241 protein-coding genes, 1 tRNA gene, 1 rRNA gene, 3 pseudogenes and 8 riboswitches are annotated in these 226,501 nt (G+C 45.9%); of the genes and pseudogenes, 69 read left to right on the top strand and 177 right to left on the bottom strand.

The features are described 5' to 3' along the window. Together EIZ58_RS27135 and EIZ58_RS27130 are read right to left on the bottom strand one after the other, a co-directional pair. Positions 1-170: ribosomal RNA gene (locus EIZ58_RS27135) — 23S ribosomal RNA — on the bottom strand; the annotation flags it as partial. 220 nt (positions 171-390) lie between these two features. Then, positions 391-475, bottom strand: a tRNA-Leu gene (locus EIZ58_RS27130). A 469-nt stretch (positions 476-944) separates the two neighbouring features. Here EIZ58_RS27130 and EIZ58_RS27125 point away from each other — a divergent pair. Both EIZ58_RS27125 and ilvD read left to right on the top strand, forming a co-directional pair. Continuing rightward, positions 945-1,331 carry a hypothetical protein gene (locus tag EIZ58_RS27125; protein ID WP_134704116.1) on the top strand — a complete coding sequence of 129 codons (387 nt, stop codon included), beginning with the start codon at positions 945-947 and terminating at the stop codon, positions 1,329-1,331. 88 nt (positions 1,332-1,419) lie between these two features. Beyond that, a complete protein-coding gene (gene ilvD / locus EIZ58_RS27120; protein ID WP_134704115.1) occupies positions 1,420-3,105 on the top strand; it encodes a dihydroxy-acid dehydratase in 1,686 nt (561 codons plus the stop codon). A gap of 58 nt (positions 3,106-3,163) precedes the next feature. Here ilvD and EIZ58_RS27115 read toward each other — a convergent pair whose 3' ends face one another. Continuing rightward, a complete protein-coding gene (locus EIZ58_RS27115) occupies positions 3,164-3,355 on the bottom strand; it encodes a hypothetical protein (RefSeq protein ID WP_134704114.1) in 192 nt (63 codons plus the stop codon). A gap of 311 nt (positions 3,356-3,666) precedes the next feature. On the opposite strand from EIZ58_RS27115, the gene EIZ58_RS27110 reads away from it, so the two are divergent. Then, positions 3,667-3,870: an alpha/beta-type small acid-soluble spore protein gene (locus tag EIZ58_RS27110; protein ID WP_134704113.1), complete on the top strand. Its 204-nt coding sequence runs from the start codon at positions 3,667-3,669 to the stop codon at positions 3,868-3,870. Positions 3,871-3,952: 82 nt separating this feature from the next. Beyond that, on the top strand, positions 3,953-4,618 hold the full coding sequence (locus EIZ58_RS27105; protein WP_134704112.1) for an endonuclease/exonuclease/phosphatase family protein: 666 nt from the start codon (positions 3,953-3,955) through the stop codon (positions 4,616-4,618). On the opposite strand, the gene EIZ58_RS27100 is transcribed toward EIZ58_RS27105, so the two are convergent. From EIZ58_RS27100 to EIZ58_RS27070, 7 genes are all read right to left on the bottom strand, one after another. Then, positions 4,610-6,082, bottom strand: a complete 1,473-nt coding sequence (locus EIZ58_RS27100) for an alkaline phosphatase family protein (RefSeq protein WP_134704111.1) — start codon at positions 6,080-6,082, stop codon at positions 4,610-4,612. The genes EIZ58_RS27105 and EIZ58_RS27100 overlap by 9 nt on opposite strands. 61 nt (positions 6,083-6,143) lie before the next feature. After that, positions 6,144-6,857, bottom strand: a complete 714-nt coding sequence (locus tag EIZ58_RS27095) for a pseudouridine synthase (protein ID WP_205672365.1) — start codon at positions 6,855-6,857, stop codon at positions 6,144-6,146. 112 nt (positions 6,858-6,969) lie between these two features. Further along, complete coding sequence (locus EIZ58_RS27090; RefSeq protein ID WP_134704109.1) at positions 6,970-7,284, bottom strand: hypothetical protein; 315 nt, start codon at positions 7,282-7,284, stop codon at positions 6,970-6,972. Between the two features lie 102 nt (positions 7,285-7,386). Continuing rightward, positions 7,387-9,768 carry a transglycosylase domain-containing protein gene (locus tag EIZ58_RS27085; RefSeq protein WP_167577997.1) on the bottom strand — a complete coding sequence of 794 codons (2,382 nt, stop codon included), beginning with the start codon at positions 9,766-9,768 and terminating at the stop codon, positions 7,387-7,389. Positions 9,769-9,933: 165 nt separating this feature from the next. Next, complete coding sequence (locus EIZ58_RS27080; RefSeq protein ID WP_134704107.1) at positions 9,934-10,146, bottom strand: YqgQ family protein; 213 nt, start codon at positions 10,144-10,146, stop codon at positions 9,934-9,936. A 5-nt stretch (positions 10,147-10,151) separates the two neighbouring features. Further along, the gene (gene queF / locus EIZ58_RS27075) at positions 10,152-10,571 is read right to left on the bottom strand and encodes a preQ(1) synthase (RefSeq protein ID WP_134704106.1); all 420 of its coding nucleotides are present in this window, start codon (positions 10,569-10,571) and stop codon (positions 10,152-10,154) included. A 110-nt stretch (positions 10,572-10,681) separates the two neighbouring features. After that, entirely contained in the window at positions 10,682-11,482 is an 801-nt protein-coding gene (locus EIZ58_RS27070) for an inositol monophosphatase family protein (protein WP_134704105.1), read from the bottom strand. Positions 11,483-11,630: 148 nt separating this feature from the next. Here EIZ58_RS27070 and EIZ58_RS27065 point away from each other — a divergent pair, with 148 nt between their 5' ends. Beyond that, complete coding sequence (locus tag EIZ58_RS27065; RefSeq protein WP_134704104.1) at positions 11,631-12,314, top strand: class I SAM-dependent methyltransferase; 684 nt, start codon at positions 11,631-11,633, stop codon at positions 12,312-12,314. Positions 12,315-12,333: 19 nt separating this feature from the next. On the opposite strand, the gene ltaE is transcribed toward EIZ58_RS27065, so the two are convergent. Then, positions 12,334-13,356: a low-specificity L-threonine aldolase gene (gene ltaE / locus EIZ58_RS27060; RefSeq protein ID WP_134704103.1), complete on the bottom strand. Its 1,023-nt coding sequence runs from the start codon at positions 13,354-13,356 to the stop codon at positions 12,334-12,336. A gap of 11 nt (positions 13,357-13,367) precedes the next feature. After that, positions 13,368-14,129: a hypothetical protein gene (locus tag EIZ58_RS27055; RefSeq protein ID WP_134704102.1), complete on the bottom strand. Its 762-nt coding sequence runs from the start codon at positions 14,127-14,129 to the stop codon at positions 13,368-13,370. Between the two features lie 204 nt (positions 14,130-14,333). Between EIZ58_RS27055 and EIZ58_RS27050 the strand changes: the two genes are divergently transcribed. After that, positions 14,334-15,710 carry an RsmF rRNA methyltransferase first C-terminal domain-containing protein gene (locus tag EIZ58_RS27050; RefSeq protein ID WP_134704101.1) on the top strand — a complete coding sequence of 459 codons (1,377 nt, stop codon included), beginning with the start codon at positions 14,334-14,336 and terminating at the stop codon, positions 15,708-15,710. Positions 15,711-15,773: 63 nt separating this feature from the next. Here EIZ58_RS27050 and EIZ58_RS27045 read toward each other — a convergent pair whose 3' ends face one another. Further along, on the bottom strand, positions 15,774-17,186 hold the full coding sequence (locus EIZ58_RS27045) for a DEAD/DEAH box helicase (RefSeq protein WP_134704100.1): 1,413 nt from the start codon (positions 17,184-17,186) through the stop codon (positions 15,774-15,776). Between the two features lie 192 nt (positions 17,187-17,378). On the opposite strand from EIZ58_RS27045, the gene EIZ58_RS27040 reads away from it, so the two are divergent. Beyond that, positions 17,379-18,092, top strand: coding sequence for an MgtC/SapB family protein (locus tag EIZ58_RS27040; RefSeq protein ID WP_134704099.1), 714 nt, complete (start codon positions 17,379-17,381; stop codon positions 18,090-18,092). Positions 18,093-18,140: 48 nt separating this feature from the next. On the opposite strand, the gene EIZ58_RS27035 is transcribed toward EIZ58_RS27040, so the two are convergent. Beyond that, positions 18,141-19,106 carry a hypothetical protein gene (locus EIZ58_RS27035; protein WP_134704098.1) on the bottom strand — a complete coding sequence of 322 codons (966 nt, stop codon included), beginning with the start codon at positions 19,104-19,106 and terminating at the stop codon, positions 18,141-18,143. A gap of 77 nt (positions 19,107-19,183) precedes the next feature. Between EIZ58_RS27035 and EIZ58_RS27030 the strand changes: the two genes are divergently transcribed. Further along, positions 19,184-19,495 (top strand): hypothetical protein, encoded by a 312-nt coding sequence (locus EIZ58_RS27030; protein WP_134704097.1) that lies wholly within the window; start codon positions 19,184-19,186, stop codon positions 19,493-19,495. A gap of 20 nt (positions 19,496-19,515) precedes the next feature. Here EIZ58_RS27030 and EIZ58_RS27025 read toward each other — a convergent pair whose 3' ends face one another. The 6 genes from EIZ58_RS27025 to tatC all read right to left on the bottom strand — a co-directional run bounded on the left by EIZ58_RS27025 (position 19,516) and on the right by tatC (position 23,079). After that, the gene (locus tag EIZ58_RS27025; RefSeq protein ID WP_134704096.1) at positions 19,516-20,739 is read right to left on the bottom strand and encodes an MFS transporter; all 1,224 of its coding nucleotides are present in this window, start codon (positions 20,737-20,739) and stop codon (positions 19,516-19,518) included. 81 nt (positions 20,740-20,820) lie between these two features. Continuing rightward, positions 20,821-21,066: a molybdopterin converting factor subunit 1 gene (moaD, locus tag EIZ58_RS27020; RefSeq protein WP_134704095.1), complete on the bottom strand. Its 246-nt coding sequence runs from the start codon at positions 21,064-21,066 to the stop codon at positions 20,821-20,823. Next, entirely contained in the window at positions 21,066-21,530 is a 465-nt protein-coding gene (locus tag EIZ58_RS27015) for a molybdenum cofactor biosynthesis protein MoaE (RefSeq protein WP_134704094.1), read from the bottom strand. Before EIZ58_RS27015 ends, moaD begins: the two co-directional genes overlap by 1 nt. Continuing rightward, the gene (gene mobB / locus EIZ58_RS27010; protein ID WP_134704093.1) at positions 21,527-22,039 is read right to left on the bottom strand and encodes a molybdopterin-guanine dinucleotide biosynthesis protein B; all 513 of its coding nucleotides are present in this window, start codon (positions 22,037-22,039) and stop codon (positions 21,527-21,529) included. Before mobB ends, EIZ58_RS27015 begins: the two co-directional genes overlap by 4 nt. A 33-nt stretch (positions 22,040-22,072) precedes the next feature. Next, on the bottom strand, positions 22,073-22,285 hold the full coding sequence (locus EIZ58_RS27005) for a twin-arginine translocase TatA/TatE family subunit (RefSeq protein ID WP_134704092.1): 213 nt from the start codon (positions 22,283-22,285) through the stop codon (positions 22,073-22,075). Between the two features lie 23 nt (positions 22,286-22,308). After that, positions 22,309-23,079, bottom strand: coding sequence for a twin-arginine translocase subunit TatC (gene tatC, locus EIZ58_RS27000; protein ID WP_134704091.1), 771 nt, complete (start codon positions 23,077-23,079; stop codon positions 22,309-22,311). 124 nt (positions 23,080-23,203) lie between these two features. Here tatC and EIZ58_RS26995 point away from each other — a divergent pair, with 124 nt between their 5' ends. Next, on the top strand, positions 23,204-23,911 hold the full coding sequence (locus EIZ58_RS26995; protein ID WP_240689432.1) for a Crp/Fnr family transcriptional regulator: 708 nt from the start codon (positions 23,204-23,206) through the stop codon (positions 23,909-23,911). A gap of 43 nt (positions 23,912-23,954) precedes the next feature. On the opposite strand, the gene EIZ58_RS26990 is transcribed toward EIZ58_RS26995, so the two are convergent. Then, a complete protein-coding gene (locus EIZ58_RS26990) occupies positions 23,955-24,410 on the bottom strand; it encodes a hemerythrin domain-containing protein (RefSeq protein ID WP_134704089.1) in 456 nt (151 codons plus the stop codon). Between the two features lie 170 nt (positions 24,411-24,580). Here EIZ58_RS26990 and EIZ58_RS26985 point away from each other — a divergent pair, with 170 nt between their 5' ends. After that, positions 24,581-24,931, top strand: a complete 351-nt coding sequence (locus EIZ58_RS26985; RefSeq protein ID WP_134704088.1) for a hypothetical protein — start codon at positions 24,581-24,583, stop codon at positions 24,929-24,931. Positions 24,932-24,982: 51 nt separating this feature from the next. On the opposite strand, the gene mnmL is transcribed toward EIZ58_RS26985, so the two are convergent. Beyond that, positions 24,983-25,918, bottom strand: a complete 936-nt coding sequence (mnmL, locus tag EIZ58_RS26980) for a tRNA modification radical SAM protein MnmL/YtqA (RefSeq protein WP_134704087.1) — start codon at positions 25,916-25,918, stop codon at positions 24,983-24,985. Positions 25,919-26,020: 102 nt separating this feature from the next. Between mnmL and EIZ58_RS26975 the strand changes: the two genes are divergently transcribed. Together EIZ58_RS26975 and EIZ58_RS26970 are read left to right on the top strand one after the other, a co-directional pair. Further along, positions 26,021-26,245 (top strand): DUF1128 domain-containing protein, encoded by a 225-nt coding sequence (locus tag EIZ58_RS26975; protein WP_134704086.1) that lies wholly within the window; start codon positions 26,021-26,023, stop codon positions 26,243-26,245. A gap of 17 nt (positions 26,246-26,262) precedes the next feature. Then, on the top strand, positions 26,263-27,552 hold the full coding sequence (locus tag EIZ58_RS26970) for a BaiN/RdsA family NAD(P)/FAD-dependent oxidoreductase (protein WP_134704085.1): 1,290 nt from the start codon (positions 26,263-26,265) through the stop codon (positions 27,550-27,552). 52 nt (positions 27,553-27,604) lie between these two features. Here EIZ58_RS26970 and EIZ58_RS26965 read toward each other — a convergent pair whose 3' ends face one another. Next, positions 27,605-27,877, bottom strand: a complete 273-nt coding sequence (locus EIZ58_RS26965) for a hypothetical protein (protein WP_134704084.1) — start codon at positions 27,875-27,877, stop codon at positions 27,605-27,607. A gap of 183 nt (positions 27,878-28,060) precedes the next feature. Here EIZ58_RS26965 and typA point away from each other — a divergent pair, with 183 nt between their 5' ends. Then, on the top strand, positions 28,061-29,896 hold the full coding sequence (gene typA / locus EIZ58_RS26960) for a translational GTPase TypA (RefSeq protein WP_134704083.1): 1,836 nt from the start codon (positions 28,061-28,063) through the stop codon (positions 29,894-29,896). A gap of 42 nt (positions 29,897-29,938) precedes the next feature. On the opposite strand, the gene EIZ58_RS26955 is transcribed toward typA, so the two are convergent. The 4 genes from EIZ58_RS26955 to EIZ58_RS26940 form a co-directional block, all read right to left on the bottom strand. After that, positions 29,939-31,357: an LCP family protein gene (locus tag EIZ58_RS26955; RefSeq protein ID WP_134704082.1), complete on the bottom strand. Its 1,419-nt coding sequence runs from the start codon at positions 31,355-31,357 to the stop codon at positions 29,939-29,941. Between the two features lie 181 nt (positions 31,358-31,538). Further along, positions 31,539-32,648, bottom strand: coding sequence for an ABC transporter ATP-binding protein (locus EIZ58_RS26950; protein ID WP_134704081.1), 1,110 nt, complete (start codon positions 32,646-32,648; stop codon positions 31,539-31,541). A 103-nt stretch (positions 32,649-32,751) separates the two neighbouring features. Then, positions 32,752-33,750: a PucR family transcriptional regulator gene (locus EIZ58_RS26945; protein ID WP_134704080.1), complete on the bottom strand. Its 999-nt coding sequence runs from the start codon at positions 33,748-33,750 to the stop codon at positions 32,752-32,754. Further along, positions 33,751-34,548, bottom strand: coding sequence for an alpha/beta hydrolase (locus EIZ58_RS26940; protein WP_167577996.1), 798 nt, complete (start codon positions 34,546-34,548; stop codon positions 33,751-33,753). It abuts the gene before it with no gap. Between the two features lie 143 nt (positions 34,549-34,691). On the opposite strand from EIZ58_RS26940, the gene EIZ58_RS26935 reads away from it, so the two are divergent. Beyond that, positions 34,692-35,594 (top strand): acyl-ACP desaturase, encoded by a 903-nt coding sequence (locus tag EIZ58_RS26935; protein WP_370297816.1) that lies wholly within the window; start codon positions 34,692-34,694, stop codon positions 35,592-35,594. Positions 35,595-35,739: 145 nt separating this feature from the next. Beyond that, on the top strand, positions 35,740-36,741 hold the full coding sequence (locus EIZ58_RS26930) for a copper amine oxidase N-terminal domain-containing protein (protein ID WP_134704078.1): 1,002 nt from the start codon (positions 35,740-35,742) through the stop codon (positions 36,739-36,741). Positions 36,742-36,838: 97 nt separating this feature from the next. On the opposite strand, the gene EIZ58_RS26925 is transcribed toward EIZ58_RS26930, so the two are convergent. Then, positions 36,839-38,347 (bottom strand): copper amine oxidase N-terminal domain-containing protein, encoded by a 1,509-nt coding sequence (locus EIZ58_RS26925; RefSeq protein WP_167577995.1) that lies wholly within the window; start codon positions 38,345-38,347, stop codon positions 36,839-36,841. A gap of 157 nt (positions 38,348-38,504) precedes the next feature. After that, entirely contained in the window at positions 38,505-39,623 is a 1,119-nt protein-coding gene (locus EIZ58_RS26920; RefSeq protein ID WP_134704076.1) for a DUF3900 domain-containing protein, read from the bottom strand. 179 nt (positions 39,624-39,802) lie between these two features. Here EIZ58_RS26920 and EIZ58_RS26915 point away from each other — a divergent pair, with 179 nt between their 5' ends. Further along, positions 39,803-40,000: a hypothetical protein gene (locus tag EIZ58_RS26915; protein ID WP_134704075.1), complete on the top strand. Its 198-nt coding sequence runs from the start codon at positions 39,803-39,805 to the stop codon at positions 39,998-40,000. A gap of 58 nt (positions 40,001-40,058) precedes the next feature. Here the strand turns inward: EIZ58_RS26915 and EIZ58_RS26910 are convergent, their stop codons facing one another. Next, positions 40,059-40,286 carry a hypothetical protein gene (locus EIZ58_RS26910; protein WP_134704074.1) on the bottom strand — a complete coding sequence of 76 codons (228 nt, stop codon included), beginning with the start codon at positions 40,284-40,286 and terminating at the stop codon, positions 40,059-40,061. A 153-nt stretch (positions 40,287-40,439) separates the two neighbouring features. Between EIZ58_RS26910 and EIZ58_RS26905 the strand changes: the two genes are divergently transcribed. Then, positions 40,440-40,658 (top strand): hypothetical protein, encoded by a 219-nt coding sequence (locus tag EIZ58_RS26905; RefSeq protein ID WP_134704073.1) that lies wholly within the window; start codon positions 40,440-40,442, stop codon positions 40,656-40,658. Between the two features lie 132 nt (positions 40,659-40,790). Continuing rightward, entirely contained in the window at positions 40,791-41,099 is a 309-nt protein-coding gene (locus tag EIZ58_RS26900) for a helix-turn-helix domain-containing protein (protein ID WP_167577994.1), read from the top strand. Positions 41,100-41,150: 51 nt separating this feature from the next. On the opposite strand, the gene EIZ58_RS26895 is transcribed toward EIZ58_RS26900, so the two are convergent. The 6 genes from EIZ58_RS26895 to EIZ58_RS26870 form a co-directional block, all read right to left on the bottom strand. After that, complete coding sequence (locus tag EIZ58_RS26895) at positions 41,151-41,714, bottom strand: helix-turn-helix domain-containing protein (RefSeq protein WP_205672361.1); 564 nt, start codon at positions 41,712-41,714, stop codon at positions 41,151-41,153. 28 nt (positions 41,715-41,742) lie between these two features. Then, on the bottom strand, positions 41,743-42,648 hold the full coding sequence (locus tag EIZ58_RS26890) for an ABC transporter permease (RefSeq protein ID WP_134704071.1): 906 nt from the start codon (positions 42,646-42,648) through the stop codon (positions 41,743-41,745). Positions 42,649-42,656: 8 nt separating this feature from the next. Then, positions 42,657-43,661, bottom strand: coding sequence for an ABC transporter permease (locus tag EIZ58_RS26885; RefSeq protein WP_134704070.1), 1,005 nt, complete (start codon positions 43,659-43,661; stop codon positions 42,657-42,659). Positions 43,662-43,848: 187 nt separating this feature from the next. Next, entirely contained in the window at positions 43,849-45,483 is a 1,635-nt protein-coding gene (locus tag EIZ58_RS26880; RefSeq protein WP_134704069.1) for an ABC transporter substrate-binding protein, read from the bottom strand. A gap of 73 nt (positions 45,484-45,556) precedes the next feature. Continuing rightward, positions 45,557-46,525, bottom strand: coding sequence for an ABC transporter ATP-binding protein (locus tag EIZ58_RS26875; protein WP_134704068.1), 969 nt, complete (start codon positions 46,523-46,525; stop codon positions 45,557-45,559). Between the two features lie 19 nt (positions 46,526-46,544). Further along, complete coding sequence (locus EIZ58_RS26870; RefSeq protein WP_134704067.1) at positions 46,545-47,513, bottom strand: ABC transporter ATP-binding protein; 969 nt, start codon at positions 47,511-47,513, stop codon at positions 46,545-46,547. 367 nt (positions 47,514-47,880) lie between these two features. On the opposite strand from EIZ58_RS26870, the gene EIZ58_RS26865 reads away from it, so the two are divergent. The 3 genes from EIZ58_RS26865 (at position 47,881) to EIZ58_RS26855 (ending at position 51,167) form a co-directional block, all read left to right on the top strand. Continuing rightward, complete coding sequence (locus EIZ58_RS26865) at positions 47,881-48,234, top strand: DUF485 domain-containing protein (protein ID WP_134704066.1); 354 nt, start codon at positions 47,881-47,883, stop codon at positions 48,232-48,234. A gap of 30 nt (positions 48,235-48,264) precedes the next feature. Further along, complete coding sequence (locus EIZ58_RS26860) at positions 48,265-50,082, top strand: solute symporter family protein (protein ID WP_134704065.1); 1,818 nt, start codon at positions 48,265-48,267, stop codon at positions 50,080-50,082. A gap of 107 nt (positions 50,083-50,189) precedes the next feature. Beyond that, a complete protein-coding gene (locus tag EIZ58_RS26855) occupies positions 50,190-51,167 on the top strand; it encodes a sodium-dependent bicarbonate transport family permease (RefSeq protein WP_134704064.1) in 978 nt (325 codons plus the stop codon). A gap of 141 nt (positions 51,168-51,308) precedes the next feature. Here the strand turns inward: EIZ58_RS26855 and EIZ58_RS26850 are convergent, their stop codons facing one another. Further along, positions 51,309-51,680: a lipopolysaccharide assembly protein LapA domain-containing protein gene (locus EIZ58_RS26850; RefSeq protein ID WP_134704063.1), complete on the bottom strand. Its 372-nt coding sequence runs from the start codon at positions 51,678-51,680 to the stop codon at positions 51,309-51,311. An 81-nt stretch (positions 51,681-51,761) separates the two neighbouring features. Here EIZ58_RS26850 and EIZ58_RS26845 point away from each other — a divergent pair, with 81 nt between their 5' ends. After that, complete coding sequence (locus EIZ58_RS26845) at positions 51,762-52,358, top strand: beta-class carbonic anhydrase (protein WP_134704062.1); 597 nt, start codon at positions 51,762-51,764, stop codon at positions 52,356-52,358. Positions 52,359-52,389: 31 nt separating this feature from the next. Here the strand turns inward: EIZ58_RS26845 and EIZ58_RS26840 are convergent, their stop codons facing one another. The 21 genes from EIZ58_RS26840 to cobO form a co-directional block, all read right to left on the bottom strand. Next, the gene (locus EIZ58_RS26840; RefSeq protein WP_134704061.1) at positions 52,390-53,013 is read right to left on the bottom strand and encodes a fumarylacetoacetate hydrolase family protein; all 624 of its coding nucleotides are present in this window, start codon (positions 53,011-53,013) and stop codon (positions 52,390-52,392) included. 15 nt (positions 53,014-53,028) lie between these two features. Next, complete coding sequence (locus tag EIZ58_RS26835; RefSeq protein ID WP_134704060.1) at positions 53,029-53,814, bottom strand: SDR family oxidoreductase; 786 nt, start codon at positions 53,812-53,814, stop codon at positions 53,029-53,031. Positions 53,815-53,907: 93 nt separating this feature from the next. Next, positions 53,908-54,678 carry a uroporphyrinogen-III C-methyltransferase gene (cobA, locus tag EIZ58_RS26830; RefSeq protein WP_134704059.1) on the bottom strand — a complete coding sequence of 257 codons (771 nt, stop codon included), beginning with the start codon at positions 54,676-54,678 and terminating at the stop codon, positions 53,908-53,910. 55 nt (positions 54,679-54,733) lie between these two features. After that, positions 54,734-56,260 carry a cobyric acid synthase gene (locus EIZ58_RS26825; protein ID WP_134704058.1) on the bottom strand — a complete coding sequence of 509 codons (1,527 nt, stop codon included), beginning with the start codon at positions 56,258-56,260 and terminating at the stop codon, positions 54,734-54,736. After that, the gene (locus tag EIZ58_RS26820; RefSeq protein WP_134704057.1) at positions 56,253-57,629 is read right to left on the bottom strand and encodes a cobyrinic acid a,c-diamide synthase CobB; all 1,377 of its coding nucleotides are present in this window, start codon (positions 57,627-57,629) and stop codon (positions 56,253-56,255) included. Before EIZ58_RS26820 ends, EIZ58_RS26825 begins: the two co-directional genes overlap by 8 nt. 16 nt (positions 57,630-57,645) lie before the next feature. After that, entirely contained in the window at positions 57,646-58,770 is a 1,125-nt protein-coding gene (locus tag EIZ58_RS26815; protein ID WP_134704056.1) for a cobalt-precorrin 5A hydrolase, read from the bottom strand. After that, entirely contained in the window at positions 58,767-59,546 is a 780-nt protein-coding gene (gene cobM, locus EIZ58_RS26810) for a precorrin-4 C(11)-methyltransferase (RefSeq protein WP_134704055.1), read from the bottom strand. Before cobM ends, EIZ58_RS26815 begins: the two co-directional genes overlap by 4 nt. Beyond that, positions 59,546-60,256: a precorrin-2 C(20)-methyltransferase gene (gene cobI / locus EIZ58_RS26805; protein ID WP_134704054.1), complete on the bottom strand. Its 711-nt coding sequence runs from the start codon at positions 60,254-60,256 to the stop codon at positions 59,546-59,548. The genes cobM and cobI overlap by 1 nt, the downstream gene beginning before the upstream one ends. Next, on the bottom strand, positions 60,253-61,470 hold the full coding sequence (cbiE, locus tag EIZ58_RS26800; RefSeq protein ID WP_134704053.1) for a precorrin-6y C5,15-methyltransferase (decarboxylating) subunit CbiE: 1,218 nt from the start codon (positions 61,468-61,470) through the stop codon (positions 60,253-60,255). The genes cobI and cbiE overlap by 4 nt, the downstream gene beginning before the upstream one ends. Beyond that, complete coding sequence (locus EIZ58_RS26795) at positions 61,463-62,560, bottom strand: cobalt-precorrin-5B (C(1))-methyltransferase (protein WP_134704052.1); 1,098 nt, start codon at positions 62,558-62,560, stop codon at positions 61,463-61,465. The genes cbiE and EIZ58_RS26795 overlap by 8 nt, the downstream gene beginning before the upstream one ends. Positions 62,561-62,563: 3 nt before the next feature. Then, positions 62,564-63,214 carry a precorrin-8X methylmutase gene (locus tag EIZ58_RS26790; protein ID WP_134704051.1) on the bottom strand — a complete coding sequence of 217 codons (651 nt, stop codon included), beginning with the start codon at positions 63,212-63,214 and terminating at the stop codon, positions 62,564-62,566. Continuing rightward, the gene (gene cobK / locus EIZ58_RS26785; protein ID WP_134704050.1) at positions 63,204-63,992 is read right to left on the bottom strand and encodes a precorrin-6A reductase; all 789 of its coding nucleotides are present in this window, start codon (positions 63,990-63,992) and stop codon (positions 63,204-63,206) included. The genes EIZ58_RS26790 and cobK overlap by 11 nt, the downstream gene beginning before the upstream one ends. Before the next feature lie 12 nt (positions 63,993-64,004). Then, positions 64,005-64,910, bottom strand: coding sequence for a sirohydrochlorin chelatase (locus EIZ58_RS26780; protein WP_134704049.1), 906 nt, complete (start codon positions 64,908-64,910; stop codon positions 64,005-64,007). A 24-nt stretch (positions 64,911-64,934) separates the two neighbouring features. Next, entirely contained in the window at positions 64,935-66,530 is a 1,596-nt protein-coding gene (gene cobJ, locus EIZ58_RS26775) for a precorrin-3B C(17)-methyltransferase (RefSeq protein ID WP_134704048.1), read from the bottom strand. Between the two features lie 156 nt (positions 66,531-66,686). Beyond that, a riboswitch (cobalamin riboswitch) is annotated at positions 66,687-66,880 on the bottom strand. A gap of 72 nt (positions 66,881-66,952) precedes the next feature. Next, positions 66,953-67,477, bottom strand: a complete 525-nt coding sequence (locus EIZ58_RS26770) for a histidine phosphatase family protein (protein WP_134704047.1) — start codon at positions 67,475-67,477, stop codon at positions 66,953-66,955. Continuing rightward, positions 67,474-68,433 (bottom strand): adenosylcobinamide-phosphate synthase CbiB, encoded by a 960-nt coding sequence (gene cbiB, locus EIZ58_RS26765; RefSeq protein WP_134704046.1) that lies wholly within the window; start codon positions 68,431-68,433, stop codon positions 67,474-67,476. Before cbiB ends, EIZ58_RS26770 begins: the two co-directional genes overlap by 4 nt. Then, positions 68,430-69,023, bottom strand: coding sequence for an alpha-ribazole phosphatase (gene cobC, locus EIZ58_RS26760; RefSeq protein ID WP_134704045.1), 594 nt, complete (start codon positions 69,021-69,023; stop codon positions 68,430-68,432). Before cobC ends, cbiB begins: the two co-directional genes overlap by 4 nt. Continuing rightward, on the bottom strand, positions 69,020-69,763 hold the full coding sequence (gene cobS / locus EIZ58_RS26755) for an adenosylcobinamide-GDP ribazoletransferase (RefSeq protein ID WP_134704044.1): 744 nt from the start codon (positions 69,761-69,763) through the stop codon (positions 69,020-69,022). The genes cobC and cobS overlap by 4 nt, the downstream gene beginning before the upstream one ends. Continuing rightward, positions 69,760-70,299 carry a bifunctional adenosylcobinamide kinase/adenosylcobinamide-phosphate guanylyltransferase gene (gene cobU, locus EIZ58_RS26750; protein WP_134704043.1) on the bottom strand — a complete coding sequence of 180 codons (540 nt, stop codon included), beginning with the start codon at positions 70,297-70,299 and terminating at the stop codon, positions 69,760-69,762. The genes cobS and cobU overlap by 4 nt, the downstream gene beginning before the upstream one ends. After that, positions 70,296-71,402, bottom strand: coding sequence for a threonine-phosphate decarboxylase CobD (gene cobD / locus EIZ58_RS26745; protein WP_134704042.1), 1,107 nt, complete (start codon positions 71,400-71,402; stop codon positions 70,296-70,298). Before cobD ends, cobU begins: the two co-directional genes overlap by 4 nt. Continuing rightward, positions 71,402-71,950 carry a cob(I)yrinic acid a,c-diamide adenosyltransferase gene (gene cobO / locus EIZ58_RS26740; RefSeq protein ID WP_134704041.1) on the bottom strand — a complete coding sequence of 183 codons (549 nt, stop codon included), beginning with the start codon at positions 71,948-71,950 and terminating at the stop codon, positions 71,402-71,404. Before cobO ends, cobD begins: the two co-directional genes overlap by 1 nt. 97 nt (positions 71,951-72,047) lie before the next feature. Further along, positions 72,048-72,260: riboswitch (cobalamin riboswitch) on the bottom strand. Between the two features lie 252 nt (positions 72,261-72,512). Here cobO and EIZ58_RS26735 point away from each other — a divergent pair. After that, entirely contained in the window at positions 72,513-73,082 is a 570-nt protein-coding gene (locus EIZ58_RS26735; protein ID WP_134704040.1) for a 5' nucleotidase, NT5C type, read from the top strand. Positions 73,083-73,877: 795 nt separating this feature from the next. Here the strand turns inward: EIZ58_RS26735 and EIZ58_RS26730 are convergent. Together EIZ58_RS26730 and EIZ58_RS26725 are read right to left on the bottom strand one after the other, a co-directional pair. Continuing rightward, positions 73,878-75,089 carry a nitrate/nitrite transporter gene (locus EIZ58_RS26730; RefSeq protein WP_134704039.1) on the bottom strand — a complete coding sequence of 404 codons (1,212 nt, stop codon included), beginning with the start codon at positions 75,087-75,089 and terminating at the stop codon, positions 73,878-73,880. 59 nt (positions 75,090-75,148) lie between these two features. Continuing rightward, the gene (locus tag EIZ58_RS26725) at positions 75,149-76,474 is read right to left on the bottom strand and encodes a NarK family nitrate/nitrite MFS transporter (RefSeq protein WP_134704038.1); all 1,326 of its coding nucleotides are present in this window, start codon (positions 76,472-76,474) and stop codon (positions 75,149-75,151) included. A gap of 276 nt (positions 76,475-76,750) precedes the next feature. Here EIZ58_RS26725 and EIZ58_RS26720 point away from each other — a divergent pair, with 276 nt between their 5' ends. Beyond that, positions 76,751-77,293: a hypothetical protein gene (locus EIZ58_RS26720; protein ID WP_134704037.1), complete on the top strand. Its 543-nt coding sequence runs from the start codon at positions 76,751-76,753 to the stop codon at positions 77,291-77,293. Positions 77,294-77,335: 42 nt separating this feature from the next. Here the strand turns inward: EIZ58_RS26720 and EIZ58_RS26715 are convergent, their stop codons facing one another. The 6 genes from EIZ58_RS26715 to EIZ58_RS26690 form a co-directional block, all read right to left on the bottom strand. After that, entirely contained in the window at positions 77,336-77,584 is a 249-nt protein-coding gene (locus EIZ58_RS26715) for a hypothetical protein (protein ID WP_370297814.1), read from the bottom strand. Positions 77,585-77,685: 101 nt separating this feature from the next. Next, complete coding sequence (locus EIZ58_RS26710; protein ID WP_134704036.1) at positions 77,686-77,883, bottom strand: hypothetical protein; 198 nt, start codon at positions 77,881-77,883, stop codon at positions 77,686-77,688. Next, entirely contained in the window at positions 77,873-78,409 is a 537-nt protein-coding gene (locus EIZ58_RS26705; protein WP_134704035.1) for a Rieske 2Fe-2S domain-containing protein, read from the bottom strand. Before EIZ58_RS26705 ends, EIZ58_RS26710 begins: the two co-directional genes overlap by 11 nt. 21 nt (positions 78,410-78,430) lie before the next feature. Beyond that, on the bottom strand, positions 78,431-78,973 hold the full coding sequence (locus EIZ58_RS26700; RefSeq protein ID WP_134704034.1) for a 4Fe-4S dicluster domain-containing protein: 543 nt from the start codon (positions 78,971-78,973) through the stop codon (positions 78,431-78,433). A gap of 21 nt (positions 78,974-78,994) precedes the next feature. Beyond that, entirely contained in the window at positions 78,995-81,118 is a 2,124-nt protein-coding gene (fdhF, locus tag EIZ58_RS26695; RefSeq protein ID WP_134704033.1) for a formate dehydrogenase subunit alpha, read from the bottom strand. Between the two features lie 15 nt (positions 81,119-81,133). Further along, entirely contained in the window at positions 81,134-82,252 is a 1,119-nt protein-coding gene (locus tag EIZ58_RS26690) for an MFS transporter (protein ID WP_240689431.1), read from the bottom strand. 279 nt (positions 82,253-82,531) lie between these two features. On the opposite strand from EIZ58_RS26690, the pseudogene EIZ58_RS26685 reads away from it, so the two are divergent. Beyond that, positions 82,532-83,260 (top strand): annotated as a pseudogene (locus tag EIZ58_RS26685) (Mrp/NBP35 family ATP-binding protein); the annotation flags it as partial. Positions 83,261-83,328: 68 nt separating this feature from the next. After that, complete coding sequence (locus EIZ58_RS26680; RefSeq protein WP_370297818.1) at positions 83,329-84,021, top strand: Crp/Fnr family transcriptional regulator; 693 nt, start codon at positions 83,329-83,331, stop codon at positions 84,019-84,021. A gap of 36 nt (positions 84,022-84,057) precedes the next feature. Here the strand turns inward: EIZ58_RS26680 and EIZ58_RS26675 are convergent, their stop codons facing one another. The 9 genes from EIZ58_RS26675 to EIZ58_RS26635 all read right to left on the bottom strand — a co-directional run bounded on the left by EIZ58_RS26675 (position 84,058) and on the right by EIZ58_RS26635 (position 93,897). After that, positions 84,058-85,326: a molybdopterin molybdotransferase MoeA gene (locus EIZ58_RS26675; protein ID WP_134704029.1), complete on the bottom strand. Its 1,269-nt coding sequence runs from the start codon at positions 85,324-85,326 to the stop codon at positions 84,058-84,060. 31 nt (positions 85,327-85,357) lie between these two features. Next, on the bottom strand, positions 85,358-86,071 hold the full coding sequence (locus tag EIZ58_RS26670; protein WP_134704028.1) for a YwiC-like family protein: 714 nt from the start codon (positions 86,069-86,071) through the stop codon (positions 85,358-85,360). Next, complete coding sequence (locus tag EIZ58_RS26665) at positions 86,068-87,174, bottom strand: TIGR04053 family radical SAM/SPASM domain-containing protein (RefSeq protein WP_134704027.1); 1,107 nt, start codon at positions 87,172-87,174, stop codon at positions 86,068-86,070. Before EIZ58_RS26665 ends, EIZ58_RS26670 begins: the two co-directional genes overlap by 4 nt. Positions 87,175-87,298: 124 nt before the next feature. Further along, the gene (locus EIZ58_RS26660) at positions 87,299-88,927 is read right to left on the bottom strand and encodes a bifunctional diguanylate cyclase/phosphohydrolase (RefSeq protein WP_134704026.1); all 1,629 of its coding nucleotides are present in this window, start codon (positions 88,925-88,927) and stop codon (positions 87,299-87,301) included. 136 nt (positions 88,928-89,063) lie between these two features. Next, positions 89,064-89,258: a hypothetical protein gene (locus EIZ58_RS26655; RefSeq protein WP_134704025.1), complete on the bottom strand. Its 195-nt coding sequence runs from the start codon at positions 89,256-89,258 to the stop codon at positions 89,064-89,066. 179 nt (positions 89,259-89,437) lie between these two features. After that, positions 89,438-89,857: a CoA-binding protein gene (locus EIZ58_RS26650; RefSeq protein WP_134704024.1), complete on the bottom strand. Its 420-nt coding sequence runs from the start codon at positions 89,855-89,857 to the stop codon at positions 89,438-89,440. Positions 89,858-90,009: 152 nt separating this feature from the next. Continuing rightward, positions 90,010-91,533 (bottom strand): NCS2 family permease, encoded by a 1,524-nt coding sequence (locus EIZ58_RS26645; protein WP_134704023.1) that lies wholly within the window; start codon positions 91,531-91,533, stop codon positions 90,010-90,012. Continuing rightward, positions 91,526-92,119, bottom strand: a complete 594-nt coding sequence (locus tag EIZ58_RS26640; RefSeq protein ID WP_134704022.1) for a xanthine phosphoribosyltransferase — start codon at positions 92,117-92,119, stop codon at positions 91,526-91,528. Before EIZ58_RS26640 ends, EIZ58_RS26645 begins: the two co-directional genes overlap by 8 nt. 99 nt (positions 92,120-92,218) lie before the next feature. Continuing rightward, positions 92,219-92,320: riboswitch (purine riboswitch) on the bottom strand. Positions 92,321-92,409: 89 nt separating this feature from the next. Then, on the bottom strand, positions 92,410-93,897 hold the full coding sequence (locus EIZ58_RS26635; RefSeq protein WP_134704021.1) for a leucyl aminopeptidase: 1,488 nt from the start codon (positions 93,895-93,897) through the stop codon (positions 92,410-92,412). Between the two features lie 169 nt (positions 93,898-94,066). Between EIZ58_RS26635 and EIZ58_RS26630 the strand changes: the two genes are divergently transcribed. Next, positions 94,067-94,549 (top strand): divergent PAP2 family protein, encoded by a 483-nt coding sequence (locus EIZ58_RS26630; protein WP_134704020.1) that lies wholly within the window; start codon positions 94,067-94,069, stop codon positions 94,547-94,549. A 60-nt stretch (positions 94,550-94,609) separates the two neighbouring features. On the opposite strand, the gene EIZ58_RS26625 is transcribed toward EIZ58_RS26630, so the two are convergent. From EIZ58_RS26625 to EIZ58_RS26610, 5 genes are all read right to left on the bottom strand, one after another. Further along, on the bottom strand, positions 94,610-95,188 hold the full coding sequence (locus EIZ58_RS26625) for a 3D domain-containing protein (protein WP_134704019.1): 579 nt from the start codon (positions 95,186-95,188) through the stop codon (positions 94,610-94,612). Between the two features lie 137 nt (positions 95,189-95,325). Continuing rightward, a complete protein-coding gene (locus EIZ58_RS26620) occupies positions 95,326-95,583 on the bottom strand; it encodes a YuiB family protein (RefSeq protein WP_134704018.1) in 258 nt (85 codons plus the stop codon). 116 nt (positions 95,584-95,699) lie between these two features. After that, positions 95,700-95,834 carry a YuiA family protein gene (locus tag EIZ58_RS33890; protein WP_167577992.1) on the bottom strand — a complete coding sequence of 45 codons (135 nt, stop codon included), beginning with the start codon at positions 95,832-95,834 and terminating at the stop codon, positions 95,700-95,702. Positions 95,835-96,039: 205 nt separating this feature from the next. Continuing rightward, complete coding sequence (locus EIZ58_RS26615; protein ID WP_134704017.1) at positions 96,040-96,276, bottom strand: hypothetical protein; 237 nt, start codon at positions 96,274-96,276, stop codon at positions 96,040-96,042. A 10-nt stretch (positions 96,277-96,286) separates the two neighbouring features. Next, positions 96,287-97,480 carry an NAD(P)/FAD-dependent oxidoreductase gene (locus EIZ58_RS26610; protein ID WP_134704016.1) on the bottom strand — a complete coding sequence of 398 codons (1,194 nt, stop codon included), beginning with the start codon at positions 97,478-97,480 and terminating at the stop codon, positions 96,287-96,289. A 429-nt stretch (positions 97,481-97,909) separates the two neighbouring features. Between EIZ58_RS26610 and EIZ58_RS26605 the strand changes: the two genes are divergently transcribed. From EIZ58_RS26605 to EIZ58_RS26595, 4 genes are all read left to right on the top strand, one after another. After that, on the top strand, positions 97,910-98,905 hold the full coding sequence (locus EIZ58_RS26605; protein WP_134704015.1) for an NAD(P)/FAD-dependent oxidoreductase: 996 nt from the start codon (positions 97,910-97,912) through the stop codon (positions 98,903-98,905). 173 nt (positions 98,906-99,078) lie between these two features. Next, entirely contained in the window at positions 99,079-99,345 is a 267-nt protein-coding gene (locus EIZ58_RS33885) for a hypothetical protein (RefSeq protein WP_167577990.1), read from the top strand. Between the two features lie 43 nt (positions 99,346-99,388). Next, a complete protein-coding gene (locus EIZ58_RS26600) occupies positions 99,389-99,811 on the top strand; it encodes a hypothetical protein (RefSeq protein ID WP_167577989.1) in 423 nt (140 codons plus the stop codon). 147 nt (positions 99,812-99,958) lie between these two features. Beyond that, entirely contained in the window at positions 99,959-100,144 is a 186-nt protein-coding gene (locus EIZ58_RS26595; protein WP_134704013.1) for a hypothetical protein, read from the top strand. An 86-nt stretch (positions 100,145-100,230) separates the two neighbouring features. Here EIZ58_RS26595 and erpA read toward each other — a convergent pair whose 3' ends face one another. From erpA to EIZ58_RS26580, 3 genes are all read right to left on the bottom strand, one after another. After that, complete coding sequence (gene erpA / locus EIZ58_RS26590; RefSeq protein ID WP_134704012.1) at positions 100,231-100,587, bottom strand: iron-sulfur cluster insertion protein ErpA; 357 nt, start codon at positions 100,585-100,587, stop codon at positions 100,231-100,233. A 128-nt stretch (positions 100,588-100,715) separates the two neighbouring features. Beyond that, the gene (locus tag EIZ58_RS26585; RefSeq protein ID WP_134704011.1) at positions 100,716-101,000 is read right to left on the bottom strand and encodes a YuzB family protein; all 285 of its coding nucleotides are present in this window, start codon (positions 100,998-101,000) and stop codon (positions 100,716-100,718) included. A 15-nt stretch (positions 101,001-101,015) separates the two neighbouring features. Beyond that, on the bottom strand, positions 101,016-101,330 hold the full coding sequence (locus EIZ58_RS26580; protein ID WP_134704010.1) for a DUF1462 family protein: 315 nt from the start codon (positions 101,328-101,330) through the stop codon (positions 101,016-101,018). Positions 101,331-101,441: 111 nt separating this feature from the next. Between EIZ58_RS26580 and EIZ58_RS26575 the strand changes: the two genes are divergently transcribed. Continuing rightward, the gene (locus EIZ58_RS26575; protein ID WP_134704009.1) at positions 101,442-101,678 is read left to right on the top strand and encodes a NifU family protein; all 237 of its coding nucleotides are present in this window, start codon (positions 101,442-101,444) and stop codon (positions 101,676-101,678) included. Between the two features lie 47 nt (positions 101,679-101,725). On the opposite strand, the gene EIZ58_RS26570 is transcribed toward EIZ58_RS26575, so the two are convergent. Both EIZ58_RS26570 and EIZ58_RS26565 read right to left on the bottom strand, forming a co-directional pair. Next, the gene (locus tag EIZ58_RS26570; protein WP_134704008.1) at positions 101,726-102,769 is read right to left on the bottom strand and encodes a hypothetical protein; all 1,044 of its coding nucleotides are present in this window, start codon (positions 102,767-102,769) and stop codon (positions 101,726-101,728) included. Between the two features lie 40 nt (positions 102,770-102,809). Then, entirely contained in the window at positions 102,810-103,289 is a 480-nt protein-coding gene (locus tag EIZ58_RS26565; protein WP_134704007.1) for an NUDIX domain-containing protein, read from the bottom strand. Positions 103,290-103,338: 49 nt separating this feature from the next. Between EIZ58_RS26565 and EIZ58_RS26560 the strand changes: the two genes are divergently transcribed. After that, complete coding sequence (locus tag EIZ58_RS26560) at positions 103,339-103,839, top strand: phosphatidylglycerophosphatase A family protein (RefSeq protein WP_134704006.1); 501 nt, start codon at positions 103,339-103,341, stop codon at positions 103,837-103,839. Here the strand turns inward: EIZ58_RS26560 and EIZ58_RS26555 are convergent. The 3 genes from EIZ58_RS26555 to EIZ58_RS26545 form a co-directional block, all read right to left on the bottom strand. Beyond that, positions 103,836-104,603, bottom strand: coding sequence for a TIGR01457 family HAD-type hydrolase (locus EIZ58_RS26555; protein WP_134704005.1), 768 nt, complete (start codon positions 104,601-104,603; stop codon positions 103,836-103,838). The genes EIZ58_RS26560 and EIZ58_RS26555 overlap by 4 nt on opposite strands. A 69-nt stretch (positions 104,604-104,672) precedes the next feature. Next, positions 104,673-105,335 carry a helix-turn-helix transcriptional regulator gene (locus EIZ58_RS26550; RefSeq protein WP_134704004.1) on the bottom strand — a complete coding sequence of 221 codons (663 nt, stop codon included), beginning with the start codon at positions 105,333-105,335 and terminating at the stop codon, positions 104,673-104,675. A 161-nt stretch (positions 105,336-105,496) separates the two neighbouring features. Next, on the bottom strand, positions 105,497-105,934 hold the full coding sequence (locus EIZ58_RS26545) for a DUF86 domain-containing protein (RefSeq protein WP_134704003.1): 438 nt from the start codon (positions 105,932-105,934) through the stop codon (positions 105,497-105,499). A gap of 243 nt (positions 105,935-106,177) precedes the next feature. On the opposite strand from EIZ58_RS26545, the gene EIZ58_RS26540 reads away from it, so the two are divergent. Then, complete coding sequence (locus tag EIZ58_RS26540; protein ID WP_134704002.1) at positions 106,178-106,447, top strand: DUF3055 domain-containing protein; 270 nt, start codon at positions 106,178-106,180, stop codon at positions 106,445-106,447. An 18-nt stretch (positions 106,448-106,465) separates the two neighbouring features. On the opposite strand, the gene EIZ58_RS26535 is transcribed toward EIZ58_RS26540, so the two are convergent. Further along, entirely contained in the window at positions 106,466-106,777 is a 312-nt protein-coding gene (locus EIZ58_RS26535) for a YutD family protein (RefSeq protein WP_134704001.1), read from the bottom strand. Between the two features lie 124 nt (positions 106,778-106,901). Here EIZ58_RS26535 and EIZ58_RS26530 point away from each other — a divergent pair, with 124 nt between their 5' ends. After that, a complete protein-coding gene (locus EIZ58_RS26530) occupies positions 106,902-107,681 on the top strand; it encodes a YhcN/YlaJ family sporulation lipoprotein (RefSeq protein WP_134704000.1) in 780 nt (259 codons plus the stop codon). Positions 107,682-107,729: 48 nt separating this feature from the next. Here the strand turns inward: EIZ58_RS26530 and lipA are convergent, their stop codons facing one another. Continuing rightward, the gene (lipA, locus tag EIZ58_RS26525; RefSeq protein WP_134703999.1) at positions 107,730-108,596 is read right to left on the bottom strand and encodes a lipoyl synthase; all 867 of its coding nucleotides are present in this window, start codon (positions 108,594-108,596) and stop codon (positions 107,730-107,732) included. 155 nt (positions 108,597-108,751) lie between these two features. Here lipA and EIZ58_RS26520 point away from each other — a divergent pair, with 155 nt between their 5' ends. Then, positions 108,752-109,762 carry a M23 family metallopeptidase gene (locus EIZ58_RS26520; protein WP_134703998.1) on the top strand — a complete coding sequence of 337 codons (1,011 nt, stop codon included), beginning with the start codon at positions 108,752-108,754 and terminating at the stop codon, positions 109,760-109,762. 30 nt (positions 109,763-109,792) lie between these two features. On the opposite strand, the gene EIZ58_RS35250 is transcribed toward EIZ58_RS26520, so the two are convergent. The 7 genes from EIZ58_RS35250 to EIZ58_RS26495 all read right to left on the bottom strand — a co-directional run bounded on the left by EIZ58_RS35250 (position 109,793) and on the right by EIZ58_RS26495 (position 117,402). Then, complete coding sequence (locus EIZ58_RS35250) at positions 109,793-110,146, bottom strand: CBO0543 family protein (RefSeq protein ID WP_370297817.1); 354 nt, start codon at positions 110,144-110,146, stop codon at positions 109,793-109,795. A 107-nt stretch (positions 110,147-110,253) separates the two neighbouring features. Further along, positions 110,254-110,385: a hypothetical protein gene (locus tag EIZ58_RS34955; protein WP_255438426.1), complete on the bottom strand. Its 132-nt coding sequence runs from the start codon at positions 110,383-110,385 to the stop codon at positions 110,254-110,256. A gap of 26 nt (positions 110,386-110,411) precedes the next feature. Continuing rightward, on the bottom strand, positions 110,412-110,549 hold the full coding sequence (locus EIZ58_RS26515; protein WP_134703997.1) for an NAD(P)-binding protein: 138 nt from the start codon (positions 110,547-110,549) through the stop codon (positions 110,412-110,414). A 94-nt stretch (positions 110,550-110,643) separates the two neighbouring features. After that, positions 110,644-112,383 (bottom strand): allophanate hydrolase, encoded by a 1,740-nt coding sequence (locus EIZ58_RS26510; RefSeq protein ID WP_134703996.1) that lies wholly within the window; start codon positions 112,381-112,383, stop codon positions 110,644-110,646. After that, positions 112,346-116,014 (bottom strand): urea carboxylase, encoded by a 3,669-nt coding sequence (uca, locus tag EIZ58_RS26505; RefSeq protein ID WP_134703995.1) that lies wholly within the window; start codon positions 116,012-116,014, stop codon positions 112,346-112,348. The genes EIZ58_RS26510 and uca overlap by 38 nt, the downstream gene beginning before the upstream one ends. A gap of 12 nt (positions 116,015-116,026) precedes the next feature. Further along, complete coding sequence (locus EIZ58_RS26500) at positions 116,027-116,680, bottom strand: urea amidolyase associated protein UAAP2 (RefSeq protein WP_134703994.1); 654 nt, start codon at positions 116,678-116,680, stop codon at positions 116,027-116,029. Next, the gene (locus EIZ58_RS26495) at positions 116,680-117,402 is read right to left on the bottom strand and encodes an urea amidolyase associated protein UAAP1 (protein ID WP_134703993.1); all 723 of its coding nucleotides are present in this window, start codon (positions 117,400-117,402) and stop codon (positions 116,680-116,682) included. Before EIZ58_RS26495 ends, EIZ58_RS26500 begins: the two co-directional genes overlap by 1 nt. Before the next feature lie 45 nt (positions 117,403-117,447). After that, positions 117,448-117,552: riboswitch (guanidine-I (ykkC/yxkD leader) on the bottom strand. A gap of 216 nt (positions 117,553-117,768) precedes the next feature. On the opposite strand from EIZ58_RS26495, the gene EIZ58_RS26490 reads away from it, so the two are divergent. After that, positions 117,769-119,112, top strand: coding sequence for an APC family permease (locus EIZ58_RS26490; protein WP_134703992.1), 1,344 nt, complete (start codon positions 117,769-117,771; stop codon positions 119,110-119,112). Between the two features lie 45 nt (positions 119,113-119,157). Here the strand turns inward: EIZ58_RS26490 and EIZ58_RS26485 are convergent, their stop codons facing one another. Both EIZ58_RS26485 and yunB read right to left on the bottom strand, forming a co-directional pair. Further along, entirely contained in the window at positions 119,158-119,721 is a 564-nt protein-coding gene (locus tag EIZ58_RS26485; protein WP_134703991.1) for a PilZ domain-containing protein, read from the bottom strand. A gap of 51 nt (positions 119,722-119,772) precedes the next feature. Then, entirely contained in the window at positions 119,773-120,525 is a 753-nt protein-coding gene (gene yunB / locus EIZ58_RS26480; protein ID WP_134703990.1) for a sporulation protein YunB, read from the bottom strand. A 98-nt stretch (positions 120,526-120,623) separates the two neighbouring features. Between yunB and EIZ58_RS26475 the strand changes: the two genes are divergently transcribed. Further along, entirely contained in the window at positions 120,624-121,490 is an 867-nt protein-coding gene (locus EIZ58_RS26475; protein ID WP_134703989.1) for an alpha/beta fold hydrolase, read from the top strand. A 105-nt stretch (positions 121,491-121,595) separates the two neighbouring features. On the opposite strand, the gene EIZ58_RS26470 is transcribed toward EIZ58_RS26475, so the two are convergent. From EIZ58_RS26470 to EIZ58_RS26410, 13 genes are all read right to left on the bottom strand, one after another. Continuing rightward, the gene (locus EIZ58_RS26470; RefSeq protein ID WP_134703988.1) at positions 121,596-122,075 is read right to left on the bottom strand and encodes a dihydrofolate reductase; all 480 of its coding nucleotides are present in this window, start codon (positions 122,073-122,075) and stop codon (positions 121,596-121,598) included. Continuing rightward, entirely contained in the window at positions 122,072-122,866 is a 795-nt protein-coding gene (locus tag EIZ58_RS26465) for a thymidylate synthase (RefSeq protein WP_134703987.1), read from the bottom strand. Before EIZ58_RS26465 ends, EIZ58_RS26470 begins: the two co-directional genes overlap by 4 nt. Before the next feature lie 276 nt (positions 122,867-123,142). Beyond that, a complete protein-coding gene (locus tag EIZ58_RS26460; protein WP_134703986.1) occupies positions 123,143-124,300 on the bottom strand; it encodes a glycerate kinase in 1,158 nt (385 codons plus the stop codon). Beyond that, positions 124,297-126,348 carry a (Fe-S)-binding protein gene (locus EIZ58_RS26455; RefSeq protein ID WP_134703985.1) on the bottom strand — a complete coding sequence of 684 codons (2,052 nt, stop codon included), beginning with the start codon at positions 126,346-126,348 and terminating at the stop codon, positions 124,297-124,299. The genes EIZ58_RS26460 and EIZ58_RS26455 overlap by 4 nt, the downstream gene beginning before the upstream one ends. A 20-nt stretch (positions 126,349-126,368) precedes the next feature. Then, positions 126,369-127,331, bottom strand: coding sequence for a 2-hydroxyacid dehydrogenase (locus EIZ58_RS26450; RefSeq protein ID WP_134703984.1), 963 nt, complete (start codon positions 127,329-127,331; stop codon positions 126,369-126,371). A 27-nt stretch (positions 127,332-127,358) separates the two neighbouring features. Next, positions 127,359-128,126 (bottom strand): enoyl-CoA hydratase/isomerase family protein, encoded by a 768-nt coding sequence (locus tag EIZ58_RS26445; protein WP_134703983.1) that lies wholly within the window; start codon positions 128,124-128,126, stop codon positions 127,359-127,361. Next, positions 128,123-129,874, bottom strand: a complete 1,752-nt coding sequence (locus EIZ58_RS26440) for an FAD-binding protein (RefSeq protein ID WP_134703982.1) — start codon at positions 129,872-129,874, stop codon at positions 128,123-128,125. Before EIZ58_RS26440 ends, EIZ58_RS26445 begins: the two co-directional genes overlap by 4 nt. Before the next feature lie 35 nt (positions 129,875-129,909). Next, positions 129,910-131,463, bottom strand: coding sequence for an acyl CoA:acetate/3-ketoacid CoA transferase (locus EIZ58_RS26435; RefSeq protein ID WP_134703981.1), 1,554 nt, complete (start codon positions 131,461-131,463; stop codon positions 129,910-129,912). 16 nt (positions 131,464-131,479) lie between these two features. Continuing rightward, entirely contained in the window at positions 131,480-132,127 is a 648-nt protein-coding gene (locus tag EIZ58_RS26430; protein ID WP_134703980.1) for an RraA family protein, read from the bottom strand. A 5-nt stretch (positions 132,128-132,132) separates the two neighbouring features. Further along, complete coding sequence (locus EIZ58_RS26425) at positions 132,133-133,272, bottom strand: acyl-CoA dehydrogenase family protein (RefSeq protein ID WP_134703979.1); 1,140 nt, start codon at positions 133,270-133,272, stop codon at positions 132,133-132,135. 20 nt (positions 133,273-133,292) lie between these two features. Further along, positions 133,293-134,750, bottom strand: a complete 1,458-nt coding sequence (locus tag EIZ58_RS26420) for an aldehyde dehydrogenase family protein (RefSeq protein WP_134703978.1) — start codon at positions 134,748-134,750, stop codon at positions 133,293-133,295. Positions 134,751-134,766: 16 nt separating this feature from the next. Continuing rightward, positions 134,767-135,936, bottom strand: coding sequence for an iron-containing alcohol dehydrogenase (locus EIZ58_RS26415; RefSeq protein WP_134703977.1), 1,170 nt, complete (start codon positions 135,934-135,936; stop codon positions 134,767-134,769). Between the two features lie 48 nt (positions 135,937-135,984). After that, complete coding sequence (locus EIZ58_RS26410; RefSeq protein WP_134703976.1) at positions 135,985-137,049, bottom strand: TRAP transporter substrate-binding protein; 1,065 nt, start codon at positions 137,047-137,049, stop codon at positions 135,985-135,987. Between the two features lie 223 nt (positions 137,050-137,272). Between EIZ58_RS26410 and EIZ58_RS26405 the strand changes: the two genes are divergently transcribed. The 3 genes from EIZ58_RS26405 (at position 137,273) to EIZ58_RS26395 (ending at position 139,935) form a co-directional block, all read left to right on the top strand. Next, the gene (locus EIZ58_RS26405) at positions 137,273-137,803 is read left to right on the top strand and encodes a TRAP transporter small permease (protein ID WP_134703975.1); all 531 of its coding nucleotides are present in this window, start codon (positions 137,273-137,275) and stop codon (positions 137,801-137,803) included. Between the two features lie 3 nt (positions 137,804-137,806). Next, the gene (locus EIZ58_RS26400; RefSeq protein WP_134703974.1) at positions 137,807-139,087 is read left to right on the top strand and encodes a TRAP transporter large permease; all 1,281 of its coding nucleotides are present in this window, start codon (positions 137,807-137,809) and stop codon (positions 139,085-139,087) included. Between the two features lie 155 nt (positions 139,088-139,242). Beyond that, positions 139,243-139,935 (top strand): GntR family transcriptional regulator, encoded by a 693-nt coding sequence (locus EIZ58_RS26395; RefSeq protein WP_134703973.1) that lies wholly within the window; start codon positions 139,243-139,245, stop codon positions 139,933-139,935. A gap of 196 nt (positions 139,936-140,131) precedes the next feature. Here EIZ58_RS26395 and EIZ58_RS26390 read toward each other — a convergent pair whose 3' ends face one another. Next, the gene (locus EIZ58_RS26390; RefSeq protein WP_134703972.1) at positions 140,132-141,115 is read right to left on the bottom strand and encodes an electron transfer flavoprotein subunit alpha/FixB family protein; all 984 of its coding nucleotides are present in this window, start codon (positions 141,113-141,115) and stop codon (positions 140,132-140,134) included. A 17-nt stretch (positions 141,116-141,132) separates the two neighbouring features. After that, on the bottom strand, positions 141,133-141,894 hold the full coding sequence (locus EIZ58_RS26385) for an electron transfer flavoprotein subunit beta/FixA family protein (RefSeq protein ID WP_134703971.1): 762 nt from the start codon (positions 141,892-141,894) through the stop codon (positions 141,133-141,135). A gap of 204 nt (positions 141,895-142,098) precedes the next feature. On the opposite strand from EIZ58_RS26385, the gene EIZ58_RS26380 reads away from it, so the two are divergent. The 4 genes from EIZ58_RS26380 to EIZ58_RS34950 all read left to right on the top strand — a co-directional run bounded on the left by EIZ58_RS26380 (position 142,099) and on the right by EIZ58_RS34950 (position 145,373). Further along, on the top strand, positions 142,099-143,118 hold the full coding sequence (locus tag EIZ58_RS26380; RefSeq protein WP_134703970.1) for a tripartite tricarboxylate transporter substrate binding protein: 1,020 nt from the start codon (positions 142,099-142,101) through the stop codon (positions 143,116-143,118). 33 nt (positions 143,119-143,151) lie between these two features. Continuing rightward, positions 143,152-143,601: a tripartite tricarboxylate transporter TctB family protein gene (locus EIZ58_RS26375; protein WP_134703969.1), complete on the top strand. Its 450-nt coding sequence runs from the start codon at positions 143,152-143,154 to the stop codon at positions 143,599-143,601. A 13-nt stretch (positions 143,602-143,614) separates the two neighbouring features. Then, on the top strand, positions 143,615-145,150 hold the full coding sequence (locus tag EIZ58_RS26370) for a tripartite tricarboxylate transporter permease (protein WP_134703968.1): 1,536 nt from the start codon (positions 143,615-143,617) through the stop codon (positions 145,148-145,150). Between the two features lie 97 nt (positions 145,151-145,247). Beyond that, entirely contained in the window at positions 145,248-145,373 is a 126-nt protein-coding gene (locus EIZ58_RS34950) for a hypothetical protein (RefSeq protein ID WP_255438425.1), read from the top strand. 58 nt (positions 145,374-145,431) lie between these two features. On the opposite strand, the gene EIZ58_RS26365 is transcribed toward EIZ58_RS34950, so the two are convergent. The 10 genes from EIZ58_RS26365 to pckA all read right to left on the bottom strand — a co-directional run bounded on the left by EIZ58_RS26365 (position 145,432) and on the right by pckA (position 155,508). After that, positions 145,432-145,734, bottom strand: coding sequence for a YunC family protein (locus EIZ58_RS26365; RefSeq protein WP_134703967.1), 303 nt, complete (start codon positions 145,732-145,734; stop codon positions 145,432-145,434). A gap of 68 nt (positions 145,735-145,802) precedes the next feature. After that, positions 145,803-146,063: a DUF6154 family protein gene (locus EIZ58_RS26360; protein WP_134703966.1), complete on the bottom strand. Its 261-nt coding sequence runs from the start codon at positions 146,061-146,063 to the stop codon at positions 145,803-145,805. Between the two features lie 11 nt (positions 146,064-146,074). Next, positions 146,075-147,505 (bottom strand): bifunctional metallophosphatase/5'-nucleotidase, encoded by a 1,431-nt coding sequence (locus EIZ58_RS26355; protein ID WP_134703965.1) that lies wholly within the window; start codon positions 147,503-147,505, stop codon positions 146,075-146,077. Positions 147,506-147,799: 294 nt separating this feature from the next. Then, on the bottom strand, positions 147,800-148,273 hold the full coding sequence (locus tag EIZ58_RS26350; RefSeq protein WP_134703964.1) for a hypothetical protein: 474 nt from the start codon (positions 148,271-148,273) through the stop codon (positions 147,800-147,802). 187 nt (positions 148,274-148,460) lie between these two features. Beyond that, a complete protein-coding gene (gene sufB / locus EIZ58_RS26345; RefSeq protein WP_134703963.1) occupies positions 148,461-149,858 on the bottom strand; it encodes a Fe-S cluster assembly protein SufB in 1,398 nt (465 codons plus the stop codon). Positions 149,859-149,895: 37 nt separating this feature from the next. Then, entirely contained in the window at positions 149,896-150,330 is a 435-nt protein-coding gene (gene sufU / locus EIZ58_RS26340) for a Fe-S cluster assembly sulfur transfer protein SufU (RefSeq protein ID WP_305034160.1), read from the bottom strand. Beyond that, entirely contained in the window at positions 150,314-151,540 is a 1,227-nt protein-coding gene (locus tag EIZ58_RS26335; protein ID WP_134703961.1) for a cysteine desulfurase, read from the bottom strand. Before EIZ58_RS26335 ends, sufU begins: the two co-directional genes overlap by 17 nt. Beyond that, the gene (gene sufD, locus EIZ58_RS26330; protein WP_134703960.1) at positions 151,537-152,847 is read right to left on the bottom strand and encodes a Fe-S cluster assembly protein SufD; all 1,311 of its coding nucleotides are present in this window, start codon (positions 152,845-152,847) and stop codon (positions 151,537-151,539) included. The genes EIZ58_RS26335 and sufD overlap by 4 nt, the downstream gene beginning before the upstream one ends. A gap of 13 nt (positions 152,848-152,860) precedes the next feature. Then, a complete protein-coding gene (sufC, locus tag EIZ58_RS26325; RefSeq protein WP_134703959.1) occupies positions 152,861-153,649 on the bottom strand; it encodes a Fe-S cluster assembly ATPase SufC in 789 nt (262 codons plus the stop codon). 281 nt (positions 153,650-153,930) lie between these two features. Further along, positions 153,931-155,508: a phosphoenolpyruvate carboxykinase (ATP) gene (pckA, locus tag EIZ58_RS26320; protein ID WP_134703958.1), complete on the bottom strand. Its 1,578-nt coding sequence runs from the start codon at positions 155,506-155,508 to the stop codon at positions 153,931-153,933. A gap of 548 nt (positions 155,509-156,056) precedes the next feature. On the opposite strand from pckA, the gene EIZ58_RS26315 reads away from it, so the two are divergent. Beyond that, positions 156,057-156,347 carry a hypothetical protein gene (locus EIZ58_RS26315; protein WP_134703957.1) on the top strand — a complete coding sequence of 97 codons (291 nt, stop codon included), beginning with the start codon at positions 156,057-156,059 and terminating at the stop codon, positions 156,345-156,347. Between the two features lie 36 nt (positions 156,348-156,383). Here EIZ58_RS26315 and EIZ58_RS26310 read toward each other — a convergent pair whose 3' ends face one another. The 9 genes from EIZ58_RS26310 to cyoE form a co-directional block, all read right to left on the bottom strand. Beyond that, positions 156,384-157,559: an anti-sigma factor domain-containing protein gene (locus EIZ58_RS26310; RefSeq protein WP_134703956.1), complete on the bottom strand. Its 1,176-nt coding sequence runs from the start codon at positions 157,557-157,559 to the stop codon at positions 156,384-156,386. Continuing rightward, entirely contained in the window at positions 157,543-158,313 is a 771-nt protein-coding gene (gene sigI / locus EIZ58_RS26305) for an RNA polymerase sigma-I factor (RefSeq protein ID WP_134703955.1), read from the bottom strand. Before sigI ends, EIZ58_RS26310 begins: the two co-directional genes overlap by 17 nt. Before the next feature lie 116 nt (positions 158,314-158,429). After that, on the bottom strand, positions 158,430-158,846 hold the full coding sequence (locus tag EIZ58_RS26300; protein ID WP_134703954.1) for a hypothetical protein: 417 nt from the start codon (positions 158,844-158,846) through the stop codon (positions 158,430-158,432). A 171-nt stretch (positions 158,847-159,017) separates the two neighbouring features. After that, a complete protein-coding gene (locus EIZ58_RS26295; RefSeq protein ID WP_167577987.1) occupies positions 159,018-159,254 on the bottom strand; it encodes a DUF2553 family protein in 237 nt (78 codons plus the stop codon). A 35-nt stretch (positions 159,255-159,289) separates the two neighbouring features. Beyond that, positions 159,290-159,673, bottom strand: coding sequence for a glycine cleavage system protein GcvH (gene gcvH, locus EIZ58_RS26290; RefSeq protein ID WP_134703952.1), 384 nt, complete (start codon positions 159,671-159,673; stop codon positions 159,290-159,292). A gap of 69 nt (positions 159,674-159,742) precedes the next feature. Continuing rightward, a complete protein-coding gene (locus tag EIZ58_RS33880) occupies positions 159,743-159,904 on the bottom strand; it encodes a hypothetical protein (RefSeq protein ID WP_167577986.1) in 162 nt (53 codons plus the stop codon). Positions 159,905-159,947: 43 nt separating this feature from the next. After that, complete coding sequence (locus EIZ58_RS26285) at positions 159,948-160,739, bottom strand: DUF2797 domain-containing protein (protein ID WP_134703951.1); 792 nt, start codon at positions 160,737-160,739, stop codon at positions 159,948-159,950. Between the two features lie 101 nt (positions 160,740-160,840). Then, the gene (locus EIZ58_RS26280) at positions 160,841-162,049 is read right to left on the bottom strand and encodes an MFS transporter (RefSeq protein ID WP_240689430.1); all 1,209 of its coding nucleotides are present in this window, start codon (positions 162,047-162,049) and stop codon (positions 160,841-160,843) included. Positions 162,050-162,130: 81 nt separating this feature from the next. Further along, positions 162,131-163,060, bottom strand: a complete 930-nt coding sequence (gene cyoE, locus EIZ58_RS26275; protein ID WP_134703950.1) for a heme o synthase — start codon at positions 163,058-163,060, stop codon at positions 162,131-162,133. Between the two features lie 469 nt (positions 163,061-163,529). Here cyoE and proB point away from each other — a divergent pair, with 469 nt between their 5' ends. The 6 genes from proB (at position 163,530) to EIZ58_RS26245 (ending at position 168,516) form a co-directional block, all read left to right on the top strand. Continuing rightward, positions 163,530-164,669, top strand: a complete 1,140-nt coding sequence (proB, locus tag EIZ58_RS26270) for a glutamate 5-kinase (protein WP_134703949.1) — start codon at positions 163,530-163,532, stop codon at positions 164,667-164,669. After that, positions 164,666-165,907 (top strand): glutamate-5-semialdehyde dehydrogenase, encoded by a 1,242-nt coding sequence (locus EIZ58_RS26265; RefSeq protein WP_134703948.1) that lies wholly within the window; start codon positions 164,666-164,668, stop codon positions 165,905-165,907. Before proB ends, EIZ58_RS26265 begins: the two co-directional genes overlap by 4 nt. A gap of 15 nt (positions 165,908-165,922) precedes the next feature. Continuing rightward, positions 165,923-166,762: a pyrroline-5-carboxylate reductase gene (gene proC / locus EIZ58_RS26260; RefSeq protein WP_134703947.1), complete on the top strand. Its 840-nt coding sequence runs from the start codon at positions 165,923-165,925 to the stop codon at positions 166,760-166,762. 98 nt (positions 166,763-166,860) lie between these two features. Next, positions 166,861-167,718, top strand: a complete 858-nt coding sequence (locus EIZ58_RS26255) for an ATP-binding cassette domain-containing protein (protein ID WP_167577985.1) — start codon at positions 166,861-166,863, stop codon at positions 167,716-167,718. A gap of 109 nt (positions 167,719-167,827) precedes the next feature. Then, complete coding sequence (locus EIZ58_RS26250) at positions 167,828-168,145, top strand: hypothetical protein (protein WP_240689429.1); 318 nt, start codon at positions 167,828-167,830, stop codon at positions 168,143-168,145. A gap of 20 nt (positions 168,146-168,165) precedes the next feature. Further along, positions 168,166-168,516: a spore coat protein gene (locus tag EIZ58_RS26245; RefSeq protein WP_134703946.1), complete on the top strand. Its 351-nt coding sequence runs from the start codon at positions 168,166-168,168 to the stop codon at positions 168,514-168,516. A gap of 138 nt (positions 168,517-168,654) precedes the next feature. Here the strand turns inward: EIZ58_RS26245 and EIZ58_RS26240 are convergent, their stop codons facing one another. Continuing rightward, a complete protein-coding gene (locus EIZ58_RS26240) occupies positions 168,655-168,942 on the bottom strand; it encodes a DUF2573 family protein (protein ID WP_134703945.1) in 288 nt (95 codons plus the stop codon). 138 nt (positions 168,943-169,080) lie between these two features. On the opposite strand from EIZ58_RS26240, the gene EIZ58_RS26235 reads away from it, so the two are divergent. Continuing rightward, complete coding sequence (locus EIZ58_RS26235) at positions 169,081-169,395, top strand: YfhH family protein (protein ID WP_134703944.1); 315 nt, start codon at positions 169,081-169,083, stop codon at positions 169,393-169,395. Positions 169,396-169,426: 31 nt separating this feature from the next. Beyond that, entirely contained in the window at positions 169,427-169,723 is a 297-nt protein-coding gene (locus EIZ58_RS26230; protein ID WP_167577984.1) for a cupredoxin domain-containing protein, read from the top strand. A gap of 241 nt (positions 169,724-169,964) precedes the next feature. Here the strand turns inward: EIZ58_RS26230 and EIZ58_RS26225 are convergent, their stop codons facing one another. The 9 genes from EIZ58_RS26225 to EIZ58_RS26190 all read right to left on the bottom strand — a co-directional run bounded on the left by EIZ58_RS26225 (position 169,965) and on the right by EIZ58_RS26190 (position 178,099). Further along, positions 169,965-170,159, bottom strand: coding sequence for a hypothetical protein (locus EIZ58_RS26225; RefSeq protein WP_134703942.1), 195 nt, complete (start codon positions 170,157-170,159; stop codon positions 169,965-169,967). Between the two features lie 174 nt (positions 170,160-170,333). Then, positions 170,334-171,278 (bottom strand): 4-hydroxy-3-methylbut-2-enyl diphosphate reductase, encoded by a 945-nt coding sequence (locus EIZ58_RS26220; RefSeq protein WP_134703941.1) that lies wholly within the window; start codon positions 171,276-171,278, stop codon positions 170,334-170,336. Positions 171,279-171,375: 97 nt separating this feature from the next. Continuing rightward, complete coding sequence (locus tag EIZ58_RS26215; RefSeq protein ID WP_134703940.1) at positions 171,376-171,528, bottom strand: DUF2759 family protein; 153 nt, start codon at positions 171,526-171,528, stop codon at positions 171,376-171,378. Positions 171,529-171,644: 116 nt separating this feature from the next. Next, positions 171,645-171,809, bottom strand: a complete 165-nt coding sequence (locus tag EIZ58_RS33875) for a hypothetical protein (protein ID WP_167577983.1) — start codon at positions 171,807-171,809, stop codon at positions 171,645-171,647. 30 nt (positions 171,810-171,839) lie between these two features. Beyond that, positions 171,840-172,493 (bottom strand): YigZ family protein, encoded by a 654-nt coding sequence (locus tag EIZ58_RS26210; protein WP_134703939.1) that lies wholly within the window; start codon positions 172,491-172,493, stop codon positions 171,840-171,842. An 88-nt stretch (positions 172,494-172,581) separates the two neighbouring features. Continuing rightward, on the bottom strand, positions 172,582-173,715 hold the full coding sequence (ald, locus tag EIZ58_RS26205; protein WP_134703938.1) for an alanine dehydrogenase: 1,134 nt from the start codon (positions 173,713-173,715) through the stop codon (positions 172,582-172,584). A gap of 132 nt (positions 173,716-173,847) precedes the next feature. Beyond that, positions 173,848-175,548 carry a methyl-accepting chemotaxis protein gene (locus EIZ58_RS26200; RefSeq protein WP_134703937.1) on the bottom strand — a complete coding sequence of 567 codons (1,701 nt, stop codon included), beginning with the start codon at positions 175,546-175,548 and terminating at the stop codon, positions 173,848-173,850. Positions 175,549-175,611: 63 nt separating this feature from the next. Further along, the gene (locus EIZ58_RS26195; RefSeq protein WP_134703936.1) at positions 175,612-176,841 is read right to left on the bottom strand and encodes a PucR family transcriptional regulator; all 1,230 of its coding nucleotides are present in this window, start codon (positions 176,839-176,841) and stop codon (positions 175,612-175,614) included. Between the two features lie 40 nt (positions 176,842-176,881). After that, positions 176,882-178,099: an MFS transporter gene (locus tag EIZ58_RS26190; protein ID WP_134703935.1), complete on the bottom strand. Its 1,218-nt coding sequence runs from the start codon at positions 178,097-178,099 to the stop codon at positions 176,882-176,884. A gap of 113 nt (positions 178,100-178,212) precedes the next feature. On the opposite strand from EIZ58_RS26190, the gene EIZ58_RS26185 reads away from it, so the two are divergent. Further along, positions 178,213-179,085, top strand: a complete 873-nt coding sequence (locus EIZ58_RS26185) for a LysR family transcriptional regulator (RefSeq protein WP_134703934.1) — start codon at positions 178,213-178,215, stop codon at positions 179,083-179,085. A 17-nt stretch (positions 179,086-179,102) separates the two neighbouring features. Here EIZ58_RS26185 and pepF read toward each other — a convergent pair whose 3' ends face one another. The 7 genes from pepF to EIZ58_RS26150 all read right to left on the bottom strand — a co-directional run bounded on the left by pepF (position 179,103) and on the right by EIZ58_RS26150 (position 185,532). After that, complete coding sequence (gene pepF, locus EIZ58_RS26180; RefSeq protein WP_134703933.1) at positions 179,103-181,013, bottom strand: oligoendopeptidase F; 1,911 nt, start codon at positions 181,011-181,013, stop codon at positions 179,103-179,105. 120 nt (positions 181,014-181,133) lie between these two features. After that, on the bottom strand, positions 181,134-181,745 hold the full coding sequence (locus EIZ58_RS26175; RefSeq protein ID WP_134703932.1) for an NUDIX hydrolase: 612 nt from the start codon (positions 181,743-181,745) through the stop codon (positions 181,134-181,136). A gap of 42 nt (positions 181,746-181,787) precedes the next feature. Then, positions 181,788-182,804, bottom strand: a complete 1,017-nt coding sequence (locus EIZ58_RS26170; protein WP_134703931.1) for a thiazole biosynthesis adenylyltransferase ThiF — start codon at positions 182,802-182,804, stop codon at positions 181,788-181,790. Next, entirely contained in the window at positions 182,801-183,568 is a 768-nt protein-coding gene (locus EIZ58_RS26165) for a thiazole synthase (protein ID WP_134703930.1), read from the bottom strand. Before EIZ58_RS26165 ends, EIZ58_RS26170 begins: the two co-directional genes overlap by 4 nt. 2 nt (positions 183,569-183,570) lie before the next feature. Further along, positions 183,571-183,774, bottom strand: coding sequence for a sulfur carrier protein ThiS (thiS, locus tag EIZ58_RS26160; protein ID WP_134703929.1), 204 nt, complete (start codon positions 183,772-183,774; stop codon positions 183,571-183,573). 17 nt (positions 183,775-183,791) lie between these two features. Then, complete coding sequence (gene thiO / locus EIZ58_RS26155) at positions 183,792-184,916, bottom strand: glycine oxidase ThiO (protein WP_134703928.1); 1,125 nt, start codon at positions 184,914-184,916, stop codon at positions 183,792-183,794. Then, positions 184,900-185,532, bottom strand: a complete 633-nt coding sequence (locus EIZ58_RS26150) for a thiamine phosphate synthase (protein WP_134703927.1) — start codon at positions 185,530-185,532, stop codon at positions 184,900-184,902. The genes thiO and EIZ58_RS26150 overlap by 17 nt, the downstream gene beginning before the upstream one ends. A 77-nt stretch (positions 185,533-185,609) precedes the next feature. Continuing rightward, a riboswitch (TPP riboswitch) is annotated at positions 185,610-185,714 on the bottom strand. Positions 185,715-185,840: 126 nt separating this feature from the next. Between EIZ58_RS26150 and EIZ58_RS26145 the strand changes: the two genes are divergently transcribed. Beyond that, positions 185,841-186,059 carry a hypothetical protein gene (locus tag EIZ58_RS26145; RefSeq protein WP_134703926.1) on the top strand — a complete coding sequence of 73 codons (219 nt, stop codon included), beginning with the start codon at positions 185,841-185,843 and terminating at the stop codon, positions 186,057-186,059. A 21-nt stretch (positions 186,060-186,080) separates the two neighbouring features. Here EIZ58_RS26145 and EIZ58_RS26140 read toward each other — a convergent pair whose 3' ends face one another. The 4 genes from EIZ58_RS26140 to EIZ58_RS26125 all read right to left on the bottom strand — a co-directional run bounded on the left by EIZ58_RS26140 (position 186,081) and on the right by EIZ58_RS26125 (position 190,782). Further along, positions 186,081-186,431, bottom strand: coding sequence for a DUF1294 domain-containing protein (locus EIZ58_RS26140; protein WP_134703925.1), 351 nt, complete (start codon positions 186,429-186,431; stop codon positions 186,081-186,083). 146 nt (positions 186,432-186,577) lie between these two features. Next, positions 186,578-187,594 carry a GTP 3',8-cyclase MoaA gene (gene moaA, locus EIZ58_RS26135; protein WP_134703924.1) on the bottom strand — a complete coding sequence of 339 codons (1,017 nt, stop codon included), beginning with the start codon at positions 187,592-187,594 and terminating at the stop codon, positions 186,578-186,580. A gap of 26 nt (positions 187,595-187,620) precedes the next feature. Further along, positions 187,621-189,528: a molybdopterin biosynthesis protein gene (locus EIZ58_RS26130; protein WP_134703923.1), complete on the bottom strand. Its 1,908-nt coding sequence runs from the start codon at positions 189,526-189,528 to the stop codon at positions 187,621-187,623. 18 nt (positions 189,529-189,546) lie between these two features. Next, a complete protein-coding gene (locus EIZ58_RS26125; protein WP_134703922.1) occupies positions 189,547-190,782 on the bottom strand; it encodes a molybdopterin molybdotransferase MoeA in 1,236 nt (411 codons plus the stop codon). Between the two features lie 105 nt (positions 190,783-190,887). Between EIZ58_RS26125 and EIZ58_RS26120 the strand changes: the two genes are divergently transcribed. Both EIZ58_RS26120 and EIZ58_RS26115 read left to right on the top strand, forming a co-directional pair. Further along, a complete protein-coding gene (locus EIZ58_RS26120; protein ID WP_134703921.1) occupies positions 190,888-191,163 on the top strand; it encodes a ubiquitin-like small modifier protein 1 in 276 nt (91 codons plus the stop codon). A 2-nt stretch (positions 191,164-191,165) separates the two neighbouring features. Next, positions 191,166-191,438, top strand: a complete 273-nt coding sequence (locus EIZ58_RS26115; protein ID WP_134703920.1) for a MoaD-like domain-containing protein — start codon at positions 191,166-191,168, stop codon at positions 191,436-191,438. A 111-nt stretch (positions 191,439-191,549) separates the two neighbouring features. Here EIZ58_RS26115 and EIZ58_RS26110 read toward each other — a convergent pair whose 3' ends face one another. After that, positions 191,550-193,358, bottom strand: a complete 1,809-nt coding sequence (locus tag EIZ58_RS26110) for an aldehyde ferredoxin oxidoreductase family protein (RefSeq protein WP_134703919.1) — start codon at positions 193,356-193,358, stop codon at positions 191,550-191,552. A gap of 159 nt (positions 193,359-193,517) precedes the next feature. Here EIZ58_RS26110 and EIZ58_RS26105 point away from each other — a divergent pair, with 159 nt between their 5' ends. Together EIZ58_RS26105 and EIZ58_RS26100 are read left to right on the top strand one after the other, a co-directional pair. Continuing rightward, positions 193,518-194,555 (top strand): ThiF family adenylyltransferase, encoded by a 1,038-nt coding sequence (locus EIZ58_RS26105; RefSeq protein WP_134703918.1) that lies wholly within the window; start codon positions 193,518-193,520, stop codon positions 194,553-194,555. Continuing rightward, a complete protein-coding gene (locus EIZ58_RS26100; protein WP_134703917.1) occupies positions 194,533-194,892 on the top strand; it encodes a hypothetical protein in 360 nt (119 codons plus the stop codon). Before EIZ58_RS26105 ends, EIZ58_RS26100 begins: the two co-directional genes overlap by 23 nt. Positions 194,893-195,033: 141 nt before the next feature. Here the strand turns inward: EIZ58_RS26100 and EIZ58_RS26095 are convergent, their stop codons facing one another. The 6 genes from EIZ58_RS26095 to EIZ58_RS26070 form a co-directional block, all read right to left on the bottom strand. Beyond that, positions 195,034-196,191, bottom strand: coding sequence for an aminotransferase A (locus EIZ58_RS26095; RefSeq protein WP_134703916.1), 1,158 nt, complete (start codon positions 196,189-196,191; stop codon positions 195,034-195,036). 59 nt (positions 196,192-196,250) lie between these two features. Next, positions 196,251-197,495, bottom strand: a complete 1,245-nt coding sequence (locus EIZ58_RS26090; RefSeq protein WP_134703915.1) for a homoserine dehydrogenase — start codon at positions 197,493-197,495, stop codon at positions 196,251-196,253. A gap of 69 nt (positions 197,496-197,564) precedes the next feature. Then, positions 197,565-197,655, bottom strand: a riboswitch (SAM riboswitch). A gap of 236 nt (positions 197,656-197,891) precedes the next feature. Then, entirely contained in the window at positions 197,892-201,281 is a 3,390-nt protein-coding gene (metH, locus tag EIZ58_RS26085) for a methionine synthase (RefSeq protein ID WP_240689433.1), read from the bottom strand. A 193-nt stretch (positions 201,282-201,474) separates the two neighbouring features. After that, a riboswitch (SAM riboswitch) is annotated at positions 201,475-201,587 on the bottom strand. Positions 201,588-201,646: 59 nt separating this feature from the next. Continuing rightward, a complete protein-coding gene (locus tag EIZ58_RS26080; protein WP_134703913.1) occupies positions 201,647-202,729 on the bottom strand; it encodes a dipeptide epimerase in 1,083 nt (360 codons plus the stop codon). A gap of 120 nt (positions 202,730-202,849) precedes the next feature. Further along, entirely contained in the window at positions 202,850-203,332 is a 483-nt protein-coding gene (locus EIZ58_RS26075; protein ID WP_167577982.1) for a MerR family transcriptional regulator, read from the bottom strand. A gap of 110 nt (positions 203,333-203,442) precedes the next feature. Beyond that, positions 203,443-204,189, bottom strand: a complete 747-nt coding sequence (locus tag EIZ58_RS26070) for an IclR family transcriptional regulator (protein WP_134703911.1) — start codon at positions 204,187-204,189, stop codon at positions 203,443-203,445. Between the two features lie 308 nt (positions 204,190-204,497). Here EIZ58_RS26070 and acnA point away from each other — a divergent pair, with 308 nt between their 5' ends. Continuing rightward, a complete protein-coding gene (gene acnA / locus EIZ58_RS26065) occupies positions 204,498-207,203 on the top strand; it encodes an aconitate hydratase AcnA (protein WP_134703910.1) in 2,706 nt (901 codons plus the stop codon). A 145-nt stretch (positions 207,204-207,348) separates the two neighbouring features. Here acnA and EIZ58_RS26060 read toward each other — a convergent pair whose 3' ends face one another. Continuing rightward, entirely contained in the window at positions 207,349-207,825 is a 477-nt protein-coding gene (locus EIZ58_RS26060) for a hypothetical protein (RefSeq protein WP_134703909.1), read from the bottom strand. Positions 207,826-207,943: 118 nt separating this feature from the next. Between EIZ58_RS26060 and EIZ58_RS26055 the strand changes: the two genes are divergently transcribed. Beyond that, positions 207,944-208,144, top strand: coding sequence for a hypothetical protein (locus EIZ58_RS26055; protein WP_134703908.1), 201 nt, complete (start codon positions 207,944-207,946; stop codon positions 208,142-208,144). A gap of 44 nt (positions 208,145-208,188) precedes the next feature. Beyond that, positions 208,189-208,482, top strand: a complete 294-nt coding sequence (locus EIZ58_RS26050) for a YokU family protein (RefSeq protein WP_167577981.1) — start codon at positions 208,189-208,191, stop codon at positions 208,480-208,482. A 37-nt stretch (positions 208,483-208,519) separates the two neighbouring features. On the opposite strand, the gene EIZ58_RS26045 is transcribed toward EIZ58_RS26050, so the two are convergent. Next, entirely contained in the window at positions 208,520-208,750 is a 231-nt protein-coding gene (locus tag EIZ58_RS26045; protein ID WP_134703906.1) for a ferredoxin, read from the bottom strand. A gap of 102 nt (positions 208,751-208,852) precedes the next feature. After that, complete coding sequence (glnA, locus tag EIZ58_RS26040; protein ID WP_134703905.1) at positions 208,853-210,202, bottom strand: type I glutamate--ammonia ligase; 1,350 nt, start codon at positions 210,200-210,202, stop codon at positions 208,853-208,855. 231 nt (positions 210,203-210,433) lie between these two features. Between glnA and dapD the strand changes: the two genes are divergently transcribed. Continuing rightward, on the top strand, positions 210,434-211,144 hold the full coding sequence (gene dapD / locus EIZ58_RS26035) for a 2,3,4,5-tetrahydropyridine-2,6-dicarboxylate N-acetyltransferase (protein ID WP_134703904.1): 711 nt from the start codon (positions 210,434-210,436) through the stop codon (positions 211,142-211,144). A gap of 12 nt (positions 211,145-211,156) precedes the next feature. After that, a complete protein-coding gene (locus EIZ58_RS26030; protein WP_134703903.1) occupies positions 211,157-212,284 on the top strand; it encodes an N-acetyldiaminopimelate deacetylase in 1,128 nt (375 codons plus the stop codon). 34 nt (positions 212,285-212,318) lie between these two features. On the opposite strand, the gene EIZ58_RS26025 is transcribed toward EIZ58_RS26030, so the two are convergent. After that, positions 212,319-212,981 (bottom strand): N-acetylmuramoyl-L-alanine amidase family protein, encoded by a 663-nt coding sequence (locus EIZ58_RS26025; RefSeq protein WP_167577980.1) that lies wholly within the window; start codon positions 212,979-212,981, stop codon positions 212,319-212,321. 195 nt (positions 212,982-213,176) lie between these two features. On the opposite strand from EIZ58_RS26025, the pseudogene hemQ reads away from it, so the two are divergent. Then, positions 213,177-213,921 (top strand): annotated as a pseudogene (hemQ, locus tag EIZ58_RS26020) (hydrogen peroxide-dependent heme synthase). A gap of 50 nt (positions 213,922-213,971) precedes the next feature. On the opposite strand, the gene EIZ58_RS26015 reads toward hemQ, so the two are convergent. The 11 genes and pseudogenes from EIZ58_RS26015 to EIZ58_RS34600 all read right to left on the bottom strand — a co-directional run bounded on the left by EIZ58_RS26015 (position 213,972) and on the right by EIZ58_RS34600 (position 223,255). Then, the gene (locus tag EIZ58_RS26015) at positions 213,972-214,277 is read right to left on the bottom strand and encodes a hypothetical protein (RefSeq protein WP_134703901.1); all 306 of its coding nucleotides are present in this window, start codon (positions 214,275-214,277) and stop codon (positions 213,972-213,974) included. 15 nt (positions 214,278-214,292) lie between these two features. Beyond that, entirely contained in the window at positions 214,293-215,261 is a 969-nt protein-coding gene (locus tag EIZ58_RS26010) for a 2-hydroxyacid dehydrogenase (protein ID WP_134703900.1), read from the bottom strand. Between the two features lie 76 nt (positions 215,262-215,337). Then, a complete protein-coding gene (locus EIZ58_RS26005) occupies positions 215,338-215,802 on the bottom strand; it encodes a DUF420 domain-containing protein (protein WP_134703899.1) in 465 nt (154 codons plus the stop codon). A 24-nt stretch (positions 215,803-215,826) separates the two neighbouring features. Then, the gene (locus EIZ58_RS26000) at positions 215,827-216,690 is read right to left on the bottom strand and encodes a cytochrome c oxidase assembly protein (RefSeq protein ID WP_134703898.1); all 864 of its coding nucleotides are present in this window, start codon (positions 216,688-216,690) and stop codon (positions 215,827-215,829) included. A gap of 117 nt (positions 216,691-216,807) precedes the next feature. After that, a complete protein-coding gene (locus EIZ58_RS25995; RefSeq protein WP_134703897.1) occupies positions 216,808-217,125 on the bottom strand; it encodes a cytochrome C oxidase subunit IV family protein in 318 nt (105 codons plus the stop codon). A 4-nt stretch (positions 217,126-217,129) separates the two neighbouring features. Continuing rightward, entirely contained in the window at positions 217,130-217,738 is a 609-nt protein-coding gene (locus EIZ58_RS25990; protein WP_134703896.1) for a cytochrome c oxidase subunit 3, read from the bottom strand. Continuing rightward, on the bottom strand, positions 217,738-219,567 hold the full coding sequence (gene ctaD / locus EIZ58_RS25985) for a cytochrome c oxidase subunit I (RefSeq protein ID WP_134703895.1): 1,830 nt from the start codon (positions 219,565-219,567) through the stop codon (positions 217,738-217,740). The genes EIZ58_RS25990 and ctaD overlap by 1 nt, the downstream gene beginning before the upstream one ends. 24 nt (positions 219,568-219,591) lie before the next feature. Beyond that, on the bottom strand, positions 219,592-220,626 hold the full coding sequence (coxB, locus tag EIZ58_RS25980; protein WP_134703894.1) for a cytochrome c oxidase subunit II: 1,035 nt from the start codon (positions 220,624-220,626) through the stop codon (positions 219,592-219,594). Between the two features lie 495 nt (positions 220,627-221,121). After that, entirely contained in the window at positions 221,122-221,604 is a 483-nt protein-coding gene (locus EIZ58_RS25975) for a Ger(x)C family spore germination C-terminal domain-containing protein (RefSeq protein WP_134703893.1), read from the bottom strand. Positions 221,605-221,610: 6 nt separating this feature from the next. After that, positions 221,611-222,234, bottom strand: a complete 624-nt coding sequence (locus EIZ58_RS25970; RefSeq protein WP_134703892.1) for a Ger(x)C family spore germination protein — start codon at positions 222,232-222,234, stop codon at positions 221,611-221,613. A 239-nt stretch (positions 222,235-222,473) separates the two neighbouring features. Then, positions 222,474-223,255: pseudogene (locus tag EIZ58_RS34600) on the bottom strand (spore germination protein). A gap of 261 nt (positions 223,256-223,516) precedes the next feature. Continuing rightward, a riboswitch (cyclic di-GMP riboswitch) is annotated at positions 223,517-223,601 on the top strand. Between the two features lie 98 nt (positions 223,602-223,699). On the opposite strand from EIZ58_RS34600, the gene EIZ58_RS25955 reads away from it, so the two are divergent. From EIZ58_RS25955 to EIZ58_RS25945, 3 genes are all read left to right on the top strand, one after another. Beyond that, positions 223,700-225,085 carry a glycosyl hydrolase family 18 protein gene (locus EIZ58_RS25955; RefSeq protein WP_134703889.1) on the top strand — a complete coding sequence of 462 codons (1,386 nt, stop codon included), beginning with the start codon at positions 223,700-223,702 and terminating at the stop codon, positions 225,083-225,085. Positions 225,086-225,271: 186 nt separating this feature from the next. Next, complete coding sequence (locus EIZ58_RS25950) at positions 225,272-225,562, top strand: DUF3817 domain-containing protein (protein ID WP_134703888.1); 291 nt, start codon at positions 225,272-225,274, stop codon at positions 225,560-225,562. Between the two features lie 67 nt (positions 225,563-225,629). Beyond that, the gene (locus EIZ58_RS25945; protein WP_134703887.1) at positions 225,630-225,998 is read left to right on the top strand and encodes a DUF2243 domain-containing protein; all 369 of its coding nucleotides are present in this window, start codon (positions 225,630-225,632) and stop codon (positions 225,996-225,998) included. On the opposite strand, the gene EIZ58_RS25940 is transcribed toward EIZ58_RS25945, so the two are convergent. Next, positions 225,995-226,264, bottom strand: coding sequence for a hypothetical protein (locus tag EIZ58_RS25940; protein WP_134703886.1), 270 nt, complete (start codon positions 226,262-226,264; stop codon positions 225,995-225,997). The two genes, EIZ58_RS25945 and EIZ58_RS25940, sit on opposite strands and share 4 nt — an antisense overlap. Positions 226,265-226,501: the final 237 nt, after the last annotated feature.

Here is a 226,501-nt window from a genome sequence, read left to right as displayed (position 1 = left end):
CCTATGAATTCAGGTGGTGATACTGCCCCATTACGGACAGTGGGTTCCCCCATTCGGAAATCCTCGGATCAAAGCTTGCTTACAGCTCCCCGAGGCGTATCGCCGTTTACCGCGTCCTTCATCGGCTCCTAGTGCCAAGGCATCCACCGTGCGCCCTTTGTAGCTTAACCAAAGTTGGTTTTGCTTCTTACTTAAGGTTTTAGGATTGTTTCCTAATTTACGCATTTTTTTACGGTGAAAACTTACGTTTTCGTTATCTAGTTTTCAAAGAACAATCGCTCTCAGAAGCGACAAGAAACAATTTAACACAGTTTCATTCATATTACAAGTGATTTTTTATAAAAATTTGCTCCCTGCATTTCTCAAGGAACAATTTCTTATAAAAGTAGATGGTACCGAAGGTCGGGGTCGAACCGACACTCCTTACGGAACACGATTTTGAGTCGTGCGCGTCTGCCAATTCCGCCACTTCGGCACGTTGTTTGTCGCTTATGGCGACAAAAATTATATTACCATGATCTTTTGATAAAGGCAAGAGTTTATTTCCAATTTTCTATTTTTAGCTGAGCTACCTACTTTACCCTCTTCTTAGTCAGAGTAGCTCCCGTTATATCTAATAAAATGGATGAGCGGTATTAAGTTAACTGGAATAGCTCCTGTTGGAGAGATTCAATTGTTCTCAACTTAATGGCTAAGCGTAGATACTCCTGTTACAGTTACTTGTCCCTTACATAGATCACCCAACTCCCCAGACCCCTTTAGCTCCCACTCCCCCACCTTTGCACATTCCTCACAAACTTTTCTGACGTAGTAGCTTTTAGCTTTAATGGGCTGAATTCCCTTATTCCGTTCGCTGATTAATCAGCTATTATGATAAAATGAATGATATTCGAATTCAAACGTATTTATAATATATACACTATTAAGAGCTGGAGGTCATGAATATGAATAACGATTTTATTCGTGTTAAGTCTCTAGAAGGAGAACTGAAGCTTTCTCAGATCAAGAGTCAATTCGGCTGTTCGATTACAACAAAGGAGCTTGTTTTCCTGAAGCCACATCATTCGTATCAAATCCAACTGCAAGACATTATCAGTATGATCCCTCATCAGTTGGATACACGTCCTGTTGCTTTTTCTACTCACGCTCCGAAAGAAGAGCAAGTGGTGGCGTCGTTTGGATCAAATTACTATAAAATTTCGGTGGATAAGGTAAAGATCTATAATCGTTCAGGTATACACGAAAGAGGAAAGATGGATTTCATTGTTCCCTTGAGCAAAAAGATGCTAGAGCATGTGGCACAGTACAGTAATCTGGTCATGGTGATTTAGAGAGCTTTTTCTAAGTTTTTTAAATATACATTTTAAACAAAAGCTGATAGAATGATATGAAATTGTTTTTGAGGTGGAGGGAAACTGAATGGCTAGAAAATTAAGAAGCGATACCATTAAGAGAGGATTTGACCGTGCACCGCACAGAAGCTTGTTGCGTGCAACGGGGGTAATCCAGGATGAGTCTGATTGGGACAAGCCTTTTATTGCGGTTGCCAATTCGTACATTGATATTATTCCGGGCCATGTTCATTTGCAAGAGTTCGGAAAGCTAGTAAAGGAAGCGATTCGCGAAGCGGGTGGAGTTCCTTTTGAATTTAACACCATTGGAGTGGATGACGGCATTGCGATGGGACATATCGGAATGCGCTATTCGCTACCGAGCCGCGAAATTATCGCCGATTCCATTGAGACTGTGGTTTCTGCTCATGCTTTTGACGGACTTATTTGTATCCCGAATTGCGATAAGATCACTCCAGGAATGATGATGGCTGCTCTGCGCGTGAACATTCCTACGATTGTTGTAACGGGTGGACCTATGCAAGCGGGTAAAACCTCCGATGGTCGCTCCATCTCTCTATCTTCCGTATTTGAAGGTGTTGGAGCTTTCCAGGCAGGTAAAATCAACCAACAAAGCTTAGACGAATTAGAAAAATACGGATGCCCAACCTGTGGGTCTTGCTCTGGTATGTTTACAGCCAATTCTATGAATTGCTTAGCAGAAGTGTTGGGATTAGCTCTTCCGGGTAACGGAACAATCCTTGCCATATCTGAGGAACGCAGAGAATTAGTGAAGCGTGCAGCCAAGCAAATCATGAACCTCATCGATATGGATTTGAAGCCTCGAGATATCGTAACTGAAAAAGCGATTGATAATGCCTTTGCTTTAGATATGGCTATGGGAGGATCTACGAACACGGTTCTCCATACGTTGGCTTTGGCTCACGAAGCAGGAGTTGAATACTCCATGGAAAGAATTAATTTAGTAGCGGAGAGAGTGCCTCACCTATCTAAGATTGCTCCTGCTTCCGATTACCATATGGAAGATGTGCATAATGCAGGTGGAGTTACAGCTATCCTTAACGAGTTAAGCAAGAAGCCGGGTGCTCTTCATACCGATACCTTAACCGTCACAGGAAAAACTCTAGCAGAGAACATTGCTGGACAAGATATCTTAAATAAAGAGGTCATCCGTCCTCTAGACAATCCTTATTCCGCAAAAGGCGGCTTGGCTGTTCTTTTCGGGAATATCGCTCCAGAAGGCGGCGTAATTAAGACAGGTGCAGTTGAACCAGGAATTACCAAGCACGAAGGCCCTGCCATCGTTTTTGAATCCCAGGAAGAAGCTTTAGAGGGTATTGCAACGGGTAAGGTAAAAGAGGGACATGTTGTCGTTATTCGCTATGAAGGTCCTAAAGGTGGGCCTGGAATGCCTGAGATGCTAGCTCCAACTTCACAAATCGTAGGTATGGGTCTAGGAACGAAGGTTGCGCTTGTAACTGACGGTCGTTTTTCTGGAGCCAGCCGTGGTATCAGTATCGGTCACGTTTCTCCAGAAGCTGCTGAGGGAGGTCCAATTGCCTTTATTCAAAATGGCGATATCATCTCCATTGACTTGGAAAACAATAAATTAGAACTCCAGATTACCGATGAGGAAATGGAGCAGCGTAAAGCGGCATGGCCAGGTTTTGAACCAAAAGTAAAAACGGGTTACCTTGCTCGCTATTCTAAGCTTGTGACTTCTGCAAGTACAGGCGGGGTTATGAAGATCTAAACAACCCAAATAAAAAACCCACCATATGGTGGGTTTCTTATTTTGCATGTATATAGTCTTAGCAGTGAGATTTTCGTTGTGTGGACAGTTGTGCAATTCTCGTGTTAATCATCTGTACTTGTTGATAAAGCTCCATTCGGGAATTCCAATTTAATTCTGGACTAATCACTGATTCTTTGATCCTATCCTTCTTTTCTCTTAAGATCCCTATGTCCTTTAATCCATCAATTTCACTTTTAAACGAACCCATAGAAACCTCCTCAATTCTAAAATCTACAAGAACCTTTTTAGTGACCGTGTTATCAGAATACCAAAATAAGGATACTTTGTCCACAGAAAAGCGTGAATAAACTGTGATTAAATTGTTAATTGCTTGTGAGTAAAGACTTAATAAATGTGGATAACTTTCTTGCATAGTTTCATCGTTCACTAGCCATACTAAAAATCCACAGCAAGGGACGGGGGACAAGCGCCCCACTGGAACGTCCGCTGTGGAGAGCTCTGGATTAAACCTGATTTGGTGGCCTTTAAGGTCAAAAACAAAAAAGGAGTGATTTAGAAATGGCTCAAAACAATTCTAACAACAACCAAAAACTTGTTCCTCAAGCTGCTCAAGCCCTTGACCAAATGAAGTATGAAATTGCTTCTGAATTTGGTGTCGAGCTAGGAGCAGACACAACTTCTCGTGCTAACGGTTCTGTTGGTGGAGAAATCACTAAGCGTCTTGTTCAGTTCGCTGAGCAACAATTAGCGAATTACCGCTAGTCTTTAGGCATAACCCTCCTTCTCTAGGAAGCGGAGAAATCCGCTTCCTTTTTAATGTGATCCATAGAAAGGAAGTATTCAGATGGAGCTAACCCTACTCTGCTATAATATCCACAGCGGCAAAACGATCTTTTACCGTCCAAGTCTTCACCATATCATTAACTTTATCCGAAAACAGTCGCCGGATATAATAGCGCTACAGGAGGTTCATAACAACTCTGGACAAGGGTGGCAATTTAACGAGCTCAGCCAAGCTCTTCCCATGCATGGAAGCTTCGGTGGAAATATCCAAATTAAAGATGGTCTGTATGGTAATGCAACCTTTACTAAGCCTCCAATTACTCTGTCAAACCAAACCTTTCTGCCCAGTGAACGCGAACAAAGAGGCCTGCTCCAAACGGCTATAGAAGTTCAAGGCCAGCCTGTATATATTTTTAACACTCACTTGGGACTAGGGAGAAAGGAACGGTCGAACCAGCTTGAACTCATTCGAGAAATAATGGTAGATTGTCCTTATCCTTGTATACTCATGGGTGACTTCAATACAACAAATCCCATGGCTTTACCTGATATGGTGGATATCGGCAAAAAAACAGGGAAGGACAGTCAGGCGACTATCTTCCCTCTCAAGAAAAGAATTGATTTTATTTTTGCTTCTTCTTCCTTCGAAATCCTTAGTTATGAAGTGCTCTCTCATATTTCTTATTCTGATCATTATCCCATTAAAGCTAAGGTGCGTTTAAGATAACAATTTAACAATATAATTTTTCAGATCGACAAGGCGCGGGTACTCGAAGGGGCGCTGATCCTGGCCTGCTCCACTAATTAATAAGGGTACAGTGGAATCTTTCCAATGCAAAGACCCATGACTGCCCCCGTTAAGATGGGTCGGAGCATAGGCAGACTTAAACTCGTATCCCGGCTTAGCGCTCAGTGCAACCATTGGGATATCCTGGGAGTATAAGGCAGTGGATAACCTTGCGAGTCCATCTGGATATTCGCCATAAGTAATCGTAGAAGAATCCTTCATTTGTAAATCAAGGACCTTCCATTCTCCTTCCACTGTCCAGGAGGCTCCATAGATATCTTGCAGGGAACCTCCTCGGCGATAAAACAACTTCCCCTCGCGATCGCCTGAATAAACGCAAACCCCATCCTTCTCCTTCCAACCAATCACATCAATCCGCTTGTCTTGCCTAGAACGCTCAATAATCTCTTCCATAACCCCGGATTTCAAAGGATAGATATAAGCCATCCTCTCATTATTAGCAATGAGAAGATCGTTTTCAGGCTTGCTCTTCTCTCCATAAGGAGTAATGTTTAAACCGGAATATAACTCCTCCAGGTTTACATTATGCTCACTGGTTGGACCCACTAGGGTCTGTCCGTGATCTCCTGTTATGATAAATATATAATCCTCGAGTGCCTGATCCCATGTGGAAAATTGATTCAACACCGACTGAAGCTTCTGATCTACTTTGGATAGGATGCCACGGGCTTTCCGAGGGTTTCTATGTACCTGATGATCGTTATCCGGCAGATAGACCATTGTAAAATCAGGCAGCAACTGATGCTGAAGCAAATGCTTCAGCATACGAATGGCGAAATCATCATTGATCCCGTAGGAACGAAAAAAGCTTTCATCCCAACCCCAAGGTAAAGGGGGACTAAAGGTTGAGCGGACTACCCTTCCTAAGGTGAACAGTTCAGGACCACTAATTTCATCTTCAAGCTTGCGGGAGCGAGTGGCCAATTTAAGCAGAAACGGAAGGTCAATCTTGTACTTTTTTTGCCCCCGATGAGCAATAAGATTAATGGAACCTGCTGTTCTTCCCCGTTCCTTGAGTTCCTCATAAATCGTAGTCACATTTTTACTTAAATGCGTATCATTGAGCGAACATATAACATCATAAGCACACTGCCCAAAACCAAGCTTTAAAACAGGCAAGGCTCCGTTCGTATAATTGATAATGCGGCGCTCTTCTGGCTTATACCAAATTAGAGCTGGAATGCGATGCTGGTCTGGATATTCTCCAGTAATAAGGGAACAGTCCACAGTTGCTGTCATGGTTGGAAACACACTTGTACAATGGCTCCAATACTGCCCTCTGTCTTTTAAAAATTGAAGTGCCGGCGCTTGACCATTTTTGATACAATCCTCTAAAACCTCAGGCATCAAGGAATCTATCATCAAGAAGATCACTTTTTTCACGAATAGTCCTTCTCCTTTTGGTTTAGTCACGTATGGAATAGTATCTTCAAGTTTAACCAGTCTATTCCATCATTTTCAGAAGAGAAAGCTCCTCTTCCGTCAATTCTCTGTATTCACCTAAAGAAAGAGCGGGGTCAAGAGGAAGGGCACCCATTTGAATTCTTTTTAGATAGTTCACCCGTTTACCGACAGCTTGGAACATTCTTTTTACCTGATGAAATTTCCCCTCCACAATCGTAATCTCAACTTGAGACACATCCCCGGACTGAAGGATAACAAGGTCAGCAGGGAGGGTCTGGTATCCATCATCCAACCGAACTCCATTCTTAAAGGATACAATATCCTCTTCCGTAACGATCCCTTCCACGTCCGCATAATAAGTTTTGGGGACATGTTTTCTAGGCGATAGGAGTTCATGCGCCATTTTCCCGTCATTGGTTAGAATAAGAAGTCCTTCCGTGTCTTTATCGAGCCTACCAACAGGGAACACCTCAAACGGCATGTATTGGGCATCAAGCAGGTCCACCACCGTTCTTTCAACTAAATCCTCAGTGGCAGAAATGACTCCTGGAGGCTTGTTCAGCATTAAATAAACGAACTCCCGATAGCGAATCACCTCTCCATCAAATTCAATGGTTTGATGATCGGGATCCACATGCTGGCTGCTATCCTTAACCACCTTTCCATCTACCTGTACCAAACCATCTTTAGCAAATTTTTTAATATCTTTACGCGTTCCGATCCCCATATTGGAAAGAAGTTTATCAATTCTCATTTTGGCCATACTGTTCATCCCACTCCCGTATGCTTTATTATTTGGTTTCCTTATTTTTCCCGAACGGAAGGCAAAATAAAAGGGTAATCCGGCAGGATTACCCTTTTAGCTCTTATTCTTCCTCTGGGTACCAATTATCAAGAACTTTTGCTTCAAGCACTTTTCCCTTTACAAATACAACTTGTTTATCCGTAAATCCAGTCGTCCAGTCTAGGCCCAGATCCTCAGCGATACCCGCAAGGGTTAGAAGCTCCTGCCAAGCAACATATCTTTTATACCAGAAGAATTGAGGATGTTCACTCATATACGGATAAAGGTCATCAAACTCCGTGTGTTTACAATCAATCGTACGCTCAAAAGACGTCTTAGCCTTATTGATCCTATCTTGAAAGAAATTCGTAATGTCTTGGTCAATTCGAATGGACATCCTGTTCCCTCCCATGTGCTTTCTTCTAATTATATTACATCTTGATGAAGAAAATCGAATGTTTTAAAAAATTATTCGCAATAAATTAATGGGAATACAAGATTAACCACTAGGTACTGGAGCCTCTAGTAGATTCGGATCCGTTTCTACAGGTGGCGTTGTTGGTGCTGGTGTCGGAGTTGGGGTCGGACTCGGTTGAATCGGCAACGCTGGATCCGGTACATTCCCATTCCCCTGGTTCGGATCTACTGGTGCTACCTCTTCATCAACTGGCGGCTCCTGCTCCTCATCGACCGGTGGGATATGCTCAGGGTTTTCCTCTACAGCAGGCATAAACGAAACCACATTGGAAGGAGAACCCTCTCTGCGATTTTGAGTATCAACAGGTACTACATAATAATAAATAGGCTCTTGGGAAGCCACATTCATATCCATCCATTCACTGTATTCCGTTTCGCCAATTAACTCCTTGTTGGCTGGATCCCCAACATATCGGTAGATGCGATAAAGAATGCGTTGATCTTGAATCGGTGACCAGGCTAAACTCACAGACCCCATAAGATCCTGAAGCTGCAAATCCTGAATCGGCGCAAGATTAACAGGAGGCTGTAATTCTTTAACCCCCTTAGGTTTCGTAAAGGAGGTCACTTCCCGTCCCTTTAGCGCTTCGGTCATTACAACGCTAAAGAACTTAGCTGGAATGCCACTACCATCGGTCAGAAAGTTGGTTTTCGAGTTAGGGTAGTCGTATCCCATCCAAACCGCACCCACATATTCCGGAGTATAGCCAACGAACCAAGCGTCACGATTACCGCCTTTGGTTCCTTCCATCTGGGTCGTACCCGTTTTACCTGCTACCGGGCGGTTCATTTTGGCTCTTGTTCCGGTTCCCTCGTTCACAACAGCCTGTAGCATCTTCGTCATGTAATAAGCGGTTTGATCCGTAACCACGGTAGTGGTCCCCGGAGCAGCTTCAACAATTGTACCTTCGCGATCTTGAATTTGGGCGATGGCATGAGGCTCCACAACCACTCCATTGTTGGCAAACGCACCGTATGCCTTTGCCATCTCTAAAACAGATACGCCGTGAGTCAGTCCTCCGAGCGCAATCCCTAGTTGACGATCCGCTTTTTTATCGTAAGAAACTCCAAATCGGTCGAGGTAACGAAAACTTGTGTCCATACCAATTTCATTTAATAGCCAAACGGCTGGAACATTCTTCGAGCGTTTTAATGCATCATACATGGACACTTGCCCAAGGTATCCATCGCCATTCCAATTGCTTGGGCTGTACCCGCCTGCGAAAGTCATCTTTTCATCTCGGAGCATGTCATAAGGATTCCAGCCCTGTTCCATCGCTGGCCCATAAACCGCCAATGGCTTAAAGGTGGAGCCTGGGCTTCGCTTGGTCAGGGCACGGTTCGTTCCCTTTGCTTGGTAATCCCTGCCTCCCATCATCGCAACGATGCCCCCGCTCTTAGGGTCCGTAATCACCATCCCTGCCTGCACGGGATCAACTGATTTGCTTTTCGGGAATAAGTCCGGATTATTAAAGGCCTTTACCATGGCATTTTGGGCCTGTGGATCTAATTCCGTATAAATTTTATATCCTCCGCGATAAAGCTCATTCTCCGTAATGCCAAACTTGTCTTCGGCTTCTTTTAGTACAAAATCAACGTAGGCACGGACCTCTTGATTTCCTTTCCCCCGGCCGACTAAGGTCAATTCCTCCTCGGCTGCTGCTTCCCGCTCTTCTTTCGTAATGGAACCGTTGCGCTCCATGAGAGCCAGCACAACCTTACGTCGTTCGAGAGATTTTTCATAATTATTAATAGGAGAATAATTATTCGGTGCTTTAGGAAGAGCCGCTAAAGTCGCCACTTCCGCAAGCGAAAGCTCGTTTAGATCATCCTTGCCAAAATAATACTTTGAGGCGGCCTTAATTCCGTATACCCCATGTCCAAAGAAGATTTCATTCAAGTAAAATTCAAGGATCTGCTCTTTTGAATAGTTTTGTTCCAGGTTTAGTGCAATCAAAGCTTCCTTTGTCTTTCTCCAAATTGACTTTTCGTGGGTCAAATAAACATTCTTGGCCAGCTGCTGGGTAATCGTACTGGCACCTTCCACTTTACTGCCGGCACGAATGTCCTTATATAGCGCTCGACCAATCGCGATAACGTCTACCCCTCGGTGGGTAAAAAAACGCTCATCTTCCACATTCACAAACGCGCTCACAATCATCGGGGGAATCTCTTGGTATTCCACATACTCCCGATCCTCCACGTAAAGACGGTATATCTCTTGTTCTTGATTGTCATACAGAATTGAGCTTTCAATTTGTTCTTTGACTTTTCCTTGATCTACGAGCGCACTTCCGATGGAAAACATAGCAGCGCATCCTCCGACAACAAGCAAAATGGTGAGCGCGGCTAGGATACCCAACCATTTCCAAATCTTTGGCTTATGTTTCTTTTTTTTCCTCATTTCTCTCCCCCCTGACAGACTGATCATTCTTCTTTACGTCTATCCATAGTTATTTACTGCATGAGGCCAAAAAAGTTTCACTCTTTGCACTATAAAATGTTCGTAGAGCCTTTCATTTTTTTTAGGGTGAAAAAAGAAGGAGAAGGTACGTAGTGTACCTTCTTTTTAGTAGGGACTTTCATTTAGCTCAGACTTTCTTTTTCGAATGGCCAATAAGGATGACCGAAAAATATCCGGATCGCCAAGAAGACCCGCTTCATGAAGCTCCTTCAGCTCATCTTCCATAAGGATGCAATCTCCCAGGGCATTACCGGTGTAGATCACGATTCCAAATGCCCTTAGCAGTTCTTTCACCTCAATAAAGGACATCGGTCTCATGAGACTTACCCTTCTTTCGTATATTCAACAACCACTTTCGTTCCAAGTCCGCCGCGTGCATTCCAATCCGCATCGATCTTCATATACAACGGATCACAGCACTTGACTAAGTCGTTAAGAATGCGGTTTGTAGCATGCTCTTGATAGATTCCTACGTTACGGTAGGAAGTTAGATAATACTTTAAAGACTTCATTTCAATTAATTGCTCATTAGGAACATACGTAACTTTGATATCCGCAAAATCTGGCAGTCCAGACCAAGGGCAAACAGAGGTAAACTCGTTGGTTGGGATCATTACTTCTGTTTTCTTCCCGACATACTCATATGGAATGGTTTCAAGAATATCAACTAAAATAACAGATTCATCTTGGATATCAAAACGGATTCCTTTATATTTATCATGATTATGTTCAACCTTCGCCATTTCCTAAGGTCCTCCTCTATAGATATACATGTGAAAAACCGCTCTCTTAGGAGCGGCAATAACCCAAAGTAATTATGCGACATTCTTATAACAAATGCAACCAGAATAATTTAGTTAAAAGATTGCTTCATGTAAGCCATTAATTCAGGATATAAGAAAGGATTGCTTGCTACCACCGTACTGGCTCCTGAAAAGGAAAGCTCTTCTCCCTCCAGGTTGCTCACGCTTCCCCCTGCCTCCTCGAGTATCACCTTGCCCCCAGCAAAGTCCCAAGGATTCAAGTGCAGACTCACATAAGCGTCGACTCTCCCCGCTGCAACATAAGCCATTTCTAAAGCGGCACAACCGTATACGCGAATTCCTCGGCATGTCCTTGGCAGGTCATAAACCACTTTTTCGAGACCGTACTTTTCTGCTCGCTGGTTCCAGAAAAGACTGGTGCAGATGAGGGCTTCCTGCTGCTTTACGGGAAGTTCTAAGCGCAGCCGCTGCCCATTCAAATAGGCTCCTTCTCCTTTTCTCCCGCAGAATAGCTCATCTCGTGAAGGATCGTAGATAATCCCGATCATGCCGACTTCCTGATGGACAACAGCAATAGAAATGACGTAATTTAGTTTTTGGTGAATGAAATTGGTTGTTCCGTCAATGGGATCGATGATCCATAGGGTTTCAAAGTCCTTTGGATCTCTTTCGAAGGTTCCTTCCTCCCCCACAATGCCATGGTCGGGATAATGCTTTAAGATCATATTCACAAGGAACTCTTCCACTTCTTTATCCACATGGGTCACCAGATCGGATGGAGACGACTTGTATGTAAATTGGATCGGAGATTCCAATCTCGCTAAGCTTAATTTTCCCGCCTCGATCGCCCATGCTTTTGCCTGTTCAAACATCTGGTTAAAATCACACATCGTAAGCCCGCCCTTTCTTCCTGTATGTTTATCTTATTCCCTTGTCTTTTTAAAAAAACCTGCTGCAGACATAAAAAATATTAAAGGAAACCAATGGACAAGCGGCGAAAAGATCACGTATCTATCCAAAATGGGGGAATCCAAGCGTATGAGTTTTCAATGGCATGAAGAGAGCGCCTTGCAATGGAATCGCATGTCTAGTAACTGGCACCAAAACAGCCGAGAGATGTGGGAAACAGGAAGCAGAAAAACCATTATCCCCTTGTTTTCGAAGCACGCCGTTCCCTCTTCTGGGAGGATGTTGGATGCAGGCTGTGGAGATGGCTATGGAACATGGAAGCTTGCTCAGATGGGATACGATGCTATCGGGGTCGATATTTCAGAAGATATGATCGAGAAAGCTAAATTGAAAAAAGGACAAGAGCTGACTCTAGATTTTGCCCAAGCAGACATTGTCTCTCTTCCTTTTTCAGCTGAATCCTTTTCCGCGGTCCTCTCGATTAATTGCTTGGAGTGGGTCGAATCCCCATTAAGCGGCTTAAAGGAGCTTTGGCGAGTCCTTCAACCTGGCGGAATCCTCTGCTTAGGGATTCTGGGTCCGACAGCGGCACCTAGGCAGCACAGCTACCACCGCCTATATGGAGAAGAGGTCATCTGCAATACCATGATGCCTTGGGAATGTGCTCGGCTTGTAGAGGATAACGGTTTTCGCATCATCGACCAAGAAGGAGTCTATAAGCGTGGGGTAAAAGAGGAGCAGCTAGGCCCTTTATCACTCGAACTAAAACAAGCACTAACCTTCATGTGGCTATTCGTCCTGCAAAAAATATAGGAAGTCCCTACAGGACTTCCTACTTCAATGCCTTTTGAATTCCCTTTAACGCGTTATGCACTGCCGATTCCGTGATTTCTCGATGCGTAACAAAACGGATGATCCCTTCATCAAACGGAACAGCAAGTACCTGCTCGGCCTTTAACCGTTCCAAGAATTCTTCGTTTGATAGGTTAGTACCTTTAATATCACAAAGAACGATATTCGTTTCTACACCCTCAATGGCCACTTTAAGGCCTTGGATGGCCGCTAAGCCTTCTGCTAACATTCTAGCATGCACATGATCTTCTGCTAAACGCTCGACCATCCGTTCTAAAGCTATGATTCCTGGCGCTGCAATGACTCCAACTTGACGAAGACCTCCACCCAGGCGTTTTCTCCACTTTCTAGCCTCACGGATAAAAGACTTGCTTCCGGCTAAGACAGAACCGATGGGAGCAGATAATCCTTTAGACAAACAAACCTGAACCGTGTCGGCATATTGTGTAAAAGCAGTTACAGGCTGATCGATGCCCACCGCTGCATTAAACAACCGTGCTCCATCTAAGTGAACAGGCACCTGCTTTTCTCTTGCGATTTCATAGATGGCTCTCATATTCTCCAAGGGAACGATTTTTCCCCCTGATTTGTTATGCGTATTCTCAAGACAGATCAGCCCGCTATAGGGGTAATGAATATCCTCGCCTCTTAGAGCCTTCTTGACTTGGATGGGGTCCATGGCCCCTCTATTCCCGGCTAACGGCCGGGTTTGGACACCTGCTAAGGCAGAAGCTGCTCCACCTTCATATAGGAAGATATGGGATTCTGCTTCCAACAGGACTTCATCTCCAGCGCGACAGTGTGTTAACACTGCAACCTGATTTCCTTGTGTCCCGCTCGTCACAAACAGTGCGGCTTCTTTTCCTAATTTTTCTGCTGCCAATTCCTCCAGCCTGTTAACGGTAGGGTCCTCACCATAGACATCATCTCCCACCTGGGCCGTGGCCATGGCTTGTCTCATTTCTTCCGTTGGCTTGGTGACGGTATCACTTCGAAAATCCATTGTATACTCCCTTACGCTTCTAATTTTTTATATAAGTCATGATGCAGAGGATGTTGTTCGATAATCACAAGCAGATTGTCCATCCAGGCTTCAATTCCTGACAAATGGTCTAGCTCTTCTTTTGTAAAGGACGTTGCGTGAATGTAAGGCTCCATTTCCCAAACGACTCTTTCCATTTTTACGTCAAAATGATTCCAACGAAGCATTTGTCTGACTTCTGCATCTCTTTTCATTAGCTCATGAACTAACTGATACATCATCAAAATTCGTCTCATGCTCTCGTATGACTGTCGGCGAATTTCAATACGGTTAGCCATGGATTGAGCTTTTCTCTCTGTTCGAACAAATAAAAAATAATAGTAAAAATGAAGAAGGGTCAGTAATAGGACTCCCCAAGTAACCGCAAGTCCTCCATAGTAATAATACGACAGCAGAGAACCATTGGATAGCCAAAGGATAAAATGATAAGTCAAGCAAAGCACCCATAGGATGACGATATAATGGTTTACTCTCGTAACCTTATCTTCATGGGCAAAATTCTTTGTGGATACAAAGATAAAGGATAGCAGGTATAAAGCTAAGAATAAAATGCTGCAGAAAAATAAGCTAATCTGTAATGTCTGGCGAAATGCTAAAGATTCTGGAATTTGCAGGTATCGTATAAGAAAGAATAACATGGTTATCCAGACCATCCCGACACCAACCAGAGGTAACACCACCGATTCCTTGCCTTGCTTGCCCTTATGTCTCTCTACGCGAGACATCAGCTCCATCTGTATCGCCCTCCCTTCTACTCGAAATGGGACATCAATAACTAATTCTCCTTAACTTCACGTTTTCCTCTTGACTAGGATCTTGACACAGCAGATAAACGGAATTTACCAACTGTGCCAAGACCCTACTCATTTTAATTTTGGGCTTCTATCTGACAAGTTTCAAGGGTAAAATAATGGCATTGATTTTTTTGAGGTGAAAACATGGGAATGATACCTGAAGATTTTAAAAAAAAGATGAAAAATCTCCTACAAGATGATTACTCGTCCTTCCTCGAGTCTTATGAGCAAGAATCGGAGCAAGGACTGCGTATCAATCTATTGAAAACAAGCGTAGATACATTTATGAAGCATTCGGAATTCAAACTAGAACCTGTACCTTGGTGTCCCAGTGGATTCTATTACTCCAAGGAAGACCGACCTGGGAAGCACCCTTATCATGCAGCGGGTGTCTATTATATCCAAGAGCCCAGTGCCATGTCGGTTGTGGAGTTTCTTTCGCCCCAGCCGGGGGAAGTGATTCTTGATCTGTGTGCGGCGCCTGGAGGTAAATCAACGCAGATTGCTGCCTATATGCAGGGACAAGGGCTCTTGGTAACCAACGAGATTCATCCGAGTCGGGTTAAAGCGTTATCCGAGAATATTGAACGATGCGGAGTCACCAACGCACTTGTCACCAATGAAACCCCAGAACGTCTAGCACCGCGATTCCCATCCTTCTTTGATCGCATTTTAGTCGATGCCCCTTGCTCGGGTGAAGGGATGTTTCGAAAGCTAGACGAAGCCTGTGAAGATTGGTCAGGAGCCAAAATTGAGCATTGCGCCTCTATGCAAGCGGATATTTTAGACGCTGCAGCATCGATGCTCAAGCCCGGCGGCATTCTCGTGTATTCAACTTGTACGTTTTCGCCGGAAGAAAACGAAAAAACGATGGCTCGTTTCCTTGAGAGATACCCTTCCTTTGAACTCGAAGAAATTCCACTCGTTGCCGGGATGCAGCCTGGGCGTCCAGACTGGGCCAGCGGTCAAGACGTCTTATCTAGAACCATCCGCCTCTGGCCGCATCAGCTTAAAGGCGAAGGACATTTTGTCGCCCGGCTGCGCAAGAACGACGGTGCAGAACCCTTAGATAGGAAGTCCCGTAAACCGTCGGCGAAGGTGGACAAGCAAGCGATCAAGGTATTCGAGGAATTTTGCAAAGCTACCCTGACCATGGACTGGGAGTTTTCCGGTGAGTATCTATTGTTCGGAGAACAGCTGTATGCAGCCCCATCAGAAATGCCCTCCATTGACAAGCTGAAGGTTACAAGACCTGGGTGGCATTTAGGCACGATCAAAAAATCAAGGTTTGAACCTAGTCATGCTTTGGCCTTAGGATTAAAAAAGACTCAAGCTAACTACCTTTCCTTTTCAGCACGAGATGAATCCATCTTTCGTTATCTTCGAGGAGAAGCCTTAATGGTGGAGTCAGCAGGTAAAGGGTGGACCTTGGTTTGTGTCGATGATTTCCCCATTGGATGGGGCAAGCTTTCTGAAGGGCAGCTAAAAAACCATTATCCAAAAGGTTTGCGATGGCCCTAAAAGGGGGCACATGAAAAGAGGAACCCCTCAACTCTTGAGGAGATTCCTCTTTTTTTATTTTTATTATCTTGCTTTGGTATCTCTTGCTTCTTTTCTTTTCTTTTTGCGAATCTGCTCGTTAATCGACTGCTGAATCTTTTTCCGTTTCTCCTGGGCTTCTTGTCGCTGTTTTTCAAACAATGCTTTTTTCTTATAGCCGGGTTTTACTTTTTTCTTGTCTTGCGACTTTTCTTGGGCTTGGGAAACTGACCTTGCCTCATTTGAAGCTTTCTTTATTGTAGGGTCATCCTTCTTTTTCCCGTCTCGTTGGAAAGCGGGTCTTGGCTTTTTCCGATCCTTTGTAGGCACTTCCGCAAAACCCTTGGTTCCTATGAGCAAACGCTCTTCAATCTTTTGCTTAATTGCATTTTCGATCTTAAGCATAATGGATTTTTGTCGAGGGGAGACAAAGGTAATGGCCGTCCCTTCTTGTCCTGCTCTCCCTGTCCTGCCTACCCGATGGATATAGCTCTCAGGATCAGAAGGTAAGTCGAAATTAAAGACGTGGGTTACCCCTTCGACATCCACTCCTCTCGCGGCGATATCCGTACAGACGAGAAATTGGAACTTTATCTTTCGGAAATTTTCCATTAACTGTTCTCGTTTATTCTGGGATAATCCCCCGTGCAGCGCCTGCGCATCGAACCCAGCTTGTTGCAGCTGTTCCGTGATGAACTCCACTCGATCTTGCGTATTCACAAAGATGATAGCCAGATATGGACGAAGCTGTTCGAGCAAGGTCTTTAAAGCTTCCGGCTTTTCACTCTGATTAACCACATAATAATATTGCTTCGTCGTTTCGGCCGTTGCTTGCTTCATCTCGACTTTAATATGCGGGGGTTGGAACATAAATCGATGTGCCAAGAGCCTTACTCGATCTGGCATCGTAGCAGAGAATAGTAAGGTTTGTTTTTTCTCCGGTGTCTGCTGAATAATGGTCTCCACATCTTCTTGAAAGCCCATTTCCAGCATTTTGTCTGCTTCATCTAAGACGAGCATCTTAATTCGGCCGAAATGCAAGGTCTCTCTTCTTAGGTGGTCGAGAATTCGTCCCGGAGTTCCTACCACGATATGTACTCTATCTTGAAGCTTATTAATTTGGGCTTGGATATCCCTTCCCCCATGTAAACAAAGTACATTAATATCGAGATGCTTTCCTAGATCTTCCACATCTTCTGCAATTTGAATCGCTAGCTCTCGTGTAGGAGTCAGAATCAGCCCCTGAATATGTTGAACGTTAGGTTGCAGCTGCTGCAGCATCGGAATAACAAAGGCTGCTGTTTTTCCTGTACCGGTCTGTGCTTGGCCGATAAGATCCTTTCCTTCTAGAGCAAGTGGAATCGCTCTTTCTTGGATCGGGGTCGGCTCCGTAAAGTATAGATCTTGGATGCCTGCCAAGATCTCTTGTTTTAAACCGAACTTTGCAAATCCTTTCATGGATTAGCTCCTTTCAATTGATATGCCCACCTTATTGTACCTTAATTTTTCTTCTAGGCAAGAATTACCTTTGTCATTTTACTATCATTGCCTGATTCTAACGGAGAAACTCCGCCCCCTTATTTTTTTTCATTTTTCATGGAAGGATATAGTATAATGTACGACAGTTATCCGCGAAAGAGGGAACCTGACATGTTTTTACTCGATACTTCTATACTAATCAAACTAGGGGCATCCATCCTGCTCGGAATCGTTATTGGATTAGAAAGAGAGCTGCGAAAAAAACCGTTAGGCTTAAAAACCTCGCTTGTGATCTGTGTGAGCAGTTGTATCTTGACCATTGTTTCTATCGAATCCGCGTATCGTTTCGCCGAACCTTACATCAGACCCATGGATCCTCTTCGCTTAGCTGCCCAAATCGTTTCAGGTATCGGCTTCTTAGGAGCAGGGGTCATCCTGCGCAAACACAATGATGTCATTATGGGCCTGACAACGGCAGCCATGATCTGGGCCGCTTGCGGTCTAGGTATTGCCGCCGGTGCTGGTTTTTATGTTGAAGCGTTTGTTGGCGTGTTTCTTATCATAGTTAGTGTCGAGCTGCTTCCCCACCTGTTTAAGTTCATTGGGCCGAAGGCTTTAAGTGAAAAGGAAATTAAAATAGAACTAACCATTGATAAGGAAGATAATCGCATCATTGAGATTATGGACGCCATCAAAGCCAAAGACATCAAAATTAAGCATGTTCGCATCCACGATATTCATAAAGATCCTACCAAGCACGGTACTCATCAGGTTCAGCTGGTCGTGATCGTCCACGAAAAACGCTTTACAGCCGAGATTTATCATGATGTCAAACAAATCGATCATATCCAGACTGTATTGATAGAAAATCTGTCTACAAGATAACCCTAAAAAAAACCAAGGTGTCGAATGAACTTCGACACCTTGCTGGTTTTAAGGCTGTATAGAAGACTCTTTTCCTCTTTCAAAATGAAAGCCGTCCACTACTTGCCCTTCATAGTGCATACGAATGTTAACCCACTCCATCGGATCTGTCAAAGCCTCGTCAAACACCGTTCTCATGATATGGTGAGCTGTATCCTCAGTAGGTTCAATCGCTAGCTCAATGGTCACATCCACCCCATCCTCGGAATAGTAAAAGGTGGCTTCCCCTAATGGATTGTCACTGGGATCAACGAGATCAAATTTGACTTCGGCTCGTTCTCTCTCCTCATAATCATCCGCTTCCTCTTCACGTTCGAGTAACTGGACTACGGCAGCCTCATCAAGTTCCTCTTCATCCTCTTCCGTCTCGATCTCTACTTCCTCGTATTCCTGACCATTCACGAAGAACGTAAAGTTATATTGATCAATTAAATCATGATCATAATCCTTCAACAGGATGGCTTCAACGTCTTCCATCTCTTTTTCAGTAGGCTCTTGGGTAAAATGGATATCCCCCACAACTCTAGTGCCACGAATATCCACTACCGCCTCGGCAACCAGGTTTTCATTTTCATCATACACTTGATATTCTATGCCTTGCTCTCCTTGGCCTACAATCCATCGCTCATACCCATAGACTTCTTCACCTTCATCGTCCTGGATATCTTCCTCTAGATCCTCAAGTCCATCCATATAATCTTCCATGAGCGAATATTGACCGTATAAAATATTGATATTATGATCTGCCACATTCAAAGCAAAAGCCAAACTCGTAATGTAAGATTGAACATCATCAATAATTCCGGAGAGTTCGCTCCGATCAACATACTCTTCATCCAAATGAATCGTACCCGTCAATAAATCATTCTCGCGGTAAACTAAGTAAACATCCCCAATCCACTCCCCTTCACGGTGAATAGACAAGGACTCCCCACCCGAAGTTCGCAGCTCGGGATATAATTCGATTCTTTTCATCTCCTGCACTCCTTCCAGCATGTTCTTCCTCTATTTTGGGATAAATAAGAAAAGGATATACTGTGGAGGCGATAGGAATGGAAAATATGAGCTTTACTGTACATGACGTAGCAAGAGACGTTGGCGTAAGTATCTCAGGCCCTGGTCAACACCCCTGTGGAGCCGATCTTTTCCTCAAAGCCATATTGGCCCTGATTGAGCAAGCGGATCTAAGCGCCATGGGAGAAGCGGGGTACCGGGATTTTGCTGCCCAATTTCAAGTGACCATTCTGAAACAACTCATTAATCGAACCTTTATGGATACACTACAGCGCATTCCTGATGATCTTAATTATTCAGAAGCCTTGATCCACGATATCGAGCATTACCGAGAAGAAGGGTTACTCTAAAAAAAGGGGCTTGTGGCCCCTTAAATGGCATTCTTTTCTTCATTCGTTTTTTCTCCATCTATTGTCAACACCTGAAACTTTACCCAGACGGCACTTAACAAGATCAATATCCCTGCACCAAGAAAAACCCCTCTTAAATGTATCCATCCGGACAGCCATCCTCCTAAGATCGGGCCCAGCATATTCCCCAGGAAAATGGCCATGTTACTATAGCCGTAGGTTCGACTCTCCATATTCCGTGGTGCATACTGACGAATCAGGGTATTCACGCTCGGCAGCATGCCGCCCACACACATTCCGAGTAAGAAACGACAAACAAGGAGCTGTTCAATGGAGACAACAAACGCGTGAGGGATAAAGAAAAGACCAGCCCCGATTAAGGAATAGAAAAGAATGTTGTGCGAACCTTTTTGGTCTCCCCATTTCCCTAAAAAAGGAGAAAAGATCATCGTAGCGAAACCCGTGATTGAAATCGCGGTGCCCGCCATAAAGGAAAGCATTTCTTTCTTTTGCCAGAGCTCTTGGACAAAGCTTGTGATGAAAGGGGTCGTCCCCAGCATTGCCAACTGAATCAAGAATCCTGTGGCAAAAAGCGCAGGAAGTGGTTTTGTCCTAAATATTATGATTAAATCATCACGGTACCCCGTTTCTTTCACTGATTTCTTATCCGGCTTATTCAGCTCCCTAACAAAGCAAGTAACCATAACAGCGGCAATCAATAGCAATAATCCTGTAAGATAAAAAATGCTCCGAAATCCTATCCAGTCCGCCATCAAACCGCCTAGGAAAGGTCCGCAGATGGAGCCCCCAACACCAGCCGCTTGAAGAGTCCCCAGCGCATACCCGGTTTTCTCTTTCGGGGTGTTGGTGGATACTAGGGCGATCGAAGCCGGTATAAATCCTGAGATCGTTCCATTGATAAACCGCAAAATGAGCAATTGCATCGGGGAGGTAGCCAACCCCATGCTTGCCACAACCAGCGCCATACCAAACCCGCTCCTAACGAGCATGATCTTGCGACCATGCCGGTCAGCGAGCTTCCCCCATAGGGGTGAAAACAAAAAGGCCGATAAGAAGTTAGCACCAAAAATAACACCCGTCCACAGGTGCAGTGACTTCTCATCGGCGATCCCCATATCCTGTTGTAAATAAAGCGGCAAAAACGGAATGATTAAGCTCATTGCTGCCATAACCAAAAATTGGGCAACACATAATATGATTAGATTTCGTTTCCAAATATCCACTGTAAATCATCTCCATCCCAAATACCATTATACGACGATTCAACGGTATTGAAAAGTAATGGGGATGGCATTCCTTTGGGTTTACCCGCCGCTCACTGGTGGAATAAAGGCGATCTCGTCTGTTTCTTTCACCGGATCTGCACTCATAGCATATTCCTGATTAACGGCAACCATGCTTTTCTCCAATAGGTCTCGGAGGGCAGGATAGCGTTCTGATAATTTTTCACGAACCGCTCGGACAGTCCATTCGGTATGATCCATTTCTAATGAGATCACCGATGAGCCTGCCACTTCCGCCAGCCCAGCAAAAAGTAAAATACGAACCATTACACTTCCTCCTTAATCTCTGGTTGTCCTGTGGGGTACGAAACCTTCTCCTTTTGATCCCCGATCCAGCTCTGACCGTCTTCCCAATTTTCTTTTTTCCAAATCGGTACAATTTCCTTGATTCGCTCAATCGCATAACGGCTTGCCTCGAACGAAGCATCTCGATGAGGAGTAGAAACAGCAATGACCACTGCCACATCCATAATATCCAAGTGTCCCACACGGTGAACGATAGCGACTCTTGCTTCCGGATGCTTGGCTACGATCTCATCCCCTATTTGCTTAAGCTTCTTCTCTGCCATTTCCTCGTAGGCTTGGTACTCTAAGTATAAAGTCTTCAGCCCTCTCGTCATTTCCCTCACCGTACCGATAAATGTACAAATGGCTCCTGCATTCGGGTGACTTACGTACTCAACCAAGGGTTGAACTTCAATTTTTTCACGGGTGATCGAAAAATTTTTCATTCTACTACCTTCTCCTCTCTCATTCTGTTTACATGTCCTTCTAAGATGGAAAAAAGCGGTTCAAATTGATCTTTCCCCACAACAGGAATTGTAGGATGGCTATAAGGAAACCAAGTGGCAATAGCTAAAATTTGAGACGTTTGCTCTAGGAGAGATAAATCCCCCTCATGCCGCAACAAAACCACTTTAGGGTAGTGCTCGAACTTATAACCTTCTACGATAACGATATCAATCCCTGTCATCCGCTCTAACAAACTGGTTAAAGTTGTAGTTCTCTGCTCCATGATTGCTGTTTTATGCTGGGAGGTAATGGCCACGACTTCTGCGCCTGCTTCGCGATGCAGCCAAGTATCTTTTCCCGGATAATCCACTTCAAAGTGGTGAGCATCATGCTTGACGCTCCCCACCTTCCATCCCATCTGTGAGAATCGACGGATCATCTCACAGCTTGTCGTTGTTTTTCCACTATTCTTAAAGCCTACAACCTGTATTACCACCTTGTTATCCATACGGTCAGCTTCACTCCTGCAGCATTAGCAATGTTATTTATTATTCTCCGTTACTTTCTTTACCGTCGTCTTGGCTTCATCGAGCTCCTCTCGGACATCAGAAGTGAGCTCGTTCGTCGATTTTTTAAATTCTCTTAGCGTTTGACCAAAGGCTCTGCCAATTTCCGGAAGTTTCTTCGGGCCAAAGATCACCAAAGCCAAAATCAGAATTAAGATAAGACCTGGGACTCCAATATTAGTTAACATCACGTAATCCTCCTTGTTTGTTTTTATGAAATTTTTTCGTCCGTCGGTTCTCCGTCGAGCCATTTTGCATCTTCTTCTAATTGCTTCTTATAGATTCCCTTTGAGAGCCAAACACTAAATTCATACAAAAGTAATAAAGGAATGGTGACCAAGAAATCGGAAATGATTTCCGGAGGCGTAATGGTTACGGCAATGATAACCAGGACAAAGTAAGCGACCTTCCTCATTTTCGCTAGGCGAATGGGATTGACAATGCGTAGTCGGGTCAGGAACATGACCAGAATGGGAAGCTCGAACAAAACGCCAAAAGGCAGAACGATGGAAAACATAAAGCTAAAATACTCTGTAATCCCGAACAGTTCTTGAGCTTGCAACGTTTCGGTCATCATTAACATAAAACGGGTGACCATAGGGAAAAGAATATAATATCCAAAGCCAATCCCTAAGACAAACAATAACGTGGCACCAGGTATAAAGCGAAGGGCAATTTTTTGCTCTGATTTTTTCAGGCCTGGCTTCACAAAGGCCCAGGTCTGGTAAAGAAAAAAGGGTAAAGAAATGATGAGTCCTAGAACGAGTGACACCTTCACATACACCGACAGTGCATCAGAAAGCCCGAATACATGCCAATCAATGTGCCTTGCTGCTGGGTCATTCTTGATATGGTTTACGACCCTGCCTGAAAACACGAAGCCGCCAATCATGGCGCAAAAGAAAAAGATAATACAGTAGATGATCCGTTTACGCAGCTCATTCAGATGGTCAGTTAGAGGAGTATCGTTGGTTTTTCCCACTGAGTCACCTCCTAATAGAGTTTGTACAATAAATCCCTTAAAGAAAGTATATCTAAAATCATTTCGTTATCATAGAACATATGATACTATTTTATTATATAAATCCGCGAAAGGGGGGAATGTATTGGAAAACATTTCAGATAAAACGTTCTTCCAATTAATACCCGATGAATTCCGCGAGGAACTCAATTCAATCAGTGTAGACGTTAACTACCCTAAGGATACCATTCTTTACATGGATGGTGAAAAAGCGGATAATCTCTACTTTATTCGAACCGGAAGTGTAAAGATTAGCAAAACCACCTTAGAAGGAAAAGAACTCACACTATATATTTGTAAGCCTGGAGAAATGATTGGTGAAATTGCTCTCTTCCAGCCTAACCTTACCTATACAGCAACTGCAGAGATGATTGAAGACGGGAGCGTTGGAATTATTGCTCGATCAGCCCTAGAAGAACTTCTAACCAAGAACAGCCGACTTGCAGTTGAGTTTATGAAGTGGATGGGTATTGCTTATCGAAGAAACCAATCTAAGTTCCGTGATTTGATGCTGCTTGGCAAGCATGGCGCCCTCTATTCTACGCTGATCCGCATGACCAATACCTATGGCATTAAGGTCAAGGATGGAATCTTAATTGACTTGTTCCTAACCAACAAAGATCTTGCCAATTTCATTGGAACTACACGAGAAAGTGTAAACCGAATGCTTAATGAACTTCGCAAAAACGAAGTTATCAGCATTGACAATGGTTTCATTACTGTTCATAATATCACATTCTTAAAAGAATTTTTAGAATGTGACGGCTGTCCTGAAGATATTTGCCGTATATAGTCCGCTTTCCCTAAAAAAAGATTCCTCTCGCAGGAATCTTTTTTTATTTCTTGACTTGTGACAGGAAACCTTTCAGCATAGGAAACAATCCGCTTTCCTCTTCAAAAAGATGTGTAATCGTCTGCGTAAGAAAGGTCTTGGCTTTTGAATAGATGACTTCCTCTAATCGTTCGGATTTATTTAAGATATGCTCGCGCAAATGCTTTTTAATTTCCTTGAGCTCCTCCTCCATGTGAGTATGCTCATCTTCCACATATCGCGCCATTTCTGCTTGAGGATGATACATGTCTTGCAGGATGGGGACAATTAATTCCTCTTCTTTCCTTCCATGCTCAACAAGTCGGGCTTTAAGTGTAATAAGCTTCTCTAATAAGAGCTCATAGTCTTCTGTTGAGGCGTTCTCCTTCGTCCGCTCTAGTACGGACATGGCCTCCTTAGCCAACGATCTAATTTCCTCATGTTGTTCAAGTAACAATGTAATAGCATCAGCGATATTCATCCCAAGACCTCTTTCTTGAAGATTTTGCAAAAAAACAGTTATTATGGTATAGCTTTAATTATATAAAGGGTATCCACAATCTTTGCATTGCCCTTGTAAATATACCATAGCCTCTTGAGCCTAGGTGTTAATTTCATCACACCTTTTGTCCAAAGAAAGGAAAAACAAACATGTCACTGGACCACGCCCTAGAACAATTTCGTTATGCCTTGTTTATTGGAGAGTTGCCTAAAGACGATTTCAGCCCTCTTACGCAGGAACAATATATTGAACTTTACGAGCAACAGATTGAACGAGATCCGGCGATGGAGAGGAAACTGATGGTTACTCTATCAGCCCCCATACTTTCTCCTTACCGAAAGCAAATGGAGCAGCTTGCCCGAATGGAGAATATGATTGCAGGTGAAGAGCGCATTATTGCATGTAGCGACGATGAAGTTCTCGAAGAGCTCTATGATGAAGTCTCCAATATGGAAACGGATGAAGAATGGCAACAATTTAAAAGTAGGTTATTATCTTAATAAAGAAGGGCGCCTCTGGAGTTGATCGCTCCCCGTAGGCGGCCCTTTTTCTTAACTCGTCCACAAACGTCCTTGCCATGTATTTCTTTGCCTAAGCTCCCGTTCAATTCCATTCAGGACTTCCCACTTCCTGCGACTCCACAACGGTCCTATTAGGAGATCTGGCGGACCATCGCCTGTTAAGCGGTGAATGATCATGTCCGGTGGTAAGATTTCAAGAATATCTACAACTAATCGGATATAGGTTTCTTGATCCAAAAATTCGAGCCCACCTTGCTCCCATAGCTTCACAAGAGGCGTTTTCTTCAGCAGATGCAAGAGATGGATCTTGATCCCTTGAACAGGGAGTTGGGCCACCGCTTTTGCGGTATCCATCATCATGGCTTCTGTTTCGCCGGGTAATCCTAAAATAATGTGAGAGCACACACGGATGTTATGCTTCCTCAGTTTCTCTACAGCCTCTACATAGGTCTGAAAATCATGGGCTCTGTTGATCAACTCAGCGGTTGATTCGTGAACGGTTTGCAAGCCCAATTCGACCCACAGATAGGTCCGTTGATTAATCTCCGCAAGGTATTCTACTACATCATCAGGGAGGCAATCCGGTCTCGTGGCGATGGATAAACCCACTACCTCTTCTTCAAGGATGGTTTCATAGCACTCCCTTAATTCTTCTACCGGTGCATACGTATTGGTATAAGCCTGAAAATAGCCGATATACTTGGCTTGTGGCCACTTTTTATGCATTCGTTCCGCAATATCGTGGAATTGTTTTTTCAAATCATCTCGGCGCGATCCTGCGAAATCTCCCGATCCTCTAGCACTGCAAAAGGTGCACCCACCAATGGCTACCCTTCCATCCCGATTTGGACAAGTAAAGCCGGCATCAAGCATCACCTTAAACACTTTTTCTCCGAAAAGCTGTCTTAAATGATAATTCCATGTATGATAGCGCTTGTCTCCCCAAAATAATGGTTGATCTGTCATATGCCTCCCCCTCCATTCTCTATGCTTATATTTTATTATTAGTATTACCTTGTCAATATGGTAAAATTATTGCTATATGATCTAAAATTGGAGATGATAATAATGAATCTAGAAAATCCGAGTCGTGAAAATATGGTTTATATGCTGAATGAACTGCAAAAAAAGCTAACGATGGCGAATACCTCTGTAATGAATCCGGACGCCTTTGAACTGAATGTTTATGAGGACATGTATGACCTGTTTGAGATGGTCATGAGAAAAGAACGGTTTAGCATTAATGAAATGGAGGCCATCGTAAGCGAGTTAGGAAGCTTGAGAAAAAAATAAAGGGATGGCATTCGCTTATGAAATATGACGTCATCATTATCGGAGGCGGCCCTTCCGGTCTCATGGCAGCTGTCTCAGCTGGACAGGCTGGGGGCAGCGTCCTCTTACTCGATAAGGGGGATAAACTGGGAAGGAAATTGGCCATCTCCGGTGGCGGAAGATGTAATGTAACCAATGCGGGAAGCGTGGACTTCATCATTAAGCATATCCCCGGCAATGGCAGGTTTTTGCATAGTGCCTTTTCTATCTTCAACAATCAGGATATTATTCACTTTTTCGAAGGACTAGGCATAAAACTGAAAGAAGAAGATCGCGGACGCATGTTCCCCGTATCCGACAAGGCAAAGGATGTAGTCCAAGCCTTAATCAATAAGATCAACTCCCTGAATGTCGACATCCATACCAACGCCCCCGTGGATCGGGTGCTGTATGAACATGGACAGGTTAAAGGGGTGCGTTTAAAAAGCGGGAATATAGTTTCCTCCGACGCGGTCATCATTGCGGTAGGAGGAAAATCGGTTCCCCATACCGGATCCACGGGCGACGGGTATCAGTGGGCACAAGAAGCTGGGCACACCATCACCGAGTTATATCCAACCGAAGTTCCGCTTACCTCGAGGGAGCCGTTTATTACCCAGCGGACCCTCCAGGGGCTTTCTCTAAGAAGCATTCATCTTTCCGTGTTGGATCCAGTAAAGAAAAAGAAAATCATTGAACACGAGGGCGATCTCATCTTTACCCATTTTGGTTTATCGGGTCCAGCGGCTCTTCGATGCAGTCAATATGTAGTGAAAGCCCTGAAAAAGCATCAAGTAAAAGAGGTAACGGTTGCGATTGACTTGTTCCCGCTCAAGAAGCCCACGGAAATAACCCAAGACCTTCAAGAGAAAATCGAGGCTGAACCCAAAAAACTGTTCAAAAACCTCTTAAAAGGCTATCTTCCCGAACGGTTTATCCCTCTGCTTCTGGAATGGAGTCAAATCGATGAGGATACGGTAGCCACACACCTTCCAAAAGAAGCTGTAGAACGGTTGATCAAACTTCTTAAAGCGATACCGATCCAAATTAACGGTACACTCTCAATTGAGGAAGCGTTTGTAACCGGTGGAGGTGTCCACTTAAAGGAGATCGAACCTAAAACCATGCAATCTAAATTAGTAGGGGGATTATTTTTCTGTGGGGAAGTCTTGGATATCCATGGCTATACGGGCGGGTTTAATATTACCGCTGCGTTTACCACAGGATATGCTGCCGGTAAAGGGGCTGTAGAATACAGTCGAAATAAAGAACTATTTCCCGTGGAATAATGTCTTAAATACGAGAAAAAGAGGCCCTGCATCCAACAGGTGCCTCTTTTACTTAATGGATGGAGTGGACTTCCTCTTCTTCCTTAATATCCTTTTTTTCCACTGGATACTTAATCGTCTTCACTTCGAGTTCCATGTGTTCTCGGTTCTTAGCCGCTTGCGTAATTCCTACCAAAAGGCTCGATAGACCAAAGCCAAACAACCCCCAGCCAATGGGATTGTCAACCAAATTTTGTTTAGGGTTGGTACGCTTCATAGGCATCATAAATAACCCTAACAGAAGGAACACCCCGCCAAACAGAAGCATCATTAAGCCTCTTTGCATTTTATCAGCCTCCTTTACAACTAGTATGAGGCCGCTTTAATTGAGGTATGCTTGGCAAGATTTACAATCCCTTAACCTTTTCACATATATTCTCTTAGGTGTTTGCTTTAAAATAGTGTATAATATGTAGGTTGAATGTAAAACTTTCTATAGTAAGTAGAGATCCAAAGGAGAACACTTCGAATGAAAAGAGAAGATTTACGGAATATTGCCATCATCGCCCACGTTGACCATGGTAAAACCACACTTGTTGACAAGCTCTTGCAGCAGTCTGGTATCTTTCGCTCCAATGAGCAAGTTCAAGATCGGATGATGGATTCGAACGATCTAGAAAGGGAACGTGGAATCACGATCCTTGCCAAAAATACAGCAGTTAATTACAAAGGGCATACGATTAATATTTTAGATACTCCTGGCCACGCGGACTTTGGAGGGGAAGTTGAGCGAATCATGAAAATGGTTGACGGCGTACTATTAGTCGTCGACGCTTTTGAAGGCTGTATGCCACAAACTCGCTTCGTATTAAAGAAGGCCTTAGAGCAAAACCTTACACCGATCCTCGTTATCAATAAAATCGACCGTGAGAATGCTCGTCCGGAAGAAGTTGTGAATGATGTTTACGACTTGTTTATTGATCTGGATGCCAATGATGAGCAATTGGAGTTCCCAGTGATTTACGCGTCAGGGATCAATGGTACATCCAGTACGGAGCCAACACGACAAGATGAGAACATGGAAGCCCTATTTGACGCCATCATTTCCCATATCCCTGCTCCAGAAGTGGATATTGATGGACCTCTTCAAATGCAGGCTACTATCTTGGATTATAACGACTACTTGGGACGAATTGGAATTGGCCGTATTCATCGCGGAGTCATCCGCCGCGGACAAATGGTAGCTCAGATCACGAGAGAAGGATCTGTTAAACAAGTTCGAATCGCCAAGCTGTTTGGCTTCTCCGGGTTAAAGCGAATTGAAATTGAAGAAGCAAAAGCAGGGGATCTTGTAGCAGTGCCTGGTTTATCCGATATCAATGTTGGGGAAACCATTGCGGATGTAGAAGCTCCAGAAGCCCTGCCACTCCTTAAGATCGATGAGCCAACCTTGAAAATGACCTTCTCCGTTAATAACGGTCCTTTCGCAGGAAAAGAAGGGAAGCATGTGACCTCAAGAAAAATTAGAGATCGCCTGTATCAAGAGCTTGAAACGGACGTAAGTCTTCGCGTAGATGACTCCGAAGGCGGAGACTCCTTTGAGGTATCTGGTCGCGGCGAGCTTCACTTATCCATTTTGATCGAAACGATGAGAAGAGAAGGGTATGAGCTATTAGTTTCTAAACCTGAAGTCATCATCCGTGAGATCGAAGGAAAGAAAATGGAGCCAACGGAACGATTAGTAATTGATGTTCCTGAAGAATTTACCGGTGCAATTATGGAGTCACTTGGCCATCGCAAGGCTGAAATGGTGAATATGATCAACAACGGATTCGGTTCAGTCCGCTTAGAATTCTTGATTCCTTCCCGCGGACTCATTGGTTATCGTACCGAATTCATGACTCTAACTAAAGGCTACGGAATCCTCAATCATTCGTTTGACAGCTACCAGCCTTATATTTCAGCACAAGTAGGCGGACGTCGAGTGGGCGTATTAATCTCCCATGAAACCGGCGTTGCTACCACCTATGGACTGCTTTCCGTTGAAGACCGTGGAGTGATGTTTATCCACCCAGGAACCAACGTATACGAAGGCATGATTGTCGGTGAACACAATCGTGATAACGACCTTGTGGTAAACGTATGTAAAGAAAAGCACGCAACAAACGTACGCAGTGCTACAAAGGATGATACCGTAAAGTTAAAAACACCAAGAAGCTTGTCTCTTGAAGAAGCTCTTGAGTACTTGAACGATGATGAATATTGTGAAGTGACGCCACAATCCGTTCGACTTCGTAAGAAATATCTAAAGAAAAACGAACGTGAAAGTGCCAAAAAGCAACAACGCTACGGCGTAACTCAATAATGGCAATTAAAAAAGAGGACCAATTGGTCCTCTTTTTTTATCTTAGCCCTGCGTTTCGGTTGCAGGTGGTTGTTCTACTGGAGTTGGTTTCGGAGCAGGCGGCTGCAGCATTCCTGATTGTTCTGCCGGATTAGGAACCGGAGAAGGTTCTGGTGTCGGCTGTGGTTGAACGACAGGAACCGCAACTGGGTCTGGACTAGCTGGCTTTGCTTCTTCCGCAGGAGCTGGCTCATTTGATGGTGTCTTAACTGCTGGCTGTGTTTCCTTTGGCTGCTGCTTTGTCCCTTGAGGTTGCTCCTTTACCTGCTTGTTAACAGGGGCTTCTTGTGCTTGGTTTTTAGGGGCCGTTGCCGGTTCTGCTTTTTTCACGGTTGTATTGGTTTTAGACGTTCCGCTATCTACACGTAAGGAGGATTGGAAAGTCCCACCTTCGATCCCCATTTCCGTTTGGAAGGCCGCTTGAATTTGCTTTAGGTTTTCTTTTGGAATAATCGTATGAGAGCTTGCTCTATCCCAGAAGCCTCCTGTATCAAGGCTGGCAATATTCTCTGAACCTATGGATTTAAAGTCTAGAATCAAACCTCTAATTTGATCTTTGGAAAGGTCCGTTTTCGCATGGTCGCCTGCTACATTTAATACGGTAAAGAAGCTAGAAATCCCTGTGAAAGATTTCATCTTATCGACCATAGACTTAATGACAATTTGCTGTCTTTGACCCCTGTCAAAATCAGAAGAATAATATTTAGAACCACGATTGTCCAAACGATGTCGAACATAGTCTAGTGTATTTTTCCCATCCAATTGCTGAAGACCTGGCTTGAGGTTAATATGTGTTCCATCCGTTGGATCATCATATACCATGCTTTTCTCTACTTCAATCTCAAGGCCGCCTAGTTTATCCACCACCTTGGTAAACCCTTCAAAATCGATAAGTGCATAATAGTGAATCGGGATGCCCAGTGCATCCTCTAAAGTTTTCTTCAGTAATGTGGTTCCGGTTTCCGTTACCGGCTTTCCCGTTTGCTCCGCGAGACGGCGTTCTCGTTCTCCCTTTGAATAGACGGAGTTAATTTTATGGTATCCTTTATATCCCGGAATTTGCACACCTGTATCACGTGGGATGGACATCATAGTCACATGCTTCGTTTTCGGATTGATGGCTGCAACGATGATCACATCGGTATTCATCAATCCTAAACCTTCCCTAGAATCCTTTCCAATCATGACAATCGAGATGGGTTCCTGGTCGTAATTAACTGGCTTGGTGGTATCGTCCTTCATCACTCCAGGCTCTGCTTCAGTGGTTATATCATCTAAAAAACCTTCTACCTTCCACCAGACCGCACCTGCAGCTACAGCAGTGAGAAGAAAAAAGCTTAAGAACAAATTGACCCATATTTTCTTTTTCTTCGACTTTTTTACCTGTTTATGTTTTAAAGATCGGTTTGTCTCTATCTGCATGTTGTGACCTCCAAGCAACTAAATAACACCCATTAAAGCATAATGTACAATATAAAATAAAGCAATAACTAATGTATAAATAACTACGAAATTCGACATAATATTAAATTAGACGGTGGCCAGGGTCATATGGTTGCATCTATACGAAAAAAAACTGCGAGATCCTCGCAGTTTTTTTCTTTTATCGGATAGCCTCTTCTGTCTTAACATCAAAGAAGTGGCATTTGTTCATATCAAAAGCAAGTTCTACCGCTTCTCCACGCTTTTGTTCACTTCTTCCCTTTACGCGAGCTGTGATGGTTGATTTTCCAACAGCAAGGTATAAGAACACTTCCGCTCCCATATTTTCTGCTACTTCAATCTTAGCCTTGAATTTTGCCTGTGGCGCAGATTCTAGGAAGACCAGTTCATCATGGATATCTTCTGGACGAATTCCGAAGATAATATCTTGTCCTACATATCCCTTTGTTCGCAAGATTTTCGCTTTGCCTTCAGGAATTTGAACAGATCCCCCTTCGCTCTTAAAGTAAACCTGTCCGCCTTCTTCAACAACTTTTCCTTCAATGAAGTTCATCGCAGGTGAACCGATGAATCCAGCTACATATTTGTTTTTAGGGAAGTTGTAGATTTCAGTTGGTGTCGCTACTTGCTGGATTACTCCATCATACATAACCACGATGCGATCGCCCATGGTCATCGCTTCGGTTTGGTCATGCGTAACATAAACAATCGTCGTTTCCAAACGCTTGTGAAGCTTACTGATTTCCGTACGCATCTGTACGCGAAGCTTCGCATCAAGATTGGAAAGCGGCTCATCCATCAAAAATACCTGCGGTTCACGAACGATCGCACGTCCTAGTGCAACACGCTGGCGCTGACCTCCGGATAAAGCTTTAGGCTTTCGGTCTAACAAATGCTCAATGTCCAAGATTTTGGCTGCATCTCTTACTCGCTTATCAATTTCAGCTTTTGGAAACTTGCGAAGCTTAAGTCCAAACGCCATGTTATCGTATACATTCATATGAGGATACAAGGCATAGTTTTGGAATACCATGGCAATATCACGATCTTTTGGAGCTACATCATTCACTACGCGATCGCCGATATATAGTTCTCCTTCGGAGATATCCTCTAATCCTGCAATCATTCGAAGTGTGGTAGACTTCCCGCATCCGGATGGGCCAACCAAGACCAAAAATTCCTTATCTGCTACATCTAAATGAAAGTCTTTTACCGTAAGCGCACTCTCTCCATACTTTTTCTTCACGTGATTGAACTTTAAGCCTGCCATGTTTTAGCCTCCCTTGATTTAACAACTTGTTATCTTTATTTTAGCTGGTGGAGAGTAAAACGCCTATTGGACAGGTTTAACAAACTTAACAGGCTCTATTTAGTTAATTTGTATGAAAGCCTTTGCAGAGCATGAGGGCGAGGTAAACCATGTAGGCATCCTGACCATTGCGAATATCTCTTCCGGTTTCCTGTTTAAACTTTTCAATTCGATAAAGCAACGTATTGCGGTGAATATAAAGTTTTCTTGCGGTTTCGCTGACATTTAAGTTTTCTTCTAAGAGAACTTGTACGGTAAGAAATAATTCATGATTTAAGGACTTTAGGCTATTCGTTCCCACAATATCTTTGATAAACAGAACAGCGCGTTCCTTAGAGATTTCAGAGAGTAAAAGCTCTAAGGTCATGTTCCAAGAAAAGTATACATTCTGATCCTCATGAAATACTTTCCCCGCATGAAGCGTGAGTTGTCCAGTCTGAAAAGACGAACCCCATTCTTCCACAGCGCTAACCGAAGGCATAAAGGCCATTCGCACCCCATCTATGCCTTCCTCAACCAAAAGTTCCCCTAGTCCTCTCCCTAATTCTTCCTGCGCCTCTTGGTCTTGGGGATCTAGGGAAAGCTCCTGCAAAGGGATTAGATAATAGCCACTATCATCAACCATCCCCTTAAAAACTTTCCGCTCAAAATAGGATTCTATGATTTGGACAACGGGTGGGGTAACCGCTAGGCTATGATTTACAATCATAGGAAGAAAAGTACAAGTCGTGTCTACACCTAGCTGTGTTGCTTGTTCCTGAATATGGGGAAGTGGCTTGCCATTAACAATATTTCGGAAAAACGCGTCCCAAACCGTCCCTTCCCCGCCGCGGGAAGCGGCTTGGTTAATCAGTAGTTCAATGAATTTAACAATCTGTTCATTTAACAAAGAACAAGGATAGGATAAGCACTGGCCTTCACCTAGATAAAAAAGCCTTTTTTCCCCATGCTCGATGCTCTGCCCTGCCAAAATGGGCGTTAACTCCAAAGCGTATTGTTCAATTTCTCCTATGGCTCCAATGATCTGATTGACTTGATCAACCCATGCGTATTTTTCTTTCATCTATATACTCCTACTTTTCATCCATTCAACCATTTTTCTATGTACCTCTTGTTTCTCTGGCTCATTCAATAACTCGTGATACAGTCCAGGCCATTCGATAAAATTCTTATCCTTTAATGAGAGTTGTTCAAACCACTTTCTTGATCTAGAGGCATCCGTAATCAGGTCTTGTCCTGCTTGTTGAATGAGTAGGGGAACGTCTGGAAAATTCTCACGCTCTTCCCAGTTTTTTTGCATATGGGTCTCCAGTTCTCGAAACCATCGTACGCTTACACCTTTTACATTGAGAGGATCTGAGTCGATCATTTTCCGGACGTCTTCACTTCTTGTGACATCCTTGGAGGTAACCTCTGAGCGAAGAGTAAGCGTGGGGTAAACCACATTCAGCATCTGGGCAATTGAGGCCTTCCAAGCAGGCACTTTAATCTTTAAGCCAAAACACGGAGAAGACAGAAGAACCCCTTTTACCTGTGGCCTTTTCGTTTCCATTAGCCGACTGACGACCAGCCCACCTAGGCTATGCCCAAAGACAAAAGGAAGCTGCCCGTTTCTATTTACGAGCTCTTGATACCACTGGTCAGCAGCATGAATATATTCTTCAAATGAATGGATATGTCCACGCCTTCCTTCCGACTTGCCATGGCCTGGCAGATCTCCTCCGAGCACATCAACCCCAGCCTTGTTCCATTGCTCAATCGCCCATTGATATCTCCCTACATGCTCACCGGATCCATGCACCAATAGTATCGATCCCCAAACCGACCCTTTACCTGGGGAAAAGACGGTATTCGTATGCACCGAGATCCCTCCCTTTTATAAATTAATACAAGCTTATCATTAATTGTCTTAAAAAATACACATAATTAAACCAAAAAGAATTTTCTTTTATGCTCTAAAACCTTTATAATGTAAGTTAAAGTGTTTTTAAGGAGGTTTATTCGATGATTGAATTTAACAACGTAGACGCCAGATTAGAAGGGCGCTTAATCGAATTATACAAGAGTCATCAAGAAAGAGCTAAAAATATTGATTGGAGCTACCATGACTTTATTCCATGGGGCCAAGCTCGCTGCTTCAAGGAAACGCCTTGGCATGAGAGCCAAAGAACTCTTCCTCCAGCTATCTATACAGCTATCGAGACTGCCTTGCTTACAGAAGTCAATCTTCCTTGGTTTACTACCCATCTGAACGTCACTTTTAAAGGCTCCCTTGAAGTCTTGAAGGATTTTATCCATACTTGGGTATCGGAAGAAGACCAGCACTCCAGTCTTCTTGAAACATACTTGATTGTGACCCGGAACGCCAATCCCCATGAACTGCGCAAGCTAAGAAAGCAGGTCGTGGAGCTTGGATATGAGAATGAATTCCCTGAGCCTGTTCAAGTCATGGCTTATACCGCGATTCAAGAATTAGCTACCATGGTTTACTACAACAATGTAGCCAAAGTGGCTCAGAATTATGATCGTGACCTTGCTACCTTGCTTCGCCGCTTAGCGAAGGATGAAAGCTTGCACTATGCCTTCTACCGTGATGCCGTAAAAGCTCACCTTGAACTGGATGCTAACTATATTCTACCTGTTTCCTACGTCCTACAGCATTTTGGTATGCCAGGCAGAGACATGCCTAATTTTGAAGAACGAATGAAGGTGATTGGTCAAGAAGCCAACTATGGTCCGGAACAGTACTTTCTTCAAGTAGTTGATGTGCTTGTCGAGTTCTGGGGAGTTCGTAACTTAACCCCATCCCATCCCGAAGCTGAAGCAGCTAGAACCAGTATGTTGAAACACCATGACCGATTAAAGCGTATTACCGAACGTGCAACTCGCAAAAAGACTAACGTATAAACCAGGATTATTCGCCTGGTTTTATTTTTTTTGATTAATGATATTGAATATCATTTATATTGACAATGATTATCAATATACCTTAAAATGAGATGGGGAGAAATCTTACATACTAACATACGAATAAGGAAGGAAGTTGATCAACATGAAGTCGAGGACCAAACTACTCCTCTCTCTCTTTCTTGGTCTAATCATGATTTTCCAATCCTCTGCGGTTGGAGCTTACTCTTATGGTAAGCCGGATCAGGAAGACATTGGAGAAGTATACAAGCTCGTATATGCCGAGCTAAATAAAAACACCCCCGATTGGGCAAAGATGGCTACGGAGTTTGCGAAGGTAAAAGCAGAAATCGCCAACCCCCATCATTATGGGCCTGTTTCCCCACAAATTGCGGCCTATATCGAAACCAAGATTGCAAACAAAGACAAGTCCGGTCTCATTGAAAATTACAAGGCTCTCATGGTCCTAAATATTGAAAGAAGACTAGCTTTCACCGGAAAATCTTTTTCAGACTATCCAACGGCCAAACTCATCCTGGCTAAAGGGTACGCTACGTTTCGTGACTTAAGACCAACCATTACAGATGCAATTCCAGCAGGTACCTTAGCCGAGCTTGATAAGGATTTTCATACGATGGTAGATGACGCAATCGGAAATCCTGGACTTTTCGGAGTAGGCAAAAAGGAGCCAAATAAAGCCCTCTATGATTCTCTTCAAAACAAAATTGTGAATACGCTTAAACCTAAGTTTCCCTTAAGTCTTAATCAAAGCCCTTCTTCCACTGGTCTTGTACTAACGATCGATCAGACTCGGGCAACCATCAATGGAAAAGCTTCTACCTTAGATGCCGCTCCTTATATTAAATCCGGTAGAACCTTTGTACCTATACGTTTTATTTCGGAAGGACTAGGTGCTAAAGTGACATGGGACGATAAGAGCAAAACAGTAACCATTACCGAAGGTACTAAGACCATTCGTTTAACCATCAACAGCACAACGGCAGTAAGTAACGGTAAGCAAGTAAAACTAGACGCACCTGCAGAGATTAGAAATGGCAGAACCTTCGTACCTGTACGTGTTATTTCTGAAGTACTTGGGTATAAAGTAGACTGGAATGCAGCTGCTAAACGAGTGACTATTCAATAAATGAGATAAAAAAGGATTCATCTACGAGTTGTAGACGGATCCTTTTTTGAATGTAAAATAAAAAGGACATCCTGCTTTTTGAGGATGTCCTACTTAATTAGTGAATAATAACTTCGCCGTTAAAGTAAGCTACTTTAGATCCGAGTACGTTGCTCACCGCTCGAACTGGAATGTAGGAACGGCCATTTTGGATCACAACAGGCTGGTCTAGTGTAGTTTTCTCATCTTTCTTTCCATTCACCACAACCTCGGTGCTGCCCACTACTAATTCAATGGTCTTGTCGGCTTTGGTAATGACCACTTTGTTTTCTGCAGCAACCCATTCTACCTTGGCACCTAGAGCTTCAGCAACAAAACGAGCAGAAGCTAGCGTGCGGTTGGTTTCTTTATTTAAGAACGAAACTTCCTCGTTAAAGGAAACGGTTTGCCCATCCAAAGTTAGGGCCTTCTCACCAATCCCAAATTGAACACCCTTCAATTGGGTAAGAATCGCTAAGTTTTCGAAACCAAGCTTTTTCGCTTCTTCTACCTTATTCGCTTTTACTGCTTCAAAGTAAAGCTGTCCATTCTCTAGAAGTTTTGCATAAACGTCAGCTCCAAGCTGATCTTTAACAAACACTTCTTGGGCTGCCGTGAAGGCATTTCCCTCGGCTGCCACTTCTAGCGCTTTAGCTTCATCGCCCTTTGCTAAGTTATCAAAGGTGGCCGAATAGTAACCGCTAACCTTTCCGTTAATCGCTTTAGCCAAATTTCCTCTAACCATCTCCGCTGTTACACGGGCACCTTCACCGCTCTCGAAAGCCAATTTGATGGCATCTGCGCTTTCCTTAGAAGCTCCAGCCAAGGAGTTATAGATCGGCAAGAAGAAGAAGTAGCCTTCTGCCATAAACTTAGCCACATCAGCGGTTTTTCCTTCCTTATGGGCTTTCTCAATATTGCCAGCGTAAAGAGCCGTTCCTAAAGCGAAAGTCTTGATTATGGTCTTATCTAAGTATTGGCGATAAACATTAAAGTTTTTCTTATCACCAGCTGCTGCTGCCTTCTGAAGCTCAGGGATGATGATCTTAAACTGATCTTGCATCGTAGTTTTGAATCCGTTGTCACGTTTCCCCGCTGTAACGAACAACGTACCTTCAAAAAGCTTGATGCCTTTATCCAAAGCTTCTAGTGCTGCTTGGGTATCTTCTTTGTCGAGTGCGGCCAATGTTTGAATGCGAACGTATTCTGTAATTTCTTGATAGAAGAACCACTGTAGTCCCTTATCAATAGCTTGCTTTACTTGATCCTTTGAATAGCTTCCTTTAATCCCGTTATCAAAGAAATGTAAGACCTTCTCATCAATTTCAGCATTTCTAGCTTTTACTGCCGGTTGAAGCTGGACGATGTACTCGGCCTTTACTTTTTCCAAATCTACCTTTTCTGCAGAAAACATTCCAACTAACGCGTTGTAGCTTGCCACTTGCTTTTCCTGGACACCAGTTTCTGCCTTCACTTGAAACACAGCTGTAGTTTCAGCAGCACCTGCCAATGGAGCAAATGCGGTAAAAGCAGTACCGAGTGTTAAGGACAACGCTAAAGTTGTCATGATGACTTTTCTTTTAATCATGTTCTGTCTCTCCCTTAGATACAAAAGTATGTATAATTGAAAATGATTATTACCTTCGATATAAATGATAATCATTATTAACAAAACTGTCAAGCCTTCTTTTTCATGAACTAGAAAATATAAGTAAATATAAGAAAAGCCCCGGTGAATACCGGAGCTAAAAGGGCGGGTCTTCATCAGCTGAAGCCACCTCTGTATATTGAAGCTTGGGTTCTGCTTGTTTTTTGGCAATTCGCTGTATCACGCTTTCTAATTGATCTGGACGGAGTAATTCGACTGGTGAGATTCCTTTATCAAATTGAAAAGAATCTCCTTCAATAACCACGACATAACGATGTCCCACTTTAGCAAAATGGATATTCTCTCCATAGTCAGCTAATAAAGACTTCACCATGACACCGTCTAGTTTAAACTTCATCTCTAGATCTGGCTTGGCTTCGACTAGTGCCTGCGTAGCGGCAGCCACTTGCTCATGGGTCCACTTTTCTTGCAGCTCTCTTTCTTTTTTCCCCACCCATACATCCAGCTGTTCCAATTCTTTTTGCTTTTCTTCTTCCTCTTCAGGATACGTTTCTTCGATAAATTCCTGAACCATTTCCACAACCTGAGTATTCATCATTTCAGGAACAGAAGGCTCATAATCTACATATTTTAAGAAGTCTTCGAAATATCTCGCATGAGAGGACTGAAAGATTTTCAATTCCCATTCACTGCTCATCCCCTCCTCCGGAATAAATGGATAGAGGATGGATTTGATACTTTTGGCACTAATCGCCATTTCTACTTCCTGCAACAGATATCGTTCATCCGCAATACGAGCAATCTTGGATTCAAAATCGCACTTCATGATAAAAAGAAGAGGCTCATCAGAGTATTTGGTAAGCTTGGCCCTGGCGGTAATGATGGCTCCTCCGCGACTCGCAGAAGCCTGCATATAAGCTCGAACCAGCTCATCGCTTGAAGCTTTAAACCCATCAAGGCTCTCTGCAGCCCTTAATTTAGCAAACATATTATAATTCGGATTACTATCTAACCCATAACCTGGCTCAGCGATAAACCTTCCTACCTTCGTGGGAGCTTGATCTGTTTTCGGCGTCCGATCTACCTTCCTGCGGACCGTCTTAGCAAATTCTCCGTCTAGAAACCACTTTACATTGCTTTCGCTATAGGTCTCTTCATCTAGTGTCTGGAAGTGCCGATAGGACTTTTGAGCGTGCTCTCCTTCTCCCTCCACTTTGACTACAAAAAAAGAAAGATATTCGACTTTAAATTCCATCTTCATGATTCCCCTCAATAAACTATCCTGTTTAGCTATTATATCAGCATTTTTTTAGTTTAGAGGACGATTTTCGGAATTTCTGAGTGTATATTTTTGTCATATTAACCCGCTTTTTTAGATATATATTTAGTAATCAGCTTTAAAGCCACCAAGCCGTAAAAAAGGAGGGTCTTACATTGGAAGAATTTCTAGCTGAAATCTATACCATTAATCAGATAAGCATTCTTGAAAGCATAAAGAAAAACATTAAGGACCAAGTCGTCGATCCCTCACTAGGCTGGCAAGATCGAATTATTCTATATCGGAAAGTACAAATTATTAATGAATATATCCTACACTTACAATCCGTTAATGAGCGTGTAGCAAAGCTGTAAGGATAAAACAAAAAGCCCCTACTGATTCGGCAAATCAGTAGGAGCTTTCTTAAGTATGTTAATTGTAAAATATATCGTCTAAACAAGCGAGCTCGCCGTTTTCATCTAACTCATAAAAATATATTTTATCGCCTAATTTCATTTCAATAAAACAGTCAGAGCAATAAAAATACTTAGGAGCAACCTGACCAACGTTAATTCTTTGGCAATTCGGGCACCTTACAATTCGATCTCCTTCTACACACCGGTCAAAAAACTGTTCTACTGGCATTGCTTCCATATTCATATACACCTCACTTATCATATCCTTCCTAATCTATCAATCAGTATGGTCAAAACTAACAAAATCTAATCACCTTTCCAGGAATAGAAGAAAGCACCTTTGCAGACAATAAGCATAGCTCGTAAAACACAGCAGCTAGGAAGGAGAGAACACCTGATGAACCGCCAAGAAAATCAAAACATGATTACTCAAACCGCAAAAACGATTAAAGATGGTGCAGACACCGCCTTCGATACCGTAGAGAATGCGGTTGAAGCCGCAGCACAAGCCACCCAAAGAGGATTAGAAACCGTTGAAAGCACGGCAATGAATGCCGTGGACGAAATGGCTGATGCAGCTAAAAATATGATGAAAAGAATGAACCGCGACGAATAGCTTGGAGGTTATCCAAGCTATTTTTTTTGTTTTGTATTGTGATTTTTATCATAGCTGGCATCCTAATTCGTGTGTTAGCATCATGGTAAGCGTAAAAACGTCAGAAATTTATTAATGAAGGGATGTCTTACCATGAAATTAGAATTACTATTGCCCATTTTCCGATCTTTGCAGGACGATACTCGCATTCGTGTTTACCATTATCTCGTGGACCAACAAGAAGCTTTCAATTGCCAAGACCTTGCAGCTGTTTTCTCCATTCACCCGAATGTCATGAGAGATCATCTGAAGACCCTAGAACAAGCCAACCTGATCACGGAAGAGCGAGCCTCGTATAGAACGAGCAAAACAGGTAGAAAACCTATGGTTTACCGTGCAAACCCCAATCTTTTCCATGCTCTTGATAAGTGGAATCAGGAAATGCGCGTGTTAGTGGGATAATGTAATAAAAAGAAAAAAGAACCGTGCTTCACGCACCGTTCTTTTCCGTACCTAGAACATACAAGGGGTCAACACGCTTATGAGCTTGCTCTTCCCATCAAAAGGGTTAGATATTCGGTGGGGGATGTCGGAAGGAAAATGAATGGCATCTCCCTCTTTCAAATGGTATTCCTCATTTTCCACCGAGAAAATAATTTCTCCCTCCAGCACATAGTAGAATTCTTCACCAGAGTGCTGATTGAATCTTTTCTGTTCTTCCTTGGATCCAAGCTCTACGATGAGCGGATCTAGCTTTCGTTCAGGAAAAGTTCCTGCTAAATGGGTTAATATGAAAGGAGAGTAATCAATGCTGGCTCGAACCTGCTCATCCTTTCTTACTACATAATGACTTGGAGTTGTCTTCGTAAAGAAATCTGAGATGGGGATATCCAAGGCCACCGCAATTTTTTCTAGAGATGCGATGGCTAAGGAAGATGTACCACGTTCAACCTGAGACAAGAAACTAACCGATAAGCCCGTCATTTCACTCAACTCTTTGAGTGACATCCTTTTCTCTGTTCTCAATTCCCTTATCCGTTCGGATATGTTTGTCAGGGTATCACTGCCACTTGCCATATCCAACCACTCCTCACCTTACTCGCTTCTAGTTTTTCATTCGCGGATCTAGCACGTCGCGTAATCCGTCCCCAATTAAGTTGAACCCTAATACCGTAAGCATGATGGACAACCCAGGGAAAATAACCGTCCAAGGGGCTAACTGAATAAATTGTCTAGAGTCTGCCAGCATCTTGCCCCACTCTGGTTCGGGAGGCTGTGCTCCCATTCCTAGGAAACCAAGTGCAGCTGCTTCTATTATCGCCGTTGCAATACCTAACGTTCCTTGTACAATGATAGGCGCTAAACTATTCGGTAAGATATGATGGAACAAGATGCGCTGATCCCTCATTCCTTGCGCCTTGGCAGCCATAATAAACTCTTCCTCTTTTAAACTCAGGACCTTTGCCCTTACTAATCGGCCAAAGGTGGGAATATTCACGATAGCAATCGCAATCAAGGCATTCTGTAATGATGGACCCAGGGCAGCAACAATAGCAATGGCGAGCAAAATGCCCGGGAAGGCCAACATGATATCAAAGAATCTAGAAATCACCATATCAACCCATCTGCCATAGTAACCTGCTAATATACCTAAGAAAGACCCAGCAATCATAGAGCCTATGACCGAGAAGGTACCGACCCAAAGGGAAATACGAGCGCCGTACAGTATCCGGGAAAAAATATCGCGTCCTAGATCATCCGTGCCAAACCAATGCTCAGCGGAAGGAGCCTGCAAGCGATTTATGAGATTTGGTTCCTTGTAATCATGTGTCGCAAGCACAGGAGCAAAAATGGCGATCGTGACAAAGAAGATGATGATAAATCCTCCAACCAAGGCCAACTTGTTCTTTTTTAATCCTTTCCAGGCATCTCTCCATGGGGAAGAAATTGGCTCTGGCTTGGTGTTAAGTTGATTATTCGTATTGACTTCAGCTGTTAATTGAGACAACATTCTCACCCCTACCTATAGTTAATTCGTGGATCAATCAAGGCATAAAGAAGATCGACAATCAGGTTAATTAAGACGAAGATGACAGCAATGATTAGAATTCCAGATTGAATGACAGGATAATCCCGAAAGCTTATGGCTTCAAAGATATATCGTCCAACCCCAGGCCAAGCAAATATAGTCTCCGTTAATACCGCTCCACCCAATAGAAGGCCTGTTTGTAGTCCAATGACCGTAACAACGGGTATGAGGGCGTTCTTCAATGCATGCTTGTAAACAACAGGAAGTTGGTTTAATCCTTTTGCACGAGCGGTACGAATATAGTCGGAACGCAAGACCTCGAGCATGCTCGAACGAGTCATGCGGGCAATAATGGCCATCGGGATGGTTCCGAGGGCGATACCTGGCAAGATCAGGTGCTTCGTAACCGTCCAAACCTGATCCCAGCGTCCTGATAGCATGGCATCAATTAAATACAAGTGCGTAATCGCTTCCACGGGATCTCTGGCGTTCATACGCCCTAACGAAGGCAACCATTTTAATTCTAAAGCAAAAATCCACTGTTCCATGAGACCTAGCCAGAAGATAGGCATCGAAACCCCAATTAAAGCAATAATCATACTCGCGTAATCAAACAGAGAATTTTGTTTCCAAGCACTTAAAATCCCTGCATTCACACCCACGAAAACGGCGATGGCCATACTGAAAAGGGTTAACTCAAGAGTGGCAGCAAGGTAAGGACCGATTTCCTGTACAATAGGTGTATTGGTTCGAATGGAATTTCCTAAATCTCCTTGGAGAAGCCTTCCCACATACGTGAAATACTGGACATAAACTGGCTTATTCAACCCGAGCTCTTCTCGCAAAGCTTCTTTCGACTCCTCTGACGCCTTATCACCTAGTATGGTTTCAGCCGGATCTCCCGGGATAGCATGAATGATGGAAAACACAATAATGGACATTCCCACTAGCACCGGAATGAGCATAAGTAAACGTCTGATGATATATGAAACCATCTTGAACAACCACCCACCTTCAAAAGACAATGTATTATAGGTTACCTTGACATAAACAAAACAGCGGGTACCCTTCCAATTCTGTCAAGCTTATGTCAAGGCAACCTTAGGACGACTGTAGTCTTGCTAGCTTCAGCAAAAAAAAAAAGAGGGAGTAGGTAGATCCCTACTACCCTCTTACCGATGATTACTCGAAGTAGACAGCTTCGTAAGACTCAGAACCCGTTGGAGAAGGAATGTATCCTTTCACGTTAGCTCCACCAGCCAATAATGGCGTAGAGTGAACGAGAGGAACCCAAGGAGCTTCTTGCTTGAAGATTTCTTGAGCCTTCTTATACAGTTCTACACGCTTTGCTTCATCTAATTCACCTTGTGCTTTAGCAACTAAATCGGAATACTCGTCATGCGCCCATTGGGAGTAGTTATTGCTTCCAATGGTCTGTTTTGCGAGAAGCGTGTAAAGGAAGTTATCAGCGTCTCCATTATCTCCTGTCCATCCAAGCATGAAGATATGGTCTTTCTCGCCTTTTTTCGCGTCGTCTAAGTATACAGCCCACTCAGGAGACTCGATCTTTGTTTTTACGCCAATCTTGTTGAACTCCGCTTGTAGTGCTTCAGCTACTTTCTTGCCATCTGGCATGTATGGACGTGCTACAGGCATGGCATAGAATACTAATTCTTCTTGAATTCCATTCGGATATCCAGCTTCAGCCAGAAGCGCTTTTGCCTTTTCTAGATCATAAGGGTAATCTTGAATGGCATCATTATATCCGAATAAGGATGGAGGCATTGGGTTCTTTGCCGGTTCAGCAAGACCTGCATAGAAAGCCTTGATCAGAGCTTCCTTATTTACAGCATGGCTCAATGCTTGACGAACCTTAGGATTGTCAAAAGGAGGCTTCTTCGTGTTAAAGCCTAGGTATCCAACGTTGAACGCAGGACGGACAAACTTTTGAAGATCTTTATTGGCTTCCAATGCAGCCAAATCGTCTGGGTTTACGCCTTCAATAAGGTCAAGTTCGCCCGCTTGAAGAGCGGTAAAACGTGCAGAGTTTTCAGGAATACTGCGTACAATGACCTTGCCCACCTTAGGATAACCTTGCTTCCAATAGTTAGGATTCTTTTCTAGCGTGATTGAATCGTTTGGCTTCCACTCTTTAAAGATGAACGCTCCCGTTCCTACGGGTTCTTTTTGGAAGTTGTCACCCTTTTCTTCTAATGCCTTAGGGCTAGCAATACTGAAAGCAGGCATTGCCAAGTTACGCAAGAAAGGGGCTTGGGTCTTATTCAAAGTAAACTGGACAGTGTACCCATCAAGGGCTTTTACTTCTTTAATCACACGGTCTTCTGGTGTACCAAAGGCACTTACGAAATAGTAGAATTGGCTCTTATCTCCAGCCAACCAGCGATTGAAGTTATACACAACAGCCTCAGCGTTAAAGTCTGTTCCATCGTGGAACTTTACACCTTGACGAAGCTTGAAGGTGTACGTTAACCCATCAGCAGACATCTCATGGGACTCAGCTAAGGATGGCTCAACATCCGTCGTACCTGGCTTATAATCTAGCAGCGTGTCGAAAACTTGTTGCGTAATCTTGATGGATTCTCCATCTGTTACAATCGCCGGGTCAAGGGCAGCCGAATCTCCACCGCGACCTACGATTAACGTGTCTTGTGCTGGCTTCGCAGGCTCAGCTCCTGGTTGTGCACTTTCTTGTGGCTTGGAAGCTTCTTGAGTTTGACTTCCGCTTCCACATCCGGCTAAGCCTAAGGATGCAGCCAACAGCATGGAAAGAGCAGAAAACATCCATTTTTTCTTCATACTTTTACCCCCTTAATGAATTTAAAAATATTAAAATATGTTATCTATAACCAGTTTTCAGAAATGAAGAAAACTAGTTATAAAGATGACACGAAACAAAATGTCCTTGACCGCCATCCCTAAATGGAGGCCGTTCCGTCTTGCAGATGTCCATTACCGCACTGCAACGGGTGTGGAATGCGCATCCCTTCGGCGCATTAGCTGGGCTTGGAACATCGCCTTGCAGAATAATTCTCTCTATCTTCGCTTCTGGATCCGGAAGTGGAACCGCAGAAAGCAGGGCTTGAGTGTATGGATGCTTGGGGCTCGCGTACAGTTGATTTTTCTCTGCCAGCTCGACGACTCTCCCCAGATACATGACTCCCACTCGATCGCAAATATGCTTTACTACACTCAGATCATGAGCGATGAAGATATAGGTAAGATCGAATTCCTTCTGTAAATCCTGAAGCAGGTTCAGCACTTGGGACTGAATCGAAACGTCTAGTGCCGATACAGGCTCATCCGCCACAATAAGCTTCGGATTCACAGCTAATGCCCTGGCGATACCAATTCGCTGGCGTTGGCCCCCGGAGAATTGGTGAGGGTAACGCTTCGCGTGATAGGCACTTAGGCCGACTACTTCAAGGAGATGTGCGACTCTTTTCTTTCTTTCTTGAGCATTCCCCATGCCATGGACAATAAGGGGCTCTTCCAAGATTTTCTCAACGGTGTGTCGAGGATTCAAAGAGGCAAAAGGATCTTGAAAGACAATCTGCATATCTCTTCGCATCCGTCGAAGTTCTTCCTTGGACATAGCTGTTACATCCTTGCCATCAAACAGCACTTGACCAGCGGTAGGTTCAATCAGACGGAGGATCGAACGGCCTGTAGTCGACTTCCCGCAACCGCTTTCACCCACCAATCCGAGTGTCTCGCCTTTACGCACCGTAAACGACACGTCATCTACGGCCTTTACTTGGCCAATTTCCTTGCCTAAAATTCCACCTTTAATAGGAAAGTACTTCTTAAGATTTTTAACTTCGAGTAATTCTTGTGCCACGTTAGCTTCTCCTCCTTCCTTATTGTTGCAGCCAGCATCGGCTCTTGTGTCCGAACTCTAGCTCGATAAGGTCAGGCATTTCTTCGCTGCACTTGCTGACCACATATTCACAACGAGGAGCGAATCGGCATCCTTTGGGCATCGAGCCTGGCGTAGGAACGTTCCCAGGGATTGAATATAATCGATCTTTATCATCATCCATTCGTGGAACAGATTGGATTAATCCTTTGGTATAAGGATGCTTGGGGTTCTTAAAGATCGTTTTTACATCTCCTTCTTCCACTACTTTGCCCGCATACATAACGACCACTCGATCACACATTTCAGCTACGACACCCAGGTCGTGAGTGATCATCATGATGGCTGCTCCGCTTTCCTTATTTAACTTCCTCATTAAATCTAGGATCTGTGCTTGAATCGTTACATCCAATGCCGTCGTCGGCTCATCTGCAATCAGTAACTCAGGATCACAAGACATCGCCATGGCAATCATGACCCGTTGCCTCATCCCACCAGACAACTGATGCGGGTATTCGTTTACAATTTGCTCCGGACGTGGAATCCCAACCTTACGAAGCATCTCGACGGCATGCTGCTTCGCCTCTTTTTTACTAAGATTCCGATGAAGACGAACCGTCTCCCCAATCTGGTCACCTATGGAATAGACGGGGTTCAGGGAGGTCATCGGCTCTTGGAAGATCATTGCAATCTCGTTTCCTCTTATCTTCCTCATGCGTTTTTCCGTAACTTGTACTAGATCCTCCCCTTTAAATACCATTGATCCGCCAACGATCTTTCCTGGAGGGTTCGGAACCAGACGCATTACAGATAAGGATGTAACACTCTTCCCACATCCGGATTCACCCACGACACCAAGCACTTCACCTTTTTTTATGTAAATATCTACACCATCTACTGCCGGCACTTCGCCATGATCGGTAAAAAAGTGGGTGCGTAATCCTGAGATTTCTAATAATTTTTCTGACACATGCACACCTCTTCCAAACATTCTGCAAGTTTCATAAGAACACTCACTTGTATTAAAGTGTTACTGCACGAAATCGTATCTATTTCCTATAATACTGAATATTTTCGAATTACAATTGTGATTTTAGCACCATATTCGTAGTATTGTAAAGAAAAAATTACCTACAATTTTAAATCCTTCCTTTTTTGTTTATAGATTAAATACTTTTATTTCGGTCCTATTCAATGTTAAAAAAACTGTTTTTCATACCGTTTACACATTATTAACGACATAATACGCAGACTTGTTGCAAAAATAACTACTTTGCAAATATACTCGACTTAAGCGCTTACATAGTAAGTGGAGGAAATCTAAGGGAGGTTGCATTATGGCGACTGCACAAGTGAATAAAAATGTAGTCAAGCAAGTCCATGCAGGGGGACAGGATCCTTCATTGACGACAACATTCGTGACAGCACAAGAGATGGCACTTGTCGAGAAATCGTTTCAAAAGCAGAAAAAACTAAGCTTTACATTCGGGTTTTACTTCTTCCTAATCACCTTGCTTGTTCCCACACTCAGCATCACATCCGAATGGTGGTACGCAAAACCAATCTTCATGGGCCTTTCACTCAACTTCTGGAACACCTTGCTCTTATTTCATATCTTCTATTGGATCCTAGCCTATGTATTTGTAAAGAAAGCCAACATCCTTGAAGATGAACTTAAAAATCTAAAATAAAAATAAGCCTTAGGGAGACGGGGGTTTTATATGTTAAATACTACAGCTGTATTCATGGTGTTTATGCTCGTAGCAGTCACCATTGGTATTTCCATCTACACTAGAAAGTTCAATTCCAATACCGCAAACTTTTATTTAGCTGGCCGTAAAGTCGGTATGCTAACCAACTCTACCGCCATTTGTGGAGACTATTTCTCCGCCGCTTCCTTCTTAGGGGTTGCAGCAGCAGTTTATGCTTCTGGCGTAGACGGAATGTGGTATGCGATTGGTTTTGGAGCCGCTTTCGTACCTGTTGTACTATTCATCGCTAGTCCACTGCGTAAGTTTGGAGAATACACGATTCCTGACTTCCTATTTGCCCGTTTCGGTAAAAGCCATGTGGCACGAATCATCGGCGTAATCTTAGTGCAATTAATCTGTATCTTTTATCTTGCTCCGCAAATGGTTGGTGCCGGTAACACATGGAACGTACTAGTAGGATTAGGATTCTTCGGATTAACTCCATACCAAACCGGGGTTCTTGCCGTAGTAGCCGTCATGATCTTCTATGTAGCTGTCGGTGGTATGAAAGGTACAACATGGAACCAGATGATCCAGTTCTGGGTATTGTTTACCGCTATGTTCCTTGTCTTTATCCTTGTTCTAGTGAATGGTGTCGGAAACTATGCTCAAGAAAGAAGCGTATTGACCAACCCTACTTCTATGACAGTCGAAAAACTGATGGCTGGCGAAGAAGGAAAACGTGCTTATGATAAAGCAAAGGCAACCATGAGTCCTGAAGCTTTTGCTAAAGTGGAAGAAAAAGTTCAAGCGGGTGATCCTTCCGCAACTGTTGCTATCGTACTACCACAAACCAACAAACTTCATCCTGACCGTGAAATGACATTCCAAGAGCCTGGACACCGCTATGACTGGTTGAATCAATTCTCCATGGTATTAGCCCTTGTTCTTGGGACGATGGGACTTCCCCACATCATGAACCGTTATTACACGAACCCATCTGGTAAAGTGGCTCGTTTGACTACGCTTTGGGTACTAGGATTTATCTCCTTCTTCTATGTCATGAGTTCTGTTGTCGGTTGGGGTGGAAGATCCATCATCTCTCAACGAGTTGCAGAGGATCCAAGCATACAAGCTCTAACCGTTGACGGCTTGCTTACTAAATCAGATCAGATCATGCCTATTCTAGGTAAACTATTATTCGGTGAATTTGGGCTTGGCTGGGTAGCTGCTGGTGCTTTTGCCGCGATGTTCTCTACTGTTGGCGGATTGCTGATCGCTTCTGCAGCTTCTTGGGGCCATGATATCTATGAAAAATACGTGAACCCTAACGCTCCGGACTGGAAAAAAGTATTGGTAGGTAAAGTTGCCGTTGTTGCTATGGGGCTGGTTTCCCTACTTGTTGGCTTCGCTATTCCTGCTCTAGGCTTGGATAAAGCTTACCCATCCTTAATTGCGATGATGGTTACATGGGCTTTCGCGGTATCCGGAGGAGCTTTCGTTCCGATGCTGATCATGTCCATCTGGTGGAAGAAGACGACTCGAAATGCGGCTATCGCTGGTATGTTCGTGGGTGGTTTTGGAAGCATGGCCTTTATCCTCATGAATATTCTAAAGGAGACTGGCGTATTTGCTCCTGGAAGCTTCGGTGCGACCCTGGGTGCAATGGCTTTCCCTTCCATTTTCATTATTCCTTTAAGCTTCTTGACCATCTACCTTGTTAGTATTCTTGATAAAAACGAACAACCTGTATATGTTAATAGCATCTGGGCACGTATCCATGGTTCCGATGACCTATCTGAGCGCGTTAGAAACCAAATGCAAGAGGCTGACGCAAAAGTATCATAATGCTAAAAAGCTGGACTTTACTGTCCAGCTTTTTTCTTTTCCTGAATGGGTCATAATAAGATATATCTAGACATATTTCTACTTCATTCCAAACAGGGAGGCCTTTCGTGCAACAAGTTATTGATATTGCATATGCAAATCTTTTATCACCGATGATTCTTTTCTTTATTCTCGGAATCATTGCCGTACTGGTCAATTCCGACTTGAAAGTTCCATCTGCCTTTTATACAGGGTATACCATGATAATCCTATTTACCATCGGGATTAAAGGAGGGGTAGAGTTAAAACATGTTCCCTTCTTATCGATGCTTCCTGCCGTTATTGCCGCGCTGACCCTGAGTTTTCTAATGCTAGCTGTAACCTTTCTGCTACTGCGTTATGTTTATCGCTTCTCACTTGATGATTCCACGGCTATCGCCGCTCACTATGGTTCGGTAAGCGCAGTGACCTTTGTTGCGGCATTAGGTTTCCTAGACAAGCTCAATATTCATTACGAAAGCTATATTGCCGCCATCCTAGTCATTATGGAAGGACCTGCCATTGTGACAGCTATTGTTCTCAATCGCGTGCTTTCTTCCGAAAAAAAGCATCAAGGAAGCTTAAACCATGTATTTAAAGAAGCATTTTTTGGGAAAAGTATTTTCCTTTTATTAGGAGGGATGATTATTGGTCTAATTGCTCACCAAGAAGGGATTGCCAAGATCAAACCTTTATTCGGAGATTTATTCTACGGCTTCTTATGTATCTTCCTTTTACATATGGGAATGATTGCTACGCAGCAGCTCAGGGCACTCCAGAACATCAACCTGATTTCGTTTTCCTTCGCTTTTTTCCTGCCATTATTCGGGGGGATTGTTGGGGTATTAATTGGAACCTTTATCGATATGTCGGTTGGCGGCGTTACGATGCTTGCAACCTTAGCGGCCAGCGCCTCTTACATCGCGGCTCCAGCAGCAGTAGAACAGGCGATACCCGAGGCGAATTCGGGTCTGTATATTGGTTCCGCTCTTGGATTAACCCTTCCTTTTAACTTGATTGCGGGAATACCCTTTTACTTTTGGTTGGCCAACTATATGGTTGCTTAATATTCGTTTTCATGCCCTCATATCGCTTGGATGGGATGAGGGCATGAAATCAATTGGCAGCTCTGCAGCTCTATTCATACCATTTAAGTTTATGATTCCTCCATCTTGACTCTCCACCAGTTTCAGTACATCATACATCAGCTATGATTCTCCATTAGGTTTCGGAGCCGTTTCAACGTACTTTTTTTCAATGTGCTGTTCCCCTATATTCCCCTCTTCCATTTTCTCTCCCGTATCCGTTATACTTAGAGATGTCTTATCCTTTTCCTTCCAAGTTGCAATCTCCTTCTTCAGTTTACTGATTTCCCATTGCAATGTATATTGTCGAAAAATGCCCAATAAACCGACCACTAGTCCTCCTAGGAGGGCTGAGCCCAAGATAACAATAATTAATGGGATCTCGGCTAAGCCTAATAGATAGTGCACGGTAACCGGTGCCACATTAGCCACAGCGAATACAGCAACTAGCAAAGCAAATAACAAGCCTAAAATAAGGCTCCACTGAACTTTCATTGTACCAGCTCCAAACTCGTTTCTTATATCCTACCATTCATAAAAATAAATAAAAGATTGTGGAGAGAGGAAGTCAAAAATATGACTAGTATGAAGGATATTTTAGATTATAATCATAGCTTTGTAGAGAATGCGGAGTATGAAAGATTTCGCACGACAAAATTTCCGGATCGCCGGATGGTCATCCTGACCTGTATGGATACGCGATTAATCGAGTTGCTTCCACATGCAATGGGCTTCAAAAACGGGGATGTAAAGATTATTAAAAATGCCGGGGCGATTGTTTCCCATCCTTTTGGCAGCATCATGCGAAGCATCCTGGTTGCCATCTACGAACTGAACGCCCAAGAAGTTTGTGTGATTGGTCATCATGATTGTGGGATGACAGGACTGCATTCTTCCTCTATTTTAGAAAAGATTAAAACTAATGGAATCTCCCAAGAACGGATCGACATCTTAAGCCATGCGGGAGTGGATTTAACCAAGTGGCTAACCGGCTTTGAGAATGTAAAAGAAGCCGTGACCAACAGTGTTCGCATGATTCAGAACCATCCTTTGCTGCCTTCTAGGATCCCAGTTCATGGACTCATTATTCACCCTGAAACGGGAAGATTAGATTGGGTGGTCAATGGCTATCCTGTGGAAACAGAACAGAAAGAGGCTCAACCCCTGGATTAACATCCAGAGGGATAAGCCTCTTTTGTTTTATCTACAATGAAATTTTGCATTCTCCAAGCGTCTCTTCACCCCAACGAAGGGATAGGTGATCGCCGTGAGCAATCGCTCCAACGCCTGCAGGGGTACCGGTATAAATGATATCCCCCTCACTTAAACCAAAATGCTCTGCCACAAAATCAATTTGAGTTTGCAGAGAAAAAATCATGTCTTCCACATTGCCGTTTTGAACGCGCTCCCCATTCTTCCATAAAGAGAAATTCGTCTTTTTTAAGCTTTCCTCCCCAGGGAAAGGAATAAATGGCGTGATCACAGCAGAGTTCGGAAATCCTTTGGCTAGCAGCCAAGGCAACCCTTTTTTCTTTAACTCTCCTTGCACTTCTCTAAGTGTAAAATCAATTCCGATTGCCATCTTATCTACAATCTCATCAACACTTAGGCCCAACTTGTACGGCTTTCCGATGTGAATGACTAACTCCACTTCATAGTGAACTTCACCTCTGTTACTAGGCAGTTGGATCTCCTGTCCCGTAGCTTGGATTAAAGCATGGGTAGGCTTCGTAAACAGAAACGGAGAAGTGGGAACCTCATTGTTTAACTCCTTAGCGTGCATTACGTAGTTTCGCCCTACGCAGTAGATATTTTGAATGGAATTCATAAGCATCTCCTATCTTTAAATCGATTTTACCTTGCCACCATCAATGAGGAAAGATCCTCCCGTCATATACGTGCAGGCGTCAGAAACTAAAAAGGTGACGACCTTTGCCAGCTCTTCAGGCTCTCCATATCGTCCTAGCGGAATCTGGTTTCGGGCCTGCTTGACCATGGCTTCATAGGTTAGACCTGCTTTTTTTGCACTCATTTCGTCAATCTGAACCACACGATCTGTATTGATTCGCCCAGGGGCAACCGTGTGGATTAAGATGTTGTAGGGAGCTAGCTCTTCCGCTAGAGACTTGGTTAATCCGACAATTCCAGGTCTTAGCGTGTTCGAGAGGGTTAACCCTGGAATCGGTTCCTTAATGGAAGAAGAAGCAATATTAATAATGCGTCCTCCTTCTTGCTTCAAATAAGGAAGCACTTCCCGTATCAATCGAATGTAGCTCAGAAGATTCAGCTCAAAGGCTTGCAGCCATTGCTCGTCTGTTAACTCGTCGAAAGTTCCCCCAGGAGGCCCACCCGTATTATTGATAAGAATATCAATTTTTCCATATGTATCGCGAGTTTGCTGCACTAGCTTTTGAATATCTTCTAGCCTTCGAATGTCTGCAGGAAAATAAGAAACCTGACCTACGCCCAGCTCTCCCAATTCCTCCTGAACCATTTTAAGCTTGTCTGCATCCCGGCTCGTTATCATTACAGATGCTCCCTCTTTCAGGAGCTGTGTGGCAATGGCCTTACCTAAGCCTTGACTGGAAGCAACAACCAAAGCAACTTTATTTTTCAAGTTAAGATCCATGTTTCATCCCCCCACGTTTATAGTAACAAGATTCAAATATTTGTCAATAAAGAAAAGAAAAGAAAAGACTGTCGAGTGGAACTCAGACAGTCTTTAGCTTGTGGATAAAGCTTCTTTATTTTCTCGAAACCACTTTATTTTTTCCCGGATCGCGACGACTTCTCCAACAATGATGATGGCAGGGTTCGTAATCTCACTTCCCTCCACAATCTCTTGGATATTGTCTAGCGTGCCGATTACGGTTAGTTGCTGTGCCGTAGTCCCCCAAGAAATAACTGCGACTGGCGTTTGTGGGGAACGACCATATTTCATAAGCTGAGAACAAATATGAGGGAGATTGGCGACTCCCATGTAAAAGGAAATCGTATCGATTCCCCTGGCAAGTGCTTTCCACTTTTCCTCTGAGTCATCCTTATCCACACCCATATGGCCCGTTACCATAGCAAACGTGGAGCCGTACTCGCGATGCGTTACCGGGATTCCTGCATAGGCTGGGACAGCTATTCCGGAGGTGACGCCAGGAACGATTTCGTACTCAATGCCATTGGCAGCTAAGGTCTCGGCTTCTTCTCCCACCCGACCAAATACGCAAGGATCTCCGCCTTTTAAGCGTGTCACCATTTTTCCTTCCATGGCTTTCTCCACAAGCAATTGATTGATCGCTTCTTGTCGCAGGGTATGATTATCAGGCAGTTTGCCGCAATAGATCAACTCAGCCTCTTCTTTTTTATGGTCGAGCAAGGCAGGGTTAGCGAGCCGGTCGTAAACAATAACATCAGCTATCTGGATACATTCTAACCCTTTCAATGTAATCAACTTCGGGTCTCCAGGTCCTGCCCCCACGAGATAAACTTTACCTTTCATGTTTTACGCTTCCCTTCTAGGCAGATAAATCTCCCAAATTACCTGATAATTATATTTATAATACCTTAGTTGAACGGTTATGGCACTGGAAACTTTTCATTAACTGTTCAATTTGGCCCATCTTTAAGTGTTTTCGAACATGTTGGGCTAATTGTTCAAATCCTTTTTCGCGAAGTTCATTAAAGGAAACCCTTTGGCTGAACGGAGCAAGCCCCTTCTTCAGGCGAAGATCATTGAGCAGGGCGTGACGGAAGGAGTCATTATGAAAGATTCCGTGAAAATAAGTGCCCATTACATCATGTTGGTCGTTCATGCCGCCTTCCACTCGATTCTCCATCTCAACAAAAGAAGACAAGGGTGCTATAGCAGTGGATTGGCCCATGTGAATCTCGTACCCGATCACTTCCATCTTGATGCCTTTATACCTAACGATACCTTGGGATAAGGTCGTCACTTTTTTCTTTTCTAGGGTCGTCTCGATCGGAAGTAATTGTAATCCTGGGATCTCACCACAGAGGGACTCGACTTCGTAAGGATCACGGATAAGGGCACCCAGCATTTGGTATCCTCCACACACTCCTACGATGACACTCTGGTGTGTTTCACGCAGTGCCAGTAGACGCTGATCAAATCCCTCTTGTTTTAGATATTGAAGATCTTCAATGGTATTCTTACTGCCCGGCAGGATTATCAGATCGGGTTCTCCTAGTTCCTCTGCTCTCGTCACAAAACGCAACTGACAATCCTCTTCGACAAAAAAAGGATCCAGATCGGTAAAGTTGGAAATGCGGGGGTACTGAATAACGGCTATATCCAGGTCTCTTTTTTGCTGCGGCCTGCCTCGATACTGTTGAAGGATTAAGGAATCCTCTGCATCAATATATAGATTGTGAATATAGGGGACTACGCCGAGAACCGGTTTTCCTGTGTACTCCTCGAACCAATCCAACCCGGGCTGCAGCAGGGACAAATCTCCTCGGAATTTATTAATAATCACGCCAATCACGCGGTCGCGATCTTCTGGCTCTAAGAGCTGCAACGTCCCTACTAGGCTCGCAAATACGCCGCCCCGCTCAATATCGGCAACAAGAATGACAGGAGCCCCTGTCATTCTAGCCACTCTCATATTCACCATTTCCCGATCATTTAAGTTGACTTCCGCAGGACTTCCTGCCCCCTCAATGACAATTCTATCATAATTCTTCGCGAGACGTTCATAAGCTTCCTCGATCAGCTTCAGTCCAATTGGAAAAAATTCGCTTCGATAGGCCTTTGCCTTCATATTCTGGTAAGGCTCTCCATGAACGACAATCTGCGATTCATTTTCTCTGGTTGGTTTAATTAAAATTGGATTCATGTCGGTTGTAGCTAAGATTCCTGCTGCCTCTGCCTGCACTCCTTGAGCCCTGCCTATCTCTTTTCCGTCTACAGTGATGTAGGAATTCAAGGCCATATTCTGCGATTTAAAGGGAGCCGTACGAAAACCATCTTCAGCAAAGATGCGGCACAAGGCCGTAACTAGAACGCTTTTTCCCGCATCTGAGCTTGTTCCTTGAATCATCAGAGATAATGCTCTAGACATGAGCTTTTACCTCCAAGCACTTCTCAATCCAATTCTTGACGATCTGCGGATTGGACGCAAAATGGAAATGGGTATAGCCTGCTACCAGATTATCCTGAAGCACTCCCTCCGACTTCGTTCCTCTGAGCCCTTTGGTTTCGTAAGCAAACTCCACTTCCCCATCCGTCGAGAACGTCGAGTAATGAAATTCATGTCCCTTCGCCTGGGTGTCTGGACCAAGCAAGAAGTTACCTTCCACGCCTGTAATCTCCCTGTAGCCAAGAGCGGATAAACGCTTTTGCATCGTGACTTTTCCAGGAATGATCCCCACCATAGGATAGCATGCCCCTGATGTGGTTACGAGTTCTTCCGTAAGGAACATAAATCCTCCGCACTCTGCTAGTGTAGGAACTCCTTTTTGAATGGTCGTGCGGAAGGAATCCAGCACTTCCTTATTGGAAGCCAGCTCCGCTGCAAACTCCTCAGGAAAGCCTCCACCGATGTATAAGCCATCCGCCTCTTCCGGCACGCTCTCCCCTGCTAAAGGGGAAAAGTACACGCACTTGGCTCCGTAGGCCTGTAGCAGTTCCAAATTCTCTGGATAATAAAAATGGAAAGCTGGGTCCTTTGCAACCGCAATGGTTACACGCGGTTCATCCTCTCTCTGCTCAAATAGGCAGGACTCAGCTTGCAAAAGAGGAGCCTGGGAGGCGATCTTCATGACTTCGTCTAAATCAATCGTGGCCGAGACGAGATCGGCCAAACGTTGAAACAAGGGATTGAGCTCCCCTCTTTCAATAGAAGGAACAAGTCCAAGATGACGTTCCGGAATTTCCACCTCTTCTTCTCGTTTGAGGTAGCCTAATACCGGAATCCCGCACTCCTGTTCAATGGCTGCCTTCACGATGCGAAAGTGTCCTTCGCTTCCGACTTTATTCGCAATCACGCCGGCAATGCGAGTCTCCTCGGATAAGCATTGAAATCCTTTCACCACGGCTGCGACACTCCGCGCCATACTCTGGCAGTTTACCACCAGAATCACTGGACTTTCTGTCAGCATGCTAATCTCGGCCGTACTTCCTTTGTTGCTGGTCGCTTCTTTCCCATCGTAAAATCCCATTACGCCTTCAATAATGGAAATGTCCGCTCCCTCGCTGCCTCTTTGGAAGATTTCTTTTAGCGTCTCGTGAGGGAGCATCCAGCTATCCAGGTTTCTCGATGCCCTTCCGGTCACAGCCGTATGGTAGGTGGGATCGATATAGTCTGGACCGCATTTGAAGCCTTGGACCTGATATCCTTTACGTTGTAAAGCAGCCATGAGGCCTATGGTTAAGGTGGTTTTTCCCGCACCGCTCCCCGTTCCTGCCAACACGATTCTTTTTTGTGCCAACTTGATTTCCCCCCGCCTAGGTAAACGACATGATCCCAACGGAAATCGTCACATTACCTGACTTCTTTTTGTTCATCAACAATTGATCGTTCCGGCTATAGAGCTTCGCCGCCGGTTCACTTACCCCATAGGCGCCTGTATATTTAAAGACCGTTTCCGATGGATCCTCGATAGGGACGCTATTGAGTTCGTCTGGAGCATAGGTTGCAAATTCCCAGCCATACTTTTGAGTGACAGCCAGCAGCCCTTCTTCATCTTTCTTTAAGTCGATCGAACAAATAGCTCGTACGCTACGAATGGAAACTTGCAGCTCATCCAAGGTTTCTTTAATCACCGCTTCAATTTCCTCAGCCGATGTTCCACGATTGCAGCCCATGCCAAGCACCACAACCTTAGGTCGGTAAAGAACCCCGTTTTCCAGGATAGCTTGCTCCTCGGGTCTTAAAAGTCGATGAGAAACAACCAAGGCGGCTTGCGGCTCCGCCTCTCTTGCTTCCTGTATCGTGGCATAGACCTTCAAATTCTCCGGCATGGCGGTATCATGCATCCACCAGTCTTTTTCTCCCGATTCCTGTACGATGGCCACATGTTCTTCATTGACGACCGAAGCACTCACAGGCGTCAGCTTGTCCGCTGAATCCCATTCCCAGCCAAAGCGTCTTCCGAACAGATCTACGGGTATCGTCTTTTGCACATCGGAAGCGGTCGTAATGATCGGTCTAGCCCCCATCGCGGCCGCCACTTCACGCGCCAGCTCGTTAGCTCCCCCTAAGTGACCCGATAATACGCTGATGACATTTTCTCCTTTATCATCGATGACCACGATGCCTGGATCCGTTTTCTTATCCTGCAGCAGCGGGGCAATCATTCGAATTACAGCACCTAAGGAAATGATAATAATTAGACCCTTATAGGCGGGCCAGAGCGCAGGGAAAAGCAAGCGCACACTTCCGCTGAATAGCTGGATGTGTCGGGATGCTTCATCTCCCCGCTCAAACTTGCTCATGTAATAAAGATCCGCATGGGAAAACTTCTGGTGAAGACCTCGCGCCAGTTCCACCCCATGCTTCGTGATGGCAATGATCGCATAATCGCCCTTCTTGGCAATCTGAGGGATTTCGCCTTCTTTGAGCTCGATCATGGATTGGTCACACCCCTGCGGAAACCATGAGTAAATTCTTTATCATACAGTTTGGAACGGTACTCTTCTTTCTCATAGATATCTGGATCCAATGCCCATCCCGCCAGAATCATCGCATGGGAGCGAATGCCATTGGCACGCATGTCATCATCTAGGTTCTTGAGCGTCGTTCTTACGATCAACTGATCCGGCCAAGTCGCTCGCTGTACCACGGCCACCGGCGTATCTTCGCTCCAGCCCGCTGCCACCAATTCTTTGACCACCTTCTTCGTCAGAGTCGCACTTAAAAATAAGGCAATGGTACAATGATGGGAGGCAAGGTCTTGCAGCTTTTCCCGCTCCGGTACCGGCGTTCTTCCTTCAGCACGGGTTAAGATCAAGGTCTGAGTAAGATCTGGAATCGTTAATTCCGCTCCCACAGCCGCCGCGGAAGCAAACACGGAGCTGACTCCTGGTATGACTTCGTAGCCTACTCCTTTTTTCTTTAACAACGCCACCTGCTCCATGGTCGCGCCATAAACCGAGGGATCGCCCGTGTGGAGACGGATGACCTTTTTCCCTTGCTGCAGCCGATCCACGATGATGTCTACCATTTCTTCCAAAGCCATCCCTGAGCTTTTTAAGATCTCCGCTCCCACTTTTGCCTTGGCCACCAATTCATCATTCACAAGCGAGTCGGTATACATGACGACATCCGCTTCCTGTAGGAGCTTCAAGCCCTTAACTGTAATCAAATCGGGGTCCCCAGGTCCTGCGCCAACAATATATAATTTCATTATTTTCTCACCACCATTAATGTAAGATATTCGAGCTCTGCTCGCTCTAATTCGCGCACATCTCTCCAGATCATTTCCTCTGGGGAAGTGACCTTGGTTACGACAGATGCCTTATCCGTCAAGTCCAAATCTCTTAAAATCATCAAAATCGTATCTAGCACTTTCGCCACTTTAATGAAGATCACACAATCATGCTCTTCGATAGCTTTGCGCATGGATTCTACATCATCGGTGGCTGGAATGATTCCGATCCGTTCGTCCCCGTCAGCCAGCGGCAAGCCCAATTGGGAGGCGGCCCCTAGGAAAGAAGAAATACCCGGCACCGACTTTACTTCCACTTCTGGATGCAGCTCCTTCATGAGCCTCATCATATGGATAAAGGTGCTATAAAACATCGGATCTCCCTCGGTGACAAACGCCACATCATGCCCTTGCTCCAAGTACTCCCAGACAATCGCCACCGTTTTGGTCCATTCCCGCTCCAAGATCTCCTGATCCTTCGTCATCGGAAAAACTAACCCCAGCATCTCTTTCTCGTCTTGGTTCACGTACATTTCCATAATGCGGTGGGCATAGCTTTTGCTTCCCATTCTTTTTTTCGGGTAAGCAATCACCGGTGATTCTTTTAAAATGCGAAAAGCTTTTACGGTAATCAGCTCGGGATCTCCAGGCCCTACGCCAACCCCATATAACGTTCCTAACTTGCTCATTTCTTGTCCTCCTCTAAGCGCTTAGCCGTGATGATATAGATCGGATTGAGTCCCTCGAAACGGGTCATATTCAGAATGGGTTTGCTGCGGGAGACTTGAGCCAGGATCACATCCGTGGAAAACCCTTCTCGGCTAAAGGCCTGCATCGCTTCATACAAATTCTCAATCGTCGCCGCATTCAGCACGATACGTCCGTCGGGCTTCAAGCGGGTACAGCAGATATGAAGCAGCTCGCCCATCTCTCCGCCTGTACCACCTAGAAAAACGGCGTCCGGATCGGGAAATTGGTCCAGTCCTTCGGGGGCCTTCCCAAGCAGCACAGTCAAATCCGCACGAAACTTCTGCATGTTCGCTTTGCAATTTTCCAAATCCCCTTCGTTTTTCTCGATGGCGTACACCGCTCCCTCTCGCGCGATCTTCGCTGCCTCGATGGCCACGGAGCCTGTACACGTTCCGATATCCCACATGACACTGTCTGGCTTCAGGCTTAATTGCGCAATACTGAGAACACGTACCTCTTTTTTCGTAATTAAGCCTTTGTCCGGCTTGCGCTGGGCAAACTCTTCATCTGAGATTCCTAGTGGCCAAACCGGGGATGGGCCTTTCCTTTTTAAAACCACCACATTCAATTCCGCGAAAGGCTGGTCCAGCATGTCTTCGAGGGAGTACCAGCCGGTCTTTTCTGCCGAGCTTCCTAGATTTTCTCCAACAAAAGCTTCATACTCCGTCATGCCAAAGGAAAGAAGGTATTTGGCAATTTCACTCGGGCTGTTGTCTTTATCCGTCAGCAAGGCTACCTTTTCTTTCCCATCGATTCGTTGAGCGAGCCCTTTTATGCTTCTTCCATGAACACTCGTAATATAGGCATCCTGCCAGGAATCTCCCATTCTAGCAAAAGCAAGCTGGATCGAGCTTGCATGAGGATAGATTTCCACCTTGCATTTCTTGGCGAGATAGCCGCCAATTCCATAAAACAAAGGATCTCCTGAAGCGAGAACAACGGTCGAACGAGAATCCGTCTGGAGTCTCTCCACGAGAGAAGACAAACCACCCTTGATCACCACTTTTTCGCCTTGATAATCGGGGAAAAATTCGAGGTGACGTTCTCCCCCAATAAGTACTTCGCATTCCAAGATCCAGTTCAGATACTGAGGAAGCAGACTTTCTGTCCCGTTATCTCCGATGCCTATAATTTTGATATGGTTGTTATCCATCTATCGTCATCCTTCCTAACAGCTCACCCTTCAGCGTGGTAAGAATCGTTTCTATTTCTACTCCGCCCTTGACCTCCTGCAACCCCTTGCGGCAACAATATTCACTCAGCTTCTGGAAAAAGGAGTTGTAGCCTTTTTCTTTCATGAGGTCTCCTACTTGGGAAGCCGTATTCGCTCCTAGGATGTCATCGACTAAATCTTCAGGTACCCCCGACTCCCTAGCCACTTGAGCCAAAAACCCGAAATCCACAGGTGCGCTCTTGGAATGCACCATCATGACTCCTTGAGCCACTTTAGAAAATTTGCCCATCATCCCTACCAGCGTAATTTTCCTTGCATTCTTTCTTTTGCATTGGAGAAGGGAAAAGCCGACAAAGTCTCCCATCTCGATAAATGCCTCTTCTGGGAGCTCCGGATAAAGCTCCATGGCATATTTTTCGCTTCTTCCTCCCGTGGAGAGCACCAAGTGGTCGCAACCGTTGGTCATCGCGACATTAATCGCTTGAACAATACTCGCTTTATAAGCAGAGGTGGAGAAAGGAACCACGATTCCCCGGGTGCCAAGAATGGAGATTCCTCCTAGGATCCCTAGGCGGGCATTCAGCGTTTTTTTCGCCATCTCTTCCCCTTGTGGGACAGAAATGACGACCTTCACTCCCCGATGAGCATATCCATATTGCTCTAAAACCTCACGGATCGTTTCCATGATCATCTGGCGAGGAACCGGATTGATCGCGGCTTCTCCTACAGGAACAGGCAAACCCGGCTTGGTCACCCTCCCTACCCCGATACCTCCGTCCAGCTCAATCCCAGGTTCATCCTTCCATCGGACTTCTGCTAAGATAAGCGCTCCATGCGTAGCATCTGGGTCATCTCCGCCGTCTTTGACCGTTCCCGCGACCGCGGCGTCTTCCCCATACTCACTCATTTCCATCGTGAAGGTGACTTCTTTTCCAATAGGTAAAAGAATGCTGGCTTGGCTTTGGGTTTCTTGCTTGATTAAAGCCGTCAAGGCAGCTTTCGCTGCAGCGGTCGCACAGGCTCCTGTCGTATAGCCGTGTCTTAGAGGCTTCGAATCCTTTTCTTCCATGTCTTACTCCGCACGGTCAGCGAGAAGGGAGATCGCATTCAGGGCCGCAACCGTCACTGGGCTTCCGCCCTTACGGCCTAAGTTAGTAATGAAAGGAACATCGAGCTTTGCCAGCTCTTCTTTGGATTCCGCAGCCGATACGAAACCTACCGGCATCCCGATAATCAAGCCAGGCTTAGCAACCCCTTCCTTTACCAAACGAATCAGCTCAAGCAGCGCCGTCGGAGCGTTTCCGATGGCAAAAATGCCGCCTTCCGCTTCCTTAATGGCTTTTCGGATGGAGACAATCGCACGCGTGGTGTTTAAGCGCTTGGCTTCTTCCATGACATCGCGATCAGAGATGTACACCTTCACTTCTCCGCCGTATTTCTCAATGCGTTGCTTGCTGATCCCTACCTGTACCATCTGGACGTCAGCCACCACCAATTTTCCACTGCGAATCGCTTCGATTCCAGCTTGCACGGCCCGAGGGTGGAACACCAAGCTGCGTCCCAGATCAAAGTCAGCCGAGGCGTGAATGACGCGTTGAACCACAGGATATTGCTCCTCCGTAAACGGGTGTTCTCCTAATTCTTCGGTAATGATACTAAAGCTCAAATCCTCGATTTCTTGCGGTTGTACCGTGACCGGCTTAAATTCCGTCTTAAAGTCCATGTGCGACTCCTCCTTGTAACGTTTGTTTTAATTGAGTTAACACGCCATCAAACGATGAAAATTTCGTTCCGTAATCAATCTGCGGCCGGGCAATGATAATGGTTTCAATCCCCATTTCCAGGGCGGCCTCGACCTTTTCGTCTACCGCTCCCACTTTTCCGCTTTCCTTGGTAATCATGAGCGTGACTTGATACTGATCGTATAGGGCTTTATTCAATTCCTTGGAGAAAGGACCTTGCATCGCGATGATATTCTTTTGCTCGACCCCTAGCTCTTCGCATTTCTCCATATTGTCGCGCCTCGGCAGCATCCGGGCGATCAGGGTGGTTTCCGGAAGACCCAAGAGGCGTTCCGTAAACACCTTCAGCGTCTTGCTGCCCGTGGTCAACATAATGTTCCCGCGTCTTTGCGCCGCCACTTCCGCTGCTTGAGCATAGTCCTCTACAATCGTCACTTTTTCGTGGGAAGGGTAGGCTAAGTTCTCTCGCTCATAGCGAAGATAAGGGACTTCCGCCGTTTTGGCACCAGCCATCGCATTCCGGGAAGCTTCCTCCGCGTAGGGGTGGCTTGCATCGACGACGGCTTGGAACCCTTCCTGCTGAATCAACTGGGTGATCTCCTCAGCGGTCAGCCGACCGACCCGTACCGGGATGCTGGCCTCTTCGATGGCCTTTGCAGCATTATCAGTTACCACTGTGGCCAATAAGGAATAGCCTTCCTCTTTGATTTTTACCGCGAGCTCTCTCGCGTCACTCGTGCCGGCAAGAACTAGAATCATCTAAACTCCTCCTTACTTTGTCGAGATCACGTGATCGTGGTCGTGGTCGTGATCATGGTGGTGGTGATGATGGTGTCCATGGTCATGGTCATGATCGTGGTGATGGTGGTGATCGATGTGCTTCATGGCTGCAATCCGATACTGGCACGTGTCGCAGTTCATCTTCACGTCACCGCCGAGAGCTTCTATCGCTCTGTCTTTAAAAACTTCCTTCAATTGAGGGTGAAACCCGAAGTAATGAGCTAGGGTAAATTGAATCTCCGGGTATTGTTCGTTAAACTGCTCTACCATCTCTTCCATTCTCTTGATGAGTACGCCTGTGAATAGAAAATAAGGAAGAACCACGACATGCTTGGCTCCTAACCGCACACAACGGTCAACTCCTTCATCTACTAAAGGCGCTGTCACGCCCATGAAGGCTGGCTCGACCCATTTCACTTTCCCTTTTTCCCAAAATAATCTCGACATCTTGAACAAATCGCTGTTGGCATCCGGATCACTGCTTCCTCTTCCAACCAGTAGGACTGCCATTTCCGGATCCGGCTGTTCTAAGTTCAATCCACTTTCCTGCAAGCGGGAGACGAGAATAGACAGGACTTCTTCATGTATCCCGATCGGGCGTCCGTATGTAAACTTGACTTGCGGATACTTCTCCTTGATCTCATCAATGGCTGCTGGAATGTGGATCTTGGCATGGCCGGCCGCAAACAGCATCATGGGGATGACAGCCACTTCACTTGCCCCGCGTTGGACACAAGTTTCCAACCCTTGCATCAGGGTCGGACGCTCAAATTCTAAAAAGCAGGTCTCGATGATCGGCACGTCTAGCTCAGGCAATACACTTTCAACGAATGTTCTAACCTCGTCATTGCCTTCTCGATCCTTACTTCCATGTCCCACAAATAAAACAGCTTTCATCTTCTTCGCCTCCTTAGTGATCTATCAATCGCCGCATGCCATCGGTTCAATCTGAATGGCAGGGACTTCCTGATACTTGAAGCCCTTGATCTCGCCTATGCGCTTAAAAAACTTATGAAACCTCTCGTTCGGATACGCTTTTTCCTTGAAGAAGGCTACAATATCTTCAACTAAAGGCACAATTTCTTCCGGTTCAATTCCTTCCGCTACGGGAATTCCCGCATGTGCATTTCTTCCGACGGTCTTGGCACCCAGGAATAAATCAAATTTTCCTTTGCGATAAACGATACCGATATCTTCCTTAACCGCTCCGTAACAAGCCATACCACAGCCATTAAAGCCAATCTTGAGTTCCTTTGGTACCTGCAGGCCTCCTAATGACTCCTGAATCTCATCCGCATAGGGAATGGAGTCCGTCTTCTCCCCGTCACAGAAATCACAAGCCTTAAGCTGGACTACATCGCCAATAGCAGAAAGCAAGAAGCCTTCGGAACGCAGTCGAGCTGTCACCGCTTCAGGCTCGGACGTAGGAATCCGCAAAATCATCTGATGATGGGGCGTATACTCGATACTGCCTTTTTCTCCTGCTACCTCGGCCAAGGCAATCATCTGCTGGGGGGTGAATTTTTTGTTGGCTACCCCTGTGCTGACGGCAAACTCAAAGATCGATTCGGGCTGGGTGGCCGCCTTTGTGATAATCGCTGGCTTCACAGCAGGCGTTGAGTCTTGGGACACCATCGATAAGGCCTCCGTTGCCCATTCCAGTGACGTCTTCGTTCCTTTTGGCGTTTCTTGTTCTAACGCCCATGGCTCATTTTCCTTTCTCAACCGCTGATGAAGCTTTAACGGTTGATCATCGGAGGTTAGCGTATATTTCCGCTGGTACCCGCGGGGCGTAATCATTAGTCCGTCATAGACAAACGTAGAGGAATTCCCGATAATGACGGTCGTCAGCATACCAATGTCATGCTCCAGCATGTTCTCAAGCGTAGTCAAAACCACCTGCTGTCGGTCGCGATAAGCACTCTTCACTAGCCCTACGGGGGTGTCGGGCGAACGGTATTTCAACAGAATGCGCTGGGCTTCTACGATTTGCCGCGTCCTTCTTCCGCTCTTCGGATTATAGAGGGCTACTACGAAATCGGCGTGACCAGCTGCCTCAATTCTTCTTTCTATTAATTCCCAAGGCGTTAAATGATCGCTTAAGCTGATGGTACATGCATCATGCATAACAGGTGCACCCAGGAGAGCGGCACACGAGTTGATGGCCGAAATGCCGGGAACAATCTCAACCTCTACTCCCGTTGCTTGTGTCCAGCCCTTTTCTACCAGAACCTCATAGACGAGTCCAGCCATCCCATAGACGCCGGCATCTCCGCTAGAAATAACCGCCACCTTCTTGCCTTGCTCAGCCTGTCGAACCGCTTCTCTTGCCCGGGTTACCTCTTCCGTCATTCCTGTGCTCACAATCTCTTGATCTGTGAGCAGGCCTTGAATGAGTTCAACATACGTTGAATACCCAATAATAATGTCACTTTCTTCGATGGCCTCTTTCGCTCGCTTTGTAATTTGATCAAAGCTTCCCGGCCCAAAACCTATGACTAGTAATTTCCCTTTCATCTCTACCACACCTTCCACGCACCCTCTAAGGGCAAATAAAAAGCACTTCTAACCATAGGGTTAGAAGTGCTTGTTCGGCGAACTCAAGAACCGACCCATCTTCTAAACCAAAAGATGGCGTGCACTCTAACACTTGCCTATTCCTCGTAGGCCTATCGTGTCCATAAGAAGCAGGCAGGTCTCCTGACTCAGGGCTCTTCCAGCGCCTTCCCAGATTGCTCCAGTGGCTCTTGCTGAAAATTCGACTTGAATAGCCTGTTTACCCTATACAGTGGCGGGACCGTGTCGGATTTTCACCGATCTTCCCTTTTAAGCTGACATTTCTCAGCACCTGTTTCTTTTTTATATCAATCATTTTTATGGCCATAATTTCTTATTATGCCTAAATGATACAGAAAGATGAACCTTCATTCAATAGAATGTTACAGTTCCAGATAAGTCCCATTTTTTACGATCCCTATCTTTTTTCCGTAATGTCTCGCAATCTCTTTGATGATGCTGCCATGCGTAATCAAGAGAATCCGGTCTTGCGGATAAGTTTCCCTCAAATTGCGCAAGCCCTTTTCTAGTCTTAGACTTAAGGAATCCATGCTCTCGATTCCGTGCCTTGCGTCTTTAACTTCCTCCACGTCCTCAATCTGGTAGCTCTGCCTGATTTCCTCCACGGTCTGACCCTCCAATATTCCAAAGGAACGCTCTTGAAATTCTTCTCGAAATTCAAGGGGAAGATTCAGCCTCTGATTACAAATGAGCGCAGATTCGACTGTCCTGCGTAAAGGGCTTGCGATCATACGGTGAATCGTTTTTTCATAATCATTGAAAAAATGTTCTCTAATCTCCTCTATTTGCTTCTTACCTAGCTCATTTAGAGCTACGTTTTGGGTTCCTTGGATTCTCTTTTCCAGATTCCAATCCGTCTCGCCATGACGCAAGAGAATGAGCTTCATAGGATGTCCACCCCAAGTCTCCCAATGCTTAAGATAAGAAGGAATAATACAGATACTAACTTCATGACCATCACCGTTTCCAAGATATCCTGAGCGCGAATGTTGCGCGTAGGGTCCCCTAGCTTAGCTCGGTTGGAAGGCACCCCATGATAGTAGTTCAATCCCCCCAGCTGAATCCCCAGCGCCCCAGCCATTCCCGCTTCGGTAAAGCCGCTATTCGGGCTAGGATGTAGCCTTGCATCTCTCTGAATGACCCGCCAGCAACCGGAAGCACTATGGCCCTTGAGCCAAACGGCGATCACGAGGAGCACCGCCGCCATTCGAGCGGGGATGAAGTTCACCAGGTCATCGAAGCGAGCGGATGCCCAGCCTAGATAAAGGTACTTTTCATTCTTGTAGCCCACCATGGAATCTAGCGTATTGGCCGCGCGGTAGGCCATCGCTAACGGGGCTCCGCCAATGGCCGCATAAAAAAGAGGAGAAAGAATCGCATCAACGATGTTTTCGGCTACGGTTTCCACCGCGCCACGGGAGATTTCCGGCTCGTCAAGCGTATTCGTATCCCTTCCAACCACCATGGACAAGGATAATCGCGATTGCTCCAGATTCCCGTTTCGAAGATGTCTGAAAATCTCCATCCCTGCATCGGCTAATCCTTTTGTCGCAATTGTTGTTGAAATGAGCCACACCTCCATTCCCCATGCAAGCCAGGGATGGATCTTCTCCAGTCCATAAAGAACGGTCCAGACGAGCAGATAGCTGCCGCCAACTAGAACCAGTGGAAAGGAAAGACCGGCCCATTTTAACTGTTGTTCTTTTAGCTGTAAGGCGCGAATTCGCTTTTCCAGCCAGGTGATCACATGCCCCATGAGAATGACCGGATGAGGAATCCACCGCGGATCTCCCCAGATCCGGTCAACCAGGTAAGCACAAATTAAAGCTAGGGCTTGCATCATGTTGCCTCCTCCTGAATGGACCAGCTTTTTCCATCCCACGAAACCACCATGAAGGAACCATGCCCAAGCCCCGGAACGTCCCAATAGCGAGTAGGGTCTTGGCAGACCCATCGACTGTGAAACCAACGTACCACCCCGCCGTGGCTAACGATAGCTGCCGTTTGACTATCCTGTAAAGAACGGTGCAATTGCCGCAGCCAATCATCAACTCGCTTACTGAGCATAGCAAGCGTTTCTCCCCCAGGGGGAGCGACTTCAAAGGGATTCTGGTACCACTGTTGGGCATGATGCGGATCAGCCCTCATAATGTCATCATAGCTAAAACCGTCCCACTCTCCGAAGTCCAGCTCTCGCAGGGCTTGGATTGGAGTGGGTTGCTGAGGAAGAGAAGCAGCGATTATTCCCGCAGTCTCCATACACCGTGTGAGATCACTTGAGTAAATACGATCTATCTTAACGTTTTTAAGCTGCTGGGCCAATTGTAGGGCTTGGTTTCTGCCCTTCTGGTTGAGTCTAGCATCCAGATGTCCCACATATCGCCCTTGGGCGTTCATATCCGTTTCCCCGTGGCGGATCCATATCCATTTCATCCTATCCACCTCCACGTCAAAAGAAGAAACAAAGCGCAGGCGGTTTCGCACCCTTCCACTAAAGCGCCGTAACCATCACCCGTAAGGCCTCCTAATCGCTTTACAATCCGGTGGGCCATCCACCAGCCTGCAAGTAAAGTAATAAGTAGGGCAACTACACCAATCATTCCGCATACACCAAAACTTACAATGCACGTAATAATAAATCCAAGTCCTAGCTTCCATCGGTCTATCTTCTCTCTCATTCCGTGCCCTAATCCTTGAGTCGAAAGGTAGGGCCAGCAGCGCATAGAAATCACTAAAAAAAGCCGACCTGCTATGGGGAGCAGGAGAAGCCAAGTATGTAAACCTTCAATTATTAATTCATAGAGAAGGGTTGCTTTCAAAAGCAAAAGAAGAATCGCTGCCGTAACCCCCATGGCTCCCACGCGGCTATCTTTCATAATCCGCAAAACTTCTTCGCGAGAGCGGTAGCTTCCGAGACCATCGGCTAAATCCATCCAACCGTCAAGATGAAGTCCCCCTGTGATGTAGACCCAAACCATTAAGGTGAGAACCGCAACGACGGGTGCAGACAAATAGGGAGACAAAAGACTCGCACAGGCAACTAATAGCCCTCCAATGATGAGCCCTACAAAGGGGTAATAAGGGGCACTTTTCAGCCAATCCTCCTGAGCGGAAGAAAGCTTCGGAACAGGTAAGCGCGTAAGAAAAGCCACAGCATGAAAAAATGACTTCATCCCTTGATCCTCCAAGGGATTCCCGATAGAACAGCATATACTTCGTCTGCTTCCTTCGCTACCCATTGGTTACATTCGCCTAGGATATCTTGGAACCATCTGCCTAATCTAGACATGGCTACACCTCCAAGACCCACTTCACTGGTGACTACGATAACGGGAATTTCAAGATCCTTGGCCGCAGCGACCCAACGCTGGAGATCTTCACGGAGAGTGAGGTGCACCTGCTCATCGCGCATCCGCTCCTCCGGAACCTCCATTAATCGATTGCTTATCCAAGTAGACAAGCAGTCAATTAATATCCCTTCGTATCCTTCAGTGCTCTGAAAAACAAGGTCCAGATGATGAGGGCATTCCGCTAGTCCCCAGTCTGCTGGTCTTCTTTCTTGATGCAGCTGAATTCGCTGTTCCATCTCTTGATCGTAGACTTTTCCCGTTGCTACATATAAAATGCTGCCGCCCAGCTCATGAGCCCACTGCTCCGCAAAACGGCTTTTTCCGGAACGGACTCCGCCTGTAATCAGGATTAGGCTCATCCTTCACTCCTCCTTTGCTGATCTACCTCGCGTAGGGCAGCAAGCAGACGGTTATTTTCCGCCCGGGTGCGTACCGCCAGCCGGATGTCCCTGGACGTTAGCCCTTGATACATCGAACAGTTCCGGATCATAATCCCTTTCGCTCCTAGAGCCCACTGCAAGTCATCCGCGGTCCAGTGCGAAGGTAATCGAACCAGCAGGAAATTGGCTTCTCCAGGCAAGACCTCGGCACCGAGGATCTCCCGGACTTGTTCACTTAAGAAGGACCGTTCTTCTTGTATAAGCCTTCTTGTTGCATCTTCGTATTCTCGTTGTTCCAGACAAAGCCCCCCCGCTGCCAGTGCCAGGCTGTTGACACTCCAAGTGACTTGCTTTCTTCTAAGGGCTGATATGTATTCTGGGTGACCTATGGCAAACCCAAGCCGCAAACCTGGGATCGCATAGAGCTTCGTCATAGACCGAATGAGGATCACCTTAGGAAATTGATGCAGAGTAGGCAAGAGCGTCACTTGCTTTTCGGGCGGAAGAAAGTCAAGGAAAGCTTCATCTACCACAAGAAACACTCCTCGCTCCGTTGCCTGGCGGGCCATTTCTAGCAACTCTTCTACTTCATACACGATACCGGTAGGATTATTCGGATGCCCGATAAACACGAGATCGGTCTGATTAATCAAGATTCCTAGCTCATCTGGGTCCGGTTTAAAGCCGTTTTCTGCTACGCCTAGGATTCCCGTTACTTCCGCTCCGAATTGTGCAGAAAGCTGGCTGTACTCGGAGAAACAAGGATAGATGAGGCCCACTCGCTTAGGCTCGAGAGCTTGCAGTACAAGGGCCATACATTCTGCAGCCCCGTTTCCGACTAAGATCCCCTCCGTGCTCCATCCTAATCGCTCAGCTAGGCGTTCCTTGAGCTTGCGGTGTCCAGGATCCGGATAATGAATGATGGAACTTAGACTGCTGTGCAAATAGGAGATTACTTGTTCGGGAGGACCTAATGGATTAATATTGGCGCTAAAATCCAAAAGCTCAGATGGGGAAACCCCAAAGGCTGCTGAGGCGGTCAATAAGTCCCCGCCATGTCCGAATTGCTCAATCCAGGCCATTAGAACTCAATCCCCAATACTGCAGGAATGCCTTCCTCATAATAGTGCTTCACTGGCTTCATTTCTGTCACAAGATCGGCAATGTCCAGCATTTCTGGCTTGGCGTTCCGACCGGTAATCACCATATGCATCCCATAAGGACGTTCCTTAATCCATGTAATGACTTCGTGCAAAGGCAGCACGTCCTCCACCGGGAAAGTCTGAATGGCCAAGGCATTGTTTAATTCATCCAAAATGACGACATCATAGTTCCCCTCTGCCACCTTCTGCTTGGTAAAATGCCATGCTTCCTGCAGCGCTGCTCGATGCTCTTCCGGGGTTTTCGTCCAGGTGAATCCGATACCCAATTGGTGAATTTCAATGCCCAGCTTATCAAAGATAATCTTTTCCCCGTAGGTCCGTTCGGGGGATTTAATAAATTGCAGCATCAGTACCTTTTTCCCTCTGCCCGTTGCTCGTACGCCGACCCCTAATGCAGCGGTCGTTTTTCCTTTTCCGTCTCCTGTATAGACAAGCACTAATCCACGCTGTTTATCTGGCTTCGACATTTGTCCCCTCCTTAATAGAAAAAGCCCTGGTTCCAATAGGAAATCAAGGCTTCAAAAGCTAGTGTTATCTGGCTTTTCCTTTGACCCGAAGGAAAAAACGAACCTTAGTAAACAGGCAGGTCTCCTGGCTCATGAATCAACGCTCTCCTAATCCTTCCCATCCCTTATGGACAGTGGACGCTAAAGGAGAACTCCTCATTTACAGTGGCGGGACCGCGTTGGAATCTTAGGCAAGCTCATGCTGCCAATTACCACTCTTCCCTTTTAACTTCATTCTGCTAGAATGAAGACCTGTTTCACCCATAATATGCTATTTTGTCTAATATTATATTGGAATCCTTCGCTTTGAGCAATAGTTTCTTGGACATGCACCTTCCATTGTTGCATTGACTAAAATATAAAACACTATTTTTCGAATATGCCATTTTGGTAAAAATGTAAACCCATTTTAATCTTCATAAAGTAGTTCTAAACGACCTGATCTCTATCTATATATGTTAACACGACAAAATCACCCCTCATCAGTGGGTAATCGACGCATAAGGATGAAAGGAGATTACGAATGACCATTGCAGACCGGAGAAAAGTTCTTCTCTTAGACATGGATGATGTAACTGTTGACCAGACTTCAACATGGGTAAAACGGATCTACGAAAAGACAGGGACTCTCTATGACCAGGAAGAATGGACAAAGTGGGATCTTTCGAGTATTCTCCCACCGGACATTATGCACATGATTTTCGAAGAGATTAATAAAGAGCCGGGATTCTTCCGTAATCTGCCCGCAAAAGAAGGGGCAATCGCAGGTATTCAGGAGCTGTCCTGCTACTACGATATCGTATTTGTAACCGCCAGTGAACACTATGCTTATCAAGACAAATACTACTGGATCCGCGAAAACCTGGGCTTCCTTACACAGCCCAGTCTAGTCCTCACCCACCGCAAGGATCTAGTACTAGGAGATATATTCGTGGATGATGGTCCTCATAATATTATGAAGTCCCCAGTGGAAACCAAGATCATTTTTGACCACCCATGGAATCGTCACATTTCCCAATTTCAGCGCGTGAACCACTGGGATCAGCTTGTCGATATGCTGTTAAGCAAGAAAGTCCTGATGAATATCATGTGACAAACTTCATAGTCCCCTTTGAAGTTTCCATATAAGATAATAGTTACTTTAATGGAAAGGTGGATACATCATGAGACCAACTACAACCTCTTCACAAGTAAACCAGTCCCAAACACCTCTCCATGTGGAATTTAAGAAAATCCTCGATCAGAAGCTTCGGGAGTGCTTGGCTCGGAAAAGGTAACAGCGCGTAAGGCCATTGTTCAGGGTTAGAACAATGGCCTTTTTACGTACTTGCAAGATTAAGGGGAGATTTACCTCCACGCAATTTGGAATCATTATCGGTTTATTGAAAATCCCCGGCATTAAAGTTGGTGCTTGATCACAGGGTGATCCGGGATGCCCGATCGCTTCCCGAGAAAAAGTAAAGCAATGACTCCATCTTAATTGTATCCATTACGGGTTCGGGAGCAACTCACCGAGTATCGTGACCAAACCTCCGAGATTAGCTGGAATGGTTACAGGTACGTGAACAAACGATACCAACTCGTGAGCAAATGCCACTTTTCCGTGAGCAAATCAAAAATTTTGTGAGCATCCGCCCACGTGCGAGAGTGTTCGGGGCCAAAAAACGGTATAGACGAAAAATAAAAGCAGAATTACTTAAAAAAGCAGCTTAAAATCAGAGATTCTAATCCAAAGTTTAGATTGCTCTTAGAAAAAGTAGACCAAAATCACTCCAAACCTCGAAAAACCTTCGCGAGGTCTTGGAATCATTACCGGTTTGGGAGGAAAACGCTCAGTTTCGTGAGCATCCTCCACGCCTTCAAACTTATACATACTAAAAAGCCGTCCCTAACGGACGGCCTTACTCCTTTTAGCCAATTTCGGCGTTCTCAGCTCAATCACTCGCTTCAACCCTACCATAAACAAAATCGCTATGAGCATGGTGGCTGCCACCCACCAGAAGCCATAGGAATAAGAGCCTGTGACTTGCTTGAACGTTCCTAGGATATTCGGAAGGAAGAACCCTCCCAAGCCTCCCGCCGCTCCGACGAACCCCGTCAGCAGTCCGACTTCTTTTGGGAATCTTACGGGAATGACCTGGAATAGCGCTCCATTGGCTGCCCCCATAAAAATTAAGGTTACAAACAGAAGAGATAAAGCAACATAAACTGGCGGCAGGGTGCCGACAATAAACATCGTGGCGGCCGCTCCTCCAAAGAGGAACACGAGCAGTTTCATACCCCCATACTTATCTGCTAGATACCCTCCAATGGGACGTACAAAGCTTCCAGCAAACACCACGAGTGTGACGAAATCTCCCGCCCTTACTTTACTTACTCCGTATTGATCAAAGAAAAACAGGGTCAAATAGCTGGTAAGTCCAACAAAGCCACCGAAGGATAAGCTGTAGAAGAAAGCGAACAGCCAAGGCTCCTTTTGCTTCATCACGCGCATATACTCGGCAAACTTCATGGGTTTCGCCTCTGTTGAACAATCCTTAGCAAAAGTAGCAAATACGATGAAGGCAATCACGAGAGGAATAAGGGCTAAACCAAATACCGTCTGCCAATCATAAGCGGTTGCAATCCGCGGTCCGAACAGCATCGCCAATACCGTTCCGCTGTTTCCTGCACCGGCGATTCCCATCGCTAAGCCTTGATGCTCCTTGGGATACCATCGGCTTGCTAGGGGCAGGGCTACAGCAAAGCTGGCGCCGGCAATTCCTAATAAAAACCCAAGAACATAAATTTCACTCAGACTATTGGCAAACAACCATCCCCACGTCAACGGAATCATAGTCAATAGCATGCCGATCATTCCCATCCGCTTTCCGCCATAACGGTCAGCAAGCAGTCCCATGGGAATCCTCATTAAAGCTCCTCCAAGAACCGGAATCCCTACCATCAACCCTTTCTGGGCCGGAGATAACCCTAGATCTTCTACAATAAACGTACCTGTTGCTCCAAGAATCACCCAAATCATAAAACTGATATCAAAGTAGAGAAATGCACTTAGAAGAGTGGGTGGATGTCCTGCCTTGGCAAAATCCTTCAACCTCATTATCGTCACCTCACATCAATATTCAGATAGGTGTACCTGTAAAGGTACACCTAAATGTTCTAACACTTCACTTCTGCATTCTTTCTTGAGTAGTAGTACCATGTAATCACTAAACTAATCGCGTAATACCCGATGAAAAGATACAAGGCTAAGTTTGCCGCTCCTGTGGTCGCAATAGACCATCCGAAGATTTTAGGAATGAAGAAAGCACCGTAAGCACCGATGGCTGCCGTAAATCCAAGGACTGGAGCCGCTTCTTTTGCCGGGAAGATGAAAGGAATCATACGGAAGGTTGAACCATTCGCTATTCCTGTTGTAGTAAATAAGATAAGGAACATAATCAAGAATCCAGTAAAGTTATTGGCATTTAAGAAATAGATAACTCCGAATGTTGCGGCAATCATAACGATGATGTCCCAGAAGGTAACGAAGGCTCCACCCAGTTTATCGGATAGCCATCCGCCGAAAGGTCGAATTGCAGCACCCACTAGCGGTCCTAAGAAAGCCAGGTGAATCACGTTCAAGTCCGCAAATTGAGACTTGATCAACAGCGGAAACGCTGCAGAGTAACCGATAAAGGAACCAAAGCACATTACATAAAGCCAAGTCATGATCCATGTATGTTTTCTCTTAAAGATAACCGCTTGATCTTTGAAGGATTGTTTTGCGGAAGAAAGGTTATCCATTCCAAACATTGCTGCAATAGTAACTAAAACGATCGGTATAACCCAGATAAAGGCTGCGTTTTGGATCCAAACGTCAGAGCCATTGGCTAATTGCTGATTGACTCCACCCCATGCACCAAAAATACCCGTCGTAATGACAATCGGGGTGATGAACTGTACTGTACTTACACCGAGATTCCCGATTCCAGCATTAATCCCAAGAGCCGTTCCTTTAGCCTTCTTAGGGAAAAAGAAGCTGATGTTAGCCATGGAGGATGAGAAGTTTCCTCCGCCAAGTCCGCAGAGTGCCGCTAATATGGCCATAGTTGTAAAGCTCGTTTCGGGGTTCTGAACGGCAAAGCCGATTCCTATTGAAGGAATGAGTAAGGAAGCTGTTGAAATAACCGTCCAGTTTTTCCCTCCAAAGATTCCTGGCAGGAAGGTATAAAAGATACGAAGCGTCGCTCCTGTAAGTCCTGGTAAAGCAGCAAGTGTAAAAAGTTGACTGGATGTAAAAGCAAAGCCGACATCATTCAAGCGAACGGCTACGACAGACCAGATTTGCCAAACGGCGAAAGCGATTAAGAGCGCTGGTACGGAGATTAGTAAGTTTCTTCTGGCGTGCCGTTTCCCTTCTGCTTCCCAGAATGTTTCATTTTCCGGATTCCAGTTTGCCCCGATCCGTCCACCAGTCTTTGTCCCGATGGTTTCCGTCTTCATTTTTGATTCCTCCTAATGGATAATAAGTCCTTTTGTTGATAATAAGTAAGACTAGCTTTTGGTTTGATGATCATCGATTCAGCTGTCCGGCTGATACTTATATCATAAGGAAATCAATAGGGCGCAGGTGTGACGAAACTCACAAATAGAACCGGATTCGTTTTTTGTTCACAAAGAGCCCTTAGAAGAAGCATAGGTGTGATTTTTTTCATCGACTATCCCGGTATCATGCCTTAGGATTAAACATCAAATGAAGCGAAAAAGGAGACGTAAGCCATGCTTTCTGCCATGATACAATATAACCCATCCCGCGATATAGATCAGGCCCTTACTGAACACGGGTTTAAAAGAGCGCAAGGCTATTATGTTTTGGAGACGAAGGACCAAAAGCAGCTGGCGCGACTAGAGCCTCAGGCCACCCCAGGAGAGGCTTCTATTGCCTTCCCTGGCAGCCTGAACATGTCGGAGTACACGGCCATCCACCTAGCATTAAAAGGCGTCCTGGGCGAGTTAGAGGGTACTATAGAGGATACGAACAGCTTGTTGGGTTACCTCCCCACCGGTGAAGGAGCGTACATTATCACCAACTTTTCCGCCTGGGAGCTGTTCCTCCTCCGTGCCAAACATCAATCCATGAAAGGTCAAAAGGTGAAAGTCCTAGACCCAGAAGGAAGGGTGATCAGTGAAGGCTTATTAATGGATTACACCGAGTCCTCCACAAACGGATTTGGGATTACGGAATGTACCCTAATCACCGCTGCAGGAGAACAAACCCTATCCAGACCCTCACTAGTCATTGAACCGACAGGGGCATGGTAATCGTTAAAACAAAAAGACTAGTCCATTAGGCTAGTCTTTTTGTTATCCTTTAATGTTGCTTAACTCATCCATGAGCTGCCGAGTCCTCTTGGCATTGCCTTCGGCAAAATTCTGAAGTCTTTCCCTAAGCTCCGGATCTTCGTGAATCCGCTCTGCCGTAATAATATATGTTCGCATTAACTCCGTTTCGATTTCTAACGAACTCTCTAAAATTTGCGTTAGAGCGTTTGCATTCATTTGATCTCTTGCTACTTCTTCATGATCACGATCATAGTCCTTGTCATGGTTCACGTGTTAGCCCCCTCATCAATCAATTCTATTTCATTTTTCTCTCGTTAAGAGTCAAATATACGAAAAAGACAAGGCGAATTTTAACAGCCTTGTCTTCTTGGTTATTTGCCGTATTCCGCTTTTCTCCATCCTAGGTAAGCAAAGAAGGAGATAGCCACAGAGACTAATGCCACAACCGTATACGTAAATACATGCTCATATTCTAAGCCATAAAAAGCTTCCACTGTCCAGTGCAGCATGACCACATTGACAGCCAAGGAAACGAAAATAATAGCCCACCACCCTTTTTTAGGCATCATGGCGAATCTTCCTTCCTATGGCATAGATCGTCCCATCCACTACCTCCACCTCAATGAGAGGAAGCTCGCGCTGCGGAGGCCCGGCAACGGGATGCCCATTCTCGACGCTAAAGAACCCTTGGTGGCATGGACAGAGCAAGACATCTTGTTGGCTCTCATAAAAAACCGGGCATTGAAGATGCGTGCATTTATTATTATAAGCCTTTAATTGCCCATCCTTGGTGTGAACCAAGATGGCAGGTTCGGATTCAGTAGGATAGTTAAAGTTTAACGCTTCTCCTTTTGGAAGGTCGGCTAATTCCCCGATCTTGACACGTTGTGTATCCCCCTGACCTTTGTCCATCATCGCCTTAATTGAAAAAGGTACGGTGGCTAAGCCAAGAGCCACCGTGGCGCCTACGGCCGTCTTTAAGAAAGAACGGCGGTTGTATTTTAAGTCATCTTCCCGATTCAAGTTATCGACAAGGTTGATCATATCATCATTCGTATCTTTTTGATTGCGAAGAAGTTTTTTCTCATCTGGCATGACTAATCCCTCCTCTGAACATTAATCTGAATACACACCGAAGAACTCAGGTACATAATCCCACTTATTGCCTTCTTTCGGTTTCTTTCCTTCGACTAGGTTCATCTGCGTGCGTCGGCGACGCAAGGCCTGCATTTCCTCGAAGTCAATAAAGCGGATCGCATCACTTGGACAAACGGACGCACACATCGGAGCAATATCATGCTTTGTGCGATCATAACACATGTCGCATTTATACATTTTGTTCGCTTCAAAGTCGAACTTCGGAATTCCGAATGGGCAGCCAAACGTACAATTTCGGCAACCAATGCATTTTTCTTCCATTGCAGACAGAACGACACCCTCTTCTGTAATTTGGATTGCATTAGCCGGACATACTCTGGCACATGCTGGATCCTTACACTGCATACAGAGCATCGGATACGTTTGGCGGCTTTCCATAAAATCTACATATTCTACATAGTTTCTTTCTTTATATTCATGATCACCGCATTCGCGGCATGCCGCTTGACAAGAGCGGCAGCCAACGCAGCGTTCGAATTCGAGATACATAATTTTATTCATGGCGGTTCCTCCTCTAATTTCCTATACTTTTTCGATCTTGACCGCACAGACTTTAAATTCAGGCATTCTGGAAGTCGGATCCAAGCACGGATTCGTTAATTGGTTGACCGCCAATTCCTTGCCCCAGTGATAAGGTACAAATACGGTATCGTTGCGTATTGCTTTAGTCAGACGTACGTCTAAGGTCATATGTGAACGCGGTGTGGTGAGCTTAACTCGATCCCCATTGCGTAAGTTATATTGACTTGCCAGTTCAGGATGGATTTCCACGTAAGGCAGTGGGCATTGCTCCATCAAGAACTCGGTACGGCGCGTTTGGCTTCCGGATAAGAAATGGTACACCACACGTCCCGTGGTTAAAATATGCGGATATTCTTTGGTTGGCGTTTCCCCTGGCTCCTGCCAATCCACCACAGCCAAATTTGCTTTGCCGTCAGGGTGTCCAAACTTTTCTTTAAACATCGTCGGAGTTCCTGGGTGATCTTCAGAAGGACATGGCCAGAAAACTCCATCCTCTTTATCAATGCGCTCCCATGTAATCCCGTAATAATCGGCCTTTCCACCCTTTGTCGCGAGACGGAACTCTTCCCAGATCTCTCTTGCATTTTCATAAGGGAAAAACTTGCCTTTACCCATGCGTCTAGCTATGGCTTGCATGATTTCCCAATCGGTCTTCGATTCGCCAAGCGCTTCTCTCACTTTACGGATGCGGATGACGCGTCCCTCTAAGTTCGTTGTCGTTCCTTCATCCTCGGCCCACGTCGTTGCAGGTAAGATGACATCGGCGAACTCTGCCGTTTCGGATAGGAAGAAGTCACTGACTACCATGAAATCCAGCTTGCGGAAAGCACTCCATACATACTCTGTATCCGGAGCAGAAACCGCTGGGTTACTACACATCACGTGCATAGCACGAATGTTGCCTGCATGAATCTCATCAAACATTTCAAACGCAGATACTCCTGGTTTTGGCATATCTTTAGGATCCATTCCCCATAGCGCAGAAATGTATTTGACCGCTTCTGGATCGATGAGCTTGCGGTAGCCAGGAAGCAGATCGGCTTTTTGCCCGTGTTCTCTTCCCCCTTGTCCGTTAGCCTGACCGGTGAATGTCGCGACCCCGGAAGCAAACTTTCCAATTTGTCCACGAAGGAGAGCCATCGAGGTATAAAGGGATACATTGTCTACACCCTTAGATTGCTGCTCGGCTCCGCGGGCAAACATCACGACGGATCGAGGGGATCGGCCATAGATATGCGCCGCTTTAATAATCTTGTCTGGATGAATACCTGTAATTTTGGACGTATAATCAGGCGTGAATTTATCGACGGCCTTCTTTAGCTCCTCATAGTTATTGCAACGCTGGCTGACATAGTCTTCATCTACATATCCGTCCATAATAAGAATGTGCATAATTCCATTCGCCAAAGCAGAATCCGTTCCCGGCTTGAGATCCAAGTGAACATCGGCAATACGGGCTGTCGGCGTTTCGCGAGGATCCGCTACAATCATCTTGGCACCTTTGTCTTTGGCTTTCCAGAGCCATTGGATGCTTGTCGGATGGCACTCGGCTGTATTGGAGCCGGCGATAAAGAAGCAATCGGAGTGCTCTAATTCAGGCCAAGGCAACGTAGAGCCCCGATCCGTACCTAATGTTTTCAAAAATCCTCCCGCTGCCGAGCTCATACAGAACCGTCCGTTATAATCAATAAAACGAGTGCCAAGAACCGCGCGGGCATACTTCCCTACAAGGTAGCATTTTTCATTGGTCATGGACACCCCGCCAAAAACAGAGAGAGCATCACGCCCATGCTTTTGCTGTAATTCCGCGTACTTCCTTGCAATAAGGTCTAACGCTTCATCCCATGTGGACTCAACGAACTGCCCATTTTTCTTAATTAACGGCTTGAGAATCCGTTCTTTATGCTCCACCGTCTGATAAGCAGTAACCCCTTTCGGGCACATTTTTCCAAGGGTGACTGGCCAATCATAGCGCGGCTCAACCCCTACCACTTTACCTGACTTTTCTTCAACACGAAGGTGCATCCCGCATTGCATCCCACAGTAGCAGCAGTGTGTGGTCACTAACTTTTCCCCTGGCTTGTGAAGATTCTTTACCCATTCTTTGGTTACAAACTGGCTCATGTTACTTCCCTCCTATTATTCTCCTGATACTTTCTTTTCTTTTTTATCTGGCAAGTCATAAAATTCGTCTGAACGTTTTTTGCCAAAGCCTGAAATATGAACATCATTCATTGTTCGTATTGGCCCGTAAGGATTTCCTTGCGGAGCCTCCATGTTCATTTGCTTCATAACGCGGATTCGACGGCGGCATGGTGGACAATAATCGGCAAGATACGTTCCATCTGCCATCTTTAAATCGAAACTTTGTGCCGCTAAAATCTCTTTTACGTCCGCAATTTGATCGTCACTACTATAGTTCGTTCCGCACTTCTTACATGCTCTTGTTTCCACTTTCAGAACCTCCTGGTAGTTCATTGGAACAGCTGTTGCCAACGGACGAATCGGCAAGTGGAACAGCTTCCCAAAGGGGAAGTAAACTAAGAAAACAACTACCGTCACTTGGTGAACTAAGGTTAGGTAATGATGCATCCAACCGTCTAAGAAGCTATAGGACACGGTGAGAAGCAATCCAGTGACCGTGACCGCAAGCAATAAATAAAGAGGGAATAAATCAAATTCAGCTCGCTGGGTCACTTTCAGGTCTTTTTCTCGAATCCGTCTTACAATCGCCATAGATACCCCAGCAAGAACCATTAGAGCGGTAATATTTAATCCGTTGTAGACCATCTTGGCAAATAGTCCGTTTGCGTCCATCGAAATAGTAGGAATTCCCATGACAACAATCTGATAGGTGACGGGATCAACTAATTGAAAATGCATCCAACCAAAGGTTAACGTAAACGTGATCGCTAAGGATCCCAAACACCCCCAAGCAATCAGGAAATGCTGTATTCCTCTCCAAATTCCTCTTTTAAAAATAAACTTCTGCAACACGATATTTTCAAATGCTGTGACCAGAATAGAACGAATGTTTCGGGACATTCTTTCCGAAGTTTTTAAATTTTGAATGGACCGCTTCACCACTTGACGAGTGGCCGGTCGAATCAGCCAAGAACACATCCGAATCGTGATGCCGATCGCAAAGATAAAAGATGAGATCATATAGCCTAGCAAGGCCATATCAATATGACTAAAGTTTTTTGTACCCATCCACATGGTAAAGAACAGAACCAAGGTCACTAGAAAAGCATACATGCTAGTCTTGGAATAAAAGGACCGTTCAAAGGATTTCATAGTCAAGCTCCTTTTCACTGATTTATTTTTCGTTTTCGTTTGGGCCACTCAACGAATGCTTCATGAGCTTATTGTAAAGGGTACCGAAAGAGTTCACTGTGAACTACATCACAGTCAACCGTGACAAACTTTTGAACGAAATCAGAGGTGTGATTAATGTCATAGTGGAAAAGTTCTCAAACTCTTAGGATAGAAGTAATCCCTATATGAGGAGTGAAAAGGATGTTAACCGGAGAAATTATCGCAGTTACAAGTGGAAAAGGCGGAGTGGGTAAATCCACTGTATCCGTCAACCTCGCCCTTTCTTTAGCTAGATTAGGCAAGCAGGTCGCTTTAATAGACCTAGATATATATGGATTTAGCGTGCCGAAGATCTTGAATTTGACGTCAAAGCCTAAAACGATGAACGGCAAGATTATCCCCGTCGAATCATACGGTGTGAAAGTCATGTCAATGGGCTTCTTGGTCAAAGGAAATGATCCGATCGTATGGAGAGGACCCATGCTTGGCAAAATTGTGGAGCACTTTGCAAAAGATGTGATTTGGGGAGAGCTCGATTATGTCATATTAGATCTTCCGCCTGGAACAGGAGATGTCGCGCTTGATTTGCATCACCTGATTCCAAATAGTAAAGAAATCATTGTAACCACCCCTCACCCGGCCGCTACTCATGTCGCGGAGCGTGCAGGAACCATGGCGTTGAAAACCAAGCATGAGATTCTTGGGATCGTGGAGAATATGAGTTACTTTACTCCCCCGAACAGCGAAGAACAGTATTTCCTCTTCGGTAAAGGAGGCGGTGACCAGTTAGCGCAAGAGCTTCATTCAGAAGTGATCGCTCGACTACCGATCGAGGAACCCAACACTTCCATTCTTACCCCTTCCGTCTATGAGCCAGGAAGTCTCCTGTATGATCATTACATGACACTAGGGAAAACCGTAGACTCTTTGGTGAAGGCCCCTTGCTAGTCTACGCGGAGGGCATCTTTGACCAAAAGAAGCCCTCTTTTTTTTTCATTTACCAAATCGAAGAGGGGATCATAATGAAAGAAACACTTTCCATTGAACTCAAGGAGCTTTTGCATTCCGCGGAGCATACCATTAAAACGAGGAAAGGCACGTATTTGTTTCAAGAGGGAAGAGAAGCAAAAGAGCTCTATGTCATCAGATCGGGTCGTATTCAAATCAGCAAAATCACCCCGGATGGAAGGGAGCTTACGCTGCGGATTTGTTCCAAAAATGATATCGTGGGCGAGCTGACTCTCTTCACCGAACAGGCCAAATATCTGCTTAACGCCAAAATTCTAGAGGATGGGGAGGTTGCCGTTATCAATAAAGAAGAATTGGAACAGAAGCTATTTGAGAACGGTGCCCTGGCCTTTGAATTCATGAAATGGATGAGCGACCATTTCCGCCGAACCCAAACCAAGCTGCACGACCTCGTTCTCCATGGAAAAAAAGGAGCTCTCTTTTCTACCTTGATCCGCATGTCTAACAGCTACGGTGTCAAAACGGAGAAGGGAATTCTTATCGATATCCCGCTTACCAACAGCGAGCTAGGAAATTTCTGCGGAGTGTCACGAGAGACCGTGAACCGGATGTTAAGCGAGCTGAGAAGCAAAGAAATTCTTAGCATCCATAAGGGACGCATACACATACACGATCTTGATTTCCTCAGACGGGAAATTAACTGTGAAGAATGTCCCATCCTGATGTGCAATATAGAATAGAGCTGCAGTCCATTGGAGTCTGCAGCTCTATTTTTTTTAGGTAAAGGACCAGTCACTGCCTTCCTGATCGTCCAGCAATAACACCTCTACCTCCATGCCCGCTTCATACCCTCTCGTCCCTCCTGGCAGGATCATCAGCGAATCGGATTGAGCAAGCGAGGTGACTACATTGGATTTATCCAGGCCACTGGGAGAAACGAAAACTTTAGCTTCCCGATAGCTCAACTTACTCCTTACGAAACGGGTAAATGGATTGGCCTTAGGGAAATCGGTATCTAAGATGGCACGGATCTTCTTGAGGTGTGGATTCGGGCAGCCTAGCAGCTTTCGGACCACCGGACGCACGAGCAATTCAAACCCTACATAGCAAGCCGAAGGATTACCCGATAGACCAAACAATAATTTGCCATTCCAGGTGGCTACCGTTGTAACGCTTCCCGGTCTCATCCCGATTTTATTGAATAAGACGGAGGCTCCGAGCTTCTCATAGATGGCTGGCATATAATCGTAGTCCCCAACGGAAACTCCACCTGTCGTAATCAACAAATCCACTTCATCCAGAGCAGTGCGGATGTTTTTATAGCAGGTGTCAAAGTGGTCCGGAAGCTTACCTAAGTATCGAGGCTCCGCACCGGAGCGAATAATTTGGGAACTAATCATATAGGAGTTACTGTTTCGAATTTTTCCTGGCACTAGAGGTTCGTCGATATCTAGAAGCTCGTTTCCTGTCACAAACAAACCGATCACTGGCTTTTTCGATACCATCACCTCGCTGTGGCCGAAGGTCGCGAGCAAGGCTTTAACCCCTGGGTTGATCAACGTCCCTTTTTCTACGAGAACCGTGCCTTGTTTTGCATCCTGCCCTTTAAAAATGACGTTGTCCCCAGACTTGACCGGACGCTTAATCCTTACTTTTTTCACTCCGTTGCAAACGAGCTCTTCGGTCAACTCCAGCATGATAACCGCATCGGCACCAATCGGCATCTGGGCACCTGTCATCAATCGAACGGCTTGTTTAGCCTGGACGGATTTACTAGGTACAGCTCCTGCACCGATTCCTTCGATCACCTCTAGTTCAATCGGGTACTCCATACTCGCGCTTTGCAAGTCTTCTGAGCGAACCGCATATCCATCGAAGCCTGAACGATCAAAAGATGGGATGGGCTGTTCCGCAATCAAGTCTGATCCCAAAAACCGCCCATCGCAAAATGAAATGGGAACTCGCTCGTATTCTCCAGCTTTGGTTTCTGCCATCACTTTTTGAACAGCTTCATTAACCGTAATGGCAACTCTTCTCTCTATCATTCATGTTCCCCCTTACACCACCTAAACCTTCTTAAAAGAAAAATACGAGTATCAATAGAAAATAGACGGAATTGACAATCTCTAATACCCCTACTTTTATGACCGACATTTTGCGCCCATAAAGTCCAATGGCTCGCACGGCGCTTGGCGCATAGGCCAGAGCTAGAAGAGGCAAGCCAGCTACCCAGCAACCAGCGACTAACACGATGTGGTAGCCCCAAGAAAGCCATTGGTACATCGGATTTTGCTTTTCACGAATCATGGTTTTCACATAAAAGGTACTCCCCACAAAAAACAGCACCGATAAGCTCCAAACCCAGAATGCGGTTAGATCCAACTGACCCGTTCCTACAAAATAACTTGCTAAACCGCCGATTCCAAACGCTGCAATGGCACAGAGGTCATTGACCAACGCACGGTCTTGATTCGCTTTGGAAAAGTACGAGTTAATCAAGAGAAAAGGAATCATGGCCACCCCAAACGCTATCAATTCTTTCACCTGTAGGATGGGGAGCGCTAAGGCGATTAGCGCCAGCCCCATATAAATCGTTGCCCACTTCACATAATACCCTATATTCTTTCCTTTGACAGCCAACAATAACGGATAGGAAGCAAGATATAAGAGCAGCCATCCAATAAATAAGGGAAGGTGCAGCCATGTCGGGTTTCCGGCGGTTACTCCTAGAGCGAATGGAATAATAAGCATGGCCCATGCCCCATGCTGCTTCGGCATTAACAGTTTCATAAGGTTACCCCCTTTGGGATATACACACAAAACGGTTCACTTTCCAAATAATCGCCTGTCATAGCAAAAGCTCTTGAACGTGATCCTCCACATACATGGCGGAACTCGCATACGCCGCACTTTCCTTTGAAGCCATCAGGATTTCTTAGCGCTTGAAAGACAGGAGACTCCCTGTAAATGCTCGCTAATCCCTGGTCCCGGACATTTCCCGTGACAATCGGGAGAAGGCCGCTGGGGTAGACATCCCCAATATGAGAGATAAAAACAAACCCATTGCCATCGTTTACCCCTTTAGGCGCGCGACCAAGCCCATCGATTTGACCTGTGAGCCCCTTCGTGAGGGCATCCTCATAGCGTATGGCATCCGCGCCTTGGGCCTTCTCTCGCATTTTTTGCTGAATCACGACGCGGCGGTAGTGCTGAGCGGCTGTGGTTTTAATGTCAAATTTGGCTTTTTTGCTTAACTCATACAGCCAGCGGAAAACACGCTCATGCTCTACGGGAGAAATCATGTCACTGTCTTTTCCCCGTCCTGTTGGCACGAGGAAAAATACACTCCAAAGAACGCAATTCAGCCGTTCCACTAACGCCGCCATGGCGTCTAAGTGCTCGAGGTTATAGCGGGATACCGTGGTATTGATTTGAATGGGAATCTCCAATTCATTTAGATACTCAATGGCTTTCATGGTTAATTGAAACGAACCCGAGGTTCCTCGAAAACGGTCGTGAATCTCTTCGTTCGGTCCATCTAGGCTGAACGCCCAGCGGGAGAGGCCGACTTCTTTTGCCTTGCGAATCGCTTCTCTCGTAACATTGGGAGTCGCACTAGGCGTCATGGATACCCGAACTCCTTGTTTGACCGCATAATCAGCCAAGTCGTAGACATCCTCTCTCATTAAGGGGTCCCCACCCGAGAAGACCAGCATGGGATTGCCCATTTGCCGAATCTCATCAATCAGCTTTTGCCCTTCCTGGAAGGTTAATTCTCTTGGATCTCGTATATATTGAGCCTCAGCCCGGCAATGCAAACAATTGAGCTGACAGGCGCGAGTCAATTCCCAAATGACAATAAAGGGATTTTCATTATAATTTGTAGGAAACATCGTGCATGCCCACCTTTCGTAATGCTTATGCCTTATTCTAACTCGGGGCCTTGGATGATGTAGTGATGGTCATCACAAGTACCTGTTACAGTTTAGTGAAGCTAAAAAAAGCGAGAAGCGTCCCTTAGGACGACTTCTCGCTTATAATCTCTTGGCTCGAGTCTATAAAAATCCGAGCGAGCTCGGGGTCAAATTGCGTACCTGCAAGCCTTTCGATTTCTTCTAAAGCTTCACCATGGCTCCTTTTCTTCTTGTACACTTGATCATGGGTCATGACATCAAAAGCATTCACGATTGCCACTAAACGAGCGCTAAAGGGGATTTGGTCTTGCGACAGCCCATAAGGGTATCCTGTTCCATCCCATCTTTCATGAAGGGCTAGGACCGCTTTAGCCACATCCTGTTCACCAATGGACTGGGCTACTCGGTAGCCTACCTCGCTGTGACTTTTCATGATTTCCCATTCTTCATCTGTGAGAGGTCCCTCTTTACCCAGTATTTCTTTAGGAATGGAGATCTTCCCAATATCGTGAAGCCTTGCCAATAAGTCAAGCTGTTTGAACTCAAACGAATGGGGTTCCACCCCAGTTAAGCCAGCAAATCTTAAAGCCATGTGCAAGACTCTTTGAGCATGTCCATCGGCTATATAACACTGATGGTCCAGCAGATGTCGGAGGTTGTGCATGATGCGTTGACGAAAGTCTAGGCTTTCTCGTAGTTTATTTTTATACATTCGGGCTTCGGCTATTTGCAGAAGCTCTTCAAAACTCATGGTTTCCTGCTTTTTCGTTGCGGCCCCCAAGGAAACACTGATCTCGACCGAATCAGTCCTCATGTTTTTCCCATTTTCCTTTATTTTGTCGATGAGCGCTTGGGCTTCGGTTTCATTCGTATTCGGAAGAAGCAGCAGAAACTCATCTCCTCCCCAACGAGAGATAATATCAGAACTGCGACAGCTGCTGCCCAGAAGCTGAGCAACCTGAACGATCAGCCGATCTCCTTTTTGATGACCAAATACATCGTTTGTAAGCTTCAATCCATTCATATCGACAACAACGAGGCTGAACGGCAAAAAGCTTGGCGCCATAAGCTGCGGGAGCACTTTTTCAACGTATGCCCGGTTATAAAGCGAAGTCAAGCTGTCATGAAAGCTCAGATATTCCAGCTTGGCTTTGGATTGAAGACGATCGGTGACATCGGTTAGGATCACCATCATGATATCTGCTTCTTCTCCATTATCCATCCATTTGTACTCAATACTAACGGACTTATTGTGGATAAACAGGATTTGCGGCAATTCACTTAACGCTTGATTCTGAGCTTCCTCGAATCGTTGCCGAAACATGCTGGTTAAAAGTTCCGCCATCTTATCTTTCAGCTCTAGCTGGTCACTGCAAAGCAGATCGGTAATCCGCTTATTCTCAATTCTTTGGCCAAATATACGAATACACTCTTCGCTATATTCTTTATGTACCAATAAGTTTTCACCAAAGGTCAGGAATCCTTGGCTAGAGTTATCCAAAAGACTTTTAATTTCTGCCTCTCTTTTTTTCAGTTCACGACCTTGGGCATCGCTGATTTTGAAAACCTTGCGAGATAATTTCAACAATTTTTCATAGTGAATCAACAATTCCTCATACTGGGACCTAAGCTCATGATCTATGAAGTTTTGGTTTTCCATATGGGCCTTGCCGCGTTCCAAGACCTTGAGTTCGGTTTCAAAAATAAGTTCGTTGTAATGTGGTGAGGTCATGCGGTTCTCTCTCCTTATGACCGATCTTTTATCTTTAAGTAATAATTATTAGTATAATAGCCCAACGAATAGATTGCCACGAAAAAAATAAGCCTACCCGTCATTCGCCGGGTAGGCATGGTTGATTTGAGTCTATCTATGCTTTTTTCCCTCTCATGGGAATCTTAAATACAGACCATCTTTCACTTTCCATTGGCATTGCTCTGTATTTGCCCAGTTCTTCCTGGCTCAATTGATAGCTAACCACTTCCCCGTGAACAGCATCAGATTGATGCACATCGCGCGGAACAGCCGTATGCTTAGCTACGTTCGAGATGCGGCCATGTGTCATTCTAGTTCCTCCTTATAAACGTACTTTTTGTTCGTACGGCGAAGTAACTAGGTGATTTGGAACATTCAGCATATTTTTCCAGAGCCTTTCCTTTCAGTGACCTGTATGCAAGCAGTAGGTACTTATGATTATTACATATTTTATAGGGTAAAGCAATCGGCCACCTTCTGGAAAGAGAGTTAGCGTACGAGGATCGCGTGATCTACCTTTATGCATTGATCCATTACGACCTTCATTCCATGCTGTTCACAATAGGCAGCTGCTTCCTCGTTAATAATTCCTTGCTGCAGCCAGAACACCTTAGCTTTTCCATATTTCACGGCATCTTCAGCGACAGGCATGATATCTTCGCTTCTACGAAATACATTGATGATGTCAACGGGCTCCTGAATTTCAGCTAACGAAGCCACTGCTTTTTCCCCTAATACTTCCGTTACCGCTGGATTGACCGGGATAATCTTATACCCCTTATCCTGCATCGCCTTGCTCACCATGTAGCTTGTGCGATCCGGTTTATCGGATAACCCTACGACTGCGATGGTTTTCGCATCGATTAGCATATTTTTTCGCTCTTCATTGCTTGGATTCTGAAATGCCATTTTCTTTCCCTCCAATTTAAAAGTAATCTTCCACATTCTATATTGTTCCATTTCGAAGCGGAAAATCCTTCCTGTCTGAGAATACAAATGTGCGTAGGAATTTCCAACGCAAAAAACAAGCTGCCGAGACTTGGTCGACAGCTTGTTCCCTTTTATGAAACTTTTTTCATTTTCTCTTGATTCGTAAGATCATTAGAAGCTTCCTGCTTGTATGCAAACATATAAAATACAAAGAATAGGCCCATAATCACATAACCTAGTGCAAAATCACTTGCCGCACCGATGGCAAGTGATGGCGCGTGCATAAGACCAATATAAGAAAGAACTGCCCCTACGAGAGAGAAAACCGCTGCATTCTTAAAGTTACGATCAATGATAAATACCGTAATAGCCCCTAAAATAATACCGGTAAACATGGCTCCCTGTCCAAGCGGTACAATCCCCGTTGAGATTCCTTCCACAACGTCTCCGGCTTTTCCATTGAAACGAGTCATGAGGTAGTTGGAAACGTATGGCAACATGGCGATAGCAACAGCCGGGAAGTATTTCGTCTCGTTGGACTGGAAAGCTGTGGATACCATCGAAACTCCAACAAATACAAGGATTGGCGCTACAACAGCCACAGGAATAATGGCAGACATCGCTGCCACCAACCCAAACATAGCAGCTAGCAGGTAAACGATCCCATTTAGGATACTATATCCACGACCCGCACCCATCCACTTAGAACCGATGGAAGCAATATAAACGGTTGTTGGGAATGGTCCCCCAAATACAGCTCCAAGCATCGTTCCTACTCCGTCAACGGCTTGGCACTCCTTCACATCATAGCGATCTCCTGTAACAGCTACCGCTTCTACATTGTTCATCGTCTCAATCGCATTATAGATAGTAATAGGTAATAGTACAGCAAACAGACCAATCATGGCTCCAAACAAATAGGTAAACCCATCAAAGAAGTCTAAAGACGGAAGAATCGGGTAAAAGCCAATATGAGATAGTCCTTCGGTCACTTTTTCCGGGCTCGCTTGACCCAATACGTAGGCTAGTGCTGTCCCAATCACGATGGCAAACAGAGAAGCCGGAATACGAAACGGCATGGCAATCTTGCCGACGATACCTAAAATGATAATGGCTAAAACAAGCAAGCCAACCACGGGAAGTTCAAACGTTTTAAAAAGCATTTCTCCTGCGATAAACGTAATGGCAACCCCAGCTAATGCCCCTAACATCGCCGCACGTGGAAGGTGATCGCGAATCCAATTTCCACTAAAGCTTACTAAAGCTTCAATTAATCCACTTAAGAAGCAGGCCGCCAGCGCAATCTTCCATGCCATTTCCGGATCCCCAGTTAACGTCTTGGCAGGCAGCAGAACGCCGAACAAGAAAATAAACATAACAGGTGTACTGATTCCATAGGATAAAGCCGTTACGTCGGTGCGTTTTTCTCGATGTGCTAAGCGATTCGCTAAGTGGGCATAATATAGGTTTCCAACTAAAACTGCAACTGCTGCTCCTGGAATAACCTTTCCAAAAACGATGCCAGCCGGAAAACCCATGCCCAACATCGTTACAGCAATGACCACGAAGTTAGCTAAGTTGTTTTGAAATAAGGCAAAAAAAGCATCCGTATCTTCTTTCTTATACCATGGGTACGAAAATGGTTTATTATTCATAGACCAATTCCTCCTCTAGAAATTCGACTTTCCCTTGCTGTAAGCTCTTGATTCTAGCCAATGAATACACATCATAGCCTGCCTTGGTTAGCTTTTCATTCCCCGCTTGGAATGACTTTTCGATTACGATACCAATTCCTGCAACTGTAGCTCCAGCTTGTTCCACAATAGAAGCTAGTCCTAGCGCTGCTTCTCCGTGTGCCAAAAAATCGTCTATCAATAAGATGTGATCATCAGGTGATATGAAACGTTTAGAAACAGTAATCTCATTTTCCTCTTGTTTCGTAAACGAATAAACTTTAGATACAAATAAATCATTGGACATCGTCAACGACTTTTTCTTACGCGCAAATACAAGGGGAACCCCTAGTTCCAATGCGGTTGTTAGTCCTACGGCGATTCCGGAAGATTCGATAGTAAGGACCTTCGTAATTTTTTTCCCTTTGTTAAAGTAGGCGGCAAATGCCTTGCCCATCTCAGTCATCAATAACGGATCGATCTGGTGATTTAAAAAAGAGTCTACCTTAAGAACCTCTTCAGATAAGGCCAATCCTTCCGTTCTAATTTTCTCTTTTAGCAAATCCACGTCTTGTTTCCCCCCAGAAGCTAAGTTTCTCTCTAAAAAGTAAAAAACCCGAATGATCGCCTTCTACACTACGCGTGAAAGACGATCATTCGGGCATGCCCATCGATACGTTTCACTCGTAGTCAATCAATTTACGGTAGATTGGTAGAGACTTGCAGGCCATATTCCTGCGACTATACGAGTTGTTATTCGTTTATGGATCAAATTATACCGAAAGATAACAAAAAAATAAAGCCCATAATTATAAAAATCACGAACTTTATTTTTACATTTTTAGATTTTATTCGTTTTTAGGCCCTTCCCATGGCCAAAAGGGCTAACGTTCGGACCATGGACCCTGTTCCCCCAGGGGGCGACATATCCGTATCCTTCTCTGCCCAGGAGGTTCCTGCGATATCGAGATGAACCCAAGGCGTTTCTTCGGCAAACGCGCCAATGAACAATCCAGCCGTAATGCTACCCGCGTATCGACCCCCTGTGTTTTTCAGATCAGCAACCTTGCTTTTGATCTGTTCTTTGTAAGGATCAAAGGATGGCAGTCTCCAAACCGCTTCGCCTGCCTCAGCGGCAGCTTCCATTACTTCTTCTACGAATGCTTCGTTGTTTGTCACCACGCCCGTTGTGCATGTCCCTAAAGCGACCAGAACGGCGCCGGTAAGGGTAGCCACGTCTACTAGATAATCTGCTCCCAGGCGCTTGGCATAGGACACCCCATCCGCTAGGACCAAACGTCCCTCCGCATCTGTATTGAGGATTTCCACCGTTTTTCCACTCATCGTGGTAATGACATCACCTGGCTTAAGTGCGGTTCCTGAAGGCATATTCTCAGCACAAGGAATAACAGCCAGTACATTGACTTCTGGCTTTAGCTGACCTATTACCTCTAGAGCCCCAATGACGGCCGCCGCTCCTCCCATATCGCCAATCATCTCTTCCATGCCCTCGCGTGGCTTCAAGGAGATACCACCGGTATCAAAGCTGATTCCCTTGCCTACAAAGCCAAGCACCTCTTCCCAGATCGGACGACCTTTATACCGTATGGCGACGAGCTTAGGAGGCTGTGCACTTCCTTGGGCAACTCCGAGCAATGCCCCCATGCCCAACCGAATCATATCTTCTCGCTCTAGGATTTCGTATTCCATCCCATAGCGCTGGGCGACTTCTACTGCCGCACTCGCGATCCCTGTAGGGGTCAGCAGGTTGCCCGGGATATTCACGAGTTCCCGCGCTAGATTGGTTCCTTTCGCCATCGCTTCTCCCAGCTTCCCTCCTGCCTCTACTTCCGATGTTTGCCCTTCCTGGCAAACGATAGACAAGCGGCTCAAGCGATGATCGTTTCTTTCCTCTAAGGCGTATCCTTTAAACCGGTAGCCTCCAAGCAGAGAGCCTTCAACCAACGCTTGCGCCGTTTCCTGTTCAGAAACACCATCAGTCATAAAGCTGTCTAGTGCAAGGGCCAGATGGGATACCTTACTTTTGAGCGCTGTTCGTACTGCGCGTGCCGCTATTTCGCGTAAAGATTCAAAAGTTACCGACTGACCCAAGCCGATAAATAAAATGCGCTTGCAGCTTATTTTCCCAAATGTATGTAGCAATAAGGTATCCTTGCTTTTCCCGGTGAGATCCCCCTCAGCCAATAACGCAGCAAGTTGTCCATCCAGCAGGGCATCCAAGGGTTGCAGCGGCCCCTTTGGCTGCTTTAATCCTTCTGGAATCCCTATGACTAAACAGTCCGTAGCCATCTCATTCCATTTATGAGTGGAAAATTTGACTTCCATTTTGACGCACCTCCAAAATTCATCCATCACTCTCCTATCTTACCAATTGTTAATAAGCATGTTCAACAATGGATAAAATGAGAGAATCTTATTGATAATGCCCTTTATTTCACTAGCCAGTTGTATTAACATAGATAAATAGGGACCGGAAAAAGAAAGGAAGAACTCCATGTCATTATTGCAAAACTATCCGCTATGGGCTTCATTAGCCGGAATAACGCTAGCTCAAGCGATAAAGATTCCTCTTCATTTTTTTACGAGCCGTACCTGGAAATGGGGGCTCTTGTTCAGCACAGGAGGTATGCCCAGCTCGCACTCGGCTGCCGTCACCAGCTTAGCCACCGCCGTAGGAATTACAGAAGGCTTTGGCTCCACCTATTTTGCCATCTCTGTCATTTTCGCCGTTATTGTCATGTTTGACGCCGCGGGAGTACGCCGTCATGCCGGTCAACATGCTGCGCTGCTTAATATCTTACTCGACGACTTCCATTTAATAAAAGAAGAGCTCAAGCTGTTTAGGACAGGTGCCGAGCAACAAAAACGAGAAAAGCTAAAAGAGCTTCTTGGCCATCAGCCGATTGAGGTGCTTATCGGCGGATCATTGGGTGTGGTTATCGCTCTTGGACTAGGTTATGTTTTAGAAATACCTTAAAAAAGGCTGTCTCTAGGGGTCAGAAACTGACATCTAGAGATCAGCCTTTTTAAATGATCATTAATTCACTTGCGTGTTGACTTGCACGACCTGCTTTGAATTTAGTTCTTGTATCATGGCGTCATTTACGTACCCATCCCCGCGTTTGACTACATAAACATCAACGGACTTCTTTCCCCATTGGCTGAACACATCTTCTTTAGTATCAAAATACAGGTCAATGATATTTCCTTTGATCGCCGAACCGATATCGGCAACCACGCCATATCCGTACCCCGGAATATAAAGAATGGTCCCTAATGGGAACAGGTTCAAATCAGCCGCAATGGTTGAGTATTCTCCCCGTACAACCTTCGCGCCGGAATATGTAATGCCATATTGCGGGTGGCTCGAATCCTTTCCCGTCGATTCAACACCAGCGTAATAACCAGTGGCGACGACGTTCACTTTCTCAAGTTGCCCCAACAAATTCTCTGGACTAGTCGTTCGATTCTCTTCTACCTCTGGCTTATGCTGCACTTGCTTCTGCTTCATCCCCAAGGGCTCTTTCAAAGGAACGGATTGTTCGGTTAATAAAAACACAGCAACGAACAAAAATATAACTGTCGTAATGACATAGGTTGTATGGACTAATTTCATATTTTTTTTATTCACCTTCTTCTCTATTTCCTCTCCGTATTCACATCGTCCCCAGAATGGAAGGGAAATATACGAAAAGAGAAGGGAAAAAGAAGGGGAAACAAAAAACAAGGCCACAAATCGTGACCTTGCTCCATTTAAAACATTCGATATCCTTTCGCCCTTAAAACGCGAATGGTCACACCACTTAACACGGCTCCGGCCAACCCGGAAGTAAGAATGATATAGTCAACAACAAGCAAACTTCCCATGCTTATGATTAAATAAACAAGCAAAAGAGCGTAAATGACCAAAGGAAGCCACGTGGTTTTAATCAACATATTCAATATAAATCCTATTCCAAAAGCCAGTACAAGAAATAGGGGGATGGAAATAATTAATTGGGGAATATTCATCTCTCACACCTCCTTAAACCTTCATTCCTCAGTTTACTGAATTCTTAAAGCTTGGTCAATGAAACCCTGAAAATAATCAAAAGGAGTGCAAAATGCACCCCTTTCCTCCTGTCAGCTTAAGTTGCCATTTCTTCGCGAGCTTCTTCTTTCTCGCTTCCTGTACCCTCGCAAGATGGACAGGTCTCAGATCCACCCGTAATGAGTTGAAAATACCCTCTTCCCACGCAATATGGACAATGTTGTTGTTGCATGCATATCGCCCTCTCTAACATATTTTCAGATTATTTTAACAAATATCACAGATAAAGCAACCTCCATTTTGGTTGTTCTGCTTTGATGAAAGCGTAACCACTTCATTTTTCCTATAATATGATAATCTCTTCAGCTCTTTATACTGCTAAACCAACTCTAATAAAAAAAGCGTGCTGCTCTAACTTGGAGAACAGCACGCCTTGCTTATTTCTCTTCACTTTGATTTCTAAATTCCTCTGTGAGCCGATCGCGCTCCTTGCTGCCTTCCTTTAAACGCTCAATGGCCGGTTGGATTAAACTGTCCACTTCCCGTTGAACGGTATACGCTAGATCGTAGCGGTTTTGACTTTCGAGGAATTTACCGACTTCAAACAAATTCTCATATCGTTCTAGTTCATCTTTGGTAAGCTTGGATCGAACTTGAATGCTGGCATGGCGCATAAGGATTCACCTAAAACTTTGACTTCTTTAGAACCAAACCTACTCCACCTAATAGATAGAGGTAGCGATGGTCAATGACCTTTTTCATCAATGCAGCGGTGTTACCGTAAATTTTCTTGTTTCCTACAATCCCAATCGCTTCCCCTTTACCTAAAGAAGCAACCGTTCCTTTAAGTTCTGGAACAAACTTCTTCAACTGTCCATTTCCGCGGACAATGGATACAAGGTTAGCGGCTAGGTTATCCCCTTGCTGCATCGCGATCTGTGCCGTTGGCGGATATGGACGGCCATTTTCCTCGTTGAAGATTAAAGCGCCGTCTCCTACGATAAATACATTGTCATGGCCTGGAGCGCGTAAGTAGTCATCTACCTTCACGCGGCCGCGCATTACTTCAAAGCCAGACTTCTCAATAATGGAGTTCCCGCGAACACCACCGGTCCAGACAATCGTTCCAGCTTTAATCTCTTCTCCGTCCGCTAAGATAACGCCATCTGGATTACATTCTTTAATGGGTGTATTGATCTTAAATGTCACACCTTTGTCACGAAGAATGTTCATAGCGTAGTCAACCAGTTCCGGATCAAATCCAGGTAGGGCAGTTGGAGCTGCCTCGATGTTGTAAATGCGAACTAAGCTTGGATCCACATCAAACTCTTTGCACAATTCAGGGATACGGTCGGCTAATTCCCCGACAAACTCAATTCCGGTAAACCCAGCTCCCCCTACAATGAAGGTAAGGAAATCTGTACGGTTCGGCTCATTGCGAAATCTCGAGAACATATACTCAATATGTTCTTTAATCATGCGAACACTGTTGATGCTGCGAATGCTAAAAGCATGTTCCTTAAGCCCTTGGATTCCAAATGTTTCAGGCTCACTTCCAAGTCCTACAACCAGATAGTCATAATCGATCGAAGTGCCATCAGCTAACGAAACGGTACACTGCTCTGGTTGAATGCTCTCAACCGTACCCTTAACGAAGTTAATTTTATTTTTATCAATAACCGTATCAATATCAATGCGGCAGTTGTCATGATGGAGAGTTCCTGCGGCTGGTTCATGGAGCCAGGTTGTTAGATAATGGTAATTATGTTTGTTCACTAATGTTACTTGTGCTTCATTGTAATTTAACATCTTTTGCAACTTCACCGCTGTCATAATACCGCCGTATCCGGCACCTAAAATTACGATTTTTGTACTCATCCCATCACATCCAATTTTATTTTTTTAAATGACTTTGTACCTTTTTTCACTTATTTTCTCCTGCTGAGAAAGGCTGACCCCCGTCAGTTTTTTCCTCAACCTGCAAGCAGATCTTGTTTGAGAAACTTTTCACAATTCGTTCATATTTCTATTGTAAGGTGAAATGGAAAATTTGACAAGTGAAATTTTGCACAAAGCACGTGAATTTCTATACAAAATTTTAAGATTAACAATAGCATCGTGTCAACACAAAATAATTCGGTATTCACTATTTTCTTAGAATTTAATCTTTCCTAACAAGACAGTCCTTTGTATAATGAGAAGAAGTAAAATTTTAACAGATAATCCTCATTAGGGTAGTGCTCTGGCCAGAAACATAAGAACCTTTGATCTTTAGGAGATTTTCCAATCTGTGGAGGTGCCTGAACAATGAGTCTTTATCGTGATGAGAAAGTCTATGATCTTACAATCGTCGGTGGGGGTCCCGCTGGCTTATTTACAGCTTTCTATGGTGGAATGCGCCAATGCACCGTAAAAATCATTGAAAGTATGCCCCAACTAGGTGGACAGCTCTCCGCTCTCTATCCCGAAAAGTATATTTATGATGTGGCAGGGTTTCCGAAAGTTCTTGCACAAGAGCTAGTGGATGCCCTTAAGGAGCAAGCGATGCATTTTGAACCCACTCTTTCCCTCGAGGAGCGAGTACAAAATGTAGAGAAGCAGGAAGATAAATTTGAAATTACAACTGATAAAGGAGTTCACTTCTCTAAAGCGATCATTATTACCGCTGGCGTTGGGGCCTTTGAACCACGTCGGTTAGATCATCCCAAGGCTTCCCAATTCGAGGGAAAAAACCTCCATTACTTCGTAACCGATCTGAACATGTTTGCGGGCCAACGGGTAGCTGTATTTGGCGGCGGCGACTCTGCAGTAGACTGGGCCTTAATGCTGGAGCCGATTGCCAAGGAAGTCCACTTAATCCATCGTCGTGATAAGTTTCGTGCACATGAGCATAGTGTAGAGAATCTCATGAATTCCAAGGTGAACGTCCTCACTCCGTTTGAGTTAAGCGACTTGGTGGGTGATGATGCTTGTCGACAGGTTAAGATCCAGAACAGCAAAACCCAAGAGGCAAAAACCCTTGATGTCGATGCCGTAATCGTAAACTTCGGTTTCATCTCTTCATTAGGCCCGATAAAAAATTGGGGCTTAGAATTTGAAAAAGGCAGCATTGTTGTTAATTCCAAAATGGAAACTAACATCCCTGGCATCTATGCAGCGGGTGATATTGCCACCTACCCCGGTAAAGTGAAACTGATCGCAGTTGGCTTCGGCGAAGCTCCAACGGCGGTTAACAATGCCAAATCCTACATTGATCCTGAAGCGAAAGTTCAGCCAGGTCATAGTAGCTCGATGAATTTATAAGAAAAATGGCATAGACAATACCCCCTAAGAGCTGAGCTAGGGGGTATTTGTCTTTCGAACCACAGTCAACATTGTTTCTTTAGGCTTCGAGAAGCTTGGAGGGCATCAAACGATCGCTTTGGTGACCTGATCCGGGCCTCGGGAGTCTTGGAGGGCACCAAACAACAGGATTGGTGCCCGATCCGGACAACCGGAGTCCTGAAGGGCACCAAACAACGGGATTGGTGCCCGGATCTAGGCTCAGAGAAGTCTGGAGGGCATCAAACGATCGCTTTGGTGACCTGATCCGGGCCTCGGGAGTCTTGGAGGGCACCAAACAACAGGATTGGTGCCCGATCCGGACAACCGGAGTCCTGAAGGGCACCAAACAACGGGATTGGTGCCCGGATCTAGGCTCAGAGAAGTCTGGAGGGCATCAAACGATCGCTTTGGTGACCTGATCCGGGCCTCGGGAGTCTTGGAGGGCACCAAACAACAGGATTGGTGCCCGATCCGGACAACCGGAGTCCTGAAGGGCACCAAACAACGGGATTGGTGCCCGGATCTAGGCTCAGAGAAGTCTGGAGGGCATCAAACGATCGCTTTGGTGACCTGATCCGGGCCTCGGGAGTCTTGGAGGGCACCAAACAACAGGATTGGTGCCCGATCCGGACAACCGGAGTCCTGAAGGGCATCAAACAACCGGATTGGTGCCCGGATCTAGGCTTCGAGAACTTGGAGGGCACCAAACAACGGGATTGGTGCCCCGATCCGGACAACCGGAGTCCTGAAGAGCATCAAACAACCGGATTGGTGCCCGGATCTAGGCTTCGAGAAGCTTGGCCGGCACCAAACAACGGCTTTAGTGCCCGCATCCCGACCTCGGAAAGCTCAGAGGACTTTAGAGTCAACCCGCCCCACAGCTAAAATCACACCCCTCATTGCTGCCCTATAACTTCACTCCCCTTATATCCATTACTTGATCCATAATCCTTTTTTTGGTCTTCATTACTTTACATATCATTCCTTCGTCTTAGGTAACTTAAAAGTAAAGAGAAAACGGAGGGACGGTCCATGTCACGCACAACCATCAACGCCTTATATATCGCATTTCTGGTCATCATGACGCTGGTTTTGCCCGCTCTTCTCCTCTGGGGCACTAGCTTCTCCATGGAAGGTATCATCGCTGCGATGTTGTCTTTTGGGGTTATGGCTACTTATGTAGCTTATAATTTGATACTTGGTGCTCGTAATTCCTAAAAAGCCCACCTGGGCTTTTTTTAATGGGCTTGTTTCTACATATAACAAAAAGAGCATCCCTAAATAGAGATGCTCCAACCAGCCTATTATTCACACTTCTCAGGGGTTCCTTCTTCTGTAGCTGTTTTAAAGCTTGTTCCACACCCACAGGTGGCAATCGCATTGGGATTATCAATGGTGAATCCGCCGCCCACCATGGATTCTTTGTAATCGATTCGAGTGCCTTTGAGCAGCTTTAGGCTATCTTCATCCACGACCACCTTAATGCCGTGTAGCTCGAATTCTTGATCTGTTTCTTTTTGTTCTTCGTCGAAGCCCATACCGTATGTTAATCCGCTGCAGCCGCCGCCTTGAACTCCAACACGTAGAAATAAGGCGGGGTTTTCCTGACTGGTAAGAAGTTCTTTAATTTTACTACCTGCACTTTCGGTAATTTCAATCATGGGAATCCCTCCTTTAGGGTTATGTTAAAAGTATACAGACAAATCCTATATTCCTCAAGGTTTCAACTGTCTACATACTGTTAAACTAACATATTCCTTGCATTCGTACGAGGTTCTCTAGGAAAGTGCTAAAAGCCTAGATCTCTCCATGCTCTGTCCTCTTCTTGCTTCCTTTTCACCTGGGCCTTAATTTCCTCCAGTAGTTCCTCAGGCGTATCCCCAGCTACAATGGAACCCTCCACCATAGCGAAAGGCTGGATGTAGCACTGTCCACAATTACCTAGACAGCCATATTCAATGGCCTCAATTTCCCCTAGATCATCAAGTAGGACAGAATCGGATTGTAGCTTCGCCATAACCTGATCTGAACAGGTAGAAAAATTAGCCTGACAAAATTCAATCATGATCGTCATGAAAGCTTCCTTCCCCTATTCCGACCTGGAGATACCTAGCTCATCCAGCTTTTTATAAATCACCTTTAAATCCGGATTACCCTCCGTTACGACGTCTCCTTGAATCACAACCACGGGATACCATAGGTCTTCCTCAATGACTCGTTTAGAGAAAAGCTGGTCCTCCGGGTTCTCTGGTTGATGGATATCAACATAACGAACCTCTATAGCATGCTCATCATAAACTCTTTTTAGAGCGGCATCAAGCCAGCTTGCAGTCTCCAACGAGGAGGGGGCGTGCAAACAGCTTGCGCAAAGCTCTTGCGCTCCATAGACAATTACTTGAACCACTTAACCATCCCCTTTATTTTTTGTTTCATTATACTCGAATTGTCAAATGTGCTCAAACTCATGGATTTATGCACAAAAGGATACTATAATAGAGAATTAGAAAGGGGTTGAATGACCATGGCTGAATTACATGAACAAGTTCAAGAAGTTCTAGATAAGCTTCGTCCGTTTCTACAGCGAGATGGTGGAGATTGCGAATTAGTTGATATCGAGGATGGCGTGGTGAAGCTTCGCCTTATGGGAGCTTGCGGAAGCTGCCCTAGCTCTACAATTACCCTGAAGGCGGGTATTGAGCGAGCATTAACCGAAGAAATTCCTGAAATCAAAGAAGTACAGCAAGTATTTTAAACAAGGAAACAGATCCAGAAAACCTCTCTGGATCTGTTTTTTTTTTTCTACAGTCTAACAGCGAATGATTGCTCCAAAAAAGCTGGAAATTCACGGATGAGGGTATCATTTCTTTTCAGGTCTGCGACCATATCTTGGAGGGTTAGGGATTCAGTCTCGAATCTTGCCTGTTCCAGCTCTGGATTTTCCTTTGAAAAGAACGAGAACAATGAGGAGGGTGGGTTATAGGCAACCTCTAGTTTTTTCATTACTCGCTCTGGCATATGAAACATGGCATACATTAGATAAAATTCCTCGGGCAGTAGGGGTGAAACACGGTGATAGCCAGATATGAAGGAATAAATTTGCTTTGGATTCCAACCAAACTCTTTTACATCGTCTTGAATAAAGTTTCCAATATCTCTAGCTCTTGTATCTTCCGCCCAGGAAAAAGGATCGGTGAACATGACACGTTCGTGCTCGGTAACGATAAATTGATGATGTCCAAACCGCTCATAAGCAATCCTTCCGACGGTCTGACAGCTGGAGCATAGCTCTTGATAGTTAACCCGCTGAAGATAGGAAAGGGCCGTTTGACAGGATTGTGTAAGCAACTGGAAGTTCTGAAGCAGGAAAGAATCCAAGGGAATCATTCTCCCAGCCCGTCTATGTGCCATTCGTTGAGAATGATATAAATTTCTCAGTCTTTTCAACCATTTTTGCTCCCACGTTCCTAGTTGAACGGATGATGACTCTCGCCTCTCTAGATATCGGCTCACTAAATGGAACTGAGCTAGCGCCTCGCCTAATCCTTCATAATCCACCCATTCAGATTCTTCCGCAGGCCACCGCATTAGATAGCTCGGCACTCCGCTAATCGTATTCACGAGCTTCTCTTCCTGACTCTGTAACAAGGGAGTCACCATCCCGGTATGTTGCATTACCCGGTATGTCACTTGAACTAACTCCTCTTTGTGAACCAAGGGGGAAGGAATGGCATGCATAACGGTCGGTCCCCGGTTGGTCTCCATCCAGATCCCTTGAGAGGTAGGCTGAAAACGATAAATATAGAGATTGTATTTTTGTTGAACTTCATCCATCCAAGGATACATGGCTTTGGCTCAACTCCCGCCCATTTTTTCTCCTAGTATCCTATGTCGTGGAGTTTGTTTCGGTGCTTAGCCTTTTCAGGAGCTGCCCGACCACTCCATCCTTCATGAATAGGCTAAATTCTTCCTGATTAAGATTCAAGTCTAGAGGAAATAAAGCGGCATCGATGGTTTCAAATTCAAGGGGACGTGCTCCCCATTCCAGGACCTCGGCCAGAAAAACCGCTTTACTAAATCCCAAGTCCCCATCTTTAACCCGATATTCCGCCAGTTGGGTTAATACCGATATTCTTGCTCCCGTTTCCTCCCAAGCCTCGCGTATCGCCGCTTCTTGTGCCGTTTCCCCTTCTTCTACCTTCCCCCCAGGCAGCTCCCACCCTCTCTCTGGATGACAGGTAAAAAGTAACTTATCTTTATATAACGGAAGGATGAGTACGTGATCCGGCAATGGAGAGAATAATTGAGGCGAAAATGTGAGATAAATATTTTGACCTAACGGATTAACAAAATAAAATTCGTTCATATCTTTCTTCCCTTTCTTTTCCCCACCACAATCAGGAAGGAGAGTTACTATGTCACCGTTAGCCGTTGTAAACGATGAAGTTGTAGCAAAGAAAACGAGGGAGCTATTGGAAGCTCGTGGCGTAACGATGGACGATTTAGCTGAGCTTGTCTTATTTTTGCAGAAGGATTATTTTCCAGACCTGACCAAAGAGCTCTGTATTGACAATCTGGAAAAAGTCTTAGCCAAGCGGGAAGTACAAAATGCGATCCTTACAGGGATCCAGCTAGACATGCTAGCTGAGCAGCGGATGCTCCTGGAACCATTGCAGAGCATGATCTTTAATGATGAAGGTCTTTACGGTGTTGATGAAATTGTGGCCTTATCCATCGTTAATGTGTACGGAAGCATTGGCTTCACCAACTACGGATATATCGATAAAGTAAAGCCAGGCATTCTCAAAAAGTTAAATGATAAACACGATCATCAAAATCATACGTTTCTTGATGACATCGTAGGTGCCATCGCAGCCGCTGCCTCCAGCAGGCTTGCTCATAGTAAAGGCCACTAAAATTGCTTGACCCATTCCAATAAATGATGAACTGCGTAGGTAGGGCGGATTCTCTCTAATTCAGGATCCTCAGGACGGGTAATGCCAGTATAGACCAGTAGCGTGTCCACCTGGGCCTGGACCCCGGCTAAAATATCCGTATGGAGATTGTCTCCGATTAACAGCACGTCCTTCGCCTTAACCTTTAATTTTTGCAAAGCCAATTCCACAAAGAGGGCTTCTGGTTTTCCAATAAAGATGGGAGCTGTTCCGCTAGCTGTCTGAATGGAAGCGGTCAAGGCCCCATTTCCCGGAACTAGTCCTCTCTCGGTTGGAACGGCACGGTCACTGTTGGTAGATAAGAAAACAGCCCCTTGCTGGATGGCCAAAGATGCTTTGGCCATCTTTTCATAGGTAAACTGCCGATCGATGCCAATAACGACGACCTCTGGATGATCCTCTGTCAGTTCACAGCCCTGTTCTTGCAAAGCGGAAACTAAGCCTTCTTCTCCAATGGCATAGACCCGTTTTCCTAAATTTAAGTGAATATATTCAGCCGCGGCCATGCTGGTTGTAAAAACATTCTCCGTCTCGCACGCAATGCCCATCCCTTGCAGCTTTTGAGCTACTTTCTGGGGAGGCAATGAGGAATTGTTGGTTAAAAACAAAAAGGGAATATCCTGATTCTTTAGCCAACGAATAAATCCAGGTGCTTCATCAATGACCTGATTCCCCCGATAAATCGTCCCATCCAAATCAATCAGATACGCTCCATAGGATTTCATGATCTTTCCACTCCTCTCTTTTCTCCATCATAGCACGATTTACAATCAAAAAAAAAAGAATAACCGCTCTTACGATGGGTCACTCTCTTCGGATTCCGATTCAGGATTCTTGATCACATAGACACACTTGTCTTCTCCCTGGGCTATACACTCATTCTGCTCTACTTCGGTATCAAGAACTTTCTTAAACAAGGAGAGCTCACACTCGCAAGCGTGATTGTATTCTTTTGCTACCTGAGAAATGGGGCAATTATATTCTTTAAAGATATAGTCACCAGACTTTGGGTCCTGTTCCCACTCTACCATATAGCCTTTTTCATTCTGAATTTGAGCCAATTGATCAATCTTTTTTTCAAGGGTTGTGCCTTTAATATGCTTGCTATATTTATCAGAAAGCCGTTGCTCTCTACGTTCAAACAAGGACTTGATTTTATCTTTTCCTTCCAGGTCTTCAAGATCCTGAAGAAAATCAAGGGCGAAATCGGAGTAGTGACGGGGAAACATGTGATCCGACTCTTCAGTTAGAGAATACACATTAGTGGGACGTCCCATGGATTGACGTACCATGGTGGATTCAATTAAATTATCCCGCTCCAGAGTACTTAAATGACGGCGTATCGCCATCTCGGTGATTTGCAGCTTAGCAGCCATCTCACTGACGGTAAGGGACCCATGGAGCTTCAGCAGGTGGAGAATTTGGTTTCGTGTTGAGGAGTTCCTTGCCTTTGACAATTGTAGCTCACCGCCTTTCTGCTGTACTTTACATCATATTCTACTCGATTTTATTAGATAAGTAAATTTTTATACAAATTTATATAAAAAATACCTAAATATTAATAAGTAGCAAAAAATATAGGCCCAGGAAGCATTCAACTCCAGGGCCACTCGATTTATTACCACAATTCTTTCTTTAAATACTGGCGAATTAGGCTCGTGTATTCCTCCATCACGCGAGCATGCTGCGAGTAGACATCGTATAACTTCCCGTGTTTAGGTTCAGTGTAATGGAGGACTAGATCGCGTCGCAGCAGGATAATTTCTTTGAAGACAGCAGCTTGCTGTGATGTATAGACCCTCTCGTCTTCCATGATATCGACGATATCTTCATAGCTTCCCGGATCCCTCATAATGAAACCATCGATCAGATGGTTTCCAACATCGGTCATGCCTTCAATAAACAAATGAAACATCCGTTCGGCTGCATAGGTTGCCATAGGCTGCTGGATAAAGTGATCTTTGGATTGCCCCATAACGGAAGCCAAAGTCGGCAAGATACTCCGATCGATATATGTTAAGATTTCATCTATTTTCTGCGTATTCACATTATACATAGGATCCACCTACTTTTTCTTTTTCCTAAGTTTAGCTGAAATAATGGTAATTGCAAACGTCAGCACGACGGCCAGCAAAATGACCATGACGTGCCCTGAGTTCTCATCCATATCGTCCATCCCCTCTCCACTTGCCTGTCCATCTTAGTATAGCGAGCTGCTTCGCGCTCATCAAGTGATTTAACATGTTGTTCATCATATGTTAAAATAGAGCAACATGAGTTTGTAGGGGGACTATAGAAGATGAGTAGTGAGAGTTTTTTCCTGTATGACCATAAAGAGGATACCGTTACCCGCTTTGTCAGCTTTATGGGAGATACGAATCGCCATGACCTAGCCATTACAACAACAACCAACTTCTATGGAAAAAAGCTGGTCGTTAATCTTCAAACGAACCGAGCAGCCATCCTAGGACAGGATGATTTGAAGGAAGAAGGGTATGTAGCCCATGCTTTTGGCGTGACGGATGAAGAAGCCGAAGAACTGATGGAATTTTTATATACCGTTCTCTAATCATAAAAGAGCAACCTGCTATTCGCTAGGTTGCTCTTTTATGAGTTCTGCCTTGGCGTCTTTTACCTTTTTCAAGACAAAATAAGGACAGCCAAAATTGCAGTATTCTTGAAGATATTCATCTAAAAAGCTGATTCGATTATCAAAGGTAGCCTTCGGATAGTGATCCTCAAAGAAACCCTTCAATCGCAATTGGCCATAGCCCCAATCCCCAACAATATAATCAAACTTGTTCAATATATCGCTATAACGGGTCTTAAATATCTCCGGATTCCAACCTTCACGATGGTTCTCCAACAACTCAAAGGATAATCCTTGCACGCGAATCACGTTCCATCCTCCCATGCTAGCCATTTCTAAGAATATATATTACCACACTTTCCTGTAATCCACATCCTCTTTCCATGCAAAGGCATGACCCTTTCCGGTTACCCTATGTTCAGGAGGTGTTCAAATGAACAAATGGAAGTCTTGGCTCGCGTTAACCGCGCTCTCCCTAAGTGTCATTGGATGTGCTCCTGCGGCAGATGAAGCAAGAGACACAGCTTACCACGGTGCCGGAACAGGAACGACGGCAGGAGTCAGAAACAACCTGGCCACCGATGACAATGTTGGCTTTCGCTTTGGCAGAAATCATGCCGCACCATTGGCGACAGGAAATGTAAATGATCAGATATCCCCAAGGTCTTATACAAACAACGCTATTTTTAAGGATGGCCGTACCGGTCAGATCTCAGCCCAGCGTACACGGAATGGGCAGAGAGGATACGGATATGCCACGTACAGCAAGCGAGACATCACCGCACAGCAGAACGGAACCTATTACGTAGATTACAATGTACTGGCTAGAGCGATTAGCTCCATGGTATCCTCTGTTCCCGGAATAGAGAAATCCTCTGTGCTAGTTACGGATGAGGATATCTTTATCGGAGTTCCTGGTGTAACGGATGCTGAAATTCTCAACCGAGCAAAGCTATCCGCATGGGCGATGTCACCCCGCTGGTATGAGATCTATATATCAGGTGACGAAAATACAATCGATCAGGTGAATACGCTTGTGAATCGAGCTGGATCCAATGCAATCGATCATGACCAGCTAGAAGCCGTTTTAAAAACCCGAACCTTAGATATGACGGGGATGAATGTTACGGATAATGGACAAAACGTCACCAACTATAACATGAATCAAACCTATCCGAATACTAATGGAACGCATCGTACCACAAATCAGTAAGACGTTAAAAGCGCAGGGCTATAATACTCCCTGCGCTTCCTTATTTCTTTATCCAACATGGCCCGCAGCTTGTCCTTGCTCGTGGGCGTGATAAGAGCTGCGGACAAGCGGTCCCGATTCTACATGATCAAACCCCATACTCATCCCTTCTTCCTTCAGTGCAGCAAACTCATCCGGGTGCCAGTATTTCTGTACGGCCAAATGCTTCTTCGTGGGTTGCAAATACTGACCAATCGTAACAATATTGACATCCACCGCACGAAGATCCTTCATCGTTTGAACAATCTCCTCATACGTTTCTCCTACTCCGATCATAATGCTTGATTTGGTCGGAATGGAGGGTGCGATCTCCTTAGACACCTTAAGCAATTCCATCGAACGTGCATATTTGGCCTTTGAACGTACACGATCAGAGAGCCGCTCCACTGTCTCAATATTGTGGTTCAAAATATTCGGCTTCGCGTCAAGGACTGTACGCAAGGAGTCCCAATTTCCTTGAAAGTCCGGAATTAATACCTCGACACTGCAAAGCGGAAGTTGCTTGCGAATCGCATGTATGGTTAAAGCAAAAACGGAGGCTCCGCCATCCTTTAAATCATCTCTGGCCACAGCTGTTACAACGGCATGTTTCAAGGACATTTGCTCTGCAGCTTCTGCCACCTTTTCCGGTTCAGCAAGATCGAGTTCAGTAGGTAGGCCTGTCGTAACCGCACAGAAACGACAAGCTCTTGTACAGATGCTTCCATTAATCATAAAGGTAGCTGTACGATTAGACCAGCATTCATATAGGTTCGGGCACTTCGCTTCTTCACAGACGGTATGGAGCGTTTTGCCCCGCATCATTCGCTTTAGCTCTTTAAAATTTTCATCTGTATTTAACTTTATCTTCAGCCATTCGGGTTTACGTTGGTTCAAAGTCCGCTCAACTCCCATCTAATTCCTCATGTTTTTATTGTAGATCTTGCCCCTGGAAATTGCAACAACACTAAACTTCATGCCAGCTTCTTCCGGTATCGAAAAATGATTCTGTGAGAAACTATCCCCTAGAAGACTTTCTTGGAGGTGAATCCATGGCTCGCCTGTTTTTGGTTTTCTTTTTACTTTTCTCACTGCTTGGTACATCCCTGCCGGTCTCGGCAAAAGAGTCCACTCCCGCACCTCAGGCTAAGCCTGCTGATGAAAGATTGGAACTCTTTCAGAGGATGGGCACGTTGACTGGAGTGCCATGGTACTACTTAGCAGCCATAAACCAGTATGAAAAAAATATTCAAAAGCGCTCAAAAAACGAAGAGCCTGATAAACCGCGCTATACCTCTATTAAGATCCCTCCTGAGAAATGGGGAGGCTTCCTCAATCCTAACCCGGATGAAACCTCTCCTGTCGGCATTGATTTCTTCCACGGGATGGGCAAAGACGGATCAGGTGATAATGTAGCAGACTCAACGGATGATGAAGACGTCCTGTTCACCCTGGCTACATACATCGCAAAATATGGCTTTACCGAAGATGACATCCGCATTGCGCTTTGGGAATATTATCGCAGTGATAAGGTTGTCGACATTATTTCAGAATATGCCCAAATTTACCAAACCTTTCAGACCCTTCAGCTAGAGGACACAGCTTTTCCCTTACCCTTGCGAACCGATTACAGTTATCGTTCTACATGGGGCGATGCTCGAGGCTGGGGAGGGAGAAGGATACATGAGGGGACCGATATTTTTGCGCACCACGGCACCCCTGTGCGAAGCGTTTGCTACGGGTATATTGAAGTGAAAGGCTGGAACCGTTACGGCGGCTGGCGCATCGGTATCCGCGATCTTAATAATGTTTACCATTACTACGCTCATCTGGGCGGGTTTAATAAGGAGTTTAAGATTGGCGACATCGTAAAGCCGGGTGACGTGATTGGCTGGGTAGGAAGCTCTGGATACGGAAGTCCAGGAACCTCAGGGAAATTCCCGCCTCACTTGCATTATGGAATGTACAAGTACAACGGTCGTACGGAATGGGCGTTTGACCCCTACCCTCATCTAAAAAAGTGGGAGAGAAATGAATATCGCAAAAAGAAAAAGAAGAAGTAAAGGACCCTTGAGCGTGGGTCCTTTTTTCTGTCAAAGCCAGCTTGAAAGCCAATAATAGTAACCGTACCAAATAAAAAAAACAAAAAAAGCACTCAATGCTGTATGGTACAAAGTCCACTTTTTCATGGCAAGCATTGTGGTATATGTAGAAACTAGATAGTCCTGTAAAGTAATAATGAAAACGAATTGGAGAAGGATGAACCAAAAATGATCCCACACTTCGTGGAGTTGAATCATCAGGAGAGCAAAGCCCGGCAAAAGCAAAAAGTCATAAATGATGTTATTTTGTGTCCAGTGAGGAAATAACCTCCAAGGGAATGCTAGATAGCCTTTTCTGACGAGCGCATTCGTTATTAGACTATTGAGTAGTCCAAGCGTCACCATAAACTGTACATAAACAGGGTAGCGTCCCTGCCATTCCAAAAACCTAAACATAAGAAAAAGTAAAACGACCGAGAAAAACAATAGCAAAAACCCATTAACCCTCATTCTTAGCTACTGCCTTTGCTTTTCGTCTGGTACATTCCTGCCGCTAAACTCCAACATATGCCCCATAACAGGATAAGAATTCTTGGTTTGGTCATCATGGCTAGTAGTCTGCCTGACACTCGTAATACATTCATGTTTCCTGCCCTCAAGATATATTTTCCTACTCCATCCAAAGGTTCCCAACACCGATGTCTTCTTTTTCTTCATAAAGATGAATCTGTCCAGTAAAGCCAAGTCGCTCCAGTTGATAGGCACAGGCCAGCCCTGAAACCCCTGCCCCGTAAATCGCTACTTTCATCCGTTCTGCCTCCAAGGTATCGTTTCTTGATATTTTTTCCTTTTATAAAAAAGACTAACCCATCAGACCCCAGGATCCGATGAGTTAGCCCTTATTATTTCTCCGTGGCAATATACTGGCGCCAGCTTCCATAAGAAGTGATGTCCTCCGCCTCTCGTGCTGCGTAAGCCTCGCAAACAAAGCCTGGGACCTCCGATCCATCCTTCAGCTCTACCTTGCCTATACCCAAGGGAGAAGGGATGGAAGTTGTAAACCAACCAAAGCTCTCCAATGGCATTTCCCAAATCTCCAGAGCAATCGAAGCCCCTTTCCCTTCCTTTTTGATCATCCCAGGTTTCGCTGGAGTCGTTGCCAACTTCACAAGCTGGTATTTTGCCGCTGAACGCTCCTCTCGAATAAAACGAGCTCCACACGCAATCATTTGCTTTTCTAGCGGATACCCGCGCATATGCAACCCGCACACCGCCACAGGCGTGGTTTGGACCTTACGGTGAACAAACACGTCAGCCAGACCGCAAGTCAAACTCTCTTCCTCCGCCAGACCAAAAAACGTAATCCCAAATGGCGTATCCTTTGCAGCCTCCCCAGCTGGGATAGCTACTGCGGATAGGTCCAATAAATTGCAATGGTTCGTATAGAGCCCCATCGCACTGTTCGTAGTGATAGGGTCTTTTCTCACCTGCTCCCGTGACCATGTCCCCCCAGCCGTTGGCATGACAAGGACAGCGCCTTTTAGAAGATTCTTTACTTCCATTTTAATGGACTGCAGCTGATGCATCGCATGGAAGACCGAAGAGGCATCATATTTTTCCTGTGCACCGGAACGAAGTACCTGCTCCGTCACGGGGAAGGTGACCCCAGGGTGTGCTTCAATAAAACCGCCTAAGTCAGCCCATCTTTCCGCTACCCAAGGCCCATCATACAGGATCGCTGCCGCCTCAGAGAACAGCTCCACACTCACATATTCAATGTTGATCGGTAAGGATTTTAGCTTATGAACGACGGCCGTCCAGGCTGCTTCGTACTCTTTGGCATACGGACCAAAGAACGTCAGCTCTCCCTTAGGCAAACAAACCTTATGAGGAAGCTTGTAAGAAGGCATGGGGTAAGAGCGAGACCACGGATCGCTTTCTTCCTTTCCCCTAGCAACGGCATCAACAGCTAGAGCATCCTCTAGGCTGTGGGCAAATACCGTGACACAGTCTAGACTTGCACAAGCGGGAACCACCCCTTTAGTCGACCATGCTCCGAGGCTGGGCTTAAATCCAACGAGACCGTTCAAAGCGGCAGGGACTCGGCCGGAACCCGCGGTATCAGTTCCCAGCGAAAAGGCTGCTTGCCCTCGAGCCACCGCAACAGCGGAGCCCGAGCTGGAGCCGCCGCTGATCAGCTCGGGCCTCAACGCATTATGCGTCTCGCCATGAGGGCTTCTCGTACCGACGAGGCCCGTGGCAAACTGATCGAGGTTGGTTTTCCCTACCGGTATAGCCCCAGCCTCTACAAGCCTTCTTACAACAGTAGCATGTTCCGAAGCTACGTAGCTAAATTCCGGGCAGCCCGCTGTTGTGGGCATACCAGCCACGTCAATATTATCTTTCACCGCAAAGGGAATGCCCCATAGCGGCGCCTGCTCCGGATCAATTGTCTTTAACCGATCCAAGTAGGGCTGAAGAAGCCCATAGGATGGAGGGGTGATCCAAATATTCCAATCCGCTTCCACGTGAGCACGCTGGACGATTTCTGCGATGATCTCTTCAGGAGAAATTTCCTTATTTATATATTGATCTCTCAATTCTCTAATGGACAACGTGCATGATACACTCAAGGTTTTCATTTTCTTGCCCCTCCCTTTTTATGTCCTCCACAAGGCTGACGATTAATTGTCCTGTATGAACTCCATCTCCTGGTTTAACATAGACCTCCAATACCGTACCTTCACAAGGGGCTACCTGCGGAAACTCCATTTTCATGCTTTCTTCAATGATTAGTACCTCTCCTTTTTGGATGCGTTGTCCCGGAGTAACTAATACCTTCCATACGCTTCCTGGCATTGAGGATCTCACCGCAACCACTCCTTCCGGTAACTCTTCTTCCTCCGTTCCGCTCCCTTGTTCTTGCTCGGAAATGTATTCGGCTAGACCCAACGCCTTCCAGTTTTCTCTTTCCATACGGAATGCCTCTTGTTGAAGTAAACGAAATTCCTCCGTACTTCCTTCTATAGATTGAAGAAACTTTAAGTATTCTCCTAAATCAAATGTCGTTTCGGTAATATCCGCTTCGAAGCGGCCGCGCAAAAAGTCCTCGCGTAACTGAAGCAATTCATCTGCTTCAACAGGATAGAATTGAATCTGGTCAAAGAAACGAAGAAGCCAAGGCTTACCGGATTGGAAGCTTTGGGTCTCCCTTCGGTGATTCCACATCTGAATGGTGCGACCGACGAACTGATATCCTCCCGGACCTTCCATTCCGTAAACACACATATAAGCTCCGCCAATCCCTACCGCATTCTCTGGCGTCCAAGTCCGTGCTGGATTATACTTTGTCGTTACCAGACGATGTCTGGGATCTACCGGGGTGGCTACAGGAGCCCCAAGGTAAACATCCCCTAAACCTAACACCAGATAATTTGCATCAAATACGACTTTCTTCACATCCTCGATGCCCTCTAGTCCATTGATTCTTCTGATAAACTCGAGGTTGCTCGGGCACCATGGCGCATCCGGTCGCACGTTCTGCTGATAGCGCTGAATGGCAAGCTGGGTGGACGGGTCATCCCAGGACAAAGGCAGTCGGACAATTCGTGATGGCACTTGTATGGAAGCTAAAGGAGGCAACTCGCGTTCAATGTCCTGAATTCTTTGGCAGGCTTCCTTTACCGAGATTTTGGTCGGATCAATATGAACTTGCAGGGAGCGGATGCCTGGCGTCAAATCTTGTACGGGTAGATCGGTTTCCTTAATGGCCTGAATCAGGGCATGAACCTGGAAACGCAGCAGTAGATCTAATTCCAAGGCACCATACTCTACCAATAGGTTCTCATCCCCTGAACAACGAATCGTAATGGGAAACGTCCGGTTTTCTTTTTCTTGGAACAATACAGGGTAATCCGGGGTCAGGACAGAACCCGATTGAGGCAAGACCACAGCCTGGAGTTGATTCCACTCTCCTCGAACCATTTCTTCTAGGTTCCTCTCTTGCTGCTTGCGAAGGGATTCCGCCTCTTCCAAAGTCAAGAGCTGGAAGCGAACCTTATCGCCAGGATGCAGCTGGCCAAGCTTCCAGAACTCCGCCGATGCGGTTGTCACCGGGCAAACAAAACCTCCTAGACTCGGTCCATCTGGTCCTAACAAGATGGGCATATCCCCAGTAAGATCAAGTGTCCCGATGGCATAGGCATTGTCATGGATATTGGAAGGATGCAAGCCTGCTTCTCCTCCGTCCTCACGAGCCCAGAGCGGTGCAGGTCCAATTAAACGCACGCCTGTACGAGAGCTGTTAAAGTGAACTTCATATTCAGTTTCTGCTAACTGCTTTAAATATTCAGGAAGAAGGAATTCTTCCGTACAATGCGGTCCTGGTATGACCCCAATGGTCCAGTTTCGCGTTATAACCGGGCGATGGCTGGATGGAAGCTCCACTCCCTCGGAGTTTAACTCACCCTTATTGAAATTTAGCACGTCGCCAGTGCGAAGGGCTCGACCGCCATGCCCCCCAAATCCGCCAAGGGTAAAGGTAGAAGAACTTCCAAGCAACTTCGCTACATCCAATCCACCTGCGATGAGGAAGTAGGTACGAAGACCTTCCTGCGCTTCCCCAAAGTTTAGCACCTGCCCTCTTAGCGCTTGCACCGGCTGATACATTGCCACCGGCACATCATCTAAAGTCGCGCCCATGTCCGCTCCCGTTAGACAAAACCAACTGTCACTCCGGAAGCGATACGATCCGCCGCGCAAGGTTAATTCTAATCCTGCGGCGTCCTCTTGATTTCCCAAAAGCTTGTTGCCGATCCTAAACGAAAGGGGATCCATTGGGCCGCAAGGAGGAACCCCCACATCCCAATAACCCGTTCGGCCAGGCCAGTCTTGCACCGTGGTCTGAACGCCACCGTCCAATACCTCGATGGCTCGTTCTGCAGGCTCAAACCCATTCAACAGCTGCGTATAGACGTTTCCTTCTCGGCATTCCTCCTCCTTGAGCAAGGCTTGCAAGTATTGCAGATTGGTTGTAATCCCATAGAGCCGTGTTTCCTCAAGAGCGTATATGAGCTTATCGATGGCGTCTAGTCTGTTCTCTCCGTGCACAATAATTTTCGCAAGCATTGGATCATAGAGAGAGGTCACGGTCATGCCATCGCGCACCCAGGTTTCAATTCTCGCTTTTTCAGAAAATAAGGCTTGATCCAGCTGACCGGCACTTGGACGGAAGTTCTGCAGGCAATCCTCTGCATAGATTCGAGCTTGGATGCTGTGTCCTACCGGCTCCTTCACCAACGTCGCCAATCCCCGTAAATCATCAGCTGCCTCTTTCACCATCCATTCCACTAGGTCAATCCCTAAGACTTCTTCTGTCACCCCATGCTCGACCTGAAGCCTCGTATTCACCTCCAGGAAATAAAACTGCAGGGAAGCAGGATCATAAAGAAATTCAACGGTACCCGCACTGCGGTAGCCAACTTCAGCCGCTAGGCGCTTCGCCGAAGCAAACATCGCTTCCCGAACCGCTTGAGGCAGGTTGGGTGCAGGACTTTCTTCAATCACCTTTTGGTTGCGTCGCTGGATGGAACAATCCCTCTCCCCAAGGGCAACGACTTCTCCGAATTGATTCCCAAAGATTTGAACCTCAACATGTCGTGCTTTCGGAATATATTTTTCAAGGAACACGCCGCCATTCTTGAAATTGGTCTCGGCCAAGTGTCGGACAGCCTCAAAAGCGGACCGCAGAGCTTCCTCATCTGAACAAACACGCATGCCGATTCCGCCGCCTCCAGCCGTACTCTTCAAGATCACCGGATAGCCAATTTCTTGAGCTTCGCGAAGGGCTTCTTCTAGCTCCACGATCAACCCTGTTCCCGACAATAAAGGAACCCCTGCTCGCACGGCAATCTCCCGTGCCGAGTGTTTAAGACCAAACATCTCCATCTGCTCTGGTGTCGGTCCAATAAAGGCAATTCCCTTCTCCCGGCAGGCTCGGGCAAAAGCCGCATTTTCACTCAAGAAGCCGTACCCAGGGTGAATGGCCTGTGCTCCTGTCTCTATAGCCGTCTGCAGGATCAGCTCCGCATTGAGGTAACTGTCCTTGGCAGCACCTTCCCCAATCAAGACCGCTTGGTCCGCATGATCCACGTGTAGACTATCTTGATCGGCCTTCGTATAAACCGCGACAGACTGAATGCCCAGTTTTCCTAATGTTCGCTCAATCCTTACAGCAATGGCTCCTCGATTAGCTATTAATACTTTTGTAAACATGGCAGTTTCCTCCTACTTTTCCCAGATGAGCAATCGAATGGGGGTTGGGTTATACGCATTGCAAGGGTTGTTCAGCTGCGGGCAATTACTGATGAGCACCGTCGTCCGGCAATGGGCTTGAAGCTCTACATAACAGCCGGGACCAGAAACCCCATCATCAAACTTCAGTCCGCCCTCTGTTGTGACAGGGACATTCATGAAAAAGTTAATATTCGGAGCCAAATCTCGTTTTGTATAACGTCCGCTTTCGTGCTGAGACATCTGCAGCATGAAGGTATCCCGGCAATTATGCATCGGCAATGTTTCATGAGCATAGCGGACGGTATTGCTTTGAGCGGAGCAGGCTCCCCCTAATGTGTCATGTCTTCCGCAAGTGTCGGCCACAATCGTTAAAAGCTCTTTACCCGATTCGGACCTAAGTACGGAACCCGTGGTCAAGTAGATATTTTTTTGCCCGGCAATGGTTGCCACCGCACTATAGTGATCTTCTGGATGATCTGCATCAAAGAACAGCGTATCGGCCGCTTGGTTTCCTTCCAAATCAATAATCCGCAGCACTTGGCCAGGCAGAAGCTCGTGCATCCAGCCATCTCCTGCCGAAATGATTTGATCATAACAAGCTTCCTCGGCCTTTCGCTGACTCTCTACTCGATTAAAAACAGCCATTATAGGCCCCCCCTCAGGCAATCGTACTGCCAAGTATTTTCAAACGCCCGGCGGTTCTCCGGCCGATAATTCACACAATAATCATCCGTTTCAACCGGTAAAGCTGGAAGGACTTCTAGTTTGACAGGTACAGAAGGAAATGACGTTCGTGGATCTAGGGGATTTGGCGTATTCGATAATACAAGCAATACATCCATCTCTGTACGCAGGGTGACCGTCGCTCCCTCTTCACAGTGGTCTAAGCAATAATGCATGTTTCCTTGGTCATCACAAAACACTTTGGAGAACAAATTCACCACAGGCACCATATCGCGTAACCCCAGACCGTTTCGAACCAGTTCCACAGCGAAATTTTCTTGACCGCTGCGCAGCCACTCATTCCTACGGACCTGATAGGTCGTGCGTCCATATTTTTCATCCGTCAACGCTCTTGTGGTATGACCACAAATCGGGTCGTGCCAACCAAGAGTATCCTCTACGATACTGGCCAGCACGCGACCATTATCGCTCATCAGGACATTCCCCTTCGTCAAATGGGAAGTATGTTGAGCCTTTAACGTATCAGGCATGTTATAGCGCTCGGTCAGATCCTTGGCATTAAACAGTAATAGAGATACATTTGCACCTTGCTGTAAGGCGGTAAAACGAATCCACTTTCCTTTTCCAATCGTTTCAGACCATTTTCCTCCAGAACCAAGCGTGGTACTCCAGTTGTTGTTCATTTTTGACCTCCCCTTATATCTAAAATAAAAAAGCCTAGGAGACGAATCTCCCAGGCTTTTATCCTTCCGTGTTATATAGACTGACGTCTATACGCCGTCTCTTGGACCAGCCTTACTGATTTCAGCAACGGAACCCTAGACAGCTTTTTTGTTCTTAAATTCAAGAACCTGTTTTCAGTTGTTGTTGTTTGCTCTTACCTGTATTATAGGCAGAATTATCAAGCAAATCCATTATTATGTTAGATTTTCTAACAGTGTTTTAGAAACGAAAAATATGTTAGATAACCTAACAGAATAATTGCGTCAACCGAATTTTTGATTCTACAATTAGCAACAAATGACGCACAAAAGGAAGAAGGGTTAAATATGAGAGAACATGCTACACTGGCAAAAACACTAACCGTACCCCATGTTGTTTTCGTAGGCTTGGCCTGGATGACCCCCATGATTTACTTTACGGTATATGGAGTGGCCTTCGAAGCTTCTCAGGGCATGTTGGTCGCGGCATATTTTGTTGCATTTCTGGCTATCTTCTTTACGGCCTACAGCTATAGCCAAATGGCCAAAGCCTTCCCCATTGCAGGCTCTGCTTATACGTATACAAAAAAGGCATTAAGTCCGTTAACTGGCTTTGTAGTAGGCTGGGCACTTCTGCTCGACTATCTGTTTTCACCGATTATCGCCTGTTTAACATTCGGAATATTCTTAAATGTACAATTTCCTTCTATCCCCATTTATGCATGGATTATTTCACTCAATATAATTCTTGCATTTGTAAACATTATCGGGATTAAGTCCGTAGCAAAAGTCAGTGGATTTTCTGTTATCTTTCAAGTGATTTTCATTATTTTTTTCTGTGCTTTCCTTATCAAAGATCTTGTCGGAGGAACGGGAGCAGGTTCGTTGCTTTCCATTCAGCCTTTCTTTAACAACGAGATCCCTGTCTCCACTATTTTTGCTGGAGCGGCGTTGATCTGCTTCTGCTTCCTTGGCTTTGACGCTGTAACAACGATGGCAGAAGAGACAATCAATCCATCCAAAACCATTCCAAGGGCCATTTTTCTCATTGTTTGTATCGCGGCCGTGCTATACCTTACCACCTCTTATTTCAGCAAGCTGGCCTATCCCTCGTTTTCTTTCATAGATCCGGATACCGCTTCGATGGAACTGGTCAAGCTAGTGGGCGGAAATCTGTTAAGTTCCTTATTCATTACCGTTCTGATTGTTGCAACGTTTACCCAAGGAGTTTCCTCCGTTACTAGCGTATCTCGTTTCTTATACGCCTTCGGCAAGGAATCCGTCCTTCCGGAAAAGATCTTTGCTTATATTCATCCAAGATTTCAAACTCCCGTAATTAATATCGTGTTTGTGTCCATTATCTCTCTATTAGCCCTTGTCGTTAATCTGGACACAGCTGTCATGTTTGTCAGCTTTGGCGCGCTGACTGCCTTTACTTTTGTTAATCTCTCGGTGATTGCTCATTACTATATCAAAGAAAAGCGTCGTTCTTTTAGTCAAACCTTTCTTTATCTCATCTTCCCGTTAATCGGTGCTTCCTTCATTGGCTGGCTGCTCACCCTTCTTGACGGTCAAACTCTCCTTGCCGGGGCGGTATGGATCGGTTTTGGTCTGGTTTATCTTTTCTTTAGAACAAACATGTTCAGAATTCCGCTTACCGACTTGAAACCCGGAAAAGTAGTTTATAAATAAAGAAAAACCCCTCTTGGCTAATCTGCCTCAGCCAGAGGGGATTTTTTATTGAACATCTTTTCCGTAAACCACCGCTTGGCTTTTTGCATGAACGACAATGGTATTTTGAAATTTTTTGGCGAACTTAATGGCCTGATCTTCATCCCAGAACCGGTTCATCCATTTTCTATGTCCGCCATGAAGCTGATAGACCTGATACGTTTCTCCATATACCTGTCGATTCTCTTGCTTTTGAAATCTTCTGGAATCCTTCATCTCTACTTTGTTCTTCTTAGCGTAATACTTAATTTCTTGGACTAAACTCTCCTCTTGCTGTTCACTTGTATGAAGCCTTAAACCGTAATAGCTTCCCTTGTGCCAAACCAGATTGGCTTCGTAACACAACTCGAGTTGATTGATCGTAAAGCGAACGGCAACGATTATAGCGTCATCTATGGGTATTTCCAAATGGGTAGAGAGCTTCATTCCACTGGGGCTGATGTCGATAATCTCTATTAACCCTTCAGAAGAGGCCACTTCCCTACCCATCACTTTAGCAATTTTTAATTTTCCTTGCAAAGGTGGCTTAAACTCGAACCGAAACCATTCTGTTCTTCTATACTCATCCATAGAGTCTCTCCCTAAATCACACCGACCATATAGGTATATTTTACTACAAGATTACTGTCCCGTACTAGGCATTTGAAAGTTCTTGCCATCAATTTGTAAAGGTGGCAGTAAAGTCGGCCCCGAACCTTCCCCTGGTATTCCACTGCCTTTAAAATAGAATTGTGGAACTTGACCCATAAAGAGAGCTTGTGTAATAGGGATCTGAGTTTTTACGATAGTCGGTTCGGTTGTGAAGGGGATCACGACCTGAACTTTGGCCTGAATTTGAATGAATACATTAATATGTACCATATTGATCCCAGCTTCCCTAATTTCAGGCACCATATTCACTTGTACGGAACCCATCGGTACCATTGTGATCGGCACGTCCGGTCCAATCATCGCTAAAATATTGCTGTCGAGCGCCTGACCAAGCGGTATGATGAGAGGAATCGATTCCAGCTCTTTTAAAGTGTTGCTGACTCGTGCCGTCGCCTCTCCCACGATACGGGTCTGTTCATTATAGTTAAATAAGATGGCACGAATCTGCCCTTCCGCATCCTCCTGGAAGTACACCAGCTCCTTGAAGTCTACTCCCTCCGCAATCCGCTTGCTGATCGCTTCGTTAATGGCATCCGCTGCAAGCTGCTCGACTTTTGTCATCGCAATTTTGAGCATGGCTGGTTCCAGCTTTCGTTCAATATATAAGAAGGTTTGAAATGAGATGAGTAAGAAGATGGTAAACGAAATGAAGAAGGCTGTCTTGAAGCTGAAGGGCTTCATTTTCATTCCGCTCATTCTTCGTCCTGGTCTGAATCTGGCCATATTTCACCCCCTAATACAACCTATGCTTGGCAAGGGGTATACCATGCCAAGGAAACACTCAAACTAAAACAACATTTATTAATAAGGAGAATCGGCCCATGCCAAAACTTGCTGTGAATGGAGCGATCCTTCACTATGAAAGCCACGGTGAAGGCGTTCCGATCGTATTTATCCATCCACCAACCTTGACTGGTAAGGGTTTTACCTATCAAGTAAGGGATCTCTCCCCTTTTTTTCGCGTGATTACATTTGATATTCGCGGTCATGGTCATAGCTCCGCTTCGATGCTGCCCATCACTTATTCCCTAATCGCGGACGACATCATCGCAATCCTAGATCAATTGGAGGTTGAAAAGACCTATATTTGCGGCTATTCGATGGGAGGTACGGCTGCTTTGGAATATATGCTTCGATATCCGGAGCGCACTTTCGGCGGGATACTCCTCGGAGGGATGTCTGAGGTACTGGATTGGAGGTTGAGACAGCAGATCAAGCTAGGTGCTAACATTGCGGCCACTGGCACTAAAGGCCGTGACCTCCTAGCCCGAGCCGTTTCCTGGACGAACTCCGATACCAAGGAATTATTCCAAGAGCAGATGAGCGAGGCGAAAAGAGGAAACCCCAAAAACATCGAACAATACTACCGCTACGGCTTGACTTACAATTGCTCTTCTCGGCTCCGGGAGATTGAGCATCCGGTGCTGTTGCTCTACGGAGAGAAGGACTACCGATTTATGTCTTACGCTCAGGTACTTCATCGAGAGCTTCCGAATAATGAACTCAAGTTTGTTTCCAATGTGAAGCATCACCTGCCCACTAAGGCTTCAATTGAGATGAATGATTTAATCAAACAGTTCATTTATACTCACCATCGCCCAGTAGAGGAAACCCCAACGGAGTTTTTTGCACCTTATCAGGAGCTGATGGATCTGCCGAATGATCCTGGGGTGTTCCCGAGGGTGTAGGGATTTGAGGGATAAATGAGGGATATATTCCTCTAATTGAGGGATAAAATCCATTGTTTGATGGATATCCTCTAGCCAACAAAAAAAGTAAGTCCGCCGTCGGACTTACTTTTTCTCGTATACGATGAATTCATGAGGATAGCTGTTTTTCTCATCCATTACGCCAGGCGTTCGGGAAACCTCCACCCAATCCTCCGGATGAAATTCAGGAAGAAACGTATCTCCTTCAAACTCCTCATCAATCAGAGTTAAATAAAGTTTGTCCACCAGCGGCAAAAATTCCTTAATGATCTCCGCTCCTCCGATCACAAACAGATCCTCCCCGTGAAAAGCCTCCAGGGCCTCCTCCATCGAGTGATAGACGGTGCAGCCTTCCGGATGATAATTGGTTTGCCTCGTCAAGATAACGTTACGTCGGCCTGGCAAGGGTCTGCCCATGGACTCAAACGTTTTCCTGCCCATTAAGATGGTATGCCCCATGGTGATTTTCTTGAAGTAAGCCAAGTCCGCAGGAAGATGCCATGGCATCTTATTATCTTTACCGATCACCCGGTTTTGGGACATCGCGACGATGACCGAAATCATACGGAAACCTCCCCCTTAATATGAGGGTGGGGATCGTAATTCTTTAGCTCAAAATCTTCATACTTGAAGCCGAAAATATCCTTGACTTCCGGGTTGAGCACCATTTGCGGCAGCGGTCTTGGCTCACGAGTGAGCTGAAGCTTCACTTGTTCAATGTGATTGTTGTAGATATGAGCGTCGCCAAATGTATGCACGAAATCCCCCGGTTCTAAATCGCAAACTTGCGCAATCATCATCGTTAAGAGAGCGTAAGAAGCAATGTTAAAAGGGACCCCAAGGAAAACATCCGCGCTGCGCTGATAGAGCTGGCAAGAGAGTTTACCGTTCGCAACATAAAACTGAAACATGGTGTGGCAAGGCGCAAGGGCCATCTGAGGGATATCCGCCACATTCCATGCACTGACGATGAGTCGGCGGGAGTCCGGGTTGGTCTTGATATCATGCACCACCTGTGCGATCTGATCCACGGTCGTTCCATCTGGACAGCTCCAGGATCTCCATTGCTTGCCGTACACCGGTCCGAGATCGCCGTCCTCCTTCGCCCACTCACGCCAGATCCGCACCCCCACTTCTTCTAGCTCGTTGTTGTTCGTCGAACCTCGAAGGAACCATAAGAGTTCATGGATGATGGATTTAAGATGCAGCTTTTTGGTCGTCACTAGCGGAAAGCCTTCTGCAAGAGGAAACCTCATTTGGTAACCAAAGGTGCTAATCGTTCCCGTTCCTGTACGATCTTCTTTTGAAACTCCGGTATCGAGTATATGTTGACATAGTTCGTGGTATTGTTTCATTTAAAGCCTCCTCCAGTCTATTGCTCTTCCATGATTTTAACGAAAGGAGTTGCTCCTCTGCAATAGCAAAAGATGAGGGAAAACCCTCATCTTCGTAAATTCAACCCATATCGCAACTAAATACTTTATTTCGCGAAACTATAAATTCTAATAATACGTTAGTCATATAGTGATCTATACTTTCATTTTCCCCGCGTAATCGATCATAAAACCACTGGTTGTTGCTGTCGTCGAGGACAATTGCATGTTTAGTTGTACTGCAGAGAATAATTTCCTTTACCCACATAAACCCTCACCTCTTTTATATTCTGAGGAAGCAAACATGAGCCTTGCTATATCTACGCAGGTCTGGAAAAGGTATTCGTCGGCATTCTGCATGCATTCCTGCAAAGAAATAGGACTCCGCGTGATCGAATGACAGCTTACGAAAAAATCATAAAGAGGTTCGATATCACTTCCTAATCCGCCAGAGACTAGAATCGCTTTGACTCCAGCCTCCTTTGCCCGAGAAGCGATATAATAGGGAACCTTTCCATATAAAGTTTGAGCGTCACTTCGCCCTTCCCCGGTTATCACCCATTGAGCTTTCAGCAGTTTTGAAGCCAGGTCTGTTTTGTCTGCAACCACTGCTGCTCCAGATGTGATAGTTGCCCCCAACGTTAACAAACCAAAGCCTAATCCTCCTGCAGCTCCAGCTCCCGGCGCATGCTGATGGGATACCTTTAAGTGTTCTTCGATTAACCCTGCATAATAACTCAATGCCCCATCCAGCCATTCGACTTGCTGCGGTGTCGCTCCTTTTTGCGGTCCATAAATGCAGGAAGCTCCTTGGCTACCGCATAAGGCGTTATCCACATCACTTGCAATCACCATGCTGCACTCCCGGATACGAGGATCTATGGTACCAAAATCAACCGATTTAAGGTGAAGAAGATTATTAGCCATGGGTTTAATCAGACGGCCCTCTTCATTTAGGAATTTCACGCCTAATGCTTGCAACAGACCTATTCCGCCTTCGTTTGTCGCGCTGCCGCCTAGTCCAAAAATGAATTTTCGGTAACCGCGATTCAGCGCATCTAGGATCACTTCTCCGATGCCATAAGTGGTAGCTATCAATGGATCTCTCTTTTCTTGCGGTATCATAGGCAACCCTACTATCTTCGCTGCTTCAACGATAACCGTTTCTTTATCGCCTAGAACGCCATATTCCGTGGAGATCTGTTCTCCAAGAGGACCTGTTGCCGTTACACTAATTACTTTTCCTTTTGTAGCATAAACCAAGGTATCTAGGGTGCCCTCTCCCCCATCTGCCATGGGGATGAGATCCACTTCTGCCTCCTTGATGACGCTAGAGAACGCCTTTCTCATCGTTTGGGCCACTTCAAGTGCACAAAGACTGCCTTTGTATGAGTCGGGAGCGATTAATATTTTCATAGGATGGAACGCTCCACGATTTCTGCAATGTCCAGCGTTTGAACTTGCGCTTCGACTTCTTTGGCTTTCGTTCCGTCGCTAAGCATGGTTAAGCAATAGGGACAATTGCTGCCAATCATGGTTGGGTTCAAGAGCAGCGCTTGCTCTGTCCTTTCAATGTTAATTCGTTTGCCCTGCGTTTCCTCGAGCCACATCATCCCCCCTCCTGCGCCACAGCACATCGCATTTTCGCGATTTCGATCCATCTCCATGACGTTCATGCCCGGGACACTCTTTAGGATCTGGCGCGGGATGTCGTAAATGTCATTATAGCGGCCGATATAGCAGGAATCGTGATACACAAGGGTCTCTTTTACCTCTTTGGTCGGTTTTATCCTTCCTTCTTCAATCAATTGATGGATGAGTTCCGTATGATGAAAGACTTCCGCTTCCAAACCAAATTCGGGATATTCATGCTTGAGCGTATTATAGGCATGCGGGTCAATCGTTACGATTTTCTTTACATCATAGGCTTGGAAATGAGCGATATTTTCTTGGCACAGCTGCTGGAATAAGAACTCGTTCCCAAGCCGCCTGGCCGTATCGCCTGAGTTCTGTTCCTCATTTCCAAGAATGGCGAACTTTACGCCGGCAGCATTCAGGATCTTCGCAAACGATTGGGCAATCTTCTGGCTCCGGTTATCAAATGAACCCATGGATCCGACAAAAAACAAATATTCAAAGTCCTCCACCTCTTGGACGGTAGGAACTACGATGTCCTCTCTACCTTCGCGCCACTTCACTCTCTCCTTGCGGTTCATTCCCCATGGATTGCCTTGGCGTTCGATATTTTGGAAGTAACGTGTCGCTTCATGCGGCATCTTCCCTTCCGTCAAGACGAGATATCGTCGCATATCCACTATTTTTTCTACATGCTCGTTGGCGACTGGGCATTGATCTTCGCAATTGCGGCATGTCGTGCAGGCCCAAAGCTCCTCTTCTGTAATCACATCGCCTATCAGCTGTGGACTCACCCACTCCGCCGCTGCAGCGACTTCGGCTTCCATCGGAAGACCCCCATTAGGCTTTGTGGGAAGCGAAGGCATCCACGGGCTCAATGAGGTGATCGACGCCCCTTTTTCCGTCAAGTGATCTCTCATTTTCGTAATAAGATCCATGGGCGACAGCGTCTTTCCGGTACCCGAAGCCGGACACATGTTGGTGCATCGTCCGCATTCTACGCAAGCATAAAGATCAATGAGCTGGTTCTGGCGGAAATCTTCAATTTTGCCTGCACCGAAAGTTTCCTGCGTTTCATCTTCGAAATTGATGGAGCTCAATTGCCCTGCAGGCTTCGTATCCCGCAAATAGACATTGACGGGGGCAAACAGGATATGGGCGTGCTTGGATTGTGGCACATAAACGAGAAACACAAGCAAGGTAAGCAAATGGATCCACCAGAAAACGTAAAAGGCTGCCGCTGCGGATGCAGAGCTGATCCCCGAAAAGGCTCCGGCTATTAAGGAAGAAATCGGCGCACTAGCGTGGAACCCTTGATACCCCAACCACAGCTGTTCAAAGGCTAGCGTAAGAAAGATAGAAAATAGAAGGGTAGTTAAGAAAATAATAACTAATCCGGATTTTAACCCCCGTTTCAAGCGGGGCAGCTTCTCGATATACCGCCGATAAAAAGCGTAAATAACCGCTAGGAGCACAAGAAACGTCATGACTTCTTGACTGAGGCTGAAAAACGCATGAGCGCTTCCAATAGGATACTCAAAGCCTTTTGCAAACCCTTTGATGATAATTTCCAAAGCGCCGAATTGCAGGATGATGAACCCATAAAATAAGATGAGGTGCATGATTCCGCTTTTTTTATCCTTAAATAGCTTCTTCTGTCCAAAAACATTGACAAGGGTCTCATTCAGGCGCTTTGCCGTATCCTCTTTAAGATTAGAGGGCTTCCCTAGCTTAATGAAGGTGATCCGGCTATATACGACATAGGCAAATAAATATACTGCATAGCCCGTTACAGCCAGAAACGCTAAGAAGTTGATGAAGCCAAGCATGATGTTCATCCTCTCTGTCACTACAGGACTAGATTTGGTGGAGTGTTTCCTTTTAAACCTTCCAGCAAGTTATGGGCAGCCAGTTTTCCCATTTTCGTCCGGGTGGCAATGCTTGCGCTGCCGATATGCGGAAGGGCGACCACATTGGGGAGCTGAAGCAGCGGATGATCTGGCGATACCGGCTCACGCTCGAACACATCAAGCCCAGCAGCCCAAATTCTCTTCTCCGCCAGCGCTTCATACAATGCTTCTTCGTCGACGATCCCTCCGCGGGACGTGTTAATCAAGATCGAAGTCGGCTTCATAAGAGAAAGCTCTGCGTATGAAATCAGGTGATGCGTTTGGGGCGTATACGGAGTCATCACGACTACGAAATTAGATTGCTTAAGCAATTCCTGAAGATCACAGTACGTGACACCCAGCTCTTTCTCAGCTTTTAGTTTTCGGCTGCGATTGTGGTAAAGAACGTTCATATCAAATCCCTTTGCTCTTCTTGCAATCCCTTCGCCAATATCCCCCATGCCAATTATCCCGAGAGTCGAGCCGTATACGTCTTGCCCCGTGAGCTGCATGGGCGACCAAGTCGCCCATTTCCCTTTTTTTACGTAATCCATGGATTCCTCAAAGCGACGTGCAGTCGCAATCAGCAGCCCGAACGTTAGGTCAGCCGTCGTTTCCGTAAGGACTCCAGGCGTATTGGTAATGAGAATACCTTGAGCCTTCGCGGTGCTGACATCGATATTGTTATATCCAACAGCCATATTGCTGATAATTTTCAACCTTGGACTTTTCTTCAGCAGATTTGCATCAATGCTTTCCGTCAGTAGACAAAGAATTCCATCGGCATCCTGCACCTGCTTTTCCAATTCCTCGTACGGTACGGGAACCTCTTCTTTTTCCCACATCGTTACCTGGCAGCTTTCATAAAGATCTGCCACCACTTCCTCAGGCAGTTTTCTGGTAATGTAGACTTTAGGTTTCATCTCGCCGTACTCCTCTTTTCTTCTTTTTTAAAGATGAGTAAACACAGGTTTTCTCTTTTCCAGGAAGGCCTGAACTGCTTCGCGGACGTCATGGGTTTCATGGACATGATAGAACATTTCTTTTCCCTTATCCCCAAAGCTCTGGGGGTCCTTGACGTACGCGCGGATTGCCTGCTTGATGGTTCTTACGGCAGTGCCCGGCAAATGGGATAAGGTATTGGCAAGCTCTTCACAATGCCTCCGGCCTTTTCCCGAAGCTGCCACCCCACTGGCCAGCCCGATCCGCAACGCCTCCTCAGCGGATATCTTTTTTCCGGTTAGCGCCAGCCGCATCGCGTGCGTCTCCCCCACTAATGAGATTAACCGTTCCAATCCCCCATTCCCTGGGAATACACCCCGTGCTACTTCAGGATATCCGACCTGTGCATGGGACTCGAAAATGCGCAGATCGAACGCGCTGGCCAGTTCAGCCCCCCCTCCTAAGGCACTGCCTTCTATGCAGGCAATCGTAGGCTGCGGCGCGTTGAGGATGGACGAAAGCATATCGTGGCCTCTATCCCATACCTCTCTAGCCTTTTTGTTTTGAATTCGCTCCGGGAATTCCTTTAGATTTGCCCCACAGCAGAAGTGATCCCCTTGAGCAAAGAAAAGAATGACGCGAACCTTTTCGTCTTCCGCAATCCGCCGAAACAACTGCGCGATTTCCTCCTTTACCTTTTCCGCAAGCAGGTTCATGGGCGGGTGATTAAGGGTAACCTTCGCTATGCCGCTCTCGATGGATACCTTCATATTCATGGTTTAGCAGCTCCCGCCTTCTGTCTTTCCGTCGGCCATTGATAAAAGTCACAGTTCATCGATTCATCCGCCTTCATGACTCTCAGACTGCCTTTCCAATGAGTATCGTCTTTTTTGGGGAAGTCTTCACGGTAATGGCAGCTTCGGCTTTCTTTTCTCTCACGAGCGGACAAGACAATGGATTTGGCTGTCGTTACCATATGGCGCAACTCGATCGCTCGCTTCAAATTGTCCTTGGATACGGCATATTGTCCTTGGAGCAGCTCCTGTTCCGTACGGACCAGGAAACCCCATACCTCTGCTAGCCTCTCTTCGCTCCGGATGATAAGACAATTCCTTGACATTTGCTGCTTGAGCTCTTGAATGCTTGCTTCGACTTCTTTGATTCCGTTGCGGCTCTTTTCCATCCAGCCCTGAATCTCCTGCAAGCCTTGAACGGTTCGATCAATAGAAAAGCTCCGATTCCCCACACCTGCTGCATATTGGGCTGCGGCTTTCCCTGTGCGGTAGCCAAACACTTGCCCTTCCGCCAAGGAATTTCCGCCAGGCCTATCCGGTCCCCTCAGTCCCCCTGCGGTTTCTCCAGCAATGAATAAACCCCCGATGCACGTTTCGCCCTCCTTGCTGATAATCTGGGCTCCTCCATTCATGCACTGGGCAACCAATCCAACTTCAAATTTATCCCGGTCAACATCGATGCCCTTCGACTTCATGACCCTTTTGGTTTTCGGCATCTTTTCTTCGACGATGGGCTCTGAGCCGGGAGCCATCTCGCACCATACCCCCCCGCGGGGAGAAGGATTCTTTTCGAATTCTTTCTGAATGGAATAATCGAGATAGAACGAAGCATTTGAAACCGTAAATGGGAAGGCCTTATGCTCATAAACTTCCTCAAGCCGGGTCTCATTCGGCAGGCTTTGTTCCAAGAAACGCTCACCCGCTTCATTCGTTAGAATGGGATGGGTCTTCCAAACTGGACCCGAAAGCAGAGTAACAGGCGGATGAATCAGTGCGGGCCCGATTTGCACAAACTCCATATTGACTAATGGGACGCCCAATTCATAAGCCATGGCATAGCCATCCCCAGTCATATCCGGGGTTCCGACTCCATACTCGTAGAGATAATGGGCCCCGCCGCAGGCCAAAATGACGGAAGGCGTTTCGTAATGGACCAATTCTTGCGTGTTCCCATCATAACCAAGTGCTCCAATAATGTTTCGGCTGTCATCCGTCAGCAGCCGGAAGATCATCATATGCTCGTCGATGGGAACCTTCCTCACTTTCATTTCTTTCGCAAGAATGTTGAGGATATGCCGTGCCGTTACCCCATTCACCCTGCATGTTCTGGGATAAGTGGCAAAGTCACTCATGCCTTGCACCAGTTTTCCATTCGCTTGCTTATCAAAATTAAGCCCTAATTCGATCAAGTCCTCAATCCGCTTCGGCGCATCCTCCGCTAAGGTCCACACCAATTCCGGATCGATAAAGCCGCGGGCGGCATCCATCGTATCATGGTAATGGATTTCCGGATGATCGCGCTCATCCCCGTGGCCTATGGCTGCTGCGATGGCAAGCAGTTCAGAAAAGGCTGTAGCAGTAGATCCGCTGTTCAACCAAGCGGACTTAACGGCCAGGCGTATGTCCGCACCGGATTGGGAAGCCGTGAGGGCAGCTCGCGCTGCCGCTCCGCCTCCTCCAACAACCAGTACGTCCGTAACAATCTTGCGGGTGATTTGTAATTGTTCCATTATGGAAAACCTCGCTTTTCTAGTGTGGGCGTGCTTTATTCCATAAACAAGTCAGCGTCCATTTCCTTTACATCGGGAGAAATTCTCACCTTGAAGTCAATGTGGGGAAGGATATCCTTCTCGATATCCACACCGGGAGCATATTCTGTTAGGGTTAACCCGTCCGCTTCAAGACGGAAAACCGCCCGCTCTGTGATATAAAGCACCTCTTGCCCTTTCTCAATGGCAACCTTTGCATTAAAGGTGAGCTGCTCTACCTCCTGGATCAATTTCTTGTGCTTGCCTTCCGTTTGGATATTCAGTCGGCCATCGCTAATCGAAACCCCTAACCCGCCGCTAGTCAGAGTACCGCAGAATAAGATTTTCTTCGTACTGTGGGTGATGTCAATAAATCCCCCTGAACCGCGGAATACGCCATTAAACATACTCACGTTGACATTGCCTTGTCTATCAATCTGCGCGAATCCCAGCAATGTAGCGGATAATCCACCGCAATGATAGAAATCAAAGACTTGAGGTGAAGTAACAATAGAAGATGGGTTGATATGGGCTCCGAATACTTCTTCGCCCATAGGTATACCACCGACAGCACCATGTTCCAAGGAGAACGTGATGTCATTAAAGAACCCTTCTTCAATGGCTAATTGCGGTAATCCAACCGGAATGCCTACCCCTAAGTTGACTACATCCCGTGCCTTGAGTTCTTTTGCTGCTCTTCTCAGAATGACCTTTTTGGAATCCAACGGAAGCCTCTTGTAGGCTTGCAGCGTAGGAATCTTGATCTCTCCCGTCCAACTGGGATCCTCCGTATCCAGTAGACTCTGCTTTTGGTTCGGGTCAATGACTACGGCATCGACAAGCATCCCTGGGATCGCCACATCGCGAGGATGCAAGGAGTTATTCGCCACCACTCGCTTGACTTGGGCAATCACATAGCCTCCATTGGCTTTGGCCGCCATGGCCATCTCCAGTCCGCTGAGGGTTACCGGTTCATCCTCAAGCGTAATATTGCCGTTCTCGTCGGCCGTTGTGCCGCGGATGATCGCTACATTGATCGGCAGCGACTTATAGAACAAATGCTCTTCCCCATTGATTTCGATGATCTTCACTACGTCTTCCTTGGTTTGGGCGTTCAATCGTCCCCCATCATACCGGGGATCCACATACGTATGAAGTCCTACTTTGGTTACTAATCCGGATTCCCCTGCAGCCGTTGCCCGGATCCAATGAAAGATGGTCCCCATGGAAAAGCCATAGGCTTCTATTTCATTGTTCCGAATCATTTGAGTCAGTCTAGGACTTTCCTTTACATTGAAACTCCCGCTAATTAGACGTTTGAGCATGCCGGATTGGGCCACATGCTCCAGCCCGGTGCTTTCCTTTGGACTCCATCCTACCCGAACTGGCGTTACGACCGTTAAATCTTTAGGCTCTGATGTAGCCGCATATCGCTTTTCCAGCTCCTCAAGGACTTTTTCCGGGCAAAGGACGGAAATGAGTCCCCCAATGGTAATCGTGGCACCATTAGGAATCTTCCGAACCGCTTCTTCAGCGGTCATCACTTTGGATGTTTCAGTCGACTGTATCATAAAGACAGCACCTTTCCTATGCGTCGTATTTTCGAAGATCAAACATATCCACCGTCATCTTCCCTTGATGAAGCTGCTTAATAATCTCTTTTTCAGCCTTCACTTTTTCCTCCGCCTTGGCGACAATTTCCTCCAGGCGCTCGCTAGGAATCACGACCACGCCATCTGCATCACCCAGGATGATATCCCCAGGATTTACGGTTACTCCACCCACGTTGATGGAAGCTCCCAGCTTCCCCGGGTTCTTTTTGTCCGTCCCTTTAATGGAGATGCCTCTCGTTAATACAGGGAAATTCATTCCGATAATCGGCTGGGTGTCTCTTACACTTCCGTCGATGACTAATCCAGCGATCCCTTGTTGAAGCGCGGCAATGGTCAAGATTTCGCCCCATGCCCCTCCCTCATAATGGCTGCTCATGGACGCGACCAGAACCTCACCGGGCTGGGCTTTGGACACAGCCAAATGGAGCGTCAGGTTATCGCGCGGAGGGCAAAGAACCGTAAAGGCTGGGCCGCACACTTTCTGATGCGGCGCCAAGGGCTTGATCCCCGCATCCATGGCATGGCTATTATCCTTGAAGCAATCGGAGACAATCGCTGTATCGTATTGGGCCAGTTGTTCTATCAATGCTCGCTGCTGAACTGAATCTAGTACTTTGCTCATCGTCTCTACCTCCTTTGGTCGAATTTTTTCTCAAGAATACTTGAAGCCAGCATCGTCCGGTGAACCTGAACCGTGCCGCCCGCAATCGATGCAGCCCGGGCACAGCGATAATACCACTCTAGCGGATATTGCGTAGAGAAACCGTATCCCCCATGAAGCTGGATGCAATCATCCGTGATTTTCTTTGCCGCTTCGGCGACAAACACTTTAGCCACACTCGCGGCATTCTTATCCGGCTTATTGTTGGCTGTTGCACTTCCTGCGCGGTACAAGAGCGTCCTTGCCGCTTCCAGCTGCATGTACATGTCGGCAATCATCCATTGGACCCCTTGGAACTCGCAAATTTCTTTACCGAATTGCTTCCGCTCTTTTACGTATTGAATCGTTCTGTCAAAAGCCGCTTGGGCAATCCCCAGCGTCTGGGCCGCAAACCCCAAGCGCACGCCGTTATACACTCCCATCAGAGCTTTAAACGCATCACGATTTGTCAACAGATTTTCTTTCGGTACGATGGCATCATCAAAGTAAAGGGCAGATTGGAACTCACCGCTCATGTTTTCTTCCGGCACTCCCACGGTAAAGCCTGGCGTTCCGCGTTCTACCAGGATGGCTCCGATATCGGATGGCTTTCCTGTATTGCCGAATCGGGCATACACAACAAACACGTCTGCCAAATGCGCTTCACTGACCCAGATCTTGGACCCGTTTAAGCGATAGTGATCTCCTTCCTCTTTAGCCGTTGTCGTAATATCGGTCGCTGCGCTTCCCGCATCTGGCTCGCTCATACCCAACCCGACATACAAGCGCCCTGAGATAATTTGCGGAAGGTATTTCCGCTTTTGCTCTTCTGTACCTAAATGATTAATGAAAGAAGCGATCCCGATGCTCGTATGGTAAACCTGCCGCCCGCTTGTCGGACACACTTTGCAAAGCTCTTCGATCATAAGCAGCGCGTCAAAGAGGGACAGATTCATGCCGCCATATTCTTCCGGAAGCGTTACGCCCAAAAATCCATGATCAGCCAATAAACGGGCATTGGACCAAAAATCTTCTCCCTCCAGCCAATGCGTTCCCATCTTCAATTTGCGGGACGCGAAATCGCGAGCTACGTCTTTCCATGATTGATTGACCTCTGTTAATACCATCTTGTCTGCCTCCTCATGTTTTATCTAGATCCCGAATAAATCACTTTCAAATCAGTAAAGAAATCTTTGGCTGTCGTTCCGATCGAGTAGGGTCCAACCGCGGAATGCTTAAGCCCGCCGAATGGGACATGCGATTCGCTGATCGTTCCGTTGTTGACATGCAGCATGCCGGATTGGACTTGTTCCACAAATTGCTGAGCCAGCTCCATATTGTTTGTAAAGCAAGCTCCTGCCAAGCCGTATTCCGAGTCATTGGCGATTTGGATGGCTTCTTCAAACTGATCCACAGGGGTCACCACTAAGACCGGGCCGAAAATCTCTTCCTTGGCGATTCTCATATCAGACTTCACGTTGCTGAATATGGTAGGCTCGAAGAAATATCCTCCGCTCGCGCTATCCACCCGATTTCCGCCGCATACCAGGGTAGCCCCTTCTTCGAGTCCGATCTTGACGTAGCGTTCCACCGTTTTCATATGATCTTCTGAAATGACCGGCCCAAGCGTGGTTTGATCCTCTAAGCCGTCCCCGATGACGTAGGCTTGGCATTTATCTTTCAATCTGGCAACCAGCTCCGGCATTAAAGGTCGCTCTACGATAATTCGGCTGATGGAGGTGCATCTTTGGCCTGTAGCGGCAAAAGCGGCAGGAACCATTTGATCTACGGCACTTTGGAGATCTTTGTAATCGTAGATGATGGCTGCATTCTTTCCGCCCATTTCCAGCTGAACTTGCACGATCCTTTCCGCCGCCAGCCGATAAATCATGGATCCTACTTCTGTAGAGCCGGTAAAGGTAATTCCTTTGACGAGAGGATGACTGATTAAAGGAGTACCCACTTCACGACCGGAACCAATCACGAGATTCAGGACGCCTTTCGGCAAGCCTGCTTTTTCAAACAGCTCAACGATCTTTGCTGCTGTAGCTGCGGTCACGCTTGCGGGCTTGAATACAACCGTATTTCCCGTAGCCAGTGCCGGCGCAATTTTTCTTAATGGCGTCACAATGGGGAAGTTCCAGGGTGAGATGGCAGCAATGACGCCTTTTGGTACCCTCACCGTGCGAACATCAATTCCGGGTCTTTCGCTTGGCAGCGTCTCGCCATTTAAACGCGATGCTTCTCCCGCCGTATAGCGTACTTCACGGATCGTCTTATCAATTTCTCCTAAAGCTTCCCTGCGCGTTTTTCCTTGCTCCTGCGTGATAATGCTGGCAATTTCCTCTTTTTCCGCTTCCAGCAGGGCTGTAAACTTATAGAGGAGATCCCCGCGAACCGGTGCGGGTGTCCGTGACCATGGGGCAAAAGCTGCGTGAGCAGCTTCCACCGCACGGTTCGTATCTTCAGATGTTGAATTGGGGGCTACAAATACGATTTGTTCCGGATTGGCCGGATTTTCCCTCGAAAAGGTGTTGCTATTAGATGAAGGAACCCAACTGCCATCAATGTAATTTTGAATTTTAATTGGAAGATTGTTCGCCATCGCCTTTTCTCTCCTCTTATAACGCTTTTTCTAGTATTTTTTTCAAGTCTTGAACGGAAACTGCTTTCGGATTCGCCAGTGCAATCCCGCTGTCGAAGGCTTCTTGCGCTACCACTTGCAATTCTTCAGGTGATAGTTTCACGTTATTTGCACTCAGAGTAGCATGGATTTCAAGGTCCTCTACCAGATTCTTCACGGCTGTAACCGAACGGTATGCCGCGTCTCTGAGACTTAATCCGCTGACATCCTCCCCTAGCAATATTGCGATTTCCTTAAATTTTTCAAAATTTGAACTTACGTTGAATTCCATGACGACCGGCAACAAGATGGAATTGGCTAGCCCATGGGGAATCTTGTAACGTCCTCCAAGTGGATGGGACAATGCATGCACGGCTGCAACTCTACCCCAGATAAACGCAGCTCCTGCAATCGTGCTAGCCAGCATCATCTGAGAGGCGGCTTCAATATCCGTTCTTCTGGCAACAAAAGGACGAAGATTCTTTCCGATCAGGCGGATGGCATGCAAACCTAGTGCTTCGGTAATCGGCTGGGCTTGATTCGAAGTATAGGACTCGATGGCGTGGCTCAACGCGTCCATGCCGGTAATGGCAGCTAGCCCTCTTGGCAAGGTGGTCAAAAGCTCCGGGTCAAGAATCGCCGCTTTCGGATGCAAGTGCTGACTGAGAATCCCCATCTTATATTGACGCTGCGTATCCTTTAATACGGTTGCATGGGTAACCTCAGATCCCGTTCCAGCCGTTGTCGGGATAGCAATGATATCCGGGCCGCGGTTTGGCAATTTATTTTTCCCTTCATATTGGCCCAAGTCACCCGGATTGGCCACTGCCGCCGATGCGCCTTTCGCCGTATCGATGGAGCTTCCGCCCCCGAGGCCAATTAAAGCTTGGCACTGATGATCTAAAAACAATTGCTTTACCTTGCCTATGACTTCTAGCGTCGGGTCAGGCTCGACCTCTTTAAAAACGGTATATTGAATTTCGCTTTTCTGTAAGATTCCCTCAACCTTTTCCAAAACACCCGATTGAGCAATGCCAGGATCTGTGCAAATAAGTACGCGGTCAAGGTCATAGTTTTTCAAGATGGCACCCAGCTCGTTCAATCGTCCTATTCCATAGTGGATTTGGGTATGCAACCCGAATTCAAATGTATCTAGCAGCAAGTTCATATGCGATCTCCTCCGATTTCATATTTTCATATTTTCATATTTTTATTGTTATTTATTCTTATTGACCTCAGCGATGAATTCATCTACCGATTCCTGACCTATCTCTTTGACATTTTCCTGATACACTACTTGCACTTTATCAAGGAACTCCTGATAGCTTTCCGGGGTAAGTTCCGTGATGGCCATACCACTGTCTGTAAGCGTTTTTAAATATTCTTGATTTCGATCGCGGTTCAGTTGACGCTGATGCTTGGAAGCTTCAATCCCTGCTTCTTTGATCATGTTTCTTTCTTCTTCAGACAGTTGGTCCATGAACTTCTTGGAGAGGACAAATCCCATTGGATTATAAACATGGCCTGTTTTCGTTAAGTATTTTTGAACCTCATAGAATTTATCCAACGCCATATTGCCGTATGGATTTTCCTGACCGTCCACTACCCCCTGCTGCATGGCTGTGAACAGCTCTGTGTATGCCATTGGCGTAGGATTAGCCCCTAAGGCTTTCCAGGTTGAGAGATGCAGCGGCGTTTGCATGGTACGGATTTTTAACCCCGCGACATCTGCCACACTTTTCACTTCTCTTTTATTGTTGGTCAGATGCCTGAATCCGTTTTCCATATAAGAAACTAAAATGAGTCCTTGCTTTTCAAGCTCCTGACCTGCTTTTTGCCCATATGGCCCATCGAGTACTTTGTCTGCCACTTCCTCGCTCGGGAAAGCAAATGGGAGATCATAGGCCAGCATGGGCTTGGACCAGTTTCCTAGCATCGAAGTGGAAACGCCTACAGCCTCAAGTGTGCCTAACTGCAAACCTTCAATCATGGATCTGTCATCGCCCAATACACCGCTATGGTAGATTTCAACTTTAATGCTTCCATTGCTTTTCGCTTCGACGATTTCCTTAAACTTGGAATATCCCTGGAATAAGGTATGCTTATCATTATTTACCGAACCGATTTTCAAGACTTTTGCAGGCTGCTTCGCATCTGTTGCCGCAGGTTCATTTTTTTGCTCACTTGCTGAAGGGGTAGTAGTTTGGTTCGAGCTAGAACATGCCGCTAGGGTACCTGCCATAAGAATGCCTGATAATAAGAACGAAACGAATTTTTTCAATTTACTTTACCCCCTTTTAATAAATGAGCTTTTCATCTTTATTATTTCTTGCTTTTGGTCATCCCTTTCTAAGTTAATTTTATCGGTTATCGATAATCTATATAAACCATAACACCTCAATTAATATTTGTCAAAATCTTTTTTATTGTTTACAAATCGGTAATCGATAATATATAATTTGCTTGCTAGATATTTCATAAGAAATTATTGGAGGTGGAAGACTGTGAACGTTCTAAAGAAACTCAATATGCACTTTGAAGAATATGTGTGTATGCTTTTGCTGTCCCTCATGGTTTTACTGATCTTGACCCAAGTCGCTTCTCGATTCCTTCTGAATATGTCTCTTGACTGGTCTGAGGAATTAGCCCGCTTTATCTTTATTTGGTTGATTTATATCTCCATTTCATTGGCGGCCAAGTACAATCGGCATATCCGCGTGGAAGCACTGAAGTTTGTATTGCCCCCTTTCTTAAGTAAACTCGTAGATTTATTCGCGCTCCTATGCTGGCTAGGATTTAATGGGTACATGATTTTCCATGGCGCTGACATGGTTACCCAAATCTTAAATACGACCCAAACTTCAGCTGCAATTGGCTTAAACATGGGATACATCTATTCCATTGTCCCTATCGGATTTCTCTTGATGTCCATCCGAATCTTGCAGCAAATATGTAAAGCGCTTCCACTTCTTTTTTCAAAAGAATTGCCCAAAAACATCATGCTAGATAAAAATCAACAGATCGGGGAGATTTAATCTATGGCGGCCGGTTTAATTCTTGGTGTTACCTTAGTCACTTGTATCTTTTTAAGCATCCCAATCGCCATTTCCATCGGGATAGCGGTGATCGCTTCCATCGCTGTTGCAGGAATCCCGCCGGCATTTTTAGTCCAAAATGCCTTCACGTCTCTGGACTCCTTTGCCCTGATGGCCATACCCTTTTTCATTTTGGCAGGGGCTTTAATGGAAACGGGGGGCTTATCCCGCCGGCTTATCGATTTCGCGAACTCTCTCATGCACAGTTTCACAGGCGGATTAGCCTTAGTAACCTTAGTGGCTTGCTTGTTTTTTGCAGCCTTATCCGGATCGTCTCCGGCAACCGTAGCTGCTATTGGGTCCATTATGTTTCCTGCGATGGTGGCCAAAGGCTATAACAAAGAATTTTCGGCCGCTGTATCGGCCTCAGGAGGAGGGCTCGGCATTCTCATTCCCCCCTCCATTCCCATGATTATCTACGCCATCATTGCCAATGCGTCTGTGAGTGATATGTTCCTGGCGGGATTTGCTCCAGGGTTTGTAGCCTTTGGATTCCTTGTAGCTACAGCAATCGTCATTTCTAAACGGAATGGATACCAAGGGAGCAATGAGAAGATAAGTTGGAATGAAGTCATGCGCACCTTATTGGAGGCCAAATGGGCGATATTTGCCCCCTTCATTATTTTGGGAGGGATCTATGGCGGGATCTTTACCCCGACAGAATCAGCTGTCATTGCCGTATTGTATGCTTTCATTATCGGAACGCTAGTTTATAAAGAACTAAGATGGCCACAGCTCAAACAAGCCTTAATTTCTACCTCCACGATCAGCGGCGCTGTGCTCATTATATTAGGTACAGCTTCCGCATTTGGTAAACTCATCAAGATGTACCATATCCCTGATGCGATCGCTGGCTTTATTGTTGGGATCACGGACAATAAAACCCTGTTGCTTCTACTAATAGGTGTACTAGTATTAATAATCGGAACCTTTATGGAAACGCTGTCCATTCTGATTATCCTAACTCCTTTATTTTTACCGGTTGTAACCGAGCTTGGAGTAAACCCTATTCATTTTGGCATTATTCTGATCGTCGCTGCTGAAATCGGCTTGCTGACACCCCCAGTGGGCATAAACTTATTTGTAGCTTCAGGGATCTCCGGGATACCGATCGAAAGAATATCCATAGCGATCATCCCATTTGTCGCCGCGATGATTTTTGCTTTAGCGGTCATCATTCTCGTCCCGCAGATCTCGCTGTTCTTGCCCGAATTTTTTAGGTGATTTGATCTTTAAGACTTGAGCGTGATAAGGTTACGGAGACGTCGAACGACGCCTCCATAACAGATACAGAATTATGACTAATGAACCGTTCTGATATTTACTGTGCTATAATATACATTATCGATAATCGTTGCGACTATATATAGGAGGATATAATGAAACTCTACAACAAATCATTGTCTCAACAAATTTATGAGACGCTGCGGGATGACATCATTAAGGGGGAACGCCGGCCAGGAGATCGCATCGTCGAACTGGATGTGGCTAGGGAATTCGGAGTCAGCCAAGCCCCGGTGAGAGAAGCCTTGCTGAAACTAGCTGAAGAAGGGTTAGTGGTGAGTCATCGCTACAAAGGCACGTTTGTCTCTAACATTTCCATCGATGAGATTGATGAACTCTATTCTTTCCGCATCATGATGGAGGAAATGGCCATCAGAAGGGCCATGGCTCGAACCTCACCTGCTGATGTGGAGAGCCTGGAGAACTTCTATCAAGAAATGGTGAAGTCAGGCCAAGAAAATGACTTGGACTCTCTAAGAACAGCAGACGTCAATTTTCACACACAAATCTACAAAATGGCTAACCACAGCTTCATGTATCAAGTTTGGGAGACGTTATCCTCGAAACTAAATCGAATCTGGTATCTGACAAGCCAAATGTATTTTACTGAATTAGGGGAAGTGGCGAATATACACTTTCCTATCCTGCAGGCGTTTAAAGACCGTGATGTGCAGGCATGCATCCAAGCCTTCCATGATCATGTCAATTACGAAAAAAAGCAAAGGCTGCTTTTTATGGAATCGGAAAATGATAGAGACAGCACAAATGAAACCCAGTCCAATATCTGAAAGACAATGAGAAAGGAGAGCTTGATTCCACTTTGTGGGATGGCTTTCCTTTCTTATTTAATCACTAAGATGAATGTGGCGGGCAGTAAGATGATGACAATCACAATTACAATTTAGATCATTCTTAATATTTTCTTGCTGTAAAAGCACGAAGAAAAAAAGCCAATTCTCCTTAACAGGAAAATCGGCTTTTCATTTACTTCGCAGAACTCATTAAAACTTTAGAGAATTCCTCCGTTAGCAAGGGAACGATCTCAAACAGATCTCCCACAATGCCATAATCTGCAATATCAAATATAGGTGCCTCTGGATCTTTATTGATCGCTACAATCACCTTGGAATTAGACATGCCCGCCACATGCTGGATGGCTCCGGATATGCCGCATGCAATATAAAGCTCAGGAGTGACCACTTTCCCCGTTTGGCCAATCTGCAAAGAATAATCACAATATTCAGCATCACAAGCGCCACGCGAGGCACCCACTGCCCCATTCAATACCTTAGCAAATTCCTGCAATAACTTGAATCCCTCTTCCCCTTTCACCCCTCGCCCTCCAGCGACAATCACCTTCGCTTCAGACAAATCAACCGCCCCGGATGCCTTCCTGACAATTTCCTTAATGACGCTCCTAAGCGGCACTTCCTGTTGAATAGTATAAGGAATGATTTCCCCAAGTCCTGCTTGCAAGACAGGAGCAATATTGTTAGGTCGAATGGTAACAAATGCTTTTTGGTCCGTAAACTTAACTTCTTCGAACATTTTTCCGGAATAGACAGGACGGGTTAAAACCATTTGATTCTCATCGTCGAGGGTCACCTTGATGCAATCACTCACTAAGCCGTAATCTAGTTTAGCAGCTACCCGCGGGGCGATATCTCTTCCATTTCCCGTGTGTCCAAGGATAACGACGTCCGGATCGATTTCTCGAATGAGCTGAGTATAAGCTTCTAGATATAAATCGGGATGATATTCGGTCAATTTATCATTCTCTATGACATAGATTTGATCCGCGCCATACTTGGCTAGAATCTCGGCATGTTGGCTGGATCCTTTCCCGATTATGGCCGCGACGACCTTCCCGCCGCCTGATACTTGCTTTGCTGCGGCAACCGCTTCTAAAGAAACATTCCTTAATTGCGAACTTTTCATTTCTGCGAAAACTAAGATATTTCTCTTCATCCTATTTTCCCCCTGCCCTAGATGATTTTGGCTTCTTCAAAGAGTAATTTTACTAATTTTGAACTGGCATTCTTAGGCTCATCCTGTATCTTGACACAGGCCTGCCGCTTAGCAGGCAAATAACGATTAATTACCGTCACTTTAGGGGCATAGTCCTTCAGGTTATCCAATTCCGATAGATGGATCCTCTCTAGCGGTTTCTTTTTCGCTTTCATGATATTGGGCAAGGATGGGTATCGAGGTTCATTCAACCCTTGCTGGCAAGATACAAGCAGCGGGAAAGAGGTTTCGATTTTATACAGTTCCCCTTCTACATCGCGATCAAGAAGCACTTTCTCTTCCTCTACTCTCAAAGCCACGATGGAGGTAACGTGAGGGATATCCAGTTCTTCCGCTAGTCGCACCCCTACTTGTCCAGCACCATTATCTATGGATTGATTTCCTGTCAGGATGCAATCATAGCCTTTATCCCGTGCATACCCAGCAATGACCTTCGCATAAGTTGACTCATCAGCTGCTTCTACGCCATCAATGAGTACGGCACGATCAGCCCCCATTGCTAACGCATTTCGCAGCGCTGCCTCTGCCCGTTCCGGGCCAATCGTCAAGACTGTAACTTCTCCGCCTTTTTCTTCCCTAATGGAAAGAGCTTCTTCAATGGCATATTCATCATACGGATTCACGATCCATCGAACGTTGTCGTCTTCGATCATCCCATTCCTTAAATCAAGTTTTTCTTCCGTATCAAAGGTTTGCTTTATACATACTAAAATGTTCATTAACATCACCCTTTCAAATTTACTACTATTTATTGATTATCGATAATCTATAAATTAATAGTATCACCTTTTTAAAAAAGTGTCAAAAATTTTAAATTTTTTTCTTGTAAATTATATAAACATGAAAATTTTAAATTTTATATTTACTAATAACTATCGATAATCTATAATCGAATTGAATTTAAATTATAAGGAGGAATCAATATGAAAAAATTCACAAGTTGTTTAGCCGTTGTTGCTATGTCTACTCTCATGCTGATGGGCTGCGGCACGGCAAGCAATGAAAAGGCTTCCACTCCGCAGCAGCCTACAAATGCAGAACCACAAGCGAAGAAAGTAGACTTTCCGAAAGGAGATATTACGTTCCTCATTCCCAATGGCCCTGGAGGCGCTAATGACTTGAGTGTCCGCGGTTTGATTCCAGGATTAGAAAAAGAACTAAAAGTGAAGGTGATTCCAGAAAACAAGCCGGCTTCCGGCGGAGCTGTGGCAGCGGTAGAACTAGCTACAGGTCAGGCAGATGGACAAAAGCTTTATTTCAATTCGCAAACCCTTATCCTTATGCCTTATAGCGGTAAAAAAGAGATCGAAATGAAGAATTATCAACCTGTAGCCCAAGTGGTGGAAGATTCTTCAGCGATAACCGTCAATGCCAATGCCCCATTCAATACCTTGCAAGAGCTCGTCGATTATGCCAAGCAAAATCCTGGAAAATTAAAAATGGCAATGAACGGTAAAGGAGCCCTGTGGCATCTTTCCGCTGCCACTTTTGCGAAAAATGCCGGAATTGAATTTCAATATGTTCCTTATCTGGAAGGTGGAGCGCAAATGTCCACTGCTCTTGCAGCAGGGGAAGTCGATGTTTCAGCCAATAGCCCAAGCGAAGTGAAGCCGCTTGTAGACAGCGGCAAATTGAAGATTCTCGCCATACAAAGCCAAGAGCGCCATCTGCTGTTTCCTGATATCCCAACCGCGAAAGAAGCCGGGATCGACTCCGCTTTCCCTGTATGGAGAGGTATCTTTACAAAGTCTGGAGTTGAGGCAGAAAAGCTAACCATTTTGGATAATGCCGTAAAAGCGGCCATGGAATCGATCGAATTCCAAGAGTTCCTGAAAGCGCAAGGAATGCCGGCGAAATACCGAGATCATAGCGAGTTTACTCAATTTGTAGAAAAAGAAGCCGAAACCTACGCCATTTTAATGAAAGAGCTGGGAGTAGAATAATAGGGCTACTTCAACTTAGGAAGGAGCATAACGATGAAAGATTTAGTGACTGCCATTTCGAGCATCCTCATTGGACTCTCAGCCTATTGGTACTCGAACACCTTCGCCAAGCCCTCTGGGGGATTTGCCCACGACCCTGCTCTTTATCCGAAGATCATATGCCTTGTTTTCTCTGGTCTTGGCGTGATCCTATTAATTCAGACACTCAAGAGGAAAAATTTCAGGCTGCAATTCCGAATTCCTTTTCGCGAACATCACGTAGCAAAAGTGGCAACCCTTCTTCTCTTGCTGGTATTCTATGCAGTACTTTTTGAGTACATTGGTTTCGCCATTGGCACCGTTCTCTTTTTGTTCCTTTCTATGCTGCTTTACGGAAGCAAAAAATCGACAGCTGGCTATTACAGCATTGGTATCACCTGTGTGCTTTACTTGGTTTTTTTCATTATATTCGGAGTACCTTATCCTAAAGGATTCTTGTACTAAAGGAGTGACAAAAGTGGACCTGAGTTTATATACGGCAGGATTATCGCTGGTCTTTGATATGAAAGTGCTCCTTTTCATTTTTTTAGGTACCCTGCTTGGAATTGTGACAGGCGCGCTGCCCGGTCTGTCAGCCATGATGGGGGTTTCGATATTAATTCCATTGACTTATGGGATGTCTCCATCAGCCGGCATCCTGATGTTAATTGGTGTATACCTTGGAGCGGTATATGGAGGATCATTATCCGCAACACTCATGAATATACCAGGTACTCCTTCAGCCGTCATGACGGCTCTCGATGCCTATCCTTTGGCCAAAAAAGGCCAAGCTGGGCGAGCCATTGGCATTTCTACAGTGGCTTCCGCACTGGGTGGATTGCTCAGTGTCGTTGCCCTAGCCTTTCTCGCTCCAGTGGTAGCTGACTTTGCCTTAAAATTCACATCCATTGAAATGTTTATGATTGCCTTGTTTGGGATCAGCATCATGGCTTATATTGCGCCCGGTTCCATGATTAAGGGATTAATCGCCGGTTCCATTGGTCTCCTCATCGCGACGATAGGGGCCGATCCCATGACCTCCGTTTCGCGCTTTACGTTTGGGGAAATCAATTTATTTTCAGGCATTCAGTTTGTATCCGCGATGATCGGCTTGTATGGAATAACGGAGATTCTCTTAAATACAGAAAGCAAATTCAAACCTGGAAACAAGGAGGTCCAAGTTTTGGACCTTCAGGTTAGACGCGTCCTTCCCACTTGGATGGACATGAAGAAGCTCTGGCTTAACATATCACGGTCCAGCATCGTTGGCGTCATTATCGGTGCGATACCCGGAGCAGGCGGAACCATCGCATCCATCGTTTCTTATGCTCAGCAGAAGAGATTTTCTAACGACCCCGACAAGCTAGGCAAAGGATCAATAGAAGGGATTGCTGCCGCTGAGTCCGCCAATAATGCCTGTACTGGGGGAGCCATGATTACCCTGCTCTCTCTAGGCATACCTGGTGACGCTGTTACCGCCATACTTATAGGGGCATTCATGATTCATGGATTAGTTCCAGGTCCTTTGCTTTTTCAGCAGAATTTTGATATCGTTTCGGCCATCTTCATCGGCATGGTTGTGGCGAATCTCTTTTTATTGGTGATTGGGCTTGGTGGCGCCCGGTATTTTTCGAAATTGCTGCTAGTCCCTTTTCCCATTCTGAATACAGCCATACTTGCGCTGTGCTTTTTGGGGACCTTTGCGATTCAAAATAACTTCTTTGACATTAAGACGATGCTGGTGTTTGCCATATTGGGCTTCGTTTTTTCTAAATTGGAAATTCCGCGCTCTCCGCTCGTCTTGGCCTTGATATTGGGACCATTGATGGAATCTAATTTGCGCCGGTTCCTTTCCATGTCTAATGACGGATCCTTAAATGCCTTTGTTGCTTCATTATGGAATCATCCCATTGCGGGAACGCTTATGATTTTAACGGCTCTTACCCTTATTCTTCCTCTTTTCCAACGCGGGAATCGGTTTACAGAGGAAGTGAAAATGGAGAAAAACTCATAGGAGGGAAATATATGCTGCTGGGGAATAATCACCCAGTCATAAAACCCCTCCCTTCTCCGGATCTTAATAAAGTCAAACCATAAGGAGGGATCAAACCATGCCTGACCGCAAACAACCTAACGATAAGCCTCAACGCAAAAACTCCATTGGACAAATCCAAGATCAATTGGATCGCCAGGCAGACGCTGGAATTCAGCGCCAAAACAATGATGCGAGGAAGTAAGGCTCCCACAAGAAAAAGCGTGTCAGCTCCCTGACACGCTTGTTTCCTTTATCTATGCCTATACCATCTTCAAGATAGCATCTCTTCCGGTCATGCCTGCGGTAATTCCCATTGCTTCTGCCGTCTTAGTCACGGATTCAAGTGGTGCGTCCAAAAGCTGCTCAATGGTTCTGACACCCAGAGCACGGCCGGCGATAATGTGGCGGTCGCTGAGCTTTTCGTTAAGCAAGGCGACGTCCAAAGCTCCACACATGATATAGCCTTTATCAGTGGTAACAACCAGCAAAGTTGTTTTTGGCAAGAATACGGATATGGCCACAACCTGATGTCCTTCAAGGGTGATCGGTTTTACGTCTATCACCGTTTGCTACCTCCCTAAATGAACATGATCTCAAAGTATCATATGCCCTATAGAGAGAAGTGGTGCACCTAATGGAAGGTGTCTCGTGTCGGATCGGTATCCAAAGTGCTGCTTCCAACACCTTCATTTGCCATTTTCTGTCTCATTAATTCGATCATAAACATGCTTAGCATCTGGAAGATTTCTTCTTCGTCCATGTCTTTAATAAGCTTGAGCATATCGCCTCGGTCCTGCTCTTGTAACACCCCTAAGACAATAGCAATTGCATCCTCGTCATCACCGGTTAAGTGGTCGCGATAAAGATTATACAGGTCGTCGATAAATTTCATTCCTTCACCTCCTACGCATGGATCCATCTAGGCTTGCTGCTTCGTTTCAGAGCATCATGGCTTTGAAGCTCTTTGGCTAGAACATCTCGAATAAATTCGGGAAGAAAATAATCAATATGCTCAGCTTCCCTAAATTGCGGGAAAATAAATCCGAACGTAAACATATCTATTGTGCCCACAGAATAGGTCTTTTCTTCGTCTAGCGGCTGATTATGGATGAAGACTTGCCCAAGGCGGGCACCTTCGACTTTATTTAAGTCATAGTGCAAAGTCATCCCATCCACACAAAGCCATCCCAGCACCTTCCCTCTAAACCCTAGCCCACGAATTTGGCGATGGATGCTTTTTTCCGTCAGAGACTCTTCCAAAATCCCCCGGATATGCCGCCCCTTAATTTCAAGCCGACAGGGGTTGATCGGGTGGGGGCATAGGGCAAGAAGGTCTTTGCGGGTTACGGCTCCTTTAGGCAATGAGAAAAGGAGCTGGCCTGCGTTCACCATACTGATGTCTGACCCTACCCAATCTCGGATTCCTTCAGCCAATAAGTTTCCTAAAGGGGATTCCGAGTTCCAATCAATCGGAAAATCATGATCCAACGTCGTAATTGAAGGGGAAAGCACCTCATGGGCAATTTGCTGTTGCTGCTCGATTAGTTCCTCAATATCCGGGGCTGGGTCAAAGGTATGGACGGGAAGACAGTTTCCTTTAATGTTTATAATCTGACGGGTTTTCTTTTCGAATTGAATGGTGGTGTGACCTAGATATTGTCCAAACTTCCCTGCCTGAATAATGAAGGTATCCTTAACTCGGATCCCCGTTTCTAGCAAATCATGGGTATGGGCTCCGATAATCAGGTCGATTCCCCTCACCTCTTGGGCCAGTCGTTGATCACTGTTGAACCCCGTGTGGGACAGCACTACCACAATATCAACTTGTTTCCGTAAGGCTTGGACAAGCTGTTGAATCGTTTGGAGAGGGTCATGGACGTTCCATCCCAATAATCCGTAAACCGGAAAAGCGGCGGTCGCACTAATCCATCCTACCTTGATATTCCCTACAGTCTTGATTACATAGGGCTTCATAAAAGGAGGAATCTCTTGTGTGTCTGCGTCGGTTACATTAGCACACAGAACTTGAAAGTCGGCCTCATTATAGAAAGAGAGGAGCTTGCTCTTAGGGAAGGTTAGTCCTTCATTGTTGCCTATGGAGGCAAGCTCGTAGCCTGTGGCATTCATGACTCGAACATTGGCCTGTCCCCAGGTTCCTTCCGTTAGAGGACTCATACGATCTGCATGGTCGCCTAGATCCACAATAACAACGGCTTCCCCTTTATCTTCGCATTCCTTTTTTAACTTACGGATTCCTCCAGCTATGTACGGCATTTGTTGAAAATGACTGTGTATATCGTTTGTATGCAAGATGTGGAGCTTTTCTGATGTCAACACCCTCTCCCCTTTCTGTCATCCAAACCCCAAAAGCACGTATACTTAATATTCATAATACTAGATATTTAGTTATTAAGAAACCTTCTTCTTCATATAGAGGAAAAATCCCGGAAAGTGTTCCGGGATTTTGACCTATCTTTCAATCTCAAACTTAGTTATTGGAGGGGTAATATTACAAAATAATATATATATAAAAGTCTATAAAGTCAACTTCCTAACTGTTTTCTCGCCATAAATAGCATCCTATCACATAAAAGGGTTACGCTATGATGCTGCGTAACCCTTTGTTTCCTATTGCAACGTTTGTTGGTACATTTGTTGTTGCTGTTGTTGCTGACCAACATTTTGTAATTGCTGCTGAGATTGAGAAATCATTTGATTCATTTGAGTAAGCATCTGGACAGATTGAATACCTTGGTTGGCTTGGTTCAATATTTGGGCAGCTTGTTGAATGGACTGTTGTAACTGTTGGAATACCTGCTGTTGTTGGCTCTGGACTTGGTTTCCAAATTGGTTCATTTGCTGCATAAGTTGATTGGTCTGTTGTTGATTTTGTACACCGCTTTGTTGTGGAGTAGTTTTGAGTTGACTAAGAGCTTGTTGCATCTGGTCTAGTTGTGTTCTTAGTGGTGTCAGTTCTTCAGCAATTTCCTCTTTTGCTATTTCTTCTGTTCTGCTCATCACATATTCCACCTTTTGTTGTTGGATTCGGTGCTCCCTTTCATAAATATTCTCTCGCCAATATTCCTTCGGAAACTGAGTCATATCGTTAACCCCTCCTATACATTGGCTAATAATAGGAACACAAAATTTAGTATGCGGTATGATTGATGCTTATATTCTTTTGGTTGGATGATAATTATCCCATGTGTGGCAATGGGGGGCAAAAAAAAATACGTGTCCGAGCGACTTCACACAAAGGTGTAAAGTCACAGCAGACACGTATTCAAAGTTACCCGATACTACCTTCCATCTCGAACTTAATGAGACGGTTCATCTCAACGGCATATTCCATTGGCAGTTCTTTAGTGAAAGGCTCAATAAAGCCCATAACGATCATTTGAGTCGCTTCTTCCTCGGTCAAGCCACGGCTCATCAAGTAGAACAATTGATCTTCACTTACTTTAGAGACGGTAGCTTCGTGCTCTAAGGTAACCTGATCGTTTAATACTTCGTTAAACGGGATCGTATCAGATGTAGAGATCTCATCTAGGATAATCGTATCACATTTAATGTTGGACTTAGATCCCGCAGAATTTCGTCCGAAACGCGATAATCCCATATACGTTACTTTTCCGCCATGCTTACTCAAGCTCTTGGAAACAATGGTGGAAGAGCAATCCGGAGCAAGATGGGTCATTTTGGCTCCTGCGTGCTGGTGCTGACCCTTACCCGCTACAGCGATGGAAATAACCACACCCTTGGCTCTTGGTCCTACCATGACAACCGCTGGATACTTCATGGTCAGCTTACTTCCGATATTTCCATCGATCCATTCCATGGTCGCATCTTCATGTGCGATCGCACGCTTGGTAACCAAGTTGTATACGTTGGCTGACCAGTTCTGGATCGTGGTGTAACGACATCGAGCACCTTTCTTCACGATAATCTCAACCACCGCACTGTGAAGAGAATCCGTGGAGTAAATCGGAGCCGTACAGCCCTCTACGTAATGCACAAAACTGTCTTCATCCGCGATGATCAAAGTGCGCTCAAACTGTCCCATGTTTTCCGAGTTAATGCGGAAATAAGCTTGCAATGGCTGCTCGCACTTGACTCCCGGTGGTACATAGATAAAGCTTCCACCTGACCATACCGCGCTGTTTAATGCAGCAAACTTATTGTCCGTAGAAGGAATGACCGTACCGAAATACTCTTTCACAATCTCCGGATGCTCGCGAACCGCGGAATCCATGTCAGTGAAAAGAATGCCTAGTGCCTCAAGGTCTTCCTGCATGTTATGGTAAACAACCTCGGATTCATATTGGGCAGATACCCCGGCGAGGAATTTCTGTTCCGCTTCAGGAATTCCAAGCTTATCGAACGTAGCCTTAATCTCTGCAGGAACCTCTTCCCACGTTTTTCCTTGCTTCTCGGAAGGCTTAACGTAGTAGGTAATGGATTCGAAATCCAAGTCCTTTAGTTCGCCGCCCCATTCCGGCATTGGCATGCTATAGAAAATGTCAAGTGCCTTCAAACGGAATTCGAGCATCCACTCCGGCTCGCTCTTAATGCGGGAGATTTCCTCTACAATTTCCTTTGTCAAACCTTTTTTGGTACGGAATACGGAAACGTCCTTATCGTGAAACCCATATTGGTATTCCGACAACTCAGGTTGTTTTTTAGCCATAATTCTCCCTCCTTATATTTCCTTGCCTAGACGGCAATTACTTTACTTCGCTTGCTCCTTGCTGCAAGGCTTTCCATGCCAGCGTGGCACACTTGATCCGAGCTGGAAACTTCGCTACTCCCTGAAGAGCTTCAATGTCCCCTAAATCCAAATCATCCTCTTCAATTTCTTCCCCCTTCATCAAGGCGGAAAAAATATCAGCTAGCTTGAGTGCTTCTTCCAGCGTGGCTCCTTTAATCGCTTGGGTCATCATGGATGCAGATGACATGCTAATGGAGCAGCCTTCTCCTGTAAACTTGACATCCTGTATGATCCCATTATCCACCTTCATCTGAAGCTGGATACGGTCCCCACAGGTTGGATTATTTAGGTTTATGGTAACCGATCCGTCATTCTCCAACTGTCCTTTATTACGAGGATTCTGATAGTGATCCATAATTACGCGACGGTATAAATCATCCAAGGAAGACATTGCCAAAATACTCCTTTGTCTTTTTTAAACCTTTCACCAGAGCGTCAATATCTTCTTCGGAATTGTAGATGTAGAAGCTTGCTCTTGCGGTTGCCGTTACATTCAGCCATCTCATCAATGGCTGAGCACAGTGATGACCCGCGCGTACAGCAATTCCCTCTGCATCTAAAACCGTAGCCACATCATGCGGATGGACATCGTCCAAATTAAAGGTAACCAGCCCGCTTCGTTCCTCGGGTCCAAAAATGGTCAACCCCTCAATCCCGCGCAATTGTTCCATCGCATAGCCAACCAGTTGTTTTTCATGACGCTCGATTTCATCCATTCCAATTTGCTGCAGGAAGTCGATGGCTGCGCCTAACCCCACGGCACCAGCGATGATCGGAGTTCCACCTTCAAATTTCCAAGGAAGCTCTTTCCATGTGGAATCGTATAATTCTACAAAGTCGATCATTTCTCCACCAAACTCATACGGAGTCATCTTCTCTAGAAGGTCACGTTTACCGTACAACGCTCCAATCCCTGTTGGAGCTGCCATCTTATGGCCGGAAAGGGCTAAGAAATCACAGTCCAGATCGCGCACATCAATTTTGATATGCGGTGCTGCCTGAGCTGCGTCCACACAGATCACCGCGCCGTTGCGATGGGCGATCTCTGCAATTTGCTTGATGGGATGAATGGTTCCCATAACATTCGATACATAAGCGATGGAAACTAATTTTGTTTGCGGTGTAATAGTCGCTTCCACATCTTCTAGCTTAACGGTTCCATCCGGCTGAAGCGGAAGATATTTCAAGGTTGCACCTGTTCTCTTGGCTGCCTGTTGCCAAGGAATGAGATTACTGTGGTGCTCCATAAAGGTAATGACGATTTCATCGCCATCCTTTAGGAATTCACGTGCATAGCTTTGAGCTACGATATTAAGCGCCGTGGTCGTTCCGCGGGTGAAAATAATCTCTGCCGCTTCTTTGGCGTTAATGAACTTTTTGACTTTTTCCCTCGCGCCTTCGTAGGCATCAGTCGCCCAGGTTCCTAAGGTATGGACACCGCGATGCACGTTAGAATTATATCTGCGATAGTAGTCTTCAATCGCTTCGATAACTGCAATGGGTTTTTGAGAAGTCGCCGCACTATCCAAGTACACCAAGGGATGTCCATTGATTTCTTGATTTAAGATAGGAAACTGGGACTTGATCTCTTTAATATTCATCGGGACACTTTCCTCTCAATTGTCCTTTCCAAAAGGTCTTTAACACCCGACTCTGTAATCTCATCTACTACTGGCGCCACGAATCCATTGATGATCAAGCGCTGAGCTTCCGCCTTCGTCAATCCGCGTGACATCAAGTAGAAGATCTGCAGTGGATTGATCTGGCCTGCACTTGCGGCATGGCCTGCTTTAACATCATCTTCGTCAATAAGTAGAATAGGATTAGCATCCCCACGAGACTTCGGACTTAGCATCAGCACATTCTCGGCCTGTTCCCCATTAGACTTTGTGGCTCCCTTTTCGATAAAGGTAAGCCCATTAAGAATAGCGGTAGCCTCGTCCTTTAATACTCCCTTTACAAGAAGCTGACTGTCGGAATGCTTACCTGTGTGTACGACCTTGGATACGACATTTTCTTTTTGTGTTCCTGAACCAATCGTTACAAGTTTGGAGTCTACAGTAGATCCATTACCAAGTAAATGGGTAGTATTCTGTGTGACGGTGTCACTGTCATTCATTTCTCCTAGAACCCATTCCATACGGCCATCTTGTTCAACGGTAGCGTGGCGGAAAATAAAGTCCGTGACGGACTGCTCGAAGGTACGAACAGACGTATATCTTACTTTCGCTCCCGGCTTAACGTGAACTTCCGCTACTCCATTGTGTACTCCCTCCGTGTCGGCAAGGTTCACATACGTATCAGTATACGACACAGAGCTGTGAGTTTCAGCAATAATCGTCACATGAGGGAATAATCCTGCATTTTTCCCGCTTGTATAGTAGACGGCTTGAACGGGGATCTTAGCTTCCACATTCTTAGGCACATAGAGGAACACTCCTCCGCTCCATACGGCGGTGTGCAAGGCAGATAGCTTGTGCGAATCCACTTTGCTGTCTTTTTGCATGAAGTGCTTTTGAATCAGTTCGCCGTGCGTGCTTAAGGCCGCTTGTAAGGATCCGAACACCACGCCTTGTGCTGTTAGCTCCTCAGGGATATAGGTAAAAACAACAGATGCATCATGCTGTACAAGAATCGCACGCGGCTGACCTTCTTCTTGGACCAACAGAGCCTGAATCTCTTCAGGTAATTGCTTTACGTCCGTTACGGCCTCATGCGTCTGGAAAGGAACAAAACCGTCTACATTCCACTTATCTAGTTTTGTTTTTTCTAACTTAGGAAGCGCCAAGCTTCCGTATTGCTCAAATCCTTGAAGGCGAAGGTTCATCATCCATTCCGGTTCACCGGATTGCTGGGAAAATTGGGTGATGGTTTCACGGTCAAATCGCAATTTAGTATCTACACTCATGTCAGCACCCCCTCTACGCTTCAGCGCCAACTGTTTCGTCTACAATTCCCAGCTCTTCTTTAATCCAGTCATATCCCTCAGCTTCTAAACGTTCAGCTAGCTCAGGACCACCCGATTTCACAATGCGTCCTTGCATCATAACATGGACAAAATCAGGCTTAATATAGTTCAACAAGCGCTGGTAGTGAGTAATCACAAGAACGCCTACCTCAGGGCTTAATAGCTCATTTACGCCTTCGGAAACGATCCTCAAGGCATCGATGTCCAAACCAGAGTCAATCTCATCTAGAATGGCGATACGAGGCTGAAGCATCAACATCTGCAAAATTTCGTTTCTCTTCTTTTCTCCACCAGAGAAGCCTTCATTGAGGTAACGGTGGCTGAATGATTCATCCATTTCAAGAGTCTTCATTTTCTTTTCCATTTCACGGATAAACTTCATTAAGGAGATTTCATTTCCTTCTCCGCGACGAGCATTGATCGCACTGCGCAAAAAGTCTGCATTCGTTACTCCGCTAATCTCGCTTGGGTACTGCATAGCAAGAAATAGACCCTTGCGAGCCCGCTCATCTACTCCCATTTCCAATACATCTTCCCCGTCTAAGGTAACAGACCCGCCTGTTACTTCATACTTGGGATGACCCATGATGGCTGAAGATAGCGTACTCTTCCCTGTACCATTCGGTCCCATGATAGCATGTACTTCTCCGCCCTTAATCTCAAGGTTAAAACCTTTGAGGATTTCTTTATCTTCGATCGAAACCCTTAAATCTTCTATTTTCAAATGTGGCACTTGTGACATTAACTTTCATCCTCCATTCATTATTCACAATTGACTGGAAATCTTCGTCATCCATTCTCAATTGATTATCAGCTCTTTTATATTATAGTATATCAGAGAATTAAATCAAGGAAACACTATTTGCATATTTTTTAAATATTTTTGTTTAAAAAGTGTGCCTCCCAGATCACCAAGGATTGTACATTTCTGCCTAATAGTACTATTGAATAGTATTTGTATCAAGACATAGATTAACCATCCGCACACAAAAAAGGCACCGAAACTCGGTACCTTTTTCTTCCTTACGCTTTTGGACCTGCTCCTAAAATCTCTGCGGATACACCTTGGAACTTCGTAAAGTTCTTCGCGAAACGAGAAGCTAATTCTTTTGCCTTTTGGTCGTAAGCGTCTTGATCAGCCCATGTATTGCGAGGAACCAGAACTTCGCTCGGCACTCCTGCTACTGCAGTTGGTACAGACAATCCAAAAATGGGATCCACCGTGTACTCTGCCTCAGCTAGGCTGCCGTTAATCGCAGCGGTTACCATCGCACGAGTGTAGGCGAGATTCATTCTCTTTCCTACTCCATAAGGACCACCAGACCATCCTGTGTTCACAAGATAAACTTGAGCGTTGTGTCCGGTAATTTTTTCCCCTAACATTTCTGCATATACGCTTGGCTGAAGCGGCAGGAATGGCGCTCCGAAGCAAGTAGAGAAAGTAGCTTCCGGCTCGGTTACTCCACGCTCCGTACCTGCAAGCTTACTGGTGTATCCGGATAGGAAATGATACATCGCTTGCTCTTTGGTCAGCTTCGAGATGGGAGGCAATACGCCGAACGCATCAGCGGTTAAAAACACAATCACTTTAGGGTGTCCAGCTTCGCCTGGGATCATGGCACCTGGAATAAAGTCAACCGGGTAGGCCGCGCGCGTATTCTCCGTTAAGCTTCCATTATCATAGTCTGGAATACGAGTTTCTTCGTCTAGCACCACGTTTTCCAGTACAGATCCGAACTTGATCGCATTCCAGATCTGAGGTTCTTTTTCTTCTGTTAAATTGATCGTCTTGGCATAGCAGCCGCCCTCGATATTAAACACACCAAGATCAGACCATCCATGCTCGTCATCGCCGATTAAGCGGCGGTTAGGATCAGCAGACAGCGTCGTCTTTCCTGTGCCGGAAAGCCCAAAGAACAAGGCAACATCTCCTGCTTCGCCTACGTTAGCCGAGCAGTGCATTGGAAATACTTGCTGTTGTGGCAATAAGTAATTCATGACGCTGAAGATGGACTTTTTCATTTCTCCTGCATACTTCGTTCCACCGATCAACACAGTCTTCTTAGAGAAGCTCACCATGATAAATGTCTCGGAATTCGTTCCGTGTAGAGCCGGCGTAGCCTCAAAGCCCGGAGCGGAAATCACCGTAAAGCCAGGAACATGGCTTTTCAATTCTTCTGCGGTTGGTCTGACAAACAATTGATGAACAAATAGGTTATGCCAAGCATACTCATTGATTATACGAATCGGCAAACGGTATGTCTCATTGGCGCCAGCAAAGCCATCAAAAACAAACAAATCTTTTCCATTTAAGTACTCTAGTACATCCTGATATAGCTTATCAAACGCTGCAGCTGAAATCGGCTGATTCACCGGTCCCCATGCAATGTCATCATGTACATTAGGCTCATCAACTATGAATTTATCTTTGGGGGATCGACCCGTATATTTTCCTGTTTCTGCTCGAAGAGCTCCGCTGGCGGTTAGCATCGCTTCTCCTCTTTGCACCGCTGCTTCTACTAACTGAGGTACGGATAGATTAAAGCGTGTTTTCCCCGCCGCAAGTACCTCATTAACTTCTAAGCTTAGCTTTGTATCCATTTGTCGTTCCTCCCAATTCGGATCAAATATATCCTATTCGCCATTTCTTTATGTTCAATAGTATAACACATTTAAATAATTAGTCCATAATAAATTATAGTCTTCTGCCAGGATTATGTGACAAAAAACAGTCCCATTTCATTTCACGTTTTTTCAAAAAACATGGAGTTCTTCCCCCACACCTTCCTTCATATTCATATCTTGGTATTTGATAACGATTTCTATTCTGTTTATAGAAGCGCCGCTGCCCGATTTACTAAAAAAAAAAAAAAGAAAGTGTCCTATTCCTTTAGGACACCCTCTTTAAGGATAGAGCGTACCAATCACTAAAACTACGAATAGGATGACAGAGAACCAAAAAATAAACCAATCCTCTTTACTTCTTTTGAACATCCCCATCACTCTCCCGTTCTAGTAGTAGAGAGGTGTTATAGTATTATATGCTTGGCATCCGCAGGATTGTGAAAAAATTGGACTCTTCCCCCTATTTAGTATCCATTTATTGTATAATAAGGACAAGGATCGACTCTATTCAGGAGGTTTGAATCATGGATTTTAATTGTCCAGCCTGCCAGAAAGTCATCAACCAGCAAAGCGTTAAGTGCAACAAACTTGCCTCTCATTTTCTCTCCTGGCAAGGAAAACGAATCTGGAGGATTCGTTTCCTCAATCGCTACGCCTATCAGTATCTTACCGAACATGAGTATCATGAATTAGTAGAAGAAACCCCCTTAATCTTATCTAACGCAACGTATTGGGATGATTTTAACCCCATCAACTTCACAGGCATTGATTCAAAGGGAGGACGCTCTTCGATTTTTGGAGAAGCAAGCTGCTAGAACAAAGGATGAAAAAAAGCCGCCTTATCGGCAGCTTTAGTCATCCTTTTTTTCTTTTTGATTTCCCTTATTCTCTTCTTTTTCCTTTTTATCTTCTTTTTTATCTTCTTGATGATTCGCTTGGCTATTTTCGTTGCCTTTTCCTCTCTCTTGCCCTTTAGGACCATCACGGTCATCGTCATCTTTCTTCTCAGACTGTGCGGGAGGCTTAGCTTGATCTTCATGTGGCTTAGGAGGCACCTTTTTCGGTGCCTCCTTTTCTTCCTTAGGTTTTTCTTTTGATTGGGACTCTTTCTTCTCTTCAGATTTCTTCTCTTCAGGTTTCTTGTCCTGCTTCTTTTCCTCACCCTTATTTGGGGCCTGAGAAGGGACGTGTTCTTGCTTTTTCTGTTGCCCTGGAGCGGAAGGGTTCCCTTTAATCTCTTTAGGCTTATCTTTCTTTGATTTAGGCGCGATGACCTTAACGCCTGTAACAGGAAGAATCTGCTCTAGCTTTACTTCATTTGCTTCCTCTTGCTTGATGGTAATTCCCTGTTGTTCCGCTTTCTTCACAAGCATATAAGCACCTGGAGGAACTTGCTTGGCCTTGGCTTCGTCATGCCATTCCTTCTTACCCTCCAAAATCACGAAGGTAATTTCCTGATCAGGATTAACCGTTTGCGAGGCTTCTTCCAAAAAAGGGTCCAGACTGCGTTCATGCTCCTCTTCATAATAGGTCGTGGTAATGAGCACACGTTGCTCCGTATTCATATAGCCTTTTTGCTTTGCTAATTGAATGATACTTATCGTCACCGTAGCTAATGGTTGGTCTTTCCAATTCAGCTCCTTGATCACATCCTGGCCTTCCTCGTCCATGGAAGTGATCTCCATAACCATTCCATCCTTGTTTACTTGCAATTCTACACTTGGGTTAATGTCAATGGTTACTGCTGCATAAGCGGAGCTGCCGCCACCCAAGGGGAAGAGTACAGCTAACAGCAGCAGACAGGCCGTAGCAAGCGACACGCCGCTCATCCATCTTGGCCATCTTCTTTTTTTCTTTTCCTGCAGCACCACGGCTTCAGGATGAAAAAAAACTTCCTTCCCCTCGATGTGTTGAGGGTGTGCTGGTATTTTTACAAATTCGCCTTGCGCAGTTAAGATGACCGTCCATTTATCCCCGGATTCCATCACGATACCTTTTCTCAACGGGATTTCACCCTCCTTTCTCATCTAGTTGAAGGTAGCTTTGAAGATAATGATAATCTTCCATTAATAAAAGAATGATGGCAACGATATAGTTTCGGTTTCGTTCCACTGTTTTGCGGCTGACTTCCACTTCATTCATCAGCTCTTTCATCGGTAATTTCTTTTTTTCTTTAAAAAGAGTCGCCAGTCTTTGATTACTAGCTAAGGTCCGAGCAACTTGGATCGCATTTTGCCTGGCATCGGCGTGCTTAGGAGAGATCTCCGGCAAATCCATCAGGTCAATGTCGAATTCTTTCAGCTTTTCTTTGTAATGGTCAATTTCTTCTTTTCTCAGGCTTGCTTCATAGTCAAGCTGATACTGCTGAATAGAAGCCTGCGTCTCAATAGGAGACAGTTCCGATTCTTCTTCGCCTTCCAGCGTCTGCTCCAAAGACAGCTGACCCCGGTGCCTTGCTTCCTTCCGGATAAAATCAATCGTCCTTCGCCGGATCACAAGGTCGGCAAAAGAAAGAAAAGAGCTACCTTTGCCTGCCGCATATTTATTGATAGCTTCATCAAAAGCTTCCATGGCCACGCTGAACTCATCGTCTCGAGATGGGTCAATAAATCGTTTGCAGACCTTCGAGGCGACCTGAGATATAAAAGGCGTATAACGTGCAATTAGTTGATTTCGGACGTCCAAATCTCCGTTCTGGGCCAGATAAACATCATGCTCGAGCTCGATCTTCACCTCTGACGGCTGTGAAGAACGCTTTCCTAGGAAGCGGGTTAAAAACATGTTTTCACCTCACACAATAGACATTCGATTTCCTATTTGCTTTTATGTCCGTATATGTAAAAAAGAAAAAAATGGATAGCAATGATGCAATAAAAAAAGCTTCTTTCGAAGCTTTTTTAACGTTGCTTTTGGCTTTTCCACTTGCTTAACCGCTCGCTTAAGCGATTCAATCGTTTTTTCAGCGCTTCTTCCCACTCACGGTCTTTTAGTTGCTTCGCAACAGATAAAAGGTCTAATGCAGAATCAATCTGTTGACGGAAAACTTCATCAATACGACCTTCATCAATTACTGTACAATTTTCAAAAATATTTTTCAACAGCTCGCTGTTCACATATTCTTTAAAATCCACTTCAGGTGTGTCATCTGTCTGGGCGTACTCGGAAATGATCTCAAATTCTTCTTCCACCTTCGGATGAACATCAATCCGGTTGCATACCGGGCAATGAAGGATCGGCACATTATTCACATACGTCTTATGGTGACGCAGGCTGCCGAGGGCGCCAATCATACTCGCTCCACAACAAAAACTCATTGCATCTCCTCCCCAACTTTCCTCAACCGCGGCTTCCCTCGAAACGTTTGGCCGAAACATTTTTTCAGATATATATTCTATTTTAATAGGGAGTATTCCGGTTTCATAGGCTTAAATGTTGGGGTGATTGGCAGGAAAACACAAAGGAAATCAAAGAAAAAGCTGGTGCCATTAGCACCAGCCTTCTTCACAATTATCCACATATTGACTAGGTTGCGGGATATTCGGATCATCCACTCTGAAGATCCGCTGATCATCCACTTGAAAGCCTTGGTCCATATGGACGCAGGCAGCGTCAAAAGGAATATGGCCTATGGACTTCCCATGCAAGGTGAGAACGATGTGATCCTCTTTAATCTCTCCTCGGATTCGATCTGTGATGTCTGTGCGCGGTGAAAGGTCAGCCATAAGTCCCATCAACTCCTTAGTATTAGAGGTTGATCTTAGTCTTCCTTAACCATGCTTTCGTATTCATCAGCAGACAATAGCCCGTCCACTTGAGAAGGGTCAGCCAACTCAACCACAATCATCCAGGCTTTTTCGTATGGAGAATCGTTCACTAGCTCAGGAGAATCTTCGAGTTCAGCATTGACCTCAAGAACCTTTCCGCTTACAGGAGCATAAAGCTCAGAAACGGTCTTAACGGATTCTACGCTTCCAAAGGAGCTATTCTGGTCAATCTCATCTCCTACGGAAGGAAGCTCAACAAATACGATATCGCCTAGTTCTGATTGAGCGAAGTAGGTAATCCCGATGTACGCCTTGTTCCCTTCGACGCGCACCCACTCATGCTCTTTACTATACTTAAGTTCTGTAGGATAACTCATTTTCAAACAGGCCTCCTTATGTATGATCTAGATTATTTTACCATAATCTCATAGCCCTATCATACACAATTAAGCATCTTTATAGCCAACCGTTCCTTGATAATTGGCTTCGTCAGCCGGATGAACTCTAAAGGTTTGCGCTATCGCGTCAAAGGAAGCAAATTCTGCCTTCATTTCTTCATCAATGGTTCCTGCCAGCTGATGCTCATATAAGATTTCATTTTTTCTCATCGTTCATTCCTCCTGCCTATAACGTGAGAAAATCCATTAGCTTCTATGCAGAAATTTCTATCTTATAACCCGTATATTTCTTAATGTTTAGAACAGCCTGTTCAAAAATAAGATATTGCCCTTTAATGCCGATAAGCCTGTCCTCAATCTCAGGCTGCTTATCAAGGTTGTACGTCTTGACCTTGCCCACGGATTCTAAAATAGGATACACTAATTCGATCCATTGCTCTTCCCGAATCGCATACGGTTCAAACTCTTTTGGAAAATGAGCAAAAATGGTTTCGCGAAGTTCCAGTAAATCCAATGACTCTACGTCCCCTTTGAGCATTTTTCGCCAATCGGTTTTATCTGGGACGTGCTGGGCAATCGCTACTTCCAGCTCCCCGGCCATTTTTCGGGTTGGAACCTCCGCAATGGGAATGGCCTGAATCGCTCCCTGGTCCACCCACCGCTTCATTTCATTGGTTTTTCGCGTAAGTCCTACCTTGACTCCGCTGCTCACCGCTAAATAGACATAATGCGGAATCATGCAATGGGTATCGCCAAACTCCGAATCGCGACAGGTGCCTAGGTGATAGTGACATTCATGCGGCTTTACGATGCATAAATCCGTCTCCGGCAAGGATATCACACAGGGATAGCAGTATCCCGTATTGTACGTTTTTTTAATTTTGCGTCCACAGTTTGTACAAGCCATCTCGCCCACAAAGGTGAGCTTGACTGTTTTTCCTAGCCACTCATTCAATACGACAAGGTCATCGCCCAACGGTAAATGATAAACAACAGGGCTGGTATATTCATGCTTCATCCCGCTCAAAAATCCACTAAAGCTCATGGTTTCTCCTCCTTAAAAAACAAAGCCCTGCCGCAAGGAACGTAACATTCCGTTGGCAAGGCATTATTCTTATTGATGATAACGCACACGTGCGTTCGGGGTCAAGACCTTGAGGTGACATTTTCAGCTTGCTGTTGGCCCTGTTGATAGCTGCGTTTAGACACGAAGCCAAGCAGGAAGAACCCAGCAAAGACAAAGCCTAAAAAGTAGAATAAGCTGTCCGGATGGATAAATTGGATGCCCATTCCCGCCATTCCTGGCCCCATGATGCTTCCAATACTAAACAGCATAGCCGCCAATACATTGGCACTTGGCAGCATGTGTTTGGGCAGAATATCCGCCAAATAAGCCAATCCGAGGGAGAAGAAAGAACCGACAGAACAGCCGGTGATAGCAAAAATAAGGATGATCACCGTCACATGATCTCCCGCTAAGGGAACAGTGGAAAAACCAACAGCCCCTATGGCACCCGCCGTCATCAGGACCCGTTTTCTCCCCACTCGATCGCTCCAGATGCCGAGAGGAAGCTGGGTCAGCAACGCTCCTCCTGCAAAAGAAAAAAGAATCAGGGACACCCACGCCTCCGAGATCCCAGTGCGTAAGGCATAAATCGGGAAGCTACCATTCATCACGGCTTCCATATAGCCATAGAGAAAAGCAGGAATCAAGGCATACCAACCATAGGAAAAGGTCTTTCGATACGACATTTTCTCTTCCTTTTTCATTACTTCTGGAAAATCATTTCCTAACCGAAGAACAAGACCAAAAGCAACAATATAAAAAAGAGCAATCACAAGAAAAGGAAGCCAGATATGAATCCCCATTAGATTGACTCCGAACGGCCCGATGCTAAACCCAGACCCATAGGCTAAACCATACAAGGAGATATTTCTGCCCCTGCGTTCCTCCGCACTGGTCGAGGTAATCCAAAGCTGAGAAGCATAATGCAAAGCGCTATCCCCTGCTCCAATCATAAACCTCAAGACAAACCACCATATTAAATTGTGCCAGAATGGGATCAATAATGACGCAAGAAGAACCATGATAATCCCAACTAGAATCATGGGCTTATAACCATACCTGCGCAACGGCTTCTCTACGAAAAAAGAAGCCGTAAACATCCCGATGTACAAAGCTGCGGCATTCCACCCATTTAAGACGGAAGAGTGACCCGCCTTTTCAATCATGATGGATAACAAAGGCAGCGTTAAGCCTTGGCTTAAGCCAGCGACCGCGACAGATAAAATTAAGATATAGAAACGATATTGTTCAGTTCGCGGATCCAAATACCGCTGTTTCATTCTTTTCATTGCTACCCCCGACAAATCCCAGATCATAATAGAAACCCCGCTTAAAATAGCGAGGTTTCATTCTATGTTTCTCTTATTAAATTATAGCGCATTTAGCATCATCACAACACATAAACCTGTTAAATACACAAGCGAGTACAGGAACATTTGGCGTGCCCACTTCATTACATCTTTTGCGAAGAAGCCCGCAACCGCCAAGGCTAGCCAGCCTAGTCCGAGCACAGCTGCAGTCACAAAATAGAATTTACCAACCACGCCCACGGTATAGAGGAATAGCGATACGGGAATCACAGCGGCTGTCCAGAGAAGGATTTGTCTTTTCGTTTCAAGGAATCCCTTCACGACCGGAAGCATCTGGTAGCCAGCGTTGCGATAGTCCTCCGATTTCAGTATAGCCAAAGCGAGGAAGTGAGGAATCTGCCAAAGGAACAAGAAAGCAAATAAGATCCAAGCCCCTTGCTCTAAATTTCCGGTTACGGCTGCCCATCCAATGATGGGAGGCATTGCGCCGGAGACGGCACCTACCACCGTGTTCAAATGGGTTGTTCTCTTCATCCAGGCCGTATAAACGACCACGTAAACAAAGGCCCCAATCAAACCTAGCAAGGCGGCTAACGCATTCGCGCCGACACCTAGAATCGTGGTTCCGGCTAGGATAAGGCCCATTCCATACATCAAGGCAAAGCGAGCTGACATGCGTCCGGAAGCGATAATTCGCTCTTTTGTACGCTCCATTTTCAAGTCCAAGTCACGATCCAAATAATTGTTTAGTACACAGGATCCCCCCATGACCAGTGAGCTCCCGATGACCGTCACTAAAAACAACAAGAAACTAAATGAGTCGCTCCATGCTGAAGCAAGCCAGAATCCGGTCACGATCACGATTAAATTTGATTTAACAATCCCAGGCTTCGTTACTTCAATATAATCTCTCCAGGTCAAAGGCAGAGATGCACGGTTATTCTCTGTTTCATCCGTCGTTGAACGTTCATAGGATACGGACGTTTCCATATATAAGACCCCTTCCTACCTTCTCTTTATCTTTTTTTCGTTAAAGTATATGTCGGTGATTTTAACCATGAATACAGTTATAACATATCAATTGTATGTGTGAGGCCCATCGATGTCAAGGTAAAGACGAGGACAACAATTTAACTCTTGACTCCTTTTCAGAAATTCATGCATAATAATACAATATAATTGAACTGAACAATATCCATCGCTATGATGGGGAATCAGTAAGGGTCAAGCGTTCCAGAGAACGACGGTCAATAGGCTGCAAGCCGTCGACGCAATTGCCTTCCTGTCCTGCCCCAGAGCCTCCAGGGAATGAACCTGGACAGGGTGAGACCCTGTTATCAACGAATCAAGTGGGCATGAATGCCAATTTAAGGTGGTACCGCGGAAGAAACCCTTTCGTCCTTTTTTATAGGGACGGGAGGGTTTATTTTTTTTGATTTTAAAGAAGGGGGTCCTACGGATGCAAAACCTATTGGGTAAGAAAAAATGCAGGATTGCCGTAAAAATTGGGAGCAGTTCCTTAACCGAAGATGAAGGCGGACTGTCCCTATCTAAGCTTGTCGACCATGTCAGCGCCCTTGCCCATATTCACAAAATGGGTCATGAAGTCGTACTCATCTCATCCGGAGCGGTTGCGGCTGGCTTTACCCTTCTAGGCTTTTCCAGCAAGCCTAGCTCCATTGAAATGAAGCAAGCATCAGCAGCAGTTGGGCAAGGCCAGCTCATCCAAACCTATGCCCATGCCTTTTCTCATTATCACATTCCTGTGGGACAGATTCTGTTGACCCGCCGTGATTTTTCGACGCGAAGACAATTTATCAACGCGCATAACACCCTATCGGCCCTCTTACAAAAGCGCGCCATCCCGATCATTAATGAGAATGACACGGTAGCCATAGAAGAATTGACCTTTGGCGATAATGACATGTTGTCTGCTCTGGTGGCGGGTGCCTTGCATGCGGATTTGCTCATTATACTCACGGACACCGACGGTGTGTATGACGCCAACCCTCGTGTAAATCCACAGGCCAAGAAGTTTGATTATATTGAAAAAATCACCCCTGCCATTGAGGAGATGGCCACCGGCGCCGGATCCAAAGTAGGTACAGGCGGGATGAGATCCAAAATTCTCGCAGCCAAAACCGCCCTATCCTTTGGCGTGAATGTGTTTGTAGGTCGCGGTCAAGGTAAAGAAAAGCTTGCCGACATCATGAATGGAACGGGACAGGGAACCTACTTCGGCTCCTCTTCCCTATCCACCATGAATAACAAGAAACAGTGGATTGCCTTCCACGCGGATGTGAAGGGCTCTCTCATTGTTGACCAAGGGGCGAAAATGGCGCTTCTCGAGCAAGGGAAAAGCTTGCTTCCTTCCGGGATTACCGCAGTTGAGGGATTGTTTCAAAAAGGGGAAGTCGTTGAGGTCGTCACCTCTTCCGGAGAACGGCTGGGAAAAGGAGTCGTCAATTACGCCTCGGATCTCGTTGAACTCGTGAAGGGAAATTCATCGGATTATGCGATGGCACAAGCTCAAGCCACTAAGCCCGAGGTCATTCATCGGGACGAATGGGTATCTTATGATTGGAGGGATATGTCATGAACGAACTAATTCAAAAAGGAATCGCAGCGAAAAAAGCAGCGAAAGTCTTGAACCGGACTTCAACCGAACAGAAAAATCGAGCCTTGGCCGCTATGGCTGAGCAGCTTTTATCGAATACCGCCTTTCTTCTGGAAGAAAACGAGAAAGATTTAGAAAACGCGCGTCAGCAAAACACTTCGGCAGCCATTATGGACCGCCTTTCCCTTAGCGAGAAGCGGATCCAAGAGATGGCGGAAGGACTGCGACAAGTGATCGAGCTGGCCGATCCTGTGGGCGAAGTCATGGAGACCTTCACGAGACCGAATGGTCTGCGGATCGAAAAAGTTCGCGTTCCTCTTGGAGTGGCAGGAATTATTTATGAGGCTCGTCCGAATGTCACCGTCGATGCCGCAGCCCTTTGCCTTAAAACCGGAAACGCAGCTTATCTGCGAGGCAGCTCGTCTGCCATCCATTCCAACAAAGCCATCATTCACTTGATCCAAAACGCTTTAGAAGAAGCGGGATTACCAAAAGAGGCAGTTCAGCTCCTAGAGGATACATCCTATGAGACTTCCAATCAAATGCTTCGTCTCAATCAATATCTCGATGTTCTAATCCCTAGAGGAGGAGCTGGCCTCATCACGCACGTCGTGCAGAACGCGACCGTGCCTGTTTTAGAAACAGGCGTCGGAAACTGCCACATCTATGTCGATGAAAGTGCACAGCTCGATATGGCTATCAACATTATGTTAAACGCCAAAACCCAACGCCCTGGTGTATGTAATGCAGTAGAAACGGTACTTCTCCACCCTGAATGGGCGAAACAGAACCTTGATGCTGCGATCGACGCGCTGGAGGCTAAAGGGGTCGAAATCCGCACTTGCGAAAAAACACGTGCACTGAAGCCTGGGCTTAAGGCGGCCGTGGAAGCCGACTGGGAAAGTGAGTTCCTTGATCTGATCTTAGCAGTAAGAACGGTAGACTTAGATGAAGCCATCTCGCATATAGAACAGTATGGAAGCGGTCATTCCGAATGCATCTTAACCGAAAACCAGGAGAATGCTGAACGCTTTTTACGTGAAATTGACGCAGCGGCCGTTTACCATAACGCGTCCACTCGATTTACGGATGGGTTTGAATTCGGGTTTGGAGCCGAGATCGGAATTAGTACACAAAAGCTTCACGCACGCGGACCTATGGGACTCAAGGAGTTGACCTCCTATAAGTACCTATTGCACGGCCAAGGCCAAACTCGATAATTTAGGAGGCACAACATGTTAGCTGATAAAAAAGTCTGCTTTTTGGGGGCCGGCGCCATGGCGGAGGCTGTTCTGGCCGGGATGCTCAACAAGAGGATCGTTAAGCCAGGCGCTGTAAGCATCACCAACCGCAGCGATCGATTCCGTCTCGATGAGTTAGTCTATAATTTTGGCGTCGTAGCAGATGCTAATCAAAAGGACAGCTCCATCCAGGATGCTGATATCCTGATTTTGGCCATGAAGCCTAAGGATGTTCACTCGGCCCTTGAGGAAATCAGACATTTGACGAATCCAAACCAACTCGTCATTTCCGTTGTAGCGGGAATCACGACTTCCTTCATCAGTTCCCTTCTGGGACATCACGCCCCAGTGATTCGGACCATGCCGAATACGTCGGCCACAATTGGACTATCGGCAACCGGCATCTGCCAAGGGGAAACGGCAACCGATGAGCACTTGGAGCTGGCGAAACATATCTTTGAGTCCATCGGTATGGTCGTGGTTGTAGAAGAGGGGCAGCTTGACGCCGTAACGGGCCTTTCCGGCAGCGGTCCTGCCTACATCTATTACCTGGTAGAAGCCATGCAAGCCGGGGCGGTGAAAGCGGGACTAGAGGAGCACACCGCTCGCGAACTCATCCTGCAAACCTTGATTGGCGCCGCGCATATGCTAATCGAGACAGGAGAAGATCCTGCCGCCCTTCGTGAAAAAGTGACCTCACCAAACGGGACGACGCAAGCTGGTTTAGATAAATTGCGTTCCTATCAATTTGAAGAAGCTTTAGTTTCCTGCATCTTAAGAGCAACAGAACGCTCGAAAGAATTAGGAGCATTATTATCTGAAAGCAAATCATAATATGAAAACAGGGCTTCTTGAAGCCCTGTTTTCCTTTTTCTGGACAGGGGCTCTTCCCTCCCCTCGTTTTTTACCTTATACTGGATGGTACGACCAATATGAATAAAGGAGAACTCATTGTGGAGATCTATGCCTTATACGGTCCTAGCGGAACCGGCAAAAGTACAAGCGCCCTGGCTCTTGCTCATAAATATAAAATTAATGCGATTATTGATGATGGACTACTGATCTATCAAGGAAAAAAAGTAGCCGGACAATCGGCCAAATATGAAAAAACAACCGTCCAAGCGGTGAAGCGCGCCATCTTCTTTTGGAAGGAACACGCTGAAGCCGTGAAAGAAGCCCTAGAAAGTCATCCGATCGAGCGGCTCCTCATTTTAGGGACCTCCCAAAAAATGATTCACCGGATCCAAGAAGCCCTTTCGCTGCCCGAGATTCATCATTACATTAATATTGAAGATGTCCGCTCTTCTGCCGAAATCAAGGCCGCCCTATTCGACCGCGGCACTCAGGGAAGGCATGTTATTCCCATTCCTCGCGTGCAAGTCGAGCAGGACTTTGTTCAAAGACTCATTGCACAAGTGGATAAGATCTTCTCCCCGAAAAAAGAGGAAATCGGAGAAACAACCATTGTCCACCCTCAGTTCCAAACGGGAAAAATCCATGTTTCGGAGCATGTGATGAAAAAAATAGCTTTACATAGCTGCCAAACGCTCCCCTTCTTACAGGAGTTTCGGAAGATCAAAATGGATATGGATAATGTCCCAAGCATTGAAGTCGACGTCCATCTAAAAGTGGATCTCACTCAAAATGTAAATGCCTTGGCCAGTCAGATTCAGGACCAAATTTTCCATGCTTTTGAGGAATATTTGGACCTGGAACTAGAACAAATTCGCGTATTGGTCTCCCATATCCAGATTCATTCTCCGGCTACTGCAGCAAGCCCAGTCCTCTAGACTGGGCTCTTTTTTTCCCAAAAACTAAATCGTCTAGATTCCATCCCCGGAGGGAAAAACATAACTGGTGCAGTTTTCACTGCCCTATCCTTGCGTAGGAGGGACTCGGATGCAAACAACGATGCAGCAGCCGCAGCAACAACAGCAACAAAATCAGCCCATGTTTATGACCCCCCCTCAAGTAGTCACAAGCAAAGATTTGCTTTACTTGAAGGACGCAATGTCTTGGCTTTTAGATGCATTTAAAAAATGTTCACATTTCTCCTCCCAAGTCCAAGATCCACAGCTCCGTCAGGAGATTGATCGAATTGGACAAATGCACCAGCGCCACTATAATATGCTGTTGCAACATTGCGCAAACAACAATATGCAGCAGATGATGGCCGTACAGCAGCAACAGCAGCAGCAGAACCAGATGTCTCAATAAAAGAAAAAGGAGGGATACAGATGCAACAACAAAACCAAAATGCAAACGTCATTAAGAACCCCAAGCCAGCCAGCGAGCCCAAAGTCAAAGGCCCGCAGATGAATGACCGCGATTTCCTCAACGATATCCTTCTCACGGAGAAGTATCTAACTGACAGCTTGAACGTAGCGGTGCGTGAGGCCAGCCATGATTCCCTCCACCAGGATTACATGACGATCCTCATGGAAACACACCAGGCCCAGCGCCACGCTTTCAATCTCATGTTTCAAAAAGGGTGGTACAAGCTTGAAGCCGAACAGCAGCAAAAGCTTGACCAAGCCCACAAGCAATTCAGCAATTACAGCAGTCAGTTTCCTTACCCTATCCAGTAAGCGAAAAGACAAAAAAAGGAGCGGTCCTCATGGGACGCTCCTTTTTTTTACCGCATAGGAGATTATATGTTATTTTAATTTATTTAATTTAACATAATCTCCTATCGGCAACAAAAACTTCCTCTAAAGAAGTTTTTTTTATTCGCTCTTGTTAAAGTTCGTCTGATGCTCGCGGATCTGTTTCTTGTTTTCTTCGTTTAAGCGCTGGATCTCCTCAAAGATCTCTCGAATCTTCCGTTTAGCGTCTTGGTGCTGCTCTTCCGACGTCCAATGCTTAACCAAAGGAGGCATAACCTTCAGCATATGACTGTATATCGACCAGACCTTTACCATCTCCACTCGTTCTTCCGTCGCCTCACCTGTCAGCAATTCAGTAAACTTATATAATAAGCCATCTAATTCAGGCACGATCTTTTCCTGTGACATGGACCTTTCACTCCTTTCCTAGAAGCAGTTAACCTTTTATACATAGTAGTAAAGTTACTTATATTCTTTCAATTTCCATTCAGAATGTCAATGTTATAATATGAAGTAAGGAAAAAAAACGGAAAGAAGGAATCATTTATGGATAAGCGTTACAGTGAAATGACAAAAGAAGAGTTAGACTATGAACTGCTAAAGCTGAAAGAAGCCTCCATGAAAAAGCACCAAGCAGGCTTTTTCTCGGAAGCAGCGGTTTTAGAGCAAAAATTCTACATGGCAAAATCGTATACGCTCGATCCTAGTCGTTACCTGCCAGGGCAAGCCTACCAGGTTACAGGATATGAGGGAGACTTTACGATCTCCTATATGAACGGGGTCATGGCGTGGGGGCATTTTAAAGATTCATCAGAGGAGGTTGCTTTTCCGATTGGCCGATTAACATCTGTGGCATACTAGGGATATGATACATGTAAAATTATTCCTGTTCATGTGTTGTTTGGTTGTTGGCGCCTCTTCCGCCCATGCGGCTACTCCTGTTGTGGTTCTAACGGAAACAGGGATCATTCCTGCTACCGTCACGGTGAGTAAAGGAGAAGAAGTACAGCTTGTCATTAACAGCAAGCTAGAAGGCATGCATCGATTCACCCTCCCGGAGCTTGGACTTCAGACGAGGTACTTAAGGGCAGGCGATATGGTCACGTTGACCTTCAAGCCTGAAAAGGCAGGAGAATTCACGTATTCCGTGCCACCGTCCCCATGGAAAGGGAAGCTGGTTGTGAAATAAGGGGATAATTCCGCTTAAATCTCAAAATGAAGGAATCTCTGACGGTTTAAGCGGAGTTATACGACTATATTGGTGAAAGTGTTACTAAAATCACCAGCACTGACACAATAGTCGTATTTGTACGATTAATTTAGCTTATTCAGAAGCAGGCTCGAGAAGTAAGCGGAATTCTAAGGCTATTTTCTGAAGAAAAAACAACAAAAGCTGGATCCCCCACCCACGGGGAACTCCAGCTTTTTATCTATACCGCCAAACTTGCAGCTTTATACTCGCGAATTCTTCCGCTGCGAAGCTGTCTCTCGAATGCGTCCTTATCCATTACAAATCCGAGTGTAGAGTCCATATACTTACATGCATAGAAATTTGGGTCCGCTTCCTCTACAATAAAGGGCTCAATTTCATAATTCCATCTAAATTGCTGATCCATCTGTTTCATTACAACCATCTCCTTTTTCGTTTTTCTCTTAACTGTATTATAACAAGTTATTTATGTAACAGCAAGTGTTTTTATAAATTATTATATAACAACAGAAGCATAAAAAGGGGTGTCCCTTAAAGCCGGTAAGATTGGCTGCTCGGGTCACCCTTTTCTTTGCGGATAATATGGATCTTATGCTTTTTCCTTCACCGTTGGAAGGATCTTATCCATCTTGACGGTACGTTTAATCTCCCATGTGGCTGGGTCGGCTTCATCATATTGCTCGAGATAATGAATGACCTCACGCGTGATGGGGGTTGGCGTGGAGGCTCCAGCGGTGACGGCCACTTTCTTTCTTCCTTTCAGCCACTCTTGTTTAATCTCGGTGACATCCCCAATGCGATAAGCTTCTGTACCGGCGATTTCTTCTGATACCTGAGCCAATCGATTGGAGTTATTACTCTTCGGGTCACCGACCACCAGAAGCAGGTCAGCTTCCTTCGCCTGTTCTGCAACAGCTTCCTGTCTCACCTGCGTCGCTAAGCAGATCTCATTATGAATCTCGGCATGCGGGTATTTCTTGATGCACGCATTCATGATGTGCTTAATATCCCACTGGCTCATCGTCGTTTGGTTTGTTACGATCAGCTTCTCGTTTTGCAACTCCAAGCGCTCCAGATCTTCTAAACTTTCAATTAAGTGAACATGCTCAGGCGCATTCCCTAATGCCCCTTCCGGCTCTGGATGGCCCTTCTTGCCGATGTAAATGATATGGTAACCTTCTGCTACTTTTTCCTTGATCAGATCATGCGTCTTCGTGACATCCGGGCACGTTGCATCCACCACCATCAGCCCCTTGTCTCTAGCCTTCTGCTTGACCTGCGGAGACACGCCGTGGGCTGTGAAAATGACCGTGCCTTTATCAATTTTCTCCAGCATGTTTAAGCGGTCCGGACCTTCTATCGTTATAATACCTTCTCGCTCAAATGCTTCTACGACATGGCTGTTATGCACAATCATGCCAAGGATATATATCGGACGAGGAAAGTCAAAGTTCTTTGCTGTCTGCAAGGCCAATACCATCGCATCGACCACTCCGTAGCAATAGCCCCGGGGACTGATTTTCAATACTTCCATGTTGGTTCCTCCCCTTTAACTTAGGTTCGACTACCATTATAACTTATCTTTTGCGAAAGGGCATGAAAAAACCGCTCCGGATGGAGCGGTCTTCCCGTTAGATGATCATAGCTAAAACGGTGCAAAAAATAAAAGTCAAGAAGGAAACGGTAGAGAACACAAAACCAAACGTGTTTCCTTGCTTCTTGGTTTGAACGATACCGTAAGCCGAAAGCAACGCTGTTGCTAAAAGGATTAAAATCATCACCATCGTTTATCACACTCCATTGCATAGGTCTGTCCCTAAGTATACACTTACCTATTTTAAAAGTTTTCCTGCTTAGAGTAAACTACTTTTTGAGATGTACATGATTCTGCCACAAATTTCTATTCGGAGTGGATGACGCCAAAATGCTTTTGCTGCTGGCAATTCGGACAATACAGCTCGGCAGCCGCCTCCGTTTGAAACTCTTGAAACATCTCCTTCGCTTCCTTCACAGGATCTCCACACCCTGGGCATAGGGTAGTGTGCTTCGCATCTTTTTTGGTCATGTGAGGCCCTCCGTAAAATCCCTGGATTTTCTATAGTGTTTCCTGAACCTCTTTATTAAATTCGATATAACGCGGATCTCCTTGGGTCGTCTCCACTTGACCGCTTGTTACATCCGTCATCCAGGTCAGGAGAGGCTCTTCCTTCCCTCTCTCTACCAGCACCGTTACCGTCACCATGTCCAAATAATCAATATGATCGATAATATATTCAGGCTTCGCGCGAAGCTCATTTTCAATTTTTCCGAGGAAAGTATAATCCACTTTGAAAAGATAGGAGTCATGTAATACCCGCTCAACTACACGGCCTGCTTTTAACGCTTCAGAAGCCCCTTTCCCGTAAGCGCGGATAAGACCGCCTGCTCCAAGCTTGATGCCTCCAAAATAACGAGTGACGACCACAACCGTGTCTTTCACATGGTTTTTCTTTAGAACTTCTAGGATAGGCTTGCCGGCCGTTCCGCTTGGCTCCCCATCATCATCTGCTTTTTGGATATGGTCATGCTCGCCAATCAGATAAGCCGAACAGTTGTGAGTCGCATCCCAATGCTTTTTCTTAATCTCAGCGATAAACGCTTGGGCTTTCTCTTCGGTTTCGGCACGTTGTACATAACAAATAAATCGGGATCGATTAATATCAATTTCCGTTTCTCCGTAGCCTTGTATGGTGAAATAACGTTGAAGCATTCGGCACCACCCCTTATTTTTCTACAGGTAGCATTATAGCATAAAAGCAGGAAAGACCGAAGGGAGCCCCCTTCGGTCTTCATCGTCACTATACGCTTACATTCTGGCCCGTGAGGATGGTTTCCACCGCCACAGGCGTATAGCCATGTGCCTCAGCAACCGCTTTGTACGTCACTTTGCCGTCTACAACATTGATCCCCTTCGCAAGAGCCTTGTTCTCAAGAGCGGCTTTTTTCCAGCCCTTGTTGGCAATCTGTACACCATAAGGAACAGTTACGTTAGTTAAAGCGATAGTTGACGTACGCGCTACAGCGCCTGGCATATTAGCTACAGCATAGTGCAAGACGCCATGCTTCACATACGTTGGATCGCTGTGAGTGGTAATGCGGTCAATGGTTTCAATGGAGCCGCCTTGGTCAATCGCTACGTCCACGATCACGGAACCAGGCTGCATGGCTTTCACCATGTCTTCCGTCACCAACTTAGGGGCACGGGCACCAGGAATCAGAACCGCTCCGACCACAAGATCCGCTTTTTTCACGGCTTCCGCAAGATTATAGCTATTCGACATCAACGTCTTCAGGCGACCTTGGAACTGGTCATCCAACTGACGAAGACGGTCTGCACTGATATCCAGAAGCGTTACGCTTGCTCCTAATCCTATAGCCATCTTAGCGGCGTTCGTTCCTACGATTCCACCGCCTACAATCACAACCTCTGCTGGTGCAACCCCAGGTACTCCACCAAGCAATACCCCTTTTCCGCCCTTGGACTTCTCGAGGAATTGCGCTCCGATCTGGATGGACATTCTTCCTGCCACTTCACTCATCGGCGTGAGCAAAGGAAGTGATCCGTTGTCTGCTTGGATCGTTTCATAAGCAATGGCAACCACTTTGTGATCTACTAAAGCTTTAGTCAGTTCAGGCTCTGGAGCTAAGTGCAGATAAGTATAAAGAATCAATCCCTCGCGGAAAAACCCATATTCCTCTTTTAGCGGTTCTTTGACTTTTACAACCATCTCAGCCGACCACGCTTCTTTTGCCGTAGCAACAATCTTCGCTCCAGCCGCCTGGTAGTCTTCATCTGTGAAGCCGCTGCCCATGCCTGCGCTCGCTTCTACCCATACTTCATGTCCATTATTTTTAAACGCCGCAACGCCTGCTGGTGTTAATCCGACGCGATTCTCGTTGTTTTTAATCTCTTTTGGAACTCCAATAATCATTCTAATCAGCTCCTTCAAATAGGTCCTGGCCGTATTATCATTTACTATTACAGTATAATGTAATAAAAATTTCTTCTCCTTATGTAAAAATCAAAAAAATCGGAGACTGCCTTGTGGAAATCCACAAAAGACCTATTCTACTTTAAACTGGCAAACTTCCTCTCTTAATCTCTCAGCGAGTTCACGGAAGGCATGAGCGGTTTCATAGATGGCGGACATCGCTTGGGCTTGCTCCTCTGTGCTGGCAGCTATGGTTTGCGCCCCAGATGCCGATTGCTCTGTAATGCTGGCAATACCTTCGATCTCTTCTAAAATATGACTCGATTCTTCATGAAGCTCGGTAAAGATGGATTGAATATGCAACGCGTCCTGCTCGGTCTGCTGAACATGATCGACAATAAGGGCGAGGGCCTCACCCCCTTGCTCCATCATTTGAACCTGCTTTTTGACCGAGGATAAATTATTCTCCATCATGCCTACTGTTTTCCCTGTTTCCTCTTGCATGCTCTTAATAAGGCTTGAGATCTGCTCAGCTGCCCGCTTCGATTCATCGGCTAGCTTTCGCACTTCCTCAGCCACGACAGCAAAGCCTTTTCCTTGCGCACCCGCTCTGGCCGCCTCAATCGCTGCATTCAAGGCCAGGAGATTAGTTTGGTTGGAGATATCGGTAATCGTCGTCACGATCCCCCCAATCTCTTTCGCCCGTTCTTCCAGACGATGAATCGAGTGATTGGAGCTCGAAAACAGCTGATTCATCTCGTGCAAATGAGAAATGGCTTGCCTCATGGTTTCTTTGCCGGTCAGGGCCGTTTCTGTGGACATCTGGGCATTGGCTGCGGTTTCCTCTGCTTTTTCCAATCCTACCTGCACTTGGAGCTGCGTGTCTTCCATTTTCTTCAACACTGAGGAGGTATGCTCGGATTGCTTGGTTGAACCAACAGCTACCTCGTGTAAGGTCTGCACCATGAGTTTCGATGCATCATGGGTTAAAGTCGCTTTTTCTGTCAGCGAACCCGAAAGGGAAGTAACCGAATGGGATTCGGAAAGGATCCGCTCTACGATCATTTTCAAATTGAATAAGAACTGGTTTAGGGCATAGGCTAACTGACTGATCTCGTCTTTTCCAGCGACTCTCAGCTGTTGAGTCAAATCCCCACCTCGCCTCGCAAGCCCCATCAGCTCTTGCTCTAGTATCTTTAACGGTTGGGTTATCTGCCTGGAAACAAGAATCGAGAGTACGATGGTTAGGAATATAGCCGCGGCTGATGTCAGGAGGATCCATTGATAAGCCGAAGAAATCGCGAGCAAGGTCTGCTCCGTTGCTTCATAGGTACTGGCTTCGTTTAACTCAGAAAGCTGGTTGATGGCTTCATACGCCTTCTCCCAGTTCGGCCTTACTGCTTGGTAATCCAAATGGGCAAAGAAACTATCCCCCTCTTCTACTCTTTCTAGAATTTGCGGGATCATCTCGGAGAAGGTGCTCCACTCTCTGTAAAAGGTATCATATAATTGCTGCTGTGCTTCATCCCGGATCATGGATTCATATTGCAGACGCTCGGTTTCTAGTAATTGAAGGGACTGCGCCAACTCTACTTTGCGCATCTCGGCGTGCTCCGGCTGGTTTTCTAGTGCAAGATCAAGTAAGAGGCGTGAAACATTCGATACCTCAGATTCCATCTTTCCTAGTACGGAAACACTAGGAATCGATTCGTTGGCAATGGTTTTGGTTTTTTCACCAATGGTAGAGAGGATAAAAAAGGAAAAGGAGCTAATGCCAATCAGCAAGAGCAAGACGGTAGCAAATCCGGTAATGAGCTTGGTTTTAATCTTCAATGTAATCAGACCCCTAAAATTTTGTCGATATTTGTATTTTAAGGGTCTTCTATAAATTTTAGATTAAGAGAATGTAAATTTTCGAATTTTTAAATCAAGAAACATGGAAAAACGCTGGTTGGGGTCATCCAAATCGAGGCCAGCGACCTCCGACACTCGCTTGAGGCGGTAAGCTAGCGTGTTGGGATGGATATGAAGACGCTGGGAAGCAATATTAATCCTTCCCGCACAATCGAGGTAAACCTCTAACGTATGGAGAAGATTACTTTGATTTTCCTCGTCGTATTTCATTAGCTTCTGTAGGCGATAGTTTTGATAGTCTTCCGCTTCATTCTTTTCTACGATATTCGGGAGTAAGCGGTAAATGCCTAAATCGGCGTAGCCTTGGATCTCCTTCGTTTCCACCGGGAAATTTCGTTTCATCCGAAGGGTAGCCAGTGCTTGATGGTAGCTCTGCTCTGTACATGAAAATGTAACGTAGGCCTGGCCAAATACCCCTTGAAACGCAAGCGCTCCAAATCTCTCACAGATCCGAGAAACGATCTCGGTGACAAACCGGTTTGACTTATGATAAAACTCTACTTTCGGATCGCCCCCGCCTCCCAGAATGATTAGGCGCTTCTGATCAGTCACGGTCAAGGGAAACTGAGTCAAAGAAAAAGAATCCTTCAGGTTATGAAGGAGGTAGCTGAGTTCTTTTTGTACGGAATCATAGTCTTCTGACTCAGTTTCAAAGATAAAGATAGAAAAAGGCTTGGGAAGCTTGATCCCGATATCATCGGCCTTGCGTTGGATTTCATGATGGGAGGTCAAGCTCCCGAGCAGCATTTCCCAGAAAAACTCCTTGCTTTTTTCTTCCCGCAGTCGGCGCTTCGTCTGCCGCTGATGAAGCTTCGGCATCGCTGCTCGGGCGGCTTGGCGAAGGAAGGACATGGCCGTATCCGAAAGCTGCTCATTGATTTCCTGGACCCAGATATAGCCAAGGACACTCTGCCCTTTTCGAATCGAGATGGCCACTCGATTGCCTAGACCGACTTCGTTCTTCGCTTGAATTCGAATCGGGTCATCGCAGCCCATTAATTGCTGGATGACCCCGTCCTGCCAAAGACGGTTCAGTACCGCTTCCGGAACCCCGCGGCCCATGATTGTTTCCATCCGAGCTTGGTCCGTCCAGTGACCATGGGTACTGTAAGCCAGGAGCCGGTGGTTGGCATCTTCTATCGTAATGGGGTTATTGACCCGCTTGCTGATGGCGTCTGCCAGTTCGTCTAGATCCACAATGTTATCGAACATGTTTACCTCTCTCGGGTTGATTTCTATAAGAAGTAGTTTATCACCGGGAAGACGAAAGATCGAGTCTTTGCTTACCCTGCACCCGCCGTTCTGTTCGATGCAGCCAGCAGGAACAGCTAAACGTGACGACTAATACCAACAACCCTCCGCTTACCACACCCGGCCAATACCATGCTTCCCAAAACCAACCTAAATAGCTGCTCCCCAAACTAGCCCCGAAGTAATAAAACACGAGGTAGAGGCTTGAAGCACTTGCGCGTGCGAATTGAGCATGAGCATTCACCCAGCTAGCGGAAGCGGAATGGGCGAAGAAAAATCCAAAGCATTGAATGAGGAGTCCAATCAGAATGACGATGAGGGAAGGGTGCAGCGTGCACAGCATGCCCAAAGCAAACAGCCCCACTCCCACCTGTATGCACGTTGTTTTTCCCCATTGCTGGGCCAGCCGGCCTGACAAAGTAGAACTAAAAGTCCCCGCTAGATAAGACACGAAAAGCATCCCCAAAAGGGTAGGGGACAAACGATAGGGATCGCCGCTTAATAGGAAGGTAAGGTAATTAAAGCTGCCCAAAAAGACAAAGAAATGCAAGCCTCCAATCACAAACGCCACCGAGAGAATCGGGTTGCGAAGATGCTGGAGCATCCCCCCCACAGCCTGCTTGCCGTTGAAAGGCACCCTGCGAAACTGCCGGGAAGGCGGCAGCATCCATACAAACAATAAGAAAAACGTAAGTCCCAGCAAGCCAATTGTGACAAACGACCCTTGCCATCCCCACCAGTCTGCCGCCACACCCGACATTAATCGTCCTGACATGCCGCCTAAGCTATTGGCGCTGATGTACATGCCGATACCCAGACTCAGCGCTTGGGGCGAAAACTCCTCCCCCATATAGGCCATGGCAATTGAAGGCAGCCCGGCAAGAAACACCCCTTGCAGCGCACGAAGCACAAGGATCCACTCAAAGCTAGAAACAAACGGAATGGCAAACGTAACGACAATGGCCCCCAACAGGGTCCAAACCATAATAACCTTTCGACCCAGAGAGTCGGAAATCGGGCCATAAAATAAGAGAGCAATACTAATAAAAAGCGTCACAACCGATAAAGAAGAGCTGGCTTTCGCCGGACTTACGCCAAACTCATCGGTAAACAACGGCAACAGTGGTTGCGTCACATACACCATGGCAAACACAAGAAACGAACCTAAGCTTAAAGCGAATGTAGCTCTCCAATACTCCTTAGTCCCCTGTTCAATCATGAAAATAACTTCCTTTTCTCTTTATTTGTACCGAAATCATAGCACGCGGTATAATAATAAACAAAATATATTATTTTCATCAAAACCATAACTTTAAGGAATGATTAAAAACGATGGAGCTCCGCCAATTAGAGTACTTTGTAGAAGTGGCTGCTTGCCAAAACTTTACTCGCGCTGCCGAAAACCTGCTTGTGGCCCAGCCAGCCATCAGTAAGGCGATCCAAAAACTGGAACAGGAATTATTCGTTACGCTGATCGATCGCTCATCCAAACAGATTACCCTAACTCCCGAGGGGGAGGTTTTTCTCCAGCACGCCAAAGGGATCCTGCAAAAGGTGGAAGAAGCCCAAACCGAAATGCATGAAATGAGAGGATTGGAAAAAGGAGAAATCCGCATCGGACTTCCCTCCATGTTTGGTAGCTATTACTTTCCTTCGATTATCAAGGACTTTAAGCGAAAGCATAGCGCACTGCAAATCAGCGTAGTAGAGGAAGGCACCCTGCAGGTTCAGAAGCTCGTCGAACGGGGGGAGATTGACCTCGGTGTGATCGTGATCGACCATCCTCCGGAACACCTGGATTATATTCCCCTACTAGACGAAGAGATGGTCGTTTGCGTGCCGTTAGAGCACCCCTTTGCGAAGCGGAACCGCGTCTCCTATCATGACCTAGTCCAGGAGCCGCTGATCTTGTTTAAAGAAGGCTATTTTCAGCGTCAGCTAGTCTTAGAAACCAGTAAGATTACAGGCGTCACGCCCAACGTGAGCTTCTCCGCGAATCAGCTGTCCCTCATTAAATCATTTGTGGGTGAGGGTCTTGGAGTCACGCTATTTTTACGATTGGCCGTAGCATCAGATCCTAAGCTCGTTCCTATCTCCCTCGATCCTCCTGTTTTTCTGTCTTTGGCGGTGGCATGGAACAAGAACCGGTATCTTTCGCTTGCCTCCCAAGCATTCTTAGCCTTTTTGAAACAAAGAAAAGAGTAAGGGATTTGCCCTTACTCTTACTCCTGCGTCAATAGCTTTTCCATTTCATCTAGCGTATCCTTAAACCCTTTCAGCGCCGTTTCAATGACCTTAGGGGAGGTCATATCCACACCTGCATCCTTTAACACCTCAATGGGGTCCTTCGTGTTACCGGAAGAAAGGAAATTCTCCAGGTACCTTTGGACAGCCGGTTCTCCTTCGTCCCACATCTGCTGGGCAAAAGCATTGGCTGCGGCAAATCCTGTCGCGTACTGATACACATAGTAATTGCGATAGAAGTGAGGGATGCGCGTCCAGCCAAGAGATGCGCCCGCATCCACGACGAGGCTTTCACCGAAGTATTTTTTCATCAGTGACCCGTACAACTCCATCAGAGACTCCGAGGTGAGGGCTTCTCCTTTTTGAGCACGGTCATGAATGATCTTCTCAAATTCAGCGAACATCGTTTGCAAAAACAGGGTCCCGCTATAGTCCTCCAATCGCTGGTTCAAAATTGCGATTTTCTCTTCCTTCGTTTTGGCTTTTTGATACATTTCTTTAAAAATGAGCGCTTCGTTGGTGGTGGAAGCGACTTCTGCGGTAAAAATGGGGTAACTGGCGTTCAAGTAGCTCTGCTTGCGGTTGGAGAAATAAGAGTGACCGGCATGTCCCAATTCATGGGCCAAGGTATACACATCATCCATTTCACCTTGGTAATTCATCAGGATATAAGGGTGGGAGTCATATCCGCCCCATTGAAACGCCCCTGATCGCTTGCCTGGCGTGTAATAGACATCGATCCATCGTTCTTTGAAGCTCTGATCCAGCAGGTCAGCATATTCCTTCCCCAGGATGGATAAGCCTTCCTTGACGGTACTCTGTGCCTCTTCATAGGGGATATAGCCTCGTTCCCGGTCATTTCCAAACTTTACATACAAGTCGTAAAGGTATAGCTTATCAAGCTTGGCCACCTTTTTCTTCAGTTCAATATATCGATGAAGATGCGGAAGCTGCTTGTCCACGGTTTCAATCAGATTATCGTAAACGGAAACGGGAATCTGATTTCCCTCCATGCTCGCCTCCCGGGTGGAAGGATACTTCCGGACCTCGGAATAAAAGATGTTTTTCTTGACTTCTGATTGAAGAATTTGAGCAAAGGTATCTTTAAACTGGTTGATGGTTTTAAAATAAGCCTCATAGGCTCTTCTTCGAATTTCCCTGTCGGGGCTTTTCATGAAGTTGGCATAATTGGCTGGAGTCAGCGTGATTTCATTGCCGCTTTGATCCTTGATAGAAGGAAATGTTAAATCTTTAGTGAGCATGCCAAAAATACTCTCAGGCGCATCGGCCAATACGCCGCTCTTGGCTAAGATTTGCTCTAATTCTTTAGGCAAGGTGTGCTCTCTGCTCCGAATTTGTGCTTCGATCCATCGCTGATAATCCTTTAGGCTCGGATCCGCCAAATATTTCTTTAGCTTTTTATCAGGGATGTTAATCAACTCGGGGATAAAGAAAGAGATTTTCTCACTCATCTTAATGGCTACATCATCGGCCCGATTAGAAAGCTGCTGAAAAATCGGTTCGCTCTTATTGGTATGAAAAGACAATTTAGCATAGGTATACGTCTTTTCAAACTTCCTGCTCAGCTGCACATAGGTCTCCATGGACTTGCGCAGATGCTTGACCGACTTTCCTACACGGCCGTTCATGTCGCTAAGCTGCTCCGTTAGCTTCTCTACTTCGTGCAAATCTTTTTCCCATTCCTCGACAGTCGGGTAGAGATCTTCGAGATTCCACTTGTACTGTGCGGGTATCTCATCCCTCGTACTGTAATTCGGAATGCTTCCCTCTTTCTCGACTGCTTGCGCGAACATCGCCATAGGTTGGACAAGCAGGAGAGCGAGCACGACTAAGAAAACAAACAGGGGATGTTTTGATCCTTTTACCACAAGAACTAATCTCCTTTCCTTAAAAAGGCACAACTTTCTTGTAGTATGCTTAAAAAAGAGGGAGATTATCCAAGCTTAGGAAAAAGGGCAAACCCGTATCGCACGGGCTTGCCCTTTCGGTTATACCTTCATTCTCTGGAGGAAGTCGTGCAGAATCCGCGCGGTCATTCCCCAGATCACTTTGTCATCATAACGGTAAAAATACTCGGCAATCTTCGCTCTTCTCCACCTGTAGGACTTCCCATTGGGAATCAGCTCGAAAGGGAAGTCTTCGGGAGGCTTCATCTCCAGCGGCACATAGTAGAGCTCCGGTTCATAATTCAACAGAAATTCCACCGGTACGGTGAAGACTTCGGCTACCTCTTCCGGATCCGGATGAAGCATTGTGCCATCCTTTAATTGGCACAGATAAGGATAAATAATCGTATGAGTGGTAACGAAGATATCCAACGGTGCAATAATATCCATGTCATTGGCATGGATGCCCAGCTCTTCGCAGGTCTCTCGCACGGCGGCCGATTCTTCTGTAAGATCATTGGGCTCTAGCCTGCCACCAGGAAAACAAATTTCTCCTGGCTGACGTCGCAACTGATGACCTCTCACTTGAAATAAAACAGAAAGACCCTTTTCATCTTGGATTAAGGGAACCATTACGGCTGCTTTGGACACACTCTCATGGCCCAAAATATGCGGTACCCGATTTCGGTAAACGGATTTAATCTGTTCGATCATACTCAGGTCCCCTTTCCTATTGGTAGTTCCTTCTATTTTATCTTATCCTAAAAAGCGATGGTAGAGGCTTTTTGCTTCCGTAATATCTTTTGTTCCATGGACGAGAACTCGGCCATCTTGAAAGATCGCCAATCGATGCGAACCAATGGTAAGCGAAACGAGGTAGGGATTCATCTCTACTTTGCCGTGCGCAGCCAGAGACTCCGCCAGTTCCGTAAGATTACGGCTAAAGCGACTTACCGGGCGAATTTGAACTGTTTCTCTTCCGCACAGAACGGCCGTTTTCGTATGATTCGATGCATCAAGATACGGATGTGTCGGATGCGTGCCGCAAGACGGACAGCCTTCTTTTTTCACCCGATCCACGCGTATGGAGGCATGTTGATTTTTCCATAAGTCAAAGGAAAGCAACGTCCCTCGCAGAGCATCGGTATCCTCCACTAAGATCTTGAGGGCCTCCGCAATTTGGTAAGACACTACCATCTGAACCGCAGGACTGATAATCCCAACGGTGTCACAAGTCGCCCCTCCTAACGGAACCGACTCCAGCAAGCAGCTCAAGCAAGGGGTTTTCCCCGGGATCACCGTATACGTCAAACCATAGCTTCCCACGCATGCACCATAGATCCATGGAATCTGGTATTTTTGTGAGGCATCGTTGATCAGGAGCCGGATATCAAAGTTATCCGTGGAATCTAAGATCAGGTCGACCCCTTCAACTAAGGAGTGAATTTCCTCCGTCGTCACATCGGCAACGATGGCCCGGATCTCCACTTCGGAGTTGATGCTTTTCAAGCGGTTTTCCGCTGCAATGGCCTTGGGGATACGATCTCTCGCATCCGCTTCGGTGTAGAGCTGCTGGCGCTGCAAGTTGCTCCACTCCACATAGTCCCGGTCGACAATCGTAACTTTCCCAACCCCAGAGCGAACCAGTGCCTCCGCGTTCCCTGTTCCCAGTGCTCCGGCTCCGATCACTAGTGCATGCTTCTGGCCTAATTTTTCCTGACCTGCTTTTCCTATCGAGGGGAACAATTCTTGCCTGGAGTATCGATCGCTCACACCTTGCTCATCCCTTCAACCGGGCTGCTTGCTGTCGCATAGCGCTTCTTCGCAATGCGTCCCGCCTCATAGCCCAAACGCCCCGCTTCAATCCCCATTCTCATGGCCAATGCCATCTTCACAGGGTCTTTTGCACCGGAAACGGCTGTATTCAATAGGACACCATCTGCTCCCATTTCCATGGCGATAGCTGCATCGGAAGGAGTCCCAATTCCCGCATCCACAATGACCGGAACCGTCGCTTGCTCAATAATGAAGCTGAGGTTCAGCGGGTTAATGATCCCTTGGCCGGACCCGATCGGGGAAGCACCCGGCATTACCGCATGCACGCCCAACTCTTGCAATCTCTTCGCTAGCAAAACATCATCAGATGTATAAGGAAGCACAATAAACCCTTCATTTAATAGAATTTCCGAAGCTTTCAGCGTTTCTACTGGATCTGGCAGCAAGGTCTTGGGGCAACCGATCACTTCTACTTTAATCATGTCGCATAGACCTGACGCCTTGGCTAAACGAGCAATACGCACAGCTTCTTCTGCTGTCGCTGCACCCGCTGTGTTCGGAAGCAGCGTATACTTCCTTACATCTAGCATTTCTAAAAAGTTTGGCTGACTGGCTTCATAGATATTCATGCGACGAACGGCAAAGGTGAGGATTTCCGATTGGGATACCTCTACAGCTTCCTTTTGAATCTCGAAGTTCGGGAATTTTCCTGTTCCTAGCAAAAGTCTGGAGTTAAACTCATAAGGTCCAATTTTCAACATATTTATCCGCCTCCTACGAAATGTACAATCTCTACTCTATCTCCCGCGCTTAACTGCGTGCGGGCATGCTCATCCTTTTGAAGGATGTTGGCATTCACTTCAATGATCACCACTTTATTCTCCAGCCCAAAATGATGCAACAAATCCGTCACCGTAGATACGGTTGCTGGCACCTGAGTCGCTTCGCCATTAATATGAAGGTTCAACCTGGCTAACCTCCCTTCTATACTGTAACGTTTCTTGATACCTGAAAAGGTCTAATATTTAAATCTAGGATTTCTTTTCCTTCTATTAAATCTGCTATCAATACCCCCGTCAACGGACTTAATAGAATTCCATTGCGGAAGTGCCCTGTAGCTAAGTAAAGTCCTCTGTGCTCCGGATGTTCACCCAGAAAAGGAAGACCATCTTCAGTCTGCGGCCTTACCCCCGCCCAAGCCTTCTCAAATTCCGCATGGGCAATGCCTGGCAAAAGTCGCTTGGCTCTCTCCATCAAGGCAGACACCCCTTCAATCGTCACCTTGCGGTCAAAGGTATGTTCCTTTACCGTTGCCCCTACAATCAATCTTCCCCCGCGCTTCGGCACTAAGTAGCAGCCATGGGAGAAAACGGTCGATTGCAGTAACGGGCGATGGGTGATGACAGAAAAGCATTCCCCTTTTACCGGGTAAACCGGCAAGTGCATGTTTACCTGTTCCATAAATTGTCCGCTCCAGGCCCCGGTAGCCACAATCACTTGCTCACAGCGGATGGTCTCCTCATGCGTGACAACGCCCTTGACTCTGCCTTGCTCGATAAGCAGAGATTTGACCTCGGCAAACTCCCGAATCTCTGTCCCAAGCTGCGCCGCTGACTTATGGAAAGCTATGGCGAGCTCCGGTGCCAGCACATGCCCATCGTGCTCGATGTACATAGCTCCAAGGATCGCATCGGATAAAGCGGGCTCGGTCTTTCGCACTTCGTCCCCCGTCAGCCAGTCCGCAAAGTGGCCGGCTTGACGCTGGCAAGCCATTACTTCCTTCAGCTCTTGCACATCCTCTTGCGTGGTCGCGATCCTTAGCATCCCCTTATTGATCAGGCTAATATCTACACCCGAACGCTCTCTGAGCTCCTCAGCAAGCTGAGGAAACATGGCACGACTTTGAATCGCCAGCTGGAACATAGGACCCGTTTCTCTCCCCATCTCCACTTGGGCAGCCAGCATCCCTGCCGCAGCGCCGGAAGATTGCTCAGCAATCTTTCCCTTTTCCAATACGACGACTTTCTTACCCCTTTTAGCCAATTGAAAAGCAATGGATCCCCCGATTACTCCACCGCCGATAATGGCCACATCATAGTTCAATCCCATGTTTGTTTCCCCCCTGAAGTAACGCTTCCCTATATTGTTTCGTCACGCTTACCGGGTCCATCGCATCAATAATGCCTGACATGACCGCAATCCCGGAAGCTCCAGCCTTAAGTACAGCCCCGACCTGCTCAGGTCCGATTCCCCCAATGGCGATCACTGGAATCGTGACCCTTTGCGCTACTTCAGCTAAAGCGCAAAGACCCCTTGCTTCCAGCCCTGGCTTCGATCCGGTCGGAAAGATATGACCATACAGCAGATAGTCCGCCCCCCGCTCTTCCATCTCTACCGCTTCCTCCACGGAATGAACGGACCGTCCAACGCGCAATGTTGGAAATGCACGTTTCGTTTCGGCAGAACCCAAGCTATGATAAGCCAGTTGCACCCCGCCAATGCCTGATGCCCAGGCCACATCTGCCCGATCGTTTATGTAGATCTTACTCGGAGGTATCCCCCTTGAAAGCAGGTCCATAACGCCTGCCCATAATTCAGCGGCTGTCTTCGTCTTTTCCCTCAAATGAATCGCTTGCACATGTGGATGAAGGCCCGAAACAAGATCGGCAAATTGGGGTAATGACAGTTTCCCATTACTTATCAAATGCAGTTCAGGTACAGGCATCGACATGCTCCTTTAATAGTAGATAAATGCAAAAAAACCACTTTCCGAATAGAAAGCGGCTAGCTTATGACTCTTGATCCATCAGCTATCCACTTCCCTACGCTGGAATTATCCAGATCAGGTACAAAGGGTCTGGAAGGTCCACTTCCATCTCAGCTCTTAGAGCTCCCCTAGGGATGAAGCTATTCAATTCCATCTTTAATGATAACACGGGGGGCATCAAAGTCAAGGTGTACACTCTCTTCCCAGCTATGGAGCATATTTCCATAACCAGCGACCATACTAAGGCTTAAAAGGAGGAATGCCCCATGCCACAATGGAACAGCAATGATCTAGCCGTCATCGAAGAAGCTCTCAAAGAAGCCATGGCCAATCAAGCAGACTATCAAGCGGTGCTTGCCTACCAGGAAGTGCTATCCAAACTGCAAGGAAAAGCCGGTGCAGCCGACACCCTCACCGCCGATGTCGGAGGACTGCCTCAGGATGGGTTCCGGTATGATTATGATGATGCATCGGACCTTTATTAAGTGATACTAAAAAAAATTTAGTTATCTCCTGTTTTTTGCTAAAAAAGAAAACAGGATTCCATGAATCGCGACAGCTGCGAGAAGCAGCAGGTAGTCGTTGGGGGTACCCCAGTCAAAAAAGAGGTAGGCTAACGCTGCTGCATGCAGAAGGATGGAAAGAGGAACCAGCGTTTTAAATTTGAGCTGATTGATCTTATGGTAATAATCCTTCATCCCGCGCCAAGCGCCTAGGGAACCCCCTAGAAAGGCGAGAGTGAGGAGTCTTTTTTCCGAGATCCTCCATTCCTTCTGGCGGGCCCGACGCTTGTCCTGAGCAAACTGGACATAGGTGATCAGATTCATCACTAGGATATAAAGTAAAAGCCATATCATAGGCAAAAGTCCTTTCTAAAAAAGAGGAAGCCCCCGGTAAGGGGGCTTTGGTATTTTCTCCGAATCAAGCTGCATTTAGAGTAGTTCGTGACCTGTACCGGGCGGGTCGCTGTCCATGAGGCGGGACACACACTTATCCGAGCCAGCTACCCCCCAATATGGGACATCTCTACTTTTTTGCGGTTCAAGCCTTTCGTATTCTTTAGTCTTTCTTCCGAATAGCGGTCTCCACGGACCGACCAGATTTCGCTAATAAACCGGGCAACTTCCTCGTCGCTTGCTCCGGATCGGACAACCTGGCGCAAGTCGTGCCCTTCGGAGGCAAATAGACAGGTGTAGATGCGCCCTTCAGCTGAGATCCGTGCTCGGGTGCAGGTAGAGCAGAAAGCTTGGGTAACAGAGGAAATCAGTCCAATTTCCTTGTCCGTGCCCACATATCGATAGCGGGCAGCTGTCTCGCCATAGTAGTTTGGATTGGTAGCTTCCAGAGGAAGCTCTTTATGGATCATTCTTACGATATCCGCGCTAGGAACGACCTGGTCTAGCTTCCAGCCATTCGAATTACCGACATCCATGAATTCAATGAATCTGAGGGTATGGCCTTTTTCATAGAAGTAGCGAGCCATGGGAAGAATATCCTGGTCATTGACTCCTTTTTGAACAACCATATTAATTTTGATTCCGAGTCCTGCTTCCGCTGCGGCTTCAATCCCATCCAAGACGGTTTCCACTTTAACTCCGCGTCCGTTCATCTTGCCAAATCGCTCATCTTCAAGACTATCCAGACTGACCGTTACTCTCTTTAGTCCCGCCTTCTTAAGCGCAAGTGCATGCTTTCGCAGCAGGGACCCATTGGTCGTCATGGCGATGTCCTGTACGCCCTCCACTTGGGTCAGCATTTCGATGAGCACAGGAAGGTCCACCCGCATCAGCGGCTCTCCGCCCGTAATACGTATCTTCTGTACCCCTAGGGAGGTAAAGATCCGGGTCACTCGCGTCAGCTCTTCAAAGCTCAGCAGCTTCTCTTTAGGAAGAAAGTTAAAATCAGGACCGAAGATCTCCGCTGGCATGCAGTATTGGCAACGAAAATTACAGCGGTCTGTTACCGAAATGCGCAGGTCACGGAGTGGACGCCCTAATGTATCCATGGTTTGATCAGACATCTATTCACCCACTCTCCATTCGTCTATTAAAAAGTTCGATAAACCTCCTTGCCCGTATCTCGACAGGAGTATCCGCCTAGCGCTTCTACCTCGGCCTTAAATTCTGCAGAATGAATTAAGGTAAGAAGTTTCCTTCCTTCTTCGCTCTCATAAAAGGATCGGCTAATTAGTAAATCATAGCGCTCTTCAGCGATCGGCACAAAATCAAGATCCATCGCTTGCGCTGCCGAATAGATGCCAAGCCCGGCATCTGCCGTTCCACCGGCTACCGCTGCAGCCACGCTCAAATGGGAAATGGCTTCCCGGTCATACCCGTAGATCTGCTGGCGGCTCACGCCATCCTGCTTAAGGAGATGATCAAATAACAATCTGGTTCCAGCCCCTCTTTGCCGGTTAATGTAGGTTAAGCCGTCTCGGGCAAGATCCGATACGCTGTCGATATTGAGGGGGTTGCCCTTGGGTACAATCCAACCTTGCTGGCGGTAAACCAGGTTGATGAGAATCGCTTCTTTCCCCTGCAAGTACTTATCTATAAAAGGAACATTGTAAGTTCCCGTCTCTTCATCAAAAAGGTGGACACCGGCCATATGGGCTTCATCCTTTTGGATAGACATTATACCACCCATGCTGCCCACATGAGAAGAAACCAAAAATTGTCCCGCATTTTTCTCCCGGAGCAAAGAATGTAAAACGTCAACGGAAAGATCATGGCTGCCTGTTACCACAACAGTTTGGTTGATTTGCTCCAACGGTCGGTAAAGCTCGATCTCAGCCATGTCCCCTTGCTCATAGCCTAAATTACCTGGAGGGATACGTAACAGTCCATCAGCCCGAACCATCGACATCGTCACGCCCGCAGCGCGAGTCAAAGGATTGGCTACATACTGACCGTCAATGCAGCCGATCGTCATCCGTACAAAATCCTCGGCGCCCATGACGGATACGACGCGTCTCCCCATTTTTACTTTAAGCTTAGGACGTTCAATTTCCATCAAGCCATAGTAGTGGTGCACAAGCGGACGGGCAAACCACTCCAGGTTGAGGTAAGCGGAAACGGGATAGCCTGGTAGCCCGATGACAGGTGTACCTTCAACTAAACCGATCACGACCGGCTTGCCTGGTCTTGTAGCCACTCCATGCGTGAGCACTTCTCCAAGCTCCGCCACGACATGGTAGGTAAAATCTTCGGTTCCTGCGGAGGATCCCGCGTTCAGCAGCACGATATCGGATTCTTTTACCGCCTCTTTTACCGCTTCTTTGATCTGTTCATAATCATCTTTTACGATGCCTCGATAAATCGGTTCAGCTCCCCATTCCTCTAAGTACGCACTAAAAACTGTTCCGTTAAATTCGATGATCTCCCCTAGCTGAACCTCTTCAGAAGGAGGGATAAGCTCCGTTCCTGTTGGAATCACGGCTACTTTCGGCTTCGCCATTACAGGAAGCTTCACATTCCCTCCGGCAAGCAAGGCCCCTAGGTCAACGGCACGCAGCTTGTGATGAGCCGGAACGATCATTTCTCCGACCACCACATCTTCTCCGATCGGTCGAATATGCTGCCATGGTGCAGCTGCATCTAGAATTTCTATCGTATCTGCATCAATTTGATGGATATTTTCAATCATAATCACCGCGTCAAAACCAGGAGGGATCGGATCGCCGGTATCGACAATGACATAATCCTGTTCACGGACCAGCTGGACAGGATTCAGCTCGTTGGCTTTGTAGGTTTTTTCCGCTTTGACCGCGACCCCGTCCATCGCGGAGGCATGGTAGTTCGGCATGGATACTTTAGCATAAACCGCTTGGGCGGTGACACGGCCTAATGCTTTTTGAGTTGGAATCCATTCTATCTTTTTTTCAAACATCGCTCTATGAAGAATGTCACGCTGAGCCTCATGAAGCGGTGTATCTTCTAAGTAGATCTTGCGCATGGTTTTCTCCCCCTGCTGTTAGCTGAATAGCTTGACTTTAACCATTTGTCCTTCTAGAATGCCTTCTTTATTCGCCGCAATCTCAACAATCCCATGACTGTCGGCCATCGTAGAGATGAGGCCTGACTTTCCGAAAACCGGTACGGCCCACAGCTCATGGCCTCTTTCTTCTAATCGAACGCGAACATAGTCGGAACGGCCCACGGCCGATGGGATATTACGTGAGATTCTAGCATCGAGTCGGGTATCCGGAAGCTCCTGAACCACTCCCTCAATCTGTTCTAGGATAGGGATGCCGAATAAATCGAAGATAACCATTGCCGAAGCCGGGTGGCCAGGCAGTCCCATAATCGGCTTTTCCCCCGCTTTTGCAAGAATGGTAGGCTTGCCTGGCTTAATCGAAACCCCATGAACCAAAACCCCTGGATCCCCTAAAGCGGCCAGCACTTGAACGGTAAAATCACGGGTTCCTACTGAGCTTCCACCGGATAGGAGCATAAAGTCAACTTGCTCAAAAAGCTCCTTTGCCCGCTGCAAAAACTCCTCATAGTCATCGCGAACAATTCCCGCATAAATCACTTCGGCCCCATATTCCCCCGCGGCGGCCCCAATGGTAACTCCATTAATATCACGCACCTCACCAGGAGACAGCGCTTTCTTCTCAGGAGGAACAATTTCATCTCCTGTAGACAGAATCCCGACCACAGGGCGAGGAAATACCTTGACCTCGGTTTGGCCAATGGAAGACAAAACCCCTAGATCCTGGGGCCTCAGTCTTCTTCCAGCCTTCATGACAAGCTCTCCCTCGCGTACATCGTCACCAGCTTGCACGATGTTTTCACCAGGCGCTACCTGTTTATATACATTTAATAGATTGTTGCCAAGCTCTTCTACATGCTCTATCATGACAATGCTATCTGCTCCCGGAGGGAGCATCCCCCCCGTGGGAATATACTGGGCTTGGCCTTCATACAAAGGGAGATCCGCTGCTTTACCCATTTCAATTCTCCCGGTAACGTCCAAAAAAGCGGGAAGAGAGTCAGAAGCTCCATATGTATCCCTTGCAAGGACGGCAAAACCGTCCACGGTTGAACGAGCAAACGGTGGTACGTTTTCAGTGGAGTATACATCCTCAGCGAGCACTCTTCCCAGCGAGTCCTGTAAGGAAACGAGAACAGGCTTGCGAAACGGCTTGTAGTACTCGCGAATAATGGACAGCGTCTCTTGAACGGTCTTTACATTAAAGAATTTCATGTGTGCCTCCAGCCGTTGAGATTATTATCTTACATTTTATCACAGATTCCTCCCCTGATTCTCTTATTTTCTATTATAATAGACTAAAAAAGGAGACGTTAAGAGATGATCGTAAAAGTGTTCGCGAACTTCCGAGAAATCGTCCGTGACAAGACCGTTGAAGTCCCAAGCCAAGAGGGCGATACGGTCATCGAAATTCTAGAAAATCTAATTCAGCTCTATCCTGCTTTTGAAGAGGAAGTATTTACCGAAGAACGCACCTTGAAACCTTTTGTACACGTTTTCCTGAATGGAAGAAACATTATTCATGAAGACGGCCTTCAAACCAAAGTCAAATCAACCGATCAGTTCGCTCTCTTCCCTCCGGTTGCAGGAGGATAAGAATGAGCGAAATTACCTTAGAGTTCCGCGGGATTGTACTCCACTACCTCTTGGAGTACTTAGAAGAGATTGGAGGCAAGAGGCTCAACGACGAGTTCCCCTTCCGATTTGAGGGTCCTTATTGGACAGCGGAGGTTTTGCGCGAGGAAGAAGTCCGCATTACATCTACCTTCGTGATCAATGGCGTTCATATCCGCTTTATGGCTCCCACGCAAGAACAGCTCGATGACCTCCTGATCCAATATCGAAAGAAAACCATGCGTGCAGGAGGATAGAAAAGCCAGACCGCCTTAAAAAGTAAGAGTTTACTTTATTCTTAAAAGAACATAGACTTTCCTATGCGGTAGAAAAAGGTGGGACCCATGGTCCCACCTTTTTCTCATTACTTACAGAATGCCAAGCTCTTTGAGTTTCGCTTCTGGAACCACTCCATCTTCCCATCCGCGAACTTGATAGTATTCATCCAACATAATATCCATTCGGCTGATATGGCCTGCACTGTTTCCAGTCGCGACTTCTTCCGTGAATCGCTTCGGCAGGAAGTCATCTTCACGCTTGTTAAAGCCAGCCAGGTTATTATAGTGGCGCTCTAAGTTATAGATGCGCTCTCCCGCCTTCATGACATCATCCGCAGTAAACGCAATCCCTGTCATGGTTGCATATTGCTCCGCATAGTTGTCCGCGTTCTCGGAGAAGGAAGAGAACTTGCAAATATTCATAGAGTCGGAGAAAGAAAGAAGGTCTTGGAAAATCTTAAGCAGTTCTCCCTTTCCTTCTGGCTTCAAACGATCCGTCGGCTCAGGAATCCCTGCAATCTCACTCGCTACGGTATACCCGCGCAAGTGGCAGGCTCCACGGTTACTTGTCGCATAACCTAGCCCAATACCCTGAATTCCACGGGGGTCGTATGCCGGAATCGATTGGCCTTTTACTGCCATAGCTAACCCTGGTTCACCGAATTGAACGGCTGCACGGGTAGGTCCGTCAGCAAGAATCGCTCCAAAGCCTCTACGGAAAGCGATATCTTCAGCTAGCTGGATCATGCGGTCCGCATCGCCCCAATCAATCTTCTCTTCAATGAGTCCCTTCTCATAGGCTTCCATGGCACAGGAAAGGGCGTTACCTAGCTCAATCGTATCCATGCCATACTCGTTGCATTGGTCAATCATATAGGCAATCGGCTCGGCATTGCTCAATCCGCAGTTGGCCCCCAAGGCCCAAGCCGATTCGTATTCGAAGCTCTCTACTCTTGTCTTATACTTGCCTTCCTTAACCTCCACTTCCTTCTTACAAGCTACAGGACAGGCGTGACAGGTATTGTCTGCAACGAGAAGCGTTGCATTAACCGTTTCTCCGCTGTGTCCTTCTGCCCCTTCGAAATGGGAGAATTGGGAGTTTTTTGTAGGAAGAGCCCCAACTTCATTAATGATACTCGTTAACACGTTGGTTCCGTAAACGGATAATCCGCCCTTCTTCGGAGCAGTTAAACCGCCTTCCATCACGGCCTTCAGGGCCTTCTGGTTCGCTGCCTTGTATTCATCCGCTTGAGCCGGCTGTGGCATATTGCCTTTTTGGGCGGCTTTAATCACGATAGCCTTCAGGTTCTTGGATCCAGCCACAGCTCCCGTGCCTCCACGACCCGCAGCACGGTCATGCTCATTGATAAAGCCAGCGTAAAGAACCTGGTTCTCTCCCGCTTGACCGATACAGATCACGCTTAAGTCTTCTTTGCCATAGCGGTCTTGCAGGGCTTTCACAGTTGCACGGGTTCCTTGTCCCCAAAGCTCACTCGCATCGCGAAGTTCCGCTTCACCATTTTCGATATATAAATAAACAGGCTTGTCACTCTTTCCCTTGAAAATGACATTGTCGACTCCCGCCCACTTTAAGCGAGCAGCAGACCATCCTCCCATGTGGGAGTCCGTTACGGTTCCGGTTAATGGAGACTTCGTCACCATACAAAGACGTCCGCTCATGGTCGATCTAGAGCCTGTAACCGGTCCGGTCATCATACAGAGAATATTGTCTTCTGATAGAGGGTCGACCTCTGGACCGTTATCCAATACATACTTAACCCCTAATCCGCGACCTCCGATATACTTGGTGACTAGTTCTTCGTTTAGGGGGCGATAACTCACTTGTCCAACAGATAAATCCACATAAATCTCCCGGTTTTTAAATCCACCTAGATTCATTCTTTACCCCTCCCTTTGTTTGAATAGCAAACATTGTAAGCGATTGCTTTACCAATTTTTATTCGACAGACCTTTGCGAATTCCTTCATTTTAGAAGATAATTGCAATTATTAAGCGTATCCCTTACGTTAAATAGAAAGAAAGAGGAGAGGTGGATCTATGGAACAGTTACCGAGCCGATATTCAAGACAGTTGTTGTTTCGACCGATTGGACGTTCCGGGCAAGAAAAACTGATTAATAGCCGAGTGGCTGTGGTTGGCATGGGAGCTCTCGGAACCGTGTTAGCCAATCACATGGTTCGCGCCGGGGTTGGTTTTGTTCGCATTATTGATCGAGATTTTGTGGAGGAAAGCAATCTACAAAGACAAATGCTCTATGATGAAGACGATGCCAGACAACATTTGCCCAAGGCGGCAGCAGCCGCTTCCAAATTGAAGAAAATCAACTCGCTGGTTGAGATTGAGCCTGTAATTGCTGATGTGAATGCAGGGAATGCAGAAGCTTTACTTACTGATGTCGACTTGATCTTGGATGGGACGGATAACTTCACCGTTCGTTACCTGATTAACGATGTTGCCGTGAAACATCGGATACCTTGGGTTTATGGAGGCGCTGTCAGCTCCAAAGGCATGTTTACCGCGATACGCCCGCATGAAACGCCCTGCTATCGCTGCCTTTTCCCCCAGCCTCCGAGCGGACGAGGAGAAACCTGTGATACGACGGGAGTTATTGGCCCCATTATTCATATCGTTGCGTCTTACCAAGCTGTGGAGGCGATGAAAATATTAACTGGAGCTACGGATCATTTCAATCCAAACCTGGAGCAATTTGAACTGTGGGATAACCAGCACATGCAGATGAACATCAGCAGAGGGCGCCATGAAAAATGCCCAGCATGTGGACAAGGCCACTTTGAATTTTTAAATCCACTAACGGAAAGCGGTGAAGACTTTAGCTCCCTTTGTGGAAGAGATACGGTTCAGGTTGTACCGCGGGAGCCGCGATCGGTTGATCTGGGGGCCTTGGCTGAACGATTAGAGGCTGTAGGAGCGGTGAGTCAGAACCCGTTTCTGTTGAGGTTTCAGGTAGACGAAAAAACCACCCTTGTATTTTTCAAGGATGGACGGGTGCTCGTGCAGGGCACAGACGATATTACCGCGGCGAAATCACTGTATGCGAGGTATGTGGGGAATTAAGGCGAGGGTGGGGATTGGGCGGGGGATTGACGATTGGGCGGTACCCGGCTGGATTTGGGCGCTTCTCCCTTGGGATTGGGCGATACCTTGGCACTTTTGGGCGGTTGCTCCAAGATTGGGCGGTATCCAGCTGAATTTGGGCGCTTCACTACTGGGATTGGGCGATACCCTGGCACTTTTGGGCGGTTGCTCCAAGATTGGGCGGTATCCAGCTGGATTTGGGCGCTTCCCCATTGGGATTGGGCGATACCTTGGCACTTTTGGGCGGTTGAGCCGTGATTGGGCGGTACCTAGCTGGATTTGGGCGCTTCTCCCTTGGGATTGGGCGATACCTTGACGCTTTTGGGCGGTTGCTATAAGTAGAAAAAGCCCACCTATTCCCAAATCGATCGCCAGCCCAAATGAACACATCATAGCAGCCCTAATTCACTTAAATCCACCTCGAAGCGAAGTCGAGGCTACAAAAAAGCACTTGCCCCTAGGCAAGTGCTTTTATAAACTTCTCCAATCGATCCAATCCCTCTTCCAACACTTCCATGGAGTAAGCATAAGACAATCTTACATAACCCTCTCCATACTCAGAGAACGCTGACCCCGGTACCAGCGCTACGCCACCTTTTTCTAGCAATTGTGTGGCAAATTCAAAGGAGGTTAAGCCAAACTTGGCAACAGAAGGGAATATGTAAAAAGCTCCTTCCGGCTTCACTACGTCAAGCCCCATGGCAACTAAGCGTTCATACACATAATCCAAGCGGGTCTTATAAGCCTCTTTCATTTCGTCCGCATCGTGTATGCCATTAGTCAGGGCTTCCACTGCCGCATGCTGGCTGATCGTGCTGGCACAGGTCGCGTTGTATTGGTGGACCTTTAGCATTTGCTGAGTAATATAAGCCGGAGCAAAGGTGAATCCAATTCGCCAGCCGGTCATTGAATGCGATTTGGATAATCCATTGATCACGATGGTCTTCTCTCTTAATGATGGTATGGACGCAATGGATACATGGGATACTCCGTAAAGCAATTCACTGTAGATCTCATCCGATAAGACAAAGACCTCACGATCCTTTAACACCTCAGCAATTTCTTCGATCGACTCCCGGTCCAGCACACAGCCTGTAGGATTAGAAGGATACGGAAGAATCACGCAGCGCGTCTTCTCGGTTAGGCTGTTGCGAATCATTTCGGCCGTCATCTTAAAGTCCGTTTCTCGCGTGTCGACATAAACCGGAATGGCACCACAAAGCTTAATGATCGGTTCATACCCTGGATAAACGGGACCTGGAAGAATAACTTCGGAACCCTCGTCAAGGATCGTGCGAAACGCAATGTCAATCGCTTCACTTGCCCCGTTTGTCGTGATGATTTCCGTATCAGGATCATAAGACAACCCATATTGGTGTTCCATAAAATGGCTAGCGGCGCGGCGCAGCTCGATTAATCCAGCATTATGCGTATAGGTCGTCTTATTGCCATCGATGGCCCGCTTCCCTGCTTCCTTAATATGCTCTGGCGTTGAAAAGTCAGGCTGACCAATCGTTAGCGAAATGGCATTCGGATAGTTAGCGACCATATTGGAGAATTTGCGGATACCGGATATCTGAATGTCCTGGACTCTTTTATTAAGAAGATGCTCCATACTCTCATCCTTTTCTTTTTTTCATACCATTATTGATGATAAAAGATGTTTTTACAAGTCTAAGAAGCTGAGACGACGTATTCGAGCTTCTTTTTTGTTTCTTCGCTAAGCTGGGTAGAGTATACGGTAAAGCTGCCTGGGAGCTGGTTAGGATCGCCTCCAACAATCACCGCTGCCCGCCCCGATTCAAGCACCCTTTGATTGTACACAACGATTCCCTCTTGAGCGATCCACTGTTGGATCATTGCTTCTTGTTCAACAGGATACGAGACAAAAAAAGCTGAACTGCTTCCGTCGGCCACCTTTTCTTCAAACTGCCTCGCCCACTCTGTTTGGGCTTGGAAAGGCTGCGATAACAGATAAGCTAGATCCTCTACAACGGCACTCGCGGTAGGAAACTCTCCAGCCCCTTTACCCGTGAACAGCAGGTCTCCAACGATATTTGCTGTAATCTGCACTGCATTAAAGGCATCTTGGACCTGAGCCAGTTGATGGTTCAACGATAGTAGAGTTGGACGAACAGATAGCTGAAGACATCCATTCTCCACCTTAGCCTGGGCAATTAGTTTGAAGCGATACCCGAATTCCCGCGCCAAGCGTAGATCCTCAAGCGTAATTCCGCTAATCCCTTCTCGCACAACATCCTCTGGTTGAGGAGCCCTTCCAAAGACCAACTGAGACAGGATCAACAACTTATAAAGGGCATCATACCCTTCCACATCGGAAGTTGGGTCTGCTTCGGCGTACCCTAGTGCCTGCGCCTCCTTTAATACGTCTTTATAAGAGCTGCCGTGCTGCTCCATTTGGGTCAGAATATAGTTTGTGGTTCCGTTGAGAATTCCTTGGATTCGAGTCACGTCATTTGTACGCAAAAAGTTTCGCAGCACACTGATAACTGGGATCCCTCCAGCCACACTAGCCTCATAGAACAAGTGAACGCCGTGGCGATTCGCAGCTTGAATAAGCTCTTCTCCACGTTTGGCCAACAGTTCTTTATTAGCCGTGACCACGTGACAGCCCTGGTGGAATGCCTGTTGTATGTAATCAAATGTCGGCTCCACCCCACCCATGACCTCCACGATCACGTCTACTTTTGCCTCTAGCACCTCATCAAAGCTAGTCGTGAGCAGACTAGAGTGCAGGTCAACTGCTCTTTCTTTAGAAAGATTTTTCACAAGTACCTTCACAATCTCAACTTTCTTGCCAAGCCTTTCAGACAATTTATGTTCTTGAATCCTCAGCGTTTTGACAACCCCAGTTCCCACCGTTCCTAACCCAAGCAATCCTACACGAATTGTACTCATTCCGTCGTCGCCTCCTTAAGTGAAATGAAAAAAACCTCTTCCGCAGAAGAGGTTTAAATAACACGCCTCCCCTTATCTTCAGGATTTGGCACCTTTCCAGCTGTTCGCTGGCGGTTGCCGGGCTTCATCGGGCCAGTCCCTCCGCCTCTCTTGATAAGAGTGTTACAGTTTTATACGAATATCTAGATGGAGAAACTCCACTTATTCTATCCACAAGCTCCTGAACGGGCTCGAATAGATGGAAAAAATCCACTAATAAGCTTGATATCGAGTCATTGTGAGGGATTAAAACCGAATTAATTGGAGAAACTCCATCTACTCCCCCATACTTCCGCGGCCCCTGCCCAATTAAGTGAACAATTTCCACCTACCGCTCGACCATTTTACCTTCCGAACCTACTCACCATTCCCCACATTAAAGTACTTCGCTTCCGGATGAGCAAAGACCATCGCGGAAACGGAGCCTTCTGGCTCCATCATGAACCCTTCGGTTAATTCAATGCCAATCTGACCTGGGTTGATCAGCTTAAATAGCTTTTCTTGATCTTCCAAATTCGGGCACGCTGGGTAGCCGTAAGAAACGCGAATGCCTTGATAGCGGGCACCGAAGCGCTCCAACATGGTCATATCCGGAGAATCCGGGAATCCCCAGCTGTCGCGCATCACGTGGTGCAAGCGTTCGGCAAAAGCCTCTGCTAATTCAAGCGCCAATGCCTGAACGGCATGGGAACGCACATATTCTCCTTTATCCTTCCACTCATTGGCGACATCGCGAATCCCATGACCTGCCGTAACAATAAGGAATCCGACGCTATCCATTACGCCGCTTTCTACCGGACGCAAGAAATCGGATAAACACAGATACGGCTCTTGCTGCTGACGCGGGAAGGTAAACCGCTCCACCACACGGGAATGGTCTTTCGGATCATAAATGAGGATATCGTCCCCATCGGCTTGAGCCGGGTAGAACTGATAGATTCCATGGGCTTGAACCAACCCGCCTTCTCTTGCCTCAAGTAGCAATTGATCCATCACTTCTTTTAATTCAACAGCTTTCTTATCTCCTTCTTCGATCAGCTTTTCGACGTTGCCGCGCAATCCCATATGCTTGCCAAGCAGCATTCTCCAATTGAGGTAAGGCTGAAGATAAGCCAGCGGATAGTTTTTCAACACATGCGGTTCAAAGTCAGGTGCCGTAAAGATCGGTGCGTTCCGATCAATATTGGATACTTTCGGCTGATCATCCGCTACCTTCGTTTCCGTCGGAGCTACCTCCTGCGCCTGCAACTTAGCCAGACGGGCTTCCTTCAGTTCTTGAACCAGCTGCTCTCTCTGCTCGTAGTCCATCAGCTGGTTAGCCAGATCTAATCCGTTCATGGCATCCTTCGCGTAAAGGACTAATCCCTCGTACTCAGGAGAAATACGGTTTTCCGTGAACTTACGGGTTAGGGCTGCCCCACCTACTAAGATCGGTACGTCAATGCCCGCCGCTTTTAAGTCTTGGGCTGTTAAGACCATTTGCTGGGCGGATTTAACCAACAACCCGGATAAACCAATCGCATCGGGCTTCTCTTCGCGATAAGCGCGGATAAGCTCCTCTGGCGGAACCTTGATCCCTAAGTTCACCACTTGGTAGCCGTTGTTGGATAGGATAATTTCTACCAGGTTTTTGCCGATGTCATGAACGTCCCCTTTAACCGTAGCCAAGAGGATCTTTCCTTTCACGGAGGAATCCGCTTTTTCCATATAAGGCTCTAAGTGAGCAACGGAGGTTTTCATGACTTCCGCACTTTGTAATACTTCAGCGACAATCAGTTCATTGTTATTGAACAAGCGACCGACTTCGCTCATCCCTGCCATCAAAGGTCCGTTGATAATATCCAAAGGCGCGTACTTGGTCAAAGCTTCATCTAGATCCTTGACCAACCCATCCTTCGATCCTTCGATCACATACTGGGCTAAGCGCTCTTCGAGCGTCAAGTTGCTCACTTCTACTTTTTTGGTTGCTTTTTTCTCCCGGTAGAAAGCGGTAAACTCGGCTAGGATCTCATCATTCGTGTTAAATAAAAGCTCTTCCGAGAGCGTTCTTTCCTTCTCTGGGATAGAGGCAAAGCGCTCAAGCTTCTCCGTATTCACGATCGCATAGTCCAGGCCAGCCTTCGTACAATGATAAAGGTAGATGGCATTGAGCACTTCGCGGCCAGCCGCAGGTAAACCGAACGAGACGTTACTTACCCCAAGAATCGTCTGACACTCTGGCATAGCTTCTTTAATCAAACGGATCCCTTCTACGGTCTCAAGGGCCGCTCCGATATAAGCCTGGTCTCCTGTTCCAACAGGGAACACAAGCGGATCGAAGATGATATCCTGCGGGTTGATTCCATATTTATCGACAAGCAAGTGATAGGAACGCTGGGCCACTTCCAGTTTCTTTTCGCGAGTGACCGCCATGCCGGATTCGTCAATCGTACCGACAACGACCGCCGCCCCGTAGGTTTGGATCAATGGAGCCACCTGCTCAAAGCGCTCTTCTCCATCTTCCAGGTTAATGGAGTTGATGATGGCTTTTCCTTGCGAAAACTTTAAGCTTAGCTCAATAACAGCCGGATCCGTGGAGTCAATCATCAACGGAACCTTAACCTTATTAACCACATAGCCCAAAAACTTGCTCATATCCTCTGTTTCATCGCGGTCAGGATCCGCTAAACACACGTCGATGATATGTGCACCTTTTTTCACTTGAGCGCGAGCAATTTCAGAGGCATCTTCGTATTTACCTTCTTTAATCAAATCACGGAATTTCTTGGAACCAATAACATTCGTCCGCTCCCCAACAAATAAAGGGCGATTGTCTGCTTCCAAATAAACAGGCTCGATTCCGGATACGACATGCCCATGAGGCTTGATCTCTGTCCGTGGCTTATACTCCTTTAATAGCTCCGCCATCGCTCGGATATGGTCCGGCGTCGTACCACAGCAGCCTCCCGCCATGTTCAACCAGCCTTTTTCCGCAAATCCAGCCAACTTCGTGGCCAAGGCTTGTGGAGATTCATGGTAGTGTCCATTCTCATCCGGGAGACCAGCATTCGGATAACAGCTGACGGCACACTGGGCGAGATCGGACAAGGTGCGGATATGGTCTCTCATGAATTCCGGACCAGTTGCACAGTTCAATCCTACGGAAATCGGACGCAAGTGCTCCAAGGAAATATAGAAGGCCTCGATGTTTTGACCTGCTAGAGTCGTTCCCATCGGTTCGATCGTACCGGAGATCATGACCGGAAGCTCCACATTCAGCTCTTTAAAAGCTTTTCTAATCCCAATACTTCCCGCTTTGACATTCAGCATGTCTTGAGCCGTTTCTAAAAGCAGCACATCCACGCCGCCTTCAATCAGGGCTTTCGCTTGTTCAAGGTATGACTCGACAAGCTCATCAAAGGTGATGCCGCCGGTAACGGATAGAGTCTTGGTTGTAGGTCCCATCGCCCCTGCCACATAGCGCGGCCATTCTGGCGTGGAATACGCATCTACAGCCTCTTTAGCAAGCCTTACTGCCGCAGCATTAATCTCTACCGCACGATCCTGCAGATCATACTCAGCTAATACTACACTAGCGGCTCCAAACGTATTCGTTTCAATAATATCGGCACCCGCTTCCAGGTACAGTTCATGAATTCCACGGATGACATCCGGACGCGTGAGGTTAAGCATTTCATTACAGCCGTCTAAGGCTTCTCCGCCAAAATCCTCCTCTGTTAGATCGGCCTGCTGAATCATCGTACCCATGGCCCCATCTAAGATAAGGATTTTCTTCTCTAATTGTTGTTTGATGCTCGTCTTGGACACAGGTCCTCTCTCCCTCCACCTAAAAACAGTCTATATAATTTAAAATAGTGTAACATTTATACACGCAGGTTTGTGCTGACAATTCTTAACAAAGAAAAAAACTTCCCCGATAAGAAGAAGTTTCGCTATCAGCTTCTTATCTTCCAGGACATCGCGTCAGTCCTGCTGGAATTAGCACCTGCAGTAGCCAAGCTCTGCGGTTGCTGGGTTTCATCGGGCCAGTCCCTCCACCTCTCTCGATAAGGTCGAATATTCACTTAAAATACATATATGTAAAACTATCATTAATGCTGGCCGTTGTCAATTCATTCCGGAAAAATTAAGCCTTCGATGCCTAATCCATTTCCTTTTCCCAATGTCATCTCGGACCCGTTATACTGAACGCCGCCTACTACTCGATTTTCAGCCAATAGCAGGGCGGAATCAAGATCCACACGTGTGATATTCTTTTTGGCAGCGGCCAGATGAGCCGCAGCCGTGATTCCAATGGAGCTCTCTAACATACAGCCGATCATGCATTCGACGCCATACGACTCTGCGATAGCATTGATCTTCAGCGCTTGATAGATCCCGCCCGATTTCATTAATTTAATGTTAATCAAGTCCGCGGCTCTCATCTCTAAAATTTTTAGCGCATCGCGAGGGGAAAACATACTTTCATCTGCTAGAATCGGTGTGTCCACTCGATCGGTAATCCATTTGAGACCTTCCAAGTCATGCGCTTTGACCGGCTGCTCCACCAATTCAATTCGCAGATCCATGTCTTCCATCTGGCGGATGATGCGAACGGCTTCCTTGCGATTCCAGCCTTGGTTGGCATCGAGTCGAATGAGCACATTCTTGCCAACCCTCTCGCGAACGGCCTTTACTCGTTCCAGGTCTAGGTGAACATCGTTTCCTACTTTAATCTTAAGCATGCAAATACCCTGGTCAATGGCATTCGCCGCGTCATCGGCCATTTCCTCGGGGGCGTTCACGCTGATGGTAATGTCCGTCTCGAGCGTGGAACGCGCTCCACCCAAGAGCTGATATAAGGGAGCGTTATGCTTTTGCGCCCATAAGTCATATAGTGCCATGTCTACAGCCGCTTTTGCACTCGTATTATTCACAAGAGCGGACGACACCGTATGTAAAAGGGATTCTAACTCATCCATGTCCTGGTTTACCAAACGAGGAAGGAGAAAATCCTCTATATTATGGCTGATGGACTCCAGCGTGTCTCCTGTGATGACAGCGGTCGGCGGAGCGGCTCCGTAACCGACTTCCCCTGTGTCTGCTGTTAGGCGAACAATGATTTCGTCCGCTGTGTAGGCGGTGCGCAGCGCCGTCTTAAATGGCTTTTTTAGTGGGGTAGACTGTTTTAAGAGTTCGATCTGCTTAATTTTCATGTCCGTCATCTCCTGACCTTTTCTATTTGAACATTCTACCAAAGAAGGGGTAAAATGCAACAGAACAGGCTGTATGAAAAAGTGTGCGCTTTTTCATACAGCCTGTCCCATATCCGTCCGCTATAAAGTAAAATTCATCACTCGGCTCCAGAGCCCTTTTTTCTTCTTATCCCGCATATCCCTTAGGTTGTCCATCAGAAGCTGGTCCCTCTTCGCCACTTCAACCTCCGTCCACTTGGCCCTGAGTTCCTGCACTTCTTTTTGCAGCGCTTGAATCGTTTCCTGCATCTCCTCGAGCAGCTGCGGCTCCACCATCACCATATCAACTTGTGGCGCAAGATGCTCTTGTTCTTCCCCATTGTCCACCTGCCCGCTCAGCTTAAACAGCTCTGCCCGGATATCATGGTGATCCATGCCTTTTTCCTTGGCCTCTTTAATGAAGCGAAAGATCTCAATGGCCTCTGGCCGGAACCAAGCCTGCTTGCCGGCGGTCTCCATAGGGACGAACTGGTAGTACTGCTCTTTCCAGCTGCGAATACTTTGCCATGTTGTCTCGAGTTCCTTGGCCATTTCTTTCAAGGAGTAGAATTGTTCCGTATTCATCGCCTTCACCCTTTCCCGTTGACTTCTTATTATGCTAATCATAACAAAATATGACGGAAAAGCTTGTCAGAAGGTGGGTGATTTTTCTGTAACATTTTCGGATGTTTTGTCTATTTTTTTGCGATTTTCCCCATGCGCTGCGCCGCGGCCATGACAGCTGGAGCCATCTCGATCATTTTATTTGTGGTCAGACGCTCTGCAGGGCCTGATACCGAAAGGGCAGCGATCACGTCCCCTGCCCGGTTGAAGACAGGTGCCGCAACGGCAGAGGTGCCTTGCTCCCGTTCCTCTACGCTCATGGCGAATCCTACCTGTTCGATATGGGCCAACTGCTGGATGTACTGCTCTTTGTCGATCGAATCAGGCCAGGCAGGATCCTGCAAAATCATGTCCTTGACCGAGGGTTCCGCAAACGCAACAAGGACCTTGCTCGACGCCCCAACCGCTAACGGCAGCCGAAGCCCGATCGGAGCTACACGCCTGATGGTATGCTGACTTTCTACCGCCTGAATGCGGATACGCTCTCGGCCATCCCGTACGTACAAGCTAATCGTCTCTCCAAGCAAATCTCGAAGCTTTTCCATCTCTGGCAAAAACAACAAGGCCGGGTCATCTTCCCGGATCAGATTGGCCGTCAACTCCCACAGTCGAAATCCCAGCCGGTATTTATCCGTGGTTTGGTCCCTCAGCAGAAAACCCTTTCCTTCCAAAGAAGCCAATAACCGATGCACCGTACTTTTATTCAACCCCACCTGGCTTGTAATCTCCGTTAAGGTCAGCTCCTGCTTATCCGTAAAGCAGATAAGAATATCCAGCGCACGTTCCACTGCGCGCACGGTCATTTTCTTCTCCTCCATGTATTCCACCTCCCCTTCCTTAGTTCGAATTGTATTTTATAGTAAGAATGGATACGATAAGCATGTGAGTATTAAAGGAGTTTCATACCATGAAACTGCATTTCATCTGTTAATATTATAACGTAGGAGGAGCATTTCGTAAATCGCTTCCTAAAATTGATGATTTTCAGGAGAAATTCCGAGAAAATAGTTGTGTACGGCTCCCAATTTTAAGTGTATAATGGGAACGTAAAAGAAACTCGGTTTCATCTGTTGAAACTTCAGGGGATCTTAGGATAAACATACGCAATCCATAAGGAGGTTATGACATGGCAAAGAAAGACCACTATGGCGTAAGATCGGAACTCCAAGTAGGTGGAAAAAGCTATACCTACTATTCCTTAAAAGGCCTAGATAAGCTTGGCCCAGTATCCAAGCTTCCATACTCTATTAAAGTTCTTTTGGAAGCAGCCGTTCGTGAATTTGACGGGAAAGCAATCACCGAGGAGCATGTCAACAAGTTGGCAAACTGGACGGTGGAGCGCGACCCGAATCAAGAAGTTCCATTTAAGCCTGCACGTATCGTTCTTCAAGACTTCACGGGAGTACCTGCGGTAGTAGACTTGGCTGCTATGCGTGCAACCATGCAGCGCATTGGCGGAGATGTATCCAAAATCAACCCTCTAGTTCCAGTAGACCTTGTTATTGACCACTCTGTTATGGTTGACAACTTCGGAAGTGTAGACGCACTAGAGCAAAACGAAAAGATCGAATTCGAACGCAACGCTGAGCGTTATCGTTTCCTTCGTTGGGCGCAAACGGCTTTCAATAACTTCCGCGCTGTTCCTCCGTCCACAGGGATTGTTCACCAAGTTAACTTGGAGTACTTAGCTTCCGTAGCTGCTACAAAAGACGTAGATGGCACAACCGAAGTTTACCCTGACTCCCTAGTAGGTACGGACTCCCACACCACCATGATCAATGGTCTTGGCGTTGTAGGTTGGGGCGTAGGCGGTATCGAGGCAGAAGCAGGAATGCTTGGACAGCCTTTATACTTCGTAACTCCTGAAGTCGTTGGTTTCAAATTAACCGGCACCCTTGCTGAAGGAGCTACCGCAACAGACTTAGCTCTTACCGTAACCAACATCCTTCGTAAAAAAGGCGTTGTAGGTAAATTCGTTGAGTTCTTTGGACCTGGCGTGGCGAAGATGAGCTTAGCTGACCGTGCAACCGTTGCTAACATGGCACCTGAGTACGGCGCAACCATGGGCTTCTTCCCAGTTGACCAAGAATCCTTGAACTACATGAGATTAACAGGCCGCAGCGAAGAGCAGATCGCTCTTGTTGAAGCTTACTATAAAGCACAAGACATGTTCTTGACTGAAAACAGCCCAGAGCCTGAGTACTCTGACGTGGTTGAGTTGGATCTTGCTACCGTTGTTCCTTCCCTTGCAGGTCCTAAGCGTCCTCAAGACCGAGTAGAGCTAACGGCTATGAAACAAACCTTCAATGAAGCGGTTCGCACTCCAATCGAAAAAGGCGGATTCGGATTGTCTGAAGACGACTTGAAGAAGGAAGCAACCGTTGAGCATGCTGGCGGCGAAAAGACCGTCATGAAAAACGGAGCTGTTGTTATTACAGCGATCACGAGCTGTACGAACACATCCAACCCTAGCGTTCTTGTAGGTGCTGGATTAGTAGCACAAAAAGCAGTGGCTAAAGGATTGAAGAAGCCTGCCTACGTAAAGAGCTCTTTAACTCCAGGATCCCGCGTGGTAACCGACTACTTGCAAGAAGCTGGTCTTTTAGATTCTCTTGAAGCACTTGGCTTCCACGTTGCAGGTTACGGCTGTGCAACTTGTATCGGAAACTCCGGTCCGCTTCCTGAAGAAGTAGGGCAAGCGATTGCTGACAACGACTTGACAGTAGCTGCTGTTCTTTCCGGTAACCGTAACTTTGAAGGACGTATTCACGCTCAAGTAAAAGCAAACTACTTGGCTTCTCCTCCATTAGTTGTGGCTTACGCGATTGCAGGAACTGTAGATATCGATTTAACTACCGAGCCACTTGGCTACGATCAGAACGATCAACCGGTTTACTTAAAGGATATCTGGCCAACTTCTCAAGAGATCCAAGAAGCTTTGAGCAAAGCCGTTCGTCCTGAATTGTTCCGCAAGCGTTATGAGAATGTATTCCAAGCTAATGAGCGTTGGAACCAAATCGATGCTCCAGAAGGCCAAATCTACGAGTGGGATGAAAAATCCACTTACATCCAAGAGCCTCCATTCTTCAAGGAGTTGGGTGACCAGTTAAATGATGTAGCTGACATCACAGGCGCACGCGCTCTAGCTTTAATGGGTGACTCTGTAACAACAGACCACATCTCTCCAGCTGGTAACATCAAGGCTGACAGCCCTGCTGGCTCTTACTTGCAAGAGAACGGCGTAGATCGCGTAGACTTTAACTCCTACGGTTCTCGCCGTGGTAACCACGAAGTCATGATGCGCGGTACCTTCGCGAACATCCGTATCCGTAACCAGATCGCTCCTGGTACAGAGGGTGGCGTAACGAAGTACTTGCCTACAGATGAAGTCATGTCTATCTATGATGCTTCCATGAAGTATCAAGCTGATGGCACAAACCTAGTCGTTATCGCTGGTAAAGAATACGGAACTGGAAGCTCCCGTGACTGGGCGGCAAAAGGTACCTTCCTTCTTGGCGTGAAGGCAGTAATCGCAGAAAGCTTCGAGCGTATCCACCGCAGCAACTTGGTAGGTATGGGTGTACTTCCACTTCAGTTCGCTGAAGGAACCAACGCTCAAACTCTAGGTTTGACTGGACGCGAAACCTTCGACATCACAGGCTTGAACAACGACGTTCAACCTGGCCAATCCATCACCGTGAAAGCGACTCGCGAAGATGGAACCAGCTTCGAATTCGGCGCTATCGTTCGTTTGGACAGCGTGGTAGACATCGAGTACTACCGCAATGGTGGTATCCTACAAACGGTTCTTCGCCAGTTGGCTACGAACTAATCATGATAAACAAAACGAGGTTTCCCTTGAAGGGAACCTCGTTTTGTTTTAATTAGTTTCGTGAGCATCCGAATCCGAACGCGAGCTTGCGGTACGTCATCCGAGCGATCCGCCAGCTCCCATCATTGCGCTCTAGCTCTTACTTTTATTTCTTATCGTCAAACATCTTCTCCATATCACTTAACAGCTTGCGAATGGCATCATCATCGTATGCCCCTGCCTGCTTAAACGCTTCTAGCTTTTGCTGAGCTTCTTGTCCCTTCGCAGCATAGTGCTCATAGTCGCCTTCGGGATTGGCTTCGAACCAAACCATCCCCTCTTCTCCTGTTCGCAAATAGCGGCCTTTCCACTCGTCAGGATACGTATACGATTTTTCCTCAAAAACATAAGAAAGAACATCATCGTTCTCGATGGGGAGCAGATGATGAAACAATTCCTCTGTGCCGCCCTCCGCTACATTCAGATGCAAGAAAGAATAGTGCAGATAATGCTCTCCCGTCTCACGATCCTTGCGTATATAATATGCCTCTGTGTCCGTTTCTTTCAATTCCTTTACGATTTCTAAACGGTCCTGAAGCTCTTCAAGCGAAACTGCCTTCTGCTCTTTAAAAGATTTTTTCATGTATTACACCTCCTAACAATATTCTACAGGAAAATCACGCAGGTACCGACAAGAATTTCATTTTAACTTTGTTACGATAGATAGTATACTGCTCTGCCCCGATAAAAGGAGGACTTTGATGGTACACAGCTCCTATTCTACAGAACAATTGATTGAAATACTAAAGCCCATGTCATGGGAACAGATCAAACAATTTTCCAGTGAAAACCCTGGCTTACTGACGTTAGAAGAAGAATCCGAGTCTCGCTCTTACTCCGTTCTCCAGCAGGTCATTCGCTGGTTTACCACCACTGAGGATGCAACAAGAGCAAAAGCTTGAATAAGCTAGAAGTATCTATTATTTTTAAGAAAGGAGGCACTGCCTTGGAGTGTGTCTGGTGTACGGAAAATCAAGCCTCAAAGGCTACCAAGGACTGTCAATGGATCGAACCCGGCGGTATAAAGGTAATTATGGTGACCGATGTCCCTGCCATTCATTGCCCTCGCTGCCGTGACACCTATCTCTCCGATGAGCTGAATGAGGAAATTGAACTGGCCCTTAACACGGTTGACCTAGATAAGCTAGGCCATACCTTTTCTTACGAGGAATTGCTGAAGGCACCCAAAATGAGCATTTTTAAAATGGCTGAAAACGGAATGAAGTTTTCATGCAAATAAGCAAAAAAACCACCTATGAAGGTGGTTTTTATTATGATTACACGTTGAACGGCTCGTCCTGAATCTTGATAGAGTCTGTAGGGCAGCCTTCAGCCGCATCGTTCATGTCATCCCAAAGGATATCAGGAATCTCAGCGATCCCCTTATTGTCGTCTAGCGTTACGTAGGCAATGCCTTCATCGTCATAATCATAGATATCTGGTGCTGTTGCTCCACAAGCCCCACACGCGATACAGGTATCTTTTTCAACCCAAGAATACTTAGCCATCGTTCTTCCTCCCCATGTATGTATATTTCCTATATATTATATCATACTTTTTTGGACAAGTATATGACCCTGCCGACTGGCAAGGTCATACGTTTAGTCAAACTAGAATTTACCTTGATAGTTTTCGATTTCCCAAGAGCTAACAGCGGTACGGTAGCTATCCCACTCCGCTCTCTTAAGAGCTACAAATTCATCATACACGTGATCTCCAAGAACGCTGCGGCCAAACTCGTTAGCTTCTAGCTCATCTAGAGATGCTTCTAAGCTTCCAGGCAAGTTATCGATGCCACGCTCCGCACGCTCATCATTGCTCATATGGAAGATATCTTCATTTACTGAAGCAACAGGAGCTAATCCGCGATCTACTCCATCCAAACCAGCCGCTGCTACTACAGCATAAGCCAAGTAAGGGTTAGCAGCAGGATCTGGACAACGCAACTCTACGCGCGTCGCCATTCCGCGTTTTGCAGGAATTCGGATCAAAGCCGAGCGGTTTGAACCAGACCAAGCAATATAGCAAGGAGCTTCATATCCAGGAACTAAACGCTTATAGGAGTTTACCAACGGGTTGGTTACCGCTGTAAAGCTCTTAATGTTATCCATTAATCCGGCAATGAAAGAGTAGGCGGTAGAAGATAATTGCATTTCATCGTCTTGATCGAAGAAAACGTTCTTGCCATCTTTGAACAAGGACATGTTTACGTGCATTCCAGAACCGTTGATACCAAAAACTGGCTTCGGCATGAAGGTTGCATGCAATCCAAAACGCTTCGCAACCGTTTTAACTACCCACTTATACGTTGTTGCATTATCAGCAGCACCTAACACATCAGCATATTTAAATCCGATCTCATGTTGACCTTGAGCCACTTCGTGGTGAGAAACCTCGATGGTAAAGCCCATAGCCTTCAGAGCACGGTAAATTTCTAAACGAACACGCTCACCTAGGTCGTTTGGAGATGGAGCGAAGTAACCCGCTTCGTCATGCGTAGCTAGAGTTGGTCTTCCATTCTCGTCTGTTTGGAACAAGAAGAATTCAAGCTCAGGACCTGCAGAAATGCTATAGCCCTTATCTTCTGCTTTCTCCACTACACGCTTCAAAACGTTGCGAGTATCTCCTTCAAACAAAGTTCCATCTGGATTCGTTACGCTGCAAAGGAAACGCGCTTCGGAATATCCATCTTCAACTGTCCAAGGAAGCACTGCGAAAGTGTTTAAATCCGGTAGCAAGTATAAATCCGACTTATTGATAGGAGAGAATCCAGCTACAGAGGATCCATCAAACATGATTTTTCCTTCTACTGCATCATCCAATTGTTCGGCTGTAACCGTTACGTGCTTAAGAATGCCCTCTATATCTACAAATTGCAAGTGTAGCAAGTCAACACTCTTTTCTCTGATTACCTTTTGAATCTCTTGAAGTTTCGTTTCAGTTCCAGTTGCCATCACCATTGTATATTTCCTCCCATTCAATGTCATGTTTCCTAACATCTCTTTATGAACTCATTATATTTATATTTGAACCGTTTTGCAACACTTTTTTTTCAGAATAGTCGTGTAAACCCTTACAATTAGGATCCAAGTGCAAACATTGTTTATTTTTGTCTAATCTGGTACAGTATAAGGTGGTAAAAGCGCAGAAAATTTGGCATCAATGCCGAATTTTTCTTAATGATTAGGAGGATGAACATAATGGATGCAAATCAAATCATCGAATTTATTCAGAAGTCGGTAAAAAAGACGCCTGTAAAAGTACATATTAAAGGAAGCATAGAAGGAATTGACTTCGGAGCAGAAACCAAGTCCTTCATTACAGGCAATGTTGGGGTATTATTTGGGGAGTGGAAAGATATTGAAGCGGCTATCCAAGCCAACCAAGGTCAAATTGAAGATTATATTGTAGAAAGCGATCGTCGCAATTCTGCGATTCCTCTTCTAGATGCTAAGCACATCCACGCTCGCATTGAGCCAGGCGCTATTATTCGTGATCAAGTCGAAATCGGAAACAATGCGGTAATCATGATGGGTGCTGTGATTAATATTGGGGCTGTTGTAGGCGAAGGCACCATGATTGATATGAATGTTGTGCTTGGTGGTCGTGCCACAGTAGGAAAGAACTGCCACATTGGTGCAGGTTCCGTCCTTGCAGGCGTGATCGAGCCTCCTTCCGCTTCTCCAGTCATCGTAGAAGATGATGTTGTTGTTGGAGCTAACGCGGTCCTTCTTGAAGGTGTGCGTGTGGGTAAAGGTGCCGTTGTCGCTGCTGGAGCGGTTGTAGTGGACGATGTTCCTCCTTATACCGTGGTTGCTGGTACCCCTGCACGTGTGATTAAGCAGATTGATGAAAAAACGAAATCCAAAACTGAAATCAAGCAGGAGCTTCGTCAACTGTAGGGAGTGACCAACATGGGTCTTACTGTATACCGAAGCATCCGCCGAACTCTTCATCAGATCCCGGAAAAAGGATTTGAAGAATTTAAAACGCAGCAGTTTTTAATGGATTACATCAAGGGGCTGCCTCAGGATCGAATGGACATTGAAACATGGCGAACGGGAATTCTAGTGAAGGTCAAAGGGACCAACCCTAGCCGTATTATCGGCTATCGAGCCGATATGGATGGACTGCCTATCCCGGAAGACACCAGCTACGACTTTCGTTCGACCCATGAAGGCTATATGCATGCTTGCGGCCATGACTTTCATATGAGCATTGCCCTAGGCGTCTTAACGCACGTGGTAGAGCACCCGGTAAAAGATGATGTTTTATTTATCTTTCAGCCTGCTGAAGAAGGTCCCGGCGGAGCCAAGCCTATGCTCGAGGAAAGCGAAGCCTTAGCTCGTTGGATGCCCGAGATGATTATGGCGCTGCATATCGCCCCTGAACACCCTGTCGGTACCATTGCCACGAGAGAAGGCATCCTGTTTGCCAACACATCGGAGCTCTTCATTGACTTAATTGGAAAAGGCGGCCACGCTGCCTTTCCCCATACGGCCAATGATATGGTGGTTGCCGCCAGCCACTTGGTTACGCAATTGCAGAGCATCGTAGCCCGCAACATCGATCCCCTCGATTCTGGTGTTGTGACCATCGGCAAGATCGAGGGCGGTACGAAGCAAAACATCATCGCTGAAAAAGCTCGCTTGGAAGGCACCATTCGAACCCTTTCGATGGAGTCGATGACGAAGATTAAAACTCGGATTGAAGCCCTAGTACAGGGCATTGAAGCCGGATTTGCCTGCCAAGCCGTGATTGACTATGGGTCGAACTACTGCCAGGTATACAATAATCCTGAGCGCGTTCGAGACTTTATGGATTGGGTACAAGCAGATGGCAAGGTTCAACTGATAGAATGTAAAGAAGCCATGACAGGAGAAGACTTCGGATATTTTCTGGAGAGGATCCCCGGTTTCATGTTCTGGCTGGGTGTCGACACCCCTTTTGGACTCCATCATGCGAAGCTTGAACCAAATGAAGAAGCCATTGATGTGGCGATTGATTTACTGACTCGTTATATCAGGAAAATAGCAACGTAAAAAGGTGGCCATCAGGCCACCTTTTTTCGCTTACTTAATCCACCGGATACACTAAGAAATACTCCCCAATAGAGTGTGCCATGGCGTCTACAAGCTGCGTTTGCATGGCTTCATCGGTCAGCATGGCCAAGTCCCTCGGATTGCTCATATAGCCCACCTCAACGATGACAGAGGGCATCTCGAGATGCTTCATTAAGAAGTAAGACTTACCCTTTAATGGCCACTTCTTCATCTTATAAACTTCGTTTAGATGCTGCTGAAGCAATTGAGCGACGGCATAGCTTTTCTCACTTGCCTGATAAATCACCAAAGGTCCTCTGCGGCTTTCTTTCGCTGCGGCGTTCATGTGGATGCTGATGAACAATTTCGGCTTCAAGGCATCAGCGATGAGCTTTCTTTGCGTTAAATCCCGTAAATGACGGCTGCGTATTCCTAGACGGCTATCATCGCTAAGGGCATAGTCGCGTAAACGTGTGATACCTACGTTATAGCCTTGATCCATTAACTTTTGATAAAGCTTTTTTCCAATCTCGAGGTTCAGGTCTTTTTCTAACATGTTATTCGGGGATACGGTACCTCCGTCAATTCCTCCGTGACCTACGTCTATGATCACATCAAAACGCTCCGGGTAGGCATAACCACTAGAGCTCCAAACGAACAGCATGAATATTAGGCATGTAAGAACATACTTTTTCATCTTCAATCTCCTACTCTTGGTATATCCATATCTTTTTCTCTCCCTTTCCTGTTCATGCATTCACATTTTTGACATAGGCAACATGAAAATGTGTGTTACATAGAGGGAAAAAATTTAGCAACGCTAGACCAATATGGTATACTATGGTGGGAAATTTAATTGCTTTAGAAGTCCCTAAAAAGGAGTTGTTGAACAATGAGTCAAGCCGTACAAACCTTAGAAGGATGGTATGTCCTTCATGACTTTAGATCGATTGATTGGAACGCCTGGAAAGCTCTTACTCAAGAAGAACGCGATCAAGCCACGAACGAGTTGCTATCTCTCATGTCTTCTTGGAATGAAGTAGAAGCAGAAAAAAAAAGGCAGCTATAGCCTTTATTCTGTGGTTGGACAAAAAGCCGACCTTGCTTTCATGCATCTAAGACCTACGTTAGAAGAGCTCGATGAGTTAGAAACGGCCTTTAACAAGACCCTTCTTGCTCAAATTACGATCCCTAGCTATTCCTACGTTTCTGTCGTTGAGTTAAGTACATATGTAGCTACAGACATTGATCCAGAGACGGATCCTTACATCCAGGGACGCCTGAAGCCAACCCTGCCAAGAACGAAGCATATCTGCTTCTATCCGATGAACAAGCGTAGAGAAGGCAACGATAATTGGTACATGCTTCCGATGGAAGAACGTCAAAGCATGATGAGAAGCCATGGTATGATCGGGAGAAAATATGCGGGACAAGTCACTCAGATTATCTCCGGATCCGTTGGTTTAGACGATTGGGAATGGGGCGTTACCCTTTTCTCCGATAATCCGTTAACCTATAAGAAGCTTGTTTATGAAATGCGTTTTGACGAAGTAAGTGCGCGCTATGGCGACTTTGGTTCCTTCTTTGTGGGGAACCTGATGGACGAAGAACGCGTAAAAACGTATCTTCAAGTGTAAATTTAAAAAAGACAAGGCCATCTTCCCATGGACCTTGTCTTTTTTTCTGCCTATACCGGATCAAAGGAATTCCAATCTACTTGATAAGTCATATCGGTTCCAAGCAGAGATACCTGCACTCCGCTTTCCCCTTCACGAGACTCCAGCTTAACTTCAACCGGTACCTTATCCGTTACTTCTTTTTCCTTCAAAACCGCATGGATGAATTGCAGGGCAGCAGCCGTAAGGGGCAGTCCTACAATTTCGCCGGTTTGGTCTGGCATATGCAACAGCTTGTGATTATCTACAAAGGATTCAACGGTATCAAGAAGAATCTCCACCTGCAACACGGAAAGCTCAATTTGATAATTCAACATGGTAGCACCTCACGATTACGAAAGTTCTTTTACAATATAAGGGGGAGTTTCTCCCTTCACCCCTTTGACTAGGTTCTCAGCCGCTACTCTGGCCATATCCATTCGCGTTTTCGCGGTGGCGGAACCGATATGGGGTAACGTCACCACCTGGGGCATCTTTAATAAAGGAGAGTCCGCAGCCACCGGTTCATTTTCGAATACATCCAATCCTGCTGCTCGAATTTGACCCGAAGCTAACGCCTCGATTAAAGCTTGTTCATCCACATTCTGCCCTCTGGATACATTAATAAAGATAGCAGAATCTTTCATTAAAGAGAATTGCTCTTTTCCGATCAACCGAGTCGTTTCAGGGGTAAGCGGCGTCATGAGCACGATAAAATCGGATTGCTTAAGCAAGTCTTCCATGGGCTGATAACGAACGCCCAACGCTTGTTCTGCTTCGAACTTTCGCGAGCGATTGGTATAGATGACATCCATATCAAAGCCAAATCTTGCTCGTTTCGCAATGGCCTCTCCGATTCTCCCCATCCCAATGATCCCAAGCGTAGCGTGGTGGACATCCAGCCCAAATAGCACCTCGTCATCGCCTCTTTGCCATTGGCCTTGTTTGACGTATTGATCAAGCTCTGGGATTCTTCGCGCACACGAAAGCATCAAGCCTAAAACCAAGTCTGCGACGCTATCATCCAACACATAAGGAGTATGAGTGCCGATCACGCCTCTCCTCTTCATCGCCTCAAGGTCAAAATTGTTATAGCCGACGGAAATGTTACTTACGATTTTAAGATGAGGTGCATGCTCCAGAAGCTCTTCATCAATTCTTCCTCCCGTAATTAGCAACCCCTCGACGGATTGAACCGCCTTCAGTAGCTCACTCCGAGGAATGGTCTCTGTACTCGACCAGGTTTCAACCTCACAATATTCTGCTATGTAGTCCTCGATCTCTTTAGGGACCGGTCTAGCAATAAAAACTTTTGGCTTCATCGAATGTTCTCCTCCCTAGCCGATTAGAAAGAAAATCCGGACATCTCTGCCCGGATTTACATCCTTCCCTTCTACTTTACCATCCTAAAATAGCTTTAAACAAGCTTGTTGCTTCTCCAGGCGTCCATAACACATAAAGAAGTACATAAACCGCTACTCCTGTAATAGCCGTACTGAACCAGATAATAGAAGTAATGGGACCTATTTTCTTATGAAGCTTCATTCGATTCTTAAACCCTGACCATAAAGAGGTCAAACCAAATACGGCTCCCGTTGTAGCGAGGATGATATGAAAGACTAAAAAGACGGTATAGTAGATCTTGATATCCTCCGGACCACCGAACGCGGTATTCCCGATAAATAACGTTCTAGAAGCATAGATAATGAAGAACAGTAAGGCAAAAGCCCCTGCCCAGGTCATCACCTTTTTATGAGTTTCAATTTTTCTTTGCGCGATGTAATACCAGCCAATCGCAACAAGAATGGCACTAATCACAATAAATGAAGTGCTAAGAAAAGGTAAAATCATGGCCTTTGCCATCCCTTCGTTTTCTATATAGTGAGGCTACTCTTTAACCCCTTGCGGCGCTTCCATAGCTGGCTGGTAAAGATCAACGGCGTCCTTAGGGTTATCCTTGCGAAACCAGCGGAAAAAGATAAAGGCCAAAGAGGATCCAAAGGCTACCTCCTGAACTAACTTCATCAGTACGCCACCCAGTTGTTGATCATCCATTGAAGGCAGCCACCAGAAAACCTCCGGCACGCCAACATACGTTTCATAAACGATGCTATCTGCAAAAATAATTAAAGCACATGCAGGGGTTAACAGTACCGCTCCACAGATAATGTAGGCCATTCTGCGAAGTTCAGTCAGATGCTGAACTTCCGGAAGCGGACTGATGATCGGCCACCACATTTGGAACGCGGCTAAGAAAAGGATTAAATGCGATAGAGACATCAATAATTCACTTTGCATGACCGTATTGAATACGATAGGCAGGTGGTACATAGAAAACATGAGGTTAAACGCAAAGATAGAAATGAGCATATTCGTCTCTAACATCTTTTTAGCCCATTTCACTTTGAAAAAAGCTTCTAGCATATATTTCGGCATCCCCACAATGAGCAGTGGTGGAACCACGAAATAAAGCAAGGACTGCTGAAGCATATGCGCACTAAACAGATAGTGATGTCCATAATGATTCAACGGGCTTCCCGCGGCCATATAGTAAGTAAACAAACCGAGACCAAACAGAAACACGTGGTGTGTTTTTACAGGGGTTACACGCTCGAAGCGTTGTCTTCCCTTCCCAATAAAATAAAGATATAAGCCTGCTATCACAAGCGTCAGCAACAGCTGCCAAGGATTCCACAGATCAAAAAAGCTTACCGTAGGGTCTATGCCATGTTGGTGATGTCCATGATTCATCACAATTCCTCCTATTCCTGGAGATCAATCTTATTACCCCTGATATTGTATCATTAGTCTTCTTGCCTACACCATAGGAAAAGAGAGGGGCAATCAAGCTCGCCCCTCTCCTGTAGATTAATAGCCGCCCAACCAGTAGACGAACGTAATAATTGTAAGGATCGCTACAAACAATCCCGTGTAAATTCCAAGCTCAGGAAGCTCATGTCCCTTTTGGTCCATATGCATCCAGATATATAGCTGGAATCCAGCTTGAATGATCCCAAGCACAATGATGAAAGGAATCACATACCCGCTGGTGCCGCCCACGATGACAGCCAAAAATGCAAGGGCTGTAAGGATAATGGAAACGACGAAGGCAACAAGATGTCTCTTTGGACTTTCGTGTTTTTTAAACTTAGGTTGAGTTTCATTCGTATTGACTTGTTGTCCCATGAACTTAACCCACCTTTCCCATTAGATACACAACCGTGAAGATGAACACCCACACTAAGTCAACAAAGTGCCAGTATAGTGCAGCAAGGTAAAACTTTGGAGCTGTTACAACGGTTAAGCCTTTTTTAGCCAATTGAATTTGAAGCAATGCGATCCAAGTTACACCTGCTAATACGTGACCCCCGTGGAATCCAACGAGCGTATAGAACGCGGATCCAAACGCACTGCTAGACATAGTATGCCCCATATGGTAGTAGTGCAAGAACTCGTAAATTTCAAGTCCTAAGAACGCTACCCCAAGCGCAACGGTGATCCCAAACCACCTTTGCATGCCTGCGACATCATGGCGGTGAAGAGCCATCACCCCGAATACGCTTGTTAAACTACTGGTTAGTAGCAGCAACGTAGCTACAGCTACTAAACCAAGATCAAACAATTCTGCTCCAGTAGGACCGCCTGCATAAGAGGTACGAAGAGCGATGAATGTTGCAAACAAAGAACCGAATAGAACAACTTCTCCACCTAAGAACAGCCAGAAGGCAAGAACTTTATTTTTACCTTCAAGGGTAGCTGTTTCAGGATGGTCGGGAAGGGTTGTAAAATTTTGTGCCATTACGCCTTTACCTCCTCTTCATCCGGATGCAGATGATAACCAGGATCGTCGTAAATGGAACGTAGGAACATACAAACAACTGTAGTTAACAATCCAATTATCACGATCAGGTAAGCGTGATACATGAAACCAAAACCTGCGATAAATAGTCCTAGGGACATAATAAACGGTAAGATGGATGGAGATGGCATATGGATCTCACCAAGCGGCTCGGCTGGCGTCATCTTCTTCTTGCCTGCCATTTTCTCTACCCAGAATGCATCCAACCCACGCACAAGCGGAGTTTGAGCAAAGTTGTACTCAGGAGCTGGCGAAGAAATCGTCCACTCAAGTGTACGAGCATCCCATGGATCGTTCGAAGCTTTTTCTCCACGAGAAGCAGTAACGATCACATTCGTTAAGAACGCAAGCGTTCCGATCGTCATACCAAAAGCACCAATGGTACTGATTAGGTTACCTAACTCTAAGCCTTGATTCGGCATAAAGGTAAATACGCGGCGCGGCATTCCCATCAAACCTAAGAAATGCTGCGGGAAGAACGTTAAGTGGAACCCGATAAAGAAGAACCAGAAACCGATCTTTCCTATTGTTTCATTCAAGATTTTACCGAACATTTTTGGCCACCAGTAATGAAGACCTGCAAATAGAGCAAACACCATACCACCAACGATCGTGTAGTGGAAGTGGGCAACAACGAAATAAGAATCGTGGAACTGATAGTCAGATGGCGGAAGGGTTAGCATAACCCCTGTCATCCCACCGATTACGAAGGTTGGAATGAATCCTACAGCCCAAAGGTTCGCAGCTGTGAAGCGGATATGTCCTCCCCACATGGTAAAGAGCCAGTTAAAGATCTTGATACCCGTTGGCACGGCGATTAACATCGTAGCAATCGAGAACAAGGAGTTAGCCACAGGACCTAAACCTACGGTGAACATGTGGTGAACCCAAACCATGAATCCTAAGAAACCGATCAATACAGTAGCGAAAACCATTGCGCTGTATCCGAAAATGCGCTTCTTAGAGAAAGTAGAGATAACTTCAGAGATCACACCGAATGCTGGCAAGATTAAGATATAAACCTCAGGGTGACCAAATACCCAGAACAAATGCTGCCAGATTACGATGTTTCCGCCCAACGCTGGATCGAAGAAAGCTCCACCGAATAAACGGTCAAACATCAACAACACTAAACTTACCGTAATCGCAGGGAATGCGAACAAGATAAGAGCAGATGTAACGAATACGCTCCAAGTAAACATAGGCAAACGCATGAAGGTTAAGCCTGGTGCACGCATATTAATGATCGTTACAAGGAAGTTAATCCCCCCGACCCATGTTCCGATACCGGCAATCTGTAGACCCAATACATAGAAGTCTACTCCCATACCACTAAATTCATCGGAAGACAATGGAACATACGCCGTCCAACCTGCATCAGGTGCGCCGCCTAAGAACCAGCTAAGATTCAAAAGGACTCCACCAAGGAAGAATAACCAGAAACCTAAAGAGTTCAAGAATGGAAACGCAACGTCGCGCGCTCCAATCTGAAGGGGTACAATCGCGTTCATTAAAGCAAAAATAACAGGCATCGCCGCCAAGAAGATCATGGTTGTTCCATGCATAGTAAGAAGCTGGTTAAAGGAACCACCAACGAATATTTCTTGGTTCGGATACATTAACTGAATACGCATCAGGAGTGCTTCCAATCCACCAACAAGGAAGAAGAAGCCACCTGCTATGAGGTAAAGAATACCGATTTTCTTGTGGTCAACGGTAGTTAACCAATCCCACAAGCCGGTTCTCTTTGGATGAGCATGTGCAGCCAAGGTAATACCTCCTTTATTTCGAGATTATTCAATAGTCAACGTGTTCATATATTCTACAAGATCGCTAATTTGCTGATCATTCAATTTCCCTTCGAATCCTGGCATCAAGTTTCCAGGCTTCAAGGATTGAGGATTTTTAATCCATTGAGCCAAGTTTTCATCATTATGCTCGACGAAACCAGCAAGAACAGTACGGTCTGCAAACCCAGCCAAGTTTGGAGCAATATCAGGAACCATTAATCCTTTGGTTGCATCCACAGCATGGCATCCAATACAGCTTTGGTTGAAGATGTCTTGACCCGCTTGTGCGCTAGCCGTAGCAGGAGCTGGCTTAGTTGCAGAAGCCTTCATGTTGCCAACCCACTTATCAAACTCCGCAGGTTCAAGGGCAACCACCTTAAAGTCCATAAGGGCATGAGATGGCCCACAAAGTTCGGCGCACTTCCCTTTATAAGTACCAGGCTTATCCGCATGCAACCACATGTTGTTGATCATGCCTGGGTTTGTATCAATCTTACCGCCAAGAGCCGGAACCCAGAACGCGTGCATTACATCTTTAGATGTGACTTGGAACTGAACTTTTTGCCCTGTTGGGATATAAAGGTCCTGTCCAGCGGAGATCTCTAAATCTGGATATTCAAACTCCCACCAGAATTGGTGAGCAACAACTTTAACCTGCAGCGCCTCTTCGCTGTTGTGCTTTTCCGCTAAATCAAAGGTTAGCGATACAGTAGGTACAGCTAAGACAGCAAGTAGAATAAGAGGAATAACAGTCCAGATAATTTCAAGCTTGTGGTTTCCTTCAACTTGCTCTGGGATTCCAGTTTGTCCCTTACGCTTGCGGAACTTCACCAGTACATACACGTAAATAATCATTACTACAGCGAATACGCCAATCATGATGTACAAACTGAGCATAATCAAGGACAGCTGTGCAGCAGCTACGGGTCCTTTAGGATCCAAAGCAGACAGATACGGGTCTTGTGCACACCCAGTGAGTACTAGCATTATTACCGCGAGCAACGGCAATAAACGCCAACCTAATTTCCATCGACTCATCAAAATTCAACCCCACTTTCTTGTTTGATCACTCTACCTAATGGTTAAGTAAGTAAAATCTATTCTCATCCAGAGAAAAGAATGGACCAACAGATCATGCCACTAAGTGCAAATCCGTTACCTTCCTGATAAAAACATAAAACGACATTATTACTTTCTATCCAGTTTTGTACTCCCTTAAACGAGAAGAGGAGAATTAGGTAGAGATTTGTTTGCTAACCAAGAATATTATGCACCTGGTGTCTGCAAGATTCCTCCCCATTAAAGTAGTAAGTACTTATCACACTTGATGATTATACATCATTGTAAGCATTATTTGAAGCGTGAAAAACGTATTTTTAAGGAAATACAAAAAATGGGGTTGGATTATTATTTTTTGCTTAATTAAAATTCAAAATATGTGAACTTCAATATATTTTGCCTATCGAATGTGACTAATTTATGAATTTTTACTCCTGTTTCCTACGACAAATTTCCACTTTTTTCGCCAACCCCCTAATGCAGGGTTCCTGTGCTATGGATGATATTTCTGACTCTCACATGAAAAGCAGCCTGAGCCAGCGATTCCGTCCACCGTTCTTTCGTCCATTCTCCACGATGACTCTTTCTCACGCACTCTCCCATATGGATAGGATCTATTCGAAGTCGTTGTACTTTTTCAATCAGCTGTTCTACCCTCTCCCTAAGTACTTGATCAATCTTTTCTTCTAGTTCCTCTATCTGTTTGGGATCTGAGAGGTCTCTTTTCCCCGTATATTCAAGCAGCTCCGATGTAAAGGTCAGAGAAATCCCGAATTCAGGCTGTTTCAAACCTCCTGAGCATTTACTCTTTACCTTGCTTCTTATAAAAGAAAGGACCAGACTCACAGGCTTGTCTTCCTTTTCCTCTTGAATGGTTACTTTTATATCCGGCAGTCGCGATCCAGTCGTCAAGGCCTGCAAGACCTTGCCTTCTTCCTGAGAAAGCGTCTCTACCATCTTATCTCAAAGAAAAAGCGCCAGCTTCGAGATTTGTACCGTATGATCAATCCTTTCGATATAAGGTAAGGTTGGATCTGATACTTGATCCGTCAAGGTATAAATAAAATCATGCAAGGTAGTAAAGGAACTAAATCCTGTTACATTCCGAGGGCGGAGCAGGTCATTTAAAAATGTCGTCACAATGGGTTTATTAGGGTACCTTCCCTTAATAACCTCCTCTGCAGATCCTTTTGCTACCGCTAGTAGAACATTGTCTCCAACAATCGGAGATCGATACAAATACTCCAGTACATGCTTTATACCGCGTTCCCGTGAAAAGGCTTCACTCATAATCACTACCCTTAGCTGGGCAAGGGTTAGCGTATGCTCGGATTGAGTAGACATCCTTCCGATTGCTTCGCGGGTAAGCTCTGCTTCCTCCTGATAAATCTGTATTTTTTCCTGTGCTTGCTCTGAAGGTTGTGGGACGGCAGTCGTGACCTTCATTCTCCCCTCTTCTGCTAAATCAAACCCAATGACGCCAATCATTCCAAAGTCTTCGAGTGTCGGCCTTTGAACAACTGTCCCGCAGCCGCTATTTAGGAGTACTAGCAACATAACAAGTAAAATGTGGACTAGAAGCTTCACGTCAGCTTTCTCCTTTTGTTTTGTATCCAGCTTAGGAATAATAGTAGGTTGGGATAAAGTATAATTGCATACCCCATCACCGTTGAGACCTTTCCATAAAGGAAGTCCTGAACAACTTCTGTTAGCGGTACGTGTACTAGAATAAAGGGAGGAATGAGGCAAAGTGGAATAATCCCATACGAGAGAACATGTAATTAATCGGCGCCCGCAGGATAAAGTTACCGAGGTCCGTCCACTTTCTAGGAATCGGGCTTAGATAAGGGGTCCCTAACGATGTCATATTCGACTCGGTTGTAAAAGTCTTCCGGGCTTGTAAACATCTCAAAAAAGCTGGCCGGTGCGACCGCTGCTTCCGGGCTCCCCTCTAATAAAACGATGATCCTTCCATCCATTAGGTAATGAACAACATTATCCGGACAACTGGTGATGAGAAATTGTGGAAAAGGAGAGTAAGGCTTGTCCTCCAGCATTTGCTTTAAGACCGCCATTCCGATAAATCCCTCGAACTCTACATTGCGAACACGATACATCACTCTGTCCAGATTTTCTTGATTGGCGATGTTAGACATATAGACAATGGAAACGGAGCTTCTTGTTTCCGTCCCCAAAAGGAAGGTTTGATTCTTTAGATTAGTCGTTTGCAATCTCCGCTTAATGAGGGAAAGATTAGTCCCTAGATCTTCCGTAAAAGCATCCTGCGGCCCTAAAACGTGGTTTCATTTTCAGTCGGCGTAACCCCACGTTGAGGTGGGCTATACGTGTGAATTTTAAACGCTGTTTCATCGTCATGAAACCAGATTACGGTATATCCAGTGGCTATATCATGCAAGAGCTTGGGCAATAGTTGGAGATCCGCCCATTGTCCACGAGGATGGAGTTGATCAATGGGGAGTCCAACCTTCATTCCATGGGAGAGATTTAACGGATCAAGCAACACCTGCTGCAGGACCTTTGGATCTACTAAGGTGCTAAGATAGATCATCGTACCTTTGCGTCCCTGGATGCTAAGGTCTTGAAACATGGCATCATCAATGTGATTGAACTCCGCACGAATAGCCTCCAGCGTCACCCTTTCCTTTGTCTCTGGAATAATGACATCTTGATCCGTCACCCGTTTGCTCACCTTTTGGTTATACTTTTTCCACCTATTCCAGACAGACAAATTCATCACCCGCTTCTCGACTCGTTGTGCCTTAGTTTGATCCAAATGCCAGCATTTATGTCTTTTATTACCTGTATACAATCATTTTCCCTTCATGCTTAAATATGGGTATAAAGGAAAAAAAGACAAAGGCAAACCCTTCGAAAGATGGGGACGCAAAGCTACAGGGGCTACCTTCGAAAGAACAAGCCAGCCAGTTGCCGGTATAAATCGCGATGTGCTTTGACTTGCCGGAATTAGTAGAGGGGAAGTCTTTTTGTCGTTTTTCCTATAAAACTAGCACCAAGAAAGTAGGGGAAAAACATGCTTAGAAAGTCCTTCTTGCTCCTTCTCATCATGATGTTCGCCGTTCTACCGTTCTGGCAAAGCACTTCAGCGAATGAGCCCAAAAAGATTTTAGGATTTTATACTGTCTACTACCAAGGAGATAAAAGTTCCTATCAATCGATTGCTAGTTTTGGTTCTTATATCAACCAAGTTTCTACCGTAACCTATCGCATGGATACCGCGGGGAAAGTCATCGGCACCGCCCCAACTGACGCCATCGCACTGGCCCATGCTGGGGGTATTCAGCCTTATGCTGCAGTAACGAATGAGGCGAATGGTCAATTCGACAGCCAACTCGCAAACGCCATCTTAAGCAATGCTTCGGTTCGTCAATCGGCCGTTCAAAATCTATTAGCATTAGTTCGAGAGAATGGCTATAAAGGAGTCAATATTGACTTTGAAAATATGCTTCCTAGCGATCGTGCTCATTTTACGTTGTTTATTACGGAACTATCTCAGGTACTTCGTGCTCACGGTTTTGAGACCATTGTTTCGGTTTCAGCGAAAACCTCGGATTCTCCAAACGTGGCCTGGGTGGGAGCCTTTGACTATCAGGCGTTAGGACAAGCTGCTGACTTCATTCAAGTCATGACCTATGACCAACATGGACCGTGGGGAAGCCCAGGACCTGTAGCGGGGTTAAATTGGGTAGAAAATGTAGTGAAATATGCAGTTTCGCAAATTCCTTCGTCTAAAGTTATGATTGGACTCCCAGCCTACGGCTATGAGTGGAATACCACAACGAATACCGGCAACCGTGCTGTTGCTTGGAAAAACATCCCTGCCTTACTTTCCTCAACTGGAGCTGTTTCGCAATGGGATGCTACCGCGCAATCGCCCTACTTCCGCTATACAGCAACCGATGGTACCTCTCGAACCGTCTGGTATGAAAACGAGCTAAGCATTGAGTTAAAGACAAAACTCGTAAACACCTACAATCTAGCAGGGGTCTCCATGTGGTGTATGAGATTAGAAGATGAAGCTTTCTGGAAAGCCGTTCATAAAGGTTTGGGTACGACAGTGCCAGCTGAGCCGACCGAGCCCGCCCTGCCAGCTGAAAGCTTCACCACGCTAGCAGCCAATAAAGCCGAGTACTTAGCAGGTGAGCAGGTTACCATTCAAACGACGATAAAAGATAAAAACAATCAACCGCTTGCAGGTGCGCAAGTAAAGGTAACCGTAACCTCCCCTTCCGGCAGCGTAACCCACTACTCCGGAACTACCAATAGTCAGGGAAGCTACATGATCTATATCAAAACGAACAAGCAGAAAGCAGAGAAAGGCTTATACGTTGCGCACGCTCAATCTAGCCTTCCAAATTACCAAGTCAGTACAGGTGAAACTAGTTACAGGATTAAATAGAAAGAGGGTGTCCCAAAGGTCGTTAAGACCCTTAGGGGACACCCTTCTTTTTAGGGACAACTACTTTGAGCGCAATTTGACAATCTCTTGAACAAACCACTATTATCATGGTGTTTACATTCGAATGAAGATATAATGATATAGTCTGCTACATAAAAAATCTACGCTAGGGAGGTACTCCGCTCGATGTTCTCAAACCCGATTGGTCGTCTCCGCACGATTGGCCTTATCGAAGGCATTTCTTTTCTCCTACTGCTCGGCATTGCCATGCCACTGAAGTATCTGGCTGACATCCCCGAAGCCGTCCGCATCGTAGGCGCTGTCCACGGCTTTCTCTTTGTCCTCTACATCCTTGCTGTTGCTCATGTTACCTATGTCATTCGTTGGTCGATTATGAACGTCATCGGCGCAATCGCCGCAGCATTTGTTCCCTTCGGGAATTTTGTTTTGGATCGAAAAGTTCTGCAAAAATACTAAAATAAAGGCTGTTACCATTCTCTATCAACGAATGGGACAGCCTTTTGTATAGGAAGGTGAAAAAGAAATGAAATACCTTGGCATCATTACAGCTTTTTTCGTAACGGACTTTTTCTTTCATATTATTGAAGCCGTTGCCGCCGGACTCAAAGCAGAAACCCCAATGCAGCGCTTAGGAGCGGTTTTCTTTGGTTTATCCGTGTTGCTCATACTCATGCTTCTCTTTTACCGATTCTTTTCCCGCGCTTTTTTCAATGGCTTTACCACTGCAACAGGGCTTTTCTTAAGCTTCGACATCGTGGTATTCCACTGGATCTTCCAGCTTCACCGCATCACCAACGGACCCGAAGCCAATTGGCTCGAGCCCATCTTTGTGGTAGTCGGCTGCATGTTTGTTTGGTTTGGGGTAAAGAGAGAAACGACGGTCCAAAGCTAGAAATCAAACCAAATTTTTATTAGATAAAAAGCGGAACTCAGCCCTAATCCTATAAGGGCGACTCTTCTTTGCTTCCCCTCCATAACCAGTAACCAAGGGATACCGGAAATAGTCAATCCTCCCATAAGGACAAGCATGATATTCCAATAAGCCTGATTGGATATGATTTGTAGGTCTCCTGCTAAATAGGAGAGTAACAAGGAGACTAATATAAATAACCCTATCGCCCAAACAAAAATCTTTTTAGCAACTCTCTCACTTAGCATGACTTTTCCTCCACCGCTGCCCGCATATCCATGAACATGCGGGCACATGTACGCCTAACACTAGTTTACTTATATAGTAATATGTTGAATATAGTTCGTATTGCCTGTATTTGCCATAGGGTAACAGTGATGACAGTAAAGAGAAGAGAGCTAAAGTACTATTTGCTTGATTTTTTAAAGAAATTTGTGGATGGGTATAAAGCTTAGGCTACCCGCACATTTTCGTACGTTTGCCTA

Source organism: Ammoniphilus sp. YIM 78166 (assembly GCF_004522215.1).
Lineage (GTDB): Bacteria > Bacillota > Bacilli > Aneurinibacillales > RAOX-1 > YIM-78166.
This window is presented reverse-complemented; position numbering and strand designations above follow the sequence as displayed.

Excerpts from the sequence above, each read along its gene's own strand:
- EIZ58_RS27125 (WP_134704116.1), top strand. The coding sequence starts at position 945 with ATGAATAACGATTTTATTCGTGTTAAGTCTCTAGAAGGAGAACTGAAG.
- ilvD (WP_134704115.1), top strand. The coding sequence starts at position 1,420 with ATGGCTAGAAAATTAAGAAGCGATACCATTAAGAGAGGATTTGACCGT.
- EIZ58_RS27115 (WP_134704114.1), bottom strand. The coding sequence starts at position 3,355 with ATGGGTTCGTTTAAAAGTGAAATTGATGGATTAAAGGACATAGGGATC.
- EIZ58_RS27110 (WP_134704113.1), top strand. The coding sequence starts at position 3,667 with ATGGCTCAAAACAATTCTAACAACAACCAAAAACTTGTTCCTCAAGCT.
- EIZ58_RS27105 (WP_134704112.1), top strand. The coding sequence starts at position 3,953 with ATGGAGCTAACCCTACTCTGCTATAATATCCACAGCGGCAAAACGATC.
- EIZ58_RS27095 (WP_205672365.1), bottom strand. The coding sequence starts at position 6,857 with ATGAGAATTGATAAACTTCTTTCCAATATGGGGATCGGAACGCGTAAA.
- EIZ58_RS27090 (WP_134704109.1), bottom strand. The coding sequence starts at position 7,284 with ATGTCCATTCGAATTGACCAAGACATTACGAATTTCTTTCAAGATAGG.
- EIZ58_RS27085 (WP_167577997.1), bottom strand. The coding sequence starts at position 9,768 with ATGAGGAAAAAAAAGAAACATAAGCCAAAGATTTGGAAATGGTTGGGT.
- EIZ58_RS27080 (WP_134704107.1), bottom strand. The coding sequence starts at position 10,146 with ATGAGACCGATGTCCTTTATTGAGGTGAAAGAACTGCTAAGGGCATTT.
- queF (WP_134704106.1), bottom strand. The coding sequence starts at position 10,571 with ATGGCGAAGGTTGAACATAATCATGATAAATATAAAGGAATCCGTTTT.
- EIZ58_RS27070 (WP_134704105.1), bottom strand. The coding sequence starts at position 11,482 with ATGTGTGATTTTAACCAGATGTTTGAACAGGCAAAAGCATGGGCGATC.
- EIZ58_RS27065 (WP_134704104.1), top strand. The coding sequence starts at position 11,631 with ATGAGTTTTCAATGGCATGAAGAGAGCGCCTTGCAATGGAATCGCATG.
- ltaE (WP_134704103.1), bottom strand. The coding sequence starts at position 13,356 with ATGGATTTTCGAAGTGATACCGTCACCAAGCCAACGGAAGAAATGAGA.
- EIZ58_RS27055 (WP_134704102.1), bottom strand. The coding sequence starts at position 14,129 with ATGGAGCTGATGTCTCGCGTAGAGAGACATAAGGGCAAGCAAGGCAAG.
- EIZ58_RS27050 (WP_134704101.1), top strand. The coding sequence starts at position 14,334 with ATGGGAATGATACCTGAAGATTTTAAAAAAAAGATGAAAAATCTCCTA.
- EIZ58_RS27045 (WP_134704100.1), bottom strand. The coding sequence starts at position 17,186 with ATGAAAGGATTTGCAAAGTTCGGTTTAAAACAAGAGATCTTGGCAGGC.
- EIZ58_RS27040 (WP_134704099.1), top strand. The coding sequence starts at position 17,379 with ATGTTTTTACTCGATACTTCTATACTAATCAAACTAGGGGCATCCATC.
- EIZ58_RS27035 (WP_134704098.1), bottom strand. The coding sequence starts at position 19,106 with ATGAAAAGAATCGAATTATATCCCGAGCTGCGAACTTCGGGTGGGGAG.
- EIZ58_RS27030 (WP_134704097.1), top strand. The coding sequence starts at position 19,184 with ATGGAAAATATGAGCTTTACTGTACATGACGTAGCAAGAGACGTTGGC.
- moaD (WP_134704095.1), bottom strand. The coding sequence starts at position 21,066 with ATGGTTCGTATTTTACTTTTTGCTGGGCTGGCGGAAGTGGCAGGCTCA.
- EIZ58_RS27015 (WP_134704094.1), bottom strand. The coding sequence starts at position 21,530 with ATGAAAAATTTTTCGATCACCCGTGAAAAAATTGAAGTTCAACCCTTG.
- mobB (WP_134704093.1), bottom strand. The coding sequence starts at position 22,039 with ATGGATAACAAGGTGGTAATACAGGTTGTAGGCTTTAAGAATAGTGGA.
- EIZ58_RS27005 (WP_134704092.1), bottom strand. The coding sequence starts at position 22,285 with ATGTTAACTAATATTGGAGTCCCAGGTCTTATCTTAATTCTGATTTTG.
- EIZ58_RS26990 (WP_134704089.1), bottom strand. The coding sequence starts at position 24,410 with ATGAATATCGCTGATGCTATTACATTGTTACTTGAACAACATGAGGAA.
- EIZ58_RS26985 (WP_134704088.1), top strand. The coding sequence starts at position 24,581 with ATGTCACTGGACCACGCCCTAGAACAATTTCGTTATGCCTTGTTTATT.
- mnmL (WP_134704087.1), bottom strand. The coding sequence starts at position 25,918 with ATGACAGATCAACCATTATTTTGGGGAGACAAGCGCTATCATACATGG.
- EIZ58_RS26975 (WP_134704086.1), top strand. The coding sequence starts at position 26,021 with ATGAATCTAGAAAATCCGAGTCGTGAAAATATGGTTTATATGCTGAAT.
- EIZ58_RS26970 (WP_134704085.1), top strand. The coding sequence starts at position 26,263 with ATGAAATATGACGTCATCATTATCGGAGGCGGCCCTTCCGGTCTCATG.
- EIZ58_RS26965 (WP_134704084.1), bottom strand. The coding sequence starts at position 27,877 with ATGCAAAGAGGCTTAATGATGCTTCTGTTTGGCGGGGTGTTCCTTCTG.
- typA (WP_134704083.1), top strand. The coding sequence starts at position 28,061 with ATGAAAAGAGAAGATTTACGGAATATTGCCATCATCGCCCACGTTGAC.
- EIZ58_RS26955 (WP_134704082.1), bottom strand. The coding sequence starts at position 31,357 with ATGCAGATAGAGACAAACCGATCTTTAAAACATAAACAGGTAAAAAAG.
- EIZ58_RS26950 (WP_134704081.1), bottom strand. The coding sequence starts at position 32,648 with ATGGCAGGCTTAAAGTTCAATCACGTGAAGAAAAAGTATGGAGAGAGT.
- EIZ58_RS26945 (WP_134704080.1), bottom strand. The coding sequence starts at position 33,750 with ATGAAAGAAAAATACGCATGGGTTGATCAAGTCAATCAGATCATTGGA.
- EIZ58_RS26935 (WP_370297816.1), top strand. The coding sequence starts at position 34,692 with ATGATTGAATTTAACAACGTAGACGCCAGATTAGAAGGGCGCTTAATC.
- EIZ58_RS26930 (WP_134704078.1), top strand. The coding sequence starts at position 35,740 with ATGAAGTCGAGGACCAAACTACTCCTCTCTCTCTTTCTTGGTCTAATC.
- EIZ58_RS26925 (WP_167577995.1), bottom strand. The coding sequence starts at position 38,347 with ATGATTAAAAGAAAAGTCATCATGACAACTTTAGCGTTGTCCTTAACA.
- EIZ58_RS26920 (WP_134704076.1), bottom strand. The coding sequence starts at position 39,623 with ATGGAATTTAAAGTCGAATATCTTTCTTTTTTTGTAGTCAAAGTGGAG.
- EIZ58_RS26910 (WP_134704074.1), bottom strand. The coding sequence starts at position 40,286 with ATGAATATGGAAGCAATGCCAGTAGAACAGTTTTTTGACCGGTGTGTA.
- EIZ58_RS26905 (WP_134704073.1), top strand. The coding sequence starts at position 40,440 with ATGAACCGCCAAGAAAATCAAAACATGATTACTCAAACCGCAAAAACG.
- EIZ58_RS26900 (WP_167577994.1), top strand. The coding sequence starts at position 40,791 with ATGAAATTAGAATTACTATTGCCCATTTTCCGATCTTTGCAGGACGAT.
- EIZ58_RS26895 (WP_205672361.1), bottom strand. The coding sequence starts at position 41,714 with ATGGCAAGTGGCAGTGATACCCTGACAAACATATCCGAACGGATAAGG.
- EIZ58_RS26890 (WP_134704071.1), bottom strand. The coding sequence starts at position 42,648 with ATGTTGTCTCAATTAACAGCTGAAGTCAATACGAATAATCAACTTAAC.
- EIZ58_RS26885 (WP_134704070.1), bottom strand. The coding sequence starts at position 43,661 with ATGGTTTCATATATCATCAGACGTTTACTTATGCTCATTCCGGTGCTA.
- EIZ58_RS26880 (WP_134704069.1), bottom strand. The coding sequence starts at position 45,483 with ATGAAGAAAAAATGGATGTTTTCTGCTCTTTCCATGCTGTTGGCTGCA.
- EIZ58_RS26865 (WP_134704066.1), top strand. The coding sequence starts at position 47,881 with ATGGCGACTGCACAAGTGAATAAAAATGTAGTCAAGCAAGTCCATGCA.
- EIZ58_RS26860 (WP_134704065.1), top strand. The coding sequence starts at position 48,265 with ATGTTAAATACTACAGCTGTATTCATGGTGTTTATGCTCGTAGCAGTC.
- EIZ58_RS26850 (WP_134704063.1), bottom strand. The coding sequence starts at position 51,680 with ATGAAAGTTCAGTGGAGCCTTATTTTAGGCTTGTTATTTGCTTTGCTA.
- EIZ58_RS26845 (WP_134704062.1), top strand. The coding sequence starts at position 51,762 with ATGACTAGTATGAAGGATATTTTAGATTATAATCATAGCTTTGTAGAG.
- EIZ58_RS26840 (WP_134704061.1), bottom strand. The coding sequence starts at position 53,013 with ATGAATTCCATTCAAAATATCTACTGCGTAGGGCGAAACTACGTAATG.
- EIZ58_RS26835 (WP_134704060.1), bottom strand. The coding sequence starts at position 53,814 with ATGGATCTTAACTTGAAAAATAAAGTTGCTTTGGTTGTTGCTTCCAGT.
- cobA (WP_134704059.1), bottom strand. The coding sequence starts at position 54,678 with ATGAAAGGTAAAGTTTATCTCGTGGGGGCAGGACCTGGAGACCCGAAG.
- EIZ58_RS26825 (WP_134704058.1), bottom strand. The coding sequence starts at position 56,260 with ATGTCTAGAGCATTATCTCTGATGATTCAAGGAACAAGCTCAGATGCG.
- EIZ58_RS26815 (WP_134704056.1), bottom strand. The coding sequence starts at position 58,770 with ATGATCGAGCTCAAAGAAGGCGAAATCCCTCAGATTGCCAAGAAGGGC.
- cobM (WP_134704055.1), bottom strand. The coding sequence starts at position 59,546 with ATGAAATTATATATTGTTGGCGCAGGACCTGGGGACCCCGATTTGATT.
- cobI (WP_134704054.1), bottom strand. The coding sequence starts at position 60,256 with ATGAGCAAGTTAGGAACGTTATATGGGGTTGGCGTAGGGCCTGGAGAT.
- cbiE (WP_134704053.1), bottom strand. The coding sequence starts at position 61,470 with ATGGATAACAACCATATCAAAATTATAGGCATCGGAGATAACGGGACA.
- EIZ58_RS26795 (WP_134704052.1), bottom strand. The coding sequence starts at position 62,560 with ATGGAAGAAAAGGATTCGAAGCCTCTAAGACACGGCTATACGACAGGA.
- EIZ58_RS26790 (WP_134704051.1), bottom strand. The coding sequence starts at position 63,214 with ATGGACTTTAAGACGGAATTTAAGCCGGTCACGGTACAACCGCAAGAA.
- cobK (WP_134704050.1), bottom strand. The coding sequence starts at position 63,992 with ATGATTCTAGTTCTTGCCGGCACGAGTGACGCGAGAGAGCTCGCGGTA.
- EIZ58_RS26780 (WP_134704049.1), bottom strand. The coding sequence starts at position 64,910 with ATGAAAGCTGTTTTATTTGTGGGACATGGAAGTAAGGATCGAGAAGGC.
- cobJ (WP_134704048.1), bottom strand. The coding sequence starts at position 66,530 with ATGAAAGGGAAATTACTAGTCATAGGTTTTGGGCCGGGAAGCTTTGAT.
- EIZ58_RS26770 (WP_134704047.1), bottom strand. The coding sequence starts at position 67,477 with ATGAAGCTCATTCTCTTGCGTCATGGCGAGACGGATTGGAATCTGGAA.
- cbiB (WP_134704046.1), bottom strand. The coding sequence starts at position 68,433 with ATGATGCAAGCCCTAGCTTTAATTTGTGCTTACCTGGTTGACCGGATC.
- cobC (WP_134704045.1), bottom strand. The coding sequence starts at position 69,023 with ATGAAATGGATATGGATCCGCCACGGGGAAACGGATATGAACGCCCAA.
- cobS (WP_134704044.1), bottom strand. The coding sequence starts at position 69,763 with ATGAAGTCATTTTTTCATGCTGTGGCTTTTCTTACGCGCTTACCTGTT.
- cobU (WP_134704043.1), bottom strand. The coding sequence starts at position 70,299 with ATGAGCCTAATCCTGATTACAGGCGGAGTCCGTTCCGGAAAAAGCCGT.
- cobD (WP_134704042.1), bottom strand. The coding sequence starts at position 71,402 with ATGGCCTGGATTGAGCAATTCGGACATGGCGGGGACTTATTGACCGCC.
- cobO (WP_134704041.1), bottom strand. The coding sequence starts at position 71,950 with ATGTCGAAGCCAGATAAACAGCGTGGATTAGTGCTTGTCTATACAGGA.
- EIZ58_RS26735 (WP_134704040.1), top strand. The coding sequence starts at position 72,513 with ATGACCATTGCAGACCGGAGAAAAGTTCTTCTCTTAGACATGGATGAT.
- EIZ58_RS26730 (WP_134704039.1), bottom strand. The coding sequence starts at position 75,089 with ATGAGGTTGAAGGATTTTGCCAAGGCAGGACATCCACCCACTCTTCTA.
- EIZ58_RS26725 (WP_134704038.1), bottom strand. The coding sequence starts at position 76,474 with ATGAAGACGGAAACCATCGGGACAAAGACTGGTGGACGGATCGGGGCA.
- EIZ58_RS26720 (WP_134704037.1), top strand. The coding sequence starts at position 76,751 with ATGCTTTCTGCCATGATACAATATAACCCATCCCGCGATATAGATCAG.
- EIZ58_RS26710 (WP_134704036.1), bottom strand. The coding sequence starts at position 77,883 with ATGATGCCTAAAAAAGGGTGGTGGGCTATTATTTTCGTTTCCTTGGCT.
- EIZ58_RS26705 (WP_134704035.1), bottom strand. The coding sequence starts at position 78,409 with ATGCCAGATGAGAAAAAACTTCTTCGCAATCAAAAAGATACGAATGAT.
- EIZ58_RS26700 (WP_134704034.1), bottom strand. The coding sequence starts at position 78,973 with ATGAATAAAATTATGTATCTCGAATTCGAACGCTGCGTTGGCTGCCGC.
- fdhF (WP_134704033.1), bottom strand. The coding sequence starts at position 81,118 with ATGAGCCAGTTTGTAACCAAAGAATGGGTAAAGAATCTTCACAAGCCA.
- EIZ58_RS26690 (WP_240689431.1), bottom strand. The coding sequence starts at position 82,252 with ATGTATGCTTTTCTAGTGACCTTGGTTCTGTTCTTTACCATGTGGATG.
- EIZ58_RS26675 (WP_134704029.1), bottom strand. The coding sequence starts at position 85,326 with ATGATAGAGAGAAGAGTTGCCATTACGGTTAATGAAGCTGTTCAAAAA.
- EIZ58_RS26670 (WP_134704028.1), bottom strand. The coding sequence starts at position 86,071 with ATGAAACTGTTAATGCCGAAGCAGCATGGGGCATGGGCCATGCTTATT.
- EIZ58_RS26665 (WP_134704027.1), bottom strand. The coding sequence starts at position 87,174 with ATGTTTCCTACAAATTATAATGAAAATCCCTTTATTGTCATTTGGGAA.
- EIZ58_RS26660 (WP_134704026.1), bottom strand. The coding sequence starts at position 88,927 with ATGACCTCACCACATTACAACGAACTTATTTTTGAAACCGAACTCAAG.
- EIZ58_RS26655 (WP_134704025.1), bottom strand. The coding sequence starts at position 89,258 with ATGACACATGGCCGCATCTCGAACGTAGCTAAGCATACGGCTGTTCCG.
- EIZ58_RS26650 (WP_134704024.1), bottom strand. The coding sequence starts at position 89,857 with ATGGCATTTCAGAATCCAAGCAATGAAGAGCGAAAAAATATGCTAATC.
- EIZ58_RS26645 (WP_134704023.1), bottom strand. The coding sequence starts at position 91,533 with ATGAATAATAAACCATTTTCGTACCCATGGTATAAGAAAGAAGATACG.
- EIZ58_RS26635 (WP_134704021.1), bottom strand. The coding sequence starts at position 93,897 with ATGGAAGTCAAATTTTCCACTCATAAATGGAATGAGATGGCTACGGAC.
- EIZ58_RS26630 (WP_134704020.1), top strand. The coding sequence starts at position 94,067 with ATGTCATTATTGCAAAACTATCCGCTATGGGCTTCATTAGCCGGAATA.
- EIZ58_RS26625 (WP_134704019.1), bottom strand. The coding sequence starts at position 95,188 with ATGAAATTAGTCCATACAACCTATGTCATTACGACAGTTATATTTTTG.
- EIZ58_RS26620 (WP_134704018.1), bottom strand. The coding sequence starts at position 95,583 with ATGAATATTCCCCAATTAATTATTTCCATCCCCCTATTTCTTGTACTG.
- EIZ58_RS33890 (WP_167577992.1), bottom strand. The coding sequence starts at position 95,834 with ATGCAACAACAACATTGTCCATATTGCGTGGGAAGAGGGTATTTTCAA.
- EIZ58_RS26615 (WP_134704017.1), bottom strand. The coding sequence starts at position 96,276 with ATGCGCCATGCCAGCATTCAAGTTCGATCCAAGCTTACCAAAGATGAA.
- EIZ58_RS26610 (WP_134704016.1), bottom strand. The coding sequence starts at position 97,480 with ATGAGTACAAAAATCGTAATTTTAGGTGCCGGATACGGCGGTATTATG.
- EIZ58_RS26605 (WP_134704015.1), top strand. The coding sequence starts at position 97,910 with ATGAGTCTTTATCGTGATGAGAAAGTCTATGATCTTACAATCGTCGGT.
- EIZ58_RS26595 (WP_134704013.1), top strand. The coding sequence starts at position 99,959 with ATGTCACGCACAACCATCAACGCCTTATATATCGCATTTCTGGTCATC.
- erpA (WP_134704012.1), bottom strand. The coding sequence starts at position 100,587 with ATGATTGAAATTACCGAAAGTGCAGGTAGTAAAATTAAAGAACTTCTT.
- EIZ58_RS26585 (WP_134704011.1), bottom strand. The coding sequence starts at position 101,000 with ATGACGATCATGATTGAATTTTGTCAGGCTAATTTTTCTACCTGTTCA.
- EIZ58_RS26575 (WP_134704009.1), top strand. The coding sequence starts at position 101,442 with ATGACCATGGCTGAATTACATGAACAAGTTCAAGAAGTTCTAGATAAG.
- EIZ58_RS26570 (WP_134704008.1), bottom strand. The coding sequence starts at position 102,769 with ATGTATCCTTGGATGGATGAAGTTCAACAAAAATACAATCTCTATATT.
- EIZ58_RS26565 (WP_134704007.1), bottom strand. The coding sequence starts at position 103,289 with ATGAACGAATTTTATTTTGTTAATCCGTTAGGTCAAAATATTTATCTC.
- EIZ58_RS26560 (WP_134704006.1), top strand. The coding sequence starts at position 103,339 with ATGTCACCGTTAGCCGTTGTAAACGATGAAGTTGTAGCAAAGAAAACG.
- EIZ58_RS26555 (WP_134704005.1), bottom strand. The coding sequence starts at position 104,603 with ATGAAATCCTATGGAGCGTATCTGATTGATTTGGATGGGACGATTTAT.
- EIZ58_RS26545 (WP_134704003.1), bottom strand. The coding sequence starts at position 105,934 with ATGTATAATGTGAATACGCAGAAAATAGATGAAATCTTAACATATATC.
- EIZ58_RS26540 (WP_134704002.1), top strand. The coding sequence starts at position 106,178 with ATGAGTAGTGAGAGTTTTTTCCTGTATGACCATAAAGAGGATACCGTT.
- EIZ58_RS26530 (WP_134704000.1), top strand. The coding sequence starts at position 106,902 with ATGAACAAATGGAAGTCTTGGCTCGCGTTAACCGCGCTCTCCCTAAGT.
- EIZ58_RS26520 (WP_134703998.1), top strand. The coding sequence starts at position 108,752 with ATGGCTCGCCTGTTTTTGGTTTTCTTTTTACTTTTCTCACTGCTTGGT.
- EIZ58_RS35250 (WP_370297817.1), bottom strand. The coding sequence starts at position 110,146 with ATGGTGACGCTTGGACTACTCAATAGTCTAATAACGAATGCGCTCGTC.
- EIZ58_RS34955 (WP_255438426.1), bottom strand. The coding sequence starts at position 110,385 with ATGAATGTATTACGAGTGTCAGGCAGACTACTAGCCATGATGACCAAA.
- EIZ58_RS26515 (WP_134703997.1), bottom strand. The coding sequence starts at position 110,549 with ATGAAAGTAGCGATTTACGGGGCAGGGGTTTCAGGGCTGGCCTGTGCC.
- EIZ58_RS26510 (WP_134703996.1), bottom strand. The coding sequence starts at position 112,383 with ATGAAAACCTTGAGTGTATCATGCACGTTGTCCATTAGAGAATTGAGA.
- uca (WP_134703995.1), bottom strand. The coding sequence starts at position 116,014 with ATGTTTACAAAAGTATTAATAGCTAATCGAGGAGCCATTGCTGTAAGG.
- EIZ58_RS26500 (WP_134703994.1), bottom strand. The coding sequence starts at position 116,680 with ATGGCTGTTTTTAATCGAGTAGAGAGTCAGCGAAAGGCCGAGGAAGCT.
- EIZ58_RS26495 (WP_134703993.1), bottom strand. The coding sequence starts at position 117,402 with ATGAACAACAACTGGAGTACCACGCTTGGTTCTGGAGGAAAATGGTCT.
- EIZ58_RS26490 (WP_134703992.1), top strand. The coding sequence starts at position 117,769 with ATGAGAGAACATGCTACACTGGCAAAAACACTAACCGTACCCCATGTT.
- EIZ58_RS26485 (WP_134703991.1), bottom strand. The coding sequence starts at position 119,721 with ATGGATGAGTATAGAAGAACAGAATGGTTTCGGTTCGAGTTTAAGCCA.
- yunB (WP_134703990.1), bottom strand. The coding sequence starts at position 120,525 with ATGGCCAGATTCAGACCAGGACGAAGAATGAGCGGAATGAAAATGAAG.
- EIZ58_RS26475 (WP_134703989.1), top strand. The coding sequence starts at position 120,624 with ATGCCAAAACTTGCTGTGAATGGAGCGATCCTTCACTATGAAAGCCAC.
- EIZ58_RS26470 (WP_134703988.1), bottom strand. The coding sequence starts at position 122,075 with ATGATTTCGGTCATCGTCGCGATGTCCCAAAACCGGGTGATCGGTAAA.
- EIZ58_RS26465 (WP_134703987.1), bottom strand. The coding sequence starts at position 122,866 with ATGAAACAATACCACGAACTATGTCAACATATACTCGATACCGGAGTT.
- EIZ58_RS26460 (WP_134703986.1), bottom strand. The coding sequence starts at position 124,300 with ATGAAAATATTAATCGCTCCCGACTCATACAAAGGCAGTCTTTGTGCA.
- EIZ58_RS26455 (WP_134703985.1), bottom strand. The coding sequence starts at position 126,348 with ATGCTTGGCTTCATCAACTTCTTAGCGTTTCTGGCTGTAACGGGCTAT.
- EIZ58_RS26450 (WP_134703984.1), bottom strand. The coding sequence starts at position 127,331 with ATGAAACCTAAAGTCTACATTACCAGAAAACTGCCTGAGGAAGTGGTG.
- EIZ58_RS26445 (WP_134703983.1), bottom strand. The coding sequence starts at position 128,126 with ATGAATATGAAGGTATCCATCGAGAGCGGCATAGCGAAGGTTACCCTT.
- EIZ58_RS26440 (WP_134703982.1), bottom strand. The coding sequence starts at position 129,874 with ATGGAACAATTACAAATCACCCGCAAGATTGTTACGGACGTACTGGTT.
- EIZ58_RS26435 (WP_134703981.1), bottom strand. The coding sequence starts at position 131,463 with ATGATACAGTCGACTGAAACATCCAAAGTGATGACCGCTGAAGAAGCG.
- EIZ58_RS26430 (WP_134703980.1), bottom strand. The coding sequence starts at position 132,127 with ATGAGCAAAGTACTAGATTCAGTTCAGCAGCGAGCATTGATAGAACAA.
- EIZ58_RS26425 (WP_134703979.1), bottom strand. The coding sequence starts at position 133,272 with ATGGTATTAACAGAGGTCAATCAATCATGGAAAGACGTAGCTCGCGAT.
- EIZ58_RS26420 (WP_134703978.1), bottom strand. The coding sequence starts at position 134,750 with ATGGCGAACAATCTTCCAATTAAAATTCAAAATTACATTGATGGCAGT.
- EIZ58_RS26415 (WP_134703977.1), bottom strand. The coding sequence starts at position 135,936 with ATGAACTTGCTGCTAGATACATTTGAATTCGGGTTGCATACCCAAATC.
- EIZ58_RS26400 (WP_134703974.1), top strand. The coding sequence starts at position 137,807 with ATGGCGGCCGGTTTAATTCTTGGTGTTACCTTAGTCACTTGTATCTTT.
- EIZ58_RS26395 (WP_134703973.1), top strand. The coding sequence starts at position 139,243 with ATGAAACTCTACAACAAATCATTGTCTCAACAAATTTATGAGACGCTG.
- EIZ58_RS26390 (WP_134703972.1), bottom strand. The coding sequence starts at position 141,115 with ATGAAGAGAAATATCTTAGTTTTCGCAGAAATGAAAAGTTCGCAATTA.
- EIZ58_RS26385 (WP_134703971.1), bottom strand. The coding sequence starts at position 141,894 with ATGAACATTTTAGTATGTATAAAGCAAACCTTTGATACGGAAGAAAAA.
- EIZ58_RS26380 (WP_134703970.1), top strand. The coding sequence starts at position 142,099 with ATGAAAAAATTCACAAGTTGTTTAGCCGTTGTTGCTATGTCTACTCTC.
- EIZ58_RS26375 (WP_134703969.1), top strand. The coding sequence starts at position 143,152 with ATGAAAGATTTAGTGACTGCCATTTCGAGCATCCTCATTGGACTCTCA.
- EIZ58_RS34950 (WP_255438425.1), top strand. The coding sequence starts at position 145,248 with ATGCCTGACCGCAAACAACCTAACGATAAGCCTCAACGCAAAAACTCC.
- EIZ58_RS26360 (WP_134703966.1), bottom strand. The coding sequence starts at position 146,063 with ATGAAATTTATCGACGACCTGTATAATCTTTATCGCGACCACTTAACC.
- EIZ58_RS26350 (WP_134703964.1), bottom strand. The coding sequence starts at position 148,273 with ATGACTCAGTTTCCGAAGGAATATTGGCGAGAGAATATTTATGAAAGG.
- sufB (WP_134703963.1), bottom strand. The coding sequence starts at position 149,858 with ATGGCTAAAAAACAACCTGAGTTGTCGGAATACCAATATGGGTTTCAC.
- sufU (WP_305034160.1), bottom strand. The coding sequence starts at position 150,330 with ATGTCTTCCTTGGATGATTTATACCGTCGCGTAATTATGGATCACTAT.
- EIZ58_RS26335 (WP_134703961.1), bottom strand. The coding sequence starts at position 151,540 with ATGAATATTAAAGAGATCAAGTCCCAGTTTCCTATCTTAAATCAAGAA.
- sufD (WP_134703960.1), bottom strand. The coding sequence starts at position 152,847 with ATGAGTGTAGATACTAAATTGCGATTTGACCGTGAAACCATCACCCAA.
- sufC (WP_134703959.1), bottom strand. The coding sequence starts at position 153,649 with ATGTCACAAGTGCCACATTTGAAAATAGAAGATTTAAGGGTTTCGATC.
- pckA (WP_134703958.1), bottom strand. The coding sequence starts at position 155,508 with ATGGATACAAAGCTAAGCTTAGAAGTTAATGAGGTACTTGCGGCGGGG.
- EIZ58_RS26315 (WP_134703957.1), top strand. The coding sequence starts at position 156,057 with ATGGATTTTAATTGTCCAGCCTGCCAGAAAGTCATCAACCAGCAAAGC.
- EIZ58_RS26310 (WP_134703956.1), bottom strand. The coding sequence starts at position 157,559 with ATGAGAAAGGAGGGTGAAATCCCGTTGAGAAAAGGTATCGTGATGGAA.
- sigI (WP_134703955.1), bottom strand. The coding sequence starts at position 158,313 with ATGTTTTTAACCCGCTTCCTAGGAAAGCGTTCTTCACAGCCGTCAGAG.
- EIZ58_RS26300 (WP_134703954.1), bottom strand. The coding sequence starts at position 158,846 with ATGAGTTTTTGTTGTGGAGCGAGTATGATTGGCGCCCTCGGCAGCCTG.
- EIZ58_RS26295 (WP_167577987.1), bottom strand. The coding sequence starts at position 159,254 with ATGGCTGACCTTTCACCGCGCACAGACATCACAGATCGAATCCGAGGA.
- gcvH (WP_134703952.1), bottom strand. The coding sequence starts at position 159,673 with ATGAGTTATCCTACAGAACTTAAGTATAGTAAAGAGCATGAGTGGGTG.
- EIZ58_RS33880 (WP_167577986.1), bottom strand. The coding sequence starts at position 159,904 with ATGAGAAAAAATGAAATCTTATATGAGCATCAGCTGGCAGGAACCATT.
- EIZ58_RS26285 (WP_134703951.1), bottom strand. The coding sequence starts at position 160,739 with ATGAGCTTTAGTGGATTTTTGAGCGGGATGAAGCATGAATATACCAGC.
- EIZ58_RS26280 (WP_240689430.1), bottom strand. The coding sequence starts at position 162,049 with ATGAAAAGAATGAAACAGCGGTATTTGGATCCGCGAACTGAACAATAT.
- cyoE (WP_134703950.1), bottom strand. The coding sequence starts at position 163,060 with ATGGAAACGTCCGTATCCTATGAACGTTCAACGACGGATGAAACAGAG.
- proB (WP_134703949.1), top strand. The coding sequence starts at position 163,530 with ATGCAAAACCTATTGGGTAAGAAAAAATGCAGGATTGCCGTAAAAATT.
- EIZ58_RS26265 (WP_134703948.1), top strand. The coding sequence starts at position 164,666 with ATGAACGAACTAATTCAAAAAGGAATCGCAGCGAAAAAAGCAGCGAAA.
- proC (WP_134703947.1), top strand. The coding sequence starts at position 165,923 with ATGTTAGCTGATAAAAAAGTCTGCTTTTTGGGGGCCGGCGCCATGGCG.
- EIZ58_RS26255 (WP_167577985.1), top strand. The coding sequence starts at position 166,861 with ATGAATAAAGGAGAACTCATTGTGGAGATCTATGCCTTATACGGTCCT.
- EIZ58_RS26250 (WP_240689429.1), top strand. The coding sequence starts at position 167,828 with ATGCAAACAACGATGCAGCAGCCGCAGCAACAACAGCAACAAAATCAG.
- EIZ58_RS26245 (WP_134703946.1), top strand. The coding sequence starts at position 168,166 with ATGCAACAACAAAACCAAAATGCAAACGTCATTAAGAACCCCAAGCCA.
- EIZ58_RS26240 (WP_134703945.1), bottom strand. The coding sequence starts at position 168,942 with ATGTCACAGGAAAAGATCGTGCCTGAATTAGATGGCTTATTATATAAG.
- EIZ58_RS26235 (WP_134703944.1), top strand. The coding sequence starts at position 169,081 with ATGGATAAGCGTTACAGTGAAATGACAAAAGAAGAGTTAGACTATGAA.
- EIZ58_RS26230 (WP_167577984.1), top strand. The coding sequence starts at position 169,427 with ATGTGTTGTTTGGTTGTTGGCGCCTCTTCCGCCCATGCGGCTACTCCT.
- EIZ58_RS26225 (WP_134703942.1), bottom strand. The coding sequence starts at position 170,159 with ATGAAACAGATGGATCAGCAATTTAGATGGAATTATGAAATTGAGCCC.
- EIZ58_RS26220 (WP_134703941.1), bottom strand. The coding sequence starts at position 171,278 with ATGGAAGTATTGAAAATCAGTCCCCGGGGCTATTGCTACGGAGTGGTC.
- EIZ58_RS26215 (WP_134703940.1), bottom strand. The coding sequence starts at position 171,528 with ATGGTGATGATTTTAATCCTTTTAGCAACAGCGTTGCTTTCGGCTTAC.
- EIZ58_RS33875 (WP_167577983.1), bottom strand. The coding sequence starts at position 171,809 with ATGACCAAAAAAGATGCGAAGCACACTACCCTATGCCCAGGGTGTGGA.
- EIZ58_RS26210 (WP_134703939.1), bottom strand. The coding sequence starts at position 172,493 with ATGCTTCAACGTTATTTCACCATACAAGGCTACGGAGAAACGGAAATT.
- ald (WP_134703938.1), bottom strand. The coding sequence starts at position 173,715 with ATGATTATTGGAGTTCCAAAAGAGATTAAAAACAACGAGAATCGCGTC.
- EIZ58_RS26195 (WP_134703936.1), bottom strand. The coding sequence starts at position 176,841 with ATGTTCGATAACATTGTGGATCTAGACGAACTGGCAGACGCCATCAGC.
- EIZ58_RS26190 (WP_134703935.1), bottom strand. The coding sequence starts at position 178,099 with ATGATTGAACAGGGGACTAAGGAGTATTGGAGAGCTACATTCGCTTTA.
- EIZ58_RS26185 (WP_134703934.1), top strand. The coding sequence starts at position 178,213 with ATGGAGCTCCGCCAATTAGAGTACTTTGTAGAAGTGGCTGCTTGCCAA.
- EIZ58_RS26175 (WP_134703932.1), bottom strand. The coding sequence starts at position 181,745 with ATGATCGAACAGATTAAATCCGTTTACCGAAATCGGGTACCGCATATT.
- EIZ58_RS26165 (WP_134703930.1), bottom strand. The coding sequence starts at position 183,568 with ATGTTGAAAATTGGACCTTATGAGTTTAACTCCAGACTTTTGCTAGGA.
- thiO (WP_134703928.1), bottom strand. The coding sequence starts at position 184,916 with ATGGGATTGAACTATGATGTGGCCATTATCGGCGGTGGAGTAATCGGG.
- EIZ58_RS26150 (WP_134703927.1), bottom strand. The coding sequence starts at position 185,532 with ATGCCTGTACCTGAACTGCATTTGATAAGTAATGGGAAACTGTCATTA.
- EIZ58_RS26145 (WP_134703926.1), top strand. The coding sequence starts at position 185,841 with ATGCCACAATGGAACAGCAATGATCTAGCCGTCATCGAAGAAGCTCTC.
- EIZ58_RS26140 (WP_134703925.1), bottom strand. The coding sequence starts at position 186,431 with ATGATATGGCTTTTACTTTATATCCTAGTGATGAATCTGATCACCTAT.
- moaA (WP_134703924.1), bottom strand. The coding sequence starts at position 187,594 with ATGTCTGATCAAACCATGGATACATTAGGGCGTCCACTCCGTGACCTG.
- EIZ58_RS26130 (WP_134703923.1), bottom strand. The coding sequence starts at position 189,528 with ATGCGCAAGATCTACTTAGAAGATACACCGCTTCATGAGGCTCAGCGT.
- EIZ58_RS26125 (WP_134703922.1), bottom strand. The coding sequence starts at position 190,782 with ATGAAATTCTTTAATGTAAAGACCGTTCAAGAGACGCTGTCCATTATT.
- EIZ58_RS26120 (WP_134703921.1), top strand. The coding sequence starts at position 190,888 with ATGATCGTAAAAGTGTTCGCGAACTTCCGAGAAATCGTCCGTGACAAG.
- EIZ58_RS26115 (WP_134703920.1), top strand. The coding sequence starts at position 191,166 with ATGAGCGAAATTACCTTAGAGTTCCGCGGGATTGTACTCCACTACCTC.
- EIZ58_RS26110 (WP_134703919.1), bottom strand. The coding sequence starts at position 193,358 with ATGAATCTAGGTGGATTTAAAAACCGGGAGATTTATGTGGATTTATCT.
- EIZ58_RS26105 (WP_134703918.1), top strand. The coding sequence starts at position 193,518 with ATGGAACAGTTACCGAGCCGATATTCAAGACAGTTGTTGTTTCGACCG.
- EIZ58_RS26100 (WP_134703917.1), top strand. The coding sequence starts at position 194,533 with ATGCGAGGTATGTGGGGAATTAAGGCGAGGGTGGGGATTGGGCGGGGG.
- EIZ58_RS26095 (WP_134703916.1), bottom strand. The coding sequence starts at position 196,191 with ATGGAGCATCTTCTTAATAAAAGAGTCCAGGACATTCAGATATCCGGT.
- EIZ58_RS26090 (WP_134703915.1), bottom strand. The coding sequence starts at position 197,495 with ATGAGTACAATTCGTGTAGGATTGCTTGGGTTAGGAACGGTGGGAACT.
- metH (WP_240689433.1), bottom strand. The coding sequence starts at position 201,281 with ATGGGTACGATGATTCAGCAGGCCGATCTAACAGAGGAGGATTTTGGC.
- EIZ58_RS26080 (WP_134703913.1), bottom strand. The coding sequence starts at position 202,729 with ATGAAAATTAAGCAGATCGAACTCTTAAAACAGTCTACCCCACTAAAA.
- EIZ58_RS26075 (WP_167577982.1), bottom strand. The coding sequence starts at position 203,332 with ATGAATACGGAACAATTCTACTCCTTGAAAGAAATGGCCAAGGAACTC.
- EIZ58_RS26070 (WP_134703911.1), bottom strand. The coding sequence starts at position 204,189 with ATGGAGGAGAAGAAAATGACCGTGCGCGCAGTGGAACGTGCGCTGGAT.
- acnA (WP_134703910.1), top strand. The coding sequence starts at position 204,498 with ATGGCAAAGAAAGACCACTATGGCGTAAGATCGGAACTCCAAGTAGGT.
- EIZ58_RS26060 (WP_134703909.1), bottom strand. The coding sequence starts at position 207,825 with ATGAAAAAATCTTTTAAAGAGCAGAAGGCAGTTTCGCTTGAAGAGCTT.
- EIZ58_RS26055 (WP_134703908.1), top strand. The coding sequence starts at position 207,944 with ATGGTACACAGCTCCTATTCTACAGAACAATTGATTGAAATACTAAAG.
- EIZ58_RS26045 (WP_134703906.1), bottom strand. The coding sequence starts at position 208,750 with ATGGCTAAGTATTCTTGGGTTGAAAAAGATACCTGTATCGCGTGTGGG.
- glnA (WP_134703905.1), bottom strand. The coding sequence starts at position 210,202 with ATGGTGATGGCAACTGGAACTGAAACGAAACTTCAAGAGATTCAAAAG.
- dapD (WP_134703904.1), top strand. The coding sequence starts at position 210,434 with ATGAACATAATGGATGCAAATCAAATCATCGAATTTATTCAGAAGTCG.
- EIZ58_RS26030 (WP_134703903.1), top strand. The coding sequence starts at position 211,157 with ATGGGTCTTACTGTATACCGAAGCATCCGCCGAACTCTTCATCAGATC.
- EIZ58_RS26025 (WP_167577980.1), bottom strand. The coding sequence starts at position 212,981 with ATGAAAAAGTATGTTCTTACATGCCTAATATTCATGCTGTTCGTTTGG.
- EIZ58_RS26015 (WP_134703901.1), bottom strand. The coding sequence starts at position 214,277 with ATGTTGAATTATCAAATTGAGCTTTCCGTGTTGCAGGTGGAGATTCTT.
- EIZ58_RS26010 (WP_134703900.1), bottom strand. The coding sequence starts at position 215,261 with ATGAAGCCAAAAGTTTTTATTGCTAGACCGGTCCCTAAAGAGATCGAG.
- EIZ58_RS26005 (WP_134703899.1), bottom strand. The coding sequence starts at position 215,802 with ATGGCAAAGGCCATGATTTTACCTTTTCTTAGCACTTCATTTATTGTG.
- EIZ58_RS26000 (WP_134703898.1), bottom strand. The coding sequence starts at position 216,690 with ATGAATCATGGACATCACCAACATGGCATAGACCCTACGGTAAGCTTT.
- EIZ58_RS25995 (WP_134703897.1), bottom strand. The coding sequence starts at position 217,125 with ATGGGACAACAAGTCAATACGAATGAAACTCAACCTAAGTTTAAAAAA.
- EIZ58_RS25990 (WP_134703896.1), bottom strand. The coding sequence starts at position 217,738 with ATGGCACAAAATTTTACAACCCTTCCCGACCATCCTGAAACAGCTACC.
- coxB (WP_134703894.1), bottom strand. The coding sequence starts at position 220,626 with ATGAGTCGATGGAAATTAGGTTGGCGTTTATTGCCGTTGCTCGCGGTA.
- EIZ58_RS25975 (WP_134703893.1), bottom strand. The coding sequence starts at position 221,604 with ATGGTAGAGACGCTTTCTCAGGAAGAAGGCAAGGTCTTGCAGGCCTTG.
- EIZ58_RS25955 (WP_134703889.1), top strand. The coding sequence starts at position 223,700 with ATGCTTAGAAAGTCCTTCTTGCTCCTTCTCATCATGATGTTCGCCGTT.
- EIZ58_RS25950 (WP_134703888.1), top strand. The coding sequence starts at position 225,272 with ATGTTCTCAAACCCGATTGGTCGTCTCCGCACGATTGGCCTTATCGAA.
- EIZ58_RS25945 (WP_134703887.1), top strand. The coding sequence starts at position 225,630 with ATGAAATACCTTGGCATCATTACAGCTTTTTTCGTAACGGACTTTTTC.
- EIZ58_RS25940 (WP_134703886.1), bottom strand. The coding sequence starts at position 226,264 with ATGCTAAGTGAGAGAGTTGCTAAAAAGATTTTTGTTTGGGCGATAGGG.